Annotated in this window: 181 protein-coding genes and 2 tRNA genes (1 of these 183 cut by a window edge); 69 read left to right on the top strand and 114 right to left on the bottom strand. The window is 44.8% G+C overall.

Features of this window, described 5'->3' with window-relative positions:
* The 6 genes from AC1DP6_RS04945 to AC1DP6_RS04920 all read left to right on the top strand — a co-directional run.
* Positions 1-460 carry the 3' end of a TonB-dependent receptor gene (locus AC1DP6_RS04945; protein WP_477053831.1) on the top strand. Its footprint begins 1922 nt before the window's first position, so 460 of the gene's 2382 nt are visible here — the last part of the coding sequence; the start codon falls outside the window, past its left edge; the stop codon is at positions 458-460.
* A 21-nt stretch (positions 461-481) separates the two neighbouring features.
* Positions 482-1348: a DUF4249 domain-containing protein gene (locus AC1DP6_RS04940; RefSeq protein WP_477053830.1), complete on the top strand. Its 867-nt coding sequence runs from the start codon at positions 482-484 to the stop codon at positions 1346-1348.
* Between the two features lie 24 nt (positions 1349-1372).
* Positions 1373-2338, top strand: a complete 966-nt coding sequence (locus AC1DP6_RS04935; protein WP_477053829.1) for a sterol desaturase family protein — start codon at positions 1373-1375, stop codon at positions 2336-2338.
* Between the two features lie 100 nt (positions 2339-2438).
* Positions 2439-2828 (top strand): BlaI/MecI/CopY family transcriptional regulator, encoded by a 390-nt coding sequence (locus AC1DP6_RS04930; protein ID WP_477053828.1) that lies wholly within the window; start codon positions 2439-2441, stop codon positions 2826-2828.
* Between the two features lie 10 nt (positions 2829-2838).
* A complete protein-coding gene (locus AC1DP6_RS04925; RefSeq protein WP_477053827.1) occupies positions 2839-5217 on the top strand; it encodes a M56 family metallopeptidase in 2379 nt (792 codons plus the stop codon).
* Positions 5218-5330: 113 nt separating this feature from the next.
* The gene (locus AC1DP6_RS04920; protein WP_477053826.1) at positions 5331-6458 is read left to right on the top strand and encodes a C1 family peptidase; all 1128 of its coding nucleotides are present in this window, start codon (positions 5331-5333) and stop codon (positions 6456-6458) included.
* Positions 6459-6804: 346 nt separating this feature from the next.
* On the opposite strand, the gene AC1DP6_RS04915 is transcribed toward AC1DP6_RS04920, so the two are convergent.
* The 15 genes from AC1DP6_RS04915 to AC1DP6_RS04845 form a co-directional block, all read right to left on the bottom strand.
* Positions 6805-7092, bottom strand: coding sequence for an acylphosphatase (locus AC1DP6_RS04915; protein ID WP_331961360.1), 288 nt, complete (start codon positions 7090-7092; stop codon positions 6805-6807).
* A gap of 449 nt (positions 7093-7541) precedes the next feature.
* Positions 7542-8138: a 2'-5' RNA ligase family protein gene (locus AC1DP6_RS04910; RefSeq protein ID WP_477053825.1), complete on the bottom strand. Its 597-nt coding sequence runs from the start codon at positions 8136-8138 to the stop codon at positions 7542-7544.
* Between the two features lie 135 nt (positions 8139-8273).
* Positions 8274-9035 carry a triose-phosphate isomerase gene (tpiA, locus tag AC1DP6_RS04905; protein ID WP_477026243.1) on the bottom strand — a complete coding sequence of 254 codons (762 nt, stop codon included), beginning with the start codon at positions 9033-9035 and terminating at the stop codon, positions 8274-8276.
* A 13-nt stretch (positions 9036-9048) separates the two neighbouring features.
* A complete protein-coding gene (locus tag AC1DP6_RS04900; RefSeq protein WP_477053824.1) occupies positions 9049-10227 on the bottom strand; it encodes a putative sugar nucleotidyl transferase in 1179 nt (392 codons plus the stop codon).
* A gap of 69 nt (positions 10228-10296) precedes the next feature.
* Complete coding sequence (locus tag AC1DP6_RS04895; RefSeq protein WP_079473370.1) at positions 10297-10548, bottom strand: type B 50S ribosomal protein L31; 252 nt, start codon at positions 10546-10548, stop codon at positions 10297-10299.
* A 75-nt stretch (positions 10549-10623) separates the two neighbouring features.
* On the bottom strand, positions 10624-11115 hold the full coding sequence (locus AC1DP6_RS04890; protein WP_477053823.1) for a YajQ family cyclic di-GMP-binding protein: 492 nt from the start codon (positions 11113-11115) through the stop codon (positions 10624-10626).
* Positions 11116-11208: 93 nt separating this feature from the next.
* On the bottom strand, positions 11209-11943 hold the full coding sequence (locus AC1DP6_RS04885) for a head GIN domain-containing protein (protein WP_477053822.1): 735 nt from the start codon (positions 11941-11943) through the stop codon (positions 11209-11211).
* A 41-nt stretch (positions 11944-11984) separates the two neighbouring features.
* A complete protein-coding gene (locus tag AC1DP6_RS04880; RefSeq protein WP_477053821.1) occupies positions 11985-13070 on the bottom strand; it encodes a hypothetical protein in 1086 nt (361 codons plus the stop codon).
* Positions 13054-13611 carry a hypothetical protein gene (locus AC1DP6_RS04875; protein WP_477026238.1) on the bottom strand — a complete coding sequence of 186 codons (558 nt, stop codon included), beginning with the start codon at positions 13609-13611 and terminating at the stop codon, positions 13054-13056. Before AC1DP6_RS04875 ends, AC1DP6_RS04880 begins: the two co-directional genes overlap by 17 nt.
* Positions 13611-14177, bottom strand: a complete 567-nt coding sequence (locus AC1DP6_RS04870) for an RNA polymerase sigma factor (RefSeq protein ID WP_477053820.1) — start codon at positions 14175-14177, stop codon at positions 13611-13613. Before AC1DP6_RS04870 ends, AC1DP6_RS04875 begins: the two co-directional genes overlap by 1 nt.
* 337 nt (positions 14178-14514) lie before the next feature.
* Positions 14515-16992: a TonB-dependent receptor domain-containing protein gene (locus AC1DP6_RS04865; protein ID WP_477053819.1), complete on the bottom strand. Its 2478-nt coding sequence runs from the start codon at positions 16990-16992 to the stop codon at positions 14515-14517.
* A gap of 332 nt (positions 16993-17324) precedes the next feature.
* The gene (locus AC1DP6_RS04860) at positions 17325-18260 is read right to left on the bottom strand and encodes a DUF2167 domain-containing protein (RefSeq protein ID WP_477053818.1); all 936 of its coding nucleotides are present in this window, start codon (positions 18258-18260) and stop codon (positions 17325-17327) included.
* Positions 18261-18429: 169 nt separating this feature from the next.
* Positions 18430-18861 carry a hemerythrin domain-containing protein gene (locus AC1DP6_RS04855; RefSeq protein ID WP_477053817.1) on the bottom strand — a complete coding sequence of 144 codons (432 nt, stop codon included), beginning with the start codon at positions 18859-18861 and terminating at the stop codon, positions 18430-18432.
* A gap of 9 nt (positions 18862-18870) precedes the next feature.
* Complete coding sequence (locus AC1DP6_RS04850; protein WP_477053816.1) at positions 18871-20190, bottom strand: prolipoprotein diacylglyceryl transferase; 1320 nt, start codon at positions 20188-20190, stop codon at positions 18871-18873.
* A gap of 127 nt (positions 20191-20317) precedes the next feature.
* Positions 20318-20731, bottom strand: coding sequence for a BrxA/BrxB family bacilliredoxin (locus AC1DP6_RS04845; RefSeq protein WP_133811681.1), 414 nt, complete (start codon positions 20729-20731; stop codon positions 20318-20320).
* A gap of 237 nt (positions 20732-20968) precedes the next feature.
* Here AC1DP6_RS04845 and AC1DP6_RS04840 point away from each other — a divergent pair, with 237 nt between their 5' ends.
* Both AC1DP6_RS04840 and AC1DP6_RS04835 read left to right on the top strand, forming a co-directional pair.
* Positions 20969-21421 (top strand): Hsp20/alpha crystallin family protein, encoded by a 453-nt coding sequence (locus tag AC1DP6_RS04840; protein WP_477053815.1) that lies wholly within the window; start codon positions 20969-20971, stop codon positions 21419-21421.
* Between the two features lie 226 nt (positions 21422-21647).
* A complete protein-coding gene (locus AC1DP6_RS04835; RefSeq protein ID WP_477053814.1) occupies positions 21648-22481 on the top strand; it encodes a hypothetical protein in 834 nt (277 codons plus the stop codon).
* 377 nt (positions 22482-22858) lie between these two features.
* Here AC1DP6_RS04835 and AC1DP6_RS04830 read toward each other — a convergent pair whose 3' ends face one another.
* A complete protein-coding gene (locus AC1DP6_RS04830) occupies positions 22859-24259 on the bottom strand; it encodes a type III PLP-dependent enzyme domain-containing protein (protein WP_477053813.1) in 1401 nt (466 codons plus the stop codon).
* A gap of 261 nt (positions 24260-24520) precedes the next feature.
* The gene (locus tag AC1DP6_RS04825; RefSeq protein ID WP_477053812.1) at positions 24521-25150 is read right to left on the bottom strand and encodes a WbqC family protein; all 630 of its coding nucleotides are present in this window, start codon (positions 25148-25150) and stop codon (positions 24521-24523) included.
* A gap of 415 nt (positions 25151-25565) precedes the next feature.
* Between AC1DP6_RS04825 and AC1DP6_RS04820 the strand changes: the two genes are divergently transcribed.
* A complete protein-coding gene (locus AC1DP6_RS04820; protein ID WP_477026229.1) occupies positions 25566-26021 on the top strand; it encodes an LEA/WHy family protein in 456 nt (151 codons plus the stop codon).
* Here the strand turns inward: AC1DP6_RS04820 and AC1DP6_RS04815 are convergent.
* The 3 genes from AC1DP6_RS04815 to pyrE all read right to left on the bottom strand — a co-directional run bounded on the left by AC1DP6_RS04815 (position 26007) and on the right by pyrE (position 27705).
* Complete coding sequence (locus AC1DP6_RS04815) at positions 26007-26438, bottom strand: hypothetical protein (protein ID WP_477053811.1); 432 nt, start codon at positions 26436-26438, stop codon at positions 26007-26009. The genes AC1DP6_RS04820 and AC1DP6_RS04815 overlap by 15 nt on opposite strands.
* A 201-nt stretch (positions 26439-26639) precedes the next feature.
* The gene (locus tag AC1DP6_RS04810; protein WP_477053810.1) at positions 26640-27017 is read right to left on the bottom strand and encodes a heavy-metal-associated domain-containing protein; all 378 of its coding nucleotides are present in this window, start codon (positions 27015-27017) and stop codon (positions 26640-26642) included.
* A gap of 52 nt (positions 27018-27069) precedes the next feature.
* Positions 27070-27705 (bottom strand): orotate phosphoribosyltransferase, encoded by a 636-nt coding sequence (pyrE, locus tag AC1DP6_RS04805; RefSeq protein ID WP_477053809.1) that lies wholly within the window; start codon positions 27703-27705, stop codon positions 27070-27072.
* 187 nt (positions 27706-27892) lie between these two features.
* Between pyrE and AC1DP6_RS04800 the strand changes: the two genes are divergently transcribed.
* Positions 27893-28513, top strand: coding sequence for an NUDIX hydrolase (locus AC1DP6_RS04800; RefSeq protein WP_477053808.1), 621 nt, complete (start codon positions 27893-27895; stop codon positions 28511-28513).
* A 92-nt stretch (positions 28514-28605) separates the two neighbouring features.
* Here the strand turns inward: AC1DP6_RS04800 and AC1DP6_RS04795 are convergent, their stop codons facing one another.
* Genes AC1DP6_RS04795 through AC1DP6_RS04780 form a run of 4 tightly spaced genes read right to left on the bottom strand, consistent with a single transcriptional unit; the run spans position 28606 to position 30964 of the window.
* The gene (locus AC1DP6_RS04795; protein WP_441571783.1) at positions 28606-29037 is read right to left on the bottom strand and encodes a hotdog fold thioesterase; all 432 of its coding nucleotides are present in this window, start codon (positions 29035-29037) and stop codon (positions 28606-28608) included.
* A gap of 18 nt (positions 29038-29055) precedes the next feature.
* Positions 29056-29532: a pantetheine-phosphate adenylyltransferase gene (coaD, locus tag AC1DP6_RS04790; protein WP_441571784.1), complete on the bottom strand. Its 477-nt coding sequence runs from the start codon at positions 29530-29532 to the stop codon at positions 29056-29058.
* A 17-nt stretch (positions 29533-29549) separates the two neighbouring features.
* Positions 29550-30104, bottom strand: coding sequence for an RsmD family RNA methyltransferase (locus AC1DP6_RS04785; RefSeq protein WP_477053807.1), 555 nt, complete (start codon positions 30102-30104; stop codon positions 29550-29552).
* A complete protein-coding gene (locus tag AC1DP6_RS04780) occupies positions 30095-30964 on the bottom strand; it encodes a DUF3822 family protein (RefSeq protein WP_477053806.1) in 870 nt (289 codons plus the stop codon). The genes AC1DP6_RS04785 and AC1DP6_RS04780 overlap by 10 nt, the downstream gene beginning before the upstream one ends.
* Positions 30965-31104: 140 nt before the next feature.
* On the opposite strand from AC1DP6_RS04780, the gene AC1DP6_RS04775 reads away from it, so the two are divergent.
* A complete protein-coding gene (locus AC1DP6_RS04775; RefSeq protein WP_477053805.1) occupies positions 31105-32436 on the top strand; it encodes an MATE family efflux transporter in 1332 nt (443 codons plus the stop codon).
* A gap of 102 nt (positions 32437-32538) precedes the next feature.
* Here AC1DP6_RS04775 and AC1DP6_RS04770 read toward each other — a convergent pair whose 3' ends face one another.
* From AC1DP6_RS04770 to AC1DP6_RS04750, 5 genes are all read right to left on the bottom strand, one after another.
* Positions 32539-33294, bottom strand: a complete 756-nt coding sequence (locus AC1DP6_RS04770) for a hypothetical protein (protein ID WP_477053804.1) — start codon at positions 33292-33294, stop codon at positions 32539-32541.
* A gap of 103 nt (positions 33295-33397) precedes the next feature.
* The gene (locus AC1DP6_RS04765) at positions 33398-33748 is read right to left on the bottom strand and encodes a dihydroneopterin aldolase (protein ID WP_441571789.1); all 351 of its coding nucleotides are present in this window, start codon (positions 33746-33748) and stop codon (positions 33398-33400) included.
* Between the two features lie 105 nt (positions 33749-33853).
* A complete protein-coding gene (gene trxB / locus AC1DP6_RS04760) occupies positions 33854-34804 on the bottom strand; it encodes a thioredoxin-disulfide reductase (protein WP_477053803.1) in 951 nt (316 codons plus the stop codon).
* An 18-nt stretch (positions 34805-34822) separates the two neighbouring features.
* Positions 34823-35701, bottom strand: a complete 879-nt coding sequence (locus AC1DP6_RS04755) for a DUF4249 domain-containing protein (RefSeq protein ID WP_477053802.1) — start codon at positions 35699-35701, stop codon at positions 34823-34825.
* Between the two features lie 158 nt (positions 35702-35859).
* Complete coding sequence (locus tag AC1DP6_RS04750; RefSeq protein ID WP_012793808.1) at positions 35860-36717, bottom strand: sigma-70 family RNA polymerase sigma factor; 858 nt, start codon at positions 36715-36717, stop codon at positions 35860-35862.
* Positions 36718-37045: 328 nt separating this feature from the next.
* Between AC1DP6_RS04750 and AC1DP6_RS04745 the strand changes: the two genes are divergently transcribed.
* Entirely contained in the window at positions 37046-38062 is a 1017-nt protein-coding gene (locus tag AC1DP6_RS04745) for a threonine aldolase family protein (protein ID WP_477053801.1), read from the top strand.
* 67 nt (positions 38063-38129) lie between these two features.
* On the opposite strand, the gene AC1DP6_RS04740 is transcribed toward AC1DP6_RS04745, so the two are convergent.
* On the bottom strand, positions 38130-39077 hold the full coding sequence (locus tag AC1DP6_RS04740) for a hypothetical protein (RefSeq protein WP_477053800.1): 948 nt from the start codon (positions 39075-39077) through the stop codon (positions 38130-38132).
* A 264-nt stretch (positions 39078-39341) separates the two neighbouring features.
* On the opposite strand from AC1DP6_RS04740, the gene AC1DP6_RS04735 reads away from it, so the two are divergent.
* Together AC1DP6_RS04735 and AC1DP6_RS04730 are read left to right on the top strand one after the other, a co-directional pair.
* Positions 39342-41993, top strand: a complete 2652-nt coding sequence (locus tag AC1DP6_RS04735; RefSeq protein ID WP_477053799.1) for a valine--tRNA ligase — start codon at positions 39342-39344, stop codon at positions 41991-41993.
* 59 nt (positions 41994-42052) lie between these two features.
* Entirely contained in the window at positions 42053-42529 is a 477-nt protein-coding gene (locus AC1DP6_RS04730; protein WP_477053798.1) for a hypothetical protein, read from the top strand.
* Between the two features lies 1 nt (position 42530).
* On the opposite strand, the gene AC1DP6_RS04725 is transcribed toward AC1DP6_RS04730, so the two are convergent.
* From AC1DP6_RS04725 to AC1DP6_RS04700, 6 genes are all read right to left on the bottom strand, one after another.
* Positions 42531-45335 carry a hypothetical protein gene (locus tag AC1DP6_RS04725; RefSeq protein WP_477053797.1) on the bottom strand — a complete coding sequence of 935 codons (2805 nt, stop codon included), beginning with the start codon at positions 45333-45335 and terminating at the stop codon, positions 42531-42533.
* 156 nt (positions 45336-45491) lie between these two features.
* Positions 45492-46919 carry an L-serine ammonia-lyase gene (locus AC1DP6_RS04720; RefSeq protein WP_477053796.1) on the bottom strand — a complete coding sequence of 476 codons (1428 nt, stop codon included), beginning with the start codon at positions 46917-46919 and terminating at the stop codon, positions 45492-45494.
* Positions 46920-47028: 109 nt separating this feature from the next.
* Positions 47029-47508, bottom strand: coding sequence for an FKBP-type peptidyl-prolyl cis-trans isomerase (locus tag AC1DP6_RS04715; RefSeq protein WP_477053795.1), 480 nt, complete (start codon positions 47506-47508; stop codon positions 47029-47031).
* Positions 47509-47576: 68 nt separating this feature from the next.
* Complete coding sequence (locus tag AC1DP6_RS04710) at positions 47577-48059, bottom strand: FKBP-type peptidyl-prolyl cis-trans isomerase (RefSeq protein ID WP_477053794.1); 483 nt, start codon at positions 48057-48059, stop codon at positions 47577-47579.
* 129 nt (positions 48060-48188) lie between these two features.
* Positions 48189-49826 (bottom strand): chaperonin GroEL, encoded by a 1638-nt coding sequence (gene groL / locus AC1DP6_RS04705; protein WP_441571800.1) that lies wholly within the window; start codon positions 49824-49826, stop codon positions 48189-48191.
* Positions 49827-49878: 52 nt separating this feature from the next.
* Positions 49879-50160, bottom strand: a complete 282-nt coding sequence (locus AC1DP6_RS04700; RefSeq protein ID WP_079473337.1) for a co-chaperone GroES — start codon at positions 50158-50160, stop codon at positions 49879-49881.
* 314 nt (positions 50161-50474) lie between these two features.
* Here AC1DP6_RS04700 and nusB point away from each other — a divergent pair, with 314 nt between their 5' ends.
* From nusB to AC1DP6_RS04675, 5 genes are all read left to right on the top strand, one after another.
* On the top strand, positions 50475-51404 hold the full coding sequence (nusB, locus tag AC1DP6_RS04695; RefSeq protein ID WP_477053793.1) for a transcription antitermination factor NusB: 930 nt from the start codon (positions 50475-50477) through the stop codon (positions 51402-51404).
* A gap of 38 nt (positions 51405-51442) precedes the next feature.
* Positions 51443-51886 (top strand): DUF1573 domain-containing protein, encoded by a 444-nt coding sequence (locus AC1DP6_RS04690; RefSeq protein WP_441571802.1) that lies wholly within the window; start codon positions 51443-51445, stop codon positions 51884-51886.
* 29 nt (positions 51887-51915) lie between these two features.
* Positions 51916-52260 carry a preprotein translocase subunit YajC gene (gene yajC, locus AC1DP6_RS04685; protein ID WP_441571803.1) on the top strand — a complete coding sequence of 115 codons (345 nt, stop codon included), beginning with the start codon at positions 51916-51918 and terminating at the stop codon, positions 52258-52260.
* Between the two features lie 132 nt (positions 52261-52392).
* Positions 52393-52989, top strand: coding sequence for a dephospho-CoA kinase (gene coaE / locus AC1DP6_RS04680; RefSeq protein ID WP_477053792.1), 597 nt, complete (start codon positions 52393-52395; stop codon positions 52987-52989).
* A 68-nt stretch (positions 52990-53057) separates the two neighbouring features.
* A complete protein-coding gene (locus tag AC1DP6_RS04675; protein WP_477053791.1) occupies positions 53058-53354 on the top strand; it encodes a HesB/IscA family protein in 297 nt (98 codons plus the stop codon).
* A 337-nt stretch (positions 53355-53691) separates the two neighbouring features.
* Here AC1DP6_RS04675 and secDF read toward each other — a convergent pair whose 3' ends face one another.
* Positions 53692-56847 carry a protein translocase subunit SecDF gene (gene secDF / locus AC1DP6_RS04670; protein WP_477053790.1) on the bottom strand — a complete coding sequence of 1052 codons (3156 nt, stop codon included), beginning with the start codon at positions 56845-56847 and terminating at the stop codon, positions 53692-53694.
* A 214-nt stretch (positions 56848-57061) separates the two neighbouring features.
* Between secDF and AC1DP6_RS04665 the strand changes: the two genes are divergently transcribed.
* From AC1DP6_RS04665 to AC1DP6_RS04650, 4 genes are all read left to right on the top strand, one after another.
* Positions 57062-58279, top strand: coding sequence for a serine hydrolase (locus AC1DP6_RS04665; RefSeq protein WP_477053789.1), 1218 nt, complete (start codon positions 57062-57064; stop codon positions 58277-58279).
* A 25-nt stretch (positions 58280-58304) separates the two neighbouring features.
* Entirely contained in the window at positions 58305-59036 is a 732-nt protein-coding gene (locus AC1DP6_RS04660) for a DUF4397 domain-containing protein (protein ID WP_477053788.1), read from the top strand.
* Positions 59037-59177: 141 nt separating this feature from the next.
* On the top strand, positions 59178-60371 hold the full coding sequence (locus AC1DP6_RS04655; protein ID WP_477053787.1) for a pyridoxal phosphate-dependent aminotransferase: 1194 nt from the start codon (positions 59178-59180) through the stop codon (positions 60369-60371).
* Positions 60372-60498: 127 nt separating this feature from the next.
* A complete protein-coding gene (locus tag AC1DP6_RS04650) occupies positions 60499-61029 on the top strand; it encodes a DUF7935 family protein (RefSeq protein ID WP_477053786.1) in 531 nt (176 codons plus the stop codon).
* On the opposite strand, the gene AC1DP6_RS04645 is transcribed toward AC1DP6_RS04650, so the two are convergent.
* Positions 61030-61938 carry a M23 family metallopeptidase gene (locus tag AC1DP6_RS04645; RefSeq protein ID WP_477053785.1) on the bottom strand — a complete coding sequence of 303 codons (909 nt, stop codon included), beginning with the start codon at positions 61936-61938 and terminating at the stop codon, positions 61030-61032.
* Between the two features lie 96 nt (positions 61939-62034).
* On the opposite strand from AC1DP6_RS04645, the gene AC1DP6_RS04640 reads away from it, so the two are divergent.
* Both AC1DP6_RS04640 and AC1DP6_RS04635 read left to right on the top strand, forming a co-directional pair.
* Positions 62035-63582 carry an acyl-CoA mutase large subunit family protein gene (locus AC1DP6_RS04640; RefSeq protein WP_477053784.1) on the top strand — a complete coding sequence of 516 codons (1548 nt, stop codon included), beginning with the start codon at positions 62035-62037 and terminating at the stop codon, positions 63580-63582.
* Between the two features lie 25 nt (positions 63583-63607).
* Positions 63608-64501 (top strand): class I SAM-dependent methyltransferase, encoded by an 894-nt coding sequence (locus AC1DP6_RS04635; RefSeq protein ID WP_477053783.1) that lies wholly within the window; start codon positions 63608-63610, stop codon positions 64499-64501.
* A 100-nt stretch (positions 64502-64601) separates the two neighbouring features.
* Here the strand turns inward: AC1DP6_RS04635 and AC1DP6_RS04630 are convergent, their stop codons facing one another.
* Positions 64602-66764 carry a S46 family peptidase gene (locus AC1DP6_RS04630; RefSeq protein WP_477053782.1) on the bottom strand — a complete coding sequence of 721 codons (2163 nt, stop codon included), beginning with the start codon at positions 66762-66764 and terminating at the stop codon, positions 64602-64604.
* Between the two features lie 66 nt (positions 66765-66830).
* Here AC1DP6_RS04630 and AC1DP6_RS04625 point away from each other — a divergent pair, with 66 nt between their 5' ends.
* Positions 66831-68012 carry a sensor histidine kinase gene (locus AC1DP6_RS04625; RefSeq protein WP_477053781.1) on the top strand — a complete coding sequence of 394 codons (1182 nt, stop codon included), beginning with the start codon at positions 66831-66833 and terminating at the stop codon, positions 68010-68012.
* Positions 68013-68015: 3 nt separating this feature from the next.
* Positions 68016-68708: a LytR/AlgR family response regulator transcription factor gene (locus AC1DP6_RS04620; RefSeq protein ID WP_477053780.1), complete on the top strand. Its 693-nt coding sequence runs from the start codon at positions 68016-68018 to the stop codon at positions 68706-68708.
* 9 nt (positions 68709-68717) lie between these two features.
* On the opposite strand, the gene AC1DP6_RS04615 is transcribed toward AC1DP6_RS04620, so the two are convergent.
* The 3 genes from AC1DP6_RS04615 to AC1DP6_RS04605 form a co-directional block, all read right to left on the bottom strand.
* The gene (locus AC1DP6_RS04615; RefSeq protein WP_477053779.1) at positions 68718-69209 is read right to left on the bottom strand and encodes a hypothetical protein; all 492 of its coding nucleotides are present in this window, start codon (positions 69207-69209) and stop codon (positions 68718-68720) included.
* Between the two features lies 1 nt (position 69210).
* Positions 69211-69921 (bottom strand): dioxygenase family protein, encoded by a 711-nt coding sequence (locus AC1DP6_RS04610; protein ID WP_477053778.1) that lies wholly within the window; start codon positions 69919-69921, stop codon positions 69211-69213.
* A gap of 239 nt (positions 69922-70160) precedes the next feature.
* Positions 70161-70988: a M57 family metalloprotease gene (locus tag AC1DP6_RS04605; protein WP_477053777.1), complete on the bottom strand. Its 828-nt coding sequence runs from the start codon at positions 70986-70988 to the stop codon at positions 70161-70163.
* A gap of 586 nt (positions 70989-71574) precedes the next feature.
* On the opposite strand from AC1DP6_RS04605, the gene AC1DP6_RS04600 reads away from it, so the two are divergent.
* Both AC1DP6_RS04600 and AC1DP6_RS04595 read left to right on the top strand, forming a co-directional pair.
* Positions 71575-74379 carry a S8 family serine peptidase gene (locus AC1DP6_RS04600; protein WP_477053776.1) on the top strand — a complete coding sequence of 935 codons (2805 nt, stop codon included), beginning with the start codon at positions 71575-71577 and terminating at the stop codon, positions 74377-74379.
* Positions 74380-74748: 369 nt separating this feature from the next.
* Positions 74749-76962: a DUF6055 domain-containing protein gene (locus AC1DP6_RS04595; protein WP_477053775.1), complete on the top strand. Its 2214-nt coding sequence runs from the start codon at positions 74749-74751 to the stop codon at positions 76960-76962.
* A gap of 83 nt (positions 76963-77045) precedes the next feature.
* On the opposite strand, the gene lpdA is transcribed toward AC1DP6_RS04595, so the two are convergent.
* The 7 genes from lpdA to AC1DP6_RS04560 all read right to left on the bottom strand — a co-directional run bounded on the left by lpdA (position 77046) and on the right by AC1DP6_RS04560 (position 85127).
* On the bottom strand, positions 77046-78452 hold the full coding sequence (gene lpdA, locus AC1DP6_RS04590; RefSeq protein WP_477026189.1) for a dihydrolipoyl dehydrogenase: 1407 nt from the start codon (positions 78450-78452) through the stop codon (positions 77046-77048).
* Positions 78453-78615: 163 nt separating this feature from the next.
* Positions 78616-79275: an outer membrane lipoprotein periplasmic chaperone LolA1 gene (gene lolA1, locus AC1DP6_RS04585; RefSeq protein ID WP_441571823.1), complete on the bottom strand. Its 660-nt coding sequence runs from the start codon at positions 79273-79275 to the stop codon at positions 78616-78618.
* Between the two features lie 131 nt (positions 79276-79406).
* The gene (locus AC1DP6_RS04580) at positions 79407-82052 is read right to left on the bottom strand and encodes a DNA translocase FtsK (protein WP_477053774.1); all 2646 of its coding nucleotides are present in this window, start codon (positions 82050-82052) and stop codon (positions 79407-79409) included.
* 105 nt (positions 82053-82157) lie between these two features.
* Positions 82158-83570, bottom strand: a complete 1413-nt coding sequence (locus AC1DP6_RS04575) for an alpha/beta hydrolase family protein (protein ID WP_477053773.1) — start codon at positions 83568-83570, stop codon at positions 82158-82160.
* A gap of 14 nt (positions 83571-83584) precedes the next feature.
* Positions 83585-83977, bottom strand: coding sequence for a DUF423 domain-containing protein (locus tag AC1DP6_RS04570; protein WP_441571826.1), 393 nt, complete (start codon positions 83975-83977; stop codon positions 83585-83587).
* Between the two features lies 1 nt (position 83978).
* Positions 83979-84473, bottom strand: a complete 495-nt coding sequence (locus AC1DP6_RS04565) for a shikimate kinase (protein ID WP_441571827.1) — start codon at positions 84471-84473, stop codon at positions 83979-83981.
* A 33-nt stretch (positions 84474-84506) separates the two neighbouring features.
* Positions 84507-85127, bottom strand: a complete 621-nt coding sequence (locus tag AC1DP6_RS04560) for a 4'-phosphopantetheinyl transferase family protein (protein ID WP_477053772.1) — start codon at positions 85125-85127, stop codon at positions 84507-84509.
* Positions 85128-85251: 124 nt separating this feature from the next.
* On the opposite strand from AC1DP6_RS04560, the gene dcd reads away from it, so the two are divergent.
* Complete coding sequence (dcd, locus tag AC1DP6_RS04555; RefSeq protein ID WP_133812153.1) at positions 85252-85788, top strand: dCTP deaminase; 537 nt, start codon at positions 85252-85254, stop codon at positions 85786-85788.
* Between the two features lie 137 nt (positions 85789-85925).
* On the opposite strand, the gene AC1DP6_RS04550 is transcribed toward dcd, so the two are convergent.
* Together AC1DP6_RS04550 and AC1DP6_RS04545 are read right to left on the bottom strand one after the other, a co-directional pair.
* On the bottom strand, positions 85926-87044 hold the full coding sequence (locus tag AC1DP6_RS04550; RefSeq protein ID WP_477053771.1) for an AAA family ATPase: 1119 nt from the start codon (positions 87042-87044) through the stop codon (positions 85926-85928).
* Positions 87013-87723 (bottom strand): RNA ligase family protein, encoded by a 711-nt coding sequence (locus AC1DP6_RS04545; RefSeq protein WP_477053770.1) that lies wholly within the window; start codon positions 87721-87723, stop codon positions 87013-87015. The genes AC1DP6_RS04550 and AC1DP6_RS04545 overlap by 32 nt, the downstream gene beginning before the upstream one ends.
* A 198-nt stretch (positions 87724-87921) precedes the next feature.
* On the opposite strand from AC1DP6_RS04545, the gene AC1DP6_RS04540 reads away from it, so the two are divergent.
* The gene (locus AC1DP6_RS04540; protein ID WP_477053769.1) at positions 87922-89673 is read left to right on the top strand and encodes a DUF885 domain-containing protein; all 1752 of its coding nucleotides are present in this window, start codon (positions 87922-87924) and stop codon (positions 89671-89673) included.
* Positions 89674-89774: 101 nt separating this feature from the next.
* Here the strand turns inward: AC1DP6_RS04540 and AC1DP6_RS04535 are convergent, their stop codons facing one another.
* Together AC1DP6_RS04535 and AC1DP6_RS04530 are read right to left on the bottom strand one after the other, a co-directional pair.
* Positions 89775-90974 carry a DUF4272 domain-containing protein gene (locus AC1DP6_RS04535; protein ID WP_477053768.1) on the bottom strand — a complete coding sequence of 400 codons (1200 nt, stop codon included), beginning with the start codon at positions 90972-90974 and terminating at the stop codon, positions 89775-89777.
* A 239-nt stretch (positions 90975-91213) separates the two neighbouring features.
* On the bottom strand, positions 91214-92068 hold the full coding sequence (locus AC1DP6_RS04530) for a 3-keto-disaccharide hydrolase (protein ID WP_477026179.1): 855 nt from the start codon (positions 92066-92068) through the stop codon (positions 91214-91216).
* Between the two features lie 251 nt (positions 92069-92319).
* Here AC1DP6_RS04530 and AC1DP6_RS04525 point away from each other — a divergent pair, with 251 nt between their 5' ends.
* Entirely contained in the window at positions 92320-93051 is a 732-nt protein-coding gene (locus AC1DP6_RS04525) for an SRPBCC family protein (RefSeq protein ID WP_477053767.1), read from the top strand.
* A gap of 133 nt (positions 93052-93184) precedes the next feature.
* Here AC1DP6_RS04525 and AC1DP6_RS04520 read toward each other — a convergent pair whose 3' ends face one another.
* From AC1DP6_RS04520 to AC1DP6_RS04505, 4 genes are all read right to left on the bottom strand, one after another.
* Positions 93185-93487 carry a YtxH domain-containing protein gene (locus AC1DP6_RS04520; RefSeq protein WP_441571835.1) on the bottom strand — a complete coding sequence of 101 codons (303 nt, stop codon included), beginning with the start codon at positions 93485-93487 and terminating at the stop codon, positions 93185-93187.
* Between the two features lie 529 nt (positions 93488-94016).
* Positions 94017-95267, bottom strand: coding sequence for a TlpA disulfide reductase family protein (locus AC1DP6_RS04515; protein WP_477053766.1), 1251 nt, complete (start codon positions 95265-95267; stop codon positions 94017-94019).
* 4 nt (positions 95268-95271) lie between these two features.
* A complete protein-coding gene (locus tag AC1DP6_RS04510; RefSeq protein ID WP_477053765.1) occupies positions 95272-95961 on the bottom strand; it encodes a YggS family pyridoxal phosphate-dependent enzyme in 690 nt (229 codons plus the stop codon).
* A gap of 147 nt (positions 95962-96108) precedes the next feature.
* Positions 96109-97248 carry an acyl-CoA dehydrogenase gene (locus AC1DP6_RS04505; RefSeq protein ID WP_477053764.1) on the bottom strand — a complete coding sequence of 380 codons (1140 nt, stop codon included), beginning with the start codon at positions 97246-97248 and terminating at the stop codon, positions 96109-96111.
* 235 nt (positions 97249-97483) lie between these two features.
* Here AC1DP6_RS04505 and AC1DP6_RS04500 point away from each other — a divergent pair, with 235 nt between their 5' ends.
* Entirely contained in the window at positions 97484-98431 is a 948-nt protein-coding gene (locus AC1DP6_RS04500) for an arginase (RefSeq protein ID WP_331961799.1), read from the top strand.
* Between the two features lie 65 nt (positions 98432-98496).
* Here the strand turns inward: AC1DP6_RS04500 and AC1DP6_RS04495 are convergent, their stop codons facing one another.
* Positions 98497-99582 carry a DUF3810 domain-containing protein gene (locus tag AC1DP6_RS04495; RefSeq protein ID WP_477053763.1) on the bottom strand — a complete coding sequence of 362 codons (1086 nt, stop codon included), beginning with the start codon at positions 99580-99582 and terminating at the stop codon, positions 98497-98499.
* Between the two features lie 15 nt (positions 99583-99597).
* Here AC1DP6_RS04495 and AC1DP6_RS04490 point away from each other — a divergent pair, with 15 nt between their 5' ends.
* Entirely contained in the window at positions 99598-100476 is an 879-nt protein-coding gene (locus AC1DP6_RS04490) for a fructosamine kinase family protein (RefSeq protein WP_477053762.1), read from the top strand.
* Here the strand turns inward: AC1DP6_RS04490 and AC1DP6_RS04485 are convergent, their stop codons facing one another.
* On the bottom strand, positions 100477-102894 hold the full coding sequence (locus tag AC1DP6_RS04485; protein ID WP_477053761.1) for a PAS domain S-box protein: 2418 nt from the start codon (positions 102892-102894) through the stop codon (positions 100477-100479).
* A gap of 246 nt (positions 102895-103140) precedes the next feature.
* On the opposite strand from AC1DP6_RS04485, the gene AC1DP6_RS04480 reads away from it, so the two are divergent.
* From AC1DP6_RS04480 to plsX, 3 genes are read left to right on the top strand one after another with little or no spacing between them, the layout of a single operon-like run.
* Positions 103141-103683: a YceD family protein gene (locus tag AC1DP6_RS04480; protein ID WP_477053760.1), complete on the top strand. Its 543-nt coding sequence runs from the start codon at positions 103141-103143 to the stop codon at positions 103681-103683.
* A gap of 12 nt (positions 103684-103695) precedes the next feature.
* The gene (gene rpmF, locus AC1DP6_RS04475) at positions 103696-103890 is read left to right on the top strand and encodes a 50S ribosomal protein L32 (protein WP_073079237.1); all 195 of its coding nucleotides are present in this window, start codon (positions 103696-103698) and stop codon (positions 103888-103890) included.
* A gap of 47 nt (positions 103891-103937) precedes the next feature.
* Entirely contained in the window at positions 103938-104891 is a 954-nt protein-coding gene (gene plsX / locus AC1DP6_RS04470; protein ID WP_441571843.1) for a phosphate acyltransferase PlsX, read from the top strand.
* Between the two features lie 104 nt (positions 104892-104995).
* Here plsX and AC1DP6_RS04465 read toward each other — a convergent pair whose 3' ends face one another.
* Both AC1DP6_RS04465 and mazG read right to left on the bottom strand, forming a co-directional pair.
* Positions 104996-108805, bottom strand: a complete 3810-nt coding sequence (locus AC1DP6_RS04465; protein ID WP_477053759.1) for a sensor histidine kinase — start codon at positions 108803-108805, stop codon at positions 104996-104998.
* A gap of 21 nt (positions 108806-108826) precedes the next feature.
* Positions 108827-109597 carry a nucleoside triphosphate pyrophosphohydrolase gene (gene mazG / locus AC1DP6_RS04460; RefSeq protein WP_441571845.1) on the bottom strand — a complete coding sequence of 257 codons (771 nt, stop codon included), beginning with the start codon at positions 109595-109597 and terminating at the stop codon, positions 108827-108829.
* A gap of 300 nt (positions 109598-109897) precedes the next feature.
* Between mazG and AC1DP6_RS04455 the strand changes: the two genes are divergently transcribed.
* Positions 109898-112174 carry a Tex family protein gene (locus AC1DP6_RS04455; protein WP_477053758.1) on the top strand — a complete coding sequence of 759 codons (2277 nt, stop codon included), beginning with the start codon at positions 109898-109900 and terminating at the stop codon, positions 112172-112174.
* An 81-nt stretch (positions 112175-112255) separates the two neighbouring features.
* Here the strand turns inward: AC1DP6_RS04455 and AC1DP6_RS04450 are convergent, their stop codons facing one another.
* The 3 genes from AC1DP6_RS04450 to AC1DP6_RS04440 form a co-directional block, all read right to left on the bottom strand.
* Positions 112256-112780: a hypothetical protein gene (locus tag AC1DP6_RS04450; protein ID WP_477053757.1), complete on the bottom strand. Its 525-nt coding sequence runs from the start codon at positions 112778-112780 to the stop codon at positions 112256-112258.
* A 147-nt stretch (positions 112781-112927) separates the two neighbouring features.
* Positions 112928-113707 carry an enoyl-CoA hydratase-related protein gene (locus AC1DP6_RS04445; protein WP_441571848.1) on the bottom strand — a complete coding sequence of 260 codons (780 nt, stop codon included), beginning with the start codon at positions 113705-113707 and terminating at the stop codon, positions 112928-112930.
* 8 nt (positions 113708-113715) lie between these two features.
* On the bottom strand, positions 113716-114720 hold the full coding sequence (locus AC1DP6_RS04440) for a DUF3667 domain-containing protein (RefSeq protein ID WP_477053756.1): 1005 nt from the start codon (positions 114718-114720) through the stop codon (positions 113716-113718).
* 148 nt (positions 114721-114868) lie between these two features.
* Between AC1DP6_RS04440 and AC1DP6_RS04435 the strand changes: the two genes are divergently transcribed.
* The 4 genes from AC1DP6_RS04435 (at position 114869) to AC1DP6_RS04420 (ending at position 117547) form a co-directional block, all read left to right on the top strand.
* Complete coding sequence (locus AC1DP6_RS04435) at positions 114869-115708, top strand: hypothetical protein (protein WP_477053755.1); 840 nt, start codon at positions 114869-114871, stop codon at positions 115706-115708.
* Positions 115709-115849: 141 nt separating this feature from the next.
* A tRNA-Gly gene (locus tag AC1DP6_RS04430) sits at positions 115850-115922 on the top strand.
* Positions 115923-115939: 17 nt separating this feature from the next.
* Positions 115940-116025: transfer RNA gene (locus AC1DP6_RS04425), tRNA-Leu, on the top strand.
* Positions 116026-116692: 667 nt separating this feature from the next.
* A complete protein-coding gene (locus AC1DP6_RS04420; protein WP_477053754.1) occupies positions 116693-117547 on the top strand; it encodes a glycoside hydrolase family 16 protein in 855 nt (284 codons plus the stop codon).
* 142 nt (positions 117548-117689) lie between these two features.
* Here AC1DP6_RS04420 and AC1DP6_RS04415 read toward each other — a convergent pair whose 3' ends face one another.
* Entirely contained in the window at positions 117690-118031 is a 342-nt protein-coding gene (locus AC1DP6_RS04415) for a hypothetical protein (RefSeq protein WP_477053753.1), read from the bottom strand.
* A gap of 157 nt (positions 118032-118188) precedes the next feature.
* Entirely contained in the window at positions 118189-120636 is a 2448-nt protein-coding gene (locus AC1DP6_RS04410) for a TonB-dependent receptor (protein WP_477053752.1), read from the bottom strand.
* A 218-nt stretch (positions 120637-120854) separates the two neighbouring features.
* Here AC1DP6_RS04410 and AC1DP6_RS04405 point away from each other — a divergent pair, with 218 nt between their 5' ends.
* Positions 120855-121889 carry a sensor histidine kinase gene (locus AC1DP6_RS04405; RefSeq protein WP_477053751.1) on the top strand — a complete coding sequence of 345 codons (1035 nt, stop codon included), beginning with the start codon at positions 120855-120857 and terminating at the stop codon, positions 121887-121889.
* Position 121890: 1 nt separating this feature from the next.
* Positions 121891-122607: a LytR/AlgR family response regulator transcription factor gene (locus AC1DP6_RS04400; RefSeq protein ID WP_477053750.1), complete on the top strand. Its 717-nt coding sequence runs from the start codon at positions 121891-121893 to the stop codon at positions 122605-122607.
* Between the two features lie 4 nt (positions 122608-122611).
* Here AC1DP6_RS04400 and AC1DP6_RS04395 read toward each other — a convergent pair whose 3' ends face one another.
* The 3 genes from AC1DP6_RS04395 to AC1DP6_RS04385 form a co-directional block, all read right to left on the bottom strand.
* The gene (locus AC1DP6_RS04395) at positions 122612-123535 is read right to left on the bottom strand and encodes a helix-turn-helix domain-containing protein (protein WP_477053749.1); all 924 of its coding nucleotides are present in this window, start codon (positions 123533-123535) and stop codon (positions 122612-122614) included.
* Positions 123536-123547: 12 nt separating this feature from the next.
* The gene (locus tag AC1DP6_RS04390; RefSeq protein WP_477053748.1) at positions 123548-124447 is read right to left on the bottom strand and encodes an NmrA family NAD(P)-binding protein; all 900 of its coding nucleotides are present in this window, start codon (positions 124445-124447) and stop codon (positions 123548-123550) included.
* A gap of 148 nt (positions 124448-124595) precedes the next feature.
* The gene (locus tag AC1DP6_RS04385; RefSeq protein WP_477053747.1) at positions 124596-125378 is read right to left on the bottom strand and encodes a glycerophosphodiester phosphodiesterase; all 783 of its coding nucleotides are present in this window, start codon (positions 125376-125378) and stop codon (positions 124596-124598) included.
* A 129-nt stretch (positions 125379-125507) separates the two neighbouring features.
* Between AC1DP6_RS04385 and AC1DP6_RS04380 the strand changes: the two genes are divergently transcribed.
* Positions 125508-125885 (top strand): 5-carboxymethyl-2-hydroxymuconate Delta-isomerase, encoded by a 378-nt coding sequence (locus AC1DP6_RS04380; protein WP_477053746.1) that lies wholly within the window; start codon positions 125508-125510, stop codon positions 125883-125885.
* 82 nt (positions 125886-125967) lie between these two features.
* On the opposite strand, the gene AC1DP6_RS04375 is transcribed toward AC1DP6_RS04380, so the two are convergent.
* From AC1DP6_RS04375 to AC1DP6_RS04360, 4 genes are all read right to left on the bottom strand, one after another.
* Positions 125968-129171, bottom strand: coding sequence for a TonB-dependent receptor (locus tag AC1DP6_RS04375; RefSeq protein ID WP_477053745.1), 3204 nt, complete (start codon positions 129169-129171; stop codon positions 125968-125970).
* 205 nt (positions 129172-129376) lie between these two features.
* Positions 129377-130921, bottom strand: coding sequence for a class I SAM-dependent DNA methyltransferase (locus AC1DP6_RS04370; RefSeq protein ID WP_477053744.1), 1545 nt, complete (start codon positions 130919-130921; stop codon positions 129377-129379).
* Between the two features lie 10 nt (positions 130922-130931).
* A complete protein-coding gene (locus AC1DP6_RS04365) occupies positions 130932-132191 on the bottom strand; it encodes a restriction endonuclease subunit S (RefSeq protein ID WP_477053743.1) in 1260 nt (419 codons plus the stop codon).
* 83 nt (positions 132192-132274) lie between these two features.
* Entirely contained in the window at positions 132275-135055 is a 2781-nt protein-coding gene (locus tag AC1DP6_RS04360) for a type I restriction endonuclease subunit R (protein ID WP_477053742.1), read from the bottom strand.
* Between the two features lie 221 nt (positions 135056-135276).
* Here AC1DP6_RS04360 and AC1DP6_RS04355 point away from each other — a divergent pair, with 221 nt between their 5' ends.
* Positions 135277-136311, top strand: a complete 1035-nt coding sequence (locus AC1DP6_RS04355; protein WP_477053741.1) for a Fic family protein — start codon at positions 135277-135279, stop codon at positions 136309-136311.
* A gap of 59 nt (positions 136312-136370) precedes the next feature.
* Here the strand turns inward: AC1DP6_RS04355 and AC1DP6_RS04350 are convergent, their stop codons facing one another.
* From AC1DP6_RS04350 to AC1DP6_RS04340, 3 genes are all read right to left on the bottom strand, one after another.
* Positions 136371-137396, bottom strand: a complete 1026-nt coding sequence (locus AC1DP6_RS04350; protein ID WP_477053740.1) for a hypothetical protein — start codon at positions 137394-137396, stop codon at positions 136371-136373.
* 352 nt (positions 137397-137748) lie between these two features.
* Entirely contained in the window at positions 137749-138657 is a 909-nt protein-coding gene (locus AC1DP6_RS04345; RefSeq protein ID WP_477053739.1) for a DUF6268 family outer membrane beta-barrel protein, read from the bottom strand.
* A gap of 70 nt (positions 138658-138727) precedes the next feature.
* A complete protein-coding gene (locus AC1DP6_RS04340; protein WP_477053738.1) occupies positions 138728-139636 on the bottom strand; it encodes a helix-turn-helix domain-containing protein in 909 nt (302 codons plus the stop codon).
* Positions 139637-139809: 173 nt separating this feature from the next.
* Between AC1DP6_RS04340 and AC1DP6_RS04335 the strand changes: the two genes are divergently transcribed.
* Both AC1DP6_RS04335 and AC1DP6_RS04330 read left to right on the top strand, forming a co-directional pair.
* Positions 139810-140544, top strand: coding sequence for an NADPH-dependent F420 reductase (locus AC1DP6_RS04335; RefSeq protein WP_477053737.1), 735 nt, complete (start codon positions 139810-139812; stop codon positions 140542-140544).
* A 108-nt stretch (positions 140545-140652) separates the two neighbouring features.
* On the top strand, positions 140653-141858 hold the full coding sequence (locus AC1DP6_RS04330; protein WP_477053736.1) for an FAD-dependent oxidoreductase: 1206 nt from the start codon (positions 140653-140655) through the stop codon (positions 141856-141858).
* Positions 141859-142017: 159 nt separating this feature from the next.
* Here AC1DP6_RS04330 and AC1DP6_RS04325 read toward each other — a convergent pair whose 3' ends face one another.
* Positions 142018-142947, bottom strand: a complete 930-nt coding sequence (locus AC1DP6_RS04325; RefSeq protein WP_477053735.1) for a hypothetical protein — start codon at positions 142945-142947, stop codon at positions 142018-142020.
* Positions 142948-143125: 178 nt separating this feature from the next.
* Here AC1DP6_RS04325 and AC1DP6_RS04320 point away from each other — a divergent pair, with 178 nt between their 5' ends.
* Entirely contained in the window at positions 143126-144556 is a 1431-nt protein-coding gene (locus AC1DP6_RS04320; protein ID WP_477053734.1) for an amino acid permease, read from the top strand.
* Positions 144557-144602: 46 nt separating this feature from the next.
* Here AC1DP6_RS04320 and AC1DP6_RS04315 read toward each other — a convergent pair whose 3' ends face one another.
* Positions 144603-145076, bottom strand: coding sequence for a CYTH domain-containing protein (locus tag AC1DP6_RS04315; protein ID WP_477053733.1), 474 nt, complete (start codon positions 145074-145076; stop codon positions 144603-144605).
* Positions 145077-145211: 135 nt separating this feature from the next.
* Between AC1DP6_RS04315 and AC1DP6_RS04310 the strand changes: the two genes are divergently transcribed.
* The 5 genes from AC1DP6_RS04310 to AC1DP6_RS04290 all read left to right on the top strand — a co-directional run bounded on the left by AC1DP6_RS04310 (position 145212) and on the right by AC1DP6_RS04290 (position 152780).
* Entirely contained in the window at positions 145212-145754 is a 543-nt protein-coding gene (locus AC1DP6_RS04310; RefSeq protein ID WP_477053732.1) for an RNA polymerase sigma factor, read from the top strand.
* An 80-nt stretch (positions 145755-145834) separates the two neighbouring features.
* Positions 145835-146788: a FecR family protein gene (locus AC1DP6_RS04305; RefSeq protein ID WP_477053731.1), complete on the top strand. Its 954-nt coding sequence runs from the start codon at positions 145835-145837 to the stop codon at positions 146786-146788.
* A 15-nt stretch (positions 146789-146803) separates the two neighbouring features.
* On the top strand, positions 146804-150187 hold the full coding sequence (locus tag AC1DP6_RS04300) for a TonB-dependent receptor (RefSeq protein ID WP_477053730.1): 3384 nt from the start codon (positions 146804-146806) through the stop codon (positions 150185-150187).
* 33 nt (positions 150188-150220) lie between these two features.
* Complete coding sequence (locus tag AC1DP6_RS04295; RefSeq protein ID WP_477053729.1) at positions 150221-151063, top strand: hypothetical protein; 843 nt, start codon at positions 150221-150223, stop codon at positions 151061-151063.
* A 10-nt stretch (positions 151064-151073) separates the two neighbouring features.
* Entirely contained in the window at positions 151074-152780 is a 1707-nt protein-coding gene (locus tag AC1DP6_RS04290; protein WP_477053728.1) for a hypothetical protein, read from the top strand.
* A gap of 77 nt (positions 152781-152857) precedes the next feature.
* Here the strand turns inward: AC1DP6_RS04290 and AC1DP6_RS04285 are convergent, their stop codons facing one another.
* From AC1DP6_RS04285 to AC1DP6_RS04260, 6 genes are all read right to left on the bottom strand, one after another.
* On the bottom strand, positions 152858-155320 hold the full coding sequence (locus AC1DP6_RS04285) for an ABC transporter permease (RefSeq protein WP_477053727.1): 2463 nt from the start codon (positions 155318-155320) through the stop codon (positions 152858-152860).
* Positions 155321-155486: 166 nt separating this feature from the next.
* The gene (locus AC1DP6_RS04280; RefSeq protein ID WP_477053726.1) at positions 155487-156362 is read right to left on the bottom strand and encodes an endonuclease/exonuclease/phosphatase family protein; all 876 of its coding nucleotides are present in this window, start codon (positions 156360-156362) and stop codon (positions 155487-155489) included.
* A gap of 23 nt (positions 156363-156385) precedes the next feature.
* Positions 156386-157363, bottom strand: a complete 978-nt coding sequence (locus AC1DP6_RS04275; RefSeq protein ID WP_477053725.1) for a metallophosphoesterase family protein — start codon at positions 157361-157363, stop codon at positions 156386-156388.
* A 19-nt stretch (positions 157364-157382) separates the two neighbouring features.
* Positions 157383-158993 carry a LamG-like jellyroll fold domain-containing protein gene (locus AC1DP6_RS04270; protein ID WP_477053724.1) on the bottom strand — a complete coding sequence of 537 codons (1611 nt, stop codon included), beginning with the start codon at positions 158991-158993 and terminating at the stop codon, positions 157383-157385.
* Between the two features lie 11 nt (positions 158994-159004).
* Positions 159005-160102, bottom strand: a complete 1098-nt coding sequence (locus tag AC1DP6_RS04265) for an alkaline phosphatase family protein (protein ID WP_477053723.1) — start codon at positions 160100-160102, stop codon at positions 159005-159007.
* Between the two features lie 45 nt (positions 160103-160147).
* The gene (locus tag AC1DP6_RS04260; protein WP_477053722.1) at positions 160148-161374 is read right to left on the bottom strand and encodes an NAD(P)/FAD-dependent oxidoreductase; all 1227 of its coding nucleotides are present in this window, start codon (positions 161372-161374) and stop codon (positions 160148-160150) included.
* A 430-nt stretch (positions 161375-161804) separates the two neighbouring features.
* Between AC1DP6_RS04260 and AC1DP6_RS04255 the strand changes: the two genes are divergently transcribed.
* The 3 genes from AC1DP6_RS04255 (at position 161805) to AC1DP6_RS04245 (ending at position 163991) form a co-directional block, all read left to right on the top strand.
* On the top strand, positions 161805-162701 hold the full coding sequence (locus AC1DP6_RS04255; protein WP_477053721.1) for a DMT family transporter: 897 nt from the start codon (positions 161805-161807) through the stop codon (positions 162699-162701).
* Between the two features lie 68 nt (positions 162702-162769).
* Positions 162770-163489 (top strand): helix-turn-helix transcriptional regulator, encoded by a 720-nt coding sequence (locus tag AC1DP6_RS04250; RefSeq protein WP_477053720.1) that lies wholly within the window; start codon positions 162770-162772, stop codon positions 163487-163489.
* A 70-nt stretch (positions 163490-163559) separates the two neighbouring features.
* A complete protein-coding gene (locus AC1DP6_RS04245) occupies positions 163560-163991 on the top strand; it encodes a VOC family protein (protein WP_477053719.1) in 432 nt (143 codons plus the stop codon).
* Here AC1DP6_RS04245 and AC1DP6_RS04240 read toward each other — a convergent pair whose 3' ends face one another.
* The 4 genes from AC1DP6_RS04240 to AC1DP6_RS04225 all read right to left on the bottom strand — a co-directional run bounded on the left by AC1DP6_RS04240 (position 163992) and on the right by AC1DP6_RS04225 (position 169572).
* Entirely contained in the window at positions 163992-167201 is a 3210-nt protein-coding gene (locus AC1DP6_RS04240) for a PAS domain S-box protein (RefSeq protein WP_477053718.1), read from the bottom strand.
* 83 nt (positions 167202-167284) lie between these two features.
* Positions 167285-168700: a cation diffusion facilitator family transporter gene (locus tag AC1DP6_RS04235; protein ID WP_477053717.1), complete on the bottom strand. Its 1416-nt coding sequence runs from the start codon at positions 168698-168700 to the stop codon at positions 167285-167287.
* A 78-nt stretch (positions 168701-168778) separates the two neighbouring features.
* The gene (locus AC1DP6_RS04230; protein WP_477053716.1) at positions 168779-168913 is read right to left on the bottom strand and encodes a hypothetical protein; all 135 of its coding nucleotides are present in this window, start codon (positions 168911-168913) and stop codon (positions 168779-168781) included.
* Positions 168914-169191: 278 nt separating this feature from the next.
* Complete coding sequence (locus tag AC1DP6_RS04225) at positions 169192-169572, bottom strand: hypothetical protein (RefSeq protein ID WP_477053715.1); 381 nt, start codon at positions 169570-169572, stop codon at positions 169192-169194.
* A 221-nt stretch (positions 169573-169793) separates the two neighbouring features.
* Between AC1DP6_RS04225 and AC1DP6_RS04220 the strand changes: the two genes are divergently transcribed.
* The 4 genes from AC1DP6_RS04220 to AC1DP6_RS04205 all read left to right on the top strand — a co-directional run bounded on the left by AC1DP6_RS04220 (position 169794) and on the right by AC1DP6_RS04205 (position 172156).
* The gene (locus AC1DP6_RS04220) at positions 169794-170015 is read left to right on the top strand and encodes a hypothetical protein (protein ID WP_477053714.1); all 222 of its coding nucleotides are present in this window, start codon (positions 169794-169796) and stop codon (positions 170013-170015) included.
* Between the two features lie 82 nt (positions 170016-170097).
* A complete protein-coding gene (locus AC1DP6_RS04215; protein WP_477053713.1) occupies positions 170098-170907 on the top strand; it encodes a hypothetical protein in 810 nt (269 codons plus the stop codon).
* Positions 170908-170935: 28 nt separating this feature from the next.
* Positions 170936-171808, top strand: a complete 873-nt coding sequence (locus tag AC1DP6_RS04210) for a LysR substrate-binding domain-containing protein (protein WP_477053712.1) — start codon at positions 170936-170938, stop codon at positions 171806-171808.
* A gap of 78 nt (positions 171809-171886) precedes the next feature.
* Positions 171887-172156 (top strand): hypothetical protein, encoded by a 270-nt coding sequence (locus AC1DP6_RS04205; RefSeq protein WP_441571897.1) that lies wholly within the window; start codon positions 171887-171889, stop codon positions 172154-172156.
* Positions 172157-172235: 79 nt separating this feature from the next.
* On the opposite strand, the gene AC1DP6_RS04200 is transcribed toward AC1DP6_RS04205, so the two are convergent.
* From AC1DP6_RS04200 to AC1DP6_RS04150, 11 genes are all read right to left on the bottom strand, one after another.
* Positions 172236-173315, bottom strand: coding sequence for an oxidoreductase (locus AC1DP6_RS04200; protein WP_477053711.1), 1080 nt, complete (start codon positions 173313-173315; stop codon positions 172236-172238).
* Positions 173316-173383: 68 nt separating this feature from the next.
* The gene (locus tag AC1DP6_RS04195; RefSeq protein ID WP_477053710.1) at positions 173384-173959 is read right to left on the bottom strand and encodes a Crp/Fnr family transcriptional regulator; all 576 of its coding nucleotides are present in this window, start codon (positions 173957-173959) and stop codon (positions 173384-173386) included.
* Between the two features lie 21 nt (positions 173960-173980).
* Positions 173981-174532, bottom strand: a complete 552-nt coding sequence (locus AC1DP6_RS04190; RefSeq protein ID WP_477053709.1) for an SMI1/KNR4 family protein — start codon at positions 174530-174532, stop codon at positions 173981-173983.
* Positions 174533-174792: 260 nt separating this feature from the next.
* Positions 174793-176391: a hypothetical protein gene (locus AC1DP6_RS04185; protein WP_477053708.1), complete on the bottom strand. Its 1599-nt coding sequence runs from the start codon at positions 176389-176391 to the stop codon at positions 174793-174795.
* 32 nt (positions 176392-176423) lie between these two features.
* On the bottom strand, positions 176424-177443 hold the full coding sequence (locus tag AC1DP6_RS04180; RefSeq protein ID WP_477053707.1) for a PorP/SprF family type IX secretion system membrane protein: 1020 nt from the start codon (positions 177441-177443) through the stop codon (positions 176424-176426).
* A gap of 33 nt (positions 177444-177476) precedes the next feature.
* Positions 177477-189917, bottom strand: a complete 12441-nt coding sequence (locus AC1DP6_RS04175) for a DUF7927 domain-containing protein (protein ID WP_477053706.1) — start codon at positions 189915-189917, stop codon at positions 177477-177479.
* 530 nt (positions 189918-190447) lie between these two features.
* Complete coding sequence (locus AC1DP6_RS04170) at positions 190448-192553, bottom strand: alpha-L-fucosidase (protein WP_477053705.1); 2106 nt, start codon at positions 192551-192553, stop codon at positions 190448-190450.
* A gap of 188 nt (positions 192554-192741) precedes the next feature.
* Positions 192742-193476: a DUF4262 domain-containing protein gene (locus AC1DP6_RS04165; protein ID WP_477053704.1), complete on the bottom strand. Its 735-nt coding sequence runs from the start codon at positions 193474-193476 to the stop codon at positions 192742-192744.
* Positions 193477-193519: 43 nt separating this feature from the next.
* Positions 193520-194242, bottom strand: a complete 723-nt coding sequence (locus AC1DP6_RS04160; RefSeq protein ID WP_477053703.1) for a DUF92 domain-containing protein — start codon at positions 194240-194242, stop codon at positions 193520-193522.
* Between the two features lie 40 nt (positions 194243-194282).
* Positions 194283-194771 (bottom strand): DUF5946 family protein, encoded by a 489-nt coding sequence (locus AC1DP6_RS04155; RefSeq protein WP_441571907.1) that lies wholly within the window; start codon positions 194769-194771, stop codon positions 194283-194285.
* Positions 194772-194919: 148 nt separating this feature from the next.
* The gene (locus tag AC1DP6_RS04150; protein WP_477053702.1) at positions 194920-195675 is read right to left on the bottom strand and encodes an MBL fold metallo-hydrolase; all 756 of its coding nucleotides are present in this window, start codon (positions 195673-195675) and stop codon (positions 194920-194922) included.
* A gap of 78 nt (positions 195676-195753) precedes the next feature.
* Here AC1DP6_RS04150 and AC1DP6_RS04145 point away from each other — a divergent pair, with 78 nt between their 5' ends.
* Entirely contained in the window at positions 195754-195972 is a 219-nt protein-coding gene (locus AC1DP6_RS04145; protein ID WP_477053701.1) for a phosphatase PAP2 family protein, read from the top strand.
* 57 nt (positions 195973-196029) lie between these two features.
* On the opposite strand, the gene AC1DP6_RS04140 is transcribed toward AC1DP6_RS04145, so the two are convergent.
* From AC1DP6_RS04140 to AC1DP6_RS04130, 3 genes are read right to left on the bottom strand one after another with little or no spacing between them, the layout of a single operon-like run.
* The gene (locus AC1DP6_RS04140) at positions 196030-197364 is read right to left on the bottom strand and encodes a sulfatase-like hydrolase/transferase (protein WP_477053700.1); all 1335 of its coding nucleotides are present in this window, start codon (positions 197362-197364) and stop codon (positions 196030-196032) included.
* Between the two features lie 9 nt (positions 197365-197373).
* Entirely contained in the window at positions 197374-198951 is a 1578-nt protein-coding gene (locus AC1DP6_RS04135) for a RagB/SusD family nutrient uptake outer membrane protein (RefSeq protein ID WP_477053699.1), read from the bottom strand.
* A gap of 22 nt (positions 198952-198973) precedes the next feature.
* The gene (locus AC1DP6_RS04130; RefSeq protein ID WP_477053698.1) at positions 198974-202021 is read right to left on the bottom strand and encodes a SusC/RagA family TonB-linked outer membrane protein; all 3048 of its coding nucleotides are present in this window, start codon (positions 202019-202021) and stop codon (positions 198974-198976) included.
* A 232-nt stretch (positions 202022-202253) separates the two neighbouring features.
* Here AC1DP6_RS04130 and AC1DP6_RS04125 point away from each other — a divergent pair, with 232 nt between their 5' ends.
* A complete protein-coding gene (locus AC1DP6_RS04125) occupies positions 202254-203102 on the top strand; it encodes a hypothetical protein (protein ID WP_477053697.1) in 849 nt (282 codons plus the stop codon).
* 51 nt (positions 203103-203153) lie between these two features.
* Here the strand turns inward: AC1DP6_RS04125 and AC1DP6_RS04120 are convergent, their stop codons facing one another.
* The 3 genes from AC1DP6_RS04120 to AC1DP6_RS04110 form a co-directional block, all read right to left on the bottom strand.
* A complete protein-coding gene (locus AC1DP6_RS04120) occupies positions 203154-203723 on the bottom strand; it encodes a hypothetical protein (protein WP_477053696.1) in 570 nt (189 codons plus the stop codon).
* 107 nt (positions 203724-203830) lie between these two features.
* Positions 203831-205732: an ATP-binding protein gene (locus tag AC1DP6_RS04115; protein WP_477053695.1), complete on the bottom strand. Its 1902-nt coding sequence runs from the start codon at positions 205730-205732 to the stop codon at positions 203831-203833.
* A 3-nt stretch (positions 205733-205735) separates the two neighbouring features.
* A complete protein-coding gene (locus AC1DP6_RS04110; RefSeq protein WP_477053694.1) occupies positions 205736-207652 on the bottom strand; it encodes an ATP-binding protein in 1917 nt (638 codons plus the stop codon).
* 310 nt (positions 207653-207962) lie between these two features.
* Here AC1DP6_RS04110 and AC1DP6_RS04105 point away from each other — a divergent pair, with 310 nt between their 5' ends.
* On the top strand, positions 207963-208703 hold the full coding sequence (locus AC1DP6_RS04105) for a hypothetical protein (RefSeq protein ID WP_477053693.1): 741 nt from the start codon (positions 207963-207965) through the stop codon (positions 208701-208703).
* Entirely contained in the window at positions 208681-209517 is an 837-nt protein-coding gene (locus tag AC1DP6_RS04100) for an SUMF1/EgtB/PvdO family nonheme iron enzyme (protein ID WP_477053692.1), read from the top strand. The genes AC1DP6_RS04105 and AC1DP6_RS04100 overlap by 23 nt, the downstream gene beginning before the upstream one ends.
* Before the next feature lie 44 nt (positions 209518-209561).
* Here AC1DP6_RS04100 and AC1DP6_RS04095 read toward each other — a convergent pair whose 3' ends face one another.
* Complete coding sequence (locus AC1DP6_RS04095) at positions 209562-211367, bottom strand: right-handed parallel beta-helix repeat-containing protein (protein WP_477053691.1); 1806 nt, start codon at positions 211365-211367, stop codon at positions 209562-209564.
* A gap of 155 nt (positions 211368-211522) precedes the next feature.
* Between AC1DP6_RS04095 and AC1DP6_RS04090 the strand changes: the two genes are divergently transcribed.
* Positions 211523-212839 (top strand): metal-dependent hydrolase family protein, encoded by a 1317-nt coding sequence (locus AC1DP6_RS04090; RefSeq protein WP_477053690.1) that lies wholly within the window; start codon positions 211523-211525, stop codon positions 212837-212839.
* 2 nt (positions 212840-212841) lie between these two features.
* Here AC1DP6_RS04090 and AC1DP6_RS04085 read toward each other — a convergent pair whose 3' ends face one another.
* The 7 genes from AC1DP6_RS04085 to AC1DP6_RS04055 all read right to left on the bottom strand — a co-directional run bounded on the left by AC1DP6_RS04085 (position 212842) and on the right by AC1DP6_RS04055 (position 223625).
* Positions 212842-214101 carry an NRAMP family divalent metal transporter gene (locus AC1DP6_RS04085; RefSeq protein ID WP_477053689.1) on the bottom strand — a complete coding sequence of 420 codons (1260 nt, stop codon included), beginning with the start codon at positions 214099-214101 and terminating at the stop codon, positions 212842-212844.
* A gap of 305 nt (positions 214102-214406) precedes the next feature.
* Complete coding sequence (locus AC1DP6_RS04080) at positions 214407-215933, bottom strand: sulfatase (RefSeq protein WP_477053688.1); 1527 nt, start codon at positions 215931-215933, stop codon at positions 214407-214409.
* A gap of 10 nt (positions 215934-215943) precedes the next feature.
* Complete coding sequence (locus tag AC1DP6_RS04075) at positions 215944-217347, bottom strand: alpha-L-fucosidase (protein ID WP_477053687.1); 1404 nt, start codon at positions 217345-217347, stop codon at positions 215944-215946.
* On the bottom strand, positions 217331-218791 hold the full coding sequence (locus tag AC1DP6_RS04070) for a RagB/SusD family nutrient uptake outer membrane protein (RefSeq protein ID WP_477053686.1): 1461 nt from the start codon (positions 218789-218791) through the stop codon (positions 217331-217333). Before AC1DP6_RS04070 ends, AC1DP6_RS04075 begins: the two co-directional genes overlap by 17 nt.
* A 26-nt stretch (positions 218792-218817) precedes the next feature.
* Positions 218818-221892, bottom strand: a complete 3075-nt coding sequence (locus AC1DP6_RS04065) for a SusC/RagA family TonB-linked outer membrane protein (protein WP_477053685.1) — start codon at positions 221890-221892, stop codon at positions 218818-218820.
* A gap of 126 nt (positions 221893-222018) precedes the next feature.
* A complete protein-coding gene (locus tag AC1DP6_RS04060) occupies positions 222019-222984 on the bottom strand; it encodes a FecR family protein (protein WP_477053684.1) in 966 nt (321 codons plus the stop codon).
* A 104-nt stretch (positions 222985-223088) separates the two neighbouring features.
* Positions 223089-223625 carry an RNA polymerase sigma factor gene (locus AC1DP6_RS04055; RefSeq protein ID WP_477053683.1) on the bottom strand — a complete coding sequence of 179 codons (537 nt, stop codon included), beginning with the start codon at positions 223623-223625 and terminating at the stop codon, positions 223089-223091.
* A 126-nt stretch (positions 223626-223751) separates the two neighbouring features.
* Here AC1DP6_RS04055 and AC1DP6_RS04050 point away from each other — a divergent pair, with 126 nt between their 5' ends.
* From AC1DP6_RS04050 to AC1DP6_RS04040, 3 genes are all read left to right on the top strand, one after another.
* Positions 223752-224141, top strand: a complete 390-nt coding sequence (locus tag AC1DP6_RS04050) for a VOC family protein (protein ID WP_477053682.1) — start codon at positions 223752-223754, stop codon at positions 224139-224141.
* Positions 224142-224782: 641 nt separating this feature from the next.
* Complete coding sequence (locus tag AC1DP6_RS04045) at positions 224783-227929, top strand: SusC/RagA family TonB-linked outer membrane protein (protein ID WP_477053681.1); 3147 nt, start codon at positions 224783-224785, stop codon at positions 227927-227929.
* A 27-nt stretch (positions 227930-227956) separates the two neighbouring features.
* Entirely contained in the window at positions 227957-229444 is a 1488-nt protein-coding gene (locus tag AC1DP6_RS04040; RefSeq protein WP_477053680.1) for a RagB/SusD family nutrient uptake outer membrane protein, read from the top strand.
* Positions 229445-229527: 83 nt separating this feature from the next.
* Here the strand turns inward: AC1DP6_RS04040 and AC1DP6_RS04035 are convergent.
* Positions 229528-230686 (bottom strand): IPT/TIG domain-containing protein (locus tag AC1DP6_RS04035; protein ID WP_477053679.1); only part of this gene is annotated, 1159 nt, incomplete at its 5' end.

The raw sequence follows: 230686 nt of genomic DNA, 5'->3' as shown, positions 1-230686 counted from the left end.
GTCACGCACAGAAAGAAAAACACCAGGTATCAGTATGAATGAGTGGTTCCTGAACCGCTACGATCGTACCCACAACCTGAACCTCGTATTAACACATACCTTCACGCAACGTACTTCTCTGTCTGCCAACTGGGTATTTGCATCCGGCACACCAGGTACTTTCGCAGATAACAGACTGGAGTTCCAGGATTGGGACATCCCTTATAACAGTACTGAAAAGCGTAATAACTATCGTTTACCGGCTTATCACCGCCTGGATCTGTCTATGACCCTGAAAGGCAAACAACTCAAACGCTGGAAGGGAGAATGGGTATTTTCACTGTACAACGTATATGGTCGCAGAAATGCTTACACCATCTACTTTAAACAAAATGAAGATGATCCAACCCAACGTGAAGCGACCCGCCTGTCTATCATAGGTTCTATTATCCCGGGTATCACGTACAACTTTAAGTTCTAATTGTCCAAAATTCAAGACCAGATGAAAAAATCATTCCTTCTCATATTATTTGCTGCCATTGCGGGTTTAACCGCCTGCGAAGACAAGGTAGACCTGAACATTGCGAAAGGCACCTCTTTTCCTGTGCTGGATGCGTGGATTACCAACGAGCCCGGATTGCAGAAAATAAAGTTCACTATGTCCGTACCATATACGGATAACAACCCGGCTCCCATCATTGATGATGCGCAGATCACTTTATATGACCTGACTACCGGCGCTACCTATCCGTTTTTGTTTAAAGACAAAATGTATAGCTACGACGCAACTGCTAAGCCGATTGGTGCAATAGGACATGCGTACAAACTGCGGATTTTATACAAAGGAGAAACCTTCGAAGCATTAGACAGTATCAAAAGAGTACCCCGTATTGATTCTATCTCTTACGAATTCAAAACAAAAGAGGAATCAATCAGTGGTAAAGAAGGCTACTATGCCAGGTTTTATGCCCGCGATCTCAAGGATACCGTAGATTATTACTGGATCCGCTCTTATCGCAATGATACCATCAAACGTTTAGAAGATAACTTCTCAATAGATGGTTCTTATGATGCCGGTGTTTCTGATGGAGATCCGTTTATTTTACCGATAGAAGAAGGAATTACCAACTACAGTAAGCCCTTCCTCAAAGGAGAAAAGGTGATTGTAAAATTGATGTCAGTAACCTATCCTGCTCATGATTTCCTGACCCAGGTAGATGCCCAGGTAAATGCCGGTGGGTTATTTGCCAAAGTGCTGGAAAACGTGAAGAGTAATGTAAAGAACACCACCCCGAAAGGACAAATAAGGATATTAGGCTGGTTCGGCACTTCTGCGGTCAGCAGGGCGGAACGAAGCTTTGGTAAGTAAGTTTTAGGTATAGTTTTAGTGAAAATGCAGCGGAAATTTCCGCTGCATTTTTTTATTAAGCAAGTTCCATCCAACAGCTCCAAAAAATCGTTAACTTCAGTAGCAGAAAGTTACAACAATATGCCTCCCGACCTGATTACATATGCCATTCCCGGATTTGTGCTGCTCTTATTGCTGGAGATCATCTTCACCACTATCGATAAGAAGAATATGTATGAGCCCAAAGATGCCCTCAGCAGCATTGCGATGGGACTGGGCAATGTATTCATCGGTATTTTTACGAAAGCCGTCATTTTCGGGATTTATCTTTTCCTTTACCAGTTCCGGTTGTTTACATTGGGCTTTACTTGGTGGGCATGGGTTTTATGTTTTTTTGCAGATGATTTCAGTTACTACTGGTTTCACCGCAGCAGTCATACCATCCGGTTTTTCTGGGCTTCTCATGTCATCCATCATTCCTCTGAAAAATATAACCTCGCCACTGCCCTGCGGCAAAACTGGACAGGGAACTTAACCGGCACATTTACATTCTGGCTCTGGATGCCCTTACTGGGATTTCATCCGGTGATGGTGATGAGTATGCAGGCCATCAGCCTGATTTACCAGTTCTGGATCCATACAGAAGTCATCAATAAATTGCCGGCGCCCATAGAATATATTTTCAACACACCTTCGCATCACCGGGTACATCATGGTTCTGACCTGGATTACCTGGACCGCAACCACGCAGGCATACTGATCATATGGGATCGCCTGTTCGGAACTTTCACACCGGAAAAACAACGACCCGTATATGGTCTTACTAAAAATATACATAGCTACAATCCTTTCCGTATAGCCACCCACGAATGGTTAGATATATGGCAGGACGTACGGCATTCCCATTCCCTTCGGGAAGCATGGCATTACATTTTTGATGCACCGGGCTGGAGTGYGGATGGCAGCAGGAAAACGACAAGGCAGCTGCGGCGGGAGCAAAATCGCATCTGAAAGAAATAATCCTTCAAATTATTTGGCAATTACGAAAACTATCGTACATTCGTTTACGAAGATATTCGTACAACAATAATCATCATTAATACACATTGTTTTGAAACAGATCCGGCCTACAGAAAGTGAATTGGAAATTTTGGGTGTACTCTGGGAAAAGGGCCCCAGCACCGTTCGTGAGGTACATGATATCTTATCTCAAACGAAAGATGCCGGTTATACCACTACACTTAAGCTAATGCAGATTATGCATGAGAAAGCGCTGTTGCAACGCGATACCAGCAGCAAAACCCATGTGTATACCGCCGCCGTTTCACAGCAAAAAACACAGGAACAGTTACTCAATAAAATGATAGACACGGTTTTTGGTGGTTMAGCTTCTCAGCTGGTCATGCAGGCCCTTGGCCATCATCAATCATCAGACGAGGAATTGGAAAAGATCCGTGAGTATTTGTCAGCAATAGAAAAACAACAAAAGAACAACAGGTAAATCTGGTACCATGAACTTATTACCTATTACGGGCGACTTTGTACGCGCCCTGGGATGGACGATCCTTCATTCCATGTGGCAGGCATTCTTTATCTATGCCTGTTTGCGGATAGTATTAAAACTTTGGCCGCTGGCTGGTGCGAGGATCAGATATAATTTATCACTCTTATCACTCTCCGGCATTTTTACCTGGTTTCTCGCTACGTTGTATATGCATGTACAGCGGCTGCAGGAAGCAAGAGAAACCATTATTCAGATTCGCGGCAATATTTCACTGCAGGGTCCTGTACCCATGCAGGCGGTATATCCCAGCCAGGATCCGTTGATATGGCTGTTTCCCAACCTGGAGTTGTGTTTTCCACTGCTGGTAACCCTCTACATAGCGGGCATGACTGGCATGACCATTAAACTGTTCTCCGATCTGTTTCAGCTTCACCAGATTCGCACTACCAGGATAGAGCCCATGGGCGCCGCATGGGATAAGCACCTGGATAAACTGGCCGCTCAACTGCAAATTCCCCGCAAGGTGAAACTGTTGATCTCCAGACATGTACAGGTACCCGTTATGCTGGGCTTTTTAAAACCCCTCATCCTGTTGCCGGTGGCGATGGTCAACAATCTTACTGAAGAACAGCTGGAAGCCGTGTTACTACACGAACTGGCGCATATCAAACGCAATGATTATCTGTTGAATATCTTCCAATCAATTGTTGAAACAATTCTTTTCTTTAATCCTTTTGTATGGCTGATTTCCAAAACCATCCGTATAGAAAGAGAACACTGCTGCGATGACCTGGTAATAGCGAATACCGTACAACCGCTGCAATATGCGCATGCACTGGTAGCGCTGGAACAATACCGGTTGACCGCCAACCGGCTTACCATGGCTGCTGCAGATAGTAAACAACATCTGTTTCACCGCATTAAACGCATCATGGAAATGAAAACTAAACACCTTAATTATAGTCAGAAATTTTTAGCAGTATTAATTATTGCCACCGGCCTGGTATCCATCGCCTGGTTAAACCCTGCCAAAGGGAAGAGCAATGAAACTGAACAAAAGAAAATAGCAGAAAAGCAACATATCGATTCCGTACCACGCAAAAATGTTACTACGGCCATAGATTATGTTGTGGAGCCATCCAGTGCTGGAACCGATCGTTTCAAACAGCAGTTGGATAACGTGATCATCGATACTGCAGATCCCGCCATTCCGGTACCGAGCACACCTGCAAAACCGGATATCATGCCGGCAGCAACTCCTGTGACAGCCCCTAATCCGGCTCCGAAGCCATTGGCACCGATAGCTCCTTTAAACGGAGCATTGTCTGCCGACTTCACGCCAATAGCACCACAAACCTATAGTTATAATTATAGTTTCCATAAAATCGGAGACAGCACACCCATTGTGGTCTCTTCAAAAGTAAATGTCAATACAAACACCAATGTCCACACAGACATGTATAGCACCAATGATGTGCAGGTTAATAAAGAAGAGATCCGCAAACAGATCAGGGAAGCACAACGCAGCGTTCAACAGGCTATGAAGCAGTTAAAAGAAGTAGATATGAAGAAAGTACAGGCAGAGATCCAGGCAGCTACTAAAAATATCGACTGGCAGAATCTGTCTGCTGAAACCCGCAAAGCACAGGCAGAAAGCGTGGCCGCCCTTAAAAATATTGACTGGAACCAGATTAATAAAGCCCAGGCTGAAGCAGCAGCTGCACTGAAAAATATTGACTTCGCTTCCATCAGTAAAAATCTGACCCAGGCTTATACCAGTCTGAATGTAAGTGACCAGGTGCGGAAAGAACTTGACGAGGCCCGCAAAATGGCTGGCAATGCACAGGAATACACGTCTAATCAATTGGAGGAAATACGCAGACAAAGAGCGGAAGCCCTGGCAGATGCTGCCAGAACAAGACGGGAAGCCGGCAAAACAAGGGAAGAAAATGGCCGGTCAAGAGAAGATCTCAAAAAAGAAGCCGCTGAACAAGAGCATTCAGCAGAACAAGCCAGGAAAGTAGCCGCTGAACAAAGGGATGTTGCAGACAAAGCCAGGAAGATAGCTGCCGAATCAAGAGATGTTGCAGACAAAGCCAGGAAGACAGCCGCCGAACAAAGAGATGTTGCAGACAAAGCCAGGAAAATAGCAGATGAACAAAGAGTAGTTGCTGACAGCTACCGGGAAATGCTCCGCAGAATGGAGGCCGACAACCTGCTGGATACAAAGAAGGATTACAGCGTGGAAAAAAATGATAAAGGCTTATTTATCAATGGTGTAAAGCAATCCGATAAAGTAGCTAATAAATATAGCAAATACCTGAAAGCAAAGCGTGTAAATATAAAAGGATCTTCAAACACTTATAATACCGATATAGAAAACTAATTACTGCCATTCTATTGCAGATTGCATCCGTACCATTACCGTTCATACGGTAATGGTATTTTTTATTATAGCGGTTCACTTATCTTTAGGTTAATTATTTAACGATATAGTATATGAAAGCATTTTGTATTACACTTGCCATGTTTACCGCCATCATGGCGAATGCACAGGAAAAAAGCGTAGTGATCAACAACCTGGTAAATGGGAAAATCAACGCAGCTACTCCGGTAAAAAATCAGGGAATGACTGGCACCTGTTGGTCATTTTCATCCACTTCTATGGTAGAATCGGAATGTTTGCGCAAAGGACTGCCAGAGCTGGATCTCTCTGAAATGTTTACCGCCCGTAATGTTTATATAGAAAAAGCAAAAAACTATGTACGGCGGCAGGGCTTTGCCCGTTTTGACGAAGGCGGTCTGGCACATGATGTAATCCAATCTATTGCTGCCTACGGCATAGAACCTGAAAGTGTGTACAGTGGGCTGAAAGGCAACGCCACTACCCACAACCACGGAGAGATGGTGGTAGCTATGAAGAAATACCTGGATAGTATCATTAAGGTTTCACCGGTACCTGATAACTGGGTGACACAATTTACCGGTATACTCGACAATTACATGGGACAGCCTCCTGCTTCGTTTGAGTACAACGGCAAAACCTATACACCGCAAACCTTTGCGAAAGAAGTAGTGAAGTTCAATGCGGATGATTACGTATTTCTCACCTCCTTTACGCACCACCCTTTCTACAAATCTTTCGTCATAGAAGTACCGGATAATTTCTCTAACGGCGCCTATTACAACGTACCATTAAAGGAACTCACTGGTATTACGGAAACTGCACTGCAAAAAGGTTATACGGTGTTATGGGACGCAGATGTGAGCAACAGAGGATTCGCTTCCAGCAAAGGCTTTGCTTTACTACCTGAGCCAGGTGCTTCTCCGAAAAAAGATAGCATCGATCCGGATATGGCGGAACCTTCCTATACACAGGACTCACGTCAACAGCTATACGAAGAACTGATCACACAGGATGATCACCTGATGCATATTACAGGGATTGAGAAAACACCCAAAGGTAAAACCTTCTTCCTGGTAAAAAATTCATGGGGGGCCAATTCCAGTCCATTTGGTGGTTATGTAAATGTTTCAGAGGCTTATTTTGCCGTGAATACAATTACAATAGTAGTACCTAAAGCTGCGCTGGATAAGTCTTTACAGAAGAAGTACAGTATTAATTAATACTTATTACAGAACATACTTTGCAGTATTATCACTCATGTAGTATCCGCTGCCTGGGTTGCAACAGCTTTCAATAAGTGTTTTATGCCAGGCGCTTATTACACGAGATAAAAGCGTTGTGTTTTACAGCAAGCACTTATTATATCACCCGATGATAGTGCAGCGTTTCATAGCAAGCACCTACTATATCACATGACGAAAGCGCAAAGAAATTTATACGGTCGTATTCAGTTGCATTGCCCCGTTAAATTTCTTTGCGCCTGTTGTCAACAGGTCACGGTTAACTTTTTCTCTGCGATTGATTGACATAGGTATCTGAACACCCGCTGTAAACCGGACCAGGGATTTATGAATAAAGGATAGTAAAGCCTTTAATATGTTGTACGTCGCCAGTTGTAATTTCCAGCTCCTTTACTGCTGCCATGGCAGGCCCTGATTTGCACCAGTCAATAAAATCTTCCATTGCCTGTTCTTCTGCTTCTGCCAGGATCCATACGTTTCCATCCAGCAGATTTTTTACTTGTCCCTGTACATTCATTGAATCGGCTACACGCTTTGCATTAGCCCTGAATCCTACTCCCTGCACACGGCCTTTCACAATAATTTCCTTGTGTACAATTGTCTTAGTTGTCATAAATTTTATTCGATTAACGCGGTAATTGCCCAATTCCTGACTGCATGTTATACAAATGGAGAAGGACACTCTCAAAAAACATTCTAAATTTCCGCTAAGATACAAACAACTAAAAACTTATTACAAAAGGGAATGAATGGAATAAAGATGAGGAAAGGATTCATTCATACAAACATTAATCTGAACCAGGGTTTACCGGATAATGGATACGCAGCATTATATGAAATTGGGGTGCTAACGGATCAATAACGGTTGCAACTGACTACCATCCTGGGATAGCAGCTAAGGACTGCAACGCAACAGTATGAAAGGATGGTTAACTTGAGGGAAACAAACACTGATGAACATTGATATAGGGAAGGGATAACAAATTATTTATCCGTCCCAAGTCCATCAATTCTGCGAATCTACCACCCGGCAATCCCTGAATCAGACAATTTTATGGTTGCTTATGCAGCATAATTAAACAACGAACCAACCATGTGTTCAATATCTCCAAATACAAAGTCTTTTAGGCGTTCGTATTTTCCACCGGCAGCAGGCCTTTTCAGCAAACTAAAACAAYGACAATTAAAGCTGCGTACAAATATTTGCTGCGCCAGTAATGGCATGACCATATTGACTTCCGCATCCTGTAATCCTCTCGCCAGCATAATATGCGGCTTGAAAGTCTGCGGCTTCAATTCAAAAGCCTGCAAAATACTACGATGCAACTCAATCAGAGGCTTGGGGTTAGCTACATTGATGAAAACACTGTTGTGCCCATCTGCATGCCTGAACGCATCCATTTTAGACGTGTAAATGGCAAAACCTGCCTGTTTACGCGCTACCTCTTCCAGCATGGTAACAAAATCTTCCTGAAAACGCTCCGGGAAGGCTGATCTGAACAATGCCACATGAACCGGTGCTCCTGACATTCCTGTATCGTTTAACTCCGCAGCTACAAACTGCCGGATACGGGTCACGTCCTTAGACACCAAAGCATCCGGATTCACTACCAATAAATAATCAAATAACTCTTCCGAAATTTCATAATTCGTATTCATAACCTGATATTTTAATTCTCCCTGTTAGAATGACAATACGAATATACAACCTTTTTTCAGAATTACTAATTTTTTTAGCATTTTTTACTAAAAAAATACGCAGCTCTACTAACTGCGTATTTCTCAATTATTTATTTATGACAGCTTTTCTATAATCGCCACAAAATCAGCAGCCACCAGAGAAGCGCCACCAATAAGGCCTCCGTCTACATCAGGGCAGGAAAACAGCTCTGCTGCATTGCCTGGCTTGGCACTGCCTCCGTATAAAATAGAAGTATGTAAAGCCGCTTCACGGCCAAATTTATTAGCAATCTGTGAACGAATGAATGCGTGCATGTCCTGTGCCTGGGCAGAGCTGGCGGTAAGACCCGTACCAATAGCCCAGATAGGTTCGTAAGCAATTACCACCTGCTTCAATTGTTCTTCTGTCAGATGAAACAGACTCTCCTCCAGTTGCTTCGCTACATAGTCGTTCTGTGTTTCCGCCTGTCTTATTTCCAGTGGTTCACCACAGCAGAAAATTGGTTTCAATCCATTGGCCAGTACCTGGTCGATCTTCTTTGCCAGCACTGCATTACTTTCCTGGAAATATTCTCTTCTCTCAGAATGACCCAGAATCACATAATCCACTCCTATTGATTGCAGCATTTCAGCAGATACTTCACCTGTATAAGCACCTGATTTTTCACTCGCGCAATTCTGTGCGGCTACATAAAAACCAGGATAGTTTTTCAGTAACGCCTTTGCTTTCAGCAAATAAGGAAAAGGGGTAGCCACTACTACTTCCTGTCCTTCTTTCAATGTCAGTCCTGCCTGCAGAATGTCATTGATCAGCTGCTCGCCCTGTGCCAGCGTAAGATTCATTTTCCAGTTACCTGCAACAATTTTCTTTCTCATAAATATTGTGATATTAAGTTTTAAGGTCTTTCTGTTTTACTAATTCATATACCGCTTTCAATACCTCACTATCCTTTTCTGACAAGGCTTGTCCTTTTAAAACCATCCAGTTCCCGGCATCTTTCAGGGCTTCTTCCAAACGGTAAGTATCGTTGTCACCCCAGCTGAAAGAAGGCACAAATTTAGGCGGGAAATGCGCTCCAAATACATTGCTGGACACACCTATCACCGTCCCGGTATTCAACATTGTATTAATGCCGCAACGACTGTAATCCCCCATCAGCACCCCACACTTCATGCCTGCTGATACGGCCTCCCCATGCGCTTCCATCCATACTTTTACAGTGGATACATTGTTTTTCAGATTGGAACAGGAAGTATTAGCCCCCAGGTTGCACCACTCTCCTATTACAGCATCTCCCAGGTAACCATCATGCCCCTTGTTGGAATAGCCAAATATTACACTGTTTTTGATTTCACCTCCACCGGTAGAAAAGGGTCCCAGGGTAGTAGCCCCGTATATTTTTGTACCCATTTTTAACACCGCCCCTTCTCCTAGTGCAAAAGGTCCGCGGATAAGACAACCTTCCATCACTTCCGCATTCTTCCCGATATAAATAGGCCCTGTGCTGGCATTGAGTACACTGCACTCTACCTTAGCGCCTGGCTCCAGGAAAATATCCGTATGATTGATTTGTTGATTGGTGTGTGATAAGATAGCCGATGTCCGGCCGACCGTCAGTAGCTTATAATCTGCCCTGATTGCTTTGTCGTTGAGCGCAAAGATATCCCAAGGCTTATAAATTCCCAGTACTTCTCCAGGATAATTTTTCCGGTCGCCCGCCGACAGCATGGGAACCTCTGGGCCCAACACCGCTTTGGCCAGTAACTGGTGGTCTTTATACAACTCCTGATCCGGTTGCAGCGCCGCAATGGCAGCTACCAACTCAGCATCCGGCAATATATGCCCACTCAATAATATGTTTACAGCCTGGCCGTCTTTGTGCAGCAAAGGATATTTATCCTGTAAATGCGGTACAGTAAAATGACTAACTCCTGTACCCAGCCAGAGTTCCCATTTCTCCTGTATGGTGAGTATTCCTACTCTGCAGGCGGCGATGGGCCTTGTATGTGTAAAAGGGTATAACAGTTCACGTACGGGCGTGTCAAAAAGAATATAATTACGCTCCATAAGGGGCTAAAATAGAAAATCCCATCGATAAGCCGATGGGATTTCCCTAAAAAATATTTTACTTAGAAACTATGCTTTCTTAGCGTAGCGCTTGTTGAATTTGTCAATACGTCCTGCAGTATCCACCAATACGTTCTTACCAGTATAAAAAGGGTGAGAAGTATTGGAAATTTCCAACTTGATCAACGGATACTCATTGCCGTCTTCCCACTTTGCAGTTTCTTTGGAAGGAGCAGTAGAGCGGCTTAAAAAGCTCTCACCGTTTGACATATCTTTAAATATCACAAATCTGTAACTTTCTGGATGGATTCCCTGTTTCATATCAAAATTATTGTAAATACAGGGTGCAAAGTTAACTAATTTTCTTTAACACCCAAAGATTATTCGTAAAAAAAATCAGGATTTCATGTTTATATACTGCAAAGGTATGCCCAGATTGGCTTCCTTCGCTTTCTGTATAACTTCCTGTAAGTCATCAATTTTTTTGCCGGTTACCCGTACAATATCGTCCATAATGGCCACCTGTACCTTCAATCCGGCATCTTTAATCATTTTCACTATCTTCTTGGCATCTTCCTGTTTAATCCCGTTACGCACAGGTATCTCCTTTTTAAATACCTTCCCACTCTGATAAGGCTCCTTGCTGAGATCGTAAATAGAAGCATCCAGCCCCTGACGCATGGTGCGACTCACCAATACATCCAGCACCTGACCCAGCTTCATGTCACTATCTACTTCTATATTAAGCACCAGTTCTTTCTTATTCAGCTCTATTTCCACATGTGAACCCTTGAAATCAAACCTGTTGGTAATTTCTTTCTTCACCGTGTTAATCGCATTATCCAGTGTCTGTAAATCTACTTTGCTAACAATATCAAAGGACGGCATAACTAAAAATTTTATATTCGAACAGCAAATATAAAAAAGAAAAAGCAGGTAGAGAACTACCTGCCGCATATATACTCTAAATCTAACTTGTTATTAAATCTTACTGATCCGGCCCATGCCTGATATAGCCTTTGTTACGCCCGGATCTCCTTTATATTTTACGTTACCCATACCGGAAATGCTTACATCCAGTTTCTTCTGGGCAAACACCTTTGCTTTACCGGTACCGGAAATGCCGATTTTTACATCATTGACAGAGAAATCCAGGGCCTCGATGTCTGCTGAACCAGAAATACCATATTCGGCACTTTCTGAACTCCCTTTCAGTTTTACATTACTGGCGCCGGATAATCCTACTTTCAGCGATTGCACTTTGATATCCAGATCAGCATCTGCAGCGCCGCTGAATTGCAGCCGAATCTGATCGCTGCTTAAAACACCAGTACTGGTAAACCCACCCGCACCACTGGCAGACAATTTATCAACCTTCTGCAGGGTGACATATACCTTAATCTCTTTGGTAGGTTGAATATTATATCCCTTTTTAGAATGGATACTCAGCTCACCACCGGAAATATCTGTAATAATATAAGGCAGCAGGTTTTCTTCCGCTTCTATCTTGATACTATGCGTGTTTCCCTGTGTGATAATTACTTTATACACACCAGAAGTCCCGATATCTGTAAAGGCAGATGCATCCCTCGATTCCTGTTTCACATTTCCATTACCCTTGATCCTTTCCTCTGTAATATGTTTAAAGGAAGCAAATACACCGGCGGCTAACAGCAATGGCAGCGCGATCATCAAATACGTGGCTAATCGTTTCATAGTGTAACTGTATTTTTAAGATTTTAGAATGATGCTATATTTTAGAAAATATCAAGATTAACATCGGAGTTTGTTCCCTGTATTTTTATATAAGGAGATGATTCACTCCCACCGCCTGCCTGTGCTGAAAAATTCAGCGTGGAGCCTCTCTTGTTAGATACGGTATTTTTCAGCTCCAGTCCGCCTGTATCCAGGTCCCCATTGACCAGGTTTGCGTGAATACTCAGTGGTTGCCTGCGGGAAAAAGCCATTTTTAAGTCAGAATAGGTCAACTGGAAATCAGCCTGTTTAAAGCCACTCCCCACTTTCAGCACCTTCACATCTCCATACGTCATTCTCATGTTCATCCCCTGCTGCAGTTCGGCTACTCTTACATCAGAGTAGGTACAACGGCCCTCTACCCAATCTGCCGATTCTACTTTATAATCATCATAGTTAGCGGCTATCTTCAGACTTCCCAGTTTGCCCACCGTATATTCGCTGTAGTTAGAGCTGGTTTCGAGTGCATCCAGCTTATCGGCACGTATTGTAGAATAATTGCCTTTCACATTCACTTTACCGGCTTTCCCGATTTTGCCTTTATCACAGTAATTGATTCTAAAGGTGAGGTCTTCGGCTTCCCGGATATCAAACGTACAATAGTTCATATCCAGCATGGCAGGGAAGGTGAACTTGTCTGCTATCACATCTCCGAACTGATTCTCTACTACCAGTTTTTGCAGACTTTGCGGAATATATATATCGTAGTCAATATTCACATAATCTTTGGAATCCATTTTACCACCCCAGGAAAACCAGCTGGAACCTCCTTTGCTAGGGCTGTAAGCGGTACGCATAGATACTGCCGTGCTACTGCTTTTATCAGTGTCAATATCTACCAGTTCTGCGATAGACCGGGCCTGCTCATCTGTTTTCCCGAAGCCGGTAATGGTAATGGTAGCTTTAATTTCATTCTTGTTCCAGGCATGAAAAATAATCTTACCATATTTATTCACAATGCTTAAAGTAGCATTGTCGCTTACTGTAAAATCTTTAACGATTGTTTTCTTGTAAGCCGTTCCTCCATTGTGGGCCTGTGCCAGTAACGGAAGCAACAGGAATAACAAGCATTTAAATCTCAGCTTCATATTGCTTTTTTGTGTGAGCGGGAGTTACACGTTTGTGCTGCAACTCTTCCAATATTTTGTCAAGTAAATCCAGCTTCAGCTGGTAGTAGCGTACAAGTGCAGCGCGGATTCTTTCATTGCCGGGATTGTTCTTTAATTCTTTTTCCAGCGCTTTATAAGTATCGTTGCGAAGTTCAAGTTCCTTACGGGCGGCACTGTCCAGTCCCAGTTCATTCACCGGATAGGCATTGATCAGCTGCAGCTTTTCGTTTATACGTGAGGTATAGTATGCTTTTGCTTCCTGCATCTCAGGCGCTATTACTGCCAGTTCCTGCTGCTGATGCTGTTTATGTTTGGCAAAATAAAACAAGGCACCGGCATTTACCAGTAATACTAATATGACAGCTGCTTTAAACCAGTTTTTCTGTAAAAGCTGTACTACCCTACCTTTGCGTTGATTATTCAGTTCTTTCTCCATTGCATCCCAAACCCTTGGTGAAGGTCCGGGCACCTCAAATTCTTCACGGTGCTGTTGGATAAAACTTTCAAAATTGTCTGGCATTAACGAGTTACATTTTGCTGTTTTACAATTTGCCTTACTTTCTCTTTGGCACGCATATACTGCGTTTTCACGGTAGACTCGGTGATACCCAGCATTTCTGCTATTTCCCGGTGTGAATACTCTTCAAAAAGATAGAGATTCAATACGGTACGATATCCCTGCGGTAAACCATGGATGGCAGATTTTACAGCAGCAACGGTCCAGGTAAACTGGGCTTCGTCTACTCCCTCTTCTGTCATCACTTCCACTTCGTCTACATCTTCAAAATATACTTTCTTTTTACGAAGTGTATTCAGACAATGATTTACCACGATCCGCTTAATCCAGGCACTAACGCTGTTATCACGTTCCAGTTTATGAATGTGCTTGTGCACCTGGATGAAAGCCTCTTGCAAGGTGTCTTCCGCATCGCTCACATTATTTGTCATACGCAGACAGATATTATACATAGCAGCAGCGTACGCGTCGTACAATTCAYGGAATGCGCGAACATCCCCCTTTTTGCAGCGGTCTACTACATTCTCTGCTATTTGCGTTTGATTCAAGTTAGTGGCTGATGCTTTCATTATAAAGACAGTAATTGTAAAAAAGGTTGCATGTCGTTGAAAGGATTTTCCGGCTTATTGTGACTTTAGCCCGTCTCCAAAACAGCTATGGCTCTCTTATCTATTTAATTATTAATTATTTATAGAGATGGATGAAGATTATATCTGGTATAAAATATTTTCCAAAATTATACTAATGCCCTGTCCGTTGCTATCAAATTACACCAAAGACCTCTTTTCTGTGACGAAACCAACATATCCCAGGTCCGGAAGTTTGAAAGGAAAACGCAGCCCAATGAGAGGCTACGTTTTTCCATCCTTTATATACCTAAAAAACCATCTTTAGGACAGGGGGCTGTTAGTTGCCACCCTGTTTTACACGATTTTGTTCTGCTTCCAATCCTGTCTGACGGGTACGGGCGGCCTTTACGTTTGTGTTTCCAAAACGATAGTTAAAGGTCAGTCTCACCTGTCGGCTATCCCGACCACTGGATACAGAAGTGTATTTACCGGCATTTTCAAAAGATCCCCGGAAGTAATTGGTTTTGAAAACATCGGCTACATTCAGTTTCAGGGAGCCTTTACCTTTCAATACTTTCTTTGATACACCCAGATCCAGTGAAGACATAGATTTCATTCTAAATAATCCTTCATTGGTTACCTGCGGCGAAACATAGAAGTAAGTGACTTCAGCTGCCATATCTTTATTAATGGTAAATGTTTGTTGTGTGCGGCCAAAGAACCCACCGGAAGAGAGTTTTACCGGATTATTATTTACTACCGTTTCATATTTCCCGTAGGAAACAGATACCGTGGTAAAACTCATCCACCATTTGGTAATAGGCATTGGCAAAGAGATATTCAGGTTAAAATTATCCGCATTGGCCACATTCATGTATTTATACCGGAGAATGGAAGTATCTCCTGTTGACTTATCCACGTCCGCTTCCAGGATCCTGGTCATCATATCTTTTGTACGTGAATAGCCTATAGAGGTGATCAGGAATTCCTTGAAAGTATGTGTGATTTCAAAGTTGTTGGAGTATTGTGGTTTCAGATTTGGATTACCTGCTTCCTTGGTATACCTGTCCAGGTAGAATTCAAATGGATTAAGATCTTCGTAGCTTGGACGCTCAATACGACGGCTATAGCTGAATCCAAGGGTATTGCTTTTGTTCAGGGTGTATGTCAGCGCTGCACTTGGGAACAGGTTAAAATAAGAGGAGTCATTTTTCACCACCTTATTTTCCTTGCCCTGCATGGAGGTGGAGTTACCGGTAATATGTGTTTGTTCTCCCCGCAAACCTAACTGCACATTCAATTTCTTATACTGTTTGTTGAAGTTGATATAGGCAGCATTGACATTCTCTTTATATATAAAATGATTGGAGCGGTTTTCATCCAGTATCCAGTTGCCGCTTCTTAATGAATCAAAACGTGCATCGTTATCTGTAGTCACAAAGCTCACTTTCACACCTGCTTCCAGCTTGGCCTGGTTTTTCAGGGGGTGTACGTAATCAATCTTGGCAGTTTTTATTTCTATGCTGGAAGGCTGGTTATTACGGGAAGTATCCGCGCCAAGTATTCTTTTTCCTTCTACATCACGGGAAATTGCATAGATACTGTTAAACTGTTTGTCGGTGTTCCGTGCATAATCCAGATCCACGTTCAGTTCTTTACCAGTGCTATCCAGGATACCACGATAGTTCACGTTATAAGCGCCTCTTCTCCATTTAGCATCGTAGTTGGTGTTGGTAGATAAAATAGAATCTACGGTTTTACCATTACCTATTTTGGTGGCGGAGTAAGAAGGAAATTCACGGGTTCTGTCTGCCAGATCCACCATTACTCCAATGGTATGTCCCTTGCTGATGAAATAATCTGCTCCGATTTTAACACCATGATAATCAGATGTTTGTTTCATGTTGTTTATCTGGTCGTATACGCTGAGTCCTTTATTATCCTGAATAGAGCGATAAAGGCCCAGATCCTGCTGTTGCTCACGGTGACTATAGTTATAGGAGCCGAATATGTTAAACTTTTCGTTCCGGTGATTCAGGTTTAGTCCACCGTTCATGCGGGGCCATTTACCGATAGCTCCACCCAGGGTAACATTACCGTTAGTACCGTAGCTGGTATTCTTCTTTAATTTCAGGTTAATGATCCCTGCGTTACCGGCTGCATCATATTTGGCGGAAGGATTGGCAATCAGCTCGATCTGATCAATATTTGTAGCTGGCATACTTTTCAGCAATTCGGCCACATCTTCCGGTGTCATGTTGGTCGGTTTGCCATCTATCATAATAACCACGCCACCTTTACCTTTCATAGAAATATTACCATCCTTATCTACATTAATTGTTGGCGATTTTTCCAGCACTTCCATTGCAGAGCCACCGGAAGCGGTGATGCTGCTTTCCACGTTTACCACCATTTTATCTGCTTTCTGCTCTACAAATGGCCTGCGTGCGGTTACATCAATGCCTTTCAATGCTTTGGAAGCAACTTCCAGCGACAAGGCGGGTACCCGAACAGGGCTGCCGGCAACATCAAATACTTTGCTATATACTTTGGACATACCAACGGACACAGCCGCTATCAGGTATTTACCTTGTTTTACCTGTTCAAATTCATACTTACCATTGATATCTGCGATGGCTCCTTTCACCAGGGAAGAATCTTTTGCTTTTAATAAGATTACAGTAGCGAACTCTACAGGTTTATTACCTGCCTGGTTAACTTGTCCTGCCACGCCAGGGGTATTTTGAGCCATGGAGGTTAAAGCTGTAGCTAACATACTCATTGTTAATGTTATAGCTTTAAAACTTGTTTTCATATAAGGGCGATTTAGAGTGTTAGATGTTGTTTGGTCTTTTAAATACATACTTTTTTAGAACCTTAGCTTATATACTACAGTAGTTAGACTTACTACAGTAGATTAACTACTACGATGTAAAAATCGGTATTATGTATTACACAGTACATAGCATTACACAAGCGGTCTATAGAAAGGGACGAATGGTAAAAACTATGGAACGATTAAAAAGACGATTGAGGAGAAATAAAGTTGCACGAGATCCTGCACTATATAAAATAGCGGTGTTAATACAGGATGGCCGGTATTATAAGGAGATAAGAAAGTAGAAAGATGGTAAAGGAAAGGGCTGTTTAATTCAGTCGCTCATCAAAATCTATCATTTTACGATAGGTAGGCTTGCGGCGATGGTGGTAGAACTGCATCGCATATATAAATAAGACCATGCATAGGAATACCAGCAACATTGATAAGGTACTGCGTAAGCCTAATAAGAGGTTATCCGGAGACAATACCCTGCTGCTGATAAACACTTCTTCAGGCGTCCAGCGGGCAGATAGGTCTGTACGGGGATTAAAATCGGCATAACCGTTTCCATTGGTAAAATGCGCCAGGGAAGCGATCTGCTGTAATTGTTTCCTGATTCTCCCGATGTCGCCAGCTTTACCAATAGCGGTAAAACAGAGGGAACCTCTTCTACCCAGGAGTCGTACTTCATAATTAAGCACAGGAGGAGTGATTCCGTCAAAATGTAATATTCTGGCCCAGTGCAGGGTGAGATTGTTTTTATCAAAATAAGGAGGGAATGCCCAGTCCATGCTGGTAATCACACCGGCGCCTTTACGACTGCGTAATACATTTTCATTTTTCAGCTCCTCCTTCATGTCATGGAGCAGTTTACTATAATTGATCTTCCCGGCTTCCTGTTCGTTCAGGTATCCGGAAGGCTCAAAAGAAATCACAAATCCACGGAAATCCTTATCCATAGGGCCTGCCCTTTCTGGCAACAATACGCCCAGTGTATTAGAATTTTCGGGATTACCCCATAAAGACTCTACGAGCAACCGGCTTTGGGCAGCATCCAGCAAACGGAATCCTTCCGGCACCTGTAAAGTAGCTCCTTGTCCCAGTTCCTGTTCCCCCACCTTGTAAGAAAAGGATGCCACTATAATATCAGACGAATCCAGCTTATCATACCTGCTCAGACTATCTTCCCTGGATAATCCAAGGGATTTGAGGCAGATAGCCAAACAAAAAAATGCGATAAAGCTGCAATAAAACGTACGCATAACTCTAATTAAATAGCCACAGGTTATTTATCAGCTCAACAAACAAGGATAAACCAGTAAAAGGTTACGATTAATAGTCAGATTAAAAATACAAATAGATAGTGCTACTATAACTCTGCTGAAAAATTAGTTTTAAAATTGAATCTGTACAATAGCACGTTAAATACATTTATTGGTTTTCCAGTTGCAGACCGGCCAGGAGCTCCGGTAATTCCTGCTGCAAGAGTTCAAAAAACTCCCTTTCCTCTTTACGGATATGTGTTTCCAGGGCGTTTGCCAGTATGTCCATACAAGTATCCAGGTCTGTGCTATCCGTGAGGGTACTGTACATCCGGGAAATAACCAGGTGCTCTTCCTGTAATTCCCGTATCATAGCGTCAATAGCGGCATTTTTGCCGGCGCATTTCTCGAAGAGGTATTCTTCTTTCTGGATATGTGGTACCATCAGTTCCTGGAATACCTTTACTATATATTCAAATCTGGCCTGTGTTTCCAGTGGAAAGCCTTCGTACGGGGCTGCATCTTTTTTCAGGTAGCGGCATACAAATAAAAGGCGCTTGTGCTCATGCGACAAAGGAACTAAAGAAGGGTGACGTTGCATATAATAATATCAGGAAAGCTTTTTTGTGGCAGTATTATTTTTACGGTAAATGACAATCAATATAATACCACCAATCACCAGGAGTGTAGATATAATTTCCGCCTGTGTGGGATGAAAGCCGAAGATGTCATAACGGGTATCTACCCTTATCTTCTCTATAAAAAATCTTTCTACACCATTTAATATAAGGTATATACCAAATATTATTCCTGGTATTTTTATCTTTTTACGAATGCCCCAGAGCACAAAAAACAGTGCCAGGCATACAATGATCTCATATAACGGTGTAGGATATACGGCAATTGGTAATACTTTGCAATAGGGACCATCACAACCAGCTATCTGCACACCTTCTTTAATAACGTTGTGCGGATAACCGTAAGCGAAAAGCCAGTCGGGCATAAAGCCCAGTGCAGCTGGTTTTTCAAAGGCAGCATGTGGTATCTTTTCAACGTTGACATGCTGTTCCTCAACGAACCCGGCTAGCCGAAAGAACCCGACATTTTTCTGTGCAGCGTCCGTAAAGTTTGCAGGCGCCATTTTCACAGTATGCCCGGTATTAGTATCGATTGTATAGGCGCTGTTATAGATTCCCCAGTCGCCATCTCCTGAAAAATGACAACCCATCCTGCCGATGGCGTAAGCCAGCATCAATGCAGGAGCCGCGCTATCTATCAGTGCACGGATATTAAATTGCTTTTTGCGGGCATAGCTGATAATCACAATGGCTGCTACAATCAGGCCTCCGTAAAAGGTCAGTCCGCTGAAAGATAATAGGGCGCCAATCGGGTCCTGTACAAAGTCGTTCCAGTTTTCCAGATTATGGAAAATTTTGGCGCCGAGTAAACCGGCAATAGCCGCCATTACGATAATGTCGGGTACACGGTGATGGGGCATCACCATCACTGTTTGTTCTACTGGTTTGGACAATGCCTGTTTCTTCTTTGAATAATATTTATACCCCGCCATAGCAGCAGCTACCAGGATACCGGCGATCAGGCTGCCCTGACTGGAAAATACAAATGATTGCAGGTCAAGGGAAGCAGTATCCCATTGAAAAAATATGCCCAGTATCTTATATCCGATGATAAATCCTACCACCGCATTACCAATAATTTCCCCCTGGGTAGCAGGAAGTCCTACAACTACTTTCTCGGGAATACCTTTCAGTAATCCCTGTTGCTCATAGCGTTTCAGTTCACGCGTCAGGATATAGGCGCCGGCCAGGAAGGCCATGGCCACAAAAAAGCCAAACGTTTGTAAAATTTTAAAAACCGGAATCTCTAAGCCAAGCAGATCTCTGAACGCGTAATATAAATTAGGATACATAGCCGTAAAAAAATTGGTGATCTGAACTTTCCTATGAACAAAGCCGAATTTAATCAAAAGGAAAATCAAACCACCAAAGTACGATGCAATTTCGAATTTCTAAATTGGATTTTAGAAATGTGAATATTTAGCAATATTGCTCAAAAGCGTCGGCCAGGTTTGCAGCAATCATTTGCGCAGAACGACCTTCAATCATGTGACGCTCAATAAAGTGCACCAACTCACCATTTTTAAATAACGCAATCGCTGGAGAAGAAGGTGGGTAAGGCATCAGATGAGTACGGATTTGTCTTACTGCTTCTTCATCAAAACCTGCAAAGCTGGTCGTCAGCCTGTCTGGTTTCTTTTCGCTGTGTGCTACTGCCATCAGTACGCCCGGACGAGCAGTACCTGCAGAACAACCACATACTGAGTTGATTACTACCAGGGTAGTTCCGTCCTGCTTCAGTGTTTCGTCAACGCTATCTGCTGTCAGCAACTCCTGGAAACCATTATCTGTTAACTCCGCCTTTCTTGGCATTACTAATTCCGCTGGATACATATGTTATAGTTTTTTCTGTTTATATTTTTTACAAAGTTAATTATATGAAYCCAGAAAGTAAAAAAATGGATGAGTAATTAGACTTTTTGACATAATAACTACAATACAAATGACACAATGTCATAATCTGTAACCTTTTTACTAACAAAATAGCAGTTTTTACGGCATGGTATCCCATTTGATCTGTACCGGATATCAAACAAAAATTGATTTCACACTAAAAAACTTATAGAAACTATGACACACATTAAATTTAACCACAGCCCCCTTCCTAAATCATTTGGTGGAATTGTTGAAGACATCCTCAACGGAGGATTAAACAAATACGTGAAAGATGATTTTCTGACCAACGATTATTTTACCACACATCCTCCGGTAAATATCGTTGAAACACCAGAAGCCTTCTTGCTGGACGTAGTAGCACCAGGTTTCTCCAAAGAAGATTTTAAGATCAGCGCCGATGAAAAAGCGATCACTATCAGTGCGGAAAAGAAAGCTGAAACTAAAAACGATAGCGACAAACAAGTACGTCGCGAGTTTAGCTTCAAATCTTTCAAACGTTCATTTACCATCAGTGAGTTGGTAGATGCCGGCAAGATCAATGCAAAATATGATAACGGTGTCCTGAAAGTAACCCTTGGTAAAAAGGAAAACAAACAGGATGCTCCGAAAGAAATAGTAGTGGAATAAAATAGCTATTAGCCATTAGCTTTTAGCTATTAGGGAAATGCAGCGAAGATCATCATATATCATATGGTGGTCTTTGCTGTTTTTTTTATAAGAATACAACTAATGCAATCTCCGCTGCATTTCCCTAAAAGCTAATAGCTAAAAGCTAACAGCTGGTAAAATTCCCACGAACGTTGAATCTACTATAGTTTATTATACGATAATTTGCTTTCCTAAGCACGCAACAATGACAAAGCTCTTCCAGCAAGGCTGGTTATCTATAAAAAATATATACCTCAACACAGAGAAAGCAGTGATTGGGAATGTTATCCTTCATACGGAAAACACATACGAACAGGCAAAAATCAAACTCATTTTTGACTACGCTTTCTTCTATATCGTTCTGCTGATGAGTCTTCTTTTCATCAATATGCTCAGCCAAAACGTAGTGAACATGTTGCTCATCCCGCTGATGATCACCATCCTGATGGTTTGCCTTTTGATGCTGAGAAAAAGGGTCAGCGCCCGAAAAGTAGGCTTGTTAACTTCTTTCACCACCTTATGTATTCCCATCATTTCATCTTTCTTCAATAACCAGGATCTTAGTCCTAAATACACGCTGATATGGGTCATGAGCATATTACTCTGTTATATCACCGTTAATCTGACGACCGTGCTTATCTGGAGTCTGATCCTCTGCGGGTACCTGGTAGCCATTGCCTATGTGAAACTGAACAACATAGGTGTGTATGTAAGTCCGGGGTATTCTTCTGCCTTCCAGTACATCGCCAATCCTTTGATTGTTGGCATGTACCTGTTGTTCCTGATAAGGGCACTCGGACAGTATTACCGCAACATTATATCGATGGAGCAAAAGAGAACCGCGGAGAAACAGCAACAGCACTTATCGCTGATTAATCAGCACCTCACCAAACAATTTCTCCTGGTAAAAGGCTTTTCCCGCTCCGGTAAATCTGCTTTTTTAAAGGGAGAACTGGAATTGCTGGAAGTGTGTTTTACGGAAATAGAGAAGCAATGTGGTACTGCTATTGACTATCTCAATGATTCTAAGGAAGGATAGACCTACACATCTGTGTTATACAACAAAGCCAYCATATTAATACTATTTATATTATATGGAGAAGTAAATATTGCCATTTGCATCATTTTCGGACATAATGATAATATATTGTTGCTAATACAAGTATTTCTATTAAAATAAGATTAGAAAAAATTACAACTTTCGGGGCTTATCGATGGCTGCAGATAAGTATATCTTTGCAATCTCAATATTCATCTCCTATTTTCCTTATGCCCGATGAATATCATCTAACCTATGCCATGATAGGGCTTTCAGTAAAATGAAAGCCTTTTTTTATCATACTGAAAGAAAAAATGAAAAAAAATAAGCCCCCCGAATAATCGGGGGGCTTTCAGTAGGATTACTAACCCATTTTTTTAATAACCCAAAATCTTTAACATGCTCTGGGAAGTCTGCTCTTTCGCATACAACCAATCTTTCAGCTGACCGTTTTTGTCGTATCCTACAATCACATGCTTAGGCGAAGGTATGAGGCAGTGTTTAATACCACCGTACCCGCTGAGCTGATCCTGATACGCACCTGTATGGAAAAATCCTATATACAGCGGCTCGCCGGATGCCTGTTGCTTAGGCAGAAACACAGCATTAATATGTTCTTCAGATGTATAAAAATCGTATCCATCACAGGTAAGTCCACCGAGATGCACCTCCTGGTATTCCTGGTCCCATTTATTAATAGGTAACATCAGGAACTTTTCACCAATACCCCATGTATCAGGTAAAGTAGTAATGAAAGAGCTATCTATCATATACCAGGACTCCCTGTCATTCTGCATTTTTTCACCAATCACACTGTAAATTACAGCCCCACTTTCCCCTACAGTAAAGGAACCAAACTCTGTGTAAATGTTAGGTACAGGTACCTTATTCTTTTTACACATGCTTTTGATGTTGGCAACAATTTCGTTTACGATATAATTATAGTCGTAATCAAATCCTAAAGAGTGTTTAATCGGGAAACCGCCACCTACGTTAATGCTATCCAGTTCAGGACAGATCTTCTTCAGCTGGCAATAAAGGTTTATTACGCGGTTAAACTGGCTCCAGTAGTAGATATCATCCTTTATACCTTTGTTCATGAAGAAGTGAAGCATTTTCAGCTCAAACTTCTCATTCCCTTTAATTTTATCTACATAATACTCCAGGATATCACGGGGAGGTATACCAAGACGGGAAGTATAAAAATCAAAGCTTGGCTCCTCTTCTGCTGCCACGCGCAGCCCAAGTTTCACCTTATCCTTGATTCTGATGTTCCGTTTGTAATCTTCCAGCTCTTCTTTGTTATCCAGTACTGGTATTACATTCTTAAACCCACTGTTGATCAGTCGTGCAATAGACCTTGTGTAAGACTTGGTCTTAAAACCGTTACAGATCACGTAGGTTTCTTTGTTTATCTTCTTTCGTTCATATAACTTATTGACAATGTCAATGTCATAACCGAAGGAAGTTTCGATATGCACACCATGCTTCAGCGTTTCTTCCATAATAAAGGAGAAATGCGAGCTTTTGGTACAATAACAATAGAAATACTCTCCATCGTACCTGTTCTTCTTGATAGCATCATGGAACATCTTCTTCGCCTTGTTGATCTGCATCCCGATTTTAGGTAGGTAGGTCAACTTAAAGGGTGTTCCATACTTGTCAATCAAAGCCTTAATGTCCAAACCATTAAATTCCAGGTAGTTGTCTTTTACTTCAAAGCCCTCCTGGGGAAATTCAAAGGTCTGTTTAACGAGGTCTGTGTAGGTGTTGTTCATTTAGTACTGCAAATGAATTTTAGGAATTAGTAATAGAAAAAAATAACAGGATAACAATCCTTTTTTCCCTCACTGGGAAACTCCTGGTTTACACACCTACGTCAGTTCGAACCCCAGCAAAATAGGTTGCAAATCTAAATATTTTGTTGATTGCCACCTCAATTTTTTTCGGGAGGTATTCATTAAAAAAGCACAATTACCCGGGCAAATATACAAACAATTACAAACCAGGCAGTTAAATAATATTATTCAATATTTTATTTATCCCTGTTTCAATACTTCCATTGCCTGTTTTCCTTCGCAAAAAAGCAAGTCGAGGATACTAAGGCCGGGAATGAAGCCAGTACGCTCCTGGAATACCTGGGTATACTCCGGCTCTGTCTCCCCAGCTACGGCTCCCGGTAAAATACTTTCCCGGGCATCCGTTACACCGCTGACTTCCTTTTGATAGCTCTCTGTAAAGATCACCGGCATCTTAATGCCAAGCTTGCTGTTTACCCATTCGAAGCAGGCTATGTTCCAGTCAAGCAAAAAATCGAATGGCTTTTCAAACAGTTCCTGCAGGTCCGCTTCATAATATTCGAACCAGGGAGAACGCCGATAAGCAGACACGAGCGTTTTCCAATGCAGCCCCTGCCATTTCTCCTCATTGCTGATCCGGACATCCTTCATAACAGTCCTTTGATTTTTTCCTCTCGCCAAAGGCACACTTAAAATCATACGGCCATTTGGACCCGCAACATAACAACGGTTCCTGTAACTGAGCTTTTGATAGTGCTCATATTTCTCTATCTGTAATATATCGTATTTTACTAAAGCTTTATATGCATCAATTGGTGGAAAATACTGAGATTCAATCAGTAATACCTTCTCTCCTGCATTCTCTGTCATAATGTCAAAATTTTATAGCCATGCGTAGGAAAATGGTTCTCCTCACCTGACAATCACTTATACATAAATACTTAACAATTAACTTTAAGTAGATGATTAACAATTCATAGGGTTATTAATCATATGCTAAAATAATTAGCACACCACTATCTTCGTCAAAAGTTACCGAAATGCAAAAATACTAAAGAAATTAGTCGCTTTTTTGTTCATTTTTAGCGAACAGAGGAGGAAATGTGAAGATAATCTATTTTTTTAAAGAACTATTTTATTTATATGTGTTTTATACTTCATTCTTTAATCACCTCCCCCCTGATATAAAAACCCTCCGTTAAAAGTTTCCCAATTCAGATTCTCTTTTTTGATAACTAAAACCTTTGCAGTAGGTTTGACATAAATTAAAATACCTGGTCAGCCGATGAAAGTTTTCCGATTGTTAGTGGCAGTTTTTATGATTTGGGGAGTAGCAAGCTCTTGCGAAAAAACGAAAGATATCCAGTTCGTGAGGGTAGCTGGTATCGATTTGGATGAGATCGGTATGAGCAAAAGTATCGTACGGATGACCCTGGCATATTACAATCCTAATAACTTTCGCCTGCAACTAAAGGATGCGAATTTCGACCTGTTTTTTGATGATACCGAAGTCGGCCATTCCATGCAGGATACTACTATTTCTATTCCGGCCAGAGATACTTTTTACTTTCCGGTAAAACTGGAAGTAAATATGGCGAACGTATTTAAAAACGCATTGAGCGCTTTTGCCAATAAAGAAGTGACCATAAAAGCAACCGGCAATTGTAAAGTAGGTAAAGCAGGCATTTTTCTGCCCTTCCCTATTAAATGCGAAACCAGACAAGCCTTAAATTTCTTCTGATCCCTTATCACTCAACAAGGACATTATTTCCAAAATGTGACTGCTTTCCGCGATATTTCTAAGCGGAGACAACCTTAATCCGTTGCGTAAATAATTGAGGTCTTCCAGCAAATTTCCCGTCAATAAATCATGTTGCTTTGCCATCCACCAGGCAAGGGCAGTTTTAAGTGCAGCTGCTTTTACGCGAAAAGTACGCGGACTGTATCGTCCCGGATGCAGATGTATATAATTGTCCTTATCTGCTGCTAACCGTAATATCCACCTCGACGTATCGGATAATGTCAGAGTTGCATAATCATTTGTTTGTGCGAGGAACACTTCATAATCAGCGCGGTTGTGTACACCCGCCAACGCTAATTGGCCTCTTATTTCTTTGAAAATAGTTGTAGTGGGAAGATCACCGGCATACATATCCATTTGCGAGCCGCCGAGAGCCAGCAGGTGAAAATTGATGTCAGATGGATCTAAAAGAGAAAGCGTTTGCTGAAGTGCAGTGAGATGATGTTTCAGCGGGTTGAACAGGATGGGAATGGTGGTAACTTTAAATGTTTAAAAATAGCCTTTAGCTGCTGTTCTTCGGGTTTACCGCCGAACCAACCGCTAAAGGCTATCATTATATTAGTTCTTCTTCTCTTTTGCCATGCCGCCGCCATCTTCCGGCTTCTTGCAGCAGGTAGGCAGTTTCGCGTAAGACTCAGGATTGGCCGTAATATTATCTGCGTCATATCCTGCATTGGCGATACCTGTCTTGATATTCTCAATATTGGTACGGTCTGTCCAGTATTTAACAGTAGTGATGTGTTTTTTGAAATCAACTTTCACAGACTGCACACCTTCTTCGTGTGACATATATCTTTCAATACGATTCTTGCAGGATTCACACTGCACAGTGGGCGTGCTGATCTTAACAGTTTCAATCGACTTCTGTTTCTGTTGAGCCATAGCCATACCTACACTGGCTACCAGGAACAACATTACTAATTTTAGGATGCGCATAGTTGTAATATTAATACCCGAATATACAAAAAATGTGATATACAATTATGAACTACCTGCCCCACTGATCAGGTGCACTTCTCCAGGCTTGCAAAGTGGAAATTTCGTCTGCAGAAACAATCCCTTTTTCTTCCGCCAGCGCAATCATAGCGCCATAGTTACTGAGAGAATGGAAAGGAACACCTGCCGCTTCAAAAGCTTTCACCGCCACATCGAAACCGTAGTTAAAGATAGACACCATACCTATTACTTCACCACCTGCTGCACGAATGGCCTGTACGGCTTCCAGGCTGCTCTTGCCGGTAGAAATAAGATCTTCTATTACGACTACTGACTGACCTGGTTGTAAAACACCTTCAATCTGGTTACCCATGCCATGTTCTTTAGGCTTGGATCTCACATAAATAAAAGGCAGTTTCAACTGATCAGCTACCAGTGCACCATGCGGAATACCTGCTGTAGCTACTCCTGCAATCACTGCTGCATCCGGAAAAGTTTCGAATACCAGGTTGCACAACTCAGATTTAATATAGTCACGCACGTAAGGAAAAGATAAAATTTTCCTGTTATCGCAATATATCGGCGATTTCCAGCCGGAAGCCCATGTAAAGGGCTGTGCAGGACTTAATTTTACGGCCTGCACCTGCAGTAATTTTTCTGCAACTTGTTTTTCGCTAACTTTACTCATACAATCGCCAAAAGTAGTTTATTTCTACTATTTTACTAGAAAACTAGTAATTGAGTAAACTAGTAAAACAGCAAAATAGCTACCAGAAAGGAGTTTCCCCACCCCGAATATTTTACTTCCATATTACCAATTCAAATTTCCACGCTCTTTTTTATCTACTTATTCTGATCCTCGTTACATTTGCGGGATGCAAGCAACTATCACTATCTATCTCAACGAGCGGCCACTCTTATTGAGTGCAGATACAACCAATATTCCGGCTCAATTTGCAAAAGCGAAAGTGTACGATAACCCCGATCCCATCAAGATGGAAAGCGTATTACAGAAGCTGGAAGACGGGAAAAAGGAAGCAGCGGTTTTTATTGCACCAGATGTAAAACAACTCTTTAAAAAAGTATCCCTTCACTTCACYACACTCGTAGCTGCCGGTGGCTTAATTACCAACCCTGCCGGAGAAGTATTGATGATGTTCCGCAGAGGTAAATGGGATCTGCCAAAGGGCAAACAGGATCCGGGAGAAGACCTGGAAACCTGCGCACTACGTGAGGTAGCTGAAGAGACAGGCTTACATACCGTTTCACTGGAAAATAAGATTACAGAAACGTATCATTATTACCCAATGAAAAATAAAAAGGTATTAAAACATACCCATTGGTACCGTATGCTGTTTACAGGCACCGAGTTAACTGTACCACAAATAGAAGAAGATATACAGGATCTGGAATGGGTTAAACCGGAAAACGTAGACAAGTATCTGAAGTTTTCCTACGAAAATATCAGGGAAGTATTCAGGGCTTCTAACCTGTAGAAAGTTGTCAGCTGGTTATTTGCTGTAATAATTACCACATTAAATAACCAGCTGCTCATTGCCTGTTATGAAGCCATCAGCGATTCTGACCTTTATCGTTTGGCCAGAATCGCTACTGTAAGCCGGCTTACACATACCAGCTTATGCTGATCATCTGTAATACGGATATCCCAAACATGACTGTTGGCACCAATATGCAAAGGCCGGGCACAGGCATGTACATAGCCACTTCTCACACCTCTTACATGATTGGCATTAATTTCCATTCCAACACAAATCTGTTTTTCCGGATCAATAATTAGTCCCGATGCCATGCTGCCTACAGTTTCCGCCAGTGCTGCAGAAGCCCCACCGTGCAGTAAACCATATGGCTGCACTGTTCTGTGATCTACCGGCATCATCATTTTAAGATAATCCGGCCCTATTTCAGTGAACTCCATCCCCAGGCAGGTAGCCATAGTTGTTTCCCCCATTTCATTCAGCTGGTCCAGTGAAATTTTGGTATTATGCCAGATCGTTTTCATATCAATTACTTTAAAAAATTATTGCTTAACGCGCTTAATACCTTCCAGTACGGCTTTAGGAAGAAAAGGTGAGACATCTCCCCCATAACGGTAAAGATCTCTTACCAGGGTAGAAGCGATGCTTGAATACTGCGGCACAGTCGTTAAAAAAATAGTTTCAATTTCCGGCGCCACGGTGCGGTTTACGTCGGCAATTGCCTTTTCGTATTCAAAATCGCTTACGTAACGAATCCCCCTCAGAATGAAGCGGGCATCCAGTTTCTTACAAAAGTCAATCGTGAGTCCGGAGTAAGAAGCTACTTCTACCCGGGGATCATCTTTATAAATTTCCCGGATCCAGGCCATCCGCTCTTCCAGTGCAAACATAGGCGTTTTGCTACTGTTTACACCAATGCCAATCACCAGGCGATCAAACAAATCAAGCCCACGGTTAATTACATCCGTATGCCCCAGGGTAATGGGATCGAATGTACCTGGGAATAAACAAATCCTCATGACTTATAAATTATTTGTCAGCGTTTTAATGCTTCCCGGTTAATAAAAATAGAGAAAACCGTAGCACCATAATTTCTTTCAGAACGATAATAAGAATAGTCCTGGAACTTCTTGTGTTGTGTGTGCTCTACTATCAGCCAGCCTTCCGGATGAAGGAGTTCTTTCTCAAATACCAGTAATGGCAGCTGGTCCAGTGTTTCCATCATATAAGGAGGGTCAGCAAAGATCAGGTCAAATTTTTCTGTGCATTGCTGCAGGTACTTAAAAACGTCCATTTTTACCGTTTTCAGGGTAGAAATCCCTAAACCCAGGGCTGTTTTACTGATAAAGGCGGCCATTGCGGGATCTTTCTCCACTACTGTTATATCGGTTGCGCCTCTGGAAGCCAGCTCGTAGCTGATGCTTCCCGTACCTCCAAAAATATCAAGTGTTTTTAAAGATGGAATATCAAGGTTGTTCTCAATGATATTAAACAACCCTCCCTTGGCTAAATCTGTAGTAGGGCGGGTATGTGGCATTTTTGCAGGTGGTTGTATTTTTCGTCCTCCACTAGCTCCTCCGATTATACGCATAACGCTAACGCATATAAATTATGAAAATAATAACCCGGTATTTCCTGCATTTTGGTAATGTAGCTGAAACCCGGTAATCGTTGCATCCATTCCAGGTGTGGAATGAATTTGTACATTTCCTGGTATACGCCCGCATCTGTGACTACGGCTCCTCCCAGCTTTACCTTTACCAGCTGTTCATTAAGGCCCAGCTGACGCAGGATATTCACCACATTATATACCACGTCCAATCCTGTCTGGTAGTCGGACTCCTGTTGTATCAGGAGTTTACCACCGGCATATACAGTCACCGTGAAGCTGTGTTGTTCCACTTCTACAAAGGCCACCCCAGTTGCCGCATTGAAATCCAGGTCCATCGGATAGGATTGCAACAGGGCTGAATTGGCATGTATCACCAGGTCTGTTGAAAACTCTTTCCGCAAAAATCCCAGCAAATCCTTATCCACGCTGTAAATATTTACCATGGGCAATCCCGGCATCAAATCCGACAGGATAGCTTCCTGTACCTTTTCGGGCATAGCCAGGTGCAGGTAATCCTTTTTCATGGACGGCATATAATACAGATGAGGTACCAATACGCCGTTACCGGTATTAAAGGCCAGCAGTATTGATTTAAAGGCAGTAAACAGCAGTTTGTCTGTATCAAACACGTTCTCTATCATTTCCAGATCAGCCAGGGCCATCTTCCGGGGAGTAAAATGATAGGACTTCAATGCCAGAAATTTCTTAGCAACCGGATCATACACTACATAACTAAATGTTCCGCTTCCTACCAGTACTAATAAATAACAGGCAGTGAGGTCAGTTTCCAGCAGGGTTTCATCATCTACTGTAAATGCAGGATGGATGTTATAAGCCACGGGCATATTTTACCTTTCAAATGAATTACAATAATAATCTTTTTAGTTAATTGGTGAGGGCGTTTTGTTGTTTTATATGCGGCAGATGATCAACATATAGCTATATCTTTGTTTTTACACCCTCAATCAGCAAAAGATTCATGCAACTGGAAGTTACCACGCGGCAGATTATCAAAATAGCCGGACCTATATGCCTGGCACTCATTATCCCGCAGATCAATCACATCACCAATACTGCATTCCTGGGCCGCCTGGGGGAGTTTGAACTGGCAGCCAATGGCATTGCCGGAATCTACTACCTGGTTATGTACATGATTGCCTATGGTCTTAATAACGGGATGCAGGTGCTGATTGCCCGCAGAGCGGGGCAAGGCCAGTATGCAGGCATCGGGCAACTTTTTTCCAATGGGATACAGGTAGGCGTTTTCTTCTCCCTATTAGCCATTTTACTAACCCTCCTCGCTGCGCCCTGGTTCTTTTCCAAAAGTTTGCATGACCACCATATATATGAAGCAGCAGTTTCGTTTATACGTATCCGTATCTGGGGGCTCCCTTTTCTGATGCTGCTGAACATGGCCAATGCATTTTATATTGGCAGTGGACATTCTAAAGTATTGGCTGTTACATCGCTTTTCCAGGAGATAGTGAACATATTCTTTGATTACACCCTCATTTTTGGTAAGCTGGGCTTCGTGGCAATGGGGTTGAATGGTGCAGCTACCGCTTCAGTAATTGCAGAAGTGACGGGCTGTGGTGTGGCTTTCAGTATTTTGTTTATCCGGCGTTACCACCTGGAATACAGCTTATTCAGCTATCTCCGGTTGAACTGGAGCATTGTTAAGAACATCCTGAATGTATCGGCTCCGTTGATTGTGCAGTTTCTTTTCAGTATAGGCAGTTGGTTTGTTTTCTTCATATTTATAGAGCATCTGGGCGAAAGACCACTGGCGGTATCCAATATGCTCCGCAGTATTTTCGGGTTCTTCGGCATATTTACCTGGGCGCTGGCAGCCGCCTGTAATACGATGGTGAGTAATATTATTGGTCAGGGCCGGCCGGAGCTGGTGTTTACCGTTATCCGGAAAATTGTGGTCATTAGCCTGGGCTGTGCTGCTACGGTGTGTATACTCGTTAACCTGTTTCCCTACACCTTACTCCATATTTATACCAACAATGCCGACCTGATTACGGCCTCCATTCCTTCTATACGTATCATTACGCTGAGTACTATTTTGATGGCAGTGGCGGCTGTGGTGATGAGCGGTGTGATAGGTACCGGCAATACCCGTATGAACCTGATAACAGAAATCGCAGCCGTGATAGGCTACCTGCTCTATTGTGATATTGTTATTGAAAGAATGCGCAGCGAGCTGCAATGGGCCTGGGGAGCAGATTTCATTTACTGGACCATCATTTTCGCGATGAGTTACTGGTATCTGCGTAGCGGCAAATGGAAAGGAAAAGAGATATAGTGGGAATAGCTGTTAGCCATTAGCTTTTAGCTTTTAGAAAATGTTATGTTAATCAATCGCTGCATTTCCTAAAAGCTAAAAGCTAATGGCTAACAGCTATTCCTACTGTAGATCATCCAGCATTTTCTTGCAATCCACCTTGATACTGGCATCGTCATAAACGATATTACGGAGTGTTAATGCTTTTTTGAGTATTTCAATTGCTTTTTCCTGCTGATCATTTCCCTTGTAGGCGCGGGCGAGTTCATAATAGTTGAGCAGGAAAGCCGGATCCAGTTGCCGGCATTTCTCATAATTGTTGATAGCGTTTTGGAGAGAACCATCGGGTAAGCCACCGAAGAGCATTTTGGCAGCACCTCTTTCAAAAGCATTCAGATTAGCCACTTCAAAATTCCATTTACCTAACACGTGATAAGCCTGTGCAAGGGAAGGATTGAATTTAATGGCCAATTCTGCATATTTCTTTACGTCTTTAGAAGCAGCGACTTTATCTTTTGCGCCCGAGATCAATGCCATGCGGCCCATGGCAATGGCCATAGACAGATTAGCATCCGGGCTGTTTGGATTTACTTTCAGGGCTTGCTGTGCATAGCTTTTAGCCTGATTGAAGTAGTTGATCTTTTCATCTTTGGTCTTTTGCCGGTTGCCTATGCGTGCACATAACTGGCTGGCCTGATTCAGGGCATCCAATTCGGCAGGTTGTATTTTCAGGATGTCTTTATCTTTCTCGAATGCTTCGTTCTCTTTCATTTGTTTTTCCAGCTGCCTGGCTTCTTCCACCATTTCACTGACACTCTGCGCCTTTACAAACAAGGCTGCAGATAACAAAAAGCAAACTGCCATGATCCGTTTCAACATAGGACAGGTTTTACAGCGTGTAAAATTTGTTGATTAACTAGTAGCTATAAATTTACGAAAATTACAAATGAGATACATCATTCCTATTCCAAAAAACGGGGACTCAGTAATCTTTCTCCAGGGAAACAAGTGAGTTGCGGATAGCCGCGCCCATAGGCGGGTTCATTTTACGGAGACTAACAATGCTGTGTTGGATATCCGGATATCGTTGCTTCAGCGCATCGGATAATTCGTATACCACTTCTTCCAGTAAGGGCCGGGGTATTGCCATAACTGTTTTAGCGACTTCATAAATGCCCTGATAATTCACGGTTTCAGACAAATCGTCTACCGGCACGGTACCGGGTATACGAACGGCTACATCCAGTATGAAGTGATTACCAATAATCGTTTCTTCCGGGTATAAGCCGTGATAGGCATAGAAAGTAGCCTGTTCGAGGGCAATAGTGAGCATAAAAGAGAAATTACGAATTACGAAATTACGAATTACAAATTTGTGGGGACCTACCTTAAAGTTGTTTTCCCGCAAATTCGTAATTCGTAAATCGTAATTGTTCTATTATTGGTGGTGTTCTTTTGCTGATAAGTATCTTTCTGCGTCCAGGGCAGCCATACATCCGCTACCGGCAGCAGTTACCGCCTGGCGGTAAATTTTATCCTGTACGTCACCGCAGGCAAATACGCCTTCTACCGTGGTGCGGCTGGAGCCGGGTACAGTTACGATATAATCCTGTTCATCCAGTTCCAGGTAATCTTTGAAGATGCTGGAATTAGGCTGATGTCCGATGGCTACGAAAAATGCGCTTACTGGTACATCTTTCTTTTCCTGTGTTTTATTGTTCAGGATCCTGATGCCTTCTACTTTCTTATCTCCTAATACTTCATCGGTTTCTGAGTTCCAGTAAACGATGATGTTGGATGTTTTCAGTACGCGGTCCTGCATTACTTTGGAAGCGCGCATTTCATGGCGGCGTACCAGCATATGCACGGTACTGCACATTTTAGAAAGGTAGAGTGCTTCTTCAGCAGCGGTATCACCGGCGCCTACAATCGCAACTTCCTTACCACGGAAAAAGAATCCATCGCAAACGGCGCAGGCAGAAACACCACTACCGTTCAGGCGTTGTTCTGAAGGAAGGCCCAGCCATTTGGCAGAAGCACCTGTAGCGATGATGATCGCATCCGCAGTGATTTCCTTCTCTTCATCAATAATAACTTTATAAGGTTGTTTGCTGAAATCCACGGATGTAGCTATACCATAACGGATATCAGCGCCCATGCGGGTTGCCTGTTTTTCAAAGTCCACCATCATTTCAGGACCCTGAATACCTTCCGGATAACCAGGATAGTTTTCAACTTCTGTGGTGATGGTTAATTGTCCGCCGGGTTGAATACCCTGATATAATACTGGTTTAAGGTTGGCTCTTGCGGCATAAATAGCAGCGGTGTAACCGGCAGGTCCGGAACCGATGATCAGTAAATGCACATGCTCTTGTTGCTTGTTTTCCATACTTTTTTTGCTGTATAATTACTTGCTAATAATAATCGTTTTATAGGTTACTGCGTAACCTCCCCAGTAGCCTAATGCACCGGGTACATTCCCGAGTATTTTTGTAGGTGATGAGAATGGATTGCCATTACTGTTATATGCAAAATCGACTGTTCGCCAGAAATCCCAGGTTGCTTTGTCAATATTACAAAACTTCATGGTTACTGTATCTCCCAGGTTGARGAATGCATATGTTGCCAGATCCAGCCTTTCATTCTTATTAACGCCTGCGTCCACAGGAATTTCAAATGTTGTGCCGTTCACCAGCTGATCGTCTACTACGGAGGTCAGTCCGGGTAAAAACGGCTCGTTATTACGGCCGGTAAAGTAGCGGCCATAGTTACCAAATGTGGGCGAATCTGTTACCCGCACCCATAAGCGGGCCATCGAACTATCATTATCCAGCTTCACCAGCGACCACCAGATCGAGTCAAGTTTCAGTCCCGGTGTTGGGATGGTTGTCACGGACTTATATGCCTTATTGTCAGCATTAATGTTCAGGGTGTAAATGCCTGCCACTTTTCCAGTAAAGTTATTGGCTGGCTGGCTGACATCCGGTATATATGCAAAGAGCTTCATTCCTCCCGTGTCTATCGATTGTTCGACCAGCTTCATGGTTTTAGTACCATCAGTAACTGTTACCACTGCGTTATGTACAAAGGAGTGCTGTAAAGTGGCCTGATCTATTGCGGCAAAATAGTTCAGGCTGTGTGTAAGTATCACGATGGGATAATTACCATTCTCGAACCGGCCTTCCACCACCAGTTGCGGCTCGTTCCCTGGCAGGTTCACAGAGATATCTTTTTCGCAGGCGGAAAAGATCAGTGTGACCAGTATAAGGAAGAGCGTATTGCGCATAGTATGCAAAAATAAGGGGTGTGAACTAAATAAAAACACCGGCCATGTATTTACAAGGCCGGTGTTCTTATAGAATAAAGAGGATTAGTAGATTTATTCAATTGGTTATTTTGTTATTTACCTATTTAAATATCAAAATAACCAACGGAGTAAAAGGATTATCCCAGGTAAGATTTCAATGCGCCACTATAGCGGGCTTTCTGGAGCCTTTTGATAGCACGTTCTTTAATCTGCCTGATTCTTTCTTTAGTCAGATCATATTTCTGACCGATTTGTTCGATTGTTGCGCCGTTTTCACCATCCAGACCGAAATAAGCATTCACAATTTCAGCTTCGCGTGGACTCAGGGATTTCAGGACCCTACGTATTTCCTCGCGGAGTGAATCTCTCATAACGTCATCATCAGTAATATCTCCACCTTCCAGCAAATCGCCCATTGCTACGTCTTCTGCCTCGTGCACGGGTGCATCCAATGACATGTGGCGGGTATTGCTTTGGAAAATATTGTTTATTTCTGATTCAGACATCTCCAGGATTTCTGCGAGTTCCTCGGTAGAAGGCTCACGCTCGTTTTCCTGCTCAAATGCCATGTAAGCTTTGTTAGCTTTATTATAGGTGCCAATTTTGTTTTGCGGAAGACGAACAAGACGACCCTGTTCAGCTAACGCCTGCAGTATGGATTGGCGAATCCACCAAACTGCATAAGAAATGAATTTGAAACCTTTTGTTTCATCGAAACGTTGTGCCGCCTTGATCAAGCCAAGATTACCCTCGTTAATAAGGTCACTGAGGCTGAGCCCCTGGTGCTGATACTGCTTTGCAACAGAAACAACGAAACGTAAGTTTCCTGTAGTCAATCTTTCAAGAGCCTTTTGATCGCCCATTTTAATGCGTTGCGCCAAAACGGTCTCCTCCTCGGGTGTTAACAAAGGGATCTTCGAGATTTCCTGCAGGTACTTTTCTACCGCCTGCGAATCACGATTGGTGATCTGGGTGGCAATTTTAAGTTGCCTCATATGAAAAATTGTATTGGTTTATAAATAAAATAACAGCGAAAGAAATTTTTTGTTCGAATTTTTAAAATTATTAACTTACAAAGTTTCCCGCGCTTTATCCTTTTGATTCAAAATAAGTCTGCAAAGATCGTGCTAACCAATCACTCTACCAAATCCTTCTTATATTTGCCAGCCATATAACAAAGTACAGTTTTATAACGGAATTTTATAGTGCTTTAGTCGCTGTATTGCGATGGTTTATACAAATTTTAACAATTGATAAAGAATCATATTTAAATTAACATCTTAACTAATTTAATTGTTAAGCCGTTGCAAAATTTTCAATAAAATGATTGACTTTAGAAGCGACACTTTTACACGTCCCGGTCCTGGCATGTTACAGGCCATGCTACAGGCAGAAACCGGTGATGACGTTTTCGGTGAAGATCCCAGCATCAACAAATTGGAAGCCATGATGGCAGCTTATTTTGGCAAAGAGGCAGCCTTGTACTGCCCTTCCGGCACAATGAGTAACCAGATTGCCATTAAAGTACATACGTTGCCAGGGGATGAAGTGGTTTGCAGTAATCTTGCTCATGTATATATTTATGAAGGTGGCGGCATTGCATTCAATTCAGGCGCACAGGTACATCCCCTTATTGGCGACCGGGGCATGATCCGCGCTGCACAGGTAGAAGCAGCCATCAATCCGGATGATGTACATAAAGCACATACCAGTCTTGTATGTATTGAAAATACTTCCAACCGTGGTGGCGGATGCTGCTACGATTGGGAAGAAATGGTAAAAATCGGCGACGTTTGTAAAGAACACGGACTCGCACTGCACCTGGATGGCGCCCGCCTCTTCAACGCACTGGTAGCCACCGGCCAGGATCCAACCACCTACGGACAACTATTTGACAGCATCTCCGTTTGCCTTAATAAAGGAATGGGCTGTCCCATGGGTTCTGTATTAATTGGCAATGAAGCCTTTATCAAATCCGCCAGACGTATCCGCAAGAAACTGGGTGGTGGCCTCCGGCAGGCTGGCTTTATGGCAGCTACCGGCATTTACGCCATGGAAAACAATATAGCACGACTGGCAGAAGATCATCAACATGCCAAGCAACTTGCACAGGCTTTGCTGGAGAAATCTTTCGTAGGTCATATGCTGCCGGTAGAAACCAATATCGTCATCTTTGAAGTAAAGGATGACTGGACGCCACAGCACTTTGCTGACTACCTGAAAAGAGAAGGCATCCTTGTAATGGCTATCTCTCCCACACAGGTAAGAATAGTAACGCACCTGGATGTAACACCGGAGATGATTAATACTACCTGCGAAGTGATCGCAGCGATGATGTGAGATTTCGGGTAGCAATCAGCCATTCCCTTAATGGAAAAATCCGGTAAGGGAATGGCTGATTATATTTTTAATCTGTCAGGTGATAATACTTTCTCACCGCATTATAATCCATATAATCTACGGGTGCTTCTCCTCTCCTCGCAGCAGGATCAGCTGGTATCAATACATATTTAAATTGATGGGGCGTCATCTCCATTTGATAAACATCAGGAGGGGTGGTGGCTTTATCAGTGGCATCATGCATATAAAATATATGTATTTGACCTACAACATATGTATTGCGAATAGATATCAGGTATCCTCCGTTGAACACTCCAGTTGAAAAAGGGAGAGGTGTCCAGCTTGATTCTCCCGGGTTATCCGTATTGCCGTCTGGTATCGACATATAAATTAATATTGTTCCGTTATTATAAATATCCCTGGTGATCGCCGGAACCCCCACGATGGCCTCTCTGGCCGGAACAGAGTTCTTGCCACCACTACCACCAACATCTATATTCCATAAACTGTTAAAGTATTCCAAACCTGAAAGGTTAAATGTACCGGAAGTGGCATGGATATCGCCCCGGAGATTAAAGGGCGTCCCCCATCCCAGGAGTGTTTTAGGCCCATAAAAATTATGGGTAATAATATTCAGATAAAAATCTCCGAGCGAACCCAGACTATCTGCAGGAGCCACCTCGCCGCTAAGAATTGTCTTCCCGTTCGCACCATTTGCTCCGTTGGTTCCATTCGTTCCATTCGTGCCATCTGCTCCCTTTAATGAAAACGGTTGTCCCCAACCAGCAGCGGTTTTAGGCCCATAAAAATCACTGTTGGACTTATTAAGATAGAAATCGCCGACTTTACCCAAATTGGCTACCGGCGCAGCTGTGCCACTTAATATAACACTGCCGTCAGCCCCTGCCGGCCCCACAGGGCCCTGTGCTCCCGGGCTACCAATAGGGCCAGCAGGGCCGGTGTCTCCCTTTTTACAACTGGAAAATAAGATAAGTGTTGAAAACAGAACTAGCAAACACAGTTTGAAGATCCCAGGGATCCTTTTACAGAATATAATTCTCATGATTAAAAATTGAGGGTTAAGAAATGACTTACAAATAATATAAGCATTTAAAATGCAATTTGAACCGATAAAAAAAAAGGCGGCCACAAATACTTATTATCTGGTACATTTCCCGGGATAATCGCATGCTGTAACGATATGATTACTATTATTGCCCTTTAAATTTCCATCTCTCCCTAATCTCCGTTATTTTTGCAACCTTATATTATGAATAGCATGGAACTTTCGAAAAATTACCTGCCTGCAACGGTTGAAGAAAAATGGTACCAACAATGGATGGACAAAGGTTATTTCCGCTCTAAGCCGGATGGCCGTCCCCCCTTTACTGTAGTTATTCCCCCTCCCAATGTGACCGGGGTCTTGCATCTTGGCCATACCCTCAATGAAACCGTCCAGGACATCCTGGTGCGCCGTGCCCGTATGAGTGGGTTTAACGCCTGCTGGGTACCAGGTTCCGACCACGCTTCCATTGCTACTGAAGCCAAAGTAGTTAATATGCTCAAGCAGGAAAAAGGGATTGAAAAATCTCAACTTACCCGCGAAGAGTTCCTCAAATATGCCTTTGAATGGAAAGATAAATACGGTGATATCATCTACCACCAGATAAAGAAACTCGGCTGCAGCTGCGACTGGGACCGGGTTACCTTTACCATGGATGATCACTACTACAAAGCAGTCATCACTGTTTTTATTGACCTCTACAAAAAAGGCGTGATCTATCGCGGCGCCCGCATGATTAACTGGGACCCCAAAGCCAAAACAGCTTTGAGTGATGAAGAGGTAGAATACAAAGACCTGCAGGGTAAGCTGTACCATGTTAAATACGCGATTACGGATGCTGCCGGTACGCCAACCGGTGAATTCATCACCATCGCCACCCAGCGCCCCGAAACCATCATGGGTGACACCGCCATTTGCGTAAACCCTGAAGATGAAAGATATACGCACCTGAAAGGACATTTCGCTACCGTGCCGCTGGTAAACCGCCGCGTTCCCGTAATCTTTGATACTTATGTAGATAAAGAATTTGGTACCGGCGCGCTGAAAGTAACGCCTGCACACGATATCAATGACTATAACCTCGGTCTCAAACATAACCTGGAAATAGTAGACACCCTGAATGATGACGGTACACTCAGTGCTGCCGCTATCGTATTTGTGGGCGAAGACCGCTTTGTTGCCCGTAAGAAAGTAGTAGCTGCACTCGCAGACGAAGGCTTACTGGAAAAAGAGCAGGAATATACTACCCGTCTTGGTTACAGTCAACGTAACCCCGACACCGTAGTTGAACCCCGCATTTCCACCCAGTGGTTTGTGAAAATGGCCGAAATGGCCAAACCAGCGCTGGATGCTGTTGTAAACGGAGATGTGAAAATACATCCCGGCGACCGTTTCCTGGCGACCTACAAATACTGGATGGAAAATGTAAAAGACTGGTGTATTTCCCGCCAACTCTGGTGGGGACAACAAATACCAGCCTGGTACGCGCCGGATGGTACTTTTGAAGTAGCTTCCACTGCTGCCGAAGCCGTACAACAGTTTGCTGCACGCAACATCACCATCACCACCGCAGAACTGACACAGGATGAGGATTGCCTCGATACCTGGTTCAGCTCCTGGTTGTGGCCAATGGAAGTATTCAATGGTATCTCCCAGCCAGACAACGAAGATATCAACTACTACTACCCTACTTCCGTACTGGTAACAGGTCAGGATATTATCTTCTTCTGGGTAGCCCGTATGATTATGGCCGGCCTCGAATTCAAAGAAGTGAAGCCGTTCAGCGATGTATACTTCACGGGAATGGTACGCGACAAACTGGGACGCAAAATGAGTAAACAGCTGGGGAACTCTCCGGATCTGCTGGAACTCATCCACGCCTTTGGCGCGGATGCGGTACGCTTCGGGATCATGATTTCCTCACCTGCCGGCAACGACTTGCTCTACGATGATTCCAGCTGCGAGCAGGGACGTAACTTCTGTAATAAAATATGGAATGCCCTGAAGCTGATAAAGATGTGGGAACAACGTCAGGAAGATGACAGTGCTACCAATGCAGCCGCAGACCACTTTGCCGTGAAATGGTTTGAAAGCAGACTGAATGAAGTACAGGCGGAAGTAGCCGCATTGCACAAAGATTTCCGCCTCAGCGAAGGGCTGAAAGCCATCTACAGCCTGGTATGGGATGACTTCTGCAGCTGGTACCTCGAATGGGCCAAACCTGGTTTCGAACAACCAATTCCTGCGTCTGTATACCATAAAACTGTATATTTCTTTGAACAACTCATGCAGTTGTTACATCCGTATATGCCTTTTATTACGGAAGAAATTTATCAGCAGCTGGCCGTGCGTGCCGGAGATGACTCCCTGATGATTAAACAATTTACCACTCCGGAAGCACCTGTACATGCTACACTGCTGGAGGGTTCACTGGCGAAGGAAGTAATCAGCAGCATCCGTGATGCACGCGTTAAAAACCAGATCAAACCTAAAGAACCGATTGTACTGCATATAGAAACCAGGCACGAAAATGCATTCAAACGAATTGAAAGCACGCTCGCTAAACAAGTGAACGCATCTGCTGTTCATTATGTGCAGGCACCTGTTGCAGGTTGTATTACAGTAGTGATCCAGAAAGACAAATTCTACCTGGGTACTGAAACTGTACTGGATACCACTGCGCAAAAAGCTACATTGCTGAAAGACCTGGAATACCTGAAAGGATTCCTCGTATCTGTTGAAAAGAAGCTCTCCAACGAAGGTTTTGTACAGAAAGCAAAACCAGAAGCGGTAGATGCAGAGCGTCAGAAAAAAGCAGATGCAGAAGCAAAGATTGCGGTAATAGAGGAAAGTTTAAAGACCTTATAATTTTTATGATCGCCCGGTCGTTACTATACCGGGCGATTTTTTTATATCCCCGTACTACCATGCAAAAACACCTGTTACTTAGTTTCCTGTTTGCCGCTGCAGTTTCTCCAGCATTTGCACAGTCTCCTAAAAAAACGGCTGCAAAACCTGCTGTTGTTACCAATAAAAGACCAATGAAACTGCGTAGCAGCTGGGGTATTTACCTGAGTGATACATTGCCAAAAAATGAAGTAATAAAACTACTGGACTCTGCACTAATAGTACGTGACGAAAAAAACATCAAATACCCTGTTCTATCGTTTGCCTTTACGTATGAAAGGCAGGAACCTTATCTGAACGATACCACCGGCCAACCAGCACTTTATAAAGATTTTACCGGTGATAACTTCAAAGCAGCCGCCCTCTCCCCTGTGTGGAGCAAAGGTTTGAAAGAATCCCTGCAAACCGGCGATGTATTATATTTCGATGAGATCATCATCAAATATGCAGAAGAAAAATTCTACAAAGCGCCTTCTCTTAAGATCAACGTAAAATAATTTAGTAATTAAACAACTGCTGAATCGGGATAATAAAGTCTACCCTGTTCTGCGCATTATCCACCGGATCCTGATCAAACAGGTGGCTGAAACGCACGCCAAATGTGAATGGCAGCGCATTGCCTATGCGGGTATCAAAGTATAATTCTGTACCGGCAGACGTGTAACGGGTATTAATATTTTGCGGCGCATAATTGGCCATACTGTAATCATAGAACAGATTGGCCCTGATTCTGTTAAAGTATAGTATCTGCGCAAAGCCCCAGTCGGGATATGCCAATGGCAGGTGATAATTGGCCCCCAGCTTATAGATACGGGTATAGAACGGTGTATTATACCCTCTCGCATACACGAAGTTATCTGAGAATGAATAATTAAAAGATTTATCACGCTGCTGAAAAGCCGCCTGCAATACCAGGTTATGATTTTGCCATAAACCTGGCAGATACTGGTCCAGCCGTGCATACAGCTGCTCGGCATACAAGCCATTTACGGAAGTATTGTACTGCACGGCAAGGTATTGCCCGAAATGCGTGAATATATTTTGTGTAGCCTTCATCCGCTGATTGCTGAAGATGAGCGTATTACTGAGGAATTGTAAATCATTCCCTTTGTACTTACTGTCGAGGTAACGGTGACGGATATTGTAGTTACTACCCACAGAAAGACTGCGGCTATAAAGGCCGCCGGAGAAATTGAGGGGAACGCTAATGCCCACATGAGCGGTCGCTTCATTCCAGTATACCCGTTGCCGGTTCTGATCCAGTCCGTTTCGGTTGATGGCGTAATCGGCTCCTACAGACAATACCGGAAACCAGCCACCGAAAGAAAAACCAGCTGCGATGTCGGAATAGCCTTCATTCCGGTTGTACGTATAGCCGATACTGGTAGAAGTAGTACTCAATATATTTTCTCCTATCAGGGAAATACCATAATCCGGATCGTTAAAAGATGGCACCCAGCTATGGAAATTAAATGGATGTGTTAACTGCCGGTATTTCTTTACCGGTAAAGAATCATGGGGCACAACATCCAGGATGTCCCCACCTTCTTTAAAGTGTGGTTGCAGCCAGGCGCTGCGACCATCGCCACTCACGGGCACTTCTTTCCAGGAGGATGTATTCAGTGCAGCATGATACAGCTTATATCCTTTTATGGTGAACTCGCTGAACATGAGACTGTCTTTCTGCGCATCTATGGCCATATGTAATGCGCTGTTACCTCTGTCGGTTACTTCGTATGTTTTTTTATCTGCTAACGTAATGGCATATACGTTGTTTACATCTTTATAGCCACTGGTGAAATAAACAGTATCCCCACTTACGGCAGGGGTACCGATGACGGTGAAGCTGAAAGGTGTCAGCACCGTGCTTTCGCCGGTAGTGAGCGACTGCTGCACCAGCGCCATTTCACCTTTTGTATTACGTACTGCACTGATCACCGCCTGATCATTGGCTGTAAAACGCGGATAGGTATGGTACCAGTTTTCCGGATTGGGTAATTCTTTTTCAATGCTACCTGTTTGCGCATTGATCAGCTGCAGGTGGTACTGCATAGCAGGAGTGGTAGCTACTGCGATAACCTGCTGACCGTTTGCACTAATATCCGGGGAGAAGAATTTGCCTCTGGGAGATATTGTTTTCGTACGTCCGGTAGCGTTATCCCAAATACGGATCACTGAAAAATCTTTCCAGCCCCAGCGCGCATCAAAGCGGGCGGCCGCCCATACTATGCGGCCATTGCGATAGCTGAAAAAATCATCGTATACAATACCGGGTCTTACCAGTAAATGTTCTTCACCGGCGGCATTCAGCTGATAGATACCCGGCACTTTGTTCCAGGCATTCTTTAGTACAATCCATTCATTATTACCGGCGCTGTATACATATTTATAGTTAGTAACAGGTTTAGCTACCGGCAGCATGGCTACCGCCGGAGTAGTATCCGGGCGGGCAGCATAGTTATTCCATAGTGGCTGGTATTCGGCCAGCATGGCGTGATAAAAACCAGTTACATTTTTACCTGTTCTCTTTTTCAGACTATGTGACATGGGATAAAAGAGACCACGGAAACGTACTGCATCGGTGGTAACATCTTTCCAGAATGTTTGCCCGTAATGCGTACGACCATAGGTCGCCATCAGATACCCCAGTGGATAATGATCCGGCACATAGTCAACATAAGAGCCATTCCGGATTTTCATATAGGCGTATTGTTTACCTGCCAGTGAAAGTCCGCGGAAACCATCGAAGAAGCCTGGCAGTCTGCCCCTGCCCTGCGGCGTCAATGCGGTTTCCATCACCACGGCATCTCCTTCCCAAAACCAGTTGGGTACGGCAATATTAGTGATGGCAGCTTGTCCCAGCTGACCGCCAAGAATAGAAAACACTTTAGATAAGCCCTGCCGAAAGTTCATGTTCTGTAACACGTGTCTGTATTCATGTACAGACAGTTGCTCGATCCAGTTGAGTGAGCCCAGGTCCAGTGAGGAAGGGGAAGGTGTGAGATAAAATTCCGAGCGAAAGGGCCCCAGCTGCACATAGCCGTTGGATTGCATGGTTTGGTTCTGCAATACCATATTGACTTTTCTTTCCAACGGACCGATGGAAGTACGGGTATAGCGATTCAGATAATGTACGATGTTGGCTACTCGTTCTCCCTGTGGTGTCATGCCTTTGGGGAAAATTACCCGTACGGTATCCGTATTTATTTGCTGCCATTTCAGCGAGGGTGGGTTGCCCCCGAATTGCTGTGCTGATAAAGAAAGAGAAAGGGCAAATAGAGAAATAGTGGCAAGGATACGCATAAGAGAATTACGAATTTCAAATTACGAATTACGGATAAGCGGATGATGATACCGTATAAACGAAAATATGTTTCTTTCCTTATATTATCACATCTAATCGCTGATATCTTCCTTTTTATCCGTAATTCGTAATTCGTTATTTATAGTTCCTTTTCGTTAGCATTCCGGTAAGCTGATCGGAATATTTACCGCCAGGCCTCCATCAGAAGTTTCTTTGTATTTGGAATTCATGTCCTGGGCTGTTTCCCACATGGTTTTCACCACAGCATCCAGCGAAACTTTTGCCAGTTCCGGATTACTTTGCAGGGCCWGTTGAGAAGCTGTAATAGCTTTAATGGCGCCCATCGTATTTCTTTCGATGCAGGGAATCTGTACCAGTCCGCCGATTGGGTCGCAGGTAAGACCAAGGTGATGTTCCATCGCTATTTCTGCCGCCATCAGCACCTGGCGCTGGGAACCGCCCATACATTCGGTGAGGGCTGCAGCAGCCATCGCAGAGGACACGCCGATTTCGGCCTGACAACCGCCCATAGCTGCGGAGATAGTGGAGCGTTTTTTAAAGATGCTACCTATTTCAGATGCAGTGAGGATGAACTGTTGTATTTTATCATCATGGAAACCATCGCAGAAGGCAATGAAATACTGCAATACTGCGGGTATTACACCAGCGGCGCCGTTGGTGGGTGCAGTAACTACGCGGCCGAAAGAAGCATTTTCTTCATTTACTGCCAGCGCAAAGCAGCTTACCCAGTCAAGTGTATAGCTGAAATGCTCGCCACCTGCTCTGATAGCAGTAATCCAGGAGGCATAATCTGTATAGGTACGTCCTTTCAGTAATTTTTTATTGAGGGCTGCAGCGCGACGACCTACTCTCAGTCCGCCGGGCAATTCACCGCTGGTATGGCATCCTCGGAAAGTACATTCCTGCATCACACGCCAGGTATTAAGTATTCCTTTCCGGGTTTCTTCTTCCGGGCGCCAGGCCTGTTCATTCTCCATTACGAGTTCAGAAATGCTGTATCCTGTTTTGATACACCATTGCAGGAGCTGACGGGCGGTATCAATAGGGAAAGGCAGATCTACCTGTTGTGCGCCGCTTCCTTTCTGTCCTTCCTGCACTACAAAGCCACCACCGATAGAATACCAGGTAGAAGCGATTTGTTCTCCATCCAGGAACGATACCAGGAATGTAAGGGCATTCGGGTGAAAAGGCAAAGATTCTTCAAAGAGGAAGTCAATGTCTTCAACGGGATCAAAGTCTATTTCATATTTACCTGCCAGCAACATTTTACGGCTGCGGCGGATATCATCCATTTTAGGGGTGATCTGGTTTACATCAAAGGTGACGGGATCATCTCCACACAATCCCAGTTGTACTGCAATATCAGTACCGTGCCCATGGCCTGTTTTAGCGAGGGAGCCATATAATAACACCTGTACTTTGCTGACAGCCGGTAATCTGCCATCCTGTTCCAATTCTGCCAGGAAGCGGAGTGCCGCCCGCCAGGGGCCCAGGGTATGGGAACTGGAGGGACCAACGCCTATCTTAAAAATATCAAATACTGAAATACATTCGTGTGCCACTATTTTATAGTTTATCTGTAAAATTAATGGAAAGCGGGCGAATAAAACAATAACATAAAAAAGCGGTGCTGGCTGAGCCGGCACCGCTTTTCCTTTATCTTGTCAACAATTATTTATTCTGAAAATCTTTCAGCTTTACATTAAAGACCAATACGGTGTTGCCCGGAATCTGGCTTCGCCCCTGAGGCCCGTAAGCGAAAAAAGAAGGCAGCAACAAATTAATTTCTCCACCTCTTCCTATTTTGGGAATACCTATTGTCCAGCCGGTAATCACCCGGTTCAGATCAAAACTGGCATTATAGCTGCTATCGAACACCGTTTTATCCAGAAAAGTACCAACATAGGCTACGTTTACATAAGCCGCAGCATTGGCGGTATCTGTTGTTGTACCTCTTTTAATGATCTGGTAAAAAATACCCAGTGAATCATGTTTTAAGTCAGTGATATTATTAGCTGCCGCATACGCAACAATTTTAGCGGAGTCAATGCTATACTGCGCTTTCACATCATAAGGAGGAGTATCATCTTTTTTGGAACAGGCAGCGAGCACTAATAAAAACAATCCTCCCAACAGAAAAACTTTCTTCATACAATTACAGTTTCGATTTTATTATGAAATTAAAAGTTGACAATACGGTAGATAATAGTAAGGATTTTTTACCTGAAATTTATTAATTCCAGGTCAGAAATCAGAACGGCATTGGGTGGAATGACGCCAGGTATACCGACAGGGCCGTAGGCCAGGGCTGGAGGAATATATAACCTGATTTTCCCGCCCTTGGAAATTTTCTGTAGTCCTATCTGCCAGCCAGGGATATGATTTTTCAGCTCCCGCTGATCAAAGTCAGTCGGGCCAAATGAAGTACCTACTATTTCTCCGGAGAGTAGTTGGGTAGAATAAATGATGGTGGGAATGGAGGTCGCTTTCACAAAGTGAATGCTGTCGCCTGGCTGCAGGATCTTATAATAAAGACCTGAAGCATCTTTGATGGCAGTTTCATTATGGGCGCTGAGATAGCTGAGGATTACATTTTCCATCCGCACATCTCCCGTATTCATTTCCAGGGGCCCTTCATTTTTAGTACATGCCGTCAGTAATATAATCAGGCAGGCACTTAATAGTTTAACAGCTGTATTCATCCGCTTCTGTTTACGATCCTGGTTGTTTAACGGATATCCGCCGCGAAAGTTACAATTATTCCGTTACTGGCATAAAAAACTCCTGCCAGCCTAAGCCTGCAGGAGTTCCTTTTATAGTAATAATATAGATTAGTAATCCATACCCATACCGTGGCCACCGCCGCCCATTGCTGGAGCAGAAGACTTAGGTTCTGGTTTATCAGCGATTACACATTCTGTAGTCAACAGCATAGAAGCGATTGATGCAGCATTTTCCAGTGCAATACGGGTTACTTTAGTTGGATCGATTACACCAGCAGCCAGTAAGTTTTCGAAAACTTCTGTACGGGCGTTGAAACCGAAATCACCTTTACCTTCTTTCACTTTCTGTACTACGATAGAACCTTCGATACCTGCGTTAGCAGTGATCTGACGTAATGGTTCTTCAATGGCACGTTTAACGATAGAGATACCGGTTTGTTCGTCATTGTTTTCACCTTTCAGTTCAGCCAATGCTTCGATAGCGCGGATGTAAGCCACACCACCACCAGGCACGATACCTTCTTCAACGGCAGCGCGGGTAGCGTGTAAAGCATCGTCAACGCGATCTTTCTTTTCTTTCATTTCTACTTCAGTAGCAGCTCCAACGTAAAGTACAGCCACACCACCGCTTAATTTAGCGAGACGTTCCTGTAATTTTTCGCGGTCGTAGTCAGAAGTAGTTACTTCGATCTGCGCTTTAATCTGTCCGATACGGCCAGTGATCGCATCTTTTTCACCTTTACCACCTACGATGGTAGTGTTATCTTTATCGATAGTGATAGATTCTGCTTTACCGAGGTAAGTCAGGTCAGCATTTTCCAGTTTGTAACCTTGTTCTTCGCTGATCACGATACCACCGGTCAGGGTAGCCAGATCCTGCAGCATATCCTTTCTTCTGTCGCCAAAGCCAGGAGCTTTAACAGCAGCAACTTTCAGGGTACCACGCAGTTTGTTTACCACCAGGGTAGCCAGTGCTTCACCTTCCAGATCTTCGGAGATGATCACCAGTGGAGCGCCTTGTTGAGCTACTTTTTCCAGGATGTGCAGGATATCCTTCATAGTGCTGATCTTTTTATCGTAGATCAGGATGTAAGGGTTAGCCAGTTCAGCCTGCATTTTTTCGCTGTTGGTAATGAAGTAAGGAGACAGGTAACCGCGGTCAAACTGCATACCTTCTACTACTTCAACAGTAGTGTCAGTACCTTTAGCTTCTTCTACAGTGATAACGCCGTCTTTGGTTACTTTCTGCATTGCCTGGGCAATCAGTTTACCAATTTCGTTATCGTTATTAGCGGAGATAGATGCTACCTGTTCAATTTTCTGGTTGTCGTTTCCAACACTTTCAGACTGTTTTCTCAGATTTTCAACTACAGCTTTAACCGCTTTGTCGATACCACGTTTCAGATCCATTGGGTTAGCACCGGCAGCTACGTTTTTCAAACCGTCGCCGATGATAGCCTGTGCCAGAACAGTTGCAGTGGTAGTACCATCACCTGCCAGGTCAGCAGTTTTGGAAGCTACTTCTTTCACCATTTGCGCACCCATATTTTCGATAGCGTCTTCGAGTTCAATTTCTTTCGCAACGGTAACACCATCTTTAGTTACACCCGGAGCACCGAATTTCTTTTCGATAACTACGTTACGACCTTTAGGGCCGAGGGTTACTTTAACGGCATCAGCCAGAGTGTCAACGCCTTTCTTCATTTTGTTGCGGGCGTCTATATTGAAGAAAATTTGTTTTGCCATAATACTTTGTAGATTTTTCTATTAGGAATTAAAACATATCCGTGCTGCTATCTTAAACGATAGCCAGGATATCAGATTCACGCATGATTAAGTAATCTTCGCCTTCAATAGGGAGTTCCTGACCAGAGTATTTACCATACAGAACAGTATCACCTACTTTCACAGTGATTGGTTCATCTTTTTTACCAGGACCAGCAGCCACTACGGTGCCTCTCACTGGTTTTTCTTTTGCAGTATCCGGGATAATGATACCACCAGCTGTTTTCTCTTCTGCTGCTGCAGGTTTCACAATTACCCTGTCAGCTAAAGGTTTAATACTTAATTGTTTAGCCATAGTAGATTTTATTTAAAAAAGATGTTTATATTTTGTTCCTTCCCGTCCACGAGAATTGTGCCAAGGCGGTTTTCGGGTCAAATTTGCAGTTCACGAAGGTATTGACTAGATTCCATACTGACAAATCATGACAGGCAACCCGAAAAAATGACAGAAATGACAGGAAATGAAGGTGTCTTACCAGAAAAAAATCAGCCGCATCCCTAAAATCCTGGGTAAGACAAATCCGCTCCAGGGGCTATCCCTGCCAAATATCCTTAAATATGAATTTTTTTCTCTAGTTTTGCGCCCTTATACCAGTTCTTTTTTATACGATGATCAGTAGAAGAAACATCCGGGTAAAAGTGATGCAAACACTTTACGCCCTGGAAACGATGGATGAAAGCAGTATTAAGCCAGGCACGGCCACCAGACTTTTAAACGAAAAGCTGGACCAAACCTGTCAGATCTTTACCTACTTACTTAATTCAGTGGTACAGGTGGCGCAATACGCAGAAATTGATGCGCAGGCCCGTGCCTCCAAACACTTACCCTCAGCCGAGGATCTGCAGGTAAATACCAAAATTGCAGGTAATGAATTTATTTTCCAGATAACCAATGATAAGGGGTTCCAGGTAAACCTGGAGCAATGGAAGATGAAGCTGCAAACAGATGATGATCTGCTCAGAAAGCTTTATAACCAGATGACCGTTACGGATACCTACAAAGCTTATATAGCAGACGGCACCCGTACCAAAGCCGGTGAAAAGGAAATACTCGAATYTATCTATAAAGAAGTACTGGGCAAAAGTGAGCTGTTTATACAGCATATGGAAGATACCTTCCTCCACTGGGGCGATGATGAAGAAATGATGAGCATTCTGATCAACAATTACTTCAACAAGCCACATCTCTTCAACTTCCTGCAGCTGATCAGCAAAGAAAAGCTGGATTATGCAAAAGAACTGTTGCTGACAGTAATTGACAAGAAAGATTACTGCCTGGAGCTGATCAAACCCAAGTTACAAAACTGGGATTCTGAGCGCATAGCAGCGGTAGATATGTTACTGATGGAAATGGGGGTATGTGAGTTCCTTTACTTCCCTACCATTCCTACCAAAGTAACAATCAACGAATATATCGATCTGGCAAAAGCATATAGCACACCACAGAGCGGACAGTTTATCAACGGTATTCTGGATAATATCCTGAAAGACCTGGAAAAAGAACAATTGGTTCAAAAACAAGACCGTCCCAAAAAGTAAGTGGGAAAAGTTATTTTTACCTAAAAAATAGCAATACCATGAAAAAGCTGTTCTGTTTATTCGCCTGTGGAAGCCTGCTGATAGCGGCTTGTAACAATAGTGCAAAAACTAACACCACTGCCGCAGGTGCTGCCGGCAGCGGACAGGTAAAAGAAGATGGGCAATCCTCTGCACTCACTTTTGAAGAAAAGGTGCATAATTTCGGAGAAATTGCAGCCGGTGAAAAGGTAGAGTACTCCTTTAAATTCACCAATACGGGCACCAGCCCACTACTGATCGAAGATGCTATCTCCAGCTGTGGTTGCACAGTACCGGAATGGCCGAAAGAACCGATCAAACCCGGACAATCCGGCTATATGAAAGTTATTTTCGATAGTCATGGTAAATCCGGTTATACAGAAAAAGAGATTTCTGTCAAAATCAACAATAAAGACGGTTATGTGGTAGGACCTAAAATCCAGTGTAATATTATTACCAAATAGACCCGAATAAACTATTAAATCAATTATAGATGAACATCCTGAACATTTTATTAATGGCGCCTCAAGGCGGTGCCTCAGGCGGCGGTAACTCCTGGGTTTCTTTCCTGTTTTTTGGTGGTATGATTGTCGTTATGTGGCTTTTTATGATTCGCCCTCAGACTAAGAAAGCAAAACTGCAGAAACAATTTATTGACAACCTGAAAGAAGGCGATAAAATTGTTACCATCGCAGGTATTCACGGTAAAGTGAAAAAAATGAACGATAACAATACCGTATTAATGGAAGTTAGTCCTGGTACCAGCTTTACCATTGAGCGTTCTGCTATCAGCATGGAATATACTTCAGCGCAACAGAAAGCGGCTGAAACCAAATAAAGAAATTACGAATTAGAAATTACGAATTACGGAGTTGTATGTAGATATTAGCGGACCAATATTTCGCTACTGTCTACATACAACTCCGTAATTCGTAATTCCAAATTCGTAATTCTTTTTTAAATTGGGGTTATGTTAAAGATAGGAATCACCGGAGGCATAGGCTCTGGTAAAAGCACCGTTAGCAAAATATTTGAATTATTAGGCGTGCCCGTATATTATGCGGACGAAAGAGCAAAAGATATACTGGTACGTGATCCGGAGCTGGTGGAGCAGGTGAAACAACACTTTGGCGCCGAAGTATATGATGCCAACGGCGTCCTCAACCGAAAATACCTCGGCAATATTGTATTCAACGACAAAGACAAGCTGGCCATCCTCAACTCCCTGGTACATCCGGCTACCATCCGGGATTCCGACCAATGGGCCCTGCAACAGCATACCCCTTATGTTCTAAAGGAAGCCGCCCTCCTTTTTGAGACGGAATCCTTCCACCACCTCGATAAAGTAATCGCCGTTTTTGCCCCCCAGCCACTGCGGATACATCGCGTCATGAAACGGGACAATGTTACCCGTAATGAAGTGCTGGCACGCATTTACAAACAAATTGATGAAACCATCAAAATGCGCTTAAGCGATTATATCATACACAACGATGAGCAGCATATGGTGATCCCGCAGGTACTGACATTACATCAGGAACTACTGGCGCTGGCTGCAGCCCATTGAGGTTACCTTGGGTATACCAGTGCGGGTGTCCCCTGTTGTTTTGCCTAACTTTGATAAAAATATGGATAATGGACAAGGCGAATAACTCCCCCATTCAACTGACAGCCAATGCTGTAGATCAAGTGAAAAAATTATTACAGGGTGCTACAGAAGCACCTTACCTGCGGGTGGGTGTGAAAGGCGGTGGTTGCTCCGGTGTAGCTTATATGTTAGGATTTGATGCCATGATGGAAGATGATGACATATTTGATATTGCCGGTATACCAGTGATCATGAAAAAAGCACATGGCATGTACCTGATGGGCATGGAAATAGATTATCAGCAGGATACTGTTGCAACAGGTTTTGTATTCAGAAACCCTTGATGAATAACCCCTTTATACCTGCTTCTTTTTAATAATAAATATCTTTTTTCGCAGCTACAGCCTGCTACAACAGCGCTGCCATGGCTGGTTCTGGCCTCATCCCCGCATCAAGTCCACCTCAAGTCCACCTCAACTGCACTGCTTCTATAGGTACTTAGCGGGTGCTAAGCATAGGCTCGGCGGACCTACATAGTGAAAAGGTAGTGCTGACTATAATGATAGGGGGGTAATGCACTATAATAACCGGCTTATTATCTTCTTTAATACTTACACATAAAAAAACCTCCTGGCAAGCCAGGAGGTTTTTATTTATCAAACATTATTTCAGTTATCTCACTTATTTAGTAGCAGGAGCTGCTTTCTGAGCAGTTACTTCTACGGATTCACTTTCATTGCCCAGTTGGTTCTTTTTGTCAAAGTCAACCAGTACCGGAGCAGCCACGAAGATAGAAGAGTAAGTACCAGTGATCACACCTATCAGCATCGCAAAGGCGAAACCGCGGGTTACTTCACCACCGAAGATAAATAATATCAGGATGGTCAGGAACACCGTGAGGGAGGTCATAATGGTACGGCTCAGGGTATCGTTAATCGCTTTGTTGATAACAACATTTCTGTCGCGGCCATGTTTACCTGTTCTGAAGTATTCACGGATACGGTCAAATACGATCACGGTATCGTTCATGGAGAACCCGATCACCGTCAGGATCGCAGCAATAAAGTGCTGGTCAATTTCGAGTGTGAACGGTACAAAAGATCTGCACCAGGAGAATACTGCCAGTGTTACCAGTACGTCATGCAGCAGGGAGAATATAGTACCGATAGAGTACTGCCATTTGCTGAAACGTAACAGGATGTACAGGAAGATCACTACGAGCGACAGCACGGTGGCTTTTACGGCACCGGCACGTAAGTCATCGGAAATGGTAGGTGATACCGTTTGTGATCCAACAATATAGCGGCTGGCAAATACTTCAGGTGTTACAGAAGCGTCATAGAACTGCTTCAGACCACCATATAATTTATCAGCTACTTCTTTATCTACTGCCAGGCTCTGTTGTTCAATTTTGTATGCAGTGGTGATGTTCAGCTGGTTAGTACTTCCGATTGTTTTAACGAATACTTCTGATTCGAATTCTTTCTTCAGTACATCTGCCACTTTCTCTCTGTTCATCGGATGTTCAAAGCGAACAGTATAGCTACGTCCACCGGAGAAATCGATACCGTGGTCGAAACCATGGAAGAAAGAAGATACACCTGCTACCATTACAAATGCAGAGATGATATAAGCATATTTACGTTTACCTACGAAGTCGAAGGCAGCGTGTTTAAATACTTTACGGGAAATAGGGGTAAAGTATTCGAAATGTCTTTTTCTCTTCATCCAGAAGTCAGTTACCATACGGGAAACCAGGATACCGCAGAACAGAGACAGGAACAAACCTATGATCTGAGTGGTAGCAAAGCCCAATACAGGACCTAAACCGAAGTAAAACAGGATGAATGCAGTGAGGAGGGAGGTAACGTGACCATCCAATACCGGCGCATAGGAACGTTTGTAACCGTCTGCTACGGCATCATGGTATGACTTACCTTGGGTAAGTTCATCCTTGATTCTTTCGAAGATGATTACGTTGGTATCTACCGCCATACCGATTGTCAGTACCATACCGGCAATACCGGCCATTGTTAACGTAGCCCCCATAGATGCCAGGATACCGAAGGTAAACAGCAGGTTGAGTACCAGTGCAATGTTCGCTACCCAGCCAGCTGAGTTGTAATACACCAGCATGAGTACGAAAATGATTCCGAAGGAGATCATGAAAGACTTGGCACCAGCAGCGATGGATTCAGCGCCGAGGGTAGGTCCTACGATCTGTTCCTGTACAATCTGGGCAGGAGCCGGCATTTTACCGGATTTCAGGATATTGGCGAGGTCATTTGCTTCTTCGATGGTAAAGCTACCACTGATAGAAGAACGGCCACCGGCAATTTCGCCCTGTATAGAAGGTGCAGAGTAAACGATATTATCCAGTACTACCGCAACATAGTTTAAGGTAGCAGGATCTTTTGGATTGGTTGGAGCCAGTTCGCCGGTCAGTTTTTTCCATTCATGGGCACCTACGTTGTCCATGGTCATGCTGATTTCCGGTTGGTTGTTCTGGTCCATATCCTGACGTGCATCTACGATCCTTTCACCACCAACGCGGGGAGCAGGGTTAGCAGGATTCACTTTCAGGAGGTAAACAGCCATTGGGCCGTGTTTATCTTCTTTATTTTCAGGACCGAATGCAATCACGCCATCTTTAGGCAAAACAGCCTGAACAGCTGGCAGACGAAGGTAACGGCTGAAAGTAGCAGTATCTTTAGGAAACACTCTTCCGATAGAAGGACCAGGGAAAATGGTACCGGACTGAGGATCTGCGTTAGGGATAAATACCATGAACAGCGGATTTTGTTTCTGCTGTTCTTTAATTTGCAGTTCCTTGCTGGCATTTTTGCTGGTATCTTTCTTTGACAGGTATTGTGTCAGACTGGCATCTTTACTGGTATCGCCGGCAGCAGGAGTAGTTGCAGCCTTTGCAGTATCTGCAGCGGCTACAGCAGGAGTGCTGGTGGTATTCAGTGAATTTTTGATAGCCTCATTTACAGGAAGCAGTACATTCTGGAAAAATTCCGGACTGTTCTTGTATACTTCTCTGAATTCGAGGTTAGCAGTAGCCTGCAGGTATTTGTGTACACGTGCAGCGTTATCAACGCCTGCGAGTTCCACAGAGATCAGGCCTTTGTTTTCGTCCAGGCTGATGTTGGGTTGTGCCACACCGAATTTATCAATACGTTTTTGCAGTACGATATAGGTATTTTTAATGGCAACACGTGATTCCTTGCGGATCATGTCCAGCACCTGCTGATTGGAAGAATTGAAGGTGATATCTTTTTGATAGGCGTTCGCAAAGATAGTCGCCAGTTTACCTTGAGGAGCTACTTCGGCGTATGCTTGACCGAACAAAGTAACAAAATCTGACTGGTTTGTCTTTTTCAGCTCATTTGCCCTAACCAGCGCTCTGTTAAATGCAGCGTCCTTGGATTGACCGGATAAAGCGCGGATCACATCTTCCACGTTTACTTCCAGTACAACGTTCATACCTCCTACCAGATCCAGACCGAGATTCAGTTCTTTCTCTTTGGCCTTGGTGTAGGTAACATACCATGGGAAACCTGCAATTTGCTTGCTGCTGGTACTGTCCACGATCTCTTGTCTCCTTTGCTTAATAACCCCAGCCAACGTATCTGAGTAGAAGCCCCGCAGTTCTTTCTGGTTGTCAGCGGGATATTTCTTTTCAGGTGTAGGRTATTGTTTGGCCACATCGTTCTTGGCCTGCTGCTCTATCTTCTTCTCATAGTTCCGCACCAAAAACGTGAAGGACAATTGGTACAAAGAGATAAGGATCAGTGCGATGGCAAAAAATCTTACCAGTCCTTTAAGTTGCATACTGTTTGTTTCGGGTTTATAAAAAAAATTTTTAAGAGTTGCAAAGATAGAATTTAAATCGATATATTAAAGCCCTTGTTAAAAGACGCGCAAAATGAGTACGCGCCTGCATTTGCAGGTAAGTTGGCATACTTTTTTATAAATCTGCTGATCCTGGATTCTGGTCTTTTTAATATTATTCCTTTGCTTTACAATCAATAACAACGGCAAATATATGCAAACCCAACATTATCCGGCAACAGATAATTTTCTGGATGCTTTGCTGAAAAGTCACAAAAGCCAGTTAGGCACCGTTTTCAGCGACCCTGCCTCCTACCGCTTACAGGTAATTTTCACCCGGATAGACCGGGATGAGCAGCAATTGCCGCATTTCACGGACTATTTCTATGGTGTCCCCCCGGATACCTACTTCTACCCTGCTTCCACGGTAAAATTGCCGGCAGTAGCACTGGCACTGGAAAAGCTGAATGATCTGGGGCTGCCGGGCCTTCACCGGAATACGCCTTTATTTACAGATCCGCTACCGGATATTAATACCGGGGTTCGGCGTGATCATTCTGCCGCTTCCGGATTGCCATCGGTGGCTCATTACATCAAAAAAATATTCCTGGTCAGCGACAACGACGCCTTTAACCGGCTATATGAGCTAATAGGACAGGAACATTTTAACCGGCGGCTATGGGAAATGGGGTATGATCAGGCCCAGATCCGGCACCGGGTGGGGCTTCCCCTCTATGAAGCTGCCAATAAGCACACCAACGGTGTGGTATTTCAAACGGGGAATGTGGTCCACTACCAGCAGCCGGCACAGCATAGCGGGCTTACTTTTCCCCTACGGGAGGACTTCGCCGGAAAGGCGTATTATAACCATCTGGATAAGCTGGAACGCCAGCCCATGAACTTCTCCCATCGCAACAAACTCCCGCTCATTCACTTACACAACATATTACGCAGCATAATTTTTCCGGAGGCTGTAACAAATCAACAGCGTTTCCGTTTAACAGGAGAAGATTATCATTTTTTGTATCAGAGTATGTCACAATATCCGGAGGAATCAACCGATCCAATATATGATCCGGAACAATATTACCAGGCATATACGAGATTTTTGCTTTTCGGAGGAGAGAGAGATAGCCAGATACCACCACATATCAGGATATTTAATAAACCAGGATGGGCTTACGGATTTCTGACCGATACCGCTTATATTGTGGATTTCGCCAACAATACTGAGTTTTTATTATCAGCGAGCATCTTTGTAAATACAAGTGGAATACTGGGAGACGACCAACAGGCTTTTGAAGAAACAGGTAAGCCCTTTCTCAGGGCATTGGGACAAGTGATTTATACAGCGGAGGTGGCACGTCATAAAAAGGTATTGCCAGACCTTTCCCGCTTCAGACCAAACGACAAAAAAACAACTGATCAATAACACAAATTAAAAAACTGAGCGCAAAATGCTAACCAAGAAAAATCGCGTATGGGCCGCAGCAGCCCTGTTGACCGTAGTTACCGGAATGACATCCTGTTTGAAAAATGATAACAATGTCACGCCTCAGCGGCAAACGGCCAAAGTCATTGTTATGAACGTTTCCAACAGCACCATTCCTGCCAGTTTTTACGATAATGGCCAGAAAATAAGCAAAGACGGTGTTAGTGTTGGCTTCAACTTCGTAGCCCCATATAACGCTTTGGGCGGTGCACATGCCTTTGATCTGAAGAAACTAACCGGAGATAGTGTAATTGCCACCAGCAATGCCACTTTGGATTCTAACCTTTACTATACACATGTTATATTTAACAACCCGGTAAAGTCAATCACAGTGCTGAACGACCTGGCCTCTGCGAGTCAAACGAAAATCAACATCCGTTGCTTTAACCTGTCTCCAAACGGTCCAAATGATAAAGTAGATTTTTATATAGGTAGTGAGAAAATAGACAGTAACCGTGCGTATATGTCCATAGGTGAACTGGCTTCTTCTACTACATTTAAGCAGTTCAGCAACTTCAGTGTGAATAACGCCGTTACCATTAAGAAAGCAGGTACTGATGTAGTACTGGCAACCAATAACAAGCTAACTATCACTTCTTTCAGTACTGGTCTCGTATATACCATCTACTTTGCAGGTACTCCAGGCAGCACTGGTACAGATAAACTGATGGTGGATGCTATCCCCAGCTACTATTAATAAATAATAAATTATAATCCGTATAAATGCAGAAGGGGCCGTGATTACGGCCCCTTCTGCATTGCAGTAGCAGCCGGGTATCATCTTTCCATGTATTATCTACTTTTTTTCTGTAGGTTTGTTCCGGTACAACGTTAAGATATGAATCAACTAGCAGAAAGGCTGTCACGGATTTCCGAGCCTCAAACAATTAAAATGGCTAAACTCGGCCGCGAGTTGAAAGCCCAGGGTATAGACATCGYAGACCTTAGTATCGGAGAACCGGATTTTGATACCCCGGCACATATCCGGGAAGCCGCCAAAAAGGCGATTGACGAAGGATTTACACACTATACACCCGTGGCTGGCTATGCAGACGTAAGACAGGCGGTAGTACACAAACTTAAAAGAGATAACGGTCTTGACTATACGCCGGAACAGATTGTTGTATCCACCGGCGCCAAGCAGTGCCTGGCCAATGCAGTACTCAGCATTGTAAACCCCGGCGATGAAGTCATCATACCAACTCCCTACTGGGTTACCTATTCAGAACAGGTAAGTCTTTGCCAGGGAGAAGTCGTATTTGTTCCCTGCAGCATTGAAAACAATTATAAAATTACGCCAGAACAGCTGGAAGCGGCTATCACGCCTAAAAGCAGGCTGTTCATGTTTTCCTCTCCCTGCAACCCTACCGGATCCGTATATTCAAAAGAAGAGCTGGCAGGACTGGCGGCGGTATTTGCCAAACATCCGGAGATCTTTATCATCTCTGATGAAATATATGAGTATATCAATTACGTTGGTCACCACGAAAGTATCGCGCAGTTTGGTGATCTGATCAACCGCACGATCATTATCAATGGATTGAGCAAAGGCTTTGCCATGACAGGCTGGCGTTTGGGTTATATGGCGGCACCACTGGATATTGCCAAAGCATGTGACAAAGTCCAGAGCCAGTTTACATCCGCTACCTGCTCCATCACGCAGCGGGCGGCTATTACCGCCCTTACCGGCGAGCTGACTACTGCTGTGGAAATGGTGGCAGAATTCAAAAAACGCCGTGCTTACATACATGAGGCCCTGAAAACCATTCCCGGCTTAAAGGTGAATGATCCGGAAGGCGCCTTCTACATGTTTCCTGATGTAAGCGCATTCCTGAATAAATCATTTGAAGATTCATATATCAAAGATGCAGATGACCTCTGTATGTATCTTCTTCATAAAGCCCACATGTCTACTGTTACCGGTGGTGCGTTCCAACAGCCTAACTGTATCCGCCTGTCTTATGCCACCAGCATGGATAAGCTGGAAAAAGGGGTGGAAAGAATGAGAACCTGGCTGGGGAAACTGAGCTGAGAATTATAAATTACGAATTACGGAGTATAGCATGATCTTCGGATATATCCGCCACACCGTAATTCGTAATTCTTAATTCGTAATTATATATAATATTATTATATATTTGTGCGCATAAAGTATAAAGATGGATGTGAATCTGACTAATTTCCTGTATGTGGCCCTTGCAGTAGGCGCAATAGCTATCGTATATCCGACCATAAAAGATCTTTTCAAAAAAAATAAGCCGCAAGATGCGGCTGCAGAAGAGAAACAGCCCACGACAAACGCAGCAGTACTGCCTTTGCAGTTGCAGGCGTATGAGCGGATGGCATTGTATGTAGACCGGATTACGCCGCAAAGCCTGATCGGGCGCATCTATCAGCCGGGCTTACTGGCTGTGGACATGCAGATAGCGATGGTGCAAAATATCAAAGCAGAATACGAACATAATGTAACGCAGCAGATCTATGTATCTGCCATGACCTGGGAAGCGGTAAAAACATTAAAGGAACAAACCATTTCCGTCATCAACCAGGTAGCGGTACAATTAGCACCAGATGCACCAGCCATGGAGCTGAACAAACAGATACTGGAAGTCTTTTTACAAGCCGGTGAATCTCCCGCTGAGCTTACCTCCCAGATCATCAATGCAGAAGCAAAACGACTGATGCGATAATCATTTTGTTCGGATCACTTCATCCAGCAAATAACCTTTTCCGTTAAACAGTATATAAAGAGGTTTTCCCTGGTACCAGGGAATGCCGGCTGTTTTGGCATGTACCTGTATATGCAGATGGGGTTCGGTACTAAAGCCCGAATTACCTACACAGCCCAGCGGATCGCCCTGTTTTACATACTGACCTTCCTTTACGGTAACACTACCCATTTTAAGATGACCCATAAACACGTAATAGCCAGGCGTTTCCAGTAATACCTGGTTGGTATTCTTTGGTCCGCGGTCCATCGCCGGCGGAATATTGTCGGGATTATTACTGTAAGCCCTTATAACAAGACCATCACAGGGTGCATATACAGTATCGCCGAAGATGGTATAATCTTCCAGACGACGGGAAAATATTTTATTCGCACGGCCACCTGTGCTGTTCAGTTTCACAATATCCATCGCGTATACAGCACCACGTAAACTATAATGAAATACATTGGTGGGCAATCCTTTACCTCCCTGTAACACATAGTATTTGCCTGATTTAAATGGCAGCGACAATTTTACAGTATCCGGTTTACCGGTAGTGCCGGTAAAGTAAAGCACACTAAGTAAGATGAATATAGCGGACAGTACAACGTTGCTCCGCTTTTTCCAGCGGGGTGTAGGTTTGGCAGCGTGATCATGTTTACGCAACACGTAAGCTGCACAACAGGCCAGTAATAAACCGCCGAAAACATAGCCGGTATAAATGGACAGATATACCCAGGTACCATACAAATACAGAAACACCGCCATTGAAAGGCCCAGCAACAAATAAGTGTAAGTTGCTGACAACGGCCTGCTGCCAGCTTTCCATACCAGGTATAAACTATACAGCGCCAACGCGAGGGTAATGCCTAATAAACAGTAAATGATCATAATAGCCAGCCAACTTTCACACAAATTATCAATATTTTTCTCAGCGGCGAAGTACCATAATAATTATGTAACATTGCAACGCTAGTTTTAGATACTATGGAAAAGACCATTCAAACCGATTCGGGCATCGTTATAGCACCGCTGTATACCCAGCCGGTGGCTATGGAAGAACAACCCGGCAGCTTTCCTTATACCCGGGGCATACACGCTACCATGTACCGCGATAAGCTGTGGACCATGCGCCAATATGCCGGATTCAGTACTGCGGAGGAATCGAATAAACGTTATCATTACCTGTTAAGTCAGGGTGTAATGGGACTGAGTGTGGCATTTGATCTGCCTACACAGATAGGCTATGATTCTGATCATCCCATGTCTGAGGGAGAAGTAGGTAAAGTGGGGGTAGCCATAGATTCGCTGGAGGATATGGAAATATTGTTTAAAGATATTTCTCTCGAACAGATATCTACCTCCATGACCATCAACGCCACCGGGTTTATACTGCTGGCCTTTTATATTGCGCTGGCCAAAAGGCAGGGAGCGGATCTGAAAAAAATTTCCGGCACCATACAAAATGATATCCTGAAGGAATATGCGGCCAGAGGCACTTTCATTTATCCGCCCAAACCCTCTATGCGTTTGATCACGGATATTTTTGCCTATTGCAGCAAGGAAGTCCCCAAGTGGAACACCATCTCCATTTCCGGTTATCATATCCGGGAAGCAGGCGCTAACGCCGTGCAGGAACTGGCCTTTACGCTGGCTAACGGTAAAGCCTATCTGAAAGTAGCCCTGGAAGTAGGATTGGACATCAACGTTTTTGCAAAAAGGTTATCCTTCTTTTTCAATGCACATAATCATCTTTTTGAAGAAGTAGCTAAATTCCGTGCAGCCAGGCGTATGTGGGCGCATATCACCCAATCACTGGGCGCTACAGATCCCAAAGCACAGATGTTGCGTTTCCATACACAAACAGGCGGCAGCACACTGACTGCACAACAGCCGCAGAATAATATTGTGCGGGTAGCCATCCAAACATTGGCTGCTACCATGGGAGGTACCCAATCACTGCATACCAACGGCTACGATGAGGCGTTGTCGTTACCTACAGAAGCCGCTGCCCGTATTGCTCTCCGCACGCAGCAGATTGTTGGCTACGAAAGTGGTGTAGCTGATACGGTAGATCCGCTGGCCGGCTCTTTTTATGTAGAAGCGCTGACCAATGAAGTAGAAAGCAAGGCCTGGGAGCTGATTAATAAAATTGATGCCATGGGCGGCGCTGTCAGTGCCATTGAGCAAGGCTTTGTGCAGGATGAAATTGCCCGCAGCGCATACAGATACCAACAGGAAATTGAGAATAATGAAAAAATTATCATCGGTGTCAATAAATTTACGGCGGCCGACCAGGTAGCGCCGGAAGTTTTCCGCATCGATGACAGCATCCGTATATTGCAATCAGAACGTCTGCAGTCATTACGGGCACGCCGCGACAATGCAGCAGTACAAAGTTCCCTGACACGGATCAAAGACGCTGCCGGCACCAGTGAAAATCTGATGCCGCTGGTTGTGGAAGCAGTGGAACATTTAGCCACACTGGGCGAAATAGCAGATGTACTGAGAGAAGTATGGGGAGAGTATAAATAATTATATAAGCGTATTCAATAATCAAATGAGTTTAATCTATCACAACAACTGCCCGCTTTGTGGTTCATCACAAATACATGAAGCGCTTACTGCCAAAGACTATACTGTATCAAAAGAAACATTCAATATCTTCCATTGCGGAGGCTGTGGTGGCCGGTTTACACAAAACGTACCGGATAGCGCGCACATAGGCCGCTATTACCAGTCGCAGGAATATATTTCTCATTCTGAAACGAAACAGGGACTCATTAACCGTTTATATCACAGCGTCAGAAAGATTACGCTGCGCTCCAAGCAAAACTGGGTGCGCAATGCCGCCGGTATCAAACAAGGTACTTTGCTGGATATAGGTAGTGGCACCGGCGCTTTCCTTCATTATATGCAGGTAGGCGGATGGACAGTAACCGGTTTGGAGCCAGATGAAAATGCCCGCCGGAACGCCAAAGAAATTTACAATATCACAGCACTCCCTATTGAGGAGTTATATACTTTACCTGCACAGCAATTTGATGCGATCACCATGTGGCACGTACTGGAGCATGTACATGAACTGCACGGCTACCTGGATCATATCCGCACATTACTGAAACCAGGTGGATCCCTGCTCATTGCGGTTCCCAACTACACCTCTTCCGATGCTGGTTACTACAAAGAATACTGGGCGGCCTATGATGTCCCCAGACATCTGTATCATTTTTCACCGGGATCTATGGAGAAATTATTAACGCAACACAAAATAAAGCTGGTAAAAAAACACCCGATGGTATTTGATGGCTTCTATGTAAGCTTACTCAGCGAAAAATACAAAACAGGTAAAAGCCGCCTGTTCCAGGGATTTTTCCATGGTTTCCGTTCTTACAGAAAAGGATTGAAAGTAGTAGATCAGTGCAGCTCTATTGTGTACGAATGCAAGATTTAGCTTTTAGCTTTTAGTAAAAATGCAGCGAAGATCAACAGATGATGATCTTCGCTGCATTTTTACTAAAAGCTAAAAGCTAACTGCTAAAAGCTAAAAAAGCTTACATCAACTTCATTTCATCCACCAATCTCGTACATCCGGCATATTTATCAATAATAAACAGCACATAACGGATGTCTACCATGATATTACGGCAGATAGTAGGATCATAGTTAATATCGCTCATAGTACCTTCCCAGGTACGGTCAAAGTTAAGGCCGATCAGGTGTCCGTAAGCATCCAGTGCAGGGCTGCCAGAGTTACCACCGGTAGTATGATTGGAAGCAATGAAGCAAACCGGCATTTTACCATTTACGCCATAACGACCATAGTCTTTTTTCTTGTAGAGTTCAATCAGTCGGGCCGGCACATCAAATTCATAATCACCGGGAATATATTTCTCCATCACACCATCGAGGTAGGTATAAAAATCGTAGTGAATAGCGTCACGTGGATTATAGCCATCTACCTTACCATATGTTATGCGGAGGGTGCTGTTGGCATCCGGATAAAAGCTTTTTTTGCTGCCCATCACATCCATCTGCGCCTGCATATAGGTACGTTGCAGGTTATTGATATTGGATTGAATATCGGCCAGCGGCTTGCTTACATTATCCACAAATCCTTTGCGCATCGCCATTACCAGGCGGGTTGCAGGATCTTTCCACATTTGCGCCACTACCGTATTGTAGGGTTGCTGTACAAATGTTTTCAGTTTTTCGAGAGATGTTAAACCGGATAAAGCATACAGCTTATCCGCCATTGCGCGGCCGTCTTTATTATTCTCCTGCCAGATCTGTGCAAATTCGCTGCCGGCATATTGTGATGGTACACCTTTGGCGTAGAGGTTCGTGAGACTGGCACAAATATCATGATCTACTTTTGCATTGTAGTTCTGGTAAAACGGCTGCATCGTTGCCAGGAATTGTTCGCGCATGGTTTCGTATTGCCCCTCCCCTTTTTCATGTACATCATTCAGGAAAGTGATCAGGCGATCCCCTACCGTAAACAGTTCCACATTTTTCACCAGTTCACTATAGTAGTCACGGGTTTGTGCGTAGGGTTGTATCTGCAGATAATAAGCATTCAGGGAATCCAGTACGCCGTTGTATTTTTGTTTCCATAGCGGGTTGGCTTCCATCAGCTGACGATAACTGGCTTCATATTGCAGTTTCTTACCAATGCCATTGGTTTGTTTCACGCCCTGCATTTCCCCCATCCATTTTTTCCAGTAGTTGGCCGTACCGGCATACTTGGCAGCATATTGAATTTTGATCTGTTGATCTTTGCGCATGTAGCCATCTATGATTTTGAGGGCAGCATCCCGCATCTCTACCTTAGCAGCATCTACCACTTCCACTGTTTGTTTTACTGCTTCAGAAGGCAGATATTCCGTGGTACGACCCGGGAAACCCATCACCATGGTAAAGTCGTTTTGTTTTACGCCTTTCAGGGAAATGGTTAATGCATATTTAGGCTTTAAAGGCACATTATCAGCCGAGTAAGGAGCCGGGCGGCCATCTTTGCCCGCATAGATACGAAACATCGAGAAATCGCCTGTATGACGCGGCCATACCCAATTATCTGTATCTGACCCAAACTTACCGATAGAAGAAGGCGGCGCTCCTACCAGTCTCACATCCCGGTAAGTTTCTGTTACAAACAGAAAATACTGGTTGCCTTCATAAAATGGTTTTATCATCGCATCCTGCCAGCTTTCTTTGCGGGCAGCCTGTTTAATTTCGTTTAAACGCTTGTCTATCGCAGATTGCCGTTCTCTTTCACTCATGCCGGGTTTTACATCCTGCAGAGCGGCTTTGGTAACATCATCAATACGTACAATAAAGGTGGCAAAGAGGCCCGGATTAGGTAGTTCTTCCACGGCAGTTTTGGCCCAGAAACCATTTTCCAGGAAGTTATTCTGCAGGGAGGAATGCTTTTGAATAGCATCGTAGCCACAATGGTGGTTGGTGAGCAGCAATCCCTGTTCAGAGATCACTTCTGCTGTACAGAAGCCGCCAAAGCTGACAATGGCATCTTTGAGACTACCTTTATTGATGCTATAAATATCCGAGGCATTGATTTTCATGCCCATTCCTTTCATCTCTTTCTCATTGAGACCGGATAGCAGCTGTGGCAGCCACATTCCTTCTGTAGCATAAGCTTGCCGCGCAAGTACGAGTAGTACTAATAACAGCACAGGTTTCGCGATTCGTTGCAACATATCTGATATTCTTTTTATAAAACAGGCAATTTACTATAATTCGGGGAGGGTGGAAAAGATAACCCGGTGTTTCCTATCATTCATCGACATAAAGCAGGTATTTACAGAGATCCCGTAGATTATCTGAACAGATTACCAGAATTTCATCCCTATATCTATCTGTCGCAAATGTTCCGGTTAAAATCCTCGGTAGTAATAGCACACATTACAGGGTGGCTGATATGCCTGAGTTTACCCCTGCTGTTTATCAGCGGGCAAACGGGCGACCGTAAGGCACTCTCCATTTTATTTTCAACAGATTACCTGGTGTTCCTGGTAACCTATATTGCATTATTCTACTTCCATACCACTTTCCTGTTTCCCCGGCTGTACTTCCGGAAGCAATATCTATTATACTTTCTGGCAGTTTTCCTGCTGCTGATCATGGTCAATTATATGCGGCCCTTCGATCATCTGTTTACCCGGTTACCACATCCGCCCCATGAAATGCGCTGGCACCCGCCCATGCCACCAGACCATGGAGAAGCCGGCATGCAACCACCTGGTAAACCGCCCGTGAAAGTAGATATGGTTAGTGACTTTCTTTTCCTGCTCACCATTTCACTCAGTATTGCCACCGAAACTACCCGCCGCTGGCGGCAAACCGAGAAAAGAGCCCTATACGCAGAAACCCGCAAAACTCAGGCAGAACTATCCTTTCTAAAAGCCCAGATCAACCCACACTTCCTGTTTAACACCCTTAATAATATTTATTCTCTTGCCATGACCCGTAATGAAAATACGGCCATGAGCATTATGAAGTTATCCAACATGCTCCGCTATGTGACGGAAGATACCCGGCACGACTATGTATTGCTGGAAAGTGAAATTGATTGTCTACGTGATTATATAGATCTTCAGAAACTCCGGCTCACCACCAAAACAAAGGTCAACTTTTCTGTGACTGGCAGTCCGGGTATCAAATGTATTGCACCACTGGTACTACTCCCTTTCCTGGAAAATGCTTTCAAATACGGAGTGAGTAACCATGAGCCATCTGAAATTAATATACAGCTGAATACCTCTGAAAATCATATTCATTTCTTCTGCAGCAATAAACTGTTCAGAATTACACGGGATACAAGCCGTACGGGCATTGGTATTTCCAACACCCGGCAAAGACTGGATCATTTATATCCTGACAAATATGAATTGCAGATCAGTGAAGACAATGGCGCTTATGCGATTACATTACAATTACAGGTATAACGGATGGAGATAAAATTTATAGCGATAGATGATGAACCACCCGCCTTGCAGGTGATAAAGACCTACGCACAGGAATTTCCCTGGCTGAAGTTGCTGCATACTTTTGAAGATGCCATATCGGCTTCCGAATACCTGCGCCAGGTACCGGTAGATCTTATCTTTCTCGATATCCACATGCCAGATGTAAACGGGCTGGATCTGGCCAGGGGCCTTACCAGCAACCCTATGATCATTTTCACCACCGCTTACCGGCAATATGCTTACGAAGGTTTTGAGCTGGATGCCATCGATTATTTGCTCAAACCTATTCCGTTTCAACGTTTTGAAAAAGCCGTACAAAAAGCACAAACCTATTTGCGGCAACAGCAGCAGCCCCCTGCTACGGAAAGCCTGTTGGTGCATTCGTCCTACCACATGGTGAAAATACCGTTACATGAAATTGTATACATAGAAAGTATGGAGGACTATATCCGGATACATCTTACTCAACGGGCGCCGGTACTCACCCTGATGACCTTGAAAAAAATGATGGAAAAGCTGCCGGCAGGCAGGTTCCGGAGAATCCACCGCAGTTATATTGTGGCAGTAGATAAAGTACGTGCCGTTATTAACAGGAAAGTGAAACTCTCTTCCGCAGCGGAACTACCTGTAAGTGACAGTTACAGCGACTTTATCCGTGACTGGAAACAACAGTAAATAGCTGGTTTAAGCATTCTCCTCATAATTACAAATCGAAATATGCTCACTTAACTTTAGCGTAAACGCATCTGTGGTATCATGAAACCCTAACAGCAGGTAATCTCCTATTATGCTGTGGAGCAGCAGTGGCGCCGTATAATACAGGATCGCTACTTTATGCGCCTGCCGGTCCTGCGTATCAGACGCTATTATTTTGAACTGGTGGCGATCGAAAGACAACTGGATATTCCCCAACGTATCCCAGGTATCGGGCACCAGTTTGTTCAGTGACTGAATATACAGCCCCACAGCAAACCCTGTTTTATAGTGCAGGGAATTGGCTTTGGGTTGCTGTGCCACTATTTCCGCAAAAGTCCGGTATTGTGCTGCCTGGTTATACACCTGTGATTGCAGCAGAAATTCTTCATAGGAATCATGGAATACCTGCTTTGCAAAGTTGGTAGTACCTGTAGCATCAATCACCTGGCGAATGACCAGTCTGATCATTGTTTTACCCATATCAACCTCCTACATAAAGATGGTGAACAAGATCATATCCTCCACTGCTGTTGGCTGTTACAGTGGCCAGTTCGCCGGACAAAGAATCGCTGAAAACCATGTCCGCGCTGTTTTTGGCGATGCTGGTATTTTGCCCGTGTGCTGCATATAAAGTTGTTTTATACACCGCTGTATTGATATCATCCGGGAAGGCAATTTGTGTAGTGCATTTCAACTTGTTATCCACATATATCTGTGCATGAATATGCGTGACCCTGCCTTCATACCAGCCGGGATAGACAGACGTAAACTTCACTTGTCCTGCAGCATCTGTGTACTGCAGTCCTCTGCAAAACACCAGTGCCGTATTATCCTGGTTACCCAGGTAGCCCCTGTTACTATAACCCGAGTAATAGCCATCCTTATCACAATGCCAGATATCTACTCTTGCATTTGCCAATGGTTTACAGCTATCGTTTGTGTTCAGCACATCAAGAACGATAGATAGTGGTATGCCATCCTTACCATCGGTGATATCCACACGTTGTATGGATGATCCACGGCTGGTGTACAGGGGATAAGGGCCGTCTGTTTCTTCCGGAGATACAGTACAGGCACCATCATTTCCGACAGGATCTGTTGTGTTACTTTTTTTACAGGCTTCTATCAGCACAGGCACTGCGGTGGCACTGATGAATAGTTGTTTCAGGAATTTTTTACGGGTGTTTTCCATCGCATCAATTTTTGATCTGTCCTAAAGATTTCGATTATGCGGTGGAAAGACAAAAATTATAGATGAACAGGCGGGATGTACCGGAGAATAAATCAGAGGGGCTGTAAAAACAGTATTTCCGGCCTGAAATCTTTTGATAACAGTATTTATTCCGGGAGAGAGATCCCGTAATAATGCTGCTCCAGCATCAAAAAATTCCAGGAGCCGGAAATACTTTAACAGATTAGCTCATGCAACGATTAGTGATACAGATAGTTCAGTGCAATGATGTCATTCGCGTTGAATGTACGGTTGCCGCCATTAGAGCAGGCCAGCATCCAGGAGTTAGCATCAGGTCCGGTAGGAGTTCCAGGAATCCATACGGCACCTACTCCGCCATCACCTTCGTTTACAGCACTACCACCGCAACTGTAGGCACGGTTCATGTAATCGGTATGACGCATACCAATACAGTGACCCACTTCATGTTGGATCACAGAACCTACATAGAGTACATTAGGATTAGAACCATAAGCTGCCGCATTTGTGTTCATTTTAATGGTAGCATAAGGATTACCACCGCTGGTAGGGAAACCGGAAGATCCCAGTGTGATGTAACCACCACTTGGTCCCTGGTTGAATCCTTTGATAGTAATGTTAGGAGTACCACTTGTAATACGCTGGAAGGTGATACGTAATCCCAGCCTGTTATAGCGGGCAATAGCCGTATCAGTTCCGGCAATAAATGCAGCACCCAGACCGGTTACTTTAATTTTGATAACGCGGGGCAAAGCAGTTACCAGTAAATTAGTACGGTACTGTTCATCTTTTGCTATCCTGAGAACAGGACTTACTACTTTTTCTTTCAATTGTTCTGCGCTCAGCAGGATGTCACCTTCTACCAGGTAACCATCTTCTGTTTTCAACACATTGTCGGTACTGAAACCGTTGGCTTTAATCTGGGCTAACACCTCTGCTGATACTGGGTCTGGCTTTACTTCTTCTTTTTGTGCGCCGTTTTTCGAACAGGACGCAAACAGGAAAGTAGCTGCCATACAGCAAAGGACAGGAATTGATTGTTTTCTCATAGATTCAAATTTTGGTTTTGGTTTAGAAAAAAAGATATCCATATTGCCTGTTCCTGCAAACAAGCAACTGTTAACAATACCAAATGTCTGCAGTGATCTGTGGCGGAATAAAGCACGAAAAGATATTTACAAGTGCATAAAATACACTTGTAACACTATCGGCTTATTGCCTCAAATGCAACTGCTCCAGCTTTGTTTATCTTTCCAAAAAACCACGGTTTAGGTGTGCTCTCGTTTTTGGATGCATACAATAGCTAAATGCCTGTTTTACACGGCATTCTATTTCTAATGGCTTGGCGATGATTCAGTAATACCGGCTCTTTCCGGCTACAAAGACTTGCTCGACTGATTAACTTGCTCAACTGTTTAACTTACTAGTAAAATGGTTTTCCAGCTCGTTGTTTAGATTTGTTCAGATTTTGTTGAAATTTACGCTCGGGATTTCCCCTTTCAATATTACAACTTTCGTTTTACTTAAAAAAAATATTTTGTTTTTATCCTTATAAAATTGTGTCGAAAAAGTAAATACAGTAGCTTTAAGTAGCAACACAAAACCAAAATCCTTGAACTGTTGTCATCATCCTGCATGAAGTCAAATACCCTGAAAATATGGACCCTGCTAACTTTGGTGCTATGCTACTGTTATAGCACCGCTGCACAGCAAAAAATTTCAACCGATAGCATTCCCCAACGGTATGCGACGGATACATTTTCGGATGCACACCCCATCTCTCCTTTCCTTGTAAAATTTAAAAAGATACCCGCGTCATCCGTACTGCGGCAATGTGGACTGATACAGCCTATTACCCGCTACCACTATATAATACAACAGCTACCCAAAGACAGTAGTATTTTATACGCTTATCATGCCAATGCCAATTACAAAGCGAGTGTTGCTTTACTGCAACAGCTGGAAAAGGCCAATAACACGGACAGTATAACGCTCCAGGTATCTTTCAAGCGGAATGAACAACTGGCCCATGCCAGTATACGTATGTATTCCGACAGATTTTCTGTAGCCGTAGTACGGGTTCAAAAGCAACACTGGCAGGAATTTATCAGTCAGCCTGCTATACTATTTGCTGATATGGTAAGGCATCCTAAACCGGAAATCATCATTAATACCAGCAATCTTACTATCAATAGCATCCGTATTGCACAACAACAGTTTCCACTTGTACGCGGAAAACGTGTAGCCGTTTCCGTTAAAGAAGATCGTTTTGATACCACAGATATTGATTTACAGGGCAGGTATCTCCCCTCTAACTATGCTTCTGCATCGAGTAGTTCGCATGCACTGATTATGGCCACACTGATTGGCGGTGCAGCTAACAGCGGTATGAACGGGCAGGGCGTAGCATCGGAAGTAAAACTGAGTTCGGCTGATTACAACAGCAGTTTATTTCCGGACGATAATAATTATTACACACAATCCGGTATCACGATTCAAAATCATTCCTACGGCACCGGTATAGAAAATTATTACGGAGCAGAAGCTGTTGCCTACGATCAGCATATCCGGGAAGCCGATACGATTGTACATGTATATTCTTCCGGCAATATAGGGAACAACACGTCCTCTTCCGGGCGGTACCAGGGTATTGCCAATTACGCCAATCTATCCGGTAATTTTAAACAGGCTAAAAATATCATTTCAGTAGGCGGCACAGATGGTGTTTCACAGGTAATTGCCCTGAGTTCCAGGGGCCCTGCTTATGACGGCCGTATCAAACCGGAAATTGCTGCCTATGGAGAAGATGGTACTTCCGGTGCAGCTGCACTTACCTCCGGAGTAGCTGCCCTGCTGCAGGATGCATGGCGCCAACAGCATAGCAGCCCGGTATCTTCTGCGCTGATCAAAGCCGTCATCCTCAATAGCGCCACGCGTCCGGCTGGCATACTTCCCTCTTATGAGCATGGCTATGGCTACCTGCAGGCATTAGGCGCCCTGCAAACATTACAGGAAAACCGTGTACTCTCAGGGGAAGTGAGCAACGGTAAAATAACCAACTTCGATATCAGCATACCGGCAGGCATACAGCAGGTAAAAGTTACGCTGTGCTGGAATGATCCCGCGGCGCCTGTAAACGCCGTTAAAGCGCTTGTAAACGACCTGGATCTGGCAGCTACCACGGCAGATAACAACACCTGGCTCCCCTGGGTGCTCAATGCCTACCCGGCGGCTGATTCACTGAAAGCCCCTGCTAAACGGGGCAGAGACAGCATCAATAATACAGAACAGATCAGCATTGACCGCCCCATTGCGGGCAAACTGCATCTCAGTATAAAAGGCACACAGTTATCCACTGCTACACAATCATTTTACCTTGCCTATGAATTTACACCGATGCAACGTTTTCAATGGCAAAACCCTGCACCGGAAAACATCCTGCCTGCGGCACAAAATGCACCCCTGCAATGGCAAACTACGTATAGTGGTAACGGTGATATTTCCTATAGTACAGACAGCGGCCACACCTGGCTGCCGATAGCACAAAACGTTCCGGTAGCGCAGGGTGTATATAACTGGATGACGCCTGATATTTTCCAACAGGTATTGCTGAAACTAACGTTAACAGATACCTCCTTTATAAGTGCGCCCTGCTATGTCTCGCCTCAACTGACCATTCATACCGGTTTTAACTGTACTGATACCGTCATGCTTTACTGGAATGCACAACCCGATGCTGCCGGTTATCAACTATATACTATGGGTAGCAGCACCTTAATTCCGTATAGCCAACCCCGTGATACTTTTACGTTCATTCCAAAATCAATGGCGTCTTCCCTCTATTTTGCCGTCAGTCCCATTGCTAAAGCCGGCTGGACGGGCATGCGCAGCTATACCGCTGATTACTCACAGCAGGGCGTGGGCTGTTATGTGCAAAACCTGCTGGCAGATAAAACAACTGATAATAAAGTATTGCTGTCTCTTACTCTCGGCAGTACCTGGCACCTTACCAACCTGTACTGGGAACGATCTTCCCCCAAAGGCTGGATCAGCCTGGATTCCCTGACAATTGGGGAGACCATGAATTTTAATTTCTTAGACAACCAGCCGACAGAAGGGTTCGTTCATTATCGCGTACGACTGCAAACTATAGATGGTCGTGTTATCTATTCCGATATTGCCACCGTAAGTATATTCCTCAATAACAGCATCCTGTTATTCCCCAACCCTGTAAGTACCCAGCTATACATCCTGGACGCACAAATGCGCAGCCGGAAAATGGTGATTTCAGATATGAGCGGGCGGATAGTGATGCAGCGTGACCTGGAAAATAACCAGGAAGTCATTCCTGTGCAGCAGCTGCCCAACGGCGTTTTTAACTGCAGTATTTATGTGGATGGAAAACGCATTTATACAAAACAGTTTGTAAAGCAGGAGTAGCACCCCTCCCGGCCACAGGGTAAAATTCATCAATAACCGGTTAAGATCGTAGCGGAAATAATCCTGCTGAACCATTAACTTTAAGTGTCAATAAGACAATTAAATATTTCTTATTAAGACCTGATACTTTCCACCGTATTTATAATACGATGCCTGAAAATCCGATAGCAAAAAGAACCGACAGCCCTGTTATTAATTTATTTACGCTGGTCTTTTAGTATGCCTGACCAGTGTACTCACCTGTGCTGATAGTCCCCGTGCATCCCTTTCCAATAATACTGATAGCTACGGCGCCTTGCCATGGCTGGTTCCCACGTGTGCCTGATTTTTCTGAACCATACATTTTCAACCAACACAAATCAATTATTTATGAAAAAAGCTTTATCTCTTTTCGTCTTTCTGTTAATGACCGTACTCGTATCGGCGCAAAAAACGGTATACATACCTCCCGAATTCAGTACGGACCCCTATTTATCTACCTGGTCATACAGCCGCAGTTATCAATCGGCCAACTTCGTGGTATTCTGGGGGGCGGTAGTAGGCACTAATCCGGCAACTTACAGCGATCCTAACCTGGCATTCAATCCGCAGGCTATATGTGATACGCTGGAAAAAATCTATACAAAATATATAACGGAAATCGGTTTCTGTTCAGATGCTGCCACCAAAAACCTGGGCAAATACAAACTCATTATCGTGATGAATGACACCTGGGGAACGGGAGGCCCCAGTGGATGGGCCTTTGGCGGCACCTACGGTAATACTATCGGGGCCATGTGGGTGCATCCCAATGCTACCAGGGACGGTGGCGTTACCAGCCATGAACTCACGCACAGCTTACAGGGCATGATTGCCATCCAGGAAAATGCCAACTGTGGCTTTAACGATTATGATCCTGCGGGCTTCTTCTGGGAAACACATGCTAACTTCATGCGTACACAAATGTATCCCCGTTTTGCCAATGATGACCTGCCCCGGTGGATGGCTACCAGCATGTTCCATTTTAGCTCCACCCGGCACCATTACGATGCTTTTAAAATGCTGTGGTATATGCAACAGGTGGACGGTATTACAATGGTGAACAGATTGTGGAAAGAATCAATCCGCACCAGTTCTACCGCAGGAGAACATCCGCTGATGACTTACAGACGTCTTAAAAGCTGGACCCAGGCGCAGCTCAATACCTTTATGTACGACTATGTTAAAAGGGAAGTAGCCTGCGACTATACTGTAAACGGATTTGGGGCTATTTACAAAGCAGAACGCGATCGCTTAAAAGTGCAGGAACCACATTATATCTGGCGGCTATATACTATGCTGCAGCAGGTGAATGCTACCACCGGAAGATATAAAATAGATAATGCCAGCGCACCACAGGATTATGGCTACAATATTATTCCGTTGTACACCACCTGCAGTGCCAGGAATGTAACCGTAAAATTTAAAGGACATACAGAAGTTAACACTACTGCCGGCTGGCGTTATGGTTTTGTGACCACACTGTCGAATGGTAATATATCCCGCTATGGTACTACAGCTACTGCAAATGAAAGTGAAATCAGCTTTACTATGAACAGCAATGAAACGCAGTTGTACCTGGTAGTGATGGGTGCTCCCACCACCCATACCAGCTATGTATGGGAGCCTGGCTGGCCTAAAATAAAACGCTATCCCTATGAACTACGTATAGCCAACGCCGTACCTGAAGGTTATCAAAGTACTTTCCGCTCCGCGTACAAAACTAACGGTCATACCCATACGAATGGCGGTGGCTGGGTAGCCAACAGTGCTACTGTTGCTTCTACTGCCTATGTAGGACCCAAAGCTATTGTACTGGGCAATTCCGTTATCACCGGCACTGCACAGATTACGGGCAATGCCTGGGTGGAAAATGCCACTGTGGGTAATACCGTGACCATTAGCGGTAATGCCAGCGTATATGGTGGCAATTACACCGGCAGCGCAGTGGTGACAGATAACGCCGTGCTCACCGATTGTACGGTTTCCGGTAGTGCCAATATAAAGGGCGATGCACTGGAATGGGGCGTTACCTTTGACAATGCCGTGGTAGTAGGTGGCGACGCCGAAATAGGCAGCTGCGCCACCAATGGCACCTATCTCCAGATACCACACCCGAACAATGGCAGGGCAGACTGTGATGGCAAAAGTGCAGGCGATGCATCTAACACAGATGTAAACACCGCCTGGACCCAGTTCACCGATGCACAGATGGCCTGGAGTACCACTCCTACCTGCAGCGGCACCATTATGCCTGCCGCCATAACGGACAGCAGCCTGCTGCTGAAAACTACCGGCAATGCCGCTGCAGTATCCGCCATACGGGTGTATCCTAACCCGGTTGTTAACCAGTTTACCGTTACCCTGCAGGGATTCCGGAACACCAGCAATGTGCAGCTGATCATTTACAACAGCCAGGGATTGCCGGTACATGTGAAAGAGATGCAGAAAGCGAGAACGACCACTTTAAAGGCGAAAGACTGGAGTACGGCTCCTGGTATCTATTACCTGAGAGCCAGCGATGGAAATAAAGCAGCTACGGAAAAGCTGATTGTAACTAACTGACGCAGTTACGTACCAATTAACAACAAAACAGCCGTTCTGATCAGATCAGAACGGCTGTTTGCTGTATTTACAATGATATGTGATTACAGGTGAATGGCTTCGCCGTAAGCTACTTCTATAGCGTCTTTTACAGATTCGCTCATAGTTGGATGCGGGTGGATAGAATCCAGCACTTCCTGGTAAGTAGTTTCCAGTTTACGCGCTACTACTGTTTCTGCGATGATTTCTGTAACGTTGGCACCGATCATGTGGGTACCTAACCATTCGCCGTATTTAGCGTCAAAGATCACTTTTACGAAACCTTCAGTAGCACCGGCTGCAGAAGCTTTACCGGAAGCAGAGAATGGGAATTTACCCACTTTAACTTCGTAACCGGCTTCTTTCGCTGCCTTTTCAGTATAACCAACAGAAGCAATTTCAGGTGCGCAATAAGTACAGCCTGGAATGTTCATATAGTCAATAGTAGCTGGTTTATGTGCATATTTCTTTTCGTTATATGCGATGGCTTCCACGCAAACGATCGCTTCTTTGGAAGCTACGTGTGCCAGTGCCTGACCAGGAACCATGTCGCCGATAGCATAAACGCCCGGAACATTGGTTTGGTAGTATTTATCTACCAGTACGCGGCCTTTATCGGTTTTAATACCCATTCCTTCCAGACCGATATTTTCGATATTAGCTGCAATACCCACCGCGCTCAGTACCACGTCTGCTTCCAGGGTGATTTCGCCGGTTTGTGTTTTCACTTTAGCTTTCACACCGTCACCAGCTGCTTCCACTGCTTCTACAGAAGCGTTGGTCATGATTTCGATGCCTTTCTTTTTGTATATTTTTTCCAGTTCTTTGGAGATATCTTCGTCTTCTACCGGAACAATGCGTGGGAGGAACTCAACGATGGTTACTTTAGTACCCAGGGTTGCGTAGAAATAAGCAAATTCAACACCAATCGCACCAGAACCCACTACAATCATGGATTTAGGTTGCTTAGGCAATACCATTGCTTCGCGGTAACCAATTACATTCTTACCGTCAATTTTCAGGTTAGGCAGCTCACGTGCACGGGCACCTGTAGCCAGAATGATGTGTTTTGCTTCGTGTACAGCAGCTTTACCGTCTTTATCAGTAACTTCTACCTGGCCTTTGGATTTTACCTTTCCATTGCCCATTAATACATCAATCTTATTTTTCTTCATCAGGAACTGAACGCCCCTGCTCATTTTATCAGCAACACCGCGACTACGCTTGATCACCGCCTCAAAGTCTACCTGTGCATCACTTACAGTAATACCATAGTCTTTTGAATGCTGCGTATATTCAAAAACCTGTGCAGTTTTTAATAAAGCTTTGGTTGGAATACAGCCCCAGTTTAAACAGATACCACCCAGGCTCTCTCTTTCCACGATTGCAGTTTTAAATCCCAGCTGAGAAGCACGGATAGCAGCCACATATCCGCCGGGCCCACTACCAATTACGATTACGTCGTATGCCATATTGTTTAATTTTAAATTGAACTCGCCAAAGGTAAATAAATAAGCAGAAAGCGCAAACAGCTTTTAGCCATTAGCTTTTAGCTATTAGCAAAATGCAGCGAAGATCAGGTGTTATCCCATCTCCGCTGCATTTTGCTAATAGCTAAAAGCTAATGGCTAAAAGCTACCGAAGGTCCACCACTTCCACGCCAGGATAGTTCTTGGCGTCAAAAGTAAAGGTAGCATCGCTCAGGTTGGTATTTGGTGTAAAATTGGTGATTTCGTACGTGTAGTGATTACCGTTTTTCTCAAAAACCTTCATTTTCGCGATACTCTGGTTTTTCTTATCTACAGAAACAATCACTTTAAAAACGTTCTTGGATTTATCAGTAGGTGTCAGCTCAATGTTCTGCAACACTTTACCTTTTTCAGTCGTTTCAGGTTCCAGTTTGTACAAATAATCTTTATCGTAGAAATTGGTGAACAGTTTAGCAGGTGTCATAGCGCCACTGCTTTGATCCACGTTATTAACCGTTACCTCGTTTACATCCTTGGCATATGTCCAGGATGTTTTGTTATCACTGATTATTTCCTGGCCCGGCAGCGTTACTTTATATTTAGCGCCTTTCAGGTATACGGTTCCTTTTTTGGAATCTGTTACACTGTTGTTGGCACCTTCTACTTTCAATATAAAATTAGCTACTACTGTTTTTAATGATTTGAATTTATTACTAACACCATCCAGAACGGTTTTAGCCTTGGGGTCGGATCCGCCCTTAGATTGTGCCATGCCGCTGAAAATGATACCACTCAACAACATTCCTGTTAATACAAATTTCTTCATCGTAGTTTTTTTTAGTTTGTGCTAACCTGCAAAGACAAATGCCATGCCGGTATAGCTGTTGGTCTTTTACAGGGTGCGAAATTCAGCATATTTCCTGAAAAAGGGTAATAATTTCGAAAGACCTTAAGATATTATAACAAATTATTAAGGATTTCCTGTAATTCGCTTTCCGATCTCACCAATACCTCTCTTGCCTTGCTACCCATGTTGGGGCCTACTATATTGGCTGCTTCGAGCTGATCCATGAGTCTTCCTGCCCGGTTATACCCCAGTTTCATACGGCGTTGCAGTAAAGAAGTTGACCCCTGCTGGGTGGTAACGATCACCTGGGCGGCTTCTTCAAATAGCGGATCCCGGTCAGCAATACTGAGTTCTTTACCATCCGGATCCTTGTCATCTACATACTCAGGCAGCAGGAATGCGTCCGGATAGCCTTTCTGATTTCCGATGAATTCGGCCACATTTTCCACTTCCGGCGTATCTACAAAGGCGCATTGCAGACGTACCAGCTCCCCGTTAAAGGAAACCAGCATATCCCCCTGACCGATGAGCTGCTCCGCACCGCCAATATCCAGGATGGTACGGGAATCTATTTTGGAAGATACCTTAAAGGCCACGCGGGCCGGGAAGTTAGCTTTAATGGTACCGGTGATAATGTTTACAGAAGGGCGTTGCGTGGCAATGATGAGGTGAATACCCACTGCACGGGCCAGCTGCGCCAAACGGGCAATCGGCATTTCCACTTCCTTACCAGCTGTCATGATCAGATCCGCGAACTCATCCACCACCAATACAATGAAAGGCAGGTAACGGTGTCCTTTCAACGGATTCAGGCGGCGCTGGGTAAACTTACCATTGTACTCGCGGATATTACGGGTACCTGCTTCCTTAAGCAGGTCGTAGCGCAGATCCATTTCAATACACAAGGCATTGAGAGTGTGGATCACTTTCTTGGTATCGGTAATAATCGCATCATCTTCACCTGGTAATTTAGCCAGGAAGTGCTTCTCAATGAGCTTGTACAGCGATAGTTCCACTTTTTTGGGATCTACCAGTACAAACTTCAGCTGGGAAGGATGCTTTTTATACAACAGCGATACCAGCAATGTGTTGATACCCACAGATTTACCCTGCCCGGTAGCACCCGCCATGAGCAGGTGGGGCATTTTAGCCAGATCTGCAATGAAGTTCTCATTGTCGATCTTTTTACCAATGGCAATCGGCAAATCCATGGTGCTGGTCTGGAACTTTTCCGAGGCCAGTATATTTTTAAGTGATACGATGGTTTTCTTTACGTTAGGTACCTCTATACCAATGGTACCTCTACCCGGGATAGGGGCAATGATACGGATACCAAGCGCCGACAGACTCAGGGCGATGTCATCTTCCAGGTTTTTAATGCGGGAGATACGAACGCCGGCAGCCGGCACAATTTCATACAGTGTCACTGTTGGTCCTACGGTAGCACTTATTTTCTGTATAGAGATGTCATAATTCTTCAGGGTATCAATGATCTGGTTTTTATTCTTTTCCAGTTCAGCAGTGTCCTGTACAATTACTTTATCGGCGTTATGGTTTTCCAGCAGGTCCAGTGTTGGAAACTTATAGTCTCTCAGGTCCAGCGAAGGATCGTACGGATCTACCGGCTCCACCGGTCTGGATGGCTGGATTTCCTCTACCTCTTCTTCTTCATCCCGGAAAGTAGGCTTAATTTCAAATGCCACTTCCTGCGGCTCGTTTTTCTTTCTACTTGGCGGAGGTGTTTGTTCCGGTATTTCTTCTATATACAATAATGGTCCGGGGTCTTCTTCCTCCTCTTCTTCCTCAGACAATTCCGCGTCAGATGCTTCCGGCAATCCGGGTGTAACAACGGGTGTTGCTGGTGGCATGTAGGCAGCATGAGAAGGTATCACGGTGATGTCTTCTCTTTCTACCAGGTGCATGGGAGGCAGGTCTTCTTCGTCTTCTTCTTCCACTTCTTCATGTGGAGGAATCACCATTACACCACCCTCTCCTTTCAATCCGTTTTTACGGGGATCTTCTTTAACCGGGATGGAGGCAGGCGCCGCAGCCGCATTGGCTACAGGTGGCACTGGAACAGCGGCAGGAACTGGTTTAGGAGCTTTTATTTTCTTTTCCGGCCATTTGAAATCAAAATTAAATTTCCAGATGAGCCAGGAGAAACCCACTACCAGTAATAAGAGCGCTGTACCCGTTTTACCTACAAAACCAGAGGTCCATTTATTGAGGGCATCACCCAAAGCACCTCCCCAGGGGAAATCTCCTCCGCCGGCTACAAATGCCATGGACATGCTGATAAAGAGCAGACCGAATAAAATATATTTTACGTTACGCCATACGCGGAAAACGCGGCGACCCACAATGAAGTTAATACCAACAATAAAAAAGAAGTAAYAGAACAGGTAAGCGGCAATACCTACACCGTAAAAAAAGAAGTTGTGTGACACATAAGCTCCCAGGCGGCCCAGCAGATTATCTACTTTTACATCGCCGAAGAAAAGCTCCCGGGTAGAATAATGGAATATTTTATCCTGGTCATCTTCCCAGGTAAAAAGATAGGAGGTAAAAGCAATAAAACAATAAACAGACAGCAAAAGAAAGAACACGCCCATTACTTTATGGGTACGTTCATCTTTCACCAGCTCTTTTACTTTTACCTCAGGCTCCTTGTCTTTCGTCAACACTTCTGGATTTGGTGTGGGGCCTTTCGGTTTCTTGCTTTCCGGTTTTTCGGTTTTCAGTTTATTCCTGGACATAATTAGCTTTTAGCTGTTAGCTGCCAGCTTTTAGTTTTCAGCATGGAGCGCTAAAAACCAACAGATGACAGCTATATAACTTCAGATTTGGGACTTCCTGGTGAACTATGGCAACTGTAAAATCCAGTGTGCTATAAATTCGGGTACCAGGGGATCAATGGTTTGTTCCAGCTCTCCGTATTCGTTTGCTGTACATGTTTTACAACGTTGGAACAAATGGTTCAATCCATCAAACTTACGGATTGTCACCAGCAAATTTCCATTTTCGGTTAATGCACGTTCAATAGCATTCAGATTTGTGGTAGCATCCACCTGTATATCTTGTGTTCCGTTAATCGCCATAAACGGACATTTGATCTGTTTAAGGTACGTTAATGGATTGTATTTCAAAATTGAAATTGCTTCCGGGCTCAGACTGGCATTGTTCACCATATCTTCTTCCGTCATTTCTTTTTTCACGGATTCATCTGAGCTGCGGTATAATTCTCTGATGATTTTTTCCGCTTTTGGTCTGATGACGGCCATACTGCTATCGCTCGCCAGCAAGTCCCAATAAGGCTTCATACGTTGCCGGTCTGCCAGGATAAAGCTATCGGATTTACCTGCCATGCTTTGTTTGATCGCCATTTGCTGATCTATCAGTTGACGGCCGGTTAATCCTACGCCTGCCATGGATATTACAAAAGCCACCCCTGGATTGTTTGCCGCTACGATCTGTGCTACAATTCCCCCCTCACTGTGTCCCAGCAAACCAACGGTTAGCGGATCCACATCTCTCCTCTTTTTCAGGTAGGCCATACTGGTACTCACGTCATGTGCAAAATCATTGACAGTGGCTGCATAGTAATCACCGGTAGATTTGCCTACGCCCCGGTCATCGAACCGCAGCGAAGCAATGCCGTTCCGGGCAAAATAGTCTGCCAGCACCAGGAACAGCTTATGACCTGCTATTTCCTCATCCCTGTTCTGGGGGCCGGATCCGCTGATCATTACCACTACCGGGTATCTGCCGTTGGCGGCAGGACGGGTAAAGGTACCGGCAAGGGAAACACTGTCTTTTATATTATTAAACCTGACTTCTTCTGTGTAATAAGGGTAAGGAGGTTTTGGTTCCTGTGGCCTTTTATACAGGTCTGCTTTGCTGATTTCCTTACGCCCCAGATCTACCGGATTCTCATCACCGCCAAAGGTGGAAATTCCTTTGAACTGTTGCGTGGCAGGATCCCATACCCCGGTATATGCAAATCTGACTTCATCTATGCGCAGGAGCAGGGTATCTTTCCGGTAAACCACCGTTTCCAGTTCAAACGTTTCGTTATCCGCCAGATCGGGTAATTCGATGCGTCCTTTGTATCCGCCGGCTCCGTCTTTTTCCAACTGCACTACCATGCGATATTTATCGCCATAGTAACGTTTCAGGGTACCGTACCATTTGCCGGCAATACCGGAATTATCCTGTGCCATCGCCATTGAACCCACCAGCACTCCCAGCAGCAACACCCAAAAACCTTTATACATATACGAGTTCCTCTTTATGCTTTTAATTTTAAAACGCCCAGCAGAAGGCTCACCCAGCCTGCTATGAAGAATACACCGCCAATAGGTGTAACAATACCAATTCCTCTTAAACCCACGTTGCCCGTCATTTTGAGCATGGTCATGGCGTAAAGGGAACCGGAAAATAAAATGATACCAATAATAAAACACCTGCCTGCCCACTCCAGCTGAGCACCGGGGATCTGCGCAAAAAGAATACCAGTAGCGATTAAAGCAAATACGTGATAGAACTGATAAGTAACGCCTGTCTGAAAAGTAGATACGGTATCTGCCGGCACCAGTTCTTTCAGCTTATGCGCACCAAATGCACCTAAGATGACTGCTAATGCACCAAATATCGCCGCCCAAACTAAAAAACTTTTATGCATGCTATAAATTTTGCGTAAAGGTATCCAATGAAATATTATCCGATGAAATTATATGCCTGGATTGTTGGTAAAAAGGCAGGCGTTCCGCCATTTTCTTTTCCACAAATCCGATCAGGTCATCGTCTTCCAGGTCTGCAATCAGCGGACGTTTGAATTTTTTACGTTGCAGTCTTTCCACCATAGCTTCCAGTGAAGGATTGATCCAGATAGTAGTACCGTGTTCATTCATAAAATCCATATTCTCCTGGAAACAGGGCGTACCGCCGCCACAGGAGATCAGGAAGTTTTCCTGTTCAGATAAATCACGGAGCAGTTTACTTTCCCTGTCCCGGAAATAATCTTCTCCTTTGGATGAAAAAATATCAGCAATCGCCATTTCTTCTGCTTCTACAATCACTTCATCGAGATCATAGTAGGGAAGGTTCAGATGATCTGCCAGTTGTTTACCCCAATAGGATTTTCCGGCACCCATAAAACCGAGTAAATATATTTTCATAAATAACGCAACAGTGCTTAATAAATTCTTTCCTCACGCAGGATGAGTCCATGCCAGGCATAGGTCATTTTCCATAATATATTGCAAATATAACCGCGTATTTGTATCCTGTTTGTTAAAATCGGCAGTTATGAAACCTGCCTGCTGATAAACAAAGGGATGCAACCGCATATTCTCTTTAAAATCAACGCTTCCCAGTCCATACCACTTGAACATAGCTTCTTTGGCGCTCCAGCAGATTGTTTTATGTGACAGTTCATGTGCCGGATCTATAAACGACCTTTCGGCCGGTGACAGGAACTTATGCGATACCAGTTCTATTTTTTCTCTCACCTCTTCAATATCTATGCCTACCGCTGCTTTGGTGCTTACAATAGCCGCCGCATAATCGCCGCAATGCGAGATAGAAAAATGGTAGCTACCACATACCAGCACGGGTTTCCGGCTATTGTTCACAGTAATCTCATGGATCGGAAAGTGCGGAAAAAGTGTCACTAGCAGGTATCTGCCCGCAAAGTGCTGCAGGCGCTTGTGCGGATGATGAATCGACGGGCTGATGTTTACCTTCTCCCGGAAAAAAGCTTCGTCCTCTGTTATCTTCCATACACCCAGCCTCGTTTCCGGATCTATTTGTATCGTTCGTATTAATGGCATATCTTGCCAAATTAAAGCAAAAAAGCAGAAAAAACAGCTTTTGGCACTACGTCTTTAACGAAATGCTAACAGCAGAAAATTAAAAGCTATCAATACAGCTCACTAAAACTAAACGAACCTAAGCATGATTCTGTCAGACAAACGGATACTGGAGGAAATTGAAAAAGGCACTATCGTCATTGCTCCCTATGACCGGAAATTCCTGGGTACCAATTCTTACGACGTGCACCTGGGTAAATACCTGGCCACCTACAAAGACCGTGTACTGGATGCCCGCAAACACAATGAAATTGAACATTTTGAAATACCTGAAGAAGGATTTGTATTACAACCCGGTACCCTGTACCTGGGCGTAACAGAAGAATATACCGAAACACATGCACATGTTCCTTTCCTGGAAGGCAAGTCCAGTACGGGTCGTTTAGGAATAGATATTCATGCTACTGCCGGTAAAGGCGATGTTGGTTTCTGCAATACCTGGACACTGGAAATTTCCTGTGCCCAACCTGTACGCATATACGCTGGCATGCCTATCGGCCAGCTGATCTACTTTGTGGTAGAAGGCGAAGTAGAAATACTTTACAATAAAAAAGGTAATGCCAAATATAATGGTCGCACGATTAAGCCCGTGGAGAGCATGATGTGGCGGAATGAATTTTAAATAGCTTTTAGCCGTTAGCTTTTAGCTTTTAGCAAATGCAGCGAAGTGGATGTTATGTTCATCATTTGCAACATTTACTAAAATGCTAAAAGCTATTTTTTTTAGGCTTAATGATTATTTTGTTTGCTTCAATAGCTTTATGCTTTCAGCTTTACAAAGTGGGCTTCCGCGAGCGTTGGGACTTCCAGTTTACTGATCAGGCGCTCCATCGCCGCGGGTGGCACTATCTCTTCCCGTTGCCGGTTCTGTTGCAACAGTTTCTCCGCCGGTACTTCCACATACACAATCGTTACCGCGGCATCATAGGTCGTAAAAAGACTGATCAGCTGTTCTCTCATCTGACGGGTAATATTGGTGGCGTTCCATACAAAGGGCTGCCGGTTGCGCAAATACACCCGGGCCTGTTCCTTGGCCGCCTGAATCACCATCCCATTGCCACTTTTATTTGTCGGACTTATTTTCATTTCCTTACGGATATTATCCAGAGAGATGACCGGCCACTGCTGATAATGTCGCTGCACATAGGTATCCTTGCCAGCTCCCGGCAGACCACTCATCATGACCACGGGCGTTTGCGGCTGTTCAAAGGGCACATAATCCGGTGTGCTATCTGTCTTCTGCAGGTAGTACATCCGCGCCTGCGGCGTGGCAAAAGCACGGGGCTCTCCCCAGCAATGATGCTCCCGGCATAGCTCTTCAAAGCAATCCACCCGGTATAGCAGGTCGGCCTGATCGGAACAGATCCGACCCAGCGCATCGGCGCGGGCCAGCATAGCCAGGAGTTGTGTATTCACCTCCAGACTGGCGATGATCACTGCTCTCTGCGGATCCGGTTTTTCGAATACCCACAACGGCAGGCCATGATATCTGACAAGTTTGGCGATCTGCTCCCGTATGGCAAAAGGTGCAGGCACCTCCCGGTAAAGTATTTGCCGGGCACGCCCCTCTCCTTTGCGGGCATGGCCCGCGGAAGTGATACGCCCATCCGGCTCTGTTACCGTAGTACTATACTTTTCCACATCATGCAGCAGCGCTGCTGACCACAGCAGTTCCTGGTCAGCGGGTGACAATGCTGCATAGCCAGGCAGCTGCGCCAGGGCCTCCAGTACCATTTGTGTATGTATGGCTACATTACCTTCCGCATGGTAGCGTGCATCCTGCGGTACTTCCTTCATCACGCGTACCCATTCAAAGGTTTGTTCCAGCCACTCCCACGATTTATTTTCACTGAGCTGCCACATAGTTACCTCCTTCATTATTTAACCTTGCACGGCGCCAATGACGGGTCCAGTGCTGGTCTGTTTTTACATGCCCTTTGCGGACATACTTAAACACATTGTCTGCAAAATCGCTGACCGCATAACCTGCGGCATTACGGGAAACAATTCCCTCGATGGTGGCCGGGAAACCGGTATGCACATCATGTGGTTCAAAAGCCCCTCTGCCGCTGACCAGCGACAAAGTATCCTGTTCAAATTCACTGCGTGTAGCCGGAGGCGTTATACGCCTGATTTCCGGCACTACCGGCAGATCCAGCATGGCGGCATAGAAATGTGTTTCTTCCCAACTGAGCCACCGGTCGCCTTCCCGGATACCAAATACATAGAAATGATGATCCAGGTTTCTATATTCAATAGAATGTACCGCATACAGATTTTCCAGGAAAATTTCCAGATCGCCGAGGTCATTCTTTATACTTTGCCAGTAACGGCGGATGCTTTCTGTCCACGCGGATGTTGTGGGCGCCGCATGTGAGCGGGCAAATACACCATGGCGGGAAAGACAATTATTTTCACCGTCCAGTTTTTCCGTATGAATCAACACGGGGATCTGTTGCAGCTGTTGCCAGTATTCATATTGAATACGGTCATCGCTGCTGGTCCCCGGTGAAAACGGATAATGCCAGGTACGGCCATATTTCTGAGAAATTGCCATGTTATCGGGGTTTAAATTAAACAATAAAATCACAGGCCGGTTCCAGGAAGGAACGGCGAAAGGAATGATGTTAATATGCCTGTGACATTACATGGCGCAAAGTGTTTGCTGTTTTTAATTAATGAGCCGCAAAAGTAAAGAAAATAATTTAATAGTATATTACGAGGGCTTTTGAAACAACAACAACCATCTATAGCCATGAGAAAATTTTTCCTCTGCGCCACCGCCTTCGCAGCTATGGCTGCCTGTAACAACGGCGGCAGCGGTAGTAAAACCAGTGGTACCGACAGTACACTGAACAATGCATTCGGTCATTATGAAACACAATTCATTGAAGCACTCTGGAAAGCAGATCCGGACTGGGCTACCAGTGTAGGTTATCATAACTACGATTCCATACTGATTGTGCCGGATAGTACAGCCGCACAGGCAAAACTGGCCTTCGCAAAACAACAGCTGGATTCGCTGAAAGCATTTGACCTCACCGCATTGAATGATGCCAACAAAATTGATTACCAGCTGATACAAAACTATTTACAGTCGGTACAATGGGCTATTAATGAACAAAAAGGCCATGAGTGGGATCCCTCTTCCTTTAATGTGAGCAACACTTTTGCATTTATATTAAATGAAAATTATGCACCACTGGAATCCAGGCTACGCAGCTTTGCCAGCAGGTTACAACAGGTACCGGCTTATTATGAAGCCGCTAAAAAACAAATCAAAGATCCTGTTCCGGAACTGCGGTTACTGGCAATAGATCAGAACAATGGTGGCTTATCTGTTTTTGAAAAAGACTTTGCCGATTCCCTGAAGAAAACGGCTATTCCGGCAGCAGAACAGGCCGTGATGGTGACCAATGCAAAGCTGGCGGCAAAAGCAATCCGGGAATATGCCGACTGGTTAAAAGCCCTGCAACCGGCCCATCCGCGCAGTTTCCGCTTAGGTAAAGCATTATATGACCAGAAGTTCGGCTTCGATATACAATCTTCCTATTCAGCCGCACAGATCTACGATTCTGCTATTGCCCGCAAGAACTTTGTTCACGGCGAGATGATAAAAATCAGCCGGCAGCTATGGCCTAAATACTTTGGGAATGCCCCTATGCCGGCGGATTCGCTGCAATTGGTAGGTCGTATGATAGATACCCTTTCGGTGCAACATGTTAAACCCGAAGAATTCCAATCTGCCATCGAAAAACAATTACCCGCACTCATTGCTTTTATCAAAGAAAAAGACCTGTTGTATATTGATCCTACCAAACCTTTGGTAGTACGCAAAGAACCGGCCTACATGGCTGGTGTGGCAGGCGCTTCTATCAGTGCACCCGGCCCCTACGACAAAGGCGGTAACACCTATTACAATGTTGGTGGCTTGGAAGGATGGCCCAAGGATAAAGCAGAAAGTTATCTGCGTGAATACAATCAGTATATACTGCAGATACTGGATATCCACGAAGCCATTCCCGGACATTATACCCAACTGGTATACGCCAATCAATCACCCAGCATGATTAAATCGCTGCTCAGCAATGGCGCCATGATTGAAGGATGGGCTGTATACACGGAGCAAATGATGCTGGAAAACGGCTATGGCAATGATGCTCCTGAGATGTGGCTGATGTGGTACAAATGGAATCTGCGCGCCGTATGCAATACTATCCTGGATTATAGTGTGCACACAAAAGATATGAGTAAGGAAGATGCCATCCGTTTGCTGACCAGAGAAGCATTCCAGCAGGCTGCTGAAGCCGAAGGAAAATGGAAGAGGGTGAGTGTAAGTAGTGTGCAGCTAACCRGTTATTTTACAGGCTATAAAGAAATTATAAATCTGCGCGAAGCTTATAAAAAGCAACAGGGTAAAGACTATCATCTGAAAGCATTCAATGAAAAATTCCTGAGCTACGGCAGCGCACCGGTGAAATATATATCGCAATTGATGCTGAAATAGCTTTTAGCCATTAGCTTTTAGCTATTAGATTTAAGCGAAAAATGCAGAGAAGAACATAATATATGTTTGTCTTCTCTGCATTTTTCGCTTAAATCTAATAGCTAAAAGCTAATGGCTAAAAGCTTGATCAGCCAGTTCAATGCGTAATGTCTTTCGTATACGACTCCTGGAGGCAATGGTTCTTTTTCTCCTTTCAGGCGGGCATCTACACAGCTCCAGTGTGCACGGTAGTATAGATCGTTGGCATCCAGTATTTCGGTAGCAGTACGTAACTCAGTGGCAGCAGCTAAAAATACTGAGGGATCGGAAGTTAATCCTTTGAATGGGAAAGCGTCTTCCGGTACCATATCCAGGTTGCAGAGTGCATCCATTTCTCCCAGTGAAGGCACTTTTTTCAATGCCCACAGCAGTACCCATATATCTTCACACTTCCAGGTTTCACTTGTTTTGAGGGCGTCTGTTGGATTTTCAAGGAACGCTTTTTCTGCGTCCGTGGTATCATCCCAGAGCTGATGTTGCTGCAGGTAGTTGATTACAGCGGGGCCTTCGAGATAGCCAAAAGCCACAGTATTAACGGCGGCGAGTATGGCCACGCGTTGTGCTACTTCAGCTGTTGAACGGAGTGTTACCTGATTTTCATCAGCGATGACCGGCAGGCTGGCGGATGTCTTTACGTTCATGTCCTGCAGCAGCTGTATGTTACGTTGTTTTCTGCCGGTAGCTGCATTAGAGGGTGTTTCCTGGCTATCGAAATAAACAGACTGGATATTAACCGTCAGATTAGTGGCGGTTGAATGTCCGTTTACATCGAGTAACAGTGCGCCGGTTTTATCCCAGAAGCCCTGTACATCCGTTTTGAAGATGAAGTTATTTTCGCAGAAGAAGATACCATCCAGTTCGTGCGCCAGTTCCATGATGGCGGCTCTGAGGTCACCGTTAAAAGAGGGTTCTGCCAGGATGACTACTTCGGTATTAAGAGTCGCTACTTTGGCCAGTAACAGTTCCTGCAGTGCAGGGTTATCTGCCGGCAGTTGTTGCACAAAAGCGTGCATACCGAGCAGGTTGATGGTTACCGGGTCATCATTCCGTACCAGCTGATAGCCGGGTATGGCCCGTTGGCGGTAGCTGATGATAAGGGTATTGCCTTTACGCAACAACTTTTTTCCAGATGTGATGGTTAACTGTTCCCAGTGATGATCCGGTCCTGCTACCTTTACTGCCTTTTCTCCGAAGTGCGCCCGCATGCGGGTCAGCACTTTCTCCATGTCTATCTCGTGCGTATAGAGGGTACAATTTTCCATGCTGTTTTTTTCGAGGGGCCAAAGGTAGCCTAAAGCAGCCAAAAATGGTATCGGATTTGCCTTATTTCCATAAATCAGGAAAACTGTTTGCGGAAACGCCCCATTTCATGAAGCATAAACAAAGTTGATTATGAAAAAAAGAACCTTGCCAGTCCTGGCTATCTGTGCGCTATTACTGGCGGCCAGTTGTTTGCCACCCAGACCTCCAAGACCACCAAGGCCCCATCGACATGGCAGTATTATTTTCCCTTTTTCGCATCCGCACGATGCTGCAGCAGATAAAGGATTTTATTCAGCTTAACGGGATCGTTGATGTAGGGAGACAGGTCAAACAGTTCCACCTTTCTAAAAGCTACCGGATGGCTTTCACTTTGCAAAGAGATAGATCCTTCTGTTAATAACCGACCTTCCTGCAAGAGAGCGGGGTTAGCGTGTGATACTGCACCACCGCCTACCTGCGGCTTATTGTATACAAAAACGGTATCCTGATCCACAATATGTTTAATCACAGAATCCCGCAGTACCAGGGCTTCCGCATGTACCCATACATCACCATGATACGTTTTTGAAGTAGAGCTGATACAATGATCTGTAATCAGTTTACCATTCATTACCACGTTGGTACCGGGTGTACAGAGGTTGGAAGTAGAGCGGTCATCTTTTCCATTACCACCGAGTAACTGGTCTTCCAGTGAAATCGGGAAGTTCTGATCTTTGGTCATGCTGGCGGCAGTTTGTCCATGGAGCATGATACCACTGTTTCGGTAAGCCCATCCTGGTCCGCCTTTCACCTGTTCGCCGGTGAATTTATATTCCACTACAATCAGGTAAGCAGAGAAATTCTTTTTATAGAAGATGTGACCATATTGTTCTTTGAACTCGTCATAATGATCATAGCTTACTTTCATCATGCCGCTGTCTACCCGAAAGGTATTGCCAAAGTTATCGTTGAGGTCATGTCCGGTTATTTTTACGTCCCAACCGGTGAGATCTTTGCCGTTAAAGAGTTTCAGCCATTTGTTGGGGGCCACTTCTTTTTGGGCGGAGCTGTGGAGAGCAGCCATTACTAATAACGCGGTCAATACTTTTTTCATATGTTCTTTTATTTGACCGGTTAAGATAAAGGATAGTACAGAGAAATGCAAGCTGAATAACAGCTGGCATCTTATTCTCCGGGTACCGGATTATTTTTGTTACCGAAAGTGTGTAAGAAATTACGCACCGTATCGGATGTGCCACAGGAATGTATGGATAACGCATATATCTATCTAACTAAATATCAATTATTTAATTGCTTTTACATAAAAGTGCAGGGTTTTCGCTGGTAGTTCCCCAAACTGTATATATGAATTCCTTAACACAACAACAAAACGGTCGTAACACAGAACAACCTAAAGCAGGACCATTATATGAAAGTTCCAACATCATCAATGTAACGCCTGAAGGAAGAATAGTATCCATTTTTACGGGTGCATGGCTGGTGGGCAATGCCATTAGCAAAGTAGATAAAAGCCCCGTGTCGAGCCTTTTAAAGCTCCTGGGAGCGGGCTATTTACTTTACAGGGGAATAAGCGGTAATGACCTGATCAATGGTTTTATCGGTAAAAGGAAACCCGACAGACATACTGCTTCTGTCAATATCAGAACTTCCGTTAGTATTGATAACCCACGCGAAGAAGTGTATTATTTCTGGCGTCAGTTGAATAACCTGCCTGTTTTCATGAAACATCTGCAATCTGTAGAAGAAAATGATCCGTTTCATTCCCATTGGGTGGTGAAAGGTCCCGGTGGCATTGGTACATTAGAGTGGGATGCGGAAATTGTAAAAGAGGTGCCAGGAGAAATTATCGGCTGGCGTTCCTTGCCAGGCTCCTCTCTCACCACAGCCGGAAGGGTTACTTTCCGCGAAACACATAACGGAGGCACCGAAATAGATGTGATGATTACTTACCGGCCACCAGCCGGGTATGTAGGCTCAGGGCTCGCCTGGCTGCTGAATCCAGCATTTGAAAATATGATTGTTAAAGATATCCGGCGTTTTAAAAACTACATGGAAACCGGGGAAATTGTTAACTAGCTTTTAGCCATTAGCTTTTAGCTATTAGATTTAAGCGAAAAATGCAGAGAAGATGAAAAGGAAAATCCTGATACATCTTCTCTGCATTTTTCGCTTAAATCTAATAGCTAAAAGCTAATGGCTAAAAGCTACCCTATGATAATGCTTCTCTTTTAAATCTGTTATAAGTACCCTGGCTTTTGTTAATCAGTTTTAGTACGCGCTCGCGAACATCATCCTGTAACCCGCTGATCTCATGTTCGAAAACTCCTTTCAGCTCCGATAAATCTTCTCCTCCCTGTCCTACCAAACCATTGATTTTGTGGCGCCAGTCGTCGGCTTTGCTTTTGATTTTTTTGCGGGTTCTATCGCCACTATCCGGTGCTGTCAGTAATCCGATTACCAATCCGGTAGTCAACCCGGCTATAGCGCCTGCTAAAAATTTCGTTGTAGACATAATTACTGGATTTTTATGGTTTAACAAATGATTCGGGTGCATGGTTTAATTCACACTTACAACCAAAATTTTCAAATATCAGGCCAGTAAAACCCTGAAAACACAATTGCATCTTAAAGAAATGTTATTGTCAGAAAGAGAGAAAGAAAACCACCTGCTATTAAAAGAAGTCAAAAGATAAGTTTCAATAACGTAAAACATCGAGGAGACGCTATCCAGGACAACATCAGAATTGATATTGCCCCGGCAGGTGGATAAGATAAGCGTATTAGATAATGGAATTTATAAAAGTCAAACGGAGCAGTAAAATAATTACATTCTGGTATTTTTCAAACTTTATTGAAAGAAATGAAATAATAAATTTTATTAAAAAGTAAATCCTCCCCGGAAATGAAATACCAGAGAGGATTTACCTGTTTTGCAACAATATTATATAATTATTAAATATTAGTGGTCTGATACCATTTTAGCCGAAATATGTGAATAACATCAGTCATCCTAAATTCCCATTTTGGGGTACCTGCTGCCTTTATTTTGCGTCCAGCATCCCCGAAACAAGGCGATTGAAATCGGCCTGGAACTGCTCGTAGTGTTCTCCTGTGCCAGGGCCGGAGAAACCAGTATGCACTTCCTGTACGTCTCCTTTCTTATTTATGAAAATCGTGGTAGGAAAGCCTTTGATACCGGTAAGCTGTGGCAAGGTTTTTTCGCCCTTTTCCGGATCTGCAGGCGTTACACCGGTAATCAGCACAGGATACTGCACATCAAAGCGTTTCAGGAAGCCTTGAAGGCTTTTCTTTGATTTCTCAAAATCAGTAGTGCGTTCGTAAGCCAGTCCTATTACTTCTACACCACGGTTTTTGTTTTTCTCGTGCCAGGTGGTCAGGAAACCGGTTTCATCCATACAGTTAGGACACCAGGAACCCATGAGTGTAATGATGACTACTTTATTTTTGAAGCGGTCGTCTTTGATGCTTACTTTCCGGCCGTTCAGATCAGGGAAAGTGAAGTCCAGTTGTTGCTGACCGGGTTTCATGGTAGCAATAGTTCTTTCATCGGGCAATGCAGCGGTATCATTTTTCACAGCTGACCAGTTTTCGAGGCCATCACCAATGCCGGCATAAAAGCGGCCATTGGTAAGACTGTCTTTCCCCACTACTGCGGTGAACAGGTAAGCGTGGGAGCCATCAAAGGTAGACAGGCGGAGCGTATCGCCATCCACTACCCCATCCAGAAAGCGGTAATCACCGGTGGTGGTGAGGAAAGTGCCCTGCACGATGTTACCGGATTGTTTAAACTCACCGATAGCTGTAGAAGGTGTCTTGTCCTTATCTTTTGCGGACACGAACTGTGTTACCCAACGGCCCGTCACGTCTCCGGCAGCGGGTGTATTCACCTTAAAGCGTTCTGCCTTACCGGCAACCGCAGTGAAAGGAATACTTACATCTTTATCTGCCAGATGTCTGATCCACTGGCCTTCGAGTGCACTATCCGTTGTTAATCTGGCTTTGAATTCAGAGTCGAAGAACGGCATCTTAATAAAAACAGAATCACCGTTTATTTTCACATCATCTACCAGCAGCTTATCTGTGGCGTTGATAACATGCAGTATTGTTTTGCCGTTAGTTTCTTTTACATCAAAATTGAAAACGATTTCTGCGCCGTCATTGCGGTGCAGTTTTGCCTGCCACACACCATTGGCGAGGAATTTTGTGGCGTTGCCATTGTTGCAGGCGGCCATACCGATGCCTGCCAGGCAATAGATCCATAATTTCTTCATAAGTCTACATTTGTGAATAGTTCCTTTCGCCAAAGAGCAGGCTGCCAATACGTACCATAGTACTCCCTTCCTGCAGGGCTATGGAATAGTCGGCGCTCATGCCAATGGACAATTCTTTAAAGTACGCTTCGTTGTTAAAGTAAGTGGTTTTAACGGATCCGAATAATTGGTGGAGCTGGTGGAACTCTTTATGGATCTGTGTTTCATCAGAAGTATTGGTGGCCATGCCCATCATACCGACAATACGAACGGAAGCAAACGCGGATGGATTGGAAGTATATGTTTGAAGCAGTTGCTGTAACTCCTGCTCATCCATTCCAAATTTTGTTTCTTCTGCTGCAATATGCACCTGTAGCAGGCAATGAATGATCCGCTCATGTTTAGCGGCTTGTTTACTGATTTCCTGCAGCAGTTTTACGCTATCTACTGCATGAATGGTATGTACAAAGGGCGCTATAAATTTCACTTTATTGGACTGCAGGTGACCAATAAAATGCCATGCTATATCTGCCGGTAAAACAGCCTGTTTTTCGGTTAATTCCTGAACGTAATTTTCTCCGAAGATCCTTTGTCCTGCTGCATATAAAGCTTCAATATCAGCTACTGGTTTTGTTTTGGAAACTGCTACCAGTTCCGCGTTGAAAGGCTTCAGCCGGGAAAGAACCTGTTGGTATGCTTCTAAATTAATTGCCATGAAGCGAAGATAATTACGAATTACGAATTACGAATTACGAATTACGAATTACGAATTACGAATTACGAATTTGAGCGGAGATGACGTAGAAGATATTCACTACGGGCTCCGCTCAAATTCGTAATTCGTAATTCGTAATTCATAATTCTATCCAAGTATGGCTCTGCTGATCACGATACGTTGCACCTCAGAGGTACCTTCATATATCTGGGTGATCTTGGCATCGCGCATGAGGCGTTCTACGTGGTATTCCTTCACATAGCCGTATCCGCCGTGTACCTGAACGGCTTCTGTGGATACCCACATGGCTGTTTCGGACGCAAATACTTTGGCCATAGAGCTGCTGAGGGTATAATCTCTGTTCTGATCTTTGTCGTATGCAGCTTTGAAGCATAATAAGCGGGAGGCTTCTATGCGGGTGGCCATGTCGGCCAGTTTAAACTGAATGGYCTGGTGCTGCGATATTTCTTTACCGAAGGCTTTTCTTTCCTTGGAGTATTTCAGTGCCAGTTCATACGCACCACTGGCGATGCCCAATGCCTGGGAGGCGATACCAATACGGCCGCCGGCGAGGGTTTTCATCGCAAATTTAAATCCGAAGCCATCCTCTCCTATCCTGTTCTCTTTAGGCACCACTACATCCTGGAACATAACGCTATGGGTATCGCTGCCACGGATACCGAGTTTATTTTCTTTAGCGCCGATGGTAACACCAGGCATGCTCTTTTCTACGATCAGGGCATTGATGCCTTTGCTGCCTTTTTCCGGATGTGTTTGGGCCATTACCAGGTATACACTGGCAGAATTCCCGTTGGTTATCCAGTTTTTGGTACCATTGAGCAGGTAATGATCACCTTTGTCTTCTGCAGTGGTTCGCTGGGAAGTGGCGTCTGAACCGGCTTCCGGTTCACTGAGCATAAAAGCGCCTATAATCTGACCGGATGCCAGCGGCACCAGGTATTTTTGTTTTTGTTCTTCTGTACCAAAGGTTTCGAGGCCCCAGCATACCAGTGAATTGTTTACACTCATGACCACAGAGGCGGAAGCGTCTATTTTAGAGATTTCCTCCATTGCCAGTACATAAGAAATAGCGTCCAGGCCTGCTCCTCCGTACTTAGGGCTTACCATCATGCCCAGAAAACCGAGTTCCCCGAGTTTTTTGATCTGCTCCGCAGGAAATTTCTGGTGTTCATCCCTTTCTATTACACCTGGCAGCAGCTCGTTGATAGCAAAATCACGTGCTGCCTTTTGTATCATCAGATGCTCTTCCGTCAATTGAAAATCCATGGTTATAATTTTAAAATAATCCACTCAAATTATTTATAAATCAGCAGCTAAAAAAATGGGTCCGTTAAAATTCAACGTTGTCAACCATAATTGGGGAAATATTAAACAAATCGCTACAATAAGGCTACTGTATTGGATTTGGTTCAGGTATTATATGCCAATTTTTCACCATTATACGTTTCAGTGCTTTGGGCATTCACATAAAATCCTGTAGCTTGCCTATAATGATGTGTTTATGAAGAATATTAAAATAATAGAAGTTAAATCAGAAATAGGAGCAGGAACCCGTGGCGCCAGTTTAGGTGTAGATGCGATTAAGATTGCGGCGCTGGACTTCATGAGTAACTTTTTTGTGCACTTCCCCACAGAAGCAATTGAAACGGAAAATAAGCTGTTATTTGAGCCTATTGAGTCACCTTATGCCAAAAGAATCAAAGGCACCTTCAATATGTATGAGCGTATCAGCAAAAGTGTGTGTGAAACGGTGAAAGCCAACTGGTTCCCGGTATTGCTTTCCGGCGATCACAGCACTGCCGGCGCTACTATTGCCGGTTTAAAAATGGCACATCCCAAAGCTAAGCTGGGGGTGATCTGGATTGATGCCCATGCTGATCTGCATACTCCTTATACTACGCCATCCGGTAATATGCACGGTATGCCCCTGGCAACTGCTATTGCGGAAGACAATATGGACTGTAAGGTGCATGACCTGGATGAGAACACTGCCAAAATGTGGAACTCCCTGAAAAACATAGGTAAAATAGCCCCAAAAGTATTGCCGGAAGATATTGTGTTCATCTCCCTGCGGGATTTTGAGAAAGAGGAAGAACACCTGATCAAGCAATATGGCATGAAGGTGATTACCACCAGTGAGGTACGCCGTAAGGGACCTGAGAATATCTCCCGGTCTGTGTTCCGTTACCTGAGTGACTGCGAATATATTTATGTTTCCTTTGACGTAGACAGCCTGGATGCCTCCATTTCCAAGGGTACCGGTACTCCTGTCAGCAATGGATTAAGGGAGCGTGAGGCGGAAGATCTGATTGCCAAGTTCATGCAACATCGCAAGATCTGTTGTTTTGAAATCACGGAAGTGAACCCCACACTGGATCGTGAGAACCTGATGGCAGAAATTGCATTCAATATTTTACAGCGGAGTGTGAATGTGCTGATGATGAACTGATTCAGCTGTTAGCTTTTAGCTTTTAGCAGTTAGATTAGAGCGGAGGGATGAAAGCATAGAAGGTTTTATTTTATTTTGAAATAGGCGATCAGCCAGGTAGTTACTTCGCTGTAGCTGCGGATACCTTTATCCTGTTTATTGGCTTTGAGGTATCTGTCGTAGAGGATGGCCGAATACTCATCTACCTTGCCGGTATAGGGTTCATAAAAGTCGATGATGGCTTTATGATCGGCTTTCACGCCGGGTACTACCCTTTTCCAGATGCTTTTAGCGAGGGTGGTATCGCGTTGTCCCAGTTGTCTTACGCTATACATGAACATATCAAAATTGGCTGCATAACGGAAATGGCTATCCGGAATACTGATGGCAGCCAGGTAACCTACAAAATTTGCTTCTTCTTCTGGCGCATATCCAAGCTGATGGGCTATTTCATGACAGGTAATATATGGTTGTAAAACTGCGGGCGTAGTGGTATTTACCTGTGCTTCATTGGTAAAGGGATTCAGGTAACCAGTAATTCCGATATAGTTCAGCCAGTGGCCATACATTGTTTTTTTCACGCTGGGCGTCTTGTAGCGCAGGGCAGGCCAGGTTTTGGCGGCGGCGTCATAGGCCATCACGGCTCTCTGAAAGATCGGGAGACCAGTGGTATCTGCCTTCATCACCCCGATAGTATCGCCGGTATTGGCTTTTTCCCTGTTGACCAGTTGCAGTAAAGTATCGGAAAGCTGGTAAAGTTGTTGTGTATTGTAAGTGCCTGTTACAAGACCGGTATCCATGGTCAGAGAGTTTCTTTCATAGTTGTATCCCCATAACACCAGGAAGGCCAGGTATACTGATAAGAGAAAATGTATGCCCCGTAAGAGTTGTAACCCTACTGCTTCCCAATGGAGACGAATGACTTTATAACATAGTTTTAACAAATAAAATATTCCTCCAATAATCCAGGCAGTATATATTACATCGCCAATACTAAATGGAACTATACCTGTTACTTGTCTGAACGCCAAACTACTCCACTCATACCACCTATGGAAGTAGAAATCGCTGAAGCGGTTACTCCAGGCGAATAATCCTTTCAACAACAGTATAGCCGTAAGTGTTAGTACAATACGGACAATGATCTTTTTAAACCGGGCTTTTGTCTCCATATAATGTGGCAGAACATGATAGATGAAATTCTACAAAAACAGTTAAGTGCGGCGCTTTCCGAACAATTGAAAGTAAAAATACATATAAATGATGCAAAAAGCGTGCATGGGGGCGATATTAATGAATCTTTTCGTATAGCCACCAACGAGGGATATTTTTTTGTGAAGCTGAATGATGCGAAGCGTTATCCGGATATGTTTGCACAGGAATATGCCGGTTTACTGGAATTGCAGTCGGCCAGGGCGCTGAATACGCCCAAACCGCTGGCTTACGGAAGTGTAAATGGCCGTGCTTATCTGTTACAGGAATTTCTGACCAAAGGGCAGGCGATTACTGATTTCTGGGATGATTTCGCTGTTTCCCTGGCAAAGCAGCATCTTGTTACGAAGCCTCACTATGGTTATCCGGGGCCTAATTACCTGGGGACTTTAAGGCAATACAATACACCTTACAGCAGTTGGCCGGTATTTTATGCGTTCAACCGTTTGTTGCCGCTTATCAGGATGGCTTATGACCAACAGATTGTGGACAAACAGATGGTACAGCAGGTAGAATCATTATGCCGGCAGTTACCGCAGTTATTCCCGGCAGAAGCGCCGGCGTTGTTGCATGGGGATTTATGGTCGGGTAATTTTATGGTGGGTACTAATGGAAAGGCCTGTGTTTTTGATCCGGCGGTATATTACGGTCACCGGGAAATGGACCTGGCGATGACGCGGCTTTTCGGCGGATTTGACACCCGGTTTTACTACGCATACCAGGCTGCCTACCCATTGTTACCAGGCTGGCAACAGCGGATAGGCATCTGCCAGTTATATCCTTTGATGGTGCATATGATATTATTTGGAGGGAATTACTACAACAGCATCCGGGAAGTGTTGCAGTCGTACTGATTATTCACCGGGTGTGTCTATGAAATCACGCATCTTGTGATATTCTTCTTCCACGAGTGGATAAAATTTGTTCACATCTTCCTGTATTTCCCTAAAAAGGCGGGCAATATCCTCGCTGTAGAATTCCTGATTGATGCGTAGGTAGTTTTCCAGTTCCTGCATTTTGGCGCTGATCCAGGTAAGGCCTACCATGGCAAAGTTAGGTTTGAGTTTGTGTACCTGGAATTTCATTTGTTCCCATTCATGGTGTTCCACCATGATACTGAGTTTGGTGACTTCATCCCGGATAGTTCTGATAAAAATTTCAAACAGGTCTGCGGCATAGGAAATATTACTCTCATAGAGGTCTGTGAGGTACTTTACATCCAAATCGTTGTTGAATTCGAATCCACTTAGGTTCTGCACTTCTTCCATTATTAGTTCTGTTTCGTCTTCGTTGAGATATTTATTAAAAATCTGTAATAGCTGATCTGGCGTATAAGGTTTTGTGAGTATGTCTGTTATTCCTGCTGCCCGGGCCATGGTGGCGGTACCTTCCATAGCCACTGCGGTGGTGGCTATCACCGGAGTAGCCACATTGGGTTGTTCTTCATCTGCCCTGATTTTTTGAGCCAGTTCCAGTCCGTTCATGCCGGGAATACGGATATCCATGAGGATAAGGTCGTATTGCCGGGATTCGAGAAAATAGGTTGCATCAGGTCCGTTGGTGGCGAGCTGATAGTTAATTTTATATTTTTCCAGCAGGCTCATGATGTAGCGGAGATTCATCGGGTTATCTTCAACAACCAGTACTCTGGCCTCTTCAAATGAGCGTTGCAGGAGTTTTCTGCTTAGTTTGCCGGTATTGGCCGTAAGCGGTCGGCGACTATCCATGAAGGGGATATTAAAACTAAAGCAGGTGTTGTATCCTGGCAATTCTTCCACGGCGATGCTACCGCCCTGAAATTCCACTAATTGTTTAGCGATGGCCAGGCCGAGACCTGTGCCGCCGTATTTTTCACGGATATCGCCTTCTGCCTGTTTATAATTCCGGAAGATGAGCTCCAGTTTATCTTTCCTGATACCTATGCCTGTATCGCATACCCGGAAACGTATCCAGAGCTTGTTATCCTGCCAGCTTTCCTGTGTGGCTTTGATAGCAATTTCACCTTCGTTGGTGAACTTCTCTGCATTTCCTAACAAATTGATTAGTATTTGGTTCAATAGCACATCATCGCCAATCAACCAGGTATTGAGGTTGGCCTCCAGCTCAGCGGTTATTTTCACAGGGCGTCGTCCTAGTTTCAGTTCAAAGGTATGCCGCAAAGACTGGATCAGTTCACGAAGGTTAAATTCGCGTTGATTTGTTTGTATTTCTCCCGCTTCAATCCGGGAAATATCGAGAATGTCACTGACTATACCCAGCAGTATGCCGGAGGAGTGTTTCAGGATGTTGACGTATTCTGTTTGCTGGGCATCGAGCTGGGTTTCTTCCAGCAGGTGTGCCATGCCTATAATTGCGTTGAGCGGGGTTCTGATTTCGTGGCTCATGCTTGCGAGGAAGTCTTTCTGTGCATGGCGGGCTTCTTCCGCCTGTTTGCGGGCTTCTTCCAGCTCTGTCTGCAGCTTCTTCTGATGGGTGATATCCATATGGATGCCTGCACCACCAGTGATGGCGCCGTTACGATCGTAAATATTGGCGGAACTGGCCAGTATCCAGCGGGAGGAGCCGTCTTTCAGCTTTATTTCCATGTCGTATACGAGGGGTACATTTTCTTCCAGGCGTTTTCTGCGGAGGGCGCGGGCGAAAGCGCGGTTTCCTTCCGGCACAAAAACGTCTGTAATGTTTCTGCCGATGAGTTCTTCCTCCTGGTATCCGGAGAGACGGCAAAAGCTTTCGTAAACGCGGGTGATATTGCCTTTTACGTCTGTTTCGCACATGGCGGCGTTGAGGTTATTAAGGATCACCCGGAATTTCTCCTCATTTCGTCTTATTTCCTCCTGTACATTGTGGCGGCGGGTGATGTCGATCGCCTGCCAGATGCTCCCACTGAATCCGTTGCCGTTAAATACCGGCAGGTAAGTAATTTCCCAGATTTGTCCGTTGAGGAAGGGTACTTCCCAGCCAAACCAGGGTTTTTTCTCCCGGCGCAGGGATTTCATTTTTTTCTCCAGGGGTAGCGGTTCCGTTACCATTGGTTTAAAAAAGCGGATTAGTTCGGTATAGGAAAGGTGGACCGGGCTGACGGTCATATATTGTGCGAAAATATCATTTACCCAAATGCAGCGGTGTTTTTCATCGGTCACCAGTATGCCTGCGTTGGTGCTGTTGAGCCAGGCAGTTATGGGCAAGGAAAAGATGTCCGGAGCGCCATTTGACGGCATGCCGGTACTATCAGTAGCAGTTGTTTTCTTACTGTTTCTTCCTAAGGCCTTCATTGTTATCTATGGAATGGGGAATACGGCTTTTCAATTTAATCGTTGAATTGTGAAAAACAGGCATAAGATAAACGCGAATTATGTACCTTTGCGCCTCACGCCTGGATGTCACACATCAATATGGTTGATATTTTATGATATAAATATATATATAAATAAGATATCGTTAGTGAACAAATTTATGAAATTTTTGCAATTGCAAATATTTAATTACCTTTGCATCCCTCTAAAAGTGAGGATATTGATATGAAACCACTCCGCGAATTTGATATTGCCTTTGTAGGACTAAATCCAGGGGTGCATTCATTTCAGTATGCAATCGGAGATAGTTTCTTTGAGAATTTTGAAGAGCCGAAGGATTTCAGCAACTGTGTGGTAAGTGTGAATCTTACCCTGGACAAGAAGAGTAATTTCTTCCTGTTGAAATTTGAGATCGGCGGCAAGGCAACGGTTATATGTGACCGCTGCGGGGAACCCTTCGAAATGCAGTTATGGGATGATTTCAACCAGATAGTTAAGCTGGTAGAAAATCCGGAAGAGCTGGCTAGTAGCGAAGAAGATCCGGATGTATCGTATATATTAAGGACCGAGAGTCATTTAAACGTGGCGGACTTTATTTACGAATTCATTCATCTGAGCATTCCAATGCAACGTATACATCCTGACAATGCCGATGGCAAAAGCGGGTGTAATCCGAAAGTTATTGAAATGCTGGAACAAATGAACCAGCAGGCAAAAGAAAACGATAACCCAATCTGGAAAGGATTGGATAAATTTAAGGACAATTAAAAATTAAATAAAATGCCAAATCCTAAACGCAGACATTCTCAGCAAAGATCAGCAAAGAGAAGAACGCATTATAAGGCGGTAGCGGATACTTTAAGCACAGACAGCGCAACCGGTGAAGTGCACCTGAGACACCGTGCTCATTGGGTGGAAAACAAACTGTACTACAAAGGAAAAGTAGTGTTGGAAAAACAGAGTGCAGCTAAATAATTATTTTACTATTTTTACCCGAGCTAACAAGAACAAACTTGAGTTACATGAGAATCGGGCTTGATATGATGGGTGGCGACTTCGCGCCCACAGAAGCAGTAAAAGGAGTAAAATTATATTTAGACACTGTTGCATCTGATGTGCATCTGGTATTGATAGGGGACGAGCAACAGTTAGCTCCTTTATTAGCAGAGGTACAGCTGGACCAATCAAAATATTCAGTTGTTCATTCATCCCAGGTAATCGGGATGGATGAACACCCTACTAAGGCACTGAAAGAGAAGCCACAATCATCCATCTCTATCGGTTTTCATTTATTGAAAAATGAAAAAATAGATGCTTTCATCAGCGCAGGTAATACCGGCGCCATGATGGTGGGCACCTATTATTCCATTAAAGCCATAGAAGGAGTGCAACGTCCTACTATATCTACTCTGGTACCCCGTGAAAACGGATCGTACGGCCTCTTGCTTGACGTAGGTATCAACGCCGACTGCAAACCTGAAAACCTCGCGCAATTTGCCATTCTGGGCTCCCTCTATTCCAAGCATATCCTCCAGGTAAACAACCCCAAGGTAGGCTTACTGAATATCGGTGAAGAAGAAGGCAAAGGCAATCTGCTTGCGCAAGCCACCTATCCGCTGTTAAAAGAAAGCAAACAAATCAATTTCGTTGGTAACATTGAAGGTAGAGATATCCTCTCTGAAAAAGCTGATGTAATCGTTTGTGAAGGCTTTACCGGTAACATCGTTCTTAAGATGGCTGAATCATTCCATGAAATAGCGTTAAGACGTAATATTCAGGATGATTACATGAAGAAATTTGATTCAGAATCATACGGCGGTACTCCCGTTTTAGGCGTTTCCAAACCAGTTATTATTGGTCATGGTATTTCCCAGGAAACAGCATTTAAAAACATGATACAGCTGGCACAACAAATGATAGATAGCAAACTGCTGGAGAAGATTAAAGAAAGTTTTGTAGCAAAAGATGCACAGTAGTACCCGCTGAAAATTATTTAAAAAAACCGTTCCGGATACCGGAACGGTTTTTTTATGTTTTGTCTCTCCTGCTCAGCATTTAAACGGAGCAGGAGGACATGCTATTACTTTATATCCAATGGCAGCTTTACATAGAAAGTTGTGCCTTCATTCAGCTTGGTTTCAAACCATATTTCTCCACGCGCCTGCTCTGCAATGTTCTTACACATGGCCAGTCCCAGGCCGGTGCCGGAAGATTTGGTGGTGAAATTAGGTACAAATATGCGGGACTGAACTTCGGTAGAAATACCTTCTCCATTATCCGCCACACTGATAATCACATAATGATCCGTAGTAGCCCGCAACGCCACTACAATCTGCCCTTTCCTGTCATCCGGAATTGCCTGGATGGCATTAAGCAACAGATTGGTAAACAGCCTGTTCATCTGTGTTTTATCTGCAAATACGTAGAAGTCCTGCGTTGGCTGGATATACGTTACCTCGCAGTCTTCATGCCCCTGGTACAATGACGTCAGAGAATGCAATACTTCATTGATCAATACTTCCTCATTACTGGGCTCTCCGATGCGGGCAAACGCTGAAAAGTCAGACGCGATATTGGACAGATGTTCTATCTGCTCTACCAACGTACCGGCCACATTACGCGACAGCTCCTTTACATTAGGCGAATCACCGGCGATCGCACGTTGCAGGTATTGTATGCTCAGCTTCATCGGCGTTAGCGGATTCTTGATTTCGTGGGCTACCTGCCGGGCCATTTCGCGCCATGCCCCCTCCCGCTCACTCTTGGCTAAGCGCACCGCACTCACTTCCAGCTTACGCACCATCTTATTGTATTCTTTTACCAACGCACCAATTTCATCATCCTTATCCCATTCTATTTCATCGTTACGCTGTCCCAGGTTTACGTGGCGCAGTTTTTCCGTTACCAGTGAAAACGAACGGGTAATAGAATTGGTAATCAACAACGCTACCATCCCTGCAATGAGGAAAATAAAGGCGTTAAAATTAATCAGTGCCACCAGGAAGTTTGAAATCTGCTCATTCAATTCTGTTTGTGTAGCGAAGTAAGGAACATTCAGATAAGCGATGACTTCATGCGTATCATGATTACGCAGTGGCATATACCCGGAAAGGAAAGGCATGATGCCAATATATTCTGTATGTATAAATTGTATCTGTTCGAGCCGGAACAAGCGGTAATACGCCTGCGGATCCATTTTGGCAGAGATTAATCCTTTGTCTGTCATCATGGGCTGTGTGGTCAGTTGCAGGTTGCCATCGCGATCGTATACGTTAATATCCAGTGCGCGTTCATCTGCAATATCCGCGAGAGAAGAAGATAGCTTCTTTAACAGTTCTGAATCGTAAATATCCCCTACCTGATCCAGGTCCCGCTGGTTTTCGAAAGCTTTCTCCACATCTTTGGCCACTTCTCTCATCGTTTTGCTCAGTCGTTCCCTGTTCTGCGCTTCAGAGCGATAGATAAAGAATTTGATCGTGGTAATGGCCAGGATCAGGAAAGAGAAGATGACGACAAAGATGATGGTACCATGTACCTTTTTGCGGATACTCACGTTAATGAGTGTACGTAAATTGCTGATGCGCATCCTTGCTTTGATAAGCAGGTCGAAAGCCTTATACACTGCTACGATGAGCAGGAATAAGCAGAACATATAAGCGAAGAGTGTGATGAACTCCACAAACATCCTGTTCTCTTTTACCACCACAACTACCTTATCCGGAGAGGCGCGGTAGAGTAGTTCTGAGTATCCTTTAATGGATTTCACAGACACATCAGACAACGGTACATCATGCGGATACAGACGGATGGGAAACGGGAAGTCGTTGTTATTACTCACCAGTATCCCTTTATCATATACGGCAAAAGAGTAGGTGCCGGCATATTCACGGCCGGGATCTGTCACGTCTCCTTCCACGAGCAGTTCAGGATAGAGCCTTTCCGTGCTGATAGGCTTAGGTTCCAGCGTATACACCAGCCAGCCGCTGACATCATTATTGGCTTTATGAAATTCTTTCTTGGCGATATAGCCGTAATCATTAAAACTACGTTCGTAATAATAGAGGTCATTGCCCGGCACCAGTGACGGCGTGGCGGCTGTTTCTGCAAACATCTGCCGGTTCAGCGTAGATAAACTAACCGTATCCGATGCAAACAGGGAGCTGCCGTTTTCATCGTATGCGTAAATGTTTACACGAAAGCGGCTGAGGTAACCCTGAAAATACGTTTGCAAGAGCAGGCTGTCGAACTTCGTTTTGCGTTGTTCCCTCATGCTGCTGTCCTGGAAAAAATATTGAATCACTTCATCGTGTTCAATCTTCTTCCCTATATCATTCAGCAACATTTCCAGGTAAGGATCCTTTTGCCTGGAGAGGTCTTCGGCCAGCTTTTGACGGGCCAGTAATTCCTTGTGATTATTGTAATGCACCAGTGCACCGGAGGTGGTAATGGTGAGCAGGAATAGCCAGAAAAGGAATGGTACGGTGGCCATGCTGCTTTCGAAGCGATCGGCCAGGAAGTCAAGCAATACAATATATACCAGTAGCCAGATGACCATAGAGATGGAGAACGGCAGTTCCGGGTTGTGTACCCGGAATAGCAGCCAGATGATCCCTACAGCCCCCAGCCAGATGTATTTGGTGCGGTATTGAAAATTGGTGAGTTCATTCAGCAGGTAGTTAATGATCTGGGAGAAGAATAAAAAGCTGAACGAGATAAAGCCCAGGACTACAAAGCCGATGACACTGTACTCTGTAATGCTGAAGGAATTGGTGACATCGAAGGAGATCTTGGAGTCTATCACCAGGCTCTGGATGAGGTCTGCCAGGAATTGCTCCACGATGTAGAGGATCAGGCTGGCGATGATAATCACCACGCTCTGTGCCCATCTTTTTTTGAGTACCGGCGGATTAATGGTTTTTACGTGTTCCCGGAAAAACAGGATCATCCAGAAAGCAAGCAGTACGTTAATCAGCAGGTCGCCCAGGGAGTAAAAGATTTCATCTTTTGCGTAGATCCTGGGATCAAAAATATTAAGTTCTTTCAGATCAAACGGAAACGGATATACGTAACTGAGTACCCGGAGTCCGAAAACAATGAGGAACAGGAACAGGAAGCCGTATAGCGGGTTGGTGGTTTTGGCCAGCAATGTAGCAAAGAGATTGAGAAAGATCAGCACACAGATGCAGCCCATGACACGGAGTAATACGCTCAGGTTATTGGGTGGATGCACGTGCATGCCGCTGTTATAATCGAGATAAAACAGCGTTTCTCCGTTGCCGTTATTCACTGCGAAAACGGTATGTTCCGGCTGCATTAAGAGCGGTTGTTCCCTTAAGATACTGTACTCCTCTCCCAGTTCTTCTTTGTGATAGAAGTGATTAACGAGGTAGTTGTTTTTGATCGCATATTCCAGTCGTATGGGAATCACGCCCAGCAGGTATTGTCTATGGCCGGGAGCAGACTTCACTTTGCGGGTGATCACTTCATAATACCCGTTTTTGAGTTTCATGAAGCGGGAGCCGTTTTCCAGGGATGTTTGCAGTTCTTCCGGCTTTACCTGGCTGGTATTCCAGAAAGTAAGCCAGATGCCGGAGCTATTGGAATCATATGCAAAGAGGTAGTATTCCAGGTTGGTCAGCCGGTCGAGTGTTTGCTGGCTATAGCTGCGTTGAAACAGGGAGGTCGAGAGGGCCGTATCCTTCGCCAGCTTCAGGAAATCCTTTTCCCGTTGCTGGATACTCTTTTCCATGCTTCGTTTCACGCCTTGCGGCGAGGAGTAATAAGACCAGTAGTTGCTGAACAGAAAGGCGAAGGTGAATAACCAGGCCGCGATGATCAGTAGATAGCCGTGCCGCAGGAAAAAAAGCCGTATTTCTTTAGTATCGATCAATGCGATGTGGTTATGAAAAATTTATAATTGCTCTGTGGCTTTCACCTGGTTCCAGAGTGTATCCATTTCCGTTAAGTTCATATCATTGAGTGTGCGGCCTTGTTGGAGTGCCAGTACTTCCATAGCCTGAAAGCGGCGCTGAAATTTTTTATTGGTGCGTTCCAGTGCATTTTCCGCATCTATGTCCAGGAACCGGGAGTAGTTGACCAGGGAGAACATGACATCTCCGAATTCATCTTCCATGGCGTCTTTATTACCACTGTTGACGGCATCTTCCAGTTCATTGACTTCTTCCTTTACCTTATCCCAGACCTGGCTGGTATTATCCCATTCAAAACCGGTTTGTTTGGCTTTTTCCTGGAGGCGCATGGCTTTTACCAGGGCGGGGAGTGACAGGGGAACGCCGCTGAGTACGGAGGTTTTGCCTTCTTTCAGCTTGAGTTTCTCCCAGTTTTGCTTTACCTGTTCTTCTGTATCCGCTTTCACATCTCCATAAATATGCGGGTGACGGTGGATCAGCTTATCACACACGCCATTGATAACATCATTGATATCGAATTTTTGTTGTTCTGCCCCTATTTTGGCATAAAACACAATATGCAGGAGGATATCTCCCAGTTCTTCCTTAATGGACTTCCAGTCTTCGTCAGTAATGGCATCTGCCAGCTCGTATGTTTCCTCAATGGTGAGCTGCCGAAGCGTTTGGATGGTTTGCTTGCGGTCCCAGGGGCATTTTTCCCTTAAATCGTCCATGATCTGCAGGAGGCGATCAAATGTAGCTGTCTTTTCCATATTTTGTAAAAATAGGGATCATTTTTTAGCTTTTAGCCATTAGCTTCTAGCTTTTGGCAAATGCCGCGGATGGTCTTTGCTGCATTTGCTAAAAGCTAGAAGCTAATGGCTAAAAGCTCCCTGTTAAATGGGGAATTCTTTTTCTTGGTAAAAAGCCCATTTTAGTTACATTTGCGAGCTATAAAATTGTAGTGATTTCATGGTTTTGAGATAGCGGAATTTTGTTGTGGCAGTGGGTCCATTGCGATAATATTATCCGGAAAATCTTGAAATCAAAAGATCCCAAAAATGTATTGATTTATGAATCCGAAACACATTGCGCTTATTTCATCGGAGTTAGGTATTTCCGGCAAGCAGGCAGAAAATACCATGACGCTGTTATCTGAAGGATCTACGGTACCTTTTATCAGTCGTTACCGTAAAGAGGTAACGGGCAGTTTAGATGAGGTGCAGATAGGCCGTATCGAAGACTTGCAGAAGCGTTACAAGGAGGTGGATGATCGCCGCGAATTTATTATCAAAACGATTACGGAGCAGGAGAAAATGACGCCTGAGTTGCTTGCTAAAATAGAGCAAACCTGGGTGCTGGCAGAATTGGAAGACATCTATCTTCCTTACAAGCCTAAGCGTAAAACCCGTGCTACCGTGGCTATTGAGAAAGGTTTGGAACCGCTGGCGAAGCTGTTGTTTGAACAACAGGATACAGACACTTCCAGTGCGGAAACATTTATCAATGAGCTGGTAGCTACATCAGAAGAAGCGTTGAAAGGTGCGCGTGATATCATTGCAGAGTGGATCAATGAAAATGCGGAGTGCCGTGATAAGTTGCGTAAATTATTTACCAATACCGGCAAGCTTACGTCTAAAGTAGTAGAAGGAAAAGAAGCAGAAGGCGATAAATATAAAGACTATTTCGAGTTCTCTGAAGACCTGCGTGAGGTGCCTTCTCACCGTGTGCTGGCCATATTACGTGCAGAGCATGAAGGGATTTTATTCAGTTCCATAGCACCTGTAGAAGAAGATGCTACAACGCTGATCAATAAACAATTTGTAACAGGCAAAGGTAAAGCGGCTGAACAGGTAACCAAGGCAGCAGCAGATGCTTACAAGCGTTTACTGCGTCCTTCCCTGGAGAACGAGTTCAGGGCGGTAGCGAAAGATAAGGCGGATGCGGAAGCCATCGAGGTATTTGCAGAAAACCTGCGTCAGTTGTTGCTGGCAGCACCACTGGGGCCTAAAGGCGTGATTGCCATTGACCCGGGATACAGAACCGGTTGTAAAATAGTAGCATTGGATAACCAAGGTAATATGCTGGCCAATGATGTTATTTATCCGTTGGAAAAGAATTACAAGAGAGATGATGCAGAAGCTTTACTGAAGAAGTGGGCGGATAAATATGAAACAGAAGCTATTGCCGTAGGTAATGGTACAGCAGGTCGTGAAACAGAGGAGTTTGTGAAGAAGCTGGACTTTGGCAGGAAGATCAATGTGTTCATGGTGAATGAAAGCGGTGCCTCCGTTTATTCCGCATCAGAAGTGGCGCGTGAAGAATTCCCTGATCATGATGTCACTGTTCGTGGTGCGATCTCTATCGGACGTCGTTTGATAGATCCGCTGGCGGAGTTGGTGAAAATAGATCCGAAGGCAATTGGCGTAGGACAATACCAGCATGATGTGAGCCAGTCTTCCCTGAAGCAGAGCCTGGACCGTGTAGTGGTAAGCTGTGTAAACAATGTAGGTGTAAACCTGAATACTGCCTCGAAACATTTGCTGGCCTATATTTCCGGTCTCGGTCCATCCCTGGCGGAAAACATTGTAAAATACCGCAAAGAAAACGGTGCTTTCAGCAACCGTATGCAGCTGAAGAAAGTGCATCGTTTGGGTGATAAAGCATTTGAACAGTGCGCGGGCTTCCTTCGTATTGAAAATGGTGATAACCCACTGGATAATTCTGCGGTACATCCGGAGCGTTATGATCTGATTAAGGAAATGGCCGAGAAGCAACACTGTACGGTACCTGATCTGATTGGCAAAGAAGAGCTGCGTAAGCTGATCAATGCCAAAGATTATGTGAGTCCGGAAGTGGGGATTCTTACACTGGAAGATATCCTGAAAGAGCTGGCCAAACCTAGTCGTGATCCCCGTGATGAGATTTCTATATTTGAATATGCAGAAGGCATCCACAAAATGGAGGATGTAAAACCAGGTATGGTATTACCGGGTGTGGTAACGAACATTACAGCATTTGGTGCCTTCGTGGATATAGGTGTTAAACAGGATGGGCTGGTGCATATTTCCCATCTCTCCAATAAATTTATCAGCAACCCAAATGAGGCAGTAAAGCTGAATCAGAAGGTACAGGTAACGGTGTTGGAAATAGATGTAGCCCGTAAGCGCATTTCTTTATCTATGAAAGATAATGAGAAAGGCGGTGGCAGCGGCCAGCAGCAACAGCAAGGTCCACGCAAAGCCGAGCCTCGCAAGGAAGTGCGTAAGGATAAACCAGCAGCGAAAGAAGCGCCACTGAATGATTTTCAGGCTAAACTGGCAGCGCTGAAGAATAAGTTTGATAACTAATTACTGATAACTTACTATAAACAAAGAAGCCTACACATGTAATGTATAGGCTTCTTTGTTTATAGCAAGATCTAAAAGAGGTCATCGTTCAAATTTCTGCATCCACTGCAGAAATTTCTCCGGGTAATCGGTATCTCCTTTTTCGCTGAAGAGCATGAGGCTCCTGTTGACGGTAAAGCCGACATAGATAATATCCCGATCCAGGTCTATGGCGATGACAGCTTCATCATACCCGGATTTACCGGGCATATATCCCTCATTAAAGAGGATTTTGTTTTCCACTTCGATGGGTGGTGAAACCTTAAACCGTTCGAAGAAAGACTTTTTAGCTTTTCCGACCAGGACTTCGAACCGGCTTTTCAATGGTTCTTTTTCGAAAAGACCACTTTCAATGGCATATTTACCATCATGGCTGAGAAAGCCATTCCAGGATGCCACCAGGTCTGTTTGAATGGTGTCGCCGCCGGCAATCATGGTATCCGTTGGGGGGAAATTAGTTTGATCTGCCAATACAACCGCCCTTACCTCTTGTGCCGGGCCATTACAGGCAATAACAAAGAATGTGAATAATAATAGTGATGCAACAGGAATCCGTTTCGCACTCATGGTTAAATTTTTATTTTTTGATAGTAACGGGGCTCACAAAAGCTGGCGGGCACCACTTTCCCGCAGCTACAGTATTATGAATTTATCAGTGGAAGGTTAACAAGTCAGATAATAAAAAAGTTTAATGGTTTTCAATAAAATTCTGTGCTATTTTCCTTTGAACATGGGTGTTCTTTTTTCCATAAATGCCTGCATGCCTTCCTTCTGATCTTCAGATGCAAAGAGAAGATAAAAATTTTTACGTTCAAAATGTAATCCTTCTTCCAGGGAGGTATCAAAAGCTTTTAAAACGGCTTCTTTTGCCATTTTAAGGGCCATAGGACTCATGGCAGCAGTTTCGCGGGCTAACTTCACTGCCTCCTGCAAAAAGAGTTCTACGGGCACAATACGGTTTATCAAGCCAGCCTGCAGGGCTTCCTGTGCCGTAATAAAACGACCGGTCAACACCATTTCCATGGCGAGAGCTTTCCCTACTGCGCGGGTGAGCCGTTGGGTACCACCGGCACCGGGCATGACGCCCAGCTTTATTTCCGGTTGCCCGAAGCGGGCCGTTTCGCTGGCCACAATCATATCGCACAGCATCATGAGTTCACATCCGCCGCCGAGGGCAAATCCACTCACTGCGGCGATGATAGGTTTTTTTGTTTTTTTGATCGCATCCCAGGTACTGAACTGGTCGATATTATACATATCTATGGCCGTTTTATCGGCCATCTGTTTAATGTCGGCTCCTGCTGCGAAAGCTTTTTCGTTGCCGCTGAGTACAATCACCCTCACTTCTTCATCCGCATCCAGCATTTTCAGGGCATCTCTCAACTCTCCCATCAATTGCAAGTTGAGTGCATTCAGTTCTTTGGGGCGATTCAATTGAATGTGGGCTACATAAGGCGCCACTTGTTGGTGTATGATGATATATTCGGGCTGCATAATTAAAGTTAAAGAAATATCATAAACATCAATAACACATATCCGGTGAATACCAGTGCAATGGCGAAAAAATAGGCTATGAACAGGAAAACGGCTTTAAACAGGGACTTGCCGATAGACTGTTTATAGTTATTGCGAAGCGCCAGTACGAGATAGCCGAAAAAAGACCACCAGGCGATGCTCATAAAGGTATCACTGTGAAAAATAAGGTCCAGGATAAAGGCCAGGAGCCCAACGATAAAGGCAAATGAATGAAGGTGGATGGCAAAGATGGCATGATCTGCATACAGCCATTTCTTTTTATCGTAAATCCATCTCATGAACAGGGCAAAGAGTGGCAGCAGCACAAACATCAGTTTGGGAATGTTGTGGGTGAACATTTCTATTATGGCCTTCTTTGTATCATTTCCATACCTTTCCCTGATGCTGATGAGCCTTCTGAAGGCCAGCCTTTGTGCACCATGATATCGCTGTGAATCAGGCAGGGCCTGTTGCAGGGAATCAAACTGGTCTACCGTATGGATATGCGCCATGTTATCGCCCATTTCGATCACGCTCTTTCCTACAGAAGAGGAATCCTCTTCCAGCACCTTTTGGAGTGCCTCAGTGCCAGTGAATGTCCTGAGACTGTCCTTGTGGCTTTTCTCCCCGGCTTCAGTATGCGCACTCTCTTTCTTCTTATGGTCGCCTTTATCCCCGTGATACAGGGCAAATACCCCGAAAAAGAATACAAAAGAGACGAATACGTACAGCTTAATCGGGTTGACGTAACGCACCCTTTTGCCGGCCATATACTCCCTGGAAAGGAATCCGGGCCGGAACAGGAGATATTTGAGGGTAGTAAAGAACTGGGAATCGTAGTGAAAGACGTCTGCCACGAAGTGTTTGACAAGGTGGCTGAAGGTTTCGTGTGGCACTGTATTCTCTTGTCCACAGTGCGTACAAAAGCGCTCAGGTACTTCCGTACCACAGTTGAGACAGTGTTGATCCTTACGTAAAGGTTGTGTTTTCAAGCGATTTAGATGGGTTGTTGTTGCAAAAAATAATACAAGATAAAAAAGAAATTACGAATTATCGCCCGGAAGCGTTCAGTTAAAAAATTTTAATATGATTTTTGCGTTTTACCTTTGTCACAATTAAAAATCAGCGATTTTTACGCTCATGAAGAAAACGATTCTACTGGCACTTGGGATGCTGGCATTTGCAGGCAGGGGGTTTAGTCAATATTACTTCCAGGACATTTACAACACGCAACAGACGGTGGCTACCATGGCGCTGTTGAAAGACAACAAGGTGAAGACCCAGAAGGTGCAAACCCTGGATGCTAACCTGGAAGCAGACCCTGACTTCCGTTGCGAGCGTAATTTAAGTCCGACTTACCACCAGATGAGGGCACAGACACAGTCCAGTTCTACCGGCTATTCTGCGATGACCTCCTCTTTTTCCAGCAAAGGACAACTGACAAAGACGGTAGACAGCTCTTCTGCCAGCGTGACCACCACATTATACCGTTACACCAATGATGGGCAGCTGCAATATATCAGCAGTACTTCTATCGCGCTGCAGAGCAAGATCCGTTTTGATGAAACGAGGAGTTATAGTTATGATGCGGCAGGCCATCTGCAGCAGATGATACAGAAGAAAGGAAACGGCAGCGATTCTACCGTTATTGCATTTAAAACAGACAGTAGTGGGCATGTTACGGAGGAACTGGATAAGCGTCAGGGTAAACGTACGTATTATAATTACGACAAAGCAGGTCATCTGACAGATGTATACCGTTATCAGCCGGCGAAGAAACGCATGCTGCCCGATTATATTTTTGAATATAATGCACAGGGAAAACTGATAAAGATGACTACCGTCAACGCACAAACGTCGTCGTATACGATCTGGGCATATGAGTATCAGCCCGATGGATTACCACTAAAGGAAACCTGCTATGGCAAAGGGCGGGAGATGTTAGGTATGGTGAAATACAGCTATGATCTGAATCCTTAGATACAGTTAAAAAAAAAGAGATTCGTAAAATATTTTAATTCAGGGAGAAAAAAATTTTGCAACTTCAAAAAGATTCCTATCTTTGCAATCCCAACGAAAAAAAGCCCACAGGCTGAAACGTTGTAAAGTTCTTAATTTCAAGCGAAAGTAGCTCATTTGGTAGAGCACGACCTTGCCAAGGTCGGGGTGGCCGGTTCGAGCCCGGTCTTTCGCTCTGATTATTCCCTACACTCCCTGGTGGTGGAATTGGTAGACACGCGGGACTTAAAATCCCGTTCGCAGCAATGCGAGTGACGGTTCAACTCCGTTCCGGGGAACAAGAAAAGGCATCGATGAAAATCGGTGCCTTTTTTGTTTGTATATAACAGTATCCCCGTTTATAGTTGCCGGAGAAATGGGATCAGGTTGCATTCCTGGGCGATAGTAAATTTTAAGCATAAAGTTTAGTCAATATATAAAGGAAGAATGCTATAAATCTAAGCCTGCCGGCTGCCCGAAAGTCTGCATCACGGATATTTTGGGAGGAATTTTATCTTCGTTGTCTCTAAGATATAGTGCATTAAGAAAACCCATCATTATAGTCAACATTACCTCTTCATTATGGTGCCCTGTCCATTCTATGCTTGAGACCCGCCATGCACCTATAGTAGCCCTGCAGCAGAGGTGGACTTGAGGTGGACTTGATGCGGGGGTAACTTCCGGATGTACAACCAGGATAAAAGATAGATAGAGGTCAGAACAGGCCATAGCAGGGCTTCTTCAACACCAGGCGGTAGCTGCGACTATTCAAAGGCTCTTTTTACAATGAAGCATGGTTGCAGTAACCCTATGTATCCCGGAACAGCGTAAGAAATTACTAATTTCTCCCCCTAATTAAATGAATATCTCCCCCTTCTCCCAATCAGATTCGCACGATATTCACCGGGTAAACCCAAATGATACCTGCGCGTAGTATCCTATTATTCACGTTAAAAATTCCGTTTTATGAAAACTAGTATGAAAATCTTATTCGCCCTGGCCAGCCCCATCCTCCTATCCTGCCAGAAACAGGTGGCTCCCAGTCAACTTGATGCCGCCAAAAAGGAAGCATTGGTAAAAACACAATCGGCCGCTATAGCAGCAGAGACATGGGAAACGGTGCTGGACAACAGTTCTTTTGACAATTACACCGCATTTGAAGGCGCCTGGAACTACCTGTATCCCTGGGGATCAGACCATAACGGCACCGCACGTATGTATGGTAGTACTTCCGATCATAATCACATTTACCTGAATGGCGGCACGCTTACGATCAAAGCAGCCCGTATCAACTGGAATGAAGGTAACAGTTCCAGTGATCCCTATCTTCCCATTCGTTATCACAGCGGTGCCGTGCATGCTAAAGCACAGGTACTGATAAATGATCAGTTTCCTAACTGGGAAGTAAAAGGCGATTTCCAGGCTCCCTCGGTAGGCGGCTCCTGGCCAGCATTCTGGCTGACCGCCGTAAATAGCTGGCCTCCTGAAAGTGATATTCTTGAGTTCAAAGGTAATGCTACCAACTGGCAGAATACCTTCAGAACCCCGCAAGATGTTTCCAGCATCTTAACGAATGTTTCCTCCCCCGGCAACTGGCACAACTATCGTGTCTGGATTACGAAAGTAAGTGCTACCGATGTGAACATTCACTATTACATCGATGGTAACTGGACGGGTATGCACGTTGCGAACTTTGTAGGTAAACCCATGTATATCATCATTAACCTGCAGATGGAAGGCTCCAGTGGTGGTAATGGTCCTGGCGGAGATACCTATTACAGCGCTAAAAATATCTATGTAGGCCGCACGAGGGCCTGGTAAGAAAGGTACAAATTGTAACTCTCAAGGCTCACTTTCAGCATCAGTGGATACTTTTATCACCAACGCATTGTGGCCCGGGATATCAACGAAGCAGCCGTCTCCTGCTTGGGACGGCTGCTTCGTTTACATTGAACACCTATGACTACTTGTTGAAAGAAGGAGGTAGCTCTTCGTAATAATTCTTTTTATACTTGTCTACATCCACACTGCTGAGATGCACGGAGTAGTCAAACAATTTAAAGTCAAACGTAAATGGTATCTCCTCATCCAGGAACACCTTATGTTGCTGGTACAACTTTTCATCTATCCAATAACCCATGCCGTCATCAAACAAAAATCGTTCATGCTTAACCTGGGCCATGAAAAGCTCTTCCAGTTTATTGTAAGGAATATGTGAAATATTGATAAATCCGAATACGAAGTTTGCTCCTTTCAACACCACTTCCAACTCTGTTATGCAATAAAACTTCTTCTGTTCTTCCATTATTCCAATTTTTTTAATACAAGAATACTCAAATTACCATTTCAATTAAGGAATGGGGACTAAATTTGAGATAGGGGCCAGGATATAAACGAAGAACCCTTCCTTATTTTGAAACGCTTCCGCTTATTTTATATATCCAACCCTTTTCAGCAGGCAGTTATTTCCCCCTCCCTCTGCGCATCGGCTTTTCACCCACAGTCATCTCTTTCTTCTCCTCCTCATTATCGGAGCGTACTTTTCCAAACTTCCAGCCGATGGATATGGAGAAAGAACGGTTATAATACCATGATGCGGTATTACTGCTGAAGGAAGGTGCGATAGCAGTACTACGCTGTATAAATGTATGCTGGAAAGGATTGTTGACACTTAATGCGATWCTTACTTTCTTATCAAAGCATTCTTTGAGGGCTGAAAAGTGATAAGTATAATTTGCTGAAGTGCTGCCCTGCAACGTTACATATCCATTGCTGTAGTCACCGGAAAATTGAATGGTAAAATCTTTGGGCAACTCATAAGAACTGTTTATGCTTACCGCGTAAAGGTTGGCTTCATTTCCCATATTAAGCACTTTGCTTTTATACCACACATGGTAAAATTCAGCATCACCAGACAGGGTCCAATCACTATTTATCTGCAAGCCGGAATAAATGTTGGCTCCTAAGCGATTGTTGGAGGCAATGTTTTGCGGAGCCGTTCGCGATACACCCAGGCTGTCCACCGTTCTCAGGGATTCAATAGCATTGCTGTTGGTCTGAAAATAGATGCTTGAATTCACACTAAAACCTGATGGCGCATTATAGTTGTGTGCCAGTTCAAACATCCGGTTCACTTCAGGTTTTAACTCCGGGTTCCCTGCGCTCAGGTTACGGGGATCACTCGCATTGACGTAGGGATTTAGGTCCCAGATAAACGGCCTGCGGATTCGTTCGGTAAAGCTCACCTTCCAGTCGTGGATCTCGTTGATTTTTTTGTTGATCATGATGCTGGAAACAACGTTATTAAACTCACTTCTGAAAGAGGGCTGTGTACTTCTGAAATCGCCACCCTGCCGGGTATTTTCATAGCGTGTACCTAATCTGAATGCCCAGTTTTTCCTGGTTTTAATACTGAGGTTAAGATAAGCGGCGGCGATATCCTGAAAGTAAGACATTGCATTGCCGCGGGTAGGATCCTCCTCTAACTGTTCACTTCCCGGTGTATGCCGGTTGTTAAAAACAGTGAAGCTACTGCTGGAACTATTTTTACTATAGCGACCACCCATTTCCAGCAGGTTCCTGCCAGCATGATCCAGTGGTTGCACATAATCTGCCTGGAAACTAAAATCCCTGCTATGCCCTGTATTGGGACTTTGTTCCCGAAAATAAGTCTTGCCGGCAAGGCTGGACTGATCTGTCAGATAATTTGCGTACTCACCGGATAGGCTATACTGGCTTATCAGCTGAAGTTCCTGCCCGGGATGTTTAAATTTTTTCTGATAATTCAATGAAAATTCGGTGAAGTTGATTTTCGTGTCCTGACGGCTGATCTGGTTATACTCACTGACACCCTGCTTATCCCTGTATGAATTATACCCATCACTTGCGGAAGGCCATTTAGCTTTCCAATGGGATATACTGACGCCCATTTTCTGCGAGGAATCCAAACGGTATTCTACCGTCAGTTCTCCAAAGCCGCCCCTGTCTTTTTGTGTTTCATCATTTCTCTGGAACAGGCTTCCAATGGGCACGCCGTCTACCAATCCTACTCTATTCAACTCAGAAACAGTACGTGATTTTTCCAGGCTCCCCTCCAGGTTAAGGTTAATACTAAATTTCCCCCTGTTCATATTCCCGTTACCGTTAACAGATTGCTCCAGGTTTCCGGCACTTAAGTCGATGCTTCCACCGGTGCCTTTCATTTTCTTCTTAGTGGTAATATTAATCACACCGGCGGCTCCCTCGGCCTCATATTTTGCCGAAGGTGAAGTGATCACTTCTACAGATTCAATAGAGCTGGCGGGTATCATCTTCAGTGCCTCTTTCAGGTTCCTTGCAAGTATCCCCGATGGAACACCATTTAACAATACTTTGATGTTTCCATTCCCTCTCAGCTTTACCTCACCATCAGCACTGATAGTGATCATGGGCGCTTTACGCAGTACATCAGCGGCGGAGCCGGATTTGTTACTGATATCCAATGCAGCGTTATAAATCAGCTTATCTCCCCTGCTCTGTATCAGTGGCTTCTTTCCGTTCACTATTACCTCATTGAGTACCCCTGTTTTCGCCACTAAACCAATAAGACCGAAATTTACGGGACCGGCAGCAGGAGAAATTTTTGAAGACCAGGTATGATATCCCATGTAAGAAACGTGCAACATCAGGTCAGTGCTTTCCGGTACTTTCAATAAGAAACTACCGTTCGTACCAGTTAAAACAGATTGTACCGCCCTGTTATCCGTTTTTGTGACCACTACCGTGGCGAGTTCTATGGGGGCTTTTGTAGACGAGTCTACCAATATCCCCCTGATGATGATTGTTTTCAGATCAGTCTGGCCATAGGTGTTGTTTATAATGAGCAGCAGTATAGGTAAGCATATGATCCGGAAGATTTTAAATATTGACATGTCAGCTAATAAATTGGATGAATAAACGATCCGCAAATAAAGGCCGGCGGGGCGTCGTATTAAAACTTAAATGAGCATCTGCTATGATTAAATGACCAAATACGTTGATCATCGGATTTATTCAAAATGAGTAAATCTGCTGATGAACATCGTTCGTCATTAATTCTTGCCCACCGTATAGAAAAGTCGTTTCTTTAACGGTCTTAAATGAAATAGTGATGAACATCGTTGAAAAAGATAGGTGGTACCATAAGAATACTTTCATCGAAATGGTATTTTTCTTATCCATGTTTGTATTAACCATGTTGCATGAAATGATGCGGATAGATACCTTGCTTGCCTTCAGTCAGGGGCTGGTCTTCTTCCTGATCCTCTATGCTCAGGCACAATTTCATCGCTTTTTTATATTCCCGTTGTTCCTGGAAAAGAAGTATCTACGGTATGCGCTGTTAAGTATGCTTTCCACACTATTGGGCGCCGTCATCTTGTTTTTGCCCGATTATTACTGGATAGACCCTGAATACTATAAGGATGGTGATAATGTTCTGGCGATCATTGACAATTTTGCATTGTGTATTATCAGCACCATGACTATCATGTCTTTTTTCCTGATCCGTCAGTACTCTATGGAATTGAAAAAGAGAAATGATGCCCAGTTGCTGCTTAGTGAAGTGAATATTAAGTTCCTTCATGCACAGATGAATCCTCATTTTTTTTTCAACACCTTCAATAATTTGTATGGGGTGAGTCTTACTGAACCCCAGCGCGTTCCGGAGCTGATTCTTAAGTTATCTAACCTGATGCGTTATCAGCTGGAAAACGGAAAGAAAACTAATGTCAGCATCTGTGAGGAAGTCAATTTTATTGACAATTATATCATCATGGAAAAAGAGCGGATTGGTAAACGATGTGACATATCTTTCCAAGTCCCTCCCCTGCCTGAGTCCATGTGTCAGTACCAGATTGCGCCAATGATTCTTATCACGTTAGTTGAAAACGCTTTTAAGCATAGTCTTACGATCGTAAACAAATGGTTTGTGCGTATTAATATAGAAGTGGTTAACACCACTTTAAAGATGCGTATTGTAAATTCCATCGCGGATGAATCGCTTAAAAGCTATTCATCAGGTATTGGCTTACAGAATATCATTGAGCGCATGGAATTGCTGTATAAAGGAAGATATCATTTTGAAACTGCTTCTACACCACAGGAATATCAAACCACCCTCACGCTGAAATTAAACACTTACTGAGATGACCAAACCACTAAACTGTATCGTCATAGACGATGAAGAGGGCGCACACCTGGTGTTGGGGCATTACCTGAAATCCTTCAGTAGTCTGCATCTTAGCGCATCTTTCTATAATGCTATTGAGGCGATGGAATATATCCATGAAAAACCCGTTGACCTGGTGTTCCTTGATATCAATATGCCTGGTGTATCCGGAATGGACATGCTGGAAGCAATGTCTGATCCACCGCTGGTAGTGCTTACCACTGCTTACAGCGAATATGCCCTGCAGAGTTACAAATACCAGGTGGTAGATTACCTGGTTAAACCCTTTGATCTGCCACAGTTCACGGCGGCCATCCACAAAGTATTTAAGCGGTACAGGCCAGCTTCTCCTGTACGGCAGGAAACACCCGCGGAAATTCTTCCGGCTCCGTTTCTAATGCTGAAAGTTGATGGTGAGGTGATCAAAGTGCAGATGAGCAGCATTACACATGTACAAAGCTGGGGCAATTATGTAAAAGTTCATACCCTTGACCAGGTTTATTTAAGCCCAGTTACCACAACTGAAATTGAACAAAAGCTGGAAAAGATGGGATTTAAACGTATTCATAAGTCATATATCGTTGCCTTGAACCACATTCAAAAAGTTACCTATGGAGAACTTCACCTGGACAACGGCATCATCTTACCGATTGGTAATACTTACCGCAGGGATTTGATGGAATATTTCCGGTAACTGATCAGTTAAAACTATTTCTGAATTCCAAAGGCGAAAGGCTGGTCTTCATTTTAAATAGTTTGCTGAACGACTGTGAATGTTCAAAGCCTAATTCATAGGCAATTTCACTTACAGACAAGTCTGTAGTCGATAACTTCTCTTTTGCTTTTTCAATCAGCTTTTCATGTATGTGTTGCTGGGTACTCTGCCCTGTTAAGGTCTTAAGCAATCCGCTTAAATAACCGGGAGATACGTTCAATGTTTCGGCGACATAGGTTACCGTAGGCAATCCTTTTTTTATTAAATCATCGCTGTTAAACCAGGCTGTCAGTATATCTTCTAACCTATCCAGGATTTTATGGTTACTTATTTTCCTGGTCAAAAACTGGCGATGGTAAAATCGTTCTGCATAGGTAAGCAATACTTCCAGTTGTGCAATAATAAGGTCCTGGCTAAATTTGTCGATGTTAGCCCGATACTCCTGTTCGATATTTTGCAGGATGCCTACCAGCGTTGCTTCTTCTTTTTCGGAAAGAAACAAGGCTTCATGCACGGAATAATCAAAGTATTCATATTCCTTTATTTTCTTTGCCAGCGGGGTATTCCAGAGGAAGTCGGGATGGATATAAAGTATCCATCCCGAATGTTTAAGTTCTTCTTCTACGTTATTGATTTCAATGCTAAAAACCTGGCCAGGTGCTACAAAGGTCATAATGCCTTCATCAAAGTCATATGCCTGCTGTCCGTATTTCATTTTCCCATTGAAATTTCTTTTCAATGCAATGCAATAAAAATCCAATAGCAGATTGAATGGTTCATTGTGATTCAACTGTTTGATTGATTCCACGTTGATCACACTGATCAGTGGATGTTCCGGCTTGGGGAGATCCCTGAAGTCGTGAAATTCGCTGATCGTTTTAAACCGGTGTGGTGCAGTGCTGGCCATATCGCAAATTTATCACTTTTGATTAAAGACTACCGCAAATTCCTTTGCAAAATCAGTCATCTTTACCTTCCCCATCACTGCTGGTCTGTTGCGGTCATAATCTTCTGCTAACAGGCCGCTATGAAGACTTCCGTACATCTCCACCAAACCCACCGCAATACGTGGTTGCATGCCTATCGCTTCCAGGCCGCTTTTCGTTTCTTCATCAGAAATTACTACCCATTTTAAATCCGGCTTCCCGATCGCTGCGCCTAAGATGCCGGCTACTTCGTTTCCTGTAAGGTCTTCACTGGCCACATAGCGCACCTTTCTACCGGTAAATGGTGTTTCGAGCTCCTCTGCTACGGCAGCCGCAATATCTATCGGGGAAACCCATGGCACTTTGTTGTCTCCGCCGTAATTCACCGAGATAGCTCCCGTGCTTTTTATCATATCTACATAGCCATACAGATTATAGTAGAAAGATGTAGGGCGCATATGCGTAATGGCGACTTCCGGCGACAATCCATTAAGGATATGCTCTACATCATGAGCACCAATCAATATCCCTGATTTCTTCTCTAAATGGGCGCCAATGGTGCTAAGATTAACTACTCTTTTTACACCTGCTGTTTTAATGGCCCGGGCATAGTTATGGCCAAGTCCCTGATAATACGACACCAGGTCAAAACTATGATCGAAGTAACTAACTGGCGGGACCATACTATACACCGCATCGGCCCCCGTAAAAGTAGTGGTAAGGAAATCAACGTCTTCCAGTGAACCAATGGSAGCAGTTGCTCCTAATGATTCAATTTCTTTTTGCTTTTCGGACTTGCTGCTGATCACCGTAATTGCGTGTCCTTTTTGTACTAACGCTACTGTGAGCGGTTTGCTGATATGTCCTAATGAACCTGTTACTATAATTTTCATTTTCGTGTTTGTTTATGTTGCAAAGTTCTGCCGCAAAAAACAAACAGCTGTAGCCGGATCTGCGCTTGTTGTAGTCGAATATGAGGTATCCATCCAGAAACCGATGCACCACATCAGCAACTATACAAAATGTATCTCTAAAAAACTATTAACGGCTTCTAAAAAATGGTTCAAATATGCTATCTATCTGAAACCAGGTTAACCCTGCGTCCTTCAGACGTGTGGCCTGCTCCGCAGCCAGCTTCCTACCATCCGCCTTGTCAAACGCCCAGGCATTGACAACGCCTATGGCTAGAATGTTATTGTCTTTTGCCCATGCAGCGTCAGCGGCTGAGATATCTCCTGAAAACAGGTAATAGTTAGCGGCAGCGTAACCTGGTTGCTTCATATTTGCCTCCAGCTGTTGCCGGGTGCAACTCAACTTGATTTTCCCGGTAAAAAAAGAAGTGGATTCGTCTGTTCCAATCATCAGTGCATGATCATAGAGATCATACTTTTTAAGCAGAAATATCATCTTATCAAAAGCATCAGGATTATATCCCGGAATTTTGAGATCAATCATGATCTGCAAATGAGCCTGGGCCTGTTTCAGCACTTCCTCCAATGGCAGGATGCGATAGCCGATTTTATTCTTTAAAGCAAATAACTCTTTCCAGGTAAGTGCCGACAAAGGTTTATCTATGCCAAAAGTTCGTTTAAGACTGGCATCATGATGGGTCACCAGGATACCGTCGCTGGTCAACCGTACATCAATCTCTATCATATCATATCCACGCCTGATAGCCTCCTGTAGCGCCTCCATACTATTTTCCCCACGCAGACTATCTACCACACCGCCACGATGTGCGATCAGTTTATATCCCTGACTGTATCCCGAAAAGCTCAGCAAGAGCATCGTAAACAAAAATATAGCTCCTTTAAAATTCATCATGATGGTTGTAATTTACCTGGTGGATAACCAGATAAAAATAAGATCTTTAAAGTTTAAGGTCCATTATCAATTTGTAATTTTTTGTTATAAAAAGTGACGCTTCTTCTCCTTCATTAAAAAATAAAACATATGCCTCATTTTGTAATAGAATTTTCAAAAAACATTTTAGAGCAACAGCCGGCGGATGTAATCATGGAAACTGTTTACGATGCGGCCGTATCTACCGGATTGTTTGCGGAGAATGATGTTAAGGTGCGGATTAACTGTTATGAACATTATAAATTAGGAGAAGGAAAGCATAGTTTTCTGCACATTTTCGCGAGCATCATGGGAGGCCGGACCACGGAACAAAAAGCAGCGCTTTCCAAAGTAGTCATACAAAAATTAGCGCCACTATTCACAGATATTTCCTTCCTGTCGATGAATGTCAGTGACTTTGACCCCGCTACTTACTGCAACAAGTCGTTGATCCATCCACTCAATACGGATGGGAACCGGCATTTCTAAAAAGATTTTACCGTAAAAAATATAGCCCGCAAGGCTAATACACCTGCGGGCTATATGATAATATTGCTGTTTGTACGGCTGGCTAGAATATGAAACGCAAGCCCAGCTGTGTTTGCCAGCGACTTAACAAGTCCGGACTGGCAATAAAGGTTTCTTTCTGAGAAGGGTCGAACTGGTAAGTGGGCACTCCGCTGGTAACATTTGTCACAGAAATCGGCTGAAAATATCCTGAGTTGGAGGCATATTTCCGGACACCCCATTTACTGTTGATCAGGTTACCGAGGTTAACTACATCCAGACTGATTTGCACCGTCCGGATTTTTTCTCCGCTTTTAAAATAGAAGTCCTGTAGTACCCGCATATCCACCTGACTGAACCAGGGACTTACCCCTCCATACTTTTCTGTATACATTCCTCTCCTGCCCCGGAGGTAATGGTCTTGTTCGATGAATGATTTGTATGCTGCTTTCTGGGCTGCTGCATTTTGCACCACACCATTTACGTCTGTAAGGGGCGCAAACTGCATCTTGTCGATCTCGCTGTTTTTAGGCACATACAACAAGTCGTTGCTGCTGGTACCGTCATTGTTCATATCTCCTCCGTATACATAGGCAAAGCGGTTACCACTGCTCCAGTTACCGAAAAGGGATATTGTGGTTCCATATTTGCCTTTTCCATAGTTGAATTTCTTGCTGGCGGCTACTACGAAGCGATGGGTATTTCCGTAGAGGGAAGGTGTATTTCTTGCTTCGTTGGCATTATTGAGAATAGGATTTCTGTCAAATGCATCACCACTGATCTCTGCTGAAATGGAGCTTGCATCGCGCGATACCAGGTAATTATAGGCACCGTATAAAAACAGGTTATTTGTAAAGGTCTTTTGCACGGTGAAACTGGTATTAAACTGGTCTCCTGTTTTCGTATTGGTGAAAACATATGCGTTGACAGCGCCTTTGTCGGTGTCTTTGTAAACACTCCGGGTATCACCGATACCGCTGTTCAGCGATCCGGTAGGTGTACCCAGTTTGTAGTTTCTTACCATCATGGCGTTCACATCTTTCGAGTAGGCTACATCAACGCTGAAAATGGTTCCCCGTCCGGCCCTGATGTCGGCGCCGATATTGGTACGCCAGATCTGCGGCCATTTGAAATCGCGGTCAGTAGCGCAATAAAATCCGGAAGTGGGATTGCCGATCTGGTTACCTATCCATACAAATGGGAAACGACCGGTAAAGAGTCCGGAACCACCTCTGAGCTGCAAGCTTTTATCTGCCTTTACGTCCCAGTTGAAACCTATTCTTGGAGAGAACAAAGGTTTGGAAGAAGGCAGCCGGGTATTATCCAGTTGTTTGCCTTGCCCGTTTTTAACCGGTTCGCCGTGTTCATCGAAGAGCACCAGGTCATCATTATTGGGGATGGTGGGAGAAGTCTTTTTTCCATCAGGTGACTGGAAGGAGGAATTCATATAAAGAGGAATATCCATCCGGAGGCCGAAGGTCACGCGAAGGTTATCAGTGGCTTTCCATTCATCCTGCAGGTAGGTAGATAGCTGTGCCACGGTGATATAATACCAGTTCCATTTATCAGCAGCACCTGCCGCTCTGGCGCCTGTCACATCAACATCGAGCGGGTATGCACCGAAAACATATTTGCCGCTCACCGGGACGCTGTCTTTGAACACCTGGATATCTGCGTCACTGAAGAGGGTGGCGCCGTAGCCGGTCAGGTTAAACGAGTTTCCAAATTTGAAAGACTCATAAGATCCTCCCACAGTAATAGTATGTTTAGGAAGGATGATGTTGAAGTTGTCCGTTACCTGGAAAGCGTCCTGGTTCAGCCGGTTGTTGATAGAAAATGGTTCATGCCCTGCCACAATGTACATGGTACCATACTTGGTGATATTCAGTACCGGGAAAGGCTCCGAGAAGGGAGTTCTTTTATCCTTGAAAGTGGTGTACACGGCTCTGAGCTTGTTGGCATAACGGTTGCCGAAGCTGGATTTCAACTCCGCGCCGAAAGACTGCAGCTTATTTTCGATCTGATAGCCCGAATTCCTGAACTGCAAGGTTTGGTAATCGGGGCCACGATCGCGGATGGCATTGGGATGGGCAGGCTTTTCTTTTGTTGCCTGCAAGCCATTGTAGGTAAATGACAGGCTGTGATTTTCATTGATCACCCAGTCAAGTTTTGCCAGCCACTTGTAATTCTTTTGCTTCAGATTAAAACCCTGGTAAGGACCGGTTTCATAGCCGAACTTAGTCCGCAGAATATTACTTACATCGTCCAGGTCTGATTGCAATACGCGGGAAGTATTGTTATTGTCGCCGTTAGTGGCAGTACGCGCCACATAACTGCTGGCAGCATCATCCCTTTGTTCTGTTTCAAAATTGGCGAAATAGAAAAGTTTGTTTTTGACGATGGCTCCACCTACCGCGAAGCCTGCCTGCAGCTGGGTCAGATCTGGCACGGCGATTTTATTACCATCTACTTTTTTACCGGTCATGCCCTGATTGCGATAAAAACCGTAAACGGTACCACCGAAAGTGTTGGTACCTGACTTGGTAACGGTATTAACACCAGCACCGGTAAATCCCGCCTGGGTGACATCGTAAGGCGCCAGGTTCACCTGTATCTGGTCGATGGCATCCAGGGAAATAGGCTGTGCACCCGTTTGTCCGCCAGGTGTAGGCGCATCCAGTCCGAATGGATTATTGAATACGGCACCATCGAGTGAATAGTTGTTGTATTGTCCGTTACGTCCGGCGAAGGAAGTTCCGTTGATGGTGGACGAGGCGGAGGGCGTCAGTCGCGTGAAATCATCCGCGGAGCGGGAAATAGTCGGCAACTGCCGTAATTGGCGTGAACTGATATTGGAAGAAGCACCTGTGCGCTGGTTGTCGAAAATTTTCGACTGCCCGGTAACGGTGATACCCGACAAACTACCTGTGCTGACGTCCAGTTGTATGTCTACCGCCCGATTCTGTCCCAGCTCGAGGAAGATATTATCCTCTGACTTCTCCGCATACCCCACGAAAGTCACCGACACCTTGTAAGGTCCTCCAACGCGAAGATTGGGTACCTGGAACGAACCATTGTTTTGGGTAATAATAATTTTAGTGATGCCGGCTTCCCGAAATTCGATTTTTACGGTGGCGCCGGCGAGTGGCCTGCCTTCCCTGCTTTGGATAGTACCGCTCAGCGTGGCAGTGGTCACCTGGGCGTTAGCAAATACACTTGTGAGCAGGCAGAATAAGGTCAGACATCCAATAAGGACTGGATTTCTCATAGCAGCAGTTGATTTTGGTTGGCTATGAATATATCATTTTTTTTGTTGGTTTTAGGGAGAAATTTTGGGCAAGAGTGGTTGTGGGGGGATGGAGGGGCTATTTTGAGGATGGTTCTTTGTCCTGATCATTTTTGGGTAATGAAAAACGGGGCAAATCTTTCGATTCAACCCCGTTTATTATTACCAATGCTTCTCTTTTTTCTAATTATTTTTTTGTAGCATTTAAGCTCGCGATAATTGCTCTAAAGCTCTCCAGACCAGCTTCCAGGTTCTCAATGATATCTTCCGCTAATTCATCCGGATCTGGTAAATTGTCTAAGTCCGCCAGGGACTTATCTTTTAACCATGTGATATCCAGGCTGGTTTTATCTCTGGCTATAATTTCTTCATAAGAAAACTTGCGCCATCTACCCTCTGGATTAGAGTCACTGAAGGTCTCCTTTCTCTTATGCCGGTTTTGAGGATTGTAGCAAGTGATAAAATCTCTCAGGTCTTCTAACTTCAGCGGATTCTTTTTTAACGTATGGTGGACATTGGTTCTGTAATCATACACCCATACTCCTTTTGTGTGTGCTTCCCTGCTGGCGGCCTTACCATCAAAGAACAACACATTGGCCTTTACACCATTGGCATAGAAAATGCCCGTTGGTAAGCGTAGTATAGTATGCAGGTCCGTAGTCTCCAATAATCTTTTTCTGACGGTCTCGCCTGCACCACCTTCAAACAATACATTATCGGGCAATACGACAGCAGCGAGGCCCGTTGTTTTCAACATGGATTTAATATGCTGCACAAAGTTCAATTGCTTATTGCTGGTAGTTACCCAGAAGTCCTGGCGATTATAGGTAAGATCTTCCTTTTCCTGTTCGCCCTCCTCATTGGTAAATGTCATACTGCTTTTCTTCCCGAAAGGAGGATTAGCAAGAATATAATCATAGCGGGTTTCTGATGCGGCAATCAATGAATCATTTGGAGAAATCATTATTTGTTCGCTATCAATGTCGCCTATGTTGTGCAGGAACAGGTTCATTAATGCTAACCGCCTGGTACTTGCCACAATTTCGTTTCCGAAAAAGGTATTGTATTTCAGGAATTGTTTCTGTCCTTTATCTAATGACAAATTATCCGTCATCCAGTCATAAGCTGCCAGGAAAAACCCTCCTGTTCCGCAAGCAGGATCCGCGATGGTTTTCATTGGTTCCGGGCGCAGACATTCTACCATGGCTTTAATCAACGGCCTCGGGGTGAAATATTGTCCCGCGCCACTCTTTGTATCTTCTGCGTTCTTTTCCAGCAGGCCTTCGTAAATATCTCCTTTATCCTTCACTCCCATCAATACCCATTGCTCTGCGTTTATCAGCGCAATAAGCTTGTAGAGTTTTGCAGGATCAGTTATTTTATTCTGGCTTTTAGTGAAGATTTGCCCAAGGATACCTTTTTCTTTTGCCAGTTCACGCAATAGATGATTATAGTGAACTTCCAGGTCATCACCGGTTTTGTTAGTTAATGTTTTCCAATTGTATTTGGCCGGGATAGGCATTGCCCTGTTATGCGGAGGCTGGGTGTACTCATCTGCCATTTTCAGAAATAGCAGGTAGGTTAGTTGCTCCAGGTAGTCGCCATAGCCTACGCCATCATCACGGAGTGTATTACAAAAGGCCCATACTTTACTTACTATGCTGGAAGTATTGACGGACTTATTCTCTATTACTATATTATTTTCTTGTATTGTTGCTGATTTTTTTGCCATGAATTTCTCGTTAAACTAATTTTCCTTCGAATGCTTTTTTGAGAATGGATTGTTTTAGTGATTCTGCCTGTTGCAGGCTATTAGAGATGGTTTCTTCCAGCTTATCGGCAACGCTGAGGCGGGATTCGATAGCTTGGACAACAAGATCTTGTTCTTCAATTGACGCAATAGGAACTGGGAAATTTTTTATATCTTCCAAACCAAGACCAGCTTTAGTCGCCCCTTTTGTCATTTTATTTAGATAATAATGTCCACCCGATTTTGATATTATCCAATAGCCAACAAACTTCTTATTAAATTCATTTTTAGGTCTACACAGCGCAATATGCTGATTCACAAAAGCATTATCAAGCTTTGGTGCAATTGCAAACATACCAAGATAGCCGGTAATGGAAAATAGAAAATCTCCTTCCTCCACTTTTGTTCGTATTCCTTCAGAGTTAGAAGGCGGATTTACATATTGAATCTTACTAATTTCCAAATCTAAGTTTAGCGAATCGAAATCAAGATTTGTGATTCGTAAGAATATTGCTCCATTATCAGAATAATATTTAGCCCATCCTCTTGAACCACTAGTTACAAACTTAAATAAATCTTTACTTTTCATCCACTTCCAATCTTGTGGCAATTCTCCATCTTTCAAATCTTCATTGGTCATTCTTCCCTCAAATGCCCATTTCAATACACTTTGTCGATAAGTTTTTATTTGTTGTTGAGCCGTACGCAGACTTTCTATCCCCTTGTCCAACTCACTGAAGAGTTCTTCAATTTTGGAAACGATAGCTTGTTGAATGGGTTTGGGTGGAAGTGGAAAATCTAACTCTGAAAACTTTGATAATGAAATCTCTTTAAATGTTGTGCCACTCGCAACTGATTCTGCATTTCTTTTTGAAGCCTTAAGATAATAATATAAATACTCACTTAAAACATCAGAATTAGGAACTATACTTTTGAACCCTTGATTAGTGCATAATTCTCCTTCAGCAATAACAACATATCCAATTGGAGCTCTTGATGAAAATAGTACAGATCCTTGAGGAATTAAACGAGCCGAAGAATTCTTTAATCCCGCCTCCGTAATTGACTTTGCGCCTTTCTCAATGTGTTTTTTTCTATAACCAGTTAGATCTGAAGGTGAAATCCAGCCTATATTACCACCCCAATACTCCGGAACCGCAGTTGATGGAGTACCTCCGGAAACTACCTTCCCGATTTCACCCAGCTTCATCCAACTCCAGTTCTCCGGCAGTTGCTTCATTATTTTATTCATACATTGCTTCTATAATACAATTCATTAATCATTCCTGAAATAAAGAAATTGATTAACAAGTATATGGCATAAAATTCCGTCTCTTACGCTGCCAACACTTCATTCAACTCCCCAATAATCTCCTCCGTCTTCTCTCCGAACAACTGCCACATCTTGCCCAGTCCACCATTCCGATTAAACGGATCCAGTTCAAAATCCTCTTTATCCAGGTGAAAGCTGGCCGCCACATAATCCTTAATCATACGTAACCACTTCATTTGTTCTTCCGTAAACTTGGTAGTAGTACCTGCCTGTTTCTGAAACACCCAGGTCTGGAAGTTTTTATCTACCACTTTATCGTAACCGGTAAGAGAAGTATCAATACCACTTACTTTTCGGATCAGGCTCACCAGCGCCATTAACTCATTTTTAGGCTCTCCGTTGGTTTGCTTTAATTGTTCGAATGCACGCCATACGTGGAGGGGAGCTAATAAGGGCTGCTCGGTGGTTAGTTTCTCGCTAAGATCTTTAATCATTTGATAGGTCAGTTCCCTGCGGCGATAAGGCTGATCATAAAAAATTTCCAAAGCTGTAATCTCCTCCTTATGTGCCTCTATCCAGGAGGTAAAATTACTAATCGTTAATTCTGCCGCCTTATCCTGGTCTTTTACCCAACCTATTTGCGTGACCTCATCCTGGTTAATATGATCGATCACCTGATCATATTTCTTACGAACATCCACAATATAATTCCGAAGATCAGGATTATTAAAGATGGCCACCGCTTCTTCAATAGCCTGCTGTTTCGCTTCTTCAATGGCAACATCAATCTTTGCAGGAGCGGCACCCAACAGCTTTTCGTTTGTACGTTCCTCAATACCGTAGATCATATCCGGATCATAAGCATTCAGCAACTTCCTTACCACCTGGTTAATCGTCTGCCCATTTGCCTGGGCCGCGAAGGTAGCTTTTTCTTTATCATTAATCTGCTTTTCCAGTCTCAGCAGGCGGTTAGCAAGCGTTGTCAGCATATCCTCACTGGTGTTACCCATCGCAATATTTTGCAACACGTCTTTCAAACTCACACCTGGGTTCTTTTCCAGGGGACGGCTATCCGTTTTCTGTGACAGCTCCACGCCAATGGCATCAATGATCACAAAATGATCTTTGGTATATCTGGCAGAGGGAGTGCCTGTGGCTTTCAATTGCTCCAAAGAACAAGTGCGCGTACCCCGGCCTTTCATTTGCTCGTAATAACTCCGGCTTTTAACATCCCTCATAAATACCAATACTTCCAACGGACGGATATCAGTACCGGTGGCAATCATATCTACAGTAACCGCAATACGTGGATCGTAGCCATTGCGGAACTGTGCGAGTACATCTTTCGGATCCTCCTCACTGCGGTAAGTTATTTTCTTACAGAATTTATTCCCTTCTGCAAATTCTTCCCGCACAATTTCAATGATATCTTCTGCGTGAGAGTCTGACTTAGCGAAGATCAATGTCTTCGGCACTTCAAATTTATTCTCTTTATCGTATCTGTCTGAAAATATGGTAGGCAGGCGCTCCTTCATTGCACGGACAATAGTCCGGATAGTGCTGGGGTTCACAATGTCTCTATCCAATTGCTTGCCACTATATTCAATATCTTCATCCACTGCTTCCCAGAATTTCTTACGGGTCAATCGTTCCCGTTTATCTACACTTTCACCTATCTCAATTTTGCTACCTTGTTTCGTGATTTTTGTCTGTATGGTAAATACATTATAAGGTACCAACACACCATCTATTACCGCCCTTTCATATCCATAATCGCTCACCAGGTTTTGTTTGAAGTACCCGAATGTCCTGTTATCCGGCGTGGCTGTTAATCCTACCTGGAACACGTCAAAGTAATCAAGTACCTGCTTCCAAAGATTATAAATACTGCGATGGCACTCGTCAATGACGATGAAGTCAAAAAATTCAGGAGGTATTTTCTCACTGTAAACAACCGGCAGTGGCTCTTTGGGCTGAAACCTTTCATTGGGATTCTGTTCTTCCGCATTTTCATCCAGTTCTGTACCTTTCAGAATGGAGTACATCCGTTGAATGGTACTAATATACACCTGGTTATCCGAAGGGATAAAGCTACTTCTCAACCTGGTTAACCCATATAGCTCCGTAAACTTCCGGTTATCATCATTGGGTACATAGGACATAAATTCCTGCTCCGCCTGCTCACCAAGGTTTTTTGTATCGACAAGGAACAAGATACGTTTAGCCTTCGCATACTTCAACAAGCGGTAAACGAAGGTGATCGCCGTGAACGTCTTCCCTGAGCCGGTAGCCATTTGTATCAGGGCTTTGGGACGGGCGTCTTTGAAAGATTTTTCCAGGTTATTGATAGCTGTGATCTGACAATCCCGCAACCCATCGGTCAGTAATACCGGTAGATCGTGCAAACGGGTTCTTAAGGATTTATCCATCCTGAGCCATTCTGCAAAAGTTTCCGGTCGATGGAAACTAAACACGGTCCTTGAGCGTGGCTTTAGGTCACGGTGGTCGGTAAACTTGGTTACCTCGCCGGTGCTTTCGTATACAAAGGGAAGAGGATCGTTTTGACAGTACTTTAATTTCGCTTTGGCGTAGCCCTCACTCTGATCTTCATGTATTGACATATGCACGCCTTCTTCGGCCCGTTTGGCTTCAATGATACCAACCGGCTTCTTGTTCACGAAAAGTACATAGTCCGCAGGACCAACGTCAGTTTGATATTCACGAACGGCAATGCCTATGCCTTCACTCAGATTGATGCGTGATTTATTTTGAATGATCCATCCACTTCTAACCAGTTCAGAATCAATTCGTTCTCGGGCTAATTGTTCAGGGTTCAGGTTCAATTTGGGAAAAGTTAATCTACAAAATAAAGAAAAATTATCAAATGAACACATGAGATGATAAGCCTGAACAAAAAGTAGCTCAGTTGATAGTCGAATACGGCTCAATTAATATATTAATTGAGCCGTATTCGACTATCAACTGAGCTACAACGAAATAAAGCTCAAATAAAGGGTAAATAAAGCTCAGAATAATATAAATTTGAGCTGTAAAAAGATTTAAAATGAGCCAGAAAGAAGAAATACTTGTTTATCTTACGAGTCATCCGTCACTTTCCTCCAGGGAAATCTACGATGGTATGGGCCTTAAGTTTGCATATGCAACACTAAAGAGGGTATTGACACAATTACTGGAAGAAAATCTCATTGTTACTGAAGGAAAAGGAAAAGGAACCAGGTACTTCATCAGTCCGTCCTATAAACTGTTGCATCCAGTTAGCGTAAATGAGTATTTTAAATTAGAGCAGGATCAACGAACAATTAAAGGAGACTTTAACCTCTTCCTCATCACCGATATCCTCGCCAATGCAATAATATTTACAGCTGAAGAGCAACAGCGCCTGAAGGAGCTACATGAAAAATTCAGAAGAAACGTTTCCAACTTATCATCTACCGAATATGATAAAGAACAGGAACGTCTAGCCATTGACCTGAGCTGGAAATCATCACAGATCGAAGGTAATACCTATTCTTTACTGGAGACAGAACGTCTTTTAAAAGAGAAAGAAACCGCCGAGGGTAAACCCAAAGATGATGCTACTATGCTGCTGAATCATAAGGAGGCCCTTAATTTCATCATTAAACATCCTGACTATGTCATACCGCTAACGGTAAGTCGAATTGAGGATATTCATAGTATACTCATCTACGATCTGGGTGTAAACCGCAATATTCGTAGCGGGAGAGTAGGTATAACCGGGACAAACTATCGCCCGTTGGATAATGAGCACCAGATTCGTGAAGCCCTAAATGATATGTGTGAACTGATCAATGCCAAAGAAGATATATTTGAAAAAGCACTTTTGGCGTTAGTGCTCTTATCCTACATACAGGCGTTTGCCGACGGTAACAAAAGAACCGCACGTATTATCAGTAACGCAATATTAATCGCACATCAGTACTGCCCTTTATCTTTCCGCACAGTCGATTCTGTAAATTACAAAGAAGCTATGCTTATTTTCTATGAACAAAATAATATTAGTGCCTTCAAAAAGATATTTATAGAGCAATATGAGTTCGCAGTGAATGCCTATTTCTAATGAATAAACCTTTTCCTTATATTTTTCTTGAAGTAGTTTATTAGTATTAAATTCGAAACCTAATTATCCTTATCTCCAAGATTATCTTCCATTATTCTTTCTATAGGTATATTCTGTTCCTTACAATACTTTTCAGTATCCATTTCACTTGTAAAAAAGACATCGCAAAAACTTACCAATTCTTTTTCCAATGCTTCTACGTAACGTTCACTCGCAGTAAGTAACTTCTCTGTTTGCTCTATAAATCGTTCAAAGTCCGGATTAATCCGGCAAAGCTTGTCAATGGTAATAAAATCCAGGTCCTTATATCTTGCGGGGAACAGAACTTCACTTTCAAAGGGGTTAGCTTTTAACAGAATAATGCCGATTCCAAAAGACTGATTCAATCTTTTAATTTCATCCAGGAGAATATCATTAATCTGAAAGGCTACCAGGTATCCAAAATTGGCCCAGCTGGAATTAGATACAGCCTGAAAAAAACATTTTTTCAGCTCATAGTCCGATTTTATCTCTTTTTTTAACTCGTAGGCTGTTAACTCAAAAGTTCCTAAGCGATTAATAGCCTTAAAAAAAGCCTGACTGGTCTTCGTATGCAAATTCAAAAAACGAATGCCTACCATATCCGGGTGAATCCATTTCTGGTGGCTGTCTTTTGAATTTGATTGTTCATGAAAAATAGTTTTTGACTTTATCCCAATTCCGTTAAGATAACTACTTAATAGCTTGTGCAAACTTCTCTCTTCAAATCGTCGATAGTAAGTTGATTGGTCTTCGGTAAGAAGCCGATGTTTACCACTTTTATCATCTTCAGCATTTTCTATTGCCTCCAGGGCATCTATGCTAATTTCTGATTCATGTTTAGTTAGAAAATAACTAAAAGATCCTCCTTTTAGCGGTATTCTCTTTACTCTCGAATCACGATTCCGGATGAAATTACCTAGTAACGCAGATACTGTTTGAGGAGGCGTTTTGGCATCTTTAAAATCATAATACTTTGCAGCAATTATATGATTATAGATCTGTAGGTATTTGGCAGGTACTTTGATTTCATCAAGGCTTTGTATGATTGCGTCATTCAATGTCATAATGGCTATTTAAAGGAAACGGTAATAGTACTTTACTCAATATATGATTTTCTTATTTTATCTCCTTAGGAGTTTTCATTTGACTTTATTATCAAAAAACTAATTTACAAAAAGTATCCGTTCCTTACTCCAATTCGCAACATTCATAGCCGTGATACATTATCATCTCGATAATTTGATGACATTTCAGCTTATATGAAACAATCCTCAGCACACAGTCTACATCATCCAGGTCTACGTTCCAACGCTCAATGCACTTGTTTGCATCCAGTATTGGCTGTAGCTTCCTTTTATCTGATGCATGCCTTATGTTGGTTTTAAAAATTAGTATGTGATCAATATTCTCCATGGTCTATTTAATTCTGTAAGTGATCATCGCTTTTCCGTAAGCCATATTATCGATAGAAAAATTCCGGACGGTATCGTGGTTGGCGTTAAATAGTTTGTAGCTATTAAACAGTCCTACGCCACCCTGTAGCTGTACCCAGAAATTCTTATAAATACGTTGGTTAAATTGCAGGCCGGCATGGATGGATGAAAACTGTGCGTAATCAATTTGCTTGCCCTGGTAGTCTGTATAGTCTTTTAAATTGTATTTGGTCCAATCTATGGAACCGGCGATACCTACCTGTGTGTTTTTAGAAACATTATACACCACATTTAATCTCGGCCAATAAAACTGGCCTACCCATTTGCCGTTATTGCTTTTATAGTCTATGGATACTCCCGGTGTAATTAAGAATTGCTGAAAGGAATACATGGCATGTACGCCAAGACCAATTTCCAGATTCTGGTGTTTGCCAAACTTTTTGGATACCCCGTAAATACCGTCCAGGATTAAGTCCTGCGATGAAAGGCCACTTTTGAAATCAGTTGCCACCGTTGGGATGATGATCCCTAAAAGCGACCATCTTGCAGAGATGGGGTGTTTGACAATGACAACTGCTTTAATTTCATGAATTTTATCCAACTGATAAATATTTTGTGAAGCGTCTTTATCAATAGTAAAATCCATTAAGCGGTAATTAATATTAGAGAGTATAAACGTCTTACCAAAATGCAGGGGCGGTATAGGCAGCCAAGCATCATAGGTATTGTATTTAAACTTATTCGTCCTGAAGCCACTTTCGGTGGGCAGGTCGTTAAATTTCGTTTCCGCATGCGTGGTCACCGCAATACCTGCAACGTCCTTAATCAACTGCGAATAAACATTGTTTGAAAATAAGATGCTCAATATAAAAAGACGTGTTAGCTGTTTCATGTTTTCCTTTTGAATTGTATTTGATATCACAAAGGTGACATGAAAACAGGCCTTCTTTCTAGAACAGAATCTACATTTCCCCGGACGAATTTTGCATGAGTGAAGCCCTGTATTCAGAAGGTGTTAACCTGGTTACTTTTTTAAAAAGACGGCCAAAGTAACTGGGATCATCGTAATTCAATTCAAATGCTACGGAGGAAATACACCTGGTAAAGTCTTGCAACAATAGCTGGCTCTGGGAGATACTGACTTTATTGATCCATTCTTTAGGCGCAGTACCCATTGTTTGCTGGATACAGCGATTCAAGTAATTGACGGACACCGACAGTTTATCAACATAAAACGAAACGGATTTATGTTCAATATGATATTTATACACTAATTCCTTAAAAGTAAATGCCACTTCACTGCTCCGGTTGATGGTTTGATGATGCGTTTTATTTGCGGCAATAATTTTTATTAACGCCGCCTGAAACAAGGAGTAACTAATGTCGAGGTCTGGTTTTTCACTATGCATTTCATTTGACAATAGTCCGAAGAGTGGTGTCAGCCATTGACTGGTGGCGGCTGATAATCTGATTACTGCATCTGCCGAAAAAAGGTGGATGGATTTCTCCTTCGATAAAAGATGGTGGAGGATGCTATCTTCAAATAGGACAATATGGCCTGCGGCATCTTTACTTACCTCTTTTAAAGCCGTCATGTTCCCCTGCTTCACCAACAGGATGTCATGCTTACTGATAGATTTTACTGCTGCATCTACCTGCTGCTTTGCATGCCCGTTAGTCAGGTGAACAATAAAGTTATAGTCTGGTCGGTGAAGAGGCGTTGGTATTTGAATAAAACGAGCCGTTTCCTGTATATCATAAATTTGAATAGGGATTCGGGATGATTTAAGCGCAGGCGGTACTGCCGACATATATTGACGTTCAAAATCAATTGCCTTAACGACGTTGATTTTCTTGCTCCCGTTACTCATAGATGGCATTGTGCTTTGATGTATAGGATAAGACACCCTGCCCTCTGTTTACCCCTACGTCTGGCAGATACTGAAAAACATTTGCGTAACTCAATAGTTACTTATATATTTGAGTAACTTTAAAGTTACCTATTAAAACGACTTCCGAAAAAGGAAATAAAAAAAATTAAGTTATGAACATAGGCATTATCGGCGCAGGCGCTATAGGCAGCTGTCTGGCATCAAAACTGGTGAAACTGGGACATACCGTTTCGATCGCTAACTCCCGGGGGCCGGCATCCTTAAAACAACTGGCGGAGGACCTTGGAGCAGAAGCCGTCACAGTAGAAGAAGCAACCAGAAACAAGCAGGTAATCATTGTGACCATTCCACAAAAAGCGGTAGCGGATCTCCCTCCCAACCTGTTTAAACAGCTTGCTGATGATGTAGTGGTCATTGACACAGGGAATTACTACCCAAGTCTCCGCGATGGTGCTATACCTGCACTTGAGCAGCATGGCATAGATAGTTTATGGGTGCAGGAGCTATTAGGCGTTCCGGTGGTGAAAGTATTTAACTCCATTGTTGTGGAAAGCCTGACAGATCTGGCCAAACCCAAAGGTGACAAGCACCGCATCGCTTTAGCGGTTTCAGGTGATAGTACTACAGCAAAGGAAGTGGTGTTTGCCCTGGTAGATGCATTGGGTTTTGATCCTTTTGACGTGGGGGATATTGCGCAATCATGGAAGCAGCAGCCTGGCTCGTCTATTTATTGCAGAGACCTCCCGCTGGAAGAATTAAAAAGAAGGGTGGACGCTATGGAAACAGCATCATCCAATATGCTGCATATGATCCTCGCAAAACGGACTACCGATGAAGTACTTATGAGGACAGACTATCCGGCTTACCTGAAAAGTCTGCAACAATAGCTTCACCGCTAAAATCATTTCATTCACCGACAAATCCCCCTCTACTTACCTTCCTCCTGTTGTTGTAGCACACGGGTACAGATAGCTTTGTATCATAAACTCCTTGCTATGATCAACAATACCAAATCGCTGCATGTACTTATTATTGGCGGCGGTGTAGCCGGCCTTGCGCTGGCATTATTCCTGAAAAAGGCAGGCATTACCTGCACCATCTACGAAGCATACGCTTACAAAGGGGAAGCCGGTAGCGGATTGAACATTGCCCCTAACGGCATGAATGTACTGGCGGCACTGGGCCTGGCAGATGAACTGGCTGCCCGTGGAGCTATCACACTGGAGCATTGCTTCAGAAGTGAAAATGGAAAAGTGCTGGCACGTATTCCTTATGGAGATATCAACAAATATGGTCAGCCTGGCGTAAGCATGTCGCGCGCTACTTTATATGAGGTGTTGACCAATGAAATCAACAAATCAGGCATTGAGATAAAATACAATAAACGTCTACTCTCCATCAATGAATATAGCATCGGCGTAAAGGCTAACTTTGAAGATGGCGACAGCGATAGCGGGGATATCCTGATTGGCGCAGACGGCATTCGTTCAATAACACGCAGTCATATTTTGCCACAAGGTCCGGAACCATCCTTTGTGGGTGTAGTGGGGGTAGGCGGTTTCGTAAAACTGGAAAAGGTGCCTGAACTCACACAACAGGACCTGAGCAGTCTGAACTACACCTTCGGCGCCAAAGGCTTTTTCGGTTATTGTGCAGCAGATCAGGGCTATGCCATGTGGTGGTCTAATCTGCATGCGAACCAACCTATGAGTGAGGCTGCGCTGAGAGATACTTCCATGGATAAATTGCAACAGGAAATGCTTGCTATCTACAAAGACTTCCATGGCCCTGCTGCCGCATTGATTACGCATACCGAGCGTCCATTAAGACAAAACATCAGCGATATACAATCCCTGCCTACCTGGCACAAAGGCCGCGTATTACTCATCGGCGATGCTGCGCATGCCGTTAGTCCCAACGCGGGGCAAGGTGCATCCATGGCGTTGGAAGACGCCATGTACCTCGCTAAACTACTCCGGGATGGAAAGGACGATTATGTTAAAGTATTTACTCAATTTGAAAGCGATCGCAAAGGCCGTGTTGAAAAAATTGTGGCAGAAGGAAGGAAACGCGGTGTTGGCAAGCAGGAAGTGAGTCCGCTCCAGGCGAGGATACGGAATATGATGATGAGTATTTTTCTTAAGTTGTTTGGGATAAAAGGGATCGATTGGGTGTATAGATATAAGATTGATTGGGAATAATGGGAAACATCTCATGCTACCAACACAAAGGGCTTACCGGAAGGTAAGCCCTTTCATTTTATACATTAATGACAGGTCATGTCTATTCCTTCTTTCCCAAATCCAACAACAAAAAAAAATCTCCTGGTATAGCTGACCCCTCAGGTGTTCCTGAAGCATTCAACGGTAATTGCGCCACGGAAACCCCAGCAGACCACGATATTCATCGATATACAGGTAGTCGCCGGGTACATAACGTTGATATAACCCGTACTTAATTCCAGTTCTGACCACCTTGCCATTGGTGCGGAATACCTGCCAGTGATAAGAAGCGGCTACGCTATTGGGCACATCTGGTATGACCGAACGTACACTATTTAATCTTCTTTCCGTGTTCACTACTATATAACGAATACAGTCGATGGTAGCCGCGCCGCTACCATTGAACATCAGTATGTTTTTATTCTGCGAGTCGCTCACTTCTATCCAGTGAAGAGGTCCCTTCACGCTATCCATGGGCAGCAGGTACAGATAATAAAAAGTGGACGGCCCTTCATCCGGGGCAGAGGTACCACCTGCTGTATATTCTTCTCTGCCGGTCACATAATATTGCTTCACTTCAGGACGGGAAAAATCAAATGCAAAGTTAATACCCGCCAGGAAGGGAAGTATATAAAAGGCCATCGTCAGCATTAACGAATGCTCATTATTGATGGTATTGCCTCCTTTGATGATTTCACTGATCAGCAGGAACGCCAACACCACCGGTAGTACAAGAGCCAGTAAAAAGGCCGGGAACGAGGAAGTATACACAGAAAATATGTGGGGTACTGTAAAAATGTACACGATAAACATCGCTCCGCAGAGTATTACCCGCGCCGTATTTCCCTTCGGGAAGTTGCCGGATAAGGCATTTTCCATAGTAGTACCGGTGGCTTTATGTAGTACATACCGCAATAAAGGGATACAAAATATAACGATGAGCAGGTAGCGGAATGTAACAGACACGGGGTCAGTAAAAAGCAGCCACACGCCCAGCAGCAGGCGGGTGATCACAGAAAATATAATCTGGCTGGATACAGTAAGAATGGTTTGTTTCGGGTTTTTCAACAGCGTTGGGTTATATGGCTGAAAATATACGAATATTTAGGTGCAACCGCAACTCCGGGTTATTGAAACTGGGCCACATGCGCCGATTTTATGAGACTACCTGATAACGCAAACAAATATATGTTTACATTTTTGCTGAAATTAACTCAAATTGCAAGCTTATCCAGCGCATTAAACATTGAAAGCAACTATCGAAAAAACGGAAGAACAAAAGCTGAGGAGAGGCTTACAAAACAGGCATATCCAGCTGATAGCCCTTGGCGGGGCTATAGGCACTGGCTTATTCCTGGGAATAGGTCCGGCTGCAGTATTGGCCGGTCCATCTGTTATTTTAGGCTATGCATTTGCAGGCATCATCGCTTTTTTTATTATGCGGCAGCTGGGCGAAATGGTGGTAGAAGAGCCGGTATCCGGGAGTTTTAGTCATTTTGCCTATAAATACTGGGGCACCTTCGCCGGCTTTGCCTCCGGGTGGAATTACTGGGTATTGTATATCCTGGTGGCCATGTCTGAACTGACAGCGATCGGCATGTATGTTCATTTCTGGTGGCCGGAGATTCCTTTGTGGTGTTCCAGTCTGTTCTTCTTCATCGCTATTAATGCACTCAATCTCAGTTCTGTTAAAGTATATGGAGAAGCAGAATTCTGGTTTTCGATAGTAAAGGTAGTTGCCATTATTGCGATGATTGTTTTTGGTACTTATTTGCTGGTCAGCGGTAGTGCCGGCACACAAGCCAGTATACAAAACCTCTGGAACGATGGTGGATTTTTCCCGAAAGGCTTGCTGAACAGCGATGGGAAAGGTGGCTTCCAGGGTTTATTTGCGGCCATTGCTATGATCATGTTTTCTTTCGGAGGTCTGGAGCTCATCGGGATTACGGCTGCAGAGGCAGACCAGCCGGAGAAAACCATACCGAAAGCCACCAACCAGGTAATATACCGGATCCTGATTTTTTATGTAGGGGCCCTCATCATACTATTTGCGTTATCTCCCTGGAGAAGTATTACCACAGCAACCAGTCCTTTTGTAATGGTTTTTGAAAGCTTAAAGGGATTTCAGTTCACACTTTTGGGCAAAACAATTTATTTCACCAGCCTGATTGCGAATGTATTGAACCTGATTGTGCTGACAGCTGCGCTTTCTGTTTACAACAGCTGTGTGTATAGTAACAGCAGGATGTTGTATGGTTTGGCCGACCAGGGAAATGCGCCGGCATTCTTATCAAAACTGAACAAAAACCATGTACCGGTAAAAGCGATCCTGGTATCCGGATTGTTTGCTGCAATTTGTATTGTGGTAAATAAACTGATACCGGAGAAAGCACTGGAGATATTGATGTCGCTGGTGGTATCGTGTTTGATTATCAACTGGCTGATGATTACAGTCGTGCATTTTAAATTCAAAAACAGTAAAAAGGCGGCTCAGATAAAAACGAAATTTCCTTCTTTTCTATACCCGGTGTCAAATTACATATGCCTGGCATTCCTGGTAGGAATATTGGTGCTGATGTGGATTACCGGTATGATAGTGCCGGTGGCGCTGATCCCGGTGTGGGTAGTGTTTTTGTACTTGTGTTTTTTGCTGGTAAAAAGAAAGAAGGCACAATAAACTTAATCCGTAGCCCACACCTCGGTGTGGGCTACTTACTATCCATCTATTGCGGCCAATCTTTATACGGTGTAATCGTTAAATTGGCATTATAATATTTCTTCTCTCCCGTCACTTCTTTCCCTACCCATTCAGGTGTTTCAAACATTTCTTCTTCACTTTCCAATTCAATTTCCGCTACTATCAATCCGGCATTATCTTCCAGGAATTCATCCACTTCCCATATTTTATCCTTGTATACTATCTTATACCTGATCTTCGATAGTACTGCGGCGGCGAAATTATCTAATAATTCACCGGCTTCCGACAACGGGATTTCATACTCATACTCTGATCTTGTGGCGCCTACGGTCATACCTTTTATGGTGATAAAACCCTTGGTAGGTGTAGCCCTTACGCGAATGGTTTTTTGAGGATCGGTGAGCAGATATCCCTGCCGGTAAAGTTCTCCGGCCGGCTTCTCTACCTGCTGCCATTTTTCATGATCCAGCAGGTATTTTCTTTCTATTTCTTTTCCCATGATATAAAGATATAAACAAATCTTCTTCCTGTTTTCAACTATCATCAGCTCCCTACTTTTCTTGTAACACCTGCTTCGTTCATCCTTAACAATTCTGTAACATAGGATGAGTAGTATTGCAGTTAATTCGCCATCATGGATCCTGCTCCTCCGCATACTATTCTTACTGACTCATCAATACCCGATGATGGCGCGGCTTATTTGAAGTTTGAAAGAATATTCACTACGACCAAAGACCGGCTTCATTACTTCGTGGCAAACCTCACCGGTAACCCGGCGGATACCAAAGACATTATCCAGGAGTGTTACCTGCGGCTATGGCAAAAGATTGCTGATATCCATGAAGACAAAGAAGTACTGCCTTTATTATTCACTTATGCCCGTCATTGTGTCATTGATTATTTAAGAAAAAAAGCCAGTCAACAGCTGTATATCCACCTCCTGGAACAACAGGCCCTTACTACCGTTGCAGCGGCAGAAACAGACCGTGAACAATGGCAGCAGCTGCAGCAGGCCATCAACCAGCTGCCACCAAAACGTAGACAGATATTTACGTTAGTTAAACAGGAAGGTCTTTCCCATAAAGCAGTAGCCAAACAATTACAGATCTCTCCCGACACTGTAGAAAAACAGGTAAGTCTTTCTCTCAGATTTCTCCGCGAAAAATTCCAGCGTTAAGCGTATTCCAAATGTTACCAAATTATTAACTCCACTTTTGCCTTACCGGTTTTGTAAGATTCATCCGTGATATGAACGCTATGGAAAAGAAATTACTACAGCGGTTTATTAACGGAGCATGTTCGGCAGAAGAAACAATTGTCGTTCAGCAATGGTTGCTGGAGCATCCGGATGGACTGGATAATTATATGCAGAAATTATGGACCGAAGAGATCCCTACACCTATGCCGGCCGCCATGGAAGCGGCATTGCGGGATACCTTGCCATTACAGGCGCCTGCGCCGGTGAAATACATTCACTGGTGGCGATGGAGTGCTGCAGCAGCGGTACTGCTGTTCCTGTTGGCTGGCTCCTGGTTATTACAACGTCCACAGCACCCGGATCATGCACTCAGTATAATTACTGCGCCGGCAGGAAAAATATACCAGTTAACATTACCAGATAAAAGTACAGCGTGGCTAAAAGGAGGTTCCCGTTTACAGTTCTCCTCTGCCGGCTATGGTAAACAATCCCGTACCATACAACTGCTTTCCGGAGAAGTTTTTTTTGACGTAAAAGAAGATGTGGCCCATCCATTCATCGTAGAACAGGGAGCCATACAAACCCGTGTACTTGGTACATCTTTCAGTGTAAAGGCAGCGACATCACATACGCCCTCCATTATTACGGTGGCTACCGGTAAAGTTGCGGTTCATTATGCAGATAGTACGGTAGGTATATTAGTTGCCGGCAAAAGAATTTCAATAGACAGTACAAGCGGACAATACAGCAGCAGCGATGTTCCACTGTGGGCGGCAGCCCCCTGGAAGGAATCCGCCATTCAGCTCACCAAAGCAGGATTTGATGAGGTGCAGCTGGCTATACAGGAATTGTATGGCGTACAGTTGCTGACCGATAATAAACAGGTGCAACAGGAACATTATACCCTGTTACTAAAAAGACAAACCTCAGCCAGGGAAGTAATTACAGTACTTAGTTTGCTCAACCATCATCCGTATCAACAAAAAAACGACACCACTTATATCATCTATTAATTAACTAATCACATCATGAAAAAAATTGTACTTGAACGGCTCCGTTCAGGCAGGGGCATCTTTTTGCTTTATATTTTGGTATTGGGTGTTTGTTCCGGCGCTTTTGCGCAAAGCCGGCTACAGACAAAAGTGACGATACAGTTTCCGCCACAATCATTGTCCGCCGCATTACAGCAGTTACAAAAGACATCGAAAATATCCATTGCATTCACCGCAACAGATGTACAGTCTTTCAAGGTTCCGTTGCTATCCTTTAACGAAACACCCGTAGCACAGATACTGCAGGCATTGCTCAAAAATACCGCGCTGCTGTACCGCGAAAGCAATGAATATATTCTCATATTGCCAGGAAATCCACCCGCACAAAAAGTGGCTACCGGTGAAATACATGGCAGGGTGGTAGATTTTGAAACCGCGCAACCACTGCCAGGCGCCACTATACAGATCGCCAACAGCACACAGGGTACCATTACCGATGAAAAAGGTTTCTATAGTCTGAAAAATATTCCTGCCGGGAAATACACCCTGTTGGTAACGTATAGTGGTTATCAGCGTAATGTCCTTTCTGATGTGACCGCAGCGGCAAATAAATCCGCCGCCTATGATGTAAAGCTGCAGGCAGGTGAAGCCCTGAAAGAAGTGGTGGTAAATGCCGGCGCTCATCGTGTACAATCTGTTACCTTTTCCAGCGACAAACAGCTGCTCACGGAAATCCGCAGCGCCAGCGCAGTGGTATCAGGGATCTCCAACGAACAGATTTCCAGGACAGCCGACAGGAATGCGGCAGAAGTAGTGAAACGTATTGCAGGTGTTACCGTTACTGATGATCGCTTTATAGTGGTACGTGGTATGAACCAGCGCTACAACATCACCTATCTCAACAACAACATTGCGCCTTCTACTGAATTGTACAGCCGGGCCTTTGCATATGATCTGTTACCTACTTCCATCATCGACCGCATCCTCGTATATAAATCACCTACAGCGGAGTTATTCGGTGACTATGCCGGCGGTGCCGTAAAAGTATTTACCAAAAATGCAAAGCCCGTACGCCACCTCGATGTCGGGCTGCAGCTATCTTACCGGGAAGGCACCACCGGCAAAGAGATGATGCACTACAATGGTGGTAAATACGATGCGCTGGGCTTTGATGACGGCACCCGCAAGCTGCCCGCCAATATGGGTAATATACGTGATGGCAGCGGCCTCGTAAACCTCAGGCCGCTGGATGAAAAAATCAGTGGCTTTAATCCGGACTTTTCCCTGCATCAGCGAAAGGCAATGCCGGACATGCAGTTGTATGTTAATTATTTCGATAACTGGAAAGCCGGCAGATGGCGGCTATATAATCTTACCTCCTTCACCTATCAACTCGACAACCGTAACTATCAATTGTACCGCCAAACAGGCGGCTCCTTTCGCCAGGATGAATCACTTTATACAGAGCATGATAAAATAGGCTATGAACAACAGGCCACGCAAATTGCCAAAACCAACCTGTTAGAAAATCTTACTTTAAAATTTAACGACCATCACTCCCTTACCTTTCAGAACTTTCTGATGAACGAAGGCAGGAACCTCACCAGTTCCTACATACGGACCGCCAACTCCTCCGTTGCTTATCAATCGCAGCAAACTAAATCAGTGCAATACAGTTTTCAGCAACGAAGTATGTATGCAGGTAATCTGAACGGCATGCATTACTTAGCGGCCGACAGCAGCTGGTATGCCAACTGGAGCCTGGGCTACACCTGGTATCTCGATAACCGTCCGGATCAACGCAGGATGAATTATTATACCACCTATCTCCCCACTGGTCATATAAATGTGGAAACAGAGCTCAAAGACTGGCGCTGGAAAGCAGCGGGCTCCAATATCGGTGATCCTGTAAACCTCATCAATGGTATGATGAGCCGCTTCTTCCAGGAAAGCCGGCAAAAAACCTATACCGGTGCTTTCGATATTGGTATTCCTATTACCAAAACATTGCAGCTGAAAACCGGCAGCTATAACCTGTTTCGCACCCGTGACGTAGCAAGACGCTATTTTAAAGTAAACCGTTACGGCGTACAGGGCAAAATATTATTTAACAGTACTGAAGTCATCAACGGTCACCCTACCAATCCGGAAGTGGTAAATCAGCAAGTAGTACAATGGCGGGAAACAGATCTGCCTCACCTGTGGAATGCCAACTACTTCCGCAATGACGGCAGCGGCCTCGAATTGTATGATGCCACTACCCCGGTAGATGCATATATAGGTAGTGAACAAAATAACAGCGGCTACCTGATGACGGACTGGCACCCTTTCAACAGCATGCTCACGGTGAATGCCGGCGTACGCGTGGAATACAACCGGCAGCAAATATCCTCCTCGGTGAATGCCGGCGGCTTCGTATTACCGGTATACGTTAATCTCGAAAAAACAAACCTGCTGCCCTCTGTAAATATTACCCTCACCCCAATGAAGAAGCTGACCATCCGTACCGGTTACGGACGTACGGTGAACCGCCCTGATTTCAAAGAGCTGAGTCCTTTTACAGATCGTGATTATACCGCCATGGAAGAAATTACCGGTAATCCTTCCCTGATATCTTCTACCATTGACAACTATGATATCAGGCTGGAATGGTATCCTACAGGCGCCACACAGAACGAGCTTTTTAATATAGGCGTATTCCATAAACATATACAACGCCCTATTGAGCGCTTCCGCATTGACAGAAACAGTTTTGACGTATACGGATATACGAGTATTATGTTTAAGAATCCGGAAAAAGCGGATGTATATGGCATAGAAGCTGAGGTCAGGAAAAGTCTGTCGTTTATTCCCGGCGGCTTTTTCCGCCGCTTATCATTAAATCTGAATGGTACCTGGATTAAAAGTGAAGTATCCAATACAGAAGACATACTCAATGGCAGTGATCAGCTGGGGACCTTCAGTGGACGACCATTGCAGGGCCAGACACCTTATGTCATCAACGCCGGTTTATATTACGAAAATGCCGGCAGTGGCACTAAAATCGGTGTCATCTATAATGTAAGCGGTACCAGCATTTACGCTGTGAGTGTGCGCAATATGAACTCCATTAAACCCGACTCCGCACTCGCTCCGGGGATATTGTCTACCAGGCCGTCAATCCTTGAATTACCCCGGCATCTGCTGGATCTGAGTATATCACAACGCTTGTATAAATCATTGCAGGCACGTTTCACGGTGCAAAATCTGCTCGATCAACCGTATAGACTCGCGGAAGATAATAACGACAATTACAAATACGAAAAAGAAGAAATGGCAACGAATGACACAGGTCACCGCTACGCTAAAAAAGGGGATAACATTTTCCTATTGTATCATACCGGGCGATTTTATAACCTGTCATTTACCTATGCCTTCTAAACAAACAGTGGTCATCTACCTAAAACAATCTGTATGAAAAAAATAATAGCGATGATACTGGCAGCTTTGCTACTCAATGCCTGCAGCAAAACATCCCTGAATAGCCCGGAAAATAAAAGCAGGATCAGCTTTCATAATGCCTCGGTTGAACTGACTACGATGTTGAGTGGTGCACAGTCAGAACAAAGGGTACTTATTTTGTGGGATAGTATTTCCCACAGTATTGAACCCGATCCGGTGTCAGGTGATGGGAGACTGCAGTTACCCTTTTTTAATAATTCCCCGGGGCCACTCGCCAACAGGAACCTTTTTTTGTATCCTAATGTGGAATACAATACCGTACTACCCTGGGTGACTTATATGAACGCGGTAGCTGGTATGCATAACACTGGCATTACTGATACCGCATTTAAACAGCTGCAACGGGCCAGCATCTCCCTGGAGCCTGATGCGTATACTTCTTTATATATTACCGATAGTGCAGGCACCTATATTATTATCAGCACGCCGGATGAGAGACAGTTGCCTGATGGAAAGATAAGGTTACGAATGGCGCATATGAGTGCTTCCAACGACACTGTATTGTTATCCCTGGGCAAAGAGAAAATGCCCGTGTTTCCGGAAGGAGTGCATTTCCGGCAGGTAACGCCATACGTGGACATTCCATTTACAGCAGCAGCCCGTTTATCGATTGGTGTTGCCGGAATAAATGATACACAAAATATGCTGCTGCGCACCTTTATAGATGCTACTCCCGGCCGCTCCTACACCATCGTGTTTAAAGGATATACACAGCCGGTATCTTACAAAGACTATACCGGTAAGGTTAGAAATTTCAGTGCGAATGCGGAACTTTTTATTGAAAGAATGAACTAAAAATACAATCATGCGGCAACAATATATTTCTTTCCGGATAATGGCGACAGCGGTATTTATCATCGCTGCCTTTTCCGGTTGTAAAAAGGTAGTCAATGACCAGAAACGTTTAAGCGAACAGCCATCACTGGTTACCGGTCATGCCACATTAGTGGGTACTGGTCTTGGTAACATACAAGACCGCTACGACTATGTATACAAAACACAGTTCCAGGTAGGTGATACCATGGTACTGGCTGGGCGGTTATTTCCGGCATCGGTAGAGATCCGGATAGGTGATGTGATCGGAAAGGTGGTATACACCAAAAAGATTTCGATTTATGGCACGCCGGAAATACCGGTGGTAGACGGAGATTTTATTAAACTGCTTATCACCAAAGAAATGGGCGCAGGCAGCAACCGGCCGGTACAGATTACGGCCAATGGTCAAACGATACTGGCGCCTGCAATTGCGATAGTGGATCTCCCTCCTTTTACCGGGCAAACAGATACGACATTAAGAGTAGATTCGCTGCTTGCTTTTGTTCAGGATGGCCTCCGCAGGTTCGACTTCTCCCATATCACGGATGGCAATGTGGGGCACTCGGGGCAGATTTGTTTTTCGAATTCCAGAGCAGCATACCTGTTACTGCCCGGGGCTACTGCGCCGCAGCAACTGGTGGCGGTCAAAACGGAATATGGTACCGGCAATGACATTTTTAAATTCAACTATCTCAAAGCCGCTGCAATAAGCTGGGATGAAAAGAGCCTGTATGTGAGTGGAGAGGTCAGCGACAACGGCCCCAATAATCCGGACCCAGACGCACGACGCTATGGGGTAGTACGATTAGTAAAAATAGATCTGCACACACATGAGATGACCACCGTGAACCGTTCATTTTTTGGTGGCTTTGGCAACAATCCCAGCAGAATATACGATGTACCAGGCCCGGGACTTATTACCGGCCCACTTTCGCAGGTAAACCTGGTGATTGATAAAATTCATCCTGATGCGTACAACAACCTGTATGTAGAAAATACTGTGTACATCACAGCTAATAACGTGGTGAGTATTGGATCAAATATATCGGTAAACGGGCAGGTAAAAACAGCGTTCAGCAATGACTCCAGGTATCCCGGTCAGTATGCTTCCACCCCTGATGGCGTCACTTTCAATCCCATTACGTTATTAGGCTTCACCGGCATCAAAGGAGATCGCATCACCAGCAACATTTCCTATTATGATTTCAGACGGGAAGAACCTTTACTGTCTTTCACCGGAAGTAATAAATCTTTCACCTACAGTTATTTCGATAGCAGCGTTATCACCGGATATGCCCATAACAAAAAATCAGAGGCTATTAGCCTGGATTATGAAGTGGCTTTCAATGCAAGGAATACAGTGGTACTTTCTACCGGTGAAATGGTATTGTTCCACTCGGTATTGTCTCCTACCTCCTTTAACATAACAAAAAACGTAGCCTACATGTATGCCGGATGTGAGATCAATACGATCAACCACACAGCAGAACCTCCCCTTCTCTCTTCCTTACCAGCGGATATTAGCGGAGTACAGGCCAATACCACCGGGCTGGCGAAGTATGTTAATTTCTACGATGCAAAAATATTAGGGGTAGATGAAAAAAATACGATCTATTTTTTCCGCCCGGCAACAGGAGGCCCTACCACGCCGCCGCCAGGGAATACGGCCAGAATTTATAAATTGTATAAACCTTAAGTGACACCCTAATTGAAAAATCCTTTCCATATATTAAGATATATGGAAAGGATTTCCCATTTTATAATTCAGTTAATTTACTCCGCCTTCAGGCTCTCTACCGGATTCACCAGCGCGGCCTTTATAGATTGAAAACTTACTGTCACCAATGCAATCAACATCGCCGTCATTCCTGCCAGCACAAATATCCACCAGGAAATGGGGGCACTGTAAGCAAATCCCTGCAGCCATTTATGCATGCAATACCAGGCAATAGGAGATGCCAGCACGGCAGCGATGAAAACATACCGGAGAAAATCTTTGCTCAGTAAAGCGGCTATATTGCTTACGCTGGCACCCATTACTTTCCGGATACCGATTTCTTTGGTACGCTGACGGGCAGTAAATGCAGCCAGTCCGAATAATCCCAGACAGGAAATAATAATGGCAATGGCCATAGCAGTATTCATCAGCCCTTCCATCTGCCTTTCTTTTTCATAAAATTTGCTGATCGTATCATCAAAAAAACGATAGTCAAATTTCTCGTTGGGATATACGCTGGCAAATGCTTTTTCAATACCAGACAATGTTTGTTTCAGTTGATCCGGCGAGGTACCAGCCAGGGATAACTTTATATTTAAAGAGCGGCAGATCTGTGTGGATGAAACAAGGAAGGTAGGCTTGATCGGATCATGCAATGACAACACGTGGAAGTCCGCTAATACGCCTACAATAGGTATAATCTTATCGTAGGGCTTATCGCTGATGCCGGACTTTACTAATTTACCGATGGCATCTTCCGGACGCTGAAATCCCAATGCCCTGGCACAGGTTTCATTGATGAGTACTTCCCGGATAGTATCCGAAGTATACAAATTTCTGCCTGCCAGCAATTTTAACTGGTAAAGCGGTACAAATTTATCGTCCGCCAGTTCCAGCTGACAATCCACTTCTGCATTGTCTTTACTCATCGATTTAAGATTGGTACCCCAATGCCCCTGGGCCACAGGTGTTCCTTCACTTAAGCTAACCATAGTCACCTGCGGCAGCGCACTTATTTTTTCTGCCAGCACACCAGGCTGCGTCTTAGGATAACTATCGTTTGTAGGGATGGTAATAATCTCGTCTTTCTTAAAACCCAGGTCTTTGTTTAACATATAGCGCATCTGGTTATTCATTACCAGTGACCCGATAATAAATATCAGGGAAACGGTAAACTGAAATACCACCAATCCTACGCGCAGCGATCCCTTTTGGTTGCCTTTCTGCCCGGTAGCCCCTTTCAGGCTTAATGCCGGATGGAAAGATGACAGCACCTTTGCAGGATACAAACCAGATAGCAAGGTGGTTACCAGGGTAATCAGCAATAAGAATAGGATGGTAGGCCAGCTGAACAAATGCAGCTCAACCCCATTGGGCATGAAAGCGCTGAATAATGTCAGCAAGGGTTTCACCGCAAACAACGAGAAAATCACCGCGATGCTCGTCAGGATAAATGTTTCTGTCAGGAAATAGAACACCAGGCTGCGGCGATTACTGCCCAGCACTTTCCGGATACCGACTTCCTTGGATCTTGCCACAGATTGCGCAGTAGCAAGATTAATAAAATTAATGGCTGCTATGATCAATATAAAAGCCGCTATGCCCATCAAACCATACAAAGTGGGTAAATGCACCTGCCGGGTAAAATCATCTTTATAATCAGTATTAAAATGAATATCTGATAAGGGCTGCAAGCGAAGCAGTTTACTTCCTCCGGGCCCAGTTTGTATATGTTCATTCCCAAAGGTGGCCAGCTGCTTGTTTACCTGCGCGGTATCAGTACCCGCATGCAATTTCACAAATAGCTGTGTGCCGCCAAACATGCCCCATTGGTCAAAACCAAACATGTTTTTTAACGGCGTATTTTTAGCAGTGGCATAAGAAATGAAATCTGAAAATATCAGGTCACTGTTCTGCGGTAAATCCGCCACAATGCCACTCACCGTGAGTGATATGGAATCATTATAGCTCACCGTTCTCCCGATATACTGATCGGGTGACAAGTCACCAAAGTATTTAGCAGCTTTACTGGCAGTCAATACCACGGTAGATGGCTCCTGAAAAGCCGTGGCAGGTTTGCCCGCCAGCCAGGTATATGGAAATATCCGGAAGTATTCAGGATAAGTAATCACTACATCCGGCTTTCCTTCGCCACTGGGAGGTGCTTCAAACTTTTTGAGTTCTCCATTCTCACCTTTAACAGCCGCTTTAACCCGGATAGGATGTATGCCTGCCATCGACTCAATACCGGAAAACTGACCAGCGAATGCGTCAGGAGCAGGATCCGGCACAGAAGGCATTTTATGAAAGCCCTTTTCCATAGATCCCAGCTCTGCTACCACCCGATAGATATTTTCTTTACCCGGATGAAAGTTATCATAGCCCAACTCAAAGTGCACGCTGAGAAATATCACCAGACACGCACTAATCCCTAATGCAAGGCCTGCGACATTAATAATCGCATATACTCTGTTCCGGAGCAAATTTCTCCAGGCGATTTTGATATAGTTTCTGAACATAACAGCAAGGTGAGGTTAGCTGTTAAAGATCAAAAATATGCCAATCACAAGAGCGCTGATAATGTTGGAGTTATAATTTTACTTTTCGGAAGAAATGTCCGGTTATGGCAGGGGCATGTTCATAAACGGACACGGGGTGGCGGGAGCACCGCCCGAGTCCATTTGCTTATTGGGCTTTAAAAGTTTCCATGATCGGATAATGATCGGACAAAGTATCTGTTACCGCATCTTTAATGATGCGTGCACTCTTAAAGCTGGCTTTCATTTTAGCCGATAATAATACCTGATCAATTTTAATCTGATCGCTGACAGTGGTTCCCGGAAAGACTTTAGTAGGATAGCTCGCATCAAAAGGCTGATATAATAAAGAAAAGCTATCATAAAAACCATGATGCAGAAACGAACGAACTACGGCATAGTCTATTTCATGCTGCGCATTTAAATTCCGCAACACACTGTTTTTTGTTTCCGCAACGTACATGCTGTCGCGCACACCAGAAGTGGTGTAGAATAAACTATCAACAGGAGAAAAGGCATTGAAATCGCCGAGCACAATCACTTTTTCAGAGAACTTATTTTTAGTCTGCAGGGTCTGTAAAATCCCGTTGGCTTCTTCTTGTCTTTTAGCACTGCTGAAAGGAGAAAAATGCACCACAAAAAAACTGATTCCTTTTATCTCCGCATACAGGCAACCATGATGCATGCCTTCTATTTGTTTATATACATTGGTAATAGGATAGCGGGAAGATATACCCACCGGGTATCCACTCTCCTTCACAATCACCGCATAGGGATGTCCCCAGCTTTTAGCCAGTTCCGCAAAGGAGGTCTGTGTAAAATTATTCAACTCCTGGAAGGCGATCACATCTGCCTGCTGCTGTTTAGCCCAGGCTACAAAACTATTTCTCCGTGGTGTTTCACTTTCAAATCCGTTCCACACATTATAGGTGATCACGGTAAAAGGTGCTGGCTTCGCAGGTTTGAAAGAAGTGTGCAAAAAGAATAATGTACTAAATGTCAGTAAGCGTGTGATGTATTTCAATGGTCAAAAATTAAGTACTGAAATTATGATTTTCCTAATTTCCGGTCGGAAATAAAAGGAACGATAGGATAAATGTATTCATCCATATTTACCCCCAGCTTTTCCGGAGACGATCCTACAAAAACTGTTTTCCTTCCCTGAATGGTAATTGTTCCTTTGCTATCTATTTCAATCATGGCCCAGATAGGATCTTTATAAGGCACCGTATATTTTATGTAGGGATGCGCTTTATCTATCTCTGCGGAGTAACGCATTTCCTGGTGATCATCACCTAACCATTGATAGGAAGCACTGTTAATCTGTATGTAGTGAATATCATTGATACGATTGTAATAATCCTGGTGATGATGTCCGCTCAGCACAAGGATTACTTTTTGTTTGCCGGCCTTTTTGTTAGCTGTTTCCAGTGTATAACGCAATAGCGTGCCGTTTTCAAGTCCGCCGGCATCATTGTCCAATCCCTGATGGCAACATACGATTGTTGGCAGACTGGTATTATCCAGATCCTTTTTCAGCCAGGCTAATTGCACCGGAGAAATAAATCGCGCATAGCCCGGAGGCCGGGACTTACTTTCGTTATGCTCATTACCATCCAGCACAATAAAATGGAACCCATTGGCATCAAAAGAATAATATTTCGCGGGTGCTTTCCAGAATTCCACTACCTGTTCACGGGTGAATCCGCCATCGGTGTCATGATTACCTATTACATGATACCGGGGACCTTTAAAGCGATTCCAGATATCCATCAGCGGGGCATTTTCTTTTTTAGGAACACAAAGGTCTCCCATCTGAATAATGAAATCAGGTGCTTTGGTATTCATCTCCTCAATAAAAGCAGATAAACGCTGAGGAGCATCATGCATAACATCATGATGCAGGTCAGCAATCACCCCAAACCGGATCTTTGCCTTGTTGGCTGATACTTCCGGGAAACGCGCAAATACCAAAGCGCCGCTTGCGAGACTGGCTTTTGCCAGAAATTCTTTCCTGTCCATCATTATTTAATTTTAAGCCTGGTTATTTTTCTCCTTTCGTATAGTCAAAAACCGTCATCACAGCCGCATGATCTGATGGGAACATGACTGGATGATAATCGATGACACGGGATATGATTGGTTGAAGGCTACCTCCTTTATAATAAATAAAATCAATCCGGTCTCTCATGCCGTACTTCGTAGAAGAAGTGGCGGCCCTTGGTGACCAGGTTAATCCCGGATCGAGCAGCGGATCGATGTGGAGCTGCCGGTAGCTGTCCGTGAATCCCGCATTCATCATGGCTTTACTTTCCGGCCATTCAACGGCGAGGTTATAATGAATGGCGCTGGTAGCCGGCGTCCAGTCCAGGTGCGATCCAATATTAAAATCGCCGGACATGATAACAGGTACCTGTGCGGTATTTTTAAGCAGCGGTTGAATCAGCGCAAGAATGCTGGTCATCTCCGCCTGCCTGGTAGCTGATTCATCTTCTATCAACGCGGCAGCGGACTTATGCTTGTTGATCACACTGTCGCTATAATCCGGCAGATAGTGCAGCCAGGTATCAAAAAATAAGAGTTCCCGATCCGGGCTGAGTTTCAATTTTACACCTCCAAAATTAGATGGCTTATCGGAGGTAATAGTAGTGGCAATCGGAAACCTGCTCATGATGGAGAGATTGGAGCTGATGAGATAGAAATAATATCCCAGCGAATCTGCAATCACTTCTCCTGATCCATATGTTTCTATTAACCCTACAATATCTGCATTGGTGGATTTGATCGTTTCTATGAGCCGTTGCAATCCTACGTACTGCCCATATCGATGGCCGCCATGCCATATATTCCAGGATAACACTTTCAGTTGTTTTGGCTCAAGTGGTTTATTGCCTGCGGGTTCCGGGAAGTAATTTACATACAACTGGTGTACCGCTTCCGGCGTGATGACCTGGTTCCATATTTTTACGTCATCAATAAATCCATTAAAAGCATCCCACTGCGCGTTGGAAGCATATTCCCATTTTTCATCTGATCCACCCACAACAGTGGCCAGTTCACTTTCAAAACTGCCGGCACCCGGCGTATTATAAATCGCCACATTTTCGCCATCCAGGTACATCCATACCTCCCGCTTTGTGCGGTTCACGGTAAAAACAATCTGGTGCCACTTTCCATCATTAATTTTTTGTCGTTGGGCAGTAGGTTTATAATCATAGCGGTTTTTACCATCCTGTAAGATGAATGCCCAGGCACCGTTTTCCTGTGAATAGATCTGCCAGCCGGCGGTATTAAAATCGCCCGACTTTTTATTCCCCATGAGTGGTGTCCCCATTAATGCACCGGGCAATGTTTTTACCCAGATCTGAACAGAGAAGGAACTTTTTTCATTAAAGGACGGCAGTGCTGCTTTATCCAATTTTACAGGTCGTCTTAAAATGGCATTCGCTGAAAGATCCAGCGCATATCCATTTAGTCCGGCTGAAAACTGTGACTGCTGCAGATCAACGGTATATACCGCTTCTGCTGCAGGTGTGATCACTTCTTTAAAATTGTTCTTGTCAAAATCCAGGACATATACCGGCGACTGTGCCACGACAGTATTCCTACATATCGCGGCCATCATCAGTAATAACCACACTTTTCTATTTTTCATACAATATGCTTTTAATGCCCGGTGACACCAGGTATCGCTTCTCCTATCGGATGCTGCTGACTGGTAAAATTAAAGCCCAGCAAGTCCGCCAGTGTTTTCGCAAACTGATCCTGGTAAATTTGTTGTGATGCTTTTACTTCGCCGAGTACAGGTGTATCCGGTCCCATCACCAGCAACCAGGTATCATTCGCATGTGGAATAGAGGAGCCGTGGCTGGTCCATTGATGGTCATCTCCACGGCCATGATCCGGCACGATAATGAAAGTCGTATTATTTTTGTAGAAGCCATCCTGTTGTAACCGCTCCCAGAGATGTCCGATCATCGCATCAATGTTATGAATAGCTTCCAGGTAAGCGTCATACTTTCCTTCGTGTCCATATTCATCCGTATCTGCCAGATCCAGGTATACTACTCTGGGGTGATGTGCTAAAATATACGCCTGTGCTAACGCATAGGTATTGGCATCCAGGCGTTCTCCGTCTCCCCATATCTTAGGAGCGTAGTGTTGTGTTTCAGTAGCCAGTTGCTCGGCCTCAGACAGGTTACTTCCCTGCAGATTATCAAAGGGAATATTCACCAGCATACCATTCCTGTTTCTATTCACAATCCTGCCCACTGCATCCCAGGAAGCGAAAGTGACTACCTTGCCATTGAATCCTTTTTGTTTGTTAATAAACTCCAACACATTTTCATTGGGATTATCAGGATGGTCATTTGTAGTAATCGCCGGATCCGCGTACCCAGTAATACTTTCCGACCGGCCCGGATAAGAAATCCATGCTTTGTTACGTACGTTCACATTGTTGCCAAGATCCCTGTTACCGTATAACTGACCATGTTGCTCCATATAGTTCCATACAAAAGGCATCAGCATTCTTCTTCTTTCTTTGATATCTTCTGCCCAATAACGTTTGAGATTATCTGCGGCGCTGGCGGAATTATATTTTTTATTGGTGAGCAATGCCTGCTCGGCGCCTCTGAACAGTTCTTTCCAACGGTAGCCATCCACCGAAATATAAATGATGTTTTTAGTACGGGTCTTTTGCTGCGCAACAGCGGTGATCCCCATCAGCAGCGCTAACAGGGATAGTAATGATTTCATTTTCATTGTTCAGTATTTAAATAAATATATCTTTCAGGATCTGTCTTTATCTCAACCGCTTTTCTTCAGCGATCTTGCCATGGCGCATCTTTCCAGCCACTCCGGACTAAAAGGATCTACGGCACCAAAACGGTTTATGTCAAAGCTGCTGAAATCATATGGATTGGGATGGCCTGCAGCCATTTCTGCAAATGCCCGTCCTACGCCGCCGGAAACGGCGATGCCGGCGCCTACGCATCCGGTTGCCAGTAACAGGTTATCCACATTTTCTGGTTTCCCCATGCTCAGGTTATTATCCGGCGTATATCCGGAAAATCCTGCTACATAATGTTGGAGTCCTGTTTCATAAATGCCGGGGAAAAACCTGGCCAATCTTTCTATTACTTCCATCAGGTCGTGCATGCCTTTGTCCGGACTGAAAGGGAAACCGTGAATGTCGGCAGGTATTTCTTCCGGTGAAACACTAAATGATTTCTTCTCCCTGACACCAAACAACAGGGACTCCCCTTCCGGCCGTGCATACGCCTGTGCATCCGGCAGCAACACAATAGGTGATCCTGGCGGAAAAAACGGTTTCTTTTCTGTAATCCAGTATTGACTTCTCACCGGCGCCATTGGCAAACCTATGCCCGCCTGCGCCGCAAAAACCGGCGCCCAGGCACCTGCTGCCACCACCACCATATCTGCCGTGATGATGCCTTCGTTGGTGCGCACACCTGCAGCTACCTTTCCTTCCATCAACAATGTATCTACCGTTATGCCCTGCCTGAATATGGCCCCCTGTATTTTTGCACAGCGGGCATAAAAAGTACCCAGCAGGTAAGGATCACAATAAGCTTCTCCAGGGATATACCCAATTTTTACTGCCTCGGCGGTGTTCAGCCATGGTGCCCGCTTCCGTGCATCTTCCTGCGAAATATGCATGGCAGGCTCATTAAATTCAGCAGCAACAGCCATCAAAGCAGCCAGGTCATTTACACTGCTTTCTTCTGCCGCCACATGCAGCACACCCACCGTTTTTACATCCATACTTTCCTGTAGCTGCTTTTCCATAGCGGCTATTGCGTCGTACGTTTCCAGGGACAGTGGTATAAAGGCTTTCCGGGGGCGGATCCTTGTCATTAAGGCAGCAGCACGACTGGTAGCAGCATTACACAATTCGTTACGTTCCAGCACTATGATTTTTTTCCCGGGGTTATTGCGGGTGTAATAATAAGCGATGGCGCAACCAAATATGCCGCCGCCTATTACTACTACATCTGCCTTTTCAGCTTTCATGTCAATACTTTTACGGTTGGAAGATTAGTATATATTACAGGCAAAGCGTCATCAACAGCAACGTTTTTTATAAAACACTCCTGCTGCTGACGCACAAATAATTTTTCAAAACGTATATTAATGTCGACAGATAAATTCATTGTTCACTGTACTTCTGCTGAGTAATATTAAAATAAAAAACTCAGATTTTGTTTATTTATACTAAACTTTTTAAAAAATTAAGCAGAAGATAAGAAGAGCGGGCGAAAAGATACCTGGAATAATTATATTGCCATATACATCACCTCATATTATATATACCGGTTATTCAAATAAGACAAGGTTCATCTTTTCTTGACTACGATGCTGAAAAGTAAGTTAACCCCTATTAAACTATTCGATTACCATTGAAGTTCAGAAAAACGGGTATCTTGTACACACGAATAAGGCTATGGGAAAAATCGTTCTAACAGACCGTACAAAGGGTTTAATCAGTATTGTTGTGGTGATGCTCATATGGGGCAGTTCTTTTTCCATCACCAAAACCGTGGTCATGGAGGTACGTCCTTTTGTGTTTGCAACGCTACGTCACCTGATGGCCTGTGCGGTGTTATTACCATTTTATCTTCGTCAGCGGAGAAAAGTAAAACAGCAGCTGCCTTATAAAAAGCTGGTCTTAATGGGGCTGGCGGGCATTACCATCTACTACGGGTTCTTTAATTCTGCCATGGTGTATATTCCTGCTTCTATGGGGGCGCTGGTAGAGGGTTTGATCCCGGTAGCCATTGCCATACCGGCTGCCATTATTTTAAAAGAACATCTCGCACCGAAAAGTATTGCCGGTATTATACTCTGTGTAACCGGGGTAATACTGGTGGGCTTTGTAGGCGCGCCAAAAGGCGCTCCCCATGCGTTGCTGGGCAGTGTACTGATGTTGCTGGCAGTTTGTTGCTGGAGCGGATATACGCTTTTATCCAGGAGTATTAAGGAGACAGATACTTTATCAGCTACGGCTGTAAGTACGTTCATCGGTACTGCTTTACTATTGCCGGTGGCTGCGGTGGATGTATATTACCATGGCATGCCGGAGATATCCGGCAGGGCCTGGGCGGGTATGGCGTACCTGGCGATATTTGCCTCTGCGCTGGCTTACTTCCTGTATAACCGGGCACTGGAAAGTTTACCTGCTGCGCAGGTAGGCAACTTCCTGAATTTAAATCCGGTGATCGGCGCGGTGATTGCCATGATATTTTTGAAGGACACATTTACCGGCTGGCAAATAGCGGGCGGCGTGCTGGTACTGGCGGGCATCTGGCTCAGCTCTAAACGGGTCAGCAATAAACAATGACACCACGGTACTAACCCGTGCCTTTTTTGTTTAAATTTATGCAGCGGCCACCTATATGCTGTAGCATCATGAACGATATTGATAATGATACCAAACGACTTTCCCGTTTAACGGCCATCCTGACCCAGCTGCAAACCAAACGGTTGATTACGGCTACAGAACTGGCTGCAAAGTTTGGTGTCAGCGTACGTACCATTTACCGAGATATCAAAGCACTGGAGAAATCAGGCGTACCTGTTTTAACGGAAGAAGGAAAAGGATACACCATCATGGAAGGCTACCATCTGCCACCAGTGATGTTTTCCGAAAGCGAAGCCAACGCACTGATCACCGCCGAACAACTAGTGCTGACGAATAAAGACGCATCCCTGGTAAAAGAATACAGGAATGCTATCAGCAAGATAAGATCCGTATTACGACACAGCACCAAAGACAAAGCAGACCTGCTCTCCAACCGGGTGTTGTTCAGCCAGAATTCTGATGATATCAGAACCAGCAATAACTTATCTGTACTACAGTTAGCCCTTACCAATTTTAATCTCATCACCATAGAATATCTCTCCGGAGACACGCAACAGGTAACGAAAAGAACGGTAGAGCCATTCGCGTTACTAAGTACCCAGGGCAACTGGTTACTGGTAGCCTGGTGCCGTTTGCGAAAAGATTACCGCAATTTTCGTTTGGACCGGATGTTGCAGGTACATACCCATGCGGAGCACTTTGAGCCGCATAAATTAACCCTGATGGAGTATTTTGCCCTTTCTCAAAAAAAAGTTTCACACCCCTGACATAGAGCTGTCACAAGGCCGGAATACTTTTGTATCAAGCAATAAATTTTAACCTTAAAAAAACAGCAACATGGCACATCCAAACACTTTACGCGGCATTGCAACGATTAGTCTTTTCGCCGCTGATCATGAAGCAGCAAAGAAATGGTATAGCGAGCTGTTAGGCATCGCCCCTTATTTTGAATTACCCGGATATGCAGAATTCCGCATTGGTGATTATGAACATGAGTTGGGATTGATTGATAGCAGCTATGCGCCTAAAGGAGCTACCATCGGTGGTCCTGGCGGTGCCATCGTATACTGGCATGTGGAAGATGTAGCTGGTACCCTGGCTAAACTGTTGTCTATGGGCGCCACCGAACTGGAAGGTATTACTGAACGCGGCCATGACTTTGTAACCGCCTCTGTAGTAGATCCATTTGGTAATATACTGGGTGTGATGTTTAACCCGCATTACCTGGATATCCTGGCTGCACGTACTAAAGCGCAAGCGGAGAAATAACTACTCTGCCGTTTGTTCATAGGGAAGTATTACTTTAAACACTGCGCCTTCATCCAGCACTGCAATGGCATCAATACTGCCATGATGATTCATCACAATTTTCTTACACAGTGCCAGACCAATACCGGTACCTGAGTAATCATCCTTGCTATGCAGGCGCTGAAATATTTTAAAGATTTTTTCCGCATGCTCCTGCTTGAATCCGATACCGTTGTCTTTAAACGTAACCAGGCAGTATCGTTTCCCGGCCACCAGTTCGGGGTATGCGGAAATTTCCGTTTCGTTTGCCGGCGCGACGTTGACAGTAATATGCGGCGGTACCCCTGCCCTGCTAAACTTCAGTGAGTTGCTCACCAGATTGGAAAACAACTGATTCAGCTGCACTGAAATCCCTTCTATGACCGGTAGCGGATCATGGGTAATCACAGCAGCCTTTTCTTCTATCAGCAATTCAAAATCAGTGCGGATATTATCAAATACTTTTTCCAGGTCTACCGCTTCAAAAAGTTCCCTGGAGGCAGAGAGTTTTGAGAAATTCAATACATCGTGAATCAGCCGCGCCATACGTGCTGCAGACACTTCTATCTTATCGATCAGTCTTTTTGAATGTTGATCAGGATCGGAAATCATGCCCGCAAAAGTGCGCACTTTACGTAACGGCTCCTGCAAATCATGTGAGGCGATATAAGCAAATTGTTCCAGCTCCTGGTTAGTCTGACGCAATTGATGATTGGCCGTTGCCAGCTCATGTGTACGCGCTGCCACCTGTCGTTCCAGCTGCTGCGAAAACTCCATCATGGTTTGTTCTGCATCACGGAACCCCTGGATGTTGACGGCAGTACCAATAAAGCCCAGGAATACCTGCTTTTCTATTTTGGGCACGCCCTTGAACAAAAACCAATTGTATTTCCCGGTAGCCCCTTCGCGGATTCTGCATTCCACACTGAACGGTTCGGGATGCTTTTTCTGTTGCTCATAAATAGCGGCCACAGTAGGGATGTCGTCCGGATGCGTCACTTCGTTCCAGATATTTGATAAGCGCAGTTGCTGAATATCGACACCTACATATTTCAGCAATTCCTTATTGGCATATTGCATATAGGCGTCCGTGTTAGTGATCCACACGAACATAGGTGCTTCTTCTGTCAGCTGACGAAACAGGACTTCACTTTCCCGGATAGTTTCCTGTGCCTGTTTCATGGCGTGGATATCTGTGGCAGTGCCAAACCACTGCACCACGTCTCCGTTAATATTTCTTTCTGCAATTGCCCTGCTGAGGTGCCAGCGGTAATCTCCGTTCTTCATGAGTACCCGATGCTCCATAGAGTAGGGAGCAACGCCTTCTACCGCATGACGCCAGGCAATGGCGGTTGCTTCCTGGTCGTCCGGATGCAGCAACATTTCCCATTGATAGCCATTTTCTGTAGCAGAGATCAGTTTGTATTCCTTCAATCTTGAATTGTAATAAATCACCTTACCATCCGTATCGGCTATCCATACCAGTTGTGKCATGGCATCTGCCAGCAGTTTAAAGCGTTTGTTACTTTCTTCCAGGGCATCTACGCGTTGCTTCTGATCCGTAATATCGAGTGCGGCACCGAGCAGGCGTACCGGTTTCCCATCTTCAAAATATACCCTGCCTTTTACCCGTACCCAGTGAATACGTTTATCCCGATGGATCACCCTCACCTCGTACAACAACTCACCGGATTTCATAGCCGCTTCATAGGCGGCCATCCGGATGGGCAGGTCTTCCCAATACACGGAATAAATGTAATCATCGTATGTGGAATCTTCCACCACACCAAATATTTCATTCATCCGGGGAGAACCAATAATGGTATTGGTTTTCAGGTTCACATCATAGCTACCCAGCTCAGATACCTCCATCGCCAGGCGGGATCGTTCTTCCGCATCTTCTATTTTAAGGCGCGGTTCGGTCAGATTACTTACATCATACGCCACAGCAATAATGCCTATGACACTGCCATCGGCGCCACGCAGCGGTTCCCATACGAAGTTGAGATAGAACCGTTGTAAGCCGCCATGCCGCGGTAAATACACCACCCGTTCGGTGGCGATATAATGTTCTCCGCTCTCAAATACATTTTGCAGCAACCCTTCCAGGCCCTGGTTACGAATTTCCGGCAAACCCTCAAATATGGGCTTTCCCAGTACTTCTTCCGGCGTTTTACCCCAGAGTTCAATCATGTGCCTGTTCGCAATTTCCACGATGAAGCTGGGCCCTTTAAAGACGCACATGGCCACTGGCGCATTTAATACCAGCATGCGGAAATTGCTTTCACTTTCCGTCAACGCCTGTTGTGCAATCACTTCTTTGGTAATATCCTGTAGCGTGCCATTAAAACGAAACGCTTCTCCGTTGTCATGAAAAAAAGCTTTCCCCATCGCCCGCACAATTCTGGGCTTTTGCGTCTGCGGATGTATGATATGATAGGTGATATCGTAATCTCCGCCGGAAGCGGGATCCAAAGCATGTTGTATGGCGGCTGTAACGGTAGGTCGGTCTTCCTCCGCTATCACTGACATGGCCAGCTCCAGCGGAATTTCTACATGGCCTGGTAGTCCAAACCATTCCTTCAGACGACTGTTACCACGAAATTTATTGGTGACGGGGTCCAGGTCCCAGGCGCCCAGTCCTGCCGCATCCATGGCAAACTGTAACTGGTTTTTTGTTTCTTCAAGAGTGATCAGTTGATTTACCTTTTCGGTAGTTTCATTACAGATCACCAGCACGCCGGCGATCTCTCCGTATTCATCGCAAACGGGGCTGTAACTGTACGTCCAGTATACATCTTCCAGCTGCCCGTTCCTGTAAATAGGAATGAGCCGGTCTTCATTCCAGGTAGAACCACCACCAGATAACACCTGCTGAATCTGCGGTTCTATCAACTCCCAGATCTCTGCCCATATCTCCTGAGCCGGTTGACCCAGCGCTCCCGGATGTTTGCCGTTATTCCCCAAACTGGGCCGGTACGCGTCATTATAAAAACAGGTAAGTTCAGTTCCCCACCATAAGAACATGGGGAAACGCGAATTTAATATAATACTAAGGGTGGTACGTAAACTCTGTGGCCATGTCTCCGGATGACCAAGACAGGTATTTTCCCAGGGGTAGGTTCGGGTTAAAGCGCCCATTTCTCCTCCACCTGCCAGAAATTGCAATCCCGATTTATTTACAGTATCCATATTCCAGCTAAATGTAAATAAAAACGCTGATTTATAAACCAGCGCTACCGTAAAAGCTTTATCTGCCGCCTCTCAGCGGGGCATTACACAATAGGTTCCGGATCAATATGTACGCGGATAATATCTGTTATTTCCAGCTTTAATGCCCGCTCCAGATCATACATGACGGTATGAGTATGAGCCAGTGAAGTATGACCCGGTAAGAAGATGATCAGTGTGACCACCAATCCTTCACTTGTTAATAACACCTCATCTATTTTCACGTTGGGCCAGGCATCTAAATTCGATAATGCCTGTCTTACTTTCTCAAAGGCGTCCGCCTGACGGGTAGCCTCTCTTGGCATTTCATTTCTTGGCTCAATATGCACCGTTACTTTTACCGGTAATGGAAACTCCTGTATCAGCGCTGTTTCCAGCAACTCCGATTTGGTATGTGCTTCCTGTAAGGTGAGGTCATCTGCCACTTCCAGGTCCAGCTCTATCCTCATTTCATCACCTACCTGGTAAAGGTTGAGGTTGTGGATACGGAGGTCCAGCCTTGCAGCTACCGACCTTACCGTAATGCTGTATGGCTCATCGTTGGTATGAATAGGCTCCGCATGTACAATCACTACTGCGGTACCATTTAACTCTTCTTTGATGGCATATTCAATGGTTTCGGTGAGCTCGTGTGCTTTTTCAAATGTCAGACTTCTCAGTGTACCCACCACCGCTTCCACATAGGGTTTGTTACCCACAAAGCGGGTTCTGATGGTTACCGCACCAGGCACCACACCGGGTATCTTTTCTACCAGCTCCTGTAACCGGGGCATCAGGTCTTCCGGCACATCATCCATCAGTGAACGGATGGCTTCTGAACCAATACTCCACACCGATTTAAATGCGATGCCCACTACACCCAGTGCCGCAAATGCATCAGCACGTTCCACCAGCCACACAGGCAATGGCAGGTATTTAGCCAAAAAGATGAATAATAAACCTACCAGTACTGACACCGATCCCAGCATATCATTTCCAAAATGCTCGGCATCAGATGCGAGTGCCTGGCTTTGATAGTGGCGGGCAGCTTTTTTCAACGTTCTGACCCGCATAAAATCCACTACAATACTGATGATGATAATGGCGAATGACCAGATACTGACTTCCGGCGCACCGGGCTCCCAAAAAATTTTCACCACCGCATGATAACCGATAATCAGCGCGGTAGCGCCTAATAATGTCATCCCTGCCAATGCACCCAATGACTCCGCCCTCTCATGTCCGTAAGGATGGTTGGCATCCGGTGGAAGGGCCGCTACGCGCACGGCAACAAAGGTGACCAACGTAGATAAAAGATCCAGCAGGGAGTGTATACCTTCTGCGATCAGGCCAAGACTGCCCGTTAATATGCCAACTATAAATTTAACAACTGCGAGCCCTCCGCTGGCAATAATTGAGATAGTAGTAATCTTACTTTTGCTTTGTACGTTACCTGCTTCCGGTACTACTATATTTGCCATAGTGCTGATTAAAAAAACGAATGTATGTATCAATAGCCTGGCATACCAAAAAGATACGCCAGGCGGATTATCTTCTTCTTATCCTTCCTCTCCTCCGTTCTTCATCTTCATCAACAACGTATATGCATTCCTGGTAACCACTTCTTTGTTACCAATATTACTTTTTATTTCTGTAAAGCCCCCGTTACTGGTACGTGTTTCTACCGGCGTCATTATAAATTTATCATTTCCTGCTGATACAAAAATATAATGTTTATTCTCCCATTTTACTGCAGCATCATCCGGTACCGCCAGCACCTACCCTTTGGCCGCCTGCGCCATTACTCACGGAATAAATCCAAGCGAAGGCTCCAGTACTATAACCATTTTATTCTTTACAGAAAAGCTAATGATCTTATTTAGCATGCTCTTTTTCGTTAATTCAAATAGAAATAAAATGCGCACTTCCACCCGTTAATGACAGGTAGCGCTCAGATAAAAAACGAAAAGGGTTATACTTTGGGAGGGCGAAAAGGTGATGTGAGCGCTGGTTCAGGCAGATAGTTGTCTTTCAGCGCCGGGTAATGAATAGTTATTTCACGATAGGTTTGCAGTTTCACTGCCATCACTTTGGCGAGTGGAATAAAGGAATGATGCAGTGTATGGATATCCACTGTTTTGTAGGGCAATTGCATGTCCCTTTCGTCATCATTATCGTTGTCATCCTGTCCCCAGTAGTGCATACATAAAAATCCCGTCACACTCAGCTCACTGTTTCGTGCATGGTGCTCCTGGTAGTGCACTACGAGTGCGGGCAATTTGAGCAGCTGGTCGAAAGCAGTATGATGAAGTATGAAAATGAGAAATAATATGTAGACTCCTCTTTTTTTCACAGGGGGCAAAGATAAATATTCTGTCTACAAGGGCCGATTATTTTTGATAAATGAAAGGAAAGTTTCCCGACTGCGTAAAATGATTTCCCGATCCGAGGTCTTCCCTTTAAAATAAAGGCACACCTGTGCCCCACTATATTCTCGTACCTGGTCCTCTCCCTGCTGTGTTTCACTGAAGAGTAACCCACGCATCACGTTGTCAACATTATTATCAAGGAACCATGAAATGTATTGTAGCACAAATCTTTGCGCTGTTTTCCCTTTCCCTCCATGCACTTGATCAGGATTCGGTTACTTCCCGCAAAGAATTGAATCCATGGAGCGGAAACAGTAAAACGGCAGCTTACTGGCAGGACTATACGAAACGATCTTTCTCCACAGGAAGGGGTAGACATCACCAGCAACGATGCACGCTACCTCCGGAAATATCATCTGCTATTTAGTTGGCATTCATGAGATAACTGGTATTTCAGGATTATTTTTCAATTGATTATCATAAATTGATCTAAATATCTTGAACGGTCCATGAAAAAAACCATCACAGACGATGAATTAATTGGCAACATCCGGCAAATGAAATACAGCACCACCGATTCCGCCGGCACTGACTATGGCTATGAACTATCTCATTATGATGCACAAGGCAACTTGAAGAAATGGGAGACGTATAATGAACAGCATGAACCCGTTAAAAATATCGTGTATGATTTTGATGACAAAGGCGTGTTGCTCGAAGAAACATTGACGCAAAATGATGGCACCATTGTTTATAAAAACACCTTTTATGATAATGGCCAATACAAAGAAACATGTGAATACCATAACGGGAATGCCTATAAAACCATGTATGATGAAGCCGGCAATGTAAAAACTCAATTTGAAAATGAGGCGGTGTCGGAAATAGAAGAAGATCCTTATAATGAGCAGTGGGAAACAAAAAAAGTCACTGATACCGATGGCAGCATCGTGGAGCTGGTGTATTACCACTCCTTCGGTCAATTGTATGACATCACTAAAAGAAAATACAATGAACAGCTGCAGGTGCTTTCAGAGTTTACCTATGACTCCGAAGATGCGCTGGCGGCAGATAAACCACACACAACCAAAATTAATGAATACAATGAGCATCATCACCTGACCATGTATACGCATGATCAGGTTGATGGAACAGGTGGCGTTCACCGTACCACGTTCCGGTATGTGTTCCAATATGATGATCAGCAGAACTGGATCCGGAAAGTGGAAATCATGAATAACAAAATAACCGGTTACGAGGACCTTATACAATTTATCCGGAAGCGGGAAATTGAATATCTTTCCTCATCAATACTTTAATATGCTCTCCAACCGTCACCTTATTTTTATGGAAGTAGCTCACCAGAAAAGCTTTTCCAAAGCCAGCCAGGCGCTGTTTATTTCGCAACCTGCGGTGAGCACTCATATCAAAGGGCTGGAAGAGCAGTATAAGACCAAATTATTTGAAAGAAAGGGGTTGCAGATAGAGTTGACAGAAGCCGGACAATTGCTGTATAACCGGTTGCTAACGGTCAGGCATATACAACAGGAAACGGAGTTTGACATATCTGTGATCCACGACCAGCAGCAAGCCACTGGCATGCTGAACCTGGGTGCCAGCACTACCGCCGCTTTATATATTCTCCCTAAAGTGATGTCGGCCTTTCACCGGGAATACCCACTGGTGGACATTTCTTTATTAAACAGGAACAGTGAGATTGTATTGCAGGCATTGCTCGACAAAGAAATTAACATTGGCGTAACAGAAGAAAAGGGACAACTCAGTAACATCACCTATCAGCCTTTTCTGAAAGACCAGATCGTAGCGGTATGCAGTCGTAATAACCCGCTGGCAAAGAAAAAGAACTATGCGGTGAAAGACATCCTGTCTATGCCGGTGGCTATCCGGGAACGGGGCAGCGGCACCCTGGAAGCGATTAAAACCGGGTTACAGAAAAGTAAAATCCGGCTGAATGACCTGAAAATAAAAGTGCGGCTGGGCGGTACGGAAGCATTGAAAAATTTCCTGCTGGAGTCCGGTTGCGTGGGATTTTTGTCTACCCGTTCTATTGTAAAGGAGCTGCAGCATGGAGAACTGACCATTCTCAACTTCGAAGGACTGCGAATAGAGCGCAGCTTTTACTTCATTCAGCGCAAGGGAGAAACCAGCGACCTGAACAAAAGATTCATCAAAATGGCCAAAACCATCTATAATTATTAATTATAGGTCATAATATTTTCCTATAGCCAGGATTATAGGTATAAGCATACATTTGAACCGTACAAAATATAGTTTTATATGAATATGCTTTTTTATTATGACGAGTTATACAAAGCGGCTGTAGAAAGAATCAATAAGATTGTAGACATTTCTGTACAGCAAAAAAACGGTTTAATTTCCCGGCTAAAAAGCCAGGCTCCTTTCTTATCAACCACCACTGAAGATATAGATCTCGTTGCCCAAAGAATGATGAATTCATTAGGTTCCGTTTTATGTCCGGATGCCGCAGCTGATTTTGCCGGCGGCAGCAAACTCCTGGAAATGGAGATGTTATACAACGGAGAATAAAAGGAAAGAAGCATATACTTCTTTCCTTTTACGCCAACTTATTTTACGATACATTTCTGTCAACATACCAGCAGTAACCTTACACCTCCAGAGGAGGAAAAGGTGCTGCCATGGAACGTTCGAAAGGCAATACCGGTAGTCCTGCTGCCACCCGTACCGGGAAGTCAGGGTTAGCCAATGCCGCCTTACCCAGTGAAATAAAATCGGTATGCCCTTCCTGCAACGCCCTCCCGGCTACCGCCAGATCTTCTAATCCACCATTGGCAATGACAGGACGTTGCACCATTCGTTTAGCCATTCCCGTGAGTGATTCATTATTGTCATATACTCCCAGCTTCTCCCAGGTGCTGCCTTCGCCCGAAATATGTACATAGTCAGGGGCCACTTTAATCACTTCTTCCAGAATAGCGGCAGCAGTAACGGCTCCATCCGGCCAGCGGTAATGATCATCATTCACCTTGCCTTCCGACAAGCGTAAGCCTACCATAAAATCAGCCGGCACCACTTTCCGGATGGCTGCCAGGATTTCTGCGATGATGCGAAAACGGTTCGGAATAGTGCCTCCATATTCATCTTCCCGGAGGTTGGTATAAGCCGTTAAAAACTGATCCGGCAAATAACCGTTGGCTGCATGCACTTCAACGCCATGAAATCCGGCAGCCACCGCATTTTTAGCGGCATTGGCATAACCTTCCACCGCAATGCGTATATCCGTTGCCGTCATAGCTGCCGGAATTGGAAACGGCCCTTCTCCCCCACCATAAGAACGGAGTTTTGTGCCAAGCGGCGTCACTACCGAAGGCGCCTGTGTGTGCGTTAAATGCTGGGATAAAGCACCGGCATGCATCAGCTGGGCGATAAATAAGCTTCCATGCGCTTTTACTTTCGTTGCCAGCTCCCGCCACCCGGCTATTTGTGCAGGCGTTACTATGCCTGGCTGATGTGGATAAGCCTGGCTGGCAACCGTATCTGTATAAAGACCTTCTGTAATAATGATACCAAAACTACCAGCGGCAAATTTTTCATAGTAGACATGCATCGCTGCAGTGGGAACTCCTTGTAAGGTAGCGCTGGCACGGCTCATTGGCGCTACTACCGCCCTGTTTTTCACAAATTGATTGGCCAGTTCAAAAGAAGCTAAAATCGGATGTGTTGTCATTGTCTGTTTATTTAAGGCAAAGTTGAGGACTTGCCGGCCCACAGAAAATGACATATGGTAATAAAAAGCTACTCCCCCTTCGCCATCTTATGCCGTAAACGGCTCAGCGACTCCTTTGTAATCCCCAGATAAGCAGCTACCTGGTGCTGGGGCAGCCTCGTTTCCAGGAAAGGATAGCGGCTGACAAACTCCTGGTATCTTTCCAAAGCAGGCTTCTGCAGAAATAGGATCCTCCGCTGCAGGGCCGCAGAAGAGCGCTGGGAAATGATATGGTAATACTGTGCTACGGCGGGAATATCCTGAAACAACTGATACAGCTGCTGCTTATTGATCTGCAGGATTTCCCCGCTTTCCAGCACATCGATATTAAACAGGGAAGGTTTCTCATGGAGCAAGCTGTCCAGATCTGTCATCCACCAGCCTTCCACACTGAATTGCAATACGTTCTCCTTTCCGGCAGCGTCTATTTCATATTGCCGGCAGCAACCTTTGAGCACAAAAAACTCGTGCCTGCATATTTCACCTTCCCGCAGTAAGTATTGATGGCGGCTCGTTTTCATCGATTCGAAATAGGTGGGAATGCGCAGGATATCATCTGCCGTGAGTGGTACGTGTTTGCCGATGCTGTCAGTGAGTAATTTCATCTTCAGAAAAAATATTAGTCGTTAGCCTACCGTGAATGTTTTAGGATAATCCGCAGGAGGATTCACCTGGAAATACTCCTCTTCCTGACCGGGACCAGCGGCATAAAAATTATTCAACGAAGTAATCAGCGACAACAGATCAGGTGCAATCACATCACGATCATTGTCTGCATGCCAGAACTCAATCAGCTGTCCGGGTTGATCCGTAAACAACCCTGCGGCATCATAACAAATATAATCACCGCCACCATTATGAAACAAGGGGAACCAGTCCTTATGCCACCAGTTCTCAATTTCAAAATCATAACCTATCATGGAAGTGTTATCCGCAGCAGTATCCAGCGCTTCTTCCAGTGGTATAAACATGGAGTTGTTGACAAATGCTTCCATGAAATTTGGATCCTGCCCGTTTCTCCACAGGTATAACTGTTGCACGGGTTCCGGGATCACCACCTTATATTTTTCTTCCAATGCCCTGATGTCGGCAATGGTCAGCGGGTTATTCAATCTGGCAAATAATCCGGGACGCTGCGTGCGCAGGTGCGCTGTTAACAAATCCAATTCGTGTTGCATAGATGTATTTTAATCTGGTAACAGAATTCCAAATATACACCAAATAGCTGTTAGCTTTTAGCTGTTAGCAGTTAGATTATAGCGATTAGATTGTGGAGATTGGTTTGTAGCGATTGGTTTGTGGAGATTAGATTGTGGAGATTAGATTGTAGCGATTAGATTGTAGCGATTGGTTTGTAGCGATTGACCATTAGTAAAAACGAAGCCGTTCCAATGGTTAATGGAACGGCTTCTTCGTGAATATGAATAAATTTAAACGTTTATTTTCCCGGACAAATATCTTTCTTCAGCTCTTGTCCGTCCGTCATACCGCGGGTATTAAACTCCATCACTTCATGGCGATGATTCGGATAAGTAATACGGATTTCATAGTCGGTGTCTTTTTCCAGGGTGAGGTTAATCTCACGTCCGGGTGAACCTATGAAGCACCAGCCGATACCGCGTTGTTTGTTGTAAATATAAATACAGGCCCCATCCAGCGGAGGACAAACCGTACCTATAAATGGAATCACCAGGGCTACAGGTATCTTTGTCAGGGTGTATGTTTCGGGAGAAGTAATACTGTAAATATCATCGCTTCCTTTACCGCCCGGGCGATTTGAAGAAAGGTAAGTATTACCGTTATTACCAGCTACAAAGTAAAAATCATCAGCGGATGAATTGGTAGGATAGCGGAGATTTTCCGGCGTACTCCATTGTGTTTTACTACCGGTAGCATGAAAAATATCAAAGCCGCCCATACCTGTCCAGCCTTTGCTGCAAAAGTACAAACTGCCGTCGGGGGCAATGGTGGGGAATTCTTCTTCTTCAGGACTGTTAATGGCCGGGCCACAGTTTACAGGCGTGCCCCATTTTCCGTCTCCCTGCTTTTCGCTATACCAGATATCCGTTCCGCCTACGCCACCCGGCATATCGGCCGCAAAATACAGCGTGCTGCCATCGTTGCTGAGGGCTGCATGTCCAAGAGAATACTGATCCGGTTTGTTGTAGGGGAATGGTACGGGCTTTCCCCATTTTCCATTTTTATCTTTTTCTGCCGCAAACAATTCCAGCCGGCGATATCCATACTTCACACGTTTTTCCTTTACACCAGGAATACGGCGGTCTGGATACGTCATGGTCACATAAGCGGTGTGATAGTCTTTATCGAAAGTGGCGGGCCCTACATGGTAACGTGACCAGTTAAACGAAGGCGAAAAATCTTTGATATACACATTACCGTAGTTCGCGGTATCTCCTACATACAAACCATAATAATCCCTGTTGGTACGGCCATATTTATTGCGGTTAAAATGGCTCCCATTCTCCAGTTGATTACGGTATAAAGTATCCGATGTAAACACCACTCCACCGGGATAATAAGTAGCGCCCCAGTCGGATCTGGAAGTATTCAGTCTTTCTACGTTCCGGATAAAAACAGGGGTAGGTGATTGTATCCACCCGGGAGCGGCATCACAGCCGGCGATACGGTTCTTCACTTTTTCCTGTTGCGGACCGGTTTGCGCATACTGTGTGTACGCTGCCTTCGCCTCCGGATATTTCCCTAAGCTTTTCAACATATCGCCATAGTACAGGCGGGCATCAGCGGAGGCATCGGAGCGGGCCAGCAGTTTGGCATACCAGTCGGCTGATGCAGTATACCTGTTCATTTGCCGGTAGGAATCAGCGAGTCTTTCCAGCACCACGGTCGATGTTTTTTCTTTCCGCTTTGCTGCTATCCGCTCGTACAGAGAAGCGGCTTTTGCGTAGTCGTATTTGGCGTAATAGATGGCAGCCTGTTTATCCAACGACAATTGTTCCTGTGCCGACGAAAGTTGTACTGATACCAGGAGTAAAATTATTCCAACATATTTTTTCATAGTATGTATTTAAAAGGATACCCTTGCAATAATTAAAAATACCGTGGACTGGTTACCCTGGCTTTTTTGCCCGGGAATAAAAATCCGATGGATATTTCATGTGACCCACTCTGGAAAGAGGCCATTTTGCTGATGGTGAGATCATAAGCATATCCTATTCTGAATTGATTATTTATATTGAACTGTACCAATATGCTGGCGGCATCCAATTGTTCCAGGTCACTTTCCAGTGCCGGCTTACTCCATAATTTCACACCGGTTCTGTAGGAACCACCCACCCATAGCCGGTCGGCCAGCAGGAATAAAGCGTTCAGGTCCACATTGGTAGGTCCTTTAAAATCTTCTTTGATGAGAATAGAAGGCTTAAACTTTACGGCATCTGATAAATCAAACATCATCCCTGCATTCACATACAAATGCTGTGTTTTACGGATCGTTTTATACTGATAGCCTTTCCAGTAATACCTGGATGCATCGGTATACAACGAGAAAAGATCCATCACCGAAGCACCCACATAAAACTTAGAGGTAAAATAGTAGATTCCGAAGCGCGCATCCGGAATCCAGGTAGACGCTCTGCCCAATGGGATGGTAGGGTCATTATCGTCGTTATATAACAACGCCGTGCCATCAATCGAATACTGGGTAACGCCGGCGCCTACTCCCAAACATAATCTTTTATCCCCATCTTCATTCAATGGAATCCTGTAGGAGTACATACCATATATAGAGGTCGCATCCTGTGGCCCCAGTTTATCATACATCACCTGCATCCCCAATCCCACCCGGTTATCCCGGGAGGCATTGAGGGCACCATCCACAGATACGCCGCCGGTTTGCGGCCCTCCCGGAAAGTTCACCCATTGCTTACGGTATATAGCGTTTGCAAACAGATCTTCCTTATAACCTGCGTAAGCAGGGTTTACACTCAACATATTAAAAACATATTGACTAAACTGTAAGTTTTGCTGCGCCTTTGTCAGCGCCGGTTTTAGTAGCAGTCCGGATAACGTTAACAGTAGCAATAACTTTGATGTCGCGCTTATGCTCATACTAAATTCCTTTAAGATGTCAGTAAGTGATGATTATCGCAGCAATTCAATCCAGCCCTTGTAATCTCTCTCTCCCTGCGCTGTACGCAATTTCAATATATAGTAGTAGGTACCTTCATTCAGTCCGTTACCATTCCACTTGTTATCATAGTTCTTATTCTGGTATACCTGGTTACCCCAACGATTGTAAATAAGGAGTGTTGATCCCGGGTAACGATCTAATCCCGGTATTACAAATTTGTCGTTCTTACCATCTTCATTCGGTGTCACTATATTCGGGATGAAGATGTCATCACCATTCACCGGTTGTGTAATGGTAGCCGTGTTATCCGAAAGGTCTACATCCGTTTCGTTACCTGCAATCGTGGCGGTGTTGGTCACGTTACCGCCGCTGATCAGTTTAGCCGTAAACGTGAGTGTTTCCTGGCTACCGGAGGCCATGTCCGGCAACTGCCAGGTGATGGTCTTCGTAATCGGATCAAAGGTGGCCAGGCCCTTGCTGGTGGTAATCGTTAATGGCCGACCAATCATACTTTGCAGCAGGTCTTTCACTACCACTCCGGTAGCCGGATCTGGTCCGTTGTTGATAGCTGTAACAACAAACTGCAGCACCTGATTCACACTCAATGGTTCCGGCGTATTTTGTTTTTTTAGCACTTTCAGGTTAGCATACCTGTCGGTATTTATAATTACGGTAGATGTATCTGGTGTACTTACATCCGGCGGACCGGTAATGATAACGGTGTTTTGTACTTTGCCGGCTGCCTTGATGGTCACCTGGTAGCTCCAGCTAATGGTTTCACCACCATTGAGTGCACCAATATTCCATTCGAGTATGCGTTGCGTGTTGTTAAAGGTGACGTTACCTTTCGGTGGTGCATTGAATACCGGATCACTCACCAGGCTCGCTGCAGGCAGCTGATCGGTGGTGATCACCGGGTTCACGATGGCGGTGCCGGAGTTGGTGGCTGTAATCGTATACATGATTTGCTTTCCTACGCTATAAGGGCCGGTAGCAGGTGATACCGTTTTCACAACTTTCAGCGCCGACTTCGCCTGTACTGTAGTGACTACGGTACTGCTGGTATTATTACTGCTGTCTGCATCCGGTAATCCTGCAGGTGTATTCACTACAGCCACATTACTTAAGGTCCCTGGTGCGGCAGCGGTGCCGGTGATCTGTAATACTACCTGTGCACCTGTTGGGAAGGTTCCTAATACGGCACTGGCGGTATTACCGGTAATACTGGTTTGAATATTAGCAGCGCCACCGGTAGTTTGTTGTACGCTGATCGCTGTTTGTGTTAATCCGGCAGGCAGTACATCATTCACGGTAGCTCCGTTTGCATCTAAAGGTCCGGCGTTATCCACGGTGAGCACATACGTTACTTTTCCACCTTCAAATATGGTGGCAGGGCCCGTCTTACTAATCTTCAGGTCTGTGTTTTTAACTACCGGGATAATAACAATAGAAGTATCCGGATTAGTTACATCCGGCGGACCGGTAATGACAACGCTGTTTTGGATATTACCGGCAGCTTTAATGGTCACCTGGTAACTCCAGCTAATAGTTTCGCCGCCGTTGAGCGCTCCGATATTCCATTCGAGTATACGTTGCGCTGGATCAAAGTTGATACTGCCTTTCGGTGGTGCGGCGTATACCGGATCACTCACCAGGCTCGCTGCAGGCAGTTTATCGGTGGTGATCACCGGCGTTACTGCAGCCGTACCTGTGTTGGTAGCGGTAATCGTATAAGTAATCTGTTGTCCTATCTTATACGGACCCGTGGCTGGTGATACCGTCTTCACTACTTTCAGATCGGATTTAGCCAGCACATTGGTGACTACGGTACTGCTGGTATTATTACTGCTATCAGCATCTGGTAATCCGGCAGGTGTATTCACTACAGCCACATTACTTAAAGCACCTGGTGCCGCGGCGGTACCGGTGATTTGCAATATTACCTGTGCGCCCGTTGGGAAAGTACCTAATACCGCATTCGCAGTATTGCCGGTAATGCTGGTTTGTATGTTGGCAGCACCACCGGTAGCTTGTTGTACGCTGATCGCCGTTTGTGTTAATCCGGCAGGTAATACATCCTGCACTGTAGCACCGTCTGCGTCTAAAGGACCAGCATTATCCACGGTCAGTACATAGGTTACTTTACCACCTTCATATATCGTGGCAGGACCTGTTTTGATAATCTTCAGATCGGTGTTTTTCACTGCCGGAATAATAACGATGGATGTATCCGGATTACTTACATCTGGTGGTCCGGTAATGATAGCCGTGTTTTGAATATTACCTGCTCCTTTAATGGTTACCTGGTAACTCCAGCTAACGGTTTCTCCACCGTTGAGTAAACCAATATTCCATTGCAGGATGCGTTGCGTTGCATCATAGTTGATGCTACCTTTTGGTGGTGCGGCGTATACCGGATCACTCACCAGGCTTGCCACTGGCAACTGATCGGTGGTGACCACCGGATTCACTGCAGCAGTACCTGCATTAGTGGCGGTGATGGTATACGTGATTTGTTGTCCTACTTTATATGGACCAGTAGCCGGTGAAATGCTCTTCACTACTTTCAGATCAGATTTGGCCAGCACGTTGGTGACTACGGTGCTGCTGGTGTTATTGCTGCTATCTGTATCCGGTATGCCTGCAGGCGTATTTACCACGGCCACATTACTTAGTGTACCTGGTGCTGCGGCAATGGCGGTGATCTGCAATACTACCTGTGCGCCGGTAGGGAAAGTACCCAATACCGCATTGGCAGTATTACCGGTAATACTGGTTTGTATGTTAGCAGCGCCACCGGTACTTTGTTGTACGCTGATCGCTGTCTGTGTTAATCCTGCCGGCAATACATCGTTGACAGTAGCACCATTCGCATCAGAAGGACCATCATTATTAACGGTCAACAGATACGTTACCGCGCTGCCTTCATATACTTCCGAAGGACCGGTTTTATCTATTCTCAGATCTGCGGCGCCGGCTATTGTGCTTATTACCGGTGGGGACGGAATATCTTTTCCACCTTCGTTATTCAGGATCGCATGTGCTACGTTGGTCACGTTGCCTGCTGGTGCACTTTGCGCCACAGTACCTTTTACTACTATGGTAATACCACTGGTATCAATAGCGGGGATGTCGGCCGTAATTTTTACATTGTTACCGCTGCCGGTGGCGCCAGCCGTAATCACGGTGGTGCGTACCGGTGTAGCTGTCCAGGTAACATTGGTCAGCACTGATGGAATGATATCGGTAATATCTACGTTGGTGGCCTTGCTCGGACCAGGGTTAGTAACGTTGATCACATAAGTAGCATCTTCTCCTCTGATCATCACAGCAGGACCAGTTTTATTGATAATAAGGCGGGAGATCACATTGATCACCGTGCTTACTGTAGATTGATCGGATGCTGCTCCTGCTTCTGAAGGAGTCACTGTGGCTACATTCACCAGGGTACCGGTGGCTGCCGGCAGCACCCTGCCCGTAACGGTAATCACAATGGTATTGGCATTACCTGCTGCGATGTTTCCGTTCAGCAAAATATTATTGCCGGTGCCGGAAGTCGCACTATTGATTACTGCCATGCCATTGGTCACTGCCTGCCATTGTACGCCGGTGATGTTGGCTGGTACGGTATCCGTGACTGCCAGGTTCACCGCATTACTCTTACCGTTGTTTCCTACTGTAATGGTGTAACTGATATCCTGCCCGGCTACCACAGTAGCGGGACCGGTTTTTTCGATGATCACTACGGGATTTGCCGTTACTACCGTTTGTATCAGGTCGGAAGAATCGGGCAATGCGCCGGGTTCTTTCGGTGTGATAATCGCGATATTTTTCAGTGTATCTCTGAAAGCAGGATCCACAGTACCCATTACATTTACGGTGATGCTGTTACCTGTTCCCGGCGGAATAGTAGCCAGCAGATCGATGAGATTACCGCTACCATTGGCGGCGCCATTAATAACGGCTTTACCTGCTGCGGTGGCGGTCCATACCACCTGTGTGATAGCAGTTGGAACCGCATCATGTATATCTGCGTTGACGGCGATACTAGGTCCGTCGTTGGTAGCAACGATGGTGTAGCTGATATTTTCGCCGGACTGTAAAGCAGTCGGACCGCTCTTCGTGATTCTCACGGTTGGCTGCAGCGAAACGATGGTTTGTACTTCGCTGGTATCAGGTGTATTGCCTGCTTCAGCTGGTATGACAATGGCCCTGTTGATGATGGTGCCGGCAAAAGATGAATCTACTTTTCCCTGTACTGCTATCAGTAAAGAAGATGCTGCGTTCATATTGGCAGTCACCAGTACATTATTGCCGGTGCCGGTATTGCCTGATATAACAGTGGCTGCGCCGGTGATGCTTTGCACATTCCATTGTACCTGGCTGATAAATGCAGGTACCACATCGATGATCTGTGTGTTGGTTGCATTACTGATACCATTGTTGCTTACCTGCAACAGGTAGTGAATGGTTTCACCCGCATGCAACGTTGTAGGACCGCTCTTGATAATCGCCAGTACAGGATGTTTTTCAATTGGCGTAATTACCGGCGGTGTCACTATCGGCGGATTGATTGGATCCGGTGGTGTGACGGTTGCTGTATTTGAAAGGGTGCCGCTGGCATCCGGTGACAGTGTACCCGTTACCATGATGGTCACCACCGCATTGCCGGTAGGTGGTATATCGGCGTTGACAGCTATAAACCGGCCACTTCCTGTGGCGCCACTGTTCACAACAGCGCCGTTGGTGGTTTGGGTAGTCCATGTTGGTTGCAGAATGCGGGCATCAATAGTATCTGTTACCGCCATATTGCGTGCGTATCCCGGGCCTGTATTTGCCAGCGTAATCACATACGTTACTTTATCTCCGGCGGTAATCGTAGCCGGGCCATCCTTATGGATGCTGATACCTGTTTGCCGGGTCACCAATGTTCTGACAGAATCGCTCACAGCAGGGATGCCGGTGCCGGTTACATCTACTGTATTGAGGATGCTGCCTTCAAAATCATTATCCAGTGTACCCGTTACCGTGATGGTGACATTATTGCCGGTACCTCCGGGGATGTTAGCGGTAGTGCTGATGTTATTGCCGGTACCGGAGAATGGTCCGGTAATAGCGGCGCCTCCGTTCACAGTTGCCTGCCAGCTGGTGCCGGTTACCTGCACCGGTACGAGGTCGGTGATATTAAGACCAATAGCATCGGAAGGTCCGCTGTTGGTGACGATGATATTATAGGTAATAGCGTTTCCGCCTATCGCCTGTTTTGGTCCGTTCTTATGTACCTGCACACCGGTAGCGACACCTACAGTGGTGGTAACGCTGCTGGTGTTATTGGATGGATCATAATCTGTTACCCCGGTAACGGCTACGTTAGCCGTATTGGTAATACTGCCGGCAGTAGTGGTACCACTTACAATGCCATTAATGGTGATCGTAATAAAATTGGCGGCGCCCGGGCCTATTTTGGCAGGGAGATTGATATTGCCGCTGCTGTCTATCCTCACGCTATCCAGTATGGAAGCATCGCCGGTGGCAATAGCTGTCCAGGTTACGCTGGTGATAGCTGCCGGCAATACATCTGTGATGACCATGTTATCCACCCGTTGCGGACCTGCATTATAGATCTGCAGCGTATAAGTAATCGGCTCACCTGCTAATACTTGTTGAGGCCCATTCTTGATAATGCTCACATCTGTAGAGCGGTCAACGGAGGTAGTCACGGAACTTTCCTTATGACTGCCGGCTGTTACGGACGCAGTATTGGTAATGGTAGTGCCGGAAGTATTATTAACGATACCGCGGATCACGATCACAATACTGTTGTTGCCCACCGGGATATCGGCAGTGGTGTGTACCGTGTTGGTGGTACCGGAAACCGCTCCTGTAATAGTAGCAGCACCGGTAGCAGTGGCGGTCCAGGAGGCAACGGTTACCGCAGCAGGTACGATATCATCGATCTGTGCATTGGTAATATTACCTGCGCCGCCATTGGTAACTTCCACGCGATATATGATGGAATCGCCTACATGTGTAATGGCCGGTCCGCTCTTGGCAATTCTTACTACCGGATCATTGTCCACAACAGTAGATACACTGCTGGTGTTATCCGCCAGATTTGGATCTACGATGGTGCTGCCGGTTGGGAAAGCCACTGTAGCAGTATTGGTAATGGTGGCTCCGTTAGCCACTGCCGGACTCAGTATACCCGTTACCGTTACCAGCAGTGTACTGGTGTCGGCAGGGATATCTGCAGTAAGACTTACATTGCCGGTACCGGATGCCGGTGTAATATTTTGAACGTTGCCGGTGCTGCTGGTGGTCCAGGCAGGCGTGAGCAGGTCTGCCGGTAAAATATCGCTCACCTGCAATCCAATAGCGTTCGATGGTCCCTGATTACGAATCCGGAGTACATATTGCATTTGCTGACCRGCAGCCTGATTAGCCGGGCCACTCTTCACAATATTCAGGTTAGCCAGACGGGAAACGGTGGTCAGTACGGTAGCAGTATCACCTGTTGGCTTAACAGATGGGTCATTCAGCGTTATAGCTGTATTAGTTATTGTAACGCCGGTAAACGCCGGATCTACCTGACCATTGATGGTAATACGGATTACCCCCTGCGAATTGGCAGGCAGGTTAGCCATCAACTGGATATTACCTGTACCGGTATTGCCACTGGTAATCACGGCGCCATTTACAGCGGTGGCTGTCCACGTAGCATTAATAATGCCTGCCGGTATCACATCTTGAATCGTCACATTGCTGGCACTGGAAGGTCCCTGGTTGGCAACTTCCACATTATATTGAATAGGGCTGCCTGCGTTAATAGCGGCAGGACCGGTTTTACGGATCTGCAGTACGGCTTCTCTGCTCACGGTGGTTGTGACCTGTGAATGTACCGGCAGGGCGCCTGGTTCTGCTCCCACTACGGTAGCGGTATTCACTATCTGTCCGGCAAAATCGTCTTTGATAGTACTGGCTATAAGAATGATCACATAGTTCTCCTCTCCCGCCGGAATATTGGCAGTAACCTTTAACAGATTACCGGTACCATTTTCACCAGAGGTAATTGTTGCGCCAATACCTATAGCGGCCCATTCAGGATTAAGAATAGCAGCGGGAATGGTATCTGTAATAACGGCGCCTAAAGCATCGCTTGGCCCCACGTTAACGACTTTTATACCATAGAAAAGTTCTTCTCCGGCATTAGCTGTAGCATTGGCAATTTTGCTGATCAGTAAACCCGACTTTTGTCGAATGACCGTTACTACGGTATCCGAATTTACCGGTGGAATACCTGGTTCTGATGGAGCAGCCACCGCAAAGTTTTGTATACTTCCTGCCGGAGTGGAAGAAGGAATGGTAGCGGTAACGGTAATACTGATAACACCTGTTTTAGCAGGAATATCAGCAGCAACAGATAAAGTATTGCCAGTACCAGTGGCGCCGGTGCTGATGGTGGCGCCGCCCGTAGCGGTAGCCGTCCACGTAGTATTGCGCAGTAATGCCGTCAACTGATCTGTGATGACGGTATTCAGTGCGTTGGATGGTCCCAGGTTGGTTACCTGCATGGTATAAGTAATGTTATCCCCTGCATTGGCGGTTGCTGGTCCGACCTTGGTAATCTTTACATTTGGTTGCTTTCTTACAGTCGTCACCACCTCGTTGGAAGCCCCCGGCGTAGCGCCTGCTTCTGAAGGCTGGAATACGGCTCCATTCCGGAAGGTGCCACTGAACGATGGATCCACAATACCTTTCACGGTAATGATGATGCCATTATTTCCACCACCATCAATATTTACATCCATATCCAGGTCGTTGCCTGTGCCGGTACCAGCTCTGATAATTGTGGCGCTACCAACGGTAACAGTGCTCCAGGTGACCTGTTGTACTTCTGCAGGAATCTGATCGTCGATGATCAGATTTTTCGCATCTGATACACCTACGTTATTCACCACAATATTATACACGATTTCATCGCCTGCATTCAAGGTAGCAGGTCCGGATTTGCTGATCGTCAGTGATGGTAATCTTCTTACCCTTACCGTTTTGGTAGCACTCACCGGCGGTACATTTTCCGAAGGCGTAGCTGTGGCGGTGTTGGTAATGACTCCTTCCAATGATGGGTCTGTTTTTCCTTTCACGATGATGGTCAACATATTACCACTACCGGCAGGAATGGATCCGGTGAGGCTGATATTATTACCTGTTCCGGAGCTGGCGCCGCTGATAGATGCTGTACCGACTGTAGTAGCACTCCACTGCACCCCGGTTAATGCAGCAGGCACCACATCGGTGATAACCAGGTTTTGCGCATTAGCGGTACTCAGATTAGTTACCTGGATGGTGTAGGTGAGACTGTCTCCCGCCAACACCAGATCCACGGCTGTTTTGGTAATGGCCAGTTTAGGCAGCCGGTTCACGGTGGTAATTTTCACGGCAGAATCGGCCGTACCGGTTCCTGGAGCCGGTGTTACCACCGCCTTATTATTTATTTGTCCGGAGAAGGCAGGATCGATAGTGCCTTTCACGGTGATGGTAATATTGTTGTTGCCGCCGGCACCAATGTCACCGGTAAATGAAATATTATTTCCTGTACCTCCCTGGGTACCACTCACACTTGCATTGCCATTAGCGACCACTGTCCAGATAACTCCCTGCACGGAAGCAGGCACCACATCGGTGATCACTGCATTATAGGCGTTGCTGGGTCCATTATTAACCGCTTTGATAATATAGGTAATACTGCTACCCGCACTGGCGGTATCCGGACCACTTTTGGTAATAGACAATGCGGATTGCTGATCTACTGTAGTGACTACTTCATTGGAGGTAACCGGTGGTATATTCGGTTCAATAGGTATTACCTGCGCAATGTTTCTGATCGGATTATTTGTAGCTGGTAAGATGGTGCCGGTAACGATGATCCTGATCGTGGATCCGGCATTCATGTCTGCTGTTACTTCTACCTTATTGACATTACCGGTGGCGCCCGATTTAATCACGGCCGTACCACTTAATACGGTGGCGTTCCAGCTCACATTATATAATGCGGAGGGTACCACATCCCTTATTTCTGTGTTGGTAGAATTGGAAGGACCTTCGTTTTTCACATCTACCGTATAGCTGATCTGTTCACCGGCGATACCAGTAGCAGGGCCATTCTTCGTAATGTCAAACTTTATCTGTTTCTGCACAGTGGCCACATCCACATCCGTTACCGGTGGTATGCCTGGTTCGGCCGGTGTAGCGGTTACCCGGTTGAGGATGGTACCGGCAAAGTCAGGGTTGATGGTACCTGTAACGTGAACGACAATACGATTTGTAGCACCTACCGGCACGTTACCCGTTAAACGGATAATGTTGCCGGAACCGGAAGCTCCTGCAGTGATAACAGCGGAACCATTGGCGGTGCTGGTCCAGGTAACATTCTGCACGGCGGCAGGCACGGTATCTGTCAAAACAGTACCAACGGCATTACTGGGTCCATTATTAAATAAGGTGAGTACATAATCAATCTTCTCCCCTGCAATGGCAATAACAGGGCTGGTCCTGACCTTATTTACCAGCAGTCCGGGTGAACTGGTAATCAGCGTATTGGTTTCGTTGGAGGCTATCGGATCTACGGTGCCTTCTGACGCGGTTACTACTGCCACATTCGGAATGGTGCCGGTGGCAGCTGCGTCCACGGTACCGGTTACATCGATATATACTTTACCGGTATCAGTATCTCCACCTGGCATATTGGCCACCACGCGAACGGGACTGCCTGTACCAGTGGCGCCGGCAGTGATCACTACCCCACCGGTAGATCTGGCCGTCCAGCTCACATTGATGAGCTTAGGAGAAATAGCGTCTGTAATGGTGGCGCCTGCAGCATCACCAAGGCCTGTATTTTCCACCGCAATATTAAAATGGATCACCTCACCGGCAATAGCCATAGCAGGCGCTCTTTTCACGGCGGAGAAATAAGGACGACGTATAACCGGTATCGTTACGGTACTGTTGATGCCACCCGGATCCGCGATATCAGGAGATGTGGCATTGGCAGTATTGGTAAGATCTCCTTCAAAAGAAGATTTAATATCGCCTTCAATGGTAATGACCACCGAATTATTGGCAGGAATACTGGCGGTAAGATTAATCTGTGTATTGGTAGAAGTGTTCGTTAATATTTGTGCGGTGCCCGTAGTGGTATACGCAATATTGGTTGCCACAAAATCAGCCGGGATAACATCTTTTACAGTTACACTGGCGGCATCACTGGGTCCTGCATTCAACACTTCTATATGGTATATCAGATCCTGACCTGCCAGATAAGGACCGGAGTTCGATACAATTTTATTGATCTGAATGTCTGCCTGATGGGTATAGGTAATGACTACCTGGTCGGTACTTGGCGGGCAATTTCCGTTGGTGATCGTCCAGGCCAGCGTAGCGGTACTATTTTCCGCAATCGTCACAATCGTACGCGGATCTGCAGGGTTGGCAATAGTGGCGGTGCCGCTGACTACTGTCCATATACCGGTACCCACCGCCGGGGTGTTGGCGGTCATGGTAAATACCCCTGAATTGTACTGCGTTTTGTCGGCGCCGGCATTAGCAACAGTAGGCGATGCGTGAATGATCACATCTACAGTACTGCTGGTAGGCAAGCAGGTACCATTGCCGATTCTCCACCTGAACACATAGGTCCCGGGCACCAGGCTGCTTACGGTAGTAACGGGGTTATGGATATCTGCAAAAACAGCGGCTCCGGGTCCGTTTACCTGCGACCAGGTGCCAACACCGCTGGTGGCCACATTACCTGCCATGGTGGTGGTAGTAACGGCACACAATTCCTGGTTGGGACCTGCCACTGCTACAGTGGAAGCGGCATCTATTGTTAATGTAAAAGGATAGGTAACGGAGCTACAATTCACCGCACTATTGGTGAAAGTAATTGTAAAGTGGTAAGTGCCCGCAGCAACATTCCCCGGGATGGGGATGCTCAGCGGTGTTCCTGACAGCGTTCCATTGGTGATGGCTGCAAAACCGGGCATATCACTGCTGCTCACACTGTATTTATCCGGGCTGCCGGAAGTAATAGTATACGGCAGGGAAAGCACCATGGTTCCTACGCACACATTAGCTACTGTTCCCAGCGTAGCGGTGATGGCCGGGTTTACTGTTACCAGGAATGTCCTGGACACACCATCCCCCTGACATCCACTTACGGTGGCGGTTACACGATAATAACGGGATGCAGTGAGGGCGCCCGTATTTAATGTAGCTGTAGTCTGACCGGCTACAACTGTCCAGCCGGTACTGCCGTCCGCACTGGTTTCCCATGTATAGGTAAACCCGGTACTGGGTGTACCTGTTCCTGCTTTGGGGGTAACTACCGCTGTAAGTTGAGCAGCGGTAGTATTACAAATAGGTTGCTGGCCCGTAATGGCCACGGTATAATCTATTACCTTTAATTCTATAGGGTTGGATACCACCCGGCAGTTGAGATTATTAATTTCTGCACTGCCACCAGCTGCCACTACCCGGTATTCAAATCCGGCCTGCACGTTGGTCACGGGGAAGGTATGCTGATTGCTGCCGCCATTATTTAAAACACCACCTTCATTGACCCAGTCAGTTGTACCCAGTGCTCTTTTCTGTAACTGGAAAAAATAATTGGAATAACTGCCGGCAGGCAAACTTACATCCAGACTAGAATTCCCTCCGGCACAAACCACACCAGTGGCTTGTGTAAAGGTGATAGGAGGACCGCAGGCAGCAAAAGCGATATCATCCAGCGCCAGGTCATTACCATTACTATTAGGCGTATTACTGAAGATCCTTAATATCACTGCGCTGGTAGTAGCCGGCATCTGAAACACACCTGCCTGTCTTACCCAGGTACCCGGACTCTGATAAGGAACCGTTCCGGTAGACACAGAAGCGATGGCCGCTCCGTTTGGATTATTGGCATCCAGGATATCAAACCGCAAACTGGGCTGGGATACGCCGTTCTGGGGGTTGATGTTCATGATCCAGGCAGAAAACTCGAAAGTAGTACCGGCACATAACCCAGTGATGGTTCTCTGGTAAAACTGACCTGGCCTGGCTTCCGCATCTACTACCATACAATAACCCGTACCATCCGTGGACGTATGATCCGGGCGGTCTACGAAATAAATATTGTTGTATCCCCTGGTGGTATTACTGATGGTATATTGTCCGGGATAAGGGCCCGTGGGGCGGTTTCCGGTACCGGGACTATAATAAGTGTAGGTAGTAAGGCCTGAAGGCAATGGACCTCCCAGCGTAGGCTTGGCCGCAGATGGCGCCTGACCAAAGGTTTCCTTGAACACCGGATCACCTAATGAACCGGTACACTGTTGCGCACTTGTGGGAATAGCAAACAACGAAAAAACCAAAATACTCCACACTAACATTATCTGACATCTGTTCTTTTGCATAAAGCGAGCTATCTGCAACCGATGTTTTGGAGTACATAGAGACATGGTAGACTTATTGATCATAAGGATCCGTATTTGGAGGATATAGTCAGGCAAAACCAACACTCATGAGTTAAACACTATCCGGGGATATCAACCAGCATTCTTTGACAATCAAGACAAAAGGGGGTTCCATACGTGTCAGACTACACGTTGTTACCGTAGATTTTGTGCTACGAAAAATTATTATATATCAATCGGAATCAGTGCGTACTGTCACCATCTACATACATCTATCTTCCGCAACAGTATCATTCAGGGATAATCAACAATAAAAAGAGCAGAAAGTTTAGTAATTCTTTCAATTAACAGTAACGTATCAACTGAGGGGGGCTTTCAAAATAAACCAGTGGCTACATCAGGAATCCTATCTACCAGAAACAGGTATAAAAAAAATTACGAATTACGGATTTGTAGGAAGATAAACAGCGGACAACCCGTGTTAGAACATCTACCTGCAAATACGTAATTCGTAATTCTTTCCGTGCACTTTATCGTGTAATAATTCCCAGTTCTGCCACCATTACTCCATTACCATTATTAATATGCAATGCAGAAAACTTAAAATATCTTGCTTTCAGCGGATGATCGAGGATCACCAGTTGTTGCACCGGGTTGGCCTCTATATTATGAAAATCACCTGCCCTTGCCTTTTCCCAGTCACGGCCATTCTGGCTCACATAAAAAGCATATTTGCCAATCAGGCCTTCATCTTTTCTATCCTGCCGCGGCAAATAGGTAAAGGCTTTAATAAGATGTGCTTCGCCCATATCTATGGCTACATCTACCGGAATTTTTCCGGAGAGTTCCGGTGTTAACGTGTTCCAGTTCGTGCTTTCATCTTCATCCACTACATTGTCGGCCTGGCTGCCTGCAGGCGCCTCTATCACCTTCCATCCTTTTTTACCAATGCCGTAGATCGCGGTTTTAATGTCTCCCATTAAAACTTTACTGCCACTTCTGGCTTTGATCGTACCGCCATCTGCAAAGAGAAAAGGTTGTTTGTATACCGGTGACTGCAATGTTGGATTGCTACCATCTACGGTGTAGTAAACAGGATCGGCAGACTGTACACCAACGATACTTACCATACCTGACTTTTCTCTTTTAATGATTGGCGCTTTGATGTGAACAGGTTCTTTATACAATCCCACATCACTCAGTGCGATACTAACAGGAGCGTATACACGCACTCTTACTTTAGCAGCCGTCACATTTTTATCCAGGCGTATCAACCGGCTGGATCCAATGCTGGTAGCGGATGCGATGGCTTTCCATGCGCCGTTATCCATGACATCGATGCCAACAGAATCAATACGCTGGCCCAGTTTAATATTTTCCCGGAGACGGATCACATTAAATGTTTTGTTGCCGTGCAGGTCCAGTGTTAAGTCGGCCGTAGTCACCGCATCGTCTGTAGCCCAGTAAGAATAACGATCGGCATCAAGTAATAGCTGGGGACCAAATTTCGCGGCATCATTACCCCGGATGTTACTGGCTTTCAGCGTAGCACCTTTTGCGAAGTTTACAGCAAAAGTTTTGCGAAGCAGTTCACCAAAACCTTTTAAGGAAGCCACATCGATATCATTCAGCAAGCCTCTCTGGTCAGGCGACAAGCCCAGGTCCAGCGAAGCGCCGTGGCCAACACTTTCATAATAGAGGTCCAGTAACTGGGAGGAAGTGAAGACCTGTGCATTTTGCGACTCATGATAAAACCATCCTGGCCTGATGGCCACATCACATTCTGCGGGGATCCAGTATTTGCCATTGCGGGTACCTGTTGTACCCAGTTCTGATTTCACAAAGCCGTTAGCGGGTCGCTTTCCTTCCTCAGGCGCTTCAGGCGTATAAGTAGCCCAACAGGTGGTGCCGGCATGTCCGTCTTCATTACCTACCCAACGTGAACCAGGACCCACATCACCGAAAATAACTGCATCGGGTTGCATGGTGCGGGTAATATTCCAGGTAGAATCCCAGTCGTAATAAGTGCTGCGGTCAATGTTACGGGTTTCATTGGCGCCACCGTAATATCCGCTGCCGCCATTAGCCCCATCATGCCAGGAGGTGAACAGGGGACCATAGTTGCTATATAGTTCCTTCAGTTGTCTGCGGTAAATATCCAGGTATTCCGGCTTGCCGTATTCAGGGTTATTCCTATCCCAGGGAGAGCAGTAAAGGCCCAGTTTCAGGCCCAGTTGCGCACAGGCCTGCTGGTATTCTCTGATGATATCTCCTTTACCATTTTTCCATTTGCTTTGGGAGATATTATGGGTAGTGGTTTTGGTAGGCCACAGGCATAAGCCGTCATGGTGTTTGGCTACTACAACAATACCTTTGAATCCACCGGCTTTGGCGGCGCCCACAATTTGCCTGGCATCAAACTGTACAGGATTCACCAGGTTAGGATCTTCATCACCATAACCCCATTCGTGATCCAGGTAGGTATTGGCGCCGAAGTGGATCAGGCAATACATTTCCATTTCATGCCATTTCAGTTGGGCAGCGGTAGGCAGCACACCATAAGGCTTTGGCGCCGACTGGCTGAAAAGGTTGGTGGACAATGCCAGCAATCCTAAAAAAATACAGGTTCTTCTCATTCAAAAAAATGTTTTAAAAGTTGGACGCTTACCTGCTGATGCACCTGTTACGGCGCAGCCAACAAGATTAGTCGTTATACAAAGTATTAGCCAGTATTGATGTCATCTGGTCAGGCGAAACCAGGGAAAAAATTTGACCATAGAAGACCTCAAAAAAAAATATTGATATGAAAAATCACGAAAACAAGCTACTCCCATTCCCACTCCTCCTCCATAGATCCCCGCCAGGCACTTTGTCCCAAAGACAAATGATACAACTCATTTATACCCGGATCCAATCTCGTAATTGATTCCAGACTCACCAGTTTCGCATCTTTCAAATCCGGTTCCTGCTCACTGTGGAACTGCCAGGCACCATCATCATTATGATAAACAAATAAGATAGGCTTTCCTTCTAAAACATGTTTAGTAGTATATACTGCCAGGTTTCTCTCTTCATAAAATTTGAAGTCCGTATCTCTGTCAAGCAGCGGCTGCCTGAATTTCCAATTCACATTAAACCCTGGCTCCCAGGGAAACAGGCTTTGTTTATCCGGCCACACCAGTTGTAATGCCGGATAATTATAATGGCAATAAAAGCTATTTGCGATGCCCCAATAGTTTGGGTAAAATGATTTGTCAACAGTCAGAAACTGTATGGGGAAATCTGCTATAAAATCACCATAATGGACCCCTACCTGTAATGATTGTCCATTTTTTATCCGCTCGCAGGCATCATTTAAAACACTCCCCAACAGGTCTAATGATAAGCCAAAGCATATAATTTCCGGATGATTGAATTGCTGATAGAGGCCGATGGTATAGGCGAATCCCGGCAGATAGTCATCTGGTTTTACCTGTATAATATAGCAGCCGTATTGATCAATGTTACGTTGAATTTTTTCCTGTGGAATAGGATCGTGATCACAGTGCTCCTTGTTCAATGGATTATTTTTAAATTAATAAAATGTTATCTCTCCAATATGCTTATCCACATACCTGATACATCCCCCACCCTACCAACGCCGCCAGCAGCGTATTCAAAAAATTCACCGCATCATTTCCTATATAACGCTGACGCTCCAACGTAGCTCCCAGCAAAGAATCTACCAGGTTACCCACCACACCGGCTATTAACACTACCAATACGCGGCTATCCATTCCGAAGAAAGCACCGTATATCAACGCGATCAACAATGCACCCGCGGCACCCAGCAGCGTGCCTTCCAAACTGATAACGCCATCCAGTCCTTTGGGTTCTTTTTTAAAGCTGAGGATATTATAAAAGTTACGACCGTATACCATGCCCAGTTCGGACGATAGTGTATCTGCTGTAGCCGAAGCCAGACTGGCTCCCAGCATGAGTATAAAGACTGTAGCATATGCCGGGTACAGCAGAGCCAGCAGGCCCATGATAGCGGCCACGCCACCGTTGGCAAAAACCTGCCCGGCAGTACGTTGCTGGGAATGAGGATCCGCAGTAACAGTTTTCAACTGCTTTTTGTGAGAAGTGGCTTTTACACCGAGGATAAAAAAGGTACCCAGCAATACGAGGCCACCATAGCCCGCGCCCAGGACTGTTAACAGACCGACCAGGGCGGCCATGCCCGCTGCAGGTATGGTGAGTTTGCCGGTTTTAACGCAAATGACGGCGACAGCGATGATTCCCATCACTACACCTAACAGTTCGAATGAAAAGGATAGTTGCATATTGAAGCGCAAAACTATACAAATATCTCATTCCTGTTTTCTAAATATAGGGAGCTGCTTTTTCCTTTACCCATTCATGCTGCAGAGCCCAGCTATTCCAAACGGATTTGGCCCATTTGCGGATAGCGGCGTAGAGGTCTTCGTTGGTGTTTGCCCGTAGTACTTCCTGCACGGTAATGGCGGCGGCCTGTCCCGGAGGCGATATCGGTTCCCAGTGTTGTTTGGGGATGATGCTGTGTACATGTTGCACCTGGCGGCCGGTATATTGCTGTTCCAGTGCCAGGTACAGCCCTATCAGAGCGTAGGCGGTGGTCATGCCTTTGGCCACGCCGCCGGCATGCTGGGCACTATACGCATCTACTGACAGCTGGTGATGGAAGTCCGGATGTTCCAGGGCAAACGTACGGGCAGAAAGCTGATTGAAGAGGTCCAGGCATTCACCGGATGCATTATAGCGGTCGGAAGGGGCCAGTTGTTCATCTGCAAGGTGCAGATGACAGCCGGGGCAAATGATTTTATTTGCTGTCATAGCTGCTGAGTTAGTGCTGGTGTAAAACTTAAATTTAACGATTTTTACACCAGCACGAACGTTAAAAGCTATTGAAGCGAATGAGATACGCGAATTATTCTATCCCGTAATCATTCGCTTCAATAGCTTTCTGCCTTCTGCTTTACGCTCACTTCACGTACCAATCTCGCAATCTCACGTCTATTCCTTTATTGCCTGCATCTACCAGGCTTTTGAATTTATTCACATCGCTGAAACCATCTTTACCACGGTAGTGATAAGGATACACTATTTTAGGTGCGAAGGCCAGTACTGCATCGGCAGCTTCAGGAACGTCCATCGTATAAGGCAGATTCATACATACAAAGGCGATGTCGATATTTTTCAGGCTACGCATTTCCGGAATGCCCTGGGTATCGCCGGAGATATAGATGTTCTTTTTGCCGTAGTTCAGCACATATCCATTACCTCTGCCTTTGGTATGCATGGCAGTAGCACTTTCCGGGATGTTATACATTGGAATAGCGGCGATGCCAATACCGGACAATGATTTTTTATCGCCGTTTTTCAACACAATCACCTGGGCTTTATCCGCCGAGGACATTTTATCTGCTACCACCTGTGGTACAATGATGATCGTTTTAGCTGTTTTCACCGCTGCAATGGAAGCCGCGTCAAAGTGGTCACCATGTATATCGGTAACCAGGATAATATCCGGTGCTGTCAGCCCGGTATATTTGTCCGCACCACCAGTCGGATCCACGTAGATAGTTGTTTTACCAGCCTGTAATACGAAACTGGCATGCTCAATGGGCTGTATGGTCAGCTGGCCATTGGCAACAGGAATAACGTCTGGCTTCACCCGTTGTGCAGACACTATAGCAGCCGCAAAAAGGAAGCATAAGGAAAGAAAACTGATTTTCATAAAAGGTTGATTGTAGTTACTAAAGATACCCCGTTTATCCTTCTTTTTTTATAAAATGCTACATTCGTAGCTACTGCCATGGCGGAACTATATGGAAAAGATCATCCCTGGGTACCCTGGGTGGCCTACGGCATTGCAGGACTCACCGGCGCCACCAGGCTATATGAAAACCGGCACTGGAGCAGCGATGTATGGATAGGCATGGCATTGGGGCATTTTGTAACCAAAAGCATTTTCAGACATCAGCGGGAACTGGAACACAAAAAAGCCATGAAATTATTAGCGGTGAGCTTATAATATTTAAAAAAAGGAATGGAGTGGCGATGACCACTCCATTCCTTTTTTTAAGCCTCCTTAGTTGGCTGCATTGCCGGCATACTGATCCAGCAACTGTTCCAAAGAACTTACCTTATCCGGATATTCGGAGGCCAGGTTAGTACGTTCGCGTACATCCCATTGCAGGTTAAATAACTCGATGTTTTTTACACCTGAAGTTTTATCGGCTATCCGGCGCAACTTCCAGTCGCCCACGCGGATCGCTTCCGGGGTACCGTTGTTAACATAATAAATAGGTTGATGCACAGGATGTTCCAGCTGACCGCCAAGCAATGCCGCCACCGATTCTCCATCCAGGGTTCTGCCAGCCGGCAGCGGCGCTTTCACCCACTGTGCCAGTGTAGGCAATACGTCCATACTGGTAAATGCATCGGTGATGGTTTTGCCTTTCGGCACATGATTTTTCCAGTAAACAATAAAAGGTACGCGATGGCCACCTTCATACGTTTCTCCTTTCTTACCCCGGAAAATACCCGTACTGCCTACATCCCACGGCTTAATTACTCCATCGGATGACATACGCGCCGGGTAATCAATCCAGGGGCCATTATCGCTGCTGAAAATGAAAATAGTATTATCTGCCAGTCCCTGTTTTTCGAGCGCTTTCCAGAGCTCCGCCAGGTTAGCATCTATCTCTTCAATCACATCTCCATATAATCCACCGGCTGAGTGCCCCCTGAACTTCCTGGACGCTGCCACCGGCAGGTGGGGCATGTTGTGCGCCAGGTATAAAAAGAAAGGCTTGTCTTTCTTTTGCTGCTGCACATATTTAATGGCTTCCCTGGTATATAATTCCGTTAAAGAAGTATCTGCCGGCCGGAAAATTTCCGGCGTTCTGTCTCTGTAAATTTTCAATACAGTATCGGTCTTTACATACGGAGAACGGTAATCATGACTATACAACAAACCAAAATAATGGTCAAATCCCTGCGCTACCGGGAAGTTATACGGCTGTATATCACCCAGGTGCCACTTGCCGATCATACACGTATTATAACCCACTCCTTTCAGCATTTCCGCAATGGTAACATCTTCATCCGGCAGCCCTATTTTATAGCCCGGAGGAATCGGAAAATTGAGTTGTGAGCGGGTAGGATAACGTCCGGTTAATAAGCTCACCCTGGACGGCGTGCAGGAAGGAGAAGTCACCATATACCCTGTTGCCTTTACCCCCTGATCTGCCACATGATCAAGGAAAGGTGTGCGGATCTGCGGATTACCATAACAACTCAGGTCACTGTAACCCATATCATCGGTAAGTACGAAAATTATATTGGGCCGCTGTTGCGCATACACTTCTTGTATGCTGCCCATAGAAAGCCCTGCCAGTAGACAATAGATATACTTCTTCATAAATAATAATTACCAGTTTGGATTTTGTGATAATGCCGGATCCAGGTCCCGTTCTTTTTGCGGCACCGGCCAAAGATAATGTCTCGACTTATCAAATGCACGGTTAAAAGACACTACCTGCACAGTTACCAGTTGCCCGTTATTATTCCAGGTAATGCCATACACTGGTCCTTTCATCACCGTCTCGGCTGTTTTCCAGCGGCGGATATCGTACAGACGCTGACCTTCAAAGGCCAGTTCCACCGTACGTTCATATCTCACCGCATCCCGTAACTGGCTTTGGGTAAGACCTGTGGGTAACACCGGCATATTTACATCTGCACGCTGACGTACCGCATTGATGGCATTGTATACTGTTTGATCCAGCTGGTTCAGTTCTATTTTTGCTTCTGCATAAGTGAGCAATACTTCCGCATAACGCAGCAGAACAATGTTGATACCACAGTTGGTGGGATTGACATAATCTTCTGTGTTAATATACTTTTTCAGATTGTAACCGGTGGTAGAAGCAATATAGGTACTACCAATGGCGTCTGCTGTACCACTGTTGGGCGCCGGATGAAAAATGAGTCCGGAAGGCAGCACATCCCCGTCTACAAACAAGCTGTATCTCAGGCGGGGATCCCGGTTATCGTAGGGATGCAACGGATCAAAGTTGCTGCCACCGGCATTGATGTCTTTACCGTCTTTAGTCTGGTATGTATCCGCAAGTACTTTGGTGGGTACATAAGAGCTGTTGCCATTCTTCTGGCTATATGGTGCCAGGATGCTGAATATGTTGTTGGGATAGTTGTCCTTGATGAACTGTTTATCCAGGATCACTTCCTTGTTATTTTCTGCTGCGTAGCTGAACAATTTCTGGTAGCTGTCGTACAGCGTATAGCCGAGACCATTAACTTCCGCGGCGGCATTTACTGYCAACTGATAGTGACCCGCAAATAAATCAGCACGGGCTTTTAATGCCCAGGCCGCGCCGCGTGTAATACGGCCTTTATCGGCCGCAGCGGTGTAGTTGGCTGGCAACAAAGCAGCAGCATCAGTTAATTCCTTGTCGATAAAATCGTAGATCTCAGACACCGGTGTTCTTTTCAGGACCCTTGCCTGCTCCAGTGTAATGGAAGTTGTTACGAGTGGAACATCTCCATACAAACCAGCCAGTTTAATATACTGATACGCACGTAATGCTTTGGCTTCGCCCTTAAACTGGTTGATCAGCGCAGGGGTGACAGTAGTTACCTTGTCTACATTTTCGAGGAAATAATTGACTGCATGAATGCCTTTGTAAGCACTCTTCCACTCTCCATATACTTTAGCACTGGATTGGTCATAGGTGCCCAGTTCCACGTACGCCTGCACATCAAAGTTTTGGTTGGTATGCCCGATATCTGTCAGTGCATCCAGTGCCAGGATGTTGGTACTGTCGAGATCCTGGTATAATGCGTTAACAGCTAACTTTGCATCGGCTTCTGTTTTCCAGAAAATATTCACAGCGAGCCTGTCGGTAGGCGCAGTATCCAGCAGGTTCTTGTTGCAGGCTGCCAACCCAATGGCGAGAAAAAGAAATATACTTCTATTAACTAAATTCATAACAATTCATTTTTGCACAGTATTAAAACTGCAGGTTAATACCAACGGTGTACAGCGAAGTTTGCGGATAGTAGACCGCCCTACCGGATTCTGCTTCCGGATCCAGGTTCCATTCATTCAGTTTGGAAATGGTGAACAGGTTGGTAGCCGATACATAAATTCTTGCACTGCTGAGAAATGCCCGCTGACTGATGGCTGCCGGCACATGATACGCCAGCTGTATGTTTTTTAGCCGGAGATAAGAACCATCTATGACCAGCCTGTCGGAGGTGGCTACGTTGCGCAAATCGTACTTGAGAGGTCTTGGAAACCGCGCATTGGTATTTTCCGGTGTCCAGTAATTGTTGGTATAGATCTTATGCGTGAAACCTTCCTGGTTACCCATTTCCGCCAGTGCACCGGATAAGCGGGTATCTACTTTAGCAGCGCCCTGTATCAGTATGTTTAATTCAAAACCATTGTACTGAATGCCGGCATTCAAACCAAAAGTATATTTGGGAAAAGAAACGCCGATGTTGGTCATATCGTTGGCATCAATTTTACCATCGTTATTACGATCTACATATTTTACGTCACCGGGTTTGGTGTTGGCTGCCAGTGTCGGGTATTTATTAATTTCCTCCTGGGACTGAAACAGGCCATCTGTCTGGTACCCCCATAGTGTGTTAATAGGCAGCCCGGTTTTGATAATATAACGGGGATCTATATCCGAACCTGTAATATAAGGCCCGGTTCCTTTCAGATCTGTTACTTTATTTTCATTGTAACTAACGTTAGCGCCTATATTATAACGTACTTTTCCCGTTTGTTTGCTGCTATAATTCACCGCTATTTCCAGTCCTTTATTTTCCACGGCGCCGGCATTCTGTGGTGGTGCATTTAATCCTACGGTAGCCGGAATGTCCAGGTTCAGCAGGATATCGGAAGTAAGCTTGCGGTAATAATCAGCGGTCAGTGTCAGTCGGCGGTCAAGGAAAGCCGCATCCAGACCAAGATCCAGCTGCGTAGTGCTTTCCCAGCCCAGGTCTGTATTGGCAAGTGTGGTTTGACGATAGCCCTGCACCGGTACCCCGTTAAAAGTGTAGCTGGTAGACGTGAGCGCATCGTAATAGCTGTACAGGTCTACCGACTGGTTACCGGTAGTACCATAGGAACCTCTCAGCTTTAAGTCGTTGACCACCGGCAATAACGGTTTAAAGAAATTTTCCTGTGCTATGCGCCATCCGGCGGAGAAAGAAGGAAAAAAGCTATAGCGTTTATTATTGGCGAAACGGGAAGAGCCATCGTAACGGCCATTTACTTCCAGCAGGTATTTACCGGCATAGGCATAGTTGATTCTGCCAAAATAAGAACGTAGTCCGTATGCCACATCACTGCCGGCATTACTTTTGGTACCATCGTTGGTGCCTTGCCCGATGGAAGTGATGTCGTTGTTATAAAAACGTTCGCGGTAAGCGGAGAGAAAAGTTTGTTTGTTGCTGATCTGCGAATAACCGGCCAATGCTTTCAGGTCATGTTTACCAAACGACCGGTCATAGGTGAGCAGGTTGTTCCAGGTATATTCCCGCAGGTTGTTACGTACTTCTGTCAGACTGTTATTCGTTACCGTTTTGGTGATGTTGGTATTCTTATCCGTATTCGTATAGGCGTTAACGAAATTCTTCTGTTGTGTGTATATGACACGGGCGCCGAATTGCGTGGAGAAACGCAGGCCGCGAAGTAGTGCTACATCTCCCTTTACATTCCCGTTGAAGTAATCTATCGCCTGTTTTGATAAGCCTCCAATTTCATCAAACATAAGTGGGTTGTTACCTTGTGTGCTCAGCCCATAGGTACCATCCGGATATTTGGGTACTGCCCAGAGCGACCCATGCAGCATATTATTGAAAGGCGCCACAGATGGCGCATTAGAGGCATTGTTCTGATAATGGATATCACCACCAAAGTGGAAACGGCTACTGACAGGAACGTAGTCTGTATTCAGGCGTACTTCACTGAGCTGGTTACTGTAATTTTTTACAATACCCTGCTGATCCTGGTAACGCACGCTCATCCTTGTTTTCACCACTTCGTTTCCACCTGCCAATGATAAATTGTGGCTTTGCTGGGGCGCTGTTCTCAGCATAGTCTGGAACCATGTGTTAGGCATAGGATATTTATATCTGTCCGTTGCATTTACATATTGCTGAATGGATTCCTCTGTAAACCTTGCCGGCACTGCTACACCGGCGTTGGTATAAGCCGCCACCTGTTCCCGCATATAAGATTCTATATCCATCATTTCGGGTTTGTTGATGCTTTGCTGCCAGGCGTAGTAACCATTGTAGTTAACGGTGACTTTGCCCGCCTTTGCTCTTTTGGTGGTAATGAGAATAACACCGTTGGTAGCCCGCGAGCCGTAGATAGCAGTGGATGCTGCATCTTTCAGTACAGAGAGTGATTCAATATCTTCCGGGTTGAGATAGGCCATTTGTTGTTCTATCCCATCTACAATCACAAGTGCATCATTTTTGCCGAGGTCGTATCCACTGGTGCTGCTGCTGTTGATATTAAAAGTAGTGATACCTCTTACACGAATGGTAGCGGCTGATGCGCCGGGGGCGCCACCTCTGTCGAGTACAGTTACACCTGGGGCAATGCCCTGTAACGACTGCTGTATATTAGATACCGGGCGGCGGGTGATATCGGCGCCTTTGATCTGTGATACGGCGTTGGTCAGATCACTTTTCTTTTGTGTGCCATAGCCTACTACCACTACTTCTCCCAGTGCGGTTTCATCCTCGGACAGGCGCAGGTCGATATGATCGCGGCCATTGACCGGCACTTCCAGTTTCTTAAACCCGATACCGCTAATCAGCAGGGTATCGCCGGGAGCAACGGAGATCGTATAGCGTCCTTGCCCATCTGTTACGGTACCTGACCTGGAATGTTTGACAAGGATATTGATGCCCGGTAGTTGCTCGCCCTTACCTGATTTTACCTGTCCCGTAACTTTCAGTGGTTGCTGGGCCAGGGCAGTAAAAGATAATAGCATGGCGATGCCATACATGAAAAGTGAAAGCTTTTTCATTTAGTTGTAAATGTTAGTTTGATAGCTTTTATCAGCCGGAAGTAATGTTGGTCCTGTATTTTTTCATTGACAGGGGCAAAAATATATTTTATAGTCTACAAATCCTATAGGGTAATAATATTTTTTACGGAAAGTTAAAAAGAGGTACTCCGTAGTAACAGGAGTTCAATAATTAAATAAACGTCCTATATTGTTGTTGCACCCGTATCATCCACCCTAATGCTATACCCACATGAAGTCATTACGCTTCTTACTGATATTTTTTTTCTCCGCCGCTACAGTGGCTGCGCAGGAGGAACCCGATGTAACCCGCATTACCGACTCCATTGTCCGGGAAGCCAACCAGCTTTACCGGTCTGAAATGGCATCCTGGTATGGTACTGATATCTTCATGGAAAGATTTAAAGCAAAACATGAACATGCTGCCGGATATTTTTCCTACCGGAATAATGAATTATACAACTGCGTCTTCTTTTCAAAAGGAGATCAACCCAAAGTATTGGCAACGATTTCGTTTGACAGTACCTATGATATACAAAGGGCCATTGTATACGGAGAGGAGCGTGAATTTACACCGGAAGAGCAGACGCTCTATATACTCCGGAAAAAGGTGTCTGAGGAAATCAATAATAACGGAGATGGCTTCTTTAAATTCTACAAAAACAGCAAGTTAAATATTGTTCCGATCCTACAACCAGGTATTAAAAAAGTGTATGTATTTACAGGCACTTCTGCAAATGGAGTGGTACTTTTCGGGAATGATTATTTGCTGACTTTTGGAGATGACAATCAACTGCTCACTAAAAAGCGATTGCACCAAAGCCTCATCAGCACCGAGCTGGGAGACTCCACCAGGATAATAACGGGCGGTGTACACACCCACCTGGCGGAAACAGGTGATTTTATCACTGCTACCGATATATGTACGCTCCTGTCGTACCAGTCCATCACCAACTGGGAGCAATACTATGTGATCTCCAGTAAATATGTATCTATCTGGGATTGCCGGAAGCGACTACTGGTCGCCATCACAAGAGAGGCATGGGAAAAGATCAACAACCACCAGCGTGGGAAAAAATAAAGCGTTTACAGGGGCCGTTACTGACTGTTCTTACCAGCCCCTGTACATTCACTATTTAAACTGACTCATATCCGCAAAAAACGCCACATTTCCACTCATATCTACCTTGTATGCGGCTGGTCTTCCTTTTTTATCTGTCAACTCTATGAAATAATTATCCGCATCATCAAACTGCATCCCATAAAGGATCATATCTGTTTCATTGTCCTCGTTATCGTCAAAGAAAATAACTGGTGCCTGTTCATAATTCGAAAAATGTTTCCTGATTTCTTTTTGTCCGGCTGCCGGCAAATCATTGAATGACGCATGTGAAGTAGTCCCTACCAGTTGTGCATCGTTATCATAGTACGCAGACATTTCCCCCCCTTTTGCATTAACAAAAGTAGCTTTGTCGAAATACGCGTCTCTTGTCCAGCTAACGTCCGTTACATTACCGAAGTCCACGGCAAACTGCTGCTGGGAGAATGAACTGATATCCTTTCCTTCCAATGCTTTTAGCGTAATTTTTTGCRCATGACGTTCCTTACGCATTTCTTTATGACTGACTGCGGGGCCGCTGGTTTGCGCGTAAAGGGAGCACGCTGCGATAGAGAAAGCAATTGACATGATTACCTTTTTCATGATGGCAAAATTTAAATGTTAACAAATAAAAAATGCAGCACGAAGGGTTAAGTGGTATCATGATAACAACACGATATCGGCCTGGTTCAAAACGTTATGTTAAAAAATTATGCTTCCTGCGATGGCAGGGTATAAACAAAGGCAAACGTATCCGGAGCTGCTGCCTTTACCTCCAGGTTGCCGTTCATTTTAGTCATAAAATCGCCACCCGTAACCAGCATCAGTTTATCCTCCGGTTGTGGCAGATCCAATAAACCCAGCAGTGCCGGGGTAACAGCAATGGGCTGGCCTTCTACCCGAACGATTGTTCCTCCATCATGTTGTTCTGCTTTGATCCGGATGGTACCACCATGACCGGTAAGGGTTATGATTTGTCGCAACAGGGTACGATGTACAAACTGCAGCATATCGGGATCAGCAGCTACGGCCGTTGCTGACAGAACCTGTATGTCGATGCTGAGTCCTTTACTATCCGCATCGGTCTGCATGCTATCTATCACTTTCGGAAGCATTTCTGTGATGTCACAAGCAACGGGATGAAACACGAAGTCAGAAAACTGTGATTTAATCCACCGAAGGATGCCATCAAAATTATCCAGGGTGACGCGGGAATCCTGTTCTACCCGTACAATGCTGCCCAACAGGGCCTTACGGTCATGTGTACCGCGTTGCCATAACATGGCAGTTTCGATGATATCTTTTATGGGTGCCCGAAAATCCTGTGCTATCAATGATAACAAGCGGTTCTTAAAATCATCCCCTGCCTGTAATCGTGTATTCTTTTCCGTGATACCGGCATTCAATGTCGCCAGGGCTATGGCATACCGGCGGGAAGCATAATAAGATAGACAGTAGATAGCTGTAAAAACAAGTAATAGTATCAGCAGGGATAATAAAAATATCAGCAACCACCGGTGGCTGGTTCTCTGCAAATCACTTTGAACAATGGCTTGTTGCTGCAGCTGATCGGTAATTTGTAATTCCTGCATTTGCTGTTCTTTCAGGAAATAACTGATATAGTCTACCACAGGAAGTTTGCCTGCTTCGGATTGTTCGAATGTGGCCAGCTGCCGTATCGATGTACCATAAAGCCTCATTCTTCTCCAGTCCCTCTGCGGCAAATAATGAGCATATAAGCCCGGAGTTACATCCATGATAGATTCATTGTCACCTATTTCTTTCGCCAGGTAGAAAATTTTCTCCGCATAAGCAATAGAATCTACGTTGTATCCCATGTGCATGATGTCCCCCTTCAAATGAAAATACGCGGTAAGGGATTCATCGGGTAATCCTTTCTTATATGCTTCTTCCGCCAGTTCATTGATGCTTTTTTCTGTTTGCGCAAAGGGTTTGGTTTTTAACCGGGTCATGTATTCAAATAGTCTGGCTTCATACCATTCCATGCTATAAGGATGTTTGGCAGCAATACCGCTCAATTCTTTCAGCGCCCATTTTACAGAATCACTTTTAGCAGGATCTTTCCAGTAGTATTCAAGATAATTAACCAGATCTACTTTATAATCGCCTAATTCAGGATAGCGGCTGCCCAACAGCAAGGACTGTTGCTCATATTCCTGTGCCTTACCCAAATTGCCTGCTGCCCGGTAAGCAAGTGCCAGGTTACTGAGATCTATACTGATGTTTCCTGAATCACTTATCGCCTTATCTATCTGTAATGCCTTGTAATTATATACGATGGCCAGCTTGGTATTTCGTTTTCTTGTATAAAACAAGGCAAAGTTCGTATATGCATAAGAGATACCTTTCTCGTTACGTAGCCTTTGGGATATTTCAAGGGCTTTTGTGGCATACCAGAAACAGCTATCCATGTTGTTGCGGTGATGAAAAAAAGAAAGACTGTTCAATGTTTTTACGTATTCACTGCTGTCTTTTGCCTGGTGCAGTTTTTCATGTAACTGCCGGAAGTTGTCTGTTTGGGCAAACGTTGTTTGCCAACTGCTAAAAACAGCCAGGCTATATAACAAATATTTTAAGCCTTGTGGTATCATCGTTTATTGCAATTGATGAGGTTTTACAAGGAGCAATGTATAAGAAAGCAATGCTCCTCCTTCAGGAAGATTGCCGGCTTTTATTTCTCCGTTCATCTTATAAATAAAGTCACGGCAAATGATCAGCGCTAATCCTGCACCCTGCTGCTCACCTGTATGTTGCTGGTTATTGTATTCAAACAAATGTGGCAACATATCTTCCGGTATACCGGGCCCCTGGTCAGCCACCGATAAGGTCATATGGTCCATGTCTGTGTTGCTGCAGATACGCAGTATTCCTTTCACCGGAGAAAACCTGACGGCATTATGAATCAAGTTACGATGTACGAACTGTAACATCTCCCTGTTTGCCCAAACAGCAGTGGTATCAGGAATGCTGATGTCAATCTGCAACTGTTTACCGCGGATAAGACTTTCCATATATTGAATAACTTCGGGGATCATGTCTGCCGGTTTACAGGCTTCCGGCGTATACACAAATCCGGAGGACTGGGAGCTGATCCAGGCCAGTATATTATCAAAGATCTGCAGGGTATAACCGGCAGTACGTTCCACCTCTATCATCCACCCGGTGGCTTCTTCTGTGGTTAGCACTTCTTCTTTCAGAAAAACGGCAATATTAATGATGTTGCTAAGTGGTGCTCTGAAATCATGTGCCACCACAGACACCAGTTTATTTTTGAAATCGTCATGTTCCTGCAGCAGCTTGTTTTTCGCCTGCATTTCCTGGTTCTTCACAGCGAGGAAACCGGCATTTCTTTTCATCTTTTTATATGCCCGGAAAAAGTACCAGCCTGTGAGTGTAGCCAGCACCAGTAATATGGAAAGAAATCCTGCCAGGTACAGCCGTCCCCTGGTTTCCAGTTGTTGTTTATATAACAATTTCTCCTGGATGGCACGTTTCATCTGCAAGGAATGTATATCATGCTGTTGGGTATAAAAGGAGAGATAATCCATTTCACCATCAGATTTAATGGCGGTTCTTTTCTCCAGGATGTCCAGTAGTATACCACTGTAGCGTGCAGCGCTATCCGGTTTACCGGCTTTTGTGTACCAATCAAACAGTTGGATAACATAAGGCAGCATGCTGGTCTGGTAACCTCCTCTTTCAGATAAGGTAACCATCTGCGAGAGGTATTGAATAGAATCGGCCTGGTGGCTGGCGGCCCTGGTAGCGGCCATCAGGCGGCATGCATTCATGCCGGTATAGTTATAACCCTTCGCTGAAGCAAAGGCAATCAATGACGACAATTTTGTTTCGGCAGCAACGGTATCCTTCTTCCGGAGCAAATCCTTTATGTCCAGCAAGTCCAGCTGAAGTAGGGCCGGCTGATCAGCGTGCCGGGTAAAGATATTGCGGGCGGTTGTTACTGCCCAGTGAACGGAATCTTCCTTTTGCGGATCATTCCTGTTTACGCTGGCATAATGCGTTAATGCCAGGGCATACACACTATCATTCCTGAAACGATGTCCTATCTCCATCGCTCTGCCGGCGTAATCCACTGCAGATGCGTGCTGACCGGACTGCTGATAATATGCACTGATACAAACATATATCTGGCCTATTCCGATGCTATCGTTCAATTTTTCATAGGCCTGCAAAGCATCCATGTAATAACGAATAGATAAATAGTAGTTATTATTCTCCCCATAATAACTACCGAGGGCCTGCCATGCATCTGCCTTCCCTTTTGTATAATCCAGCCGGGTAGCAATTTCCCTGGCTTGCTTAGCATAGAAAAATGTGGTATCCAGCTTTTTTTGCTGCGCTAAAATAGCCTGGTGATTCAACTTGTCCACATAATGCATACTGTCCACCGATATATCCCGGGCATGCAGTAAACCTGCATAACATAGAAAGCAGATCAATCCGAAACCTCTCCACACGGCCTTCTTCGGTTTGATTGCGTGAATGATCATAAATACCTGCGTGTTTGGTGAACAATGACTATCACTATTATTAGTGAGCAGCATGAATGGTATGCATAAACGGTTTATTCCCCGGAGAGCCCGTTGGATATGTTTTTCAATAGTATGTTGAAAGATAATAGTGTATAATCAGACAATGCGTTTATTTTTCTTAATATCCTGTGATTAACGTTCGCTTAACGTTAATTGCTCCTGAATATAAGAAATATTATTTAGATATGAGGCCTTCTCTTTTGAGCCCAAGGGAATTGTTTGGCAATTCTTCCCCACTGTTTTATCTTCCCGCAAATTTTCCGATATCATGAAAAGAATTGTAGCCATCCTTGTTTTGGTAGCCGCCTGTAATAGCAGCTTTGCACAGGAAGCAGAGGTGTACCAGGAACCCAGTAAAGAAACCGTCGCCTACCAGGAATACCGCGAAAAAATAACCAGGCCGCCATATGGGCTGGAGAAAGTGTTGATGATGATAAAAAAAATAGCCGGCAATGACGAAAACATGGCGCTGAAACAGAAAGACTACCTGACATTATCCCTGCGGGAGAAGTTTACCTATCATATGATTAACGCGGAATCGTATAGCCAGAACTGCGATGCCATGCCACCCGTGATGGATGCCGAGAAAAAAATCTTTGCACAGCTCCCGGATGCATTCGGTGAATATAGCTGGAGTGAACGGCAACTGAATTTCCTCCATGCCAACCGCGACTCCGTGATGGCATTAATCACCGAATCAATTGGCAGAAGCAACCGGGTAGGTGTGAATTATAAAAAAGCCATTATTGAAATCAATGGCAGGGAAATGATTCCTTTGCTGATCAGCACTTATAACAGGGATCATAAAGACAAAGATATTCTTACCGTGCTGATGATCCTGATGAAAAACAATGAGTACGCACATTTCCTGACTTCTGCTTCCTACAAAAAATTATATGCAGACGGAGAGAGCAGCTATCATGCTTTTCTCAATTTCAACACCGCCAATGAAGAGCTGATCATACAGCGGGCAAACAACTTTTATAATGCACTTCCTAAAAAAGGTTAGTAGTGTACTCCTGCTGCTGGTCAGCTTTCATGCAGGGCTGGCGCAGGACAAATGCGGCTATGTGCTGGTACCCAAAGGGCACTACTGGATCGGCAAAAAACAACATACGCTGAATCCACGGCGGCAGGTGAACACTGACTCTTTTTATATCGCCGCCTGCGAAACCACCAACCGGCAATTTGCCGCATTTGTGGCGGCTACCGGCTATGTAACAGACGCAGAGCAACGGCATGATGCCCTCGTGTTTGTTCCGGGGCTGCGGGAATTTGAGTGGCATAACGACAGCACCGCGTTCTGGCGTTTCCCCAATGGCGTTAGTATTGGCGGCATTGAAAATAAAATGGATCACCCGGTCACTACCATCAGCTATAAAGATGCCCTGGCCTATTGCAAATGGGCCGGGGTAAGACTGCCTACCCTGGAGGAATGGGAAATAGCTTCCCGTGCAGGTGCTGCCACCGATTATTTTTTCGGCGCCACCAATGCCCAGATCGGCCGCTACGCCAATATCTGGCATGGACAAGACCATTTGCAGGCCGACAGTTCAGACGGTTATATGTATACCTCACCCACCGGCAGTTTTCAACCGAATGCTTGGGGACTGTATGATATGTATGGTAATGTATTTGAATTCTGTTCCGGTAAGGTACTCCCCAATGAAAGTCTTACCGTGGCACATGCCCGTGGCGGCTCCTGGTGGTGCAGTAAGACGGCCTGTTCTTTTTTCAATTCTACTGATATTGGCAGGGTGAACAAGCGGGCGTCTTTTAGCAACCAGGGGTTCAGGGTAGTGAAAAAAAGTGCGGGACAATAGCTGCTCTTTCACACCAGCGAAAGAACAGCTACCGGGTAAATAAACTACTGCTTTATTGCTATATCCGTCTTCACGGTTTTCGGTAACATCTCCTGCAACTGTACTACCGGTTTAAAAGACACTATAAAGTCATTACCGGTAATATTTACCCCTTCGCAGGCCGTTAGCCTGAAAGATGCTCTCTCAGGCCCCTGTGCCATATAATACTTCATCCACCTGATACGGTTATTGCGGAAAATCAGGTCGCCCGTACTGCGTGCGGTGAGTACCGGGTAATCATAGATCTTAAAATCATTATTTTCTATCCGGATATTCCGGTGTACCATATATCCCTTTAGGAGGGTATGGTTCTCCGGTGCAATGGCAATCACGTAATTATTGGGCGCCAGGTTATAACCGCAGCCTTCAAACGTGTTACCGGTAATCGTTACATCCTGTACCGGGCCCGACTCGTACCAGCTGCTGGCATCGTCCGCTATTAAAATAGCATGCATACCGGTTCTGTAAAAGGTATTGTTGGCAATCAGCACTTTCTTACGTGTGGTCACCAGTAGCCCTCTTGTATGTATGCCTTCAAAACGGCAATTTCGTATAGTCAGTGAYGGTACCCAGGTAATATTTTCCAGGCAGTCGCCGGTGCGCACGCCTGCCGGCATATYCTTGCTGAGCGTTACTTCCATTTCCCTGTCGGACAGCATCTTTGCAGCAGTAACAAGACCATTGCCATAGCCCTGCAACTCCGCGCTGTGTACAAATCCAATGCTATCGCCGGCAAAAAAGGCTTCAAAGCCATAGGTCTGGTGATGCATGAACCGAAGCTTCAATACCCGGGGTGATACCACCTGTGTGATCTGCAGGTGCGTACCGTGTACATTGATCGGATCATCATGCAGTCCTTTGAAATGCGCGTCTGTAATTTCGATAGCACCCTTACAGCCGGAAAAGTGCATCCCATCTGCAAAAGCAGCCATGACCCTTCCACTGCCTTCTGCAGGCGTTATCTGTATATGACTGTAGTAGAGATTTTCAGAAAACTGGGAGGTAATACCCAATCCATGCATGTAACGCATGTTGATACTGTCGAGGTGTACATTTTTACAATGTTGTATAAATGCACCTACCTGGTCTCGTATACCATCTCTTACACTCAGCACATCGCCCATCTTTCCTTTGAAAGCGGAAAAGTCGCCACTGAACTGTACCACACCCGGACTGATCAGCGTGGCTCTGCTTTTGTAAAACGGATCCCAGGAAGAATATGTATTCACACCTTTTTCGACATCTGATAGTATGGCATGGAACTGCTTCATGCCCCACTTTTCGCCATACCATTCCAGGCGCTGGTTGATGATAGCAAACCGGGAATCCCGTTGCACCGCGCCGGTTACTTCTGTTGGAGAAACTGCCACCAGCAGCATTTCCGCCATGGAAGGCCGCTCAAAGTCCACGCTGACATTGCGCAGGGTGATATCTTCACAGTGGTCAAATAACCAGGTGATCATCTTACCATGAAATACCAACTCGGCACCATTCCCTTCAATGGTTAAGCCTTTAAAGTTTTCGAAAAACAGGCCAATGGTCTTCACCTTATCCGGCACTTCTGTTTCACTGGAAGTATTGGAAATGAAATAGGTTTTCTTCACCGCGCTGTCCGGATAAAAATCGTACCTGCCGGGCTTGAACTCCAATACAGCGCCGGGCTTATCCTTACAGGCGGCAATGGCCTGTTGTACGCGGGCGGTAACATCGGTAAAAGTATTGGGCTTAACGCCTACGGGAATACGTTGTTGTGCAACGGAAGCGAGTGATAACAGTAAACCTGTCAGCATGGCCATTGATCGGTGAATCATTATCTTTTTATTGCTGTTAAGAAATTTCACGTGGATTATTTCCCGGTATGTTTCCGTAAGATACATTTTCAGGGGAAAGACCGGCTGTTCACATTTTTTTTTGCTCAAAAGAACAAAATACAACGCCGGGAGTTTATATAAAAGAAATATCCGTCATGAAAAAGGTATTTCTCCTGCTATTATTAAGCCCGCTGGCCATGGTGGCTCAAAAGCAGCTCCTGATCAATAATGTACAGTTATTCAACGGTAAGGAAAACAAAACGGAAAATGTGAATGTGCTGATCACCGATCGTTTAATCACTAAAATCTCCCGGGAGCCTATTCCTGCCAATAAAAGCATGTTGGTAACGATTATTGACGGGCGGCATAAATTTCTCATGCCGGGCATGATAGATGCGCACTGGCACGCATTCATGTGTGCCAATACCATGATGGATATGATGATGGGGGAACAGAGTTTCCTTTTTATCCGCGCCGCCAAAGAATCAGAGCGTACGTTGCTGAGGGGATTCACGTCCGTCAGGGATCTGGCCGGTCCTGTATTCGGGATTAAAAAAGCTATTGATATGGGCATACAACCCGGCCCCAGGATTTATCCAAGTGGGGCTATGATTTCCCAGACCTCTGGTCATGGTGACTTTAACCTCCTCAGCGACCCTCCGCGGATGTCATCCAATACTGTTGCCCGCCCCGAAGCATTGGGCGTAGGTATCATTGCCGATGGCTACCAGGAAGTATTAGTCGCTACCCGGGAACAACTGAAACACGGGGCTACACAGATAAAGCTGGCCGCAGGTGGCGGTGTGGCGTCATCTTATGATCCGCTGGAAGCTACGCAATATTCTGTAGAAGAAATGAAAGCTGCAGTGCAGGCGGCCGGGGATTTCGGCACCTATGTCACCGTACATGTATATACTACGGAAGGCGTAAAACGAGCGGTAGCCGCCGGTGTAAAATGTATTGATCACGGACACCTTATGGATGAAGAATGCGTAAAAATGCTGGCTGACAAAGGTATCTGGCTGAGTATGCAAGCATTCGACGGACAAACAAATACCTATAGCGATCCTCAACAGGCCGCCGACAGCAAAAAAGTCGGGGAAGGCACTGACAATGTATACCAATGGGCGAAAAAATATAAGGTGAAACTGGCCTGGGGAACAGACCTCCTGTTTAATCCCGCCGGTACTATAAACCAGAACGCCAATATTATCAAGCTGAAATCCTGGTTTAGCAATTTTGAAATCCTGAAGATGATCACCTATGATAATGCACAACTACTGGCCCTTTCCGGCGCCAGGAATCCATATCCCGGCAAACTGGGCGTGCTGGAAGAAGGTGCTTATGCAGACATGTTGCTCGTAGACGGAGACCCTTTACAAAATATTGAACTGTTGGTAGATCCGGAAAAAAATCTGCTACTCGTCATTAAAGATGGTACCGTCTTTAAAAACATACTCCCCACACCATAACATCAAAATAAAAACCAAATCATCGCCACCGCCGCAGCAGTCATTAAAATAAGCGTCAGCGCACCCAATAAATTCGAAAACTTCGAATTCGTGAATTCTCTCATGATCTTTTTATTGTTGCCGATGTGCATGATCATGGCAATCATGACCGGTGCCGTTAAACCATAAGCAATGGCCGTGTACAGCAATGCCTTAATAGGGCTCACACCCAGGAAGTCGAGCGACAATCCTACGATCAGTGAAACGATAATGGAGATATAAAATGGCTTCGCCTGTGAAAATTTTTTGTCCAACCCGGCCTGCCAACCCAATGTTTCTGCCAGCATATACGATTGCGAACCTGCCAGCACCGGTATGGCCAGTAAGCCGGTACCTAATACTCCCGTGGCAAAAATGAGATAGGTGAGTTTACCTGCCAGCGGTTGCAGCGCCTTCGCGGCCTGATCTACGGTATCTATTTGTCTTACCCCGGCTGGAAACAATACGCTGCCGGTAGTGAGGATAATAAAAAACATCACGATGTTGGAAAACAACATACCGGTGTTCACATCTGTCTTCATATCACTTAATACTGCTTTATCCACCACAATACCTTTGATGCTATGTGCCTGGTCTTCCGCTTCCATAGTAGTTTGCCAGAAAAAAAGATAAGGCGAAATAGTGGTACCTAAAATAGCCACGATGATGGAAAAGAAATCTTTATTATACTGGATAGTAGGAATAAACGTATTCCTCACCACCGCCCCCCAATCCTGCTTCATCATAAAAGGTACGATGATATACAGCAACAACGACATACAAAGCCACTTCAGTATCCTGGCAATCTTCTGATAGGAGTACTGGATGATTACATACATCATGATAGCCGTAACAGCCACACAAAAAACGGATACCGGTATAGCCGGAAAGATCATATGACATACCGCCCCCATGCCCTGAATATCGGCGCCCAGATTGAGCGTAATGGCCGGAAAGCTGAACAGCAACATGATATATAATACCGGCCGGGGATAGTATTTTTTTAACGTCACCGTTAATCCCTGGCAGGTCACCAGTCCTATTCGTGCGCACATGCCCTGCACACCGGCCATTAATGGGAAAGTCAACAGGGATGTCCACAGCGTGGTCAACCCAAACTGTGCCCCTGCCTGCGAATAAGTGGCTATGCCGGAAGGGTCATCGTCGCTGGCACCTGTGATTAATCCGGGGCCTAATTTTTTAAAGAAGACCAGGAGCTTATTTTCGGATGCAGATGTAGGCATGAATTATCGGAATTAATGGGTAGACAGTAAGTTAAACCAAAATCTGCAGAATCAGTGAAGCCTCAAAACAGTGAAAAACCGGTTCATCCGGGTAACATAAAAAGGGTGTACCGAATGAATCGATACACCCCGGTTTATATCCGTCCGTTCCCCTCAGAACGTATGCATATATGCTTTATAACGATGTTTGACCGGCAAATTTCAGTAAACAAACCGGCACACTGCCTGCCATAGAAAATACCAAAATAATAAAAAACGGATTCAATGTACTAAAACCGCTGCCTAAAAATTCAGTACAAGTATGCTTACAACGCATTCGGATAAGATACAGTTTTTTTGGTATTTTTATAAACAGGCAACTGTCCCCCACGTTGTTTCAATTGTTGGGTGAGCAGCTTTGCYAGCTCTCTGGTTTTATCCGGGTAGCGGACAGACACGTCATTGGCTTCATAGATATCTGCCTGCAGATCGTATAGTTCCAGTCGCTGGTACTTCTCAAAATAAATCAGCTTCCACTTGCCCTGACGAATGGCGGTGCACCAGGAATTATCGGTACCGAGATTTCCACCGGTCCAGTCGTTGGGGTAATTCCAGATCAGCGCACGGCGGTCATCCCGCAGTTCAGGTTGCTTCAGGTATGGCACAATGCTTCGCCCATCGAGGGTTTGTACAGTCTTATACTTTTTCACACCAGCCCATTCCAGGATGGTGGGATAAAAATCTTCCATAATCATATATTGCGTATTCACGGTACCTGGTTTGGTAACGCCATTCCAACGCACAATCATCGGTTCCCTGACGCCACCTTCATACAGGGAACCTTTACCACCCCGCAGCGGGTAGTTCTGGGTGTTGTCGTTACCTTGTCTGGGGGGATGTGAAAAGCCCCCGTTATCAGACATAAACACAATGATGGTATTTTCCGTGAGATGATGTTGATCCAGGTAGTCCATCAGTTCCCCGAGACTCTGGTCCATTCCTTCCACCAGCGCCGCATAGGCGGCTTCCGGTTTAGGTAGTCCCATATCGAGGTAGCGTTGAATGAAGCGGTCATCTACATTGTAAGGCAGGTGTACCGCGTAATGTGCCATGTATAAAAAGAAAGGTTGTCTTTTTAATTGCGCGGTATCCATGGCCAGCATGGCTTCCTGGGTGAGGTCTTCTGTCAGGAAGGATTTCTTCTTCCGGTATTTCTCCAGGTTCGGCATTTCTGCCTGCAGGATAAAGCGGCCCGGTACGCGGCCAAAATCATCTTCCGCCAGGTAAGAGGCGGGATGGCCGGCAGCGCTGCCACCTACATTTTTCACAAAGCCCAGGTTCAGCGGATCGGCACCAATAGTTTGGTACGCCCCGAAATGCGCTTTACCACATTGAATGGTATAGTAGCCATGGTCCTTCAACACCTGGGGTAACGGAGTAGCATATACGCTTTTCTCCTGGTTGGGCAAAGGGGAGATACCGTTTACATTCCAGTCCGGAATATCCAGCAGACTGTCTTTACCATCCACGGCCTTGTTTTTCATGGAGGTCCAGTTGCTCACCCGGTGCCTTGCTACGTTCATGCCGGTGAGAAAGCTTACCCGGGAGGGTGTGCACACAGAGGCTGCGTAGGCGTTGGTAAATTTAGTACCTGCTTTGCAGAGGCGTTCCATATTGGGTGTACGGAATTTCCGGTTGGCAGATGTAATGCTGTCCCAAAAAGGAACGGAGGTATCCTGCCAGCCCATGTCATCTACCAGGAAGAAGATGATGTTGGGTGATTTTTGCGTTTGGCTTTGTGCCGTGGTAGCTATGCTGATGAGCAGTAATCCACCAAGAACTAATTTTTTCATTGCCGTGTATTTAATTTTCAATGGGTTCACCGGTAATATGATAGGCGCTGAAAGATCTTATCAGCGGTGCGTTTGTACTTTCCTGCACCTTCAATTGCAGCGCCGTTGTGTACAACGCGGGGAAAGTAATAATACGCATATTTCCTATGGCAGTGCCGTGATAAATATCCTGCCAGCGGCCTTTTATTTTTGCCTGCAGGGTATAACGGCGGATACGCTCTCCCTGCCTGATGTCTTCGCTGATGGTGACCTGATTTACCTGTTTTTTTTCCGGGAAAGATAACAGTAAAGCCTGACTTGTTTGAACCGGCGCACCAAAACGTTGTTTTATCTCCGCCCCGAAGTCTTGTAGCCGGGCTACGTCCGGCGCTGGCAGCAGGCCAGTGGTATCTGGTGTAAGACCGAGCATCAACGTGGCATTTCTACCAACAGAATGATAGTACATTTTCACCAGGTCTGCTAAAGGATAGATATGCGCATCATCGCCAGGTTCCCAGAACCATTCGTGGCGGCCATTGTATCCACGCAGTGGCGCATCTGCCATCGCAGGAATCCAGTACCGGCCATTGGGATCGCCCTCCTTTGCCAACTGAAAATGATTTACCGCGATAGCGGGATATTTGCTGGTGAGCATACTTGGATACGGAAAGGCAGACCAGCAAGGATAACTAACCGTACCACTTTCGGAGCCTCCCCAGCGGGCATCCGACCGTTGCGCACTCCAATAGAATAAGCAGTTCGGCTGATATTTTTCTACAATAGGCAATACATCCGGTGCCCCATCGGCCAGATCAGAAGCCCCACCATCGAACCATACTTCGAACAAGGGGCCATAGCGGGTACAGAGTTCCCGCACCATGCCTTCACACATCCGGTTGTAATATTGTTGCCGTTGTTGCCGGAAACTGCTGTCACCACCCTGCACTTTAAAATCGTGCACGCCCAGGAATGAATTCCATCGGATCCCGATATACAATCCAGGCTGAATATCGTACTTGCGGCAGGAGTTGATAAAATCTGCAACGATATCTCCTTTGCCACCTTTCCATTTTACCGCTTTGAGGCAGTAAGGATTTACGTCTGACTGGTACAGTGCAAATCCTGTTTCATGGGTGACGGTTAAAATCGCAAACTTTGCGCCCGCGGCTTTAGCAGCGGCGATCCACTGATCTGTATTCAGGCGTTCAGGATGGAAGATATTATAATCTGCCACCGGCGTAATACGGTTAGCCGTTTGATTGTAGGCCTTACCATCAAATACGTGCAGGTCGTAGTGAAATACCACGCCGAAGCCAGCCTGCTGCCAGGCCACCTGTGCGGCGGAGGGTCCCCCCCCTGCTGAATCCTGTGCCAGCAGAGCTACCGGCCCAAGCATGCCTATCAGCCAAAACAGCCACTTATTTATAGCCTTCATTTTGTTCCAGGTTTTTATCTGCATCTATTTCTGTTTGCGGGATCGGATATAATACGTGATAACTCTTTGCAGCCATACCTCTGGCCTGTGCACCGGAAATAAATAAATTCATGCGGATCAGGTCTTCTCTTCTTTTGCCTTCTCCAAAAAACTCCCGCCCTCTTTCGGCCAGTATAAAATTACGCAGGGCAGTTTTAGAAGGATAATCTGCCAGCAAAATTTTATCCGCTCCAGCACGGTCGCGCACTTCATTAATCAGGTCAATACTTTCGGCGGCAGGACCATTCAGTTCATTCAATGCTTCTGCTCTTGACAACAGGATATCTGCATAACGGATCACCGGAATATCGTTGCCCATGTCAGCAGATAAACCATTTGGATCCGGGACGAACTTGAAAGAGCGGGCATTGTTCAACGCCTTGCCCGTAGCATCTTTCGACATCTCAAAATAAGTACCTGATGTATTGGTATAATGTGTCAGGATCATTTTTAAACGTTTGTCTGCTGCATCAAAGCTATCCACAAATTTTGTGTATAGCTTAAACTGTGCACCGAAAATAATCCAGTTGGTTTGAATAGGATATCCCGGCGGAAAAGTATGTGCCATCACAATATTGCCATATCCCGTTTGGTTGATACAAGGAAACACATAGATGTATTCCGGATTGCTTTCATTCTCCACCGCAAATAAGCGGCTGATATCTCCGAAGAGATGATAGGTTTTCAGATCGATAATTTGTTGTGCAACAGCAGCACTTTCCTGCCACATCTGCTTGTTCAGGTAAAACTTACAGAGCACCGACAGCGCCGCGCCTTTAGTAGCCTTCCCTCTCTGTGCCTGCGTGACCGGAAGGTCCTGCGCGGCGGCGATCAGCTCTGTGGTAATGAACTGTTTCATGTCTGCATCGCTGGCTTTCGCCTGCAGGCCGTCTACATTTTTAGCACTGGTGATCAGCGGCACCGGACCGAAGAAATTATACAGATAGCTATAAGCAGCTGCCCGGATAAACCTTGCTTCTGCAATATACCCTTTCAGCTTATCTGCAGGTACTGCGCCGGCATTGTCTTTGTTATCCAGTATCACATTGGCATCCCTGATAGCGAGATAGGATTTAGTCCAGGAAGCAGAAAACATGGCGTTGGTGGCGTCCCAGGTAAAGTTGATAAAATCTTTTGCCTGTGATTCAAAACCGCCGCCGGTTTCCCACATCTCATCGGTGCAAAATTCACTGAAGCAGTATACATCATTCCGGTTGGCATAGCTGGTTACCTGTAACTGGCTATAGGCGCCATTCAGGACTTTTTCAAAACCATCTGCCGTGCCCGTAAACGAGGTAGGATCGTATTGGGTGTATATATCTTCCTTTAAAAATTTCTTACAACTGCTCAACAAAAGTATACCGGCAGCGATGGACAAATAAGCTATTAACATCCCCTTTTTCATCGGTTTATATTTTAGGTTACGTTTGATTAAAAATTAACTTTCACACCCAGACGGTATACCTTAGATAAAGGGTAACTGTTCTGGCTTACCTTGGTAACACTTGTACCCAGTGCGTTTGCATCCGGATCGTATCCTTCATAGTTGGTGATGGTGAATAAATTATCTGCTGCCCCATATACCGATAATCCTTTGATCGTGTTGTTGTGTACAGGGATCACATAATTCAGCGTGAGTGTCTTCAGCCTTACAAAAGAAACATCCTGCACCGTTAATGAATTCACGGAATACTGTCCGCCGTAACGGGAAGGATTGATGCCCGAAGGATACTTTGCATCGGTGTTTTGCGGTGTCCATCTGTCGAGGTAATACGTGGCCATATGATTACGCTGGAAGTTGATGGGGTATAGTGATTCGATGGCATTGGCATCGAGCGTAGAAATACCATGTACACCTAATAAGAGCACATTCAGAGAAAAACGTTTATACGTCACCGTATTGGTGAATCCCCAGGTGAACTTCGGCAGCGGACTACCCAATACAGTGCGGTCTTTAGCGTTGATAATCTTGTTACCATCCTGATCTTTGAAAATGGGATCGCCTGCTTTGGCACCTGTCTGGCCGGAAGCCGCAGCTTGTGCATCGTCTTTAAAAATACCGGTTATCTCATAACCATAGTAGGCATAGATAGGGAAACCTGTTTGCACCAGTGCAAAGTTTGGTACGAAAGAAAAAGCACCTTTGAGTACCTGTGGTATGAAATCCGGTAAGCGGGTTACTTTATTATGGAGAAAGGAAGCTGTGATACCGCTTTCCCAGCTGAAGTCTTTTTTCACGATGTTGCGGGTATTTACGAGGATGTCTACTCCTGTATTCTGCACACTACCGAAGTTCACCACCTGGGAAGAGAAACCTGTAAATGCGGCTACCGGCTTACTGAACAGCTGATCACCGGAATTTTTGATATAGTACTCTACCGATCCGGAAATGCGGTCGTTAAAGAAGCCGAAATCAAGTCCCAGGTTATACTCTTCTGTGGTTTCCCATCTGAGGTTTTCGTTGGGTAGTCTTGCTGGTTCTGCACCCTGGTAAAGGTTATCCCCAAGCACTGCTTTTCCACCGGCGATATAGGTTTGCAGCGTGGCGAAATTGTCGATGGCCTGATTACCTATTTGTCCGTAGCCGAAACGCAGTTTCAGATTAGAGATGCTTCCGGCATGCTGCATGAATGCTTCCTTATAAATATTCCACCCGGCGGCCAGTGATGGGAAGATCGCATATTTATGTTTATCAGAAAAACGGGAGGTACCATCTGCCCTGAAAGAGGCCGTGAGCAGGTATTTATCTTTATAATTATAATTCAGTCTGCCCAGATAGGAATTCAATTTATTGGAAGTGCGGCTGCTGTTTACATTATCACCGCTGATACCGTCACCACTGCCAAGCAGGTTGGTATTGGTAATATCTGACAGAAAGTTACGGGAGTCTGCGTACGAGGTACGATAATCATAGCGTTCGGTAGTGGTTCCCAGCAGGAGCGAAAAACTATGGTATCCAAATTTCCTGTCATATTTACCGAGGTATTCCATGATCCAATGCGAATTTTCCACATTGGTAATGGAGGCGATGCCACCGGCACTCAGCCCGAACTGGGTAATGCGACTGTTGTAATAATCAGCGCGGGAGTTGCTGAGATCTGCACCCAGCCTGGCGGTAAAGGTAAGGTCTTTGATAGGGGTATAGTTGGCGATCACTGTACCATAATTATTATTGAGTATCTGTGACTGGGTAATTCCGTTCACAATGGCCAGCGGATTTTCCAGTGCTATCAGCGGATTAAAGCGATAACGCCCGTTGGCATCTTTGTCTGTGGCAATGGTGGGATCGAAATTGAGGGCGGTATTAATAGCGCCGGCATTTTCATTGAAGCCCGTCTGGTTGTAAGGCTGATTATTCTTTGTTCTGCTGAGGTTCATCGACAACAGCAGATTAAATTTGTCTGAAGGAGTTATTTCATAATTGATGCGTGCGTTATATTTTTCGAAGTTGGTATTTTTGAGAATACCATCCTGGTTGAAGTAGTTTAAGCCTACATAGTATCTATTATTCTTTGCCCCACCAGACATGGAGAGCTGGTGATTATGCGCCACGGCTGTTTTAAAGATTTCGTTCTGCCAGTCGGTGCCGTTGCCGATAGCATCCATCTGTGCTTTGCTAAACACGGCAGGTTGATTTTGTGCAATGGACAATTCATTCAGCACCTGCATATATTGTGGTGCGCTGAGGATATCCATTTTTTTGGCGACCTGCTGCAGACCGATGTAGCCATCATAGGTGATGGTGGTTTTACCCACCACTCCTTTTTTGGTGGTGATGAGCACCACGCCATTGGCGGCCCTGGAGCCATAGATAGCAGCGGCGCTGGCATCTTTCAACACCTGTATGGATTCAATATCATCCTGGCTGATGGAAGCAGGATTTACGCCTGGGAGGCCATCTACTACTACCAGCACATCATTGCTGCTGTTGATAGAGCCGGCGCCTCTTACGCGGATGTTTACGCCACCACCCGGTGCGGAACTGGATTGATTCACATATACGCCGGCGGCTTTACCATTCAGCGCCTGTAACGCATTGTTGTTTACTCCCTGCGTTAACTCCTTTTGTCCAATGGTTGCAATTGATCCGGTGAGATCCGTTTTACGCTGGGTACCATACCCTACCACGATCACCTCATTCAGCGAAGCGGTGCTGCTGCGGAGTTTTACGAGGATAGAGGTGGACTCTCCCGGCTTCAGGGTGTATCCGGACAAGGTTTGGGGTTCGTACCCTATACTACTGATCACAAAGGTATAGGTACCATTTACCGGTAATCTGGAAAACGTAAATACGCCGAGTGAATCTGTTTGTGCGCCGGAACTCAGGCTGGTTAGCGTGTTGCGGGCAATTACATTTACGTAGGGCATCTTCTCCCCTTTTTCATTCCGGACAATTCCTTTTACGCTGCCTGTTTTCTCCTGCGCATAAAGCGGGGACGCGGCCCATAATAATAGGGTACACAAAAAATACCCGACCCTGGTTGATAAACGAAGTCTGTTTGGCACTGTTGATGTTTTTAGAATTAGACATTAAAATGCTGGCATAGCATGTCCGGAATGCTACGTGTGTGCATATCAGTTATTACTGCTGGTGGAGGTCAATAATAAATGCTGGTGGTATTTAATTTTGGTCTACTGCTTCTTTATGGTGTAATTCTTTCCATTGTTCACGACAATCAGATGATTCAATAACGCGATATCATTCAAAACATTCTTCAGTGAATCTGTTCGATCTATTTTACCAATAAAATTCATTCCTTTCAGGTCTGCCGGATTATAATGTACCGGCACATTGTAGATGGCCGCTAATTGATCCAGTACCTGCGACAGTTCCTGGTTCTCGAACATGTACCAGTTGGATACAGTAGTGCTGCTGTTGTTCATTGTTTCACGGCTGGCAGGCGACCGGCTGTTGATCAGTGCGGCGATGCCATTGCTGCGGTCATAACTGAATACATCACCTGGCAGCAGGTAATACTCCTGGTGTAATTTAACCTGTACCGTATCTGCTGTTCTTACGACTACTTTACCTTTATAGAGATATACTTTTGTTTTATTGTCGCCCCGGGGAGCTGTTACTTTGAATGCAGTACCTAATACCGTAGTGGCGATACCGTTACTAAAAACGGTAAATGGTTTGGCGGCATCCTGCTTTACATTAAACAGCGCTGTGCCCTCCAGCGATACATGTCTTACCTTCCCGGGGAATGCAGCTGTGTACTGCAGGGCGGATGCAGGGAACAACGTCACGGTGGTGCTATCATCCAGGAGCAGCTCCATGGCTTCGGCAGTGGTGTTGGTAATGGTTTTAAGCGATGTGGCTGCCATGACCGGGTGTGGTATGTTAGCCCTGGTACCACTCCACCAATAATAACTACCCAGCATCACACCGGCGAGCGCTGCGGCCACTGCTACCTGTTGGATACGACATATCACTACCTGCCACCTTCTTTGCTGTTGAATGGCTTTCCAGGAATCCTGCCAGAACGCAGCGTCTTTATCTATGCTGTGATCGAAGCTATCCCATTCTTTTTTCTCCTGCTCCTTGTCGGGGAGAGGCTGTAAATATTGTGCGATACGTTTCCTGGAAATCTTCATTACTATTTATCCGCTGTTAGTAAGTAATACGCAGCTGGTGAAAAAAATCCTCACTGCGGAGACGTTTTTTTGAAAAAATTTATACCCAAATGAATAACAGGTAGTTAGAAAACAATAAAGGACAGCAGCACGAAATATTTCTTCAGGTATTTCACTGCCCGGGCTACGTGATTATCTACTGTTTTTACAGAGATGGACAATTCTGCGGCTATTTCTTTGTAGGAATAGCCTTCCAGGCGATGCAGGATGAAGACCTTTTTTCTTTCTGCCGGCAGTTGTTCCAGCAGCACCTGCAGGCGATGATCCATTTCTTTTTGCGCTACAGGATCCGGCGTAGGGTGTTCCTGCGGGACTTCCCTGCTTAGGGCGTGCTCTATGCGCAATGCTTTCTGTTGACGCCGGAGAGCGTCCACATATACCGTATAGGCTATATTAAAGAGGTGTTGATCGAGAGAATAGTCTTCATTCAGGGAGCTGCGGTACTGCCATAATCTCAAAAACGTGGTTTGCAATAAATCCCGGGCATCTTCTTCCGACCTGGTTTTCTTCAGGAAATAGTAAAATACTTTATCCCGGCAGCTGATATATGCCTGCTCATACGACAACTCGTCTCCCTGTTTTATGGCTGATACTAATTCCAAGATGGGACTAAAATAACACATTTTCTCTTAAGCGGAAGACGGAAAGCAAAAAGCAAAAAGCTATCTTAGCGGATGATCTCCGGGAATATCTCGCGGATAATAACTGCTTTCCTAAAAAATTTCCACATGATAATTAACCATTTGGATCACCTGGTATTAACTGTAAAAAATATTGACACTACCCGTAAGTTTTATGAAAAGATATTAGGCATGGAAGTGATCACGTTTGGTGATGCCCGAAAAGCCTTGCGGTTTGGGCATCAGAAAATCAATCTACATGAAAAAGGAAAAGAGATAGACCCTAAAGCAACATCTCCTACGATGGGATCTGCAGATCTTTGCTTTATTGCAGATACTGCAGTGGAAGAAATATTACAAGAATTACTAGATAACAATGTAAAAATACTGGAAGGCGGAATCGTAGCAAGGACGGGCGCTACAGGCAATATCCGTTCTGTTTACTTTCGTGATCCTGATGGGAACCTGTTAGAGGTGAGTAACTATGATGTTAAATAAAAGAGAAAGTTTAATATTGTTTTTCTGACAAAAACAATATATTTTTATGTCGTTAATGAAAAAATAACCTGTTGTGTTGCCTGATTATCACCAGTAACAACCAGAACCTGGGAACAACAAAATTATATTACTGTACTACTTTGCTTGTAGAAATATTGGTTTTTTATTTTTTGCTTATAAAAATTTTTTGCTTTTAGAGATTAAATTTTGCTTGAGAATCTATTTAATCCACAGAAATCTGACAAAATGTAAACCAAAGGACTATTGTTATATACCCGCCACTGCGTGTGTTTTATAATCATATTTTCCATAAAAAATTTACATAAAATAACCGGTTAATTTTCCGGCAGGGGAATACTATGTTTGTAATGTAGCCAACTTACAACCTGGTCCGTACAAATCACACTAAACTGTTTAGCTGATTTATCTTCTCATGCGCTGCAATGCCGTTTTTAATCATTAATGGTCATCGAAAAATGACCAAACGATATGTTCATGTCTAAACCAAAATGAAATATGATAGCGACCTGTATCTATGTCTGTTGTATCCAATTACCTGGAGATTCATTTAGTTAACATTACCAACGGAAGATACACGGCGTCCCAATTTTTTTTTACATAACAAACCCAATTTAAACCGTATGAAAAAAGGTTTACTACTATGGCTGTTACTGGCCATCGGTATGGTGCATGCTTTTGCCCAAACCCGAACGATTAAAGGTAAAGTTACGGATGCCCAGGACGGCGCTCCGTTACCTGGTGTATCTGTAAGCATTAAAGGCTCCAAAGTAGGAGCGGTATCTACTGTTGATGGAACATTTTCCATACAGGTAGATGGTGCAGCCTCATTGATCTTTTCTTTTGTAGGCTATGAAGCAAAAGAAGAAAAAGTGGGTTCCCGCCAGACAGTCAATGTTACCTTGAATGCCAGCAACAAAGTGCTGAACGAAGTAATAGTAACCGGATACGGCGAATTAAAAAGAAAAGATGTGACGTCTTCTGTAACAGCAGTATCTGGTGCGCTCATTAATGACCGCCCAAGTACCAGCTTTGACCAGGCTTTATCAGGAAGAGCAGCTGGTGTGAACATCACCACTGGTTCCGGTGTACTGGGTGATGGCGTAAATATCAGGATCCGTGGTGTGAACTCTATCAGCAACAGTAATCAGCCATTGATTATTATGGATGGTATTCCGATGAATACCAATACTAACTTAAACGTATTCAACAGTGGTAACGGTACCCGTTACAACCCGTTGGCGGATATCAATCCGAATGATATTGAATCAGTAGATGTACTGAAAGATGCGGCTGCTACTGCCTTATATGGTTCCAGAGCTGCTGCAGGGGTTATCGTCATTACTACCAAAAGAGGTAAAGCCGGTGCTATCAGCGTTAACTACAATGGTTATGTAGGCTGGTCCCAGGCCGCGAGGTTACCTAAAGTACTGAATGGTGATGATTTCAACATTATTCAGAATGAAAAAGCTGCCAATTCAACACCTGCAGGCAGAACCCCGGTTCCTATTGCAAAAGATATTGACATCAACGGCGATGGCAAACCAGACAGAACTGACTGGATGAAAGTAGCATTTCAGACAGGTATCATACAAAGCCACCAGTTATCACTTTCCGGCGGAACCGACAAAGCGAGATTTTATGCTTCCGGTGAATATTCCGATCAGAAAGGTGTGGTAATAACCAACCGTTTACGTAGAGGTGGTATGCGTATGAACCTGGATGTAACGCCTAAAAAATGGCTGAAATCAGGTATCTCTCTGTACGCTTCCAAATCAATGAATAACGGCGTATTATCCGATACCTACCTGGCCGGTGCTACCACTTCCGCTTATTCTGCCATGCCTAACGTTCCGGCATATGATAAGAATGGTGATTTTTATATAAAAGGCAACGGGGATCTGGGAGATGGCGCCAATACCATCACTACCACTAACAGGTTTAACCGTTTCTTCAATCCACTTTCCAGCGTGTACTATGGTAGAAATGATAATACCTCTACCCGTGTTTTATCTTCTGCCTATGTAGAAGTAGAGCCTATTCCCGGCTTAAAAGTAACTTCCCGTTTCAGYGTGGATTTCATCCAGAACTTTGAAGATCAGTACAGTGGCCCTAAACAGGCTGGCAATGGTATTGGTTTGAATGGACTGGTACAGGAAAACCTGTTAAGACAAAACCAATGGAACTGGTCTAACTATGCTACCTATACGAAGAGTTTCAATAATATCCATTTCATCAATGCAATGGTAGGTATCGAATCTCAGTTCTCACAAAGGAAAGTACTGTATACGGGACAGGGTAACCTGGCAGATTCTTATTTTAAAGAAATCTATGATGGCTTATATGCCGGTACCGACAATAGTTTTACCGGTGGTAATAATGTTGCCAACGCCTTTGATTCGTACTTTGGTAAGATCGGCTATAACTATGGTTCCAAATATTATTTTGATGCAACACTGAGAGCAGATGCTTACTCTGACTTTGGTCCTAACAACCGCCGTGGTTATTTCCCTGGTGCTTCCGTTGGATGGAGAATATCAGAAGAAGGCTTCTTTAAAGATAACATCTCCTTTATCAGCGACATGAAACTGCGCGCCAGCTATGGTATCGTAGGTAACTCCAACATCAAGGCGTATGCTTACAGAACCTTATATGGTGGTGGTAGTTATGCAGACATCAACGGTTTCTCCCAGTTCCAGATCGGTGATCCGAACCTGAAATGGGAAACCTCTAAAAAACTGGATATCGGTATTGATGCGACCCTGCTGAAAAACAGGATCACTGTTACCGCTGATTATTTCCACAGTAACATCAATAACCTGATCCTGGATGCTCCTGTACTGGCTACTGCTGGTATTCCATGGGATCCAACCGGTATCGTTGGTTCTATCCTGACCACCAACGTTGGTGCGATGTGGAACAAAGGTATTGAGTTAACCCTTAACACCCGTAACATTGAAACCAAAGACTTTACCTGGTCTTCCAACCTGAACGTGACCTTTATCAAAAACAGGGTAACCGCTACAGCTGACGGATCTGACCTGGTAAAAGTTAACAACCGCGCCAGCGTAGGCAAAACACTTGGTGTTTTCCGCCTGATCGAATGGGGTGGTGTGAATCCGGAAACTGGTTTCCCAATGTACTACAATAAGAACCATGAGTTGATCATGTACAACCCAACTCCGGGTGCTACCGACAAATGGACCAGCCCTGACGGCAAAACCAAAAAGACGCCGATTTCTTCCAGTGATGCACAATACCAGGACAAATCAGGTTATCCTACCTTCTTTGGTGGTTTGAACAATACCTTTACCTACAAAGGCATTGACCTGAGCATCTTCCTGCAATACAGTGGTGGTAACTATGTGTATAATGGTACCCGCGCTGCTTTAATGACTACTTTCTTTGGTAACAACCTGGAAGAAGTGAAAAACAGATGGACACCAGAAAACAAAAACACAGATGTCCCTAAGTTATTCCTTGCTGATGCTACTATCACACAAGCATCTACCAGGTGGCTGGAAAAAGGTGACTTCCTGAGAGCACGTGAAATCAGCCTGGGTTACACTTTCCCTGGCATCAAACAAAAACTGGGTGTAAGCACTTTACGCATATACGGACTGGTGCAGAATGCCTTCATCATCACCAAGTACAAAGGTTCTGATCCGGAAGTAAATACCAACCGTGACAGCAATATCAACTTTGGTGTAGATAACAGAGGTGTACCTATTCCAAGAATATACACGTTGGGTTTAAATGTTGGATTCTAATTGTTAGTGATTTTAAAAAAGAGAATTATGAAATTTAAAAATAAATCGAACTTCACAACAAGGCTCAATAGCCGCCTGGCCATAGGCGCTGTGGCGCTGGCTTCTACGGTGATGTTTTCCTGCTCCAAAGTAAATGATCAGCAACCATACGCCAAACTGGATCCGAAAGATGCGTTCAGCAACCCTGAGAGGATTGGTAAAGCAGCGGTGGGTATGTATGATGCATTGCAAAATCCGGAATTCCTCGGCGGCCGTGTATTGTTATATGCCGACCAACGTGGTCTGGATGCAAACAGTTCCGGCTTTTTTACCAACCTGGGTACCTTTGATATGGTGTCCAGCAATGTATATGCTTTCAATTGCTGGTCCGGTGGTTACAGAACCATCAATGAGACCAACTTCTTTAGCATGAACCTGAAAGCAAACGAAAGTGTGGTAACACCAGAGGAAGCTGCAGGCTATTACGCAGAAGCAAAGTTCATCCGCGCGCTATCTTATTTTTACCTGGTGAATACTTTCGCTCAAACGTATACTTTCTCCGCTGGCGCTACACACCCAGGTGTACCATTGATTCTCACAGCTCCCAAAAATGGTACGGAAGCAACGGATCCCAGCAACAAGGTACCCCGCAATACCGTAAAGGAAATATATGATCAGATGATCAAGGACCTGACAGAAGCATCGGCAGTATTGCCTATCCAAACACCTTTAGAGAGCTTTGCAAACCATGCCAGGGCTACCAAAGGTGCCGCACAAGCACTTCTTTCCCGTATCTATTTATACCAGGGTAACTGGGCCAAAGCCAGGGATTTTGCGGACAGTGTATTATTATCTACCGCCGGATACAAACTGGATACTACCCCTGCCACGGTTTTTTCTGCGGGTAACTACCAATCCTCCACAGAGCGTATCTTTTCTGTAGCGATGAACTCCGGTGATAACCCCAATACCAATAACGCATTGGGGCAGCATTATGGTTCCGGTGGTCGTGCCGATGTTTCCATCAGCGCCGGGTATCGTAATTTACCGAACTTTAACTACCAAACGGACCTGAGAGGTAAACCGCTGTTTAGTTATAGCATCGACAAAGTTACCAAGGATACCATTGCCTTTTATACTACCAAATTCTTTGGCACCAGCACCTTCGATGCATGGGTACCTGTGATCCGCCTGGCAGAAGTAATGCTGATCAAAGCAGAAGCACTGGCCAGACTGAATACGGCTGCTCCTGATGCGGGCGCTGTTACCCTGCTGAATGCCATCAGAGCAAGGGCAAAAGCCAGTGTATTAGCTCCTGCCACCCAGGCAGAACTGATCACCAATATCCTCACAGAACGCCGCATAGAACTGGCTTTCGAAGGACATGGTGTGCTGGACTTCCAGAGAACACAACGTGATATTCCTGCTCATGGTAATGTTGGCATCCAGAAATGGAATGGTAACTATACGATCTTCCCACTGCCTTTCGCTGAAGTAGAACGTAATCCAAATATGGCACAGAACGAAGGTTATTAATACTGACTAACTTCTCCTTAAATAAAAGAATCCCGGCTGCAGATGTAGCCGGGATTTTCTTTGTTTATGAAATCTATCAGCGCTTACTTGAAAAATATCTTTCTCACTGCCTTGTTAAAGCGTTCCATGATATACACATTTCCTTCCCTGTCGATAAACAGGCTGCTGATATTGGAGAACGCCGCCTGATTCAGGGTGCCATCCACATATCCGCCTGAAGGAGGCGCAGTACCACCCTTCCAGCCGGCTACGGTAATCACCGCATCATCGGTGAGCATACGGATGGCATTATTATCTGCCACGTAAAACACACCCGCAGCCCTATCGCTGACAATGCCCGTCAATCCGGAGAAACCAGCGGTCAGTAAAGGACCATCGTTGTAACCGTACTGGGAACCGGCATACGCTGTTTTATTCCCATCCGCCAGTTTAAATACCCTCGGATCATTATCGTTGGTATAAAATACATTGCCCGCGTTATCGATGGCGATACTACTGCCCGGTGTTTCATAACTGTTACGTGCAATGGCAGTGGCATTACCTGCTGCATCTATTTTCCATACGCCTCCATACTGCGCACCTACATACAAAACACCATTTTTATCAATCCCCAAACCAATGGGCGTGAAAGAAAATTTGGCCACCGTAGTGACTACACCCGCCGGTGTAATTTTACGCATTGCTTTGGCAAACTGTTCTATCACATACAGGTTATCCTGTGCATCAATAGCAATGGAGGTTACAAAGTTGAACGACGCTGCTGTACCCGTGCCATTCGTATTACCAGATGACCCATTCACCTGTCCGGCAAACAGTGTCACTTTGCCATCCGGCGTTACTTTCTTCACCACATTCACATCTGTTACAAAGGCATTACCGCTTCCGTCTACTGCCAGGGCCGCCGGATACGCAAAATCCGGCGAATTGGGACCACCGGCTATCGTCATTACACCGGCACGTTTAAACAGCGGGCCAGTAGCGGCGAGACCACCTACTTTTACTTCCATTGTTCCTGTGCTGATACCAACAGGAACCACTACACGCAGTGTAGTATCAGTAGCAGCAGTTACAGGTAGCGTAATGCCGTTAAAGGTAACCAGGTTATCACCCGCATTGGTGCTGAAGCCCATTCCTTTCACGATTACTTCTGTACCTGCCAGCCCATTATCCGGGATCAGTTGTTTTACACCCAGCGACTGCTCTTTAAACAACGGACCATCTGCCTGTTGACCATTTACAGTC

The sequence above is a fragment of the Chitinophaga sp. 01L420 genome (assembly GCF_056399985.1).
Note: the sequence above shows the minus strand (reverse complement) of the source record. Positions and strands in the feature narration are given on the sequence as shown.

What these genes read in the sequence shown, in the direction of transcription:
- AC1DP6_RS04940 (WP_477053830.1), top strand. Translation starts at nt 482, where the DNA reads ATGAAAAAATCATTCCTTCTCATATTATTTGCTGCCATTGCGGGTTTA.
- AC1DP6_RS04925 (WP_477053827.1), top strand. Translation starts at nt 2,839, where the DNA reads ATGAACTTATTACCTATTACGGGCGACTTTGTACGCGCCCTGGGATGG.
- AC1DP6_RS04920 (WP_477053826.1), top strand. Translation starts at nt 5,331, where the DNA reads ATGAAAGCATTTTGTATTACACTTGCCATGTTTACCGCCATCATGGCG.
- AC1DP6_RS04915 (WP_331961360.1), bottom strand. Translation starts at nt 7,092, where the DNA reads ATGACAACTAAGACAATTGTACACAAGGAAATTATTGTGAAAGGCCGT.
- tpiA (WP_477026243.1), bottom strand. Translation starts at nt 9,035, where the DNA reads ATGAGAAAGAAAATTGTTGCAGGTAACTGGAAAATGAATCTTACGCTG.
- AC1DP6_RS04900 (WP_477053824.1), bottom strand. Translation starts at nt 10,227, where the DNA reads ATGGAGCGTAATTATATTCTTTTTGACACGCCCGTACGTGAACTGTTA.
- AC1DP6_RS04895 (WP_079473370.1), bottom strand. Translation starts at nt 10,548, where the DNA reads ATGAAACAGGGAATCCATCCAGAAAGTTACAGATTTGTGATATTTAAA.
- AC1DP6_RS04890 (WP_477053823.1), bottom strand. Translation starts at nt 11,115, where the DNA reads ATGCCGTCCTTTGATATTGTTAGCAAAGTAGATTTACAGACACTGGAT.
- AC1DP6_RS04885 (WP_477053822.1), bottom strand. Translation starts at nt 11,943, where the DNA reads ATGAAACGATTAGCCACGTATTTGATGATCGCGCTGCCATTGCTGTTA.
- AC1DP6_RS04880 (WP_477053821.1), bottom strand. Translation starts at nt 13,070, where the DNA reads ATGAAGCTGAGATTTAAATGCTTGTTATTCCTGTTGCTTCCGTTACTG.
- AC1DP6_RS04875 (WP_477026238.1), bottom strand. Translation starts at nt 13,611, where the DNA reads ATGCCAGACAATTTTGAAAGTTTTATCCAACAGCACCGTGAAGAATTT.
- AC1DP6_RS04865 (WP_477053819.1), bottom strand. Translation starts at nt 16,992, where the DNA reads ATGAAAACAAGTTTTAAAGCTATAACATTAACAATGAGTATGTTAGCT.
- AC1DP6_RS04860 (WP_477053818.1), bottom strand. Translation starts at nt 18,260, where the DNA reads ATGCGTACGTTTTATTGCAGCTTTATCGCATTTTTTTGTTTGGCTATC.
- AC1DP6_RS04855 (WP_477053817.1), bottom strand. Translation starts at nt 18,861, where the DNA reads ATGCAACGTCACCCTTCTTTAGTTCCTTTGTCGCATGAGCACAAGCGC.
- AC1DP6_RS04850 (WP_477053816.1), bottom strand. Translation starts at nt 20,190, where the DNA reads ATGTATCCTAATTTATATTACGCGTTCAGAGATCTGCTTGGCTTAGAG.
- AC1DP6_RS04845 (WP_133811681.1), bottom strand. Translation starts at nt 20,731, where the DNA reads ATGTATCCAGCGGAATTAGTAATGCCAAGAAAGGCGGAGTTAACAGAT.
- AC1DP6_RS04840 (WP_477053815.1), top strand. Translation starts at nt 20,969, where the DNA reads ATGACACACATTAAATTTAACCACAGCCCCCTTCCTAAATCATTTGGT.
- AC1DP6_RS04835 (WP_477053814.1), top strand. Translation starts at nt 21,648, where the DNA reads ATGACAAAGCTCTTCCAGCAAGGCTGGTTATCTATAAAAAATATATAC.
- AC1DP6_RS04830 (WP_477053813.1), bottom strand. Translation starts at nt 24,259, where the DNA reads ATGAACAACACCTACACAGACCTCGTTAAACAGACCTTTGAATTTCCC.
- AC1DP6_RS04825 (WP_477053812.1), bottom strand. Translation starts at nt 25,150, where the DNA reads ATGACAGAGAATGCAGGAGAGAAGGTATTACTGATTGAATCTCAGTAT.
- AC1DP6_RS04820 (WP_477026229.1), top strand. Translation starts at nt 25,566, where the DNA reads ATGAAAGTTTTCCGATTGTTAGTGGCAGTTTTTATGATTTGGGGAGTA.
- AC1DP6_RS04815 (WP_477053811.1), bottom strand. Translation starts at nt 26,438, where the DNA reads ATGGATATGTATGCCGGTGATCTTCCCACTACAACTATTTTCAAAGAA.
- AC1DP6_RS04810 (WP_477053810.1), bottom strand. Translation starts at nt 27,017, where the DNA reads ATGCGCATCCTAAAATTAGTAATGTTGTTCCTGGTAGCCAGTGTAGGT.
- pyrE (WP_477053809.1), bottom strand. Translation starts at nt 27,705, where the DNA reads ATGAGTAAAGTTAGCGAAAAACAAGTTGCAGAAAAATTACTGCAGGTG.
- AC1DP6_RS04795 (WP_441571783.1), bottom strand. Translation starts at nt 29,037, where the DNA reads ATGAAAACGATCTGGCATAATACCAAAATTTCACTGGACCAGCTGAAT.
- coaD (WP_441571784.1), bottom strand. Translation starts at nt 29,532, where the DNA reads ATGAGGATTTGTTTATTCCCAGGTACATTCGATCCCATTACCCTGGGG.
- AC1DP6_RS04785 (WP_477053807.1), bottom strand. Translation starts at nt 30,104, where the DNA reads ATGCGTATAATCGGAGGAGCTAGTGGAGGACGAAAAATACAACCACCT.
- AC1DP6_RS04775 (WP_477053805.1), top strand. Translation starts at nt 31,105, where the DNA reads ATGCAACTGGAAGTTACCACGCGGCAGATTATCAAAATAGCCGGACCT.
- AC1DP6_RS04770 (WP_477053804.1), bottom strand. Translation starts at nt 33,294, where the DNA reads ATGTTGAAACGGATCATGGCAGTTTGCTTTTTGTTATCTGCAGCCTTG.
- AC1DP6_RS04765 (WP_441571789.1), bottom strand. Translation starts at nt 33,748, where the DNA reads ATGCTCACTATTGCCCTCGAACAGGCTACTTTCTATGCCTATCACGGC.
- trxB (WP_477053803.1), bottom strand. Translation starts at nt 34,804, where the DNA reads ATGGAAAACAAGCAACAAGAGCATGTGCATTTACTGATCATCGGTTCC.
- AC1DP6_RS04750 (WP_012793808.1), bottom strand. Translation starts at nt 36,717, where the DNA reads ATGAGGCAACTTAAAATTGCCACCCAGATCACCAATCGTGATTCGCAG.
- AC1DP6_RS04745 (WP_477053801.1), top strand. Translation starts at nt 37,046, where the DNA reads ATGATTGACTTTAGAAGCGACACTTTTACACGTCCCGGTCCTGGCATG.
- AC1DP6_RS04735 (WP_477053799.1), top strand. Translation starts at nt 39,342, where the DNA reads ATGGAACTTTCGAAAAATTACCTGCCTGCAACGGTTGAAGAAAAATGG.
- AC1DP6_RS04730 (WP_477053798.1), top strand. Translation starts at nt 42,053, where the DNA reads ATGCAAAAACACCTGTTACTTAGTTTCCTGTTTGCCGCTGCAGTTTCT.
- AC1DP6_RS04725 (WP_477053797.1), bottom strand. Translation starts at nt 45,335, where the DNA reads ATGCGTATCCTTGCCACTATTTCTCTATTTGCCCTTTCTCTTTCTTTA.
- AC1DP6_RS04715 (WP_477053795.1), bottom strand. Translation starts at nt 47,508, where the DNA reads ATGAAGAAAGTTTTTCTGTTGGGAGGATTGTTTTTATTAGTGCTCGCT.
- AC1DP6_RS04710 (WP_477053794.1), bottom strand. Translation starts at nt 48,059, where the DNA reads ATGAATACAGCTGTTAAACTATTAAGTGCCTGCCTGATTATATTACTG.
- groL (WP_441571800.1), bottom strand. Translation starts at nt 49,826, where the DNA reads ATGGCAAAACAAATTTTCTTCAATATAGACGCCCGCAACAAAATGAAG.
- AC1DP6_RS04700 (WP_079473337.1), bottom strand. Translation starts at nt 50,160, where the DNA reads ATGGCTAAACAATTAAGTATTAAACCTTTAGCTGACAGGGTAATTGTG.
- AC1DP6_RS04690 (WP_441571802.1), top strand. Translation starts at nt 51,443, where the DNA reads ATGAAAAAGCTGTTCTGTTTATTCGCCTGTGGAAGCCTGCTGATAGCG.
- yajC (WP_441571803.1), top strand. Translation starts at nt 51,916, where the DNA reads ATGAACATCCTGAACATTTTATTAATGGCGCCTCAAGGCGGTGCCTCA.
- coaE (WP_477053792.1), top strand. Translation starts at nt 52,393, where the DNA reads ATGTTAAAGATAGGAATCACCGGAGGCATAGGCTCTGGTAAAAGCACC.
- AC1DP6_RS04675 (WP_477053791.1), top strand. Translation starts at nt 53,058, where the DNA reads ATGGACAAGGCGAATAACTCCCCCATTCAACTGACAGCCAATGCTGTA.
- AC1DP6_RS04665 (WP_477053789.1), top strand. Translation starts at nt 57,062, where the DNA reads ATGCAAACCCAACATTATCCGGCAACAGATAATTTTCTGGATGCTTTG.
- AC1DP6_RS04660 (WP_477053788.1), top strand. Translation starts at nt 58,305, where the DNA reads ATGCTAACCAAGAAAAATCGCGTATGGGCCGCAGCAGCCCTGTTGACC.
- AC1DP6_RS04650 (WP_477053786.1), top strand. Translation starts at nt 60,499, where the DNA reads ATGGATGTGAATCTGACTAATTTCCTGTATGTGGCCCTTGCAGTAGGC.
- AC1DP6_RS04645 (WP_477053785.1), bottom strand. Translation starts at nt 61,938, where the DNA reads ATGATCATTTACTGTTTATTAGGCATTACCCTCGCGTTGGCGCTGTAT.
- AC1DP6_RS04640 (WP_477053784.1), top strand. Translation starts at nt 62,035, where the DNA reads ATGGAAAAGACCATTCAAACCGATTCGGGCATCGTTATAGCACCGCTG.
- AC1DP6_RS04635 (WP_477053783.1), top strand. Translation starts at nt 63,608, where the DNA reads ATGAGTTTAATCTATCACAACAACTGCCCGCTTTGTGGTTCATCACAA.
- AC1DP6_RS04630 (WP_477053782.1), bottom strand. Translation starts at nt 66,764, where the DNA reads ATGTTGCAACGAATCGCGAAACCTGTGCTGTTATTAGTACTACTCGTA.
- AC1DP6_RS04620 (WP_477053780.1), top strand. Translation starts at nt 68,016, where the DNA reads ATGGAGATAAAATTTATAGCGATAGATGATGAACCACCCGCCTTGCAG.
- AC1DP6_RS04615 (WP_477053779.1), bottom strand. Translation starts at nt 69,209, where the DNA reads ATGGGTAAAACAATGATCAGACTGGTCATTCGCCAGGTGATTGATGCT.
- AC1DP6_RS04610 (WP_477053778.1), bottom strand. Translation starts at nt 69,921, where the DNA reads ATGGAAAACACCCGTAAAAAATTCCTGAAACAACTATTCATCAGTGCC.
- AC1DP6_RS04605 (WP_477053777.1), bottom strand. Translation starts at nt 70,988, where the DNA reads ATGAGAAAACAATCAATTCCTGTCCTTTGCTGTATGGCAGCTACTTTC.
- AC1DP6_RS04600 (WP_477053776.1), top strand. Translation starts at nt 71,575, where the DNA reads ATGAAGTCAAATACCCTGAAAATATGGACCCTGCTAACTTTGGTGCTA.
- AC1DP6_RS04595 (WP_477053775.1), top strand. Translation starts at nt 74,749, where the DNA reads ATGAAAAAAGCTTTATCTCTTTTCGTCTTTCTGTTAATGACCGTACTC.
- lpdA (WP_477026189.1), bottom strand. Translation starts at nt 78,452, where the DNA reads ATGGCATACGACGTAATCGTAATTGGTAGTGGGCCCGGCGGATATGTG.
- lolA1 (WP_441571823.1), bottom strand. Translation starts at nt 79,275, where the DNA reads ATGAAGAAATTTGTATTAACAGGAATGTTGTTGAGTGGTATCATTTTC.
- AC1DP6_RS04575 (WP_477053773.1), bottom strand. Translation starts at nt 83,570, where the DNA reads ATGTATAAAGGTTTTTGGGTGTTGCTGCTGGGAGTGCTGGTGGGTTCA.
- AC1DP6_RS04570 (WP_441571826.1), bottom strand. Translation starts at nt 83,977, where the DNA reads ATGCATAAAAGTTTTTTAGTTTGGGCGGCGATATTTGGTGCATTAGCA.
- AC1DP6_RS04565 (WP_441571827.1), bottom strand. Translation starts at nt 84,473, where the DNA reads ATGAAAATATATTTACTCGGTTTTATGGGTGCCGGAAAATCCTATTGG.
- AC1DP6_RS04560 (WP_477053772.1), bottom strand. Translation starts at nt 85,127, where the DNA reads ATGCCATTAATACGAACGATACAAATAGATCCGGAAACGAGGCTGGGT.
- dcd (WP_133812153.1), top strand. Translation starts at nt 85,252, where the DNA reads ATGATTCTGTCAGACAAACGGATACTGGAGGAAATTGAAAAAGGCACT.
- AC1DP6_RS04550 (WP_477053771.1), bottom strand. Translation starts at nt 87,044, where the DNA reads ATGAAGGAGGTAACTATGTGGCAGCTCAGTGAAAATAAATCGTGGGAG.
- AC1DP6_RS04545 (WP_477053770.1), bottom strand. Translation starts at nt 87,723, where the DNA reads ATGGCAATTTCTCAGAAATATGGCCGTACCTGGCATTATCCGTTTTCA.
- AC1DP6_RS04535 (WP_477053768.1), bottom strand. Translation starts at nt 90,974, where the DNA reads ATGGAAAATTGTACCCTCTATACGCACGAGATAGACATGGAGAAAGTG.
- AC1DP6_RS04530 (WP_477026179.1), bottom strand. Translation starts at nt 92,068, where the DNA reads ATGAAAAAAGTATTGACCGCGTTATTAGTAATGGCTGCTCTCCACAGC.
- AC1DP6_RS04525 (WP_477053767.1), top strand. Translation starts at nt 92,320, where the DNA reads ATGAATTCCTTAACACAACAACAAAACGGTCGTAACACAGAACAACCT.
- AC1DP6_RS04520 (WP_441571835.1), bottom strand. Translation starts at nt 93,487, where the DNA reads ATGTCTACAACGAAATTTTTAGCAGGCGCTATAGCCGGGTTGACTACC.
- AC1DP6_RS04515 (WP_477053766.1), bottom strand. Translation starts at nt 95,267, where the DNA reads ATGAAGAAATTATGGATCTATTGCCTGGCAGGCATCGGTATGGCCGCC.
- AC1DP6_RS04510 (WP_477053765.1), bottom strand. Translation starts at nt 95,961, where the DNA reads ATGGCAATTAATTTAGAAGCATACCAACAGGTTCTTTCCCGGCTGAAG.
- AC1DP6_RS04500 (WP_331961799.1), top strand. Translation starts at nt 97,484, where the DNA reads ATGAAGAATATTAAAATAATAGAAGTTAAATCAGAAATAGGAGCAGGA.
- AC1DP6_RS04495 (WP_477053763.1), bottom strand. Translation starts at nt 99,582, where the DNA reads ATGGAGACAAAAGCCCGGTTTAAAAAGATCATTGTCCGTATTGTACTA.
- AC1DP6_RS04490 (WP_477053762.1), top strand. Translation starts at nt 99,598, where the DNA reads ATGATAGATGAAATTCTACAAAAACAGTTAAGTGCGGCGCTTTCCGAA.
- AC1DP6_RS04485 (WP_477053761.1), bottom strand. Translation starts at nt 102,894, where the DNA reads ATGAAGGCCTTAGGAAGAAACAGTAAGAAAACAACTGCTACTGATAGT.
- AC1DP6_RS04480 (WP_477053760.1), top strand. Translation starts at nt 103,141, where the DNA reads ATGAAACCACTCCGCGAATTTGATATTGCCTTTGTAGGACTAAATCCA.
- rpmF (WP_073079237.1), top strand. Translation starts at nt 103,696, where the DNA reads ATGCCAAATCCTAAACGCAGACATTCTCAGCAAAGATCAGCAAAGAGA.
- plsX (WP_441571843.1), top strand. Translation starts at nt 103,938, where the DNA reads ATGAGAATCGGGCTTGATATGATGGGTGGCGACTTCGCGCCCACAGAA.
- mazG (WP_441571845.1), bottom strand. Translation starts at nt 109,597, where the DNA reads ATGGAAAAGACAGCTACATTTGATCGCCTCCTGCAGATCATGGACGAT.
- AC1DP6_RS04455 (WP_477053758.1), top strand. Translation starts at nt 109,898, where the DNA reads ATGAATCCGAAACACATTGCGCTTATTTCATCGGAGTTAGGTATTTCC.
- AC1DP6_RS04450 (WP_477053757.1), bottom strand. Translation starts at nt 112,780, where the DNA reads ATGAGTGCGAAACGGATTCCTGTTGCATCACTATTATTATTCACATTC.
- AC1DP6_RS04445 (WP_441571848.1), bottom strand. Translation starts at nt 113,707, where the DNA reads ATGCAGCCCGAATATATCATCATACACCAACAAGTGGCGCCTTATGTA.
- AC1DP6_RS04435 (WP_477053755.1), top strand. Translation starts at nt 114,869, where the DNA reads ATGAAGAAAACGATTCTACTGGCACTTGGGATGCTGGCATTTGCAGGC.
- AC1DP6_RS04420 (WP_477053754.1), top strand. Translation starts at nt 116,693, where the DNA reads ATGAAAACTAGTATGAAAATCTTATTCGCCCTGGCCAGCCCCATCCTC.
- AC1DP6_RS04415 (WP_477053753.1), bottom strand. Translation starts at nt 118,031, where the DNA reads ATGGAAGAACAGAAGAAGTTTTATTGCATAACAGAGTTGGAAGTGGTG.
- AC1DP6_RS04405 (WP_477053751.1), top strand. Translation starts at nt 120,855, where the DNA reads ATGAACATCGTTGAAAAAGATAGGTGGTACCATAAGAATACTTTCATC.
- AC1DP6_RS04400 (WP_477053750.1), top strand. Translation starts at nt 121,891, where the DNA reads ATGACCAAACCACTAAACTGTATCGTCATAGACGATGAAGAGGGCGCA.
- AC1DP6_RS04395 (WP_477053749.1), bottom strand. Translation starts at nt 123,535, where the DNA reads ATGGCCAGCACTGCACCACACCGGTTTAAAACGATCAGCGAATTTCAC.
- AC1DP6_RS04385 (WP_477053747.1), bottom strand. Translation starts at nt 125,378, where the DNA reads ATGATGAATTTTAAAGGAGCTATATTTTTGTTTACGATGCTCTTGCTG.
- AC1DP6_RS04380 (WP_477053746.1), top strand. Translation starts at nt 125,508, where the DNA reads ATGCCTCATTTTGTAATAGAATTTTCAAAAAACATTTTAGAGCAACAG.
- AC1DP6_RS04375 (WP_477053745.1), bottom strand. Translation starts at nt 129,171, where the DNA reads ATGAGAAATCCAGTCCTTATTGGATGTCTGACCTTATTCTGCCTGCTC.
- AC1DP6_RS04370 (WP_477053744.1), bottom strand. Translation starts at nt 130,921, where the DNA reads ATGGCAAAAAAATCAGCAACAATACAAGAAAATAATATAGTAATAGAG.
- AC1DP6_RS04365 (WP_477053743.1), bottom strand. Translation starts at nt 132,191, where the DNA reads ATGAATAAAATAATGAAGCAACTGCCGGAGAACTGGAGTTGGATGAAG.
- AC1DP6_RS04355 (WP_477053741.1), top strand. Translation starts at nt 135,277, where the DNA reads ATGAGCCAGAAAGAAGAAATACTTGTTTATCTTACGAGTCATCCGTCA.
- AC1DP6_RS04350 (WP_477053740.1), bottom strand. Translation starts at nt 137,396, where the DNA reads ATGACATTGAATGACGCAATCATACAAAGCCTTGATGAAATCAAAGTA.
- AC1DP6_RS04345 (WP_477053739.1), bottom strand. Translation starts at nt 138,657, where the DNA reads ATGAAACAGCTAACACGTCTTTTTATATTGAGCATCTTATTTTCAAAC.
- AC1DP6_RS04340 (WP_477053738.1), bottom strand. Translation starts at nt 139,636, where the DNA reads ATGAGTAACGGGAGCAAGAAAATCAACGTCGTTAAGGCAATTGATTTT.
- AC1DP6_RS04335 (WP_477053737.1), top strand. Translation starts at nt 139,810, where the DNA reads ATGAACATAGGCATTATCGGCGCAGGCGCTATAGGCAGCTGTCTGGCA.
- AC1DP6_RS04330 (WP_477053736.1), top strand. Translation starts at nt 140,653, where the DNA reads ATGATCAACAATACCAAATCGCTGCATGTACTTATTATTGGCGGCGGT.
- AC1DP6_RS04315 (WP_477053733.1), bottom strand. Translation starts at nt 145,076, where the DNA reads ATGGGAAAAGAAATAGAAAGAAAATACCTGCTGGATCATGAAAAATGG.
- AC1DP6_RS04310 (WP_477053732.1), top strand. Translation starts at nt 145,212, where the DNA reads ATGGATCCTGCTCCTCCGCATACTATTCTTACTGACTCATCAATACCC.
- AC1DP6_RS04305 (WP_477053731.1), top strand. Translation starts at nt 145,835, where the DNA reads ATGGAAAAGAAATTACTACAGCGGTTTATTAACGGAGCATGTTCGGCA.
- AC1DP6_RS04300 (WP_477053730.1), top strand. Translation starts at nt 146,804, where the DNA reads ATGAAAAAAATTGTACTTGAACGGCTCCGTTCAGGCAGGGGCATCTTT.
- AC1DP6_RS04295 (WP_477053729.1), top strand. Translation starts at nt 150,221, where the DNA reads ATGAAAAAAATAATAGCGATGATACTGGCAGCTTTGCTACTCAATGCC.
- AC1DP6_RS04290 (WP_477053728.1), top strand. Translation starts at nt 151,074, where the DNA reads ATGCGGCAACAATATATTTCTTTCCGGATAATGGCGACAGCGGTATTT.
- AC1DP6_RS04285 (WP_477053727.1), bottom strand. Translation starts at nt 155,320, where the DNA reads ATGTTCAGAAACTATATCAAAATCGCCTGGAGAAATTTGCTCCGGAAC.
- AC1DP6_RS04275 (WP_477053725.1), bottom strand. Translation starts at nt 157,363, where the DNA reads ATGATGGACAGGAAAGAATTTCTGGCAAAAGCCAGTCTCGCAAGCGGC.
- AC1DP6_RS04270 (WP_477053724.1), bottom strand. Translation starts at nt 158,993, where the DNA reads ATGAAAAATAGAAAAGTGTGGTTATTACTGATGATGGCCGCGATATGT.
- AC1DP6_RS04265 (WP_477053723.1), bottom strand. Translation starts at nt 160,102, where the DNA reads ATGAAAATGAAATCATTACTATCCCTGTTAGCGCTGCTGATGGGGATC.
- AC1DP6_RS04260 (WP_477053722.1), bottom strand. Translation starts at nt 161,374, where the DNA reads ATGAAAGCTGAAAAGGCAGATGTAGTAGTAATAGGCGGCGGCATATTT.
- AC1DP6_RS04255 (WP_477053721.1), top strand. Translation starts at nt 161,805, where the DNA reads ATGGGAAAAATCGTTCTAACAGACCGTACAAAGGGTTTAATCAGTATT.
- AC1DP6_RS04250 (WP_477053720.1), top strand. Translation starts at nt 162,770, where the DNA reads ATGAACGATATTGATAATGATACCAAACGACTTTCCCGTTTAACGGCC.
- AC1DP6_RS04245 (WP_477053719.1), top strand. Translation starts at nt 163,560, where the DNA reads ATGGCACATCCAAACACTTTACGCGGCATTGCAACGATTAGTCTTTTC.
- AC1DP6_RS04235 (WP_477053717.1), bottom strand. Translation starts at nt 168,700, where the DNA reads ATGGCAAATATAGTAGTACCGGAAGCAGGTAACGTACAAAGCAAAAGT.
- AC1DP6_RS04230 (WP_477053716.1), bottom strand. Translation starts at nt 168,913, where the DNA reads ATGACGCCGGTAGAAACACGTACCAGTAACGGGGGCTTTACAGAAATA.
- AC1DP6_RS04220 (WP_477053714.1), top strand. Translation starts at nt 169,794, where the DNA reads ATGAAATGTATTGTAGCACAAATCTTTGCGCTGTTTTCCCTTTCCCTC.
- AC1DP6_RS04215 (WP_477053713.1), top strand. Translation starts at nt 170,098, where the DNA reads ATGAAAAAAACCATCACAGACGATGAATTAATTGGCAACATCCGGCAA.
- AC1DP6_RS04210 (WP_477053712.1), top strand. Translation starts at nt 170,936, where the DNA reads ATGGAAGTAGCTCACCAGAAAAGCTTTTCCAAAGCCAGCCAGGCGCTG.
- AC1DP6_RS04205 (WP_441571897.1), top strand. Translation starts at nt 171,887, where the DNA reads ATGAATATGCTTTTTTATTATGACGAGTTATACAAAGCGGCTGTAGAA.
- AC1DP6_RS04200 (WP_477053711.1), bottom strand. Translation starts at nt 173,315, where the DNA reads ATGACAACACATCCGATTTTAGCTTCTTTTGAACTGGCCAATCAATTT.
- AC1DP6_RS04195 (WP_477053710.1), bottom strand. Translation starts at nt 173,959, where the DNA reads ATGAAATTACTCACTGACAGCATCGGCAAACACGTACCACTCACGGCA.
- AC1DP6_RS04190 (WP_477053709.1), bottom strand. Translation starts at nt 174,532, where the DNA reads ATGCAACACGAATTGGATTTGTTAACAGCGCACCTGCGCACGCAGCGT.
- AC1DP6_RS04185 (WP_477053708.1), bottom strand. Translation starts at nt 176,391, where the DNA reads ATGAAAAAATATGTTGGAATAATTTTACTCCTGGTATCAGTACAACTT.
- AC1DP6_RS04180 (WP_477053707.1), bottom strand. Translation starts at nt 177,443, where the DNA reads ATGAGCATAAGCGCGACATCAAAGTTATTGCTACTGTTAACGTTATCC.
- AC1DP6_RS04170 (WP_477053705.1), bottom strand. Translation starts at nt 192,553, where the DNA reads ATGAGAAGAACCTGTATTTTTTTAGGATTGCTGGCATTGTCCACCAAC.
- AC1DP6_RS04160 (WP_477053703.1), bottom strand. Translation starts at nt 194,242, where the DNA reads ATGCAACTATCCTTTTCATTCGAACTGTTAGGTGTAGTGATGGGAATC.
- AC1DP6_RS04155 (WP_441571907.1), bottom strand. Translation starts at nt 194,771, where the DNA reads ATGACAGCAAATAAAATCATTTGCCCCGGCTGTCATCTGCACCTTGCA.
- AC1DP6_RS04150 (WP_477053702.1), bottom strand. Translation starts at nt 195,675, where the DNA reads ATGAAAATCAGTTTTCTTTCCTTATGCTTCCTTTTTGCGGCTGCTATA.
- AC1DP6_RS04145 (WP_477053701.1), top strand. Translation starts at nt 195,754, where the DNA reads ATGGCGGAACTATATGGAAAAGATCATCCCTGGGTACCCTGGGTGGCC.
- AC1DP6_RS04140 (WP_477053700.1), bottom strand. Translation starts at nt 197,364, where the DNA reads ATGAAGAAGTATATCTATTGTCTACTGGCAGGGCTTTCTATGGGCAGC.
- AC1DP6_RS04130 (WP_477053698.1), bottom strand. Translation starts at nt 202,021, where the DNA reads ATGAAAAAGCTTTCACTTTTCATGTATGGCATCGCCATGCTATTATCT.
- AC1DP6_RS04125 (WP_477053697.1), top strand. Translation starts at nt 202,254, where the DNA reads ATGAAGTCATTACGCTTCTTACTGATATTTTTTTTCTCCGCCGCTACA.
- AC1DP6_RS04115 (WP_477053695.1), bottom strand. Translation starts at nt 205,732, where the DNA reads ATGATACCACAAGGCTTAAAATATTTGTTATATAGCCTGGCTGTTTTT.
- AC1DP6_RS04110 (WP_477053694.1), bottom strand. Translation starts at nt 207,652, where the DNA reads ATGATCATTCACGCAATCAAACCGAAGAAGGCCGTGTGGAGAGGTTTC.
- AC1DP6_RS04105 (WP_477053693.1), top strand. Translation starts at nt 207,963, where the DNA reads ATGAAAAGAATTGTAGCCATCCTTGTTTTGGTAGCCGCCTGTAATAGC.
- AC1DP6_RS04100 (WP_477053692.1), top strand. Translation starts at nt 208,681, where the DNA reads ATGCACTTCCTAAAAAAGGTTAGTAGTGTACTCCTGCTGCTGGTCAGC.
- AC1DP6_RS04090 (WP_477053690.1), top strand. Translation starts at nt 211,523, where the DNA reads ATGAAAAAGGTATTTCTCCTGCTATTATTAAGCCCGCTGGCCATGGTG.
- AC1DP6_RS04085 (WP_477053689.1), bottom strand. Translation starts at nt 214,101, where the DNA reads ATGCCTACATCTGCATCCGAAAATAAGCTCCTGGTCTTCTTTAAAAAA.
- AC1DP6_RS04075 (WP_477053687.1), bottom strand. Translation starts at nt 217,347, where the DNA reads ATGAAGGCTATAAATAAGTGGCTGTTTTGGCTGATAGGCATGCTTGGG.
- AC1DP6_RS04070 (WP_477053686.1), bottom strand. Translation starts at nt 218,791, where the DNA reads ATGAAAAAGGGGATGTTAATAGCTTATTTGTCCATCGCTGCCGGTATA.
- AC1DP6_RS04060 (WP_477053684.1), bottom strand. Translation starts at nt 222,984, where the DNA reads ATGAAGATTTCCAGGAAACGTATCGCACAATATTTACAGCCTCTCCCC.
- AC1DP6_RS04050 (WP_477053682.1), top strand. Translation starts at nt 223,752, where the DNA reads ATGATAATTAACCATTTGGATCACCTGGTATTAACTGTAAAAAATATT.
- AC1DP6_RS04040 (WP_477053680.1), top strand. Translation starts at nt 227,957, where the DNA reads ATGAAATTTAAAAATAAATCGAACTTCACAACAAGGCTCAATAGCCGC.